The sequence below is a fragment of the Kribbibacterium absianum genome (assembly GCF_030067705.1).
Lineage (GTDB): Bacteria > Actinomycetota > Coriobacteriia > Coriobacteriales > Atopobiaceae > Kribbibacterium > Kribbibacterium absianum.
In genome coordinates, this window is the sequence record NZ_JASJEX010000001.1 from 227,621 (window position 1) to 458,306 (window position 230,686).

A 230,686-nucleotide genomic window follows, 5' to 3' on the forward strand; every position below is an offset into this window, starting at 1 on the left:
AGCAGGAGTTATCTCCAAAAAGAAAGGCTTTCTGTGGTACTGGTCTTTGCCGATGGGCGATATACCGAGAGAATAATGCAGGCTGTCTGATGAGTGGACAGTCTGTTTGTATGATTGAGGTATCATAAGGAGGTCAAGGGGGAACTCCCTTGCCCACGACATCTTTGCAGACGAAGTCTGAAAGTGTCATAGTGGGTTACACACATTCAAAGAATGTTGTGTAATGGCTTCGCCCCTGTCTGGAAAGGAGAGCAAAATGGCAAAAACCAACAAGGCAGATATGAGTTGTGCAAGGGTAAAACAGTACACCGCTTCTGATGTGAGCAAGGCGGAAAGGCACAACGAACGCAAGAATGAAACCTATGAAAATATGAATGTAATTGTGGAACGAATACCCTTTAATGTGCATTTCAAAAAACCGACTGCCCCGACCTATATGGAACAGTTAAAGCAGATGGAAACAGACGGGCAGGTGTCGCTTCGTGGGTTAAGGAAAGACGCAACACTCTTTAATGAGATTGTGATTGATGTGAACACGATGTACTTCGAGCGTAACGGTGGTTATGAATACGCAAAGCAGTTTTATGAAGAAGCCTATCATTTCATCGAAGAAAAATTCGGTGCTGACAATGTTATATCGGCAGTAATGCACGCTGATGAAATCAATGTAGCGGCAACCGAAGAACTTGGAAAAGAGGTTTACCACTATCATCTTCACGCTATGGTTCTGCCTGTGGTGGAGAAAGAAATCTTATGGAGTAAGCGTTGCAAAGACCCCGAACTGCGAGGAACGGTCAAGGCGGTTGTTAATCAGATAAGCCATTCAAAGAAATGGAAATCGGATATTCCGCTGACCGATGAAAAAGGAAATCCATTGCTAAGAAAGAACGGGAAACCGATGTTCCGAGCTTCGTACAGCATACTGCAAGATGAGTTGTTTCACTATATGACGGAACAAGGGTTCAAAGGCTTTCAGCGTGGCGAATACGGAAGTACGGCAGAGCATTTGACTTCCCTGCAATATCAAATCAAACAGGATAAAGAGCGATTGGAGAAGTTGCAGAAGCGTATTCAAAAGGAACAGGTTAAGTATGAGCCTGCCCGTCATATTTCCAAAACCTTAAACGAGATTGACAGTATGGGGCAGAAAACAATCACAGGTAAAATGGCAATCTCCAAAGAGGATTATTCTGAGCTGACTTCCCTTGCCAAAGAGGGCATTACCAGTCGTGCGGAAATCAATAAATTGGAGCAGAGTGCAAATTATTACCGACAGAAATATTTTGACAGTGCAAATGCACTGGAAAGAATGAAAACCAAATACAACGAACTGAAAGAAAAGTGCAGACCTTTTCTTGAAGCGTTGGAGCATTTCCCCGAAGTTGCTAAACTTTTTACCGAAAAAGTGAAGCAACTTGTTTCTTTTAAGGAAGCACAGGAACGAGCCGAAAAAGAAGCAAGGGAAAAAGAAAGACAGGAGCGTATCAAGGCACGAAGAAACAAGCGTGGTATGGAAAGATAACCATTTCCATTGTACTTGCAACTTAATGACTTCTTGATATGTTCAGATGAAACAGGCTGTATTTGTGGGGTGTTCTAAACGGAATGCCCCACAGTCAATTTATGAAAAGGAGAAACGGACGATATGAAAGAAAACACTTTATCCTATACAACACGAATAGGTAAAACCACTTTTATTGTAAATGTGAAGCAATCGGAAAGTGCGAAGAATCCTTTGAATACGGTGTTTCAAGAAATATGCAGACACGAGATGTTGGGAGATTTTTCAGCGGATAAATATTTGAATTTAGAAAACTTACAAAAATCATCTTGACAAACTCGTTCCCGACGGCGCGCGCTACAAAGAGGCCTACTCGGTGCAATTGGGGACGTAGCCTTTTTGCACGTGATTGACGAAGTGATGTGCAAAAGTGCTACGTCCCCTTTTACAGGTGTGCGCCTAGTCCGCGCGGAGGGAGCCCACGAGCGACGCGTCGTCGCAGCGGCGCAGCCCGTACCAGCAGGCGACCGCCGTCACCGCGAGGCACCCGGCCACCGCGCAACAGACCCACGCCCAGGGGAACGAGAGCCGCTCTCCCGTCACCGAGACGGACACGGCCGTGCCGAGTGCGGCCCACACCGGGACCGCGAGCACCAGCCCCAGCACGAGGCCTCGGAGCGCCTGTCCCGCGCACTGGTAGCCCACCAGCTTCGCAAGCCCTCGCTTCGGCAGCCCGGCCGACCGCAGCACCGCGAACTCTCGTTGCCGCAGCGCGAGGCCGTTGGTGAGCGTGTTGAATAGGTTCGCCACCGCGATGAGCGCGAGCACGCCGCTCATCAGGCCGCTGAACAGCTCGATCACCAACGCGAGCGACTGCTTGTTGCTCAGGTCGGCGGTCTGGTCGGTCACGAACACGGTGCCGGTCCTGTCGCCCAGTTCCTGCTGGGCCACGGTGCCGAGCGCGTCGGTCGCAGCCGACGGGTCCGTCGCGTCGAACCCGGCCGTCAGCGTGAGCGAGGGCTCTCCGCAGGCCGCGAGCGCGCTGGCGGGAGCGATGAGCGTCGGCACCCCTTGCGCCGTGACCGTGACCGGGACCTCGTCGGCCAGCGCGGCAACGTCGATGTCGAGCGCCGACGTCTCCCACAGCGCCGATCCGTCCTGCGCCCTGCCGTCCACCACGACCACAGGCCCGTCCTCGCCGGCCCTCACGTCCGTCGCCTCGCTGTCGCCGTACGTGCCCGCGAGCAGCGCCCGTATCGTCCCCGTCCCGCTCAGCACGTCCGAGAGCACGTAGCGCTGCCCGTCGTTGTCCCAGCAGGTCGCGACGCCCACCGCCATCACGCGGCCCGCGCCCGCGGCGTCCAGGTACGGCCCGGCCTCGATGCCCTGTGACCTGGCCCACGCCGTGAACGCCTGGTCGTCCAAGAAACACAGGGACACCGGGGCCAGGACCGGGCCCTCCTCGGCCAGACCGTCTTGCGGCACCGCGTAGGAATGGGTCTCCGAGGCGTTCTGCTGCACCACCAGGGCGTACTTCTCGTCCGCGTTCCCTTCCACCGAGCGCAGCGTGGCGCCCCGCATCGCGTCGGGCACGAGGCCCACGCCCCAGGCCTGCAGCGACCAGCCCTCGAGCCTCACGCCGTCGACGCGCCCCAGCTCGGACATCGCGGAGCGCACCTCCTCGGGCGTGGCAGTGACGTTGTCGGCGGTCACGTCCACCGGGTAGTCGATGTCCGCGCCGCTCGCCTCCACCATGGTGTCGAGCGATGAGGCCACGGTGCCTGCCGTCACGAGCAGCAGCACGGCCAGTGCGAGCGACACGGTGGTCGCCCGGCCCGTGTGCGGGCTCCGCCGGCGGTCGATGACGGCCAGTTTGCCCGGCGCGCCGAGAAGGCGCCCGGCAAGCCCGGTGCGCGCCCACGGCCGCGCGTCCCTCTCGATGCGGACCGGCCGCACGGAGCCCTGGCCCCGCAGCTGGCCCACGATGTCCGCCTTGGACGCCCGACGGGCCGGGAGCCACGCCGCCACAAGGACGGCCAGGAGCGTTGAGACGGCCGCGATGGCGAGCGGCGCCCAGTGGAGCTGCAACGAAAGGCCCACCTCGGTGCCGCTCGCATCGGTCGCGGTTCCGACCAGGCGCTCAACGTGCGGGGCCACGAACTCTAACGCCGCCGCGGACCCGAGCGCCCCGGCGGCGGTGCCGATGGCCACCCCGAGCAGCGCGACCACCACCGCCTCCACGAGCACCGTGTGGCGCAGCTGGCGCGGGGTGGCGCCGACGGAGGCGAGCAGCGCGAACTGCCGCGTGCGGTGGGCGATGGAGATGGAGAACGCGTTGGAGACGAGCGCCATGCACGCGACCACCACCACCGCGCCGAGCGTCGCTGCGATGCCGAGGAACGACTCCTCGGACGCCGTGTCGAGCGAGAAGCCGGCGTAGCGCAGGTAGCCGAGATGGACGGCGTACCCGCAGCCGGGCGCTGCGGCGCCCACGGCTCGGTCGACGTCGGCAAGGCTCGTGACCCGGCCCGCGCGGAGGAAGACCTCGACGCCGCGGGCCGCAACCTCAGCGTTGTCCGTTGCGTCCCCTGAGAAGGGCGCTGGCTCGTCGCCGCCGGCCGTGAACGCGGCCAGGCCCACGCCCGTGGCGCCCACCTGGGCGAGCGAGTCGTACACGCCCACAATGGTGTAGGTGCGCGGCCGAACGTCCACGAGCCTCTCGCTGAGGACCCCGCCGTCCACCGCCGGGTCGTAGTAGCCTGCCGAGGAATCGAGCCGTGTGCCCACGAGGCCCTCGTAATAGGCTCGCTGGTCGGCGTCGGTGACGTCGGACAGGGCGGACGTCGCCGTTGCCTCGCGCTGCCCGAGGCCCAGCGTGACCGTGGACCCCACCGACCAGTCGCGGGCGCCGAGGTTCACCCACCGGTCCGGCACGAGCAGCTCACGGTCGTTCTCGGGCAGCCGCCCCTCGGTGAGCCGCAGCGCCACGAGGCCGGGGTCGCCGCCCATGGCCTGCACGGTGAGGTACTCGTCGAGGGCCTTCTCCTCGGCGTCCGTCTCGGCGAAGCCCACGTCCTGCACCCAGAAGGCGTCCGAGAACGCCGGGTCGTCCACGAGCGCCCGGTACTGCTCGAGGTCCTGCGGCCACACGCTCACCGCCCAGTCGCCCTCCATCGCGACCACGCGGTCCAGCAGGAAGCCGCGCAGGGACCAGTAACAGGCGAGGACGCCGGTGAGCAGCGCGGCCGCCAGCGCGACCCCGGCCACGGAGACGATGGTGCGCGTGCGGTTGGAGCGCAGGGAGCGGAGCGCGAATCGTGTGGTGACCGACATCAGCGGCCCCCGAGCGTGAGGATGTGGCCGTCCTGCAGGCTCACGACGCGGTCCGCGGTGAGCGCGGCCTCCTCGTCGTGCGTGATCATGACGAGCGTCTGGCCCAGCTCGCGGTTCGAGGCGTGCAGCAGCTCGAGCACCTCGCGGCTGTTCTCGCTGTCGAGGTTGCCGGTGGGCTCGTCGGCGAGCACCACGGCGGGGGCGTTCATCAGGGCGCGGCCGATGGCGCAGCGCTGCTGCTGGCCGCCCGAGGGCTGGGAGGGCAGGCGGTCCTCGAGCCCGCGCAGGCCGAGGCGGTCGAGCAGCGAGCCGAGGCGCTCCTGGTTGATCTCGCGGCCGTCGAGCGCCACCGGCAGCGTCAGGTTCTCCACAACGGTCAGCACCGGCACGAGGTTGTAGAACTGATAGATGAGCCCGACCTCCCGACGGCGGAAGATCGCCAGCTCCTCGTCGGAGCGGTCGTACACGGAGGCGCCGTTGAGGAGGACCTCGCCGGACGTGGGGCGGTCCACGCCGCCGAGCGCGTGGAGCAGCGTGGACTTGCCGGACCCCGACGCGCCGACCACGGCGAGGAACTCGCCCTCCCGAACCTCGAGGGTGACGTCGTCCAGGGCGGTGCATGCGTTGGCACCCGTGCCATAGACCTTGGTGAGGTGGCGCGCCTCGAGCACGTTCATGGTTCCTCCTGTCGCTTGGGTGCCCCAAGGATGCGCGTCCGCCCTTGCCGTGCCCTCTCATCCCGGTGACAAACCTGTAATTGGGGACGGAGCACTTTTGCAGCTTTGCTGACGGCGCCTGCAGAACCTGCAGAAATGCTCCGTCCCCTTTTGCAGGTCACACGGCAGTCTTGGGGAAGGCCATCGTGAAGCGGGCGCCGCCCTCTGGGGCGTTGCTCGCCGCGAGCGTGCCCCCTTGCGCCTCTACCAGCGCTTTCGCCAGCGTGAGGCCGATGCCGAAGCCCTCGCCCCAGGGCAGGTCGCGCTGCTCGGTCGCCCCTCCGCGCCAGAAGCGCTCGAAGAGGTGCGCCAGCGCCTCGTCCGAGAAGCCCGGCCCCGTGTCCGTCACCTCGATGGTGGTCGCCAGCGCCGTCTCGCGCCCGCGGACGGTCACCGTGCCGCCGGCCGGCGTGGACTCGAGGCAGTCCTTGAGCAGGTTCTCGAGCGCCTCCGCGCACCACCGCTCGTCGCCGACAAACGCGCAGGCCTCTGGCACGTCCATCACGAGCTGCACGTCCGCCAGGTCGAACGCCAGCGCGAGCGGTGCGGCCGCGCGGCGGGCCAGGGCCTCCGCGCTCACGGTCGCCGCCTCCATCGGGAGCGCCCCCGCGTCGGCCTTCGCGAGCTGCAACAGCGCCGTCACGAGCCAGTTCACACGGTCCACGAGCGACTCCAGCTCGCGGCCGAGCCGCCTCCGTTCCGCCGGGTCCTCCTCGTGCACGAGCGCGTCCGCGAGCAAGGACACCGTGGTGAGCGGCGTCCGCACCTGGTGCGACACGTCGGCGAGCGTCTCGGCCAGCCGGCCTTTCTCCAAGGCCAGCTCCTCGCCGGTCCGCACGAGCCGCGCCACGGCCTTCTCGACCTCGTTCGCTAACACGGCCACGTCGCCCTCTTGGCAGCTCTCGAACGCGAGCCGGCGCCCGGAGTGCAGCACCTCGTCCAGCCGTGTCCCCAGCGCCGCGATCTCTCGGTACCGCTGCGACGCGCAGGCCAGCGCGGCCACAATGAACCCGAGTCCCAGCACGAGGCCGGCCGCGGCGCCGCGCCAGCCGGCCGCGCCATACCCGGCCACACCGGCGACGATGGTCAGCGCGCCGTCCGCCGCCAGCTCCCGCCGCACCGACGCGTTCCGCATCGCCGCCAGCACCGGGCGACCTCCCCAGGGCGCGCTCACGAGCCCATCCGATAGCCGAGCCCGCGCACGGTCACAATCAGCTTTGGGTGCGACGGGTCCTCCTCCACCTTCTCGCGCAGCCGGCGCAGGTACACGTTCAACGAGTTGTCCGAGAGGTACGAGCCGCCGCTCTCCCAGAGCGCCTCTGCCAGCGCCTGGCGCGTGACGAGGCGCCCCTCGGCCCCCATGAGGGCCAGCAGCAGCCGGTACTCGATGGGGGAGAGGAACACCTCGCGCCCGTCGCGGCTCACGCGGGCGCTCGCAGGGTCCAGACGCAGAGGCCCGCACGTCAGCACGTGGGCCGGCGGCCGCGCCTGTCGAAGGGCAGCCTTCACGCGCGCGAGCAGCTCTCGGGGGCGGAAGGGCTTCGCCACGTAGTCCACGGCCCCGAGGTCGAGTCCCGTCACGGTGGAGCACTCGTCGTCCGAGGCCGTGAGGAAGATCACCGGCAGCTCGGGGTTCGCGGCGCGGAGGCCGGCGCAGGTGGCGAAGCCGTTGCCCTGGGCCAGCGACACGTCGAGGAGCGCCAGGTCACAGCCCTGCTCCGCGAGCGCCAGGGCCTCGTTCTGGCCCGCGCAGGACGCGACGTCGTACCCTTCCGACCGCAGGAGCGACGAGAGCGCCGACACGATGGCGGCATCGTCCTCCACCAGCAGAATGCGCATGGGACCTCCTCACCAGTCTTTCAGCTCCCATGCTAAAGGCGTCGGGCCCGGCGCGCGCATTGCGCTTCCGTAATAAAAGGGCCCTTGGGCGCGCCGCGCCCAAGGGCGATCGTTCTTCTCTGTCCGCGCGCGCTCGGCCGGAGCCCCTAGCCCCTCGGCACCTCGAGCAGCTTCTGCTTCAGCTCCCGCTCCATCTCGCGCAGCTCCTTCTCGGCCTCCGCGCGCTTCTGGCGCCCCTCCTGCTGGATCTGCATGACCTCGTCGAAGGTCTGAATCAGCGACTCGTTCGTGGCCTTGAGCGTCTCGAGATCCACGATGCCGCGCTCGGACTCGCGCGCCACCTCGGTGGTGGACGTCTTAAGCAGCTCGGCGTTCTTGCGCAGCAGCTCGTTGGTGGTGTCCGTCACCGTGCGCTGCGCCTTGACGGCCGCCTCGGCGTTCGCGATGCCCAGGGCCAGCACCATCTGGCTCTTCCACAGCGGGATGGTGTTCACCAACGTGGTCTGGATCTTCTCGATCATCAGGATCTCGTTGTTCTGCACCATGCGGATCTGCGGGGCCGTCTGCATCGAGATGGTGCGGGAGAGGTCGAGGTCCGAGAGCTTCTTCTCAAAGCGGTCGATCTGGCTCTCGAGCTTCTGCACCGCCTCGGCGTCCTCGGTGCGGCCGCTCGTGGCGGCCTTCGCGCGCAGTTCCTTGAGCTCGCCGTTCTTGACCTCCTCCACGCGCTGCTTGCCCGCGAGGATGTACATCGTGAGCTCTTTGAAGTAGGTCATGTTGAGGTCGTAGAGCTTGTCCAGCGTCGCCGAGTCCTTCATCAGCTGCATCTGGTTGTCTTTGAGCGCGTCCACGACCTTCTCGATGTTGGCCTCGGCCTTGTCGTAGCGCGTCTTGATCGTCGCGAGCTTGTTGCCCCGCTTCTTGAAGAATCCGAAGAGGCCCTTCTCCTCCTCGGCGTCGAGGTTGCGGAGCTCGGTCACCACGCCGGTGATCATGTCGCCCACCTCGCCGAGGTCCTGGGTCCTGACCTTCTCGAGGGTCGCCTGCGAGAAGTCCGCCATCTTCTTCTGCGCGCCGGCGCCGTACTGCATGATCTGCGTCGAGTTGGAGATGTCGATCTGCTTGGAGAACGCGTCCACCTGCTTGCGCTCCTCGACGGAGAGGGAGTCGTCCAGCTGGGGCGCCTGCGCCTTCTCGGCCACGGTCACGGTGACGGTCTCCTCCTCCTGGCCGAGGCTGGGGGAGAGCGTCAGGCTCGGGCTCGGCGCGGCCTCGAAGTCCGTAAGGTCGTCGATGGTGATCTCGTTGTCCTCAGCCATGCAAAGTCCTTTCCCGGGCGGGCAGGCGCCGTGGTCGTGGTCGTGCGGTCGGTGGGTCTATTTGAGAGTATCAGGCGCGTCGGCGCCGTCGGGCGACGGCGCCGCGAAGGGGTCGTCGAGCAGCCCCTCCTGCGCGAGCACGGTGTGGAGCACCGCGATGTCGCTCGAGACGTCCCAGCTCATGTCGCGGAAGAGGTCGTCCAGGAGGTTCTCGAAGGCGTGGTTCAGGGTGTCGAGGGTCTTCTCGATCTCGCGCTTGGAGTTCGTGATGTTCTCGCCCTGCACCGGTTGCGCCTCGAGGTCCGCGTAGGCGTCGAGGAGCTTCACCGTCATCGGCAGGTAGTAGTTCATGAGCTGCTGGAGGTCGCCGATGACCTGGGGGTTCTCGGTCGCGTGGTCGATGATCTTGCCCACCACGGTCTCGATGGCCACGATCTTCGCGCTGACTGCCTCGTCCTCGATGTCCTCGTCCGCTTCCCGGAGCTGTGCAAGGTACGCGTCGCCTTTCTCCTGGAGCGCCCGGGCCTCGGGCGAGAGCTGTCGCTCGGGCTCCGGCTTCGGTTGCGCCTTCGCCGCGCGCTCGACGGTCTCGACGCGCACGTCCTCGGCCGCCACCTCGCGCACGGTCCAGCCGTTCGCCGCCGCCATGTTCGCGCGCCGCGCGTTCTGCTTGCGGGCCCGCGCCTCGCGATACCGCTGGTACGCCGCGTCCGTGAGGATCAGCGTGGCCTGGGCGTCGTCGAGGCGCCCCTCTCGGAAGAGGCCGCGGTCGAGCATCGACCGGACGTTGGAGAGCGCCTCGCCCTCTGAGGTCCCCGTGGCCGAGGCGAGCGATGCGATGGGCACCATCTCGTCCGAGCCGATCGTGCGCTTGTACCGCTTGAACTGCTGGGCGGTCTTGCGCCGCTTGATCCCGTTCCGCAGCAGGGTGATGCAGAAGAACAGCAGCACCACCGAAAAGACGAGGGGCACCACCATGCCGATGCTGACGAAGGCCGCCGTCGCGAGGGCCATGTCGAAGGTCAGGATGGCGCCGGTGACGGCCATCACGGTGCCGGTGCCGGAGAGCGCGGCGGGGCTTCCGAAACGCTTCTCCACTCGCGCGAGCTCCTGGCGTCGCTGGGCCTCGGACGCGTAGGACGCGACCGCCTCCGTTGCGGACTTCACCGCCGAGCTGGCGGCCTGGCCCACGTTCTGGGCGAGGTTCTGGGCGGCAGGGGAGGCCGACGCCTGCTTCATGGCCTCACCGGCCTGCGAGAGCCCCTGTGAGATGCCCTGGGCCGCCAGGTCGAGGCTCGCCGCCACCGTGCTCGACAGGTCCTGGAACTGCTGGGAGTCGATAGCGCCCTGCACGGCGTCGCGCACCTGGTTGCCGATGTTGGGCGTGCGGGGGTTGTGTGGCCGCTGGTCGGGCTGCCTGCGCTCGGCGCCCCCGTTGTCGCGGCGGGGGTTCTTGGGCGAGTCGTTGTCGGACGTGGCCATGGACCCTCCGCTCCGGGGACGCTCCTTTTAGCAACGCTTGGATTCTACTCCATGGGGTCCCGGGCGGTCCCGTCCGCAAGATAGAACATATGTATCGTCGCTGAATAATGCAAAAGATGCAACGAGTGCCTGTGTCGCACCAGTGCGGTAAAGCGTCGCTGGAGTCCCTGATTACCTGCGAAAACATCAGGTCGCATTCATCGAGGGACTTTGTTCAATACAAGCGGAGAATTCCGGTTGCGCGCTTGCATGGGACCTTATGTTCTGGATACAGTAACAATGACGAAACATAACGGGGCGCACCTGTGACGGTGCCGGACGGAAGGAGACGCTTATGTCCGAGGAACTCAAGGTCCTTTCGATGGTGTGGGGCGACGGGCAGCCGTTCCATGCCCAGCGGCGTGAGGCCCGACAGGCCCGTGCGAGCCGTATCCAGGCGTTCCTGAGGCTGGCGTTCGGGCGCTTGGCGTAAGGCTGCGAAAGCGGCGGTCATTTCTCGCCGGTGAGAGGAGCGGGCGCGTCCCTTGCGGGGGATGCGCCCGCTTTCGTTCTGCTGGGAGGGCGCCCCGGATGAGGGAGGGCGCCCCGGATGAGCCTCCTCGCGCGGCTCGCACGATACTGGGCAAAGGTTTGCACGGTTTACCCCGCATCGTCCAAATCCCGGCAGAAACGCCGCGCCGCGCCGAGAAACGCTCGATGCTGAGGCAAAGTCTCAAACAGTTGACCCCGTATCGGCGCCTTCGCGCGAGAGCGCCGATACGGGGCAGACCCTACTGCCCCGTCTCCGCCTTCCAGGCCGTCGCGTACTCGCCGAGCATGTCCTTCACGTGCACGCCGATCTGGATGAAGTCCGTCACGTCGAGGTTCGCAAGGCTCGCGCGCACCGACCAGTCCGGCCCGTCGAACCCGGCACCGTTCATCAGCACGATGCCGGTGTCGCGCGCGAGGCGGATCACGATGTCGAGGGAGCTGTAGTTCTCCTTGAGCCATGCCTCGAAGTCCGCGCCGTAGAGCCGCCGCGCCCAGAGGCCGAGGTCGATGAGCGAATAGTAATTGGCGCGGAGAGGGTTCTCCGGCAGCTTCCAGCCGAGGCTCTTCCACAGGTAGCCGTTGCGGTCGGCGAGGATCTCCTGCATCCGGTGCTGGTAGACCTTGTCTGCGTCGAGCAGCCCGTGGAGCGCGAAGAGCGACATCTGCACCTGCTGCGGCGTCGAGAGGCCGGCCGTGCCGTTGAGGGCCACGAGGCGCGAGTCCGCCACCATGCGGTCGATGAACGCGACGTCCTCGATGTGGTCGGTGAGGCAGGCGTAGCGCTTCTCGAGCACGGCCTTCCTGTCGTCCGGCAGCGCCTTGATGAGGCGGTCGAACACGTTGGTGCCGTGCTGGATCGCGACGATGGCCAAGCGGCAGCCGGTGGCGCCGAAGTACTTGGAGAACGAGTAACAGCAGGCGGTGTTCTCGGGCAGGTCGACGAGGATGGAGCGGTAGTCCTCGACAAAGGTGCCGTAGACGTCGTCCGCGATGATCATGAGGTTCGGGTTCTTCTCGAGCACGATCTGCGCGAGGCGCTTCTGGGAGTCCTCGGCCATCGCGACGCTCGGCGGGTTGCTCGGGTTCACGACGCAGAGCAGCTTGACGGACGGGTCGGCGAGCTTCTGGAGCTCCTCTTCCGGGTACTGCCAGGCGTGGAGGCCGTCGGCGTCCACCTGGCTCGCCTGGATGGTGACCACATCAAGGTCGTAGTCGTTCAGCAGCGGGATGTTGAGGTACGGCGTGAAGATGGGCGTCATCAGCGCGATCTTGTCGCCGGGCTGGATCAGGAAGTTGCACTTGAGCGAGTAGAACAGGTAGCACATCGAGGCCGTGGTGCCCTCCGTGGCGAAGAGGTCGAAGTCGCTGCCGTCGAGCGTGCCGCCGGCCATTGAGAGGTCCACCCAGCTCTGGCAGATCCGCTGCGTGTTGTCGAGGATGCGCTCGGGCATCGGGTACTCGCAGCCGTTGATGCCCTGGGCCCACTCAAAGGCGACGGAGTCGAGGTTGTAGCCGTGTTGCTGCAGGTAGACGACGCAGTCGCTGAGGAACTCCTCTCCGGCCTCGCCCTTCTTGCGGTCGAGGAAGTCCAGGAAGCGCTGGCCGATCCCTTGCTTCTGCGGCATGCCCGCCAGGTCGAAGTCCGGCTCGTTCATCGAGCGCTTGGCCTCCTCGATGCCGAAGGAGCCGAGCAGGTAGTAGGCCTCGCGCGGGGTGGTGCTGATCCAGTTGGGGTTGCCGCGGCCGGCGTTGAGCAGCGTGTGCGCGGAGGCCTTGCAGTCCTCGCGGGCGTAGCCGAGCAGCAGGTTCTTGACCTCGAACGGCGACATCTGGGCGAGGGAGCTCTCGAAGGCCTTCTCTTCGGACGTGAGCCGGACGGTCTTCTCGGCCTTCTGCACCTGCGCGGGCGTGGCCTGCGGGTTCTTGTCAGACATAGGTCCCCTTTCCTGGGCGGATTGCAGGTCCTATTCCCTGGATTCGGGGCGGCCGCCCGGTCGCGCCCCGGCTCACGGAAGGGACACCGCGCCCGTGGACGCTTCGGTCAAAGCCGTTTGTCCGGACCTGGACGCTTCGGTCAAAGCGAAATGTCCACGCTCCATCCCGCGACAGCGTGGACAAACGGCCCTCTCCCGAGCGTCCAACCGTGGACAAAGGGCTCTCTCCGAAGCGTCCGCGTGGTAGGGTGAGGGCTCGCGAGAGGGAGGGGCCGATGGCTGACATCACCACCGTTCTGTTCGACCTGGACGGCACGCTGCTGCCCATGGATCAAGAAACCTTCGTCCACGCCTATCTCGGTCTGTTGGCGCAGAAGATGGCCCCCTTGGGCTACGACCCCAAGCAGCTCGTCAAGGCCATCTGGTCGGGCGTGGGCGCCATGGCGGCCAACGACGGCTCGCGCACCAACGAGGACGCCTTCTGGGACGATTTCGCGGCTCGCCTGGGCGCCGCGCGCCTCAACGACAAGCCGGTCTTCGAGGACTTCTACGCCCACGAGTTCCAACAGGCCCAGCCCAGCTGCGGCTACGACGAGCGCGCGGCCGAGACCGTCGCGCTGGCCCAGAATCTGGGCTTCCGCGTGGCGCTCGCCACGAACCCCATCTTCCCGGCGGTGGCGACCTTGAGCCGCGTGCGCTGGGCCGGCATGGACCCGGACACGTTCGAGCTCGTCACCACCTACGAGGACAGCCGCACCTGCAAGCCCAACCCGGCGTACTTCTCGGAGGTGGCCGAGCGCCTCGGCGTCGCGCCCGAGCACTGCCTCATGGTGGGCAACGACCTCACCGAAGACACCGCGGCCGCCCAGGTGGGCATGGGGGTGTTCATCCTCACGGACAGCCTGATCGCCCCCGAGGGGACGGACCTCGAGGCCTGGGAGCACGGCGGCTTCCCCGAGCTGCAGGCCTACCTGCGCGGCATCGCCGCCCGCTAGGGGCCGGCGAGACCGCTGTGACCCGCCCTCCGTTGGGGCGTGCGGGTGGACGGGTACCGTTCCGTCGTACGCCGCGACCCCCGGAGGCCCCATGCGCATCCTCAACATCACCGCCCAAAAGCCCGACTCCACCGGGAGCGGCGTCTACCTCGCGCAGACGGTGCGCTGCCAGCAGGAGGCCGGCCACGAGACGGCCGTGATCTGCGGCGTCGCCGAGACCGACCCGCTGGACGCGATCGACAGCCGCGCCGCCGTGTACCCTGTGCGCTTCGAGACCCCCGAGCTACCGTTCCCTGTGTGCGGCATGAGCGACGTGATGCCGTACCCCGCGACGCGCTACCGCGACCTGACGCCGACCATGCGCGAGCAGTTCGAGGCGGCCTTCTCGGCGGCGCTGGCGCGCGCGGTGGAGGAGTTCGAGCCGGACGTCGTGCTCTGCCACCACCTGTACCTGCTGACGGCCCTCGTGCGCGAGCAGGTCCGAGACGTGCCCGTGGCGGCGGTGTGCCACTCCACCGACCTGCGGCAATGGGCGCAGCACGGGCTGGAGCGGGAGCGCATCGCGCGGGCCATGCGCGAGCTGGACCTCGTGCTCTGCCTCACGGAGGGTCAGGCGGAGCAGGTCGTCGAGACCTATGGCGTCGAGCCCCGGCGCATCCTCGTGGTGGGCGCGGGCTTCGATGCGCATCGCTTCTGTCGCGACGACTCCGTGCCCCGTGAGGCCGGCTCGCTGCTCTACGTGGGCAAGATCTGCCGCGCGAAGGGCGTGCCGTCGCTGCTGCGGGCGATGTCGCTGCTTGCCGAGCAGGGCAACGCGCCGTCGGTGCTCCGGCTGGCCGGCGGCTGGGGCGTGGCCGAGGAGGAGCGCGCGGAGGCCGAGGCCCTGGCCGAGCAGTGCCCGGTGCCGGTGGAGTTCCTCGGTCGCCTGACCCCCGACGACGTGGCCGAACAGTACCGCCGCGCCGAGGTCTTTGCGCTGCCCAGCTTCTTCGAGGGCATGCCGTTGGTGCTGGTCGAGGCGATGGCCTGCGGCTGCAAGGCGGTGTGCACCGACCTTGCGGGCGTGCGCCCGTGGATCGAGGCGCAGGTTCCGGGCGCGCCGGTGCAGTGGGTGGGCCTGCCGCCCATGGCGGACGTGGACAAACCGGAGCCGGGCGCCCTTCCGGCGTTCGAGGAGCGCCTGGCCGCAGCCATCGCCGTGTCGCTGGCGGCGACCGCGCCGACGGCGGACCTCTCGCCTGCGGCCTGGGAGCAGGTCTCCCGGCGCATCGCGGACGCCCTGGCGCAGCCGGCGGCAGCGCCGGCATGATGCAACCAAACCTTATGTTATGAGACCGAACACAGAGACATAGGCACTGGTACGCCCAATCGAATTCCATGCACCGTAATAAGACCGTTCACGGTCGAATCGCGACCGTTCGGCCTGATGCCACCGTGCCAGCCGAGTCGGGCCCCGCAGCTCGGGCACTAAGAGCACCGCGACCGAGGACTTGGGCCTCGGTCGTTCCCTTTTGCGCCCAGTCGCCGGGCGCTCTGTAGGCATGGGCCGGAGTGCGATAGCCGGCCCCGAGGAGCGGAGGCCGCCGTGAGCACGTTGAACCAACCCGATGCGCACCACCAAGAACGGGAGGCAGGGCCAGAGGTCCCGCCTCCCGTTCCCGACACCCGGCCAGAAACGGCGACGACCGCCGTCCCCGCGCCGTCCCTTGGGTCCCTCAAGCGGACCCTCGTGCTGATGTGCCTCGTCTATGCGCTCGGCATGCTCTGCTTCCAGGCGTTCAACTACGTGTACCAGGCCATCGGCACGGCCATCGACGCCGGCCCTCTGGCCTCGATGATCACGGCCCTGCCCGGCTCCCTGCTCGGCATCTTCTGCTTCATCTACGGCGGCCTCGGCGATTTCGTGTCGCTCCGCAAGATGTTCGTGGCCGGCATGGTGCTCCTGTTGGTGGGCTCCCTGGGCGGGTTCTTCCTCCACTTCGACAACGTGTGGATGGTCGTCGTCATGCGCGCGATACAGACGGCCGGCGGCCAGATGTCCGGTTCGATCTATTTGATCCTCTGTGCCCGCTACCTGGAGGGCCGGGACCGCGTGAAGTACTTCGGCATCTTCAACGCGGTGTACGCTGCGGCCGCCATCGTCGGCCTTGTCTGCGGCGGCGTGCTCGTGACCGTGGGCTGGGCGTGGCTGTTCATGATCCCGGTGCTGTCCGTGTTCTGCGTTCCGAGCATCCTGCGCGGCCTGCCCGACGGCGAGTCCGGCCCCTCCCAGCACGTGGACGTGCCCGGCTTCGTGATCTTTGGCATCGGCATCAGCCTGCTCACGTTCTTCTTCGGCGCGTACCAGTGGTGGGTGCTCGCCGCGGCTGCGGTGGCCTTCGTTGCGTTCGCCGTCTACATCCACAAGGCCGAGCAGCCCTTCATCACGCCGGCGTTCTTCAAGAACAGCCGCTGGCTCATGGCCGTGTGCCTGCTCGTGATCTTCTACTTCTACAACCACGTGATCGCGCCCACCTATCGGTCCCTCGGCGCCGGTCTCTGCGGCATGGACTCGGCCCAGGTGTCGCTCCTCTTGATCCCGGCCTACGTGGTCTGGATCATCGTGGCGACCAACTCGGGCGCCATCTACACCAAGCTTGGCCGCAAGCCCACGGCGCTCCTGTCCGCCGGCCTGCTGCTGGCCGGCTTCTGGGTCACCGCGTTCGTCGTGGACAAGGGGCAACTGGCCATCGCTCTCGCGTCCTGCGTGATCTTCGGCGGCACGGGGCTCGTGTACTCGCCGTACTTCGACACCGTGGTGGGCACCGTCTCGCCGGAGGAGAGCGGCCGCGCCGTCGGCATGAACGACCTCGCCATCAACGTGTCCGCGTCCATCGGTGTCGCGGTCTTCACGCCGATGATGTCGGTGACCGCCGCCACGCCGGCCAACAACTTCCTCGGCGTGGCCGGCGCCGCCGTGGCCAGCTCCAACCTGTTCCTGATCTACGGCCTGGTGGCTCTCGTGGGCATGGTGTTCTATCTGTTCGCGTACAAGCACATCACAACGTCGACGGAGCCGGTGCCGGGGGAGCGGCCGTTGGAGTAGGCGTCAGGACTGAGGCCGACGGAGCAGGCCGCTCGGGCGGCCGCTTTGCAAGGGACACTTTGGAACGGGTACCGAGCCCTCATGCGACCGGGAAGGAGACGAGGCCATGGCAGGTGTCAGCGCATTCGGACGTGCCTTGGTCGTCGCGCGCTGCCACTCTGGGGCGGCGCGCCCATGAGAGCCGTCGACCCCAGGCCGTCCGCGCTCCCTGCGCCCCGCCGCTCGCGTGTGGAACGAGCCGTGCCCGCGGCGGCGCTCCTGCTCGTCGTGCTCTTTGTCCTGTGCTTCTCGGCGTTGCCGCTCGTGGCGATGGTGGCCCAGAGCCTCGACGGCGGGCTGGTCGCGGCGGGGGAGCGCTACGCCTCGGTGCTCGCGAACAGCGCCACCGAGATTTGGAACAGCTGCTTCTCGGGCGCCATGGCAGCGGTCCTCGCCACAGGCCTTGCGCTCGCGGTGTCGCTCTGCATCACGTTCGGCGCGCCGCGCCTGCGGAGGCCGTTGCAGGTGGCCGTGCTGCTCTCGATGGCGAGCCCGCCGTTCGTGGCGTCACTGGCGTACATCCAGCTGTTCGGCAAGCGCGGCCTCGTCACCCACGGGCTGCTCGGGCTCTCGGTGAGCCCCTACGGCTGGCAGGGCGTCGTGGTCATGCAGGCGCTCTTCTTCTGCGCGCTCGACGTGCTGCTGCTGACGGCCGTGCTCTCTCGCATCGACCCGGCGCTGATGCAGGCGGCGCGCGGCCTCGGCGCCCGGCCCGGGCGCGTCCTGCGCACCGTGGTGCTGCCGGTGGCCGGCCCCGCGATTCTCGTATGCCTGCTGCTCACGTTCATCCGCTCCATCTCGGACTACGGCACGCCGGTGGTCATCGGCGGCGCGTTCAACACGGTGGCCACGCAGATCTACGTGCAGCTGGTGGGCTACTCGGACCTGTCGGCGGTGGCCGTGCTCAACATGGTGCTCCTCGCGGTGTCGGGGCTCGTGTTCTTTGCCCAGAAGCGGCTCGACGCCCGGACCGCGCGCCTCGTCGAGGGCACGCACGGCGGCCGCGCCGACGCCCCCGCCTGGCGCATGGCCGGCCCTGTCTCGACGGCCCTGCACGTCGTGGCCGTCACCTTTGGCGCCTTCATCGTGGTGCTCTACCTCACGGTCGTCCGCTCGGCCTTCGTGCGCGGCGTCGGCGCCGGCGCGCCCTTCACGCTCGAGAACTTCGAGCACCTGGCCGCCTACGACCTCGCGCCCTTGGGGCGGAGCCTGCTCTACGGCATCCTGGCCGCCGCCCTCGCGACGGTGCTCGGTGCGGTGGCCGCGTACTTCACCGCGCGCAAGCGGGTCGCGGGCTCGCGCGTGCTGTCCTTCTGCCTTTCGATGCCCTACATGCTGCCGGGCACGTGCCTTGGCCTTGGGTTCATCCTGGCCTTCAACGGCGCCTGGGGCGTCAAGCTCACCGGCGGCGCGCTGATCCTCGTCCTCGTGCTGGCCACCAAGCAGTTGGCCATCTCCGCCGACGCCTTCTCCAGCTCGATGGCCCAGGTGAGCCGCGAGCTGGACATGGCCGCGCGCGGGCTCGGCGCCGGCGAGGCGCGCATGTTCCGCGACGTGATCTGGCCCAACGTGCGCGAGGCTGCGGCGGTGAGCCTCGTCAACGGGTTCTCGTCGGCCATGATGAGCTACGGCGCGCTGCTGTTCCTCGTGGCGCCCTCCACCAAGACGGCCGTGGTGCAGCTCTTCGACGCGCTCTCGGGCGGCAAGTACGGCAACGCGGCGGCGGTGGCCGTCGTGCTGATGGCGGTGACGCTCGTGGGCGATGTGCTCGCGTCGCGCATCTCCTCTCGAGCCCCCCGGCCGGGCGCGCCCGTTCCCGCCGGCACCGGCACCGAGGCGCCGTCGGCCGACCTGGGCGTCGCCGGCCCCACCACTGACAAGGAGGCCCGCTGATGTTCCTCGAGCTTCGCGGCCTGACCAAGCGCTACGGCGACACCTGCGCCGTCGACCGTCTGGACCTGGACGTCGAGGAGGGCACGATCTGCTGCCTGCTCGGCCCCTCCGGTTGCGGCAAGACCACCACGCTCCGCATGGTGGGCGGCTACCTTGAGCCCACCGCGGGATCGGTGGCGCTGGACGGGCGCGACATCACCGGGCTGTCACCGGAGGACCGCCCAGTGTCCACGGTGTTCCAGAGCTATGCCCTGTTCCCGCACCTCACGGTGGTCGAGAACGTGGCCTATGGCCTGGCCTGCCGCAAGGTGCCGGCGCCCGAGCGGCGCCGGCAGGCCCTCGAGATGCTCGCGGCGGTGCACTTGGAGGGCCACGCCGACTCCTCGATCCAAGAGCTGTCCGGTGGCCAGCAACAGCGGGTGGCACTGGCGCGCTCGCTGGTGCTCCGCCCGCAGCTCCTCCTCTTGGACGAGCCGCTCTCCAACCTGGACGCCGCGCTCCGGCTGCAGATGCGCGACGAGATCCGCCGCATCCAGCGCTCCTTTGGCATCACGACGCTCTTCGTCACGCACGACCAAGAGGAGGCCATGGCCATCGGGGACACGGTGGCCCTCATGGACGGCGGCCGCCTGCGCCAGCACGCGACGCCGGAGGAGGCGTACCTGCGACCGGCCGACGCCTGGTGCGCGTCGTTCCTCGGCCATGTGAACGAGCTGGACGGCGCCGCTGGCCCGGTCCGTTTCCGCGAGCAGGACGCCGTGCCCGCAGCCGACGGCCGCAGGTCCGGCACGGTGACAGAGGCCACGTTCCTCGGCGCCCAACGGCTCTACCGGATTGACGTGGGCGGCCAAGAGGTCCTCATGCGTTGCCGCGACACCGACGTGTTCCCCGTGGGCACCGAGGTGCGCTTCAACATAGTTCGAACCATCACGTGGTAAGGAGAGGCAATGTCCCACACCCAGAAGCAACCCGCCCTGTCGCGCCGCTCGTTCCTTCTCGGGGGCGCGGCCGTCGTGGCGGGCGGCATGCTCGCCGGCTGCGGCTCCAACAAGACCGAGGGCTCGGGCACGGACACCTCCGGCGACGGCAACGCCGAGGTGGACAAGGGCATCTTCGAGGGGCTCGACACGTCGAAGACCCTGAACATCGTCACCACCAACGAGAGCTACACGGCGCTCTTCGACAAGTTCACCGAGGCCAGCGGCATGAAGTACGAGATCCTGTCGATGAGCTCGGGCGAGGTGCTGTCGAAGATCAAGGCCGAGGGCGGCGCGCCGAGCGCCGACCTGTGGTTCGGCGGCGGCATCGACTCCTTCATGAGCGCGGCGGACGCCGGCTACCTGGAGCCGGTGGACTTCGAGGACGCCGACAAGTTCGCCACCGGCTTCAAGAGCGACGACAACCTGTGGTTCTCGAAGGGCGTCACCGTGGTGGGCTTCATCGTGAACGAGGACGTGCTCAAGGACGCCGGCGCGACCGCGCCGAAGGCCTGGACGGACCTGCCCGACAGCCAGTACGCGGACGAGATCGTCATGAGCTCGCCCGCCGTCTCGGGCACCAACTACGCGGCCGTGGCCGGCATCCTGCAGGACATGGGCGAGGACGCGGGCTGGAAGCTCCTCGAGGGCATCAACGCCAACGTGCCCTTCTACACCAAGCGCGGCAGCGACCCGTCCACACGGGTGAGCCAGGGCGAGTTCGGCGTCGGCATCACCTACATCGACCAGACGCTCGACGACCTGCTCAACGACTCCGTGAAGATCGTCCACCCGTCGGACAAGATGCCCTACATCCCCGACGGCGTCGCCGCCTTCAAGGGCGCGGACAACACTGCCGGCGCCGCGGCATTCATCAAGTGGCTGTTCTCCAACGACGACATGCTGGTGGAGCTGGCCAAGCTGGACAAGAAGAACACCATCAAGCTCTGCATCCCGAGCTTGGAGGGCGTGGAGCTGGACTACACCGACGAGGACCTGATGTCCGAGGACATCTCCGAGTTCGGGGCCATGCGCGAGGACGTGCTGGCCAAGTGGGACCAGGTCACGGGCGGCAAGGAGATCAAGGAGTCCTAGCCCCGTCGCAGACTTGAGGGCCGTCGACCTCGTGCAGGTCAGCGGCCCTCTTTCTGCTCTTATATCGCCGACAGGCAATCTGTACAACATAGACTCTGGTAGATGTCGTCAAAAGGATGCAGGTTGCCCAAAACCGCTCACCGGTCGAACGACGCCGTTCAACATCGACTGACGCGACTCTGCAAATCAGGGGAGAGGGACCGCGCTCAGCCTGTCCTCCGGCGACCGGGGCGCGGCTCCAGGTCGTTGCTTTTTGCGCCGATAGGCCACTGGTTGCCTGATACGCGGCTCGGAGACACTCCGGAGGCAGCGCACGCGGGCAGCGCTCGCAGCGGCCTCCCTTCAACGATGGGAGATGCGGATGGTGGGAAGCAGGATTCGCGCGTGGGTCGAGGCTCGGGCGCGTCGGGTGCCGGCGTTCCTTTCGGAGGTGGACGCCGCGTGCGAGCACCTGGCAGCCCCGCACGTGATCGGCCCGGACCCTGTATCTGCCGCAGAGCCCGTCGGGCGCCCGCGCCACCTTGCGTCCCTCATCAACGTCCCGGAACTTCAAACTGAAGACAGTTAAGAAAATACCGTCCGCCGATTATCAGCGCTCTGTGCGTTGCGTCGAGCAAAAGCAGGGGAGAAGCGTAGCCAACCCTCCCGCGCGCAGGAGGGCGTAGGCACAGTTGGTCATGGTCCATGCGCAGGGGTCGCGTCCACGGGCGCGGGCCTGCGCACGAGTGTCTGGAGGTTGCAGTGGCACAGAAGAAAATGATCCTGGACCTCGACGTGGGCGTGGACGACACCCTCGCCATCGCGTACGCCTGCGGGAGCCCCGAGGTGGACCTCATCGGCATCACGTGCACCTACGGCAACGTGCTCGTGGAGCAGAGCGCCAAGAACGCCCTCGACGTGCTGCACCTGTTCGGCCGCGACGACGTGCCCGTCTTTCTCGGCGAGCCGCACGCCATCGAGAAGGACGGCTTCGAGGTCATGGAGATCTCGGCCTTCATCCACGGCAAGAACGGCATCGGCGAGGTGGTGCTCGAGGACTCCGGCCGCGAGCCCGAGGCCACGCCGGCCGTGGACTTCATCATCGACGCCGTGCACACCTATGGCGAGGACCTCGTCTACGTGCCCACCGGCCCCGAGACCAATATGGCCGTCGCGCTGCAAAAGGACCCCACCATCGCGGACGAGCTCGGCGCCGAGGTCCTCATGGGCGGCGCCCTCACCGTGCCCGGCAACGTGAGCCCCTGCTGCGAGGCCAACATCAACCAGGACCCGGACGCCGCGAACCTCGTGTTCCGCTCCGGCATCCCCGCGACGATGGTGGGCCTCGACGTCACGCTCCAGACGCTCCTCACCTACGAGGACACCAAGAAGTGGCGCGAGTGCGGCACCGTCGCCGGCGAGAAGCTCGCCGACATCACCGACTACTACATCAAGGCCTACGAGACCACCGCGCCGTACCTCGGCGGTTGCGGCCTGCACGACCCGCTCGCCGTGGGCGTGGCCATCGACCCGTCGCTCGTCACGATCCTGCCGATCAACCTGATGGTGGACACGGAGGGGCCGACGCGCGGCCGGACCATCGGCAACCCGGACCTGCTCAACGACCCGTACAAGTCGATGGGCGCCTGTGTCGAGGTCGACGCGCCGCGCTTTCTCGATGAGTTCATGAACCGCATCACCGGCCTCGTGGCCGGTTGCAAGTAGGAGGCCCCGATGGCAACCACCGACACTCCGGCGCCCAGGATCGAGCCGGCGCCCGACATAAAGCCGTCCTTGGTGCTGCTGCTCTGCATCTTCATCCTCGGCAACCTGTGCAACCAGGGCTTCACGCTCGTGTTCCAGCAGATCGGCACGCAGCTCGGCGCCCCTGAGCAGGCGTCGCTGATCACCGCGCTCCCGGGCATCGTGCTCGGCATCGTGTGCTTCATCTACGGGTCGCTCGGTGACTTCGTGAGCCTCAAGCGGATGTTCGCGGTGGGCATCGCGCTCTTGCTCGCGGGCTCGCTGCTCGGCTTCTTCTGCAACTTCGGCAACATCTGGATGGTCATCGTCGCCCGTTGCATCCAGACGGCGGGCGGCCAGGTGGCCGGCTCCGTCTATCTCGTGCTCGTGGCGCGCTACCTGGAGGGCGCCGAGAAGGTCACGTTCTTCGGCATCTTCACGGCCGGCTTCCAGCTGTCCACCGCCATCGGCGTGCTGGCCGCCGGCTTCCTCGCGTCGCTCAACTGGACGATCCTCTTCCTGATCCCGGCCGTCAGCGTGTTCTTCATCCCGACGATCCTCTCGCACGTGCCCGACGAGGCCTACGGCGAGGTCCATGTGGACGTGCCGGGCTTCGCCATCGTGGCCGTCGCGCTCGCGCTGCTCACGATCTTCTTCACCTACATGAACTGGTGGCTGCTCCTCGGCGCCGTGGTGTTCTTCGTGCTGTTCTGGGTCTACATCGGGCGCGCGAAGCAGCCGTTCATCACCCACGAGTTCTTCCACAACACCCGCTGGCTGATGTCCATCGGCATCTTCTTCATCCTGTACTTCTTCAACTACTCCATCGCCGGCACCTGCAACGCCCTCGGCGCCCAGGTCTACGGCATGACGAGCGGCGACGTGTCGTTGATGCTGCTCGCGGCCTACATCGTCGCGACGGTCATGGCCGTCAGCTCCGGCTCCATCGACGCCAAGCTCGGCCACAAGGCCACGATCATCATGTCCATCGTGTTCATGATCTGCGGGTTCGCGCTCGCGGCCGCGTGCGCCACGGCCGGGCCCGTGGCCATCGGGATCGCCATGGCCATCGTGTACGCGGGCATCGGCCTCTTCTACTCGCCGGTGGTGGACACCGTGGTGGGCACCGTGGCGCCCGACCAGTCCGGCCGCGCCATCGGCATGAACGACCTGGCGCTCAACGTGGCCGGCTCCATCGGCATCGCGATCTTCGGCGGCATGATGGGCATCGCGAACTTCTCGGACCTCGGGCTCGTGCCGGGTCCCGAGTACGCGGGGCCGTTCGTGCGGCTGTTCGTGATCTTCTGCGTCATCGCCGTGGTCGGCCTCGTCTGGTACCTGTTCATCATGAACAAGGTGACGCCGGCCAAGCTGGACGTCGCCGAGGAGTACGGCGACGACAACGACGGCAGGATCTGAGCGTCATCCCGTCATAGCGCCCGATGCCAATGAGCCAGGACCCATCGGGTTCTGGCTCATTGGAACATCTCGAGGTACTGTTCGACGCTTCTCGTCATCTCGCGGCTGAAGCCGCTCTCGTACTTGCGCGCGCAGAAGGCCCGCACCCACGCGTCGTAGCCCTTGATGCCCGCGCGCTCGGCCAGCGCCTCCCGCGCCGTCGTCTCGTCCCACGGCACGTAGCGGTTCTCGCACACCACGGCGCCCAGGGGCACACGTGAGGGCTTCTGCCGCTCCGCTTGCTGCGCGGTCGGGCGTCCGAAGACCACCATTGCCGCCGGGAACACCCACTCGGGAAGGGCGAGCAGCCCGCGCATCTCCTCGCACCGCTCCATCACGTCGCCGATGTAGCAGCTCCCCACGCCGAGCGACCACGCGGCCATGACGGCGTTCTGGGCCGCGATGTTCGCGTCGCTCACCGCCAACAGCAAGTCGCCCACGCCCGGCCGGCGCGCCTCGATGCCCGCGAACCCGTAGGCGCGCAGCCACTTGTCGCAGTCCGCGCAGAACACGAGCACCAACGGCGCCTTCGCGATGAACGGCTGGTGGTCGCAGAGGTCCGCCAGCCGCTCCTTCTCCGCCTGGTCCGTCACGTCGACGATGGTGTACAGCTGCTGGTTCCCGGCCGTCGGGGCCTGGCAGGCGGCTTCGAGGATCAGCCGGCGCTCCTCGGCGGTCACGGGCTCGTCCGAGAAGGCCCGCACGGACTTCCGGGCCCAGAGCTGCTCGAGCACCTCGTTCGCGGCGCCGCTCATGACGCGGGCTCCGCCGCGGCCATCATCTCGGGCCAGCGGTCCTGCAGCTGGTGCATCAGCGTGACGTCCGCCGGCAGCCATGCCAGGTCCGTGAGCTCGTCCCGGCGCACCCAGCGGAGCTCCTGGTGCTCGATGTTCTGGGGCTCGACGCCCTCGGCGAGCCTGCCGACGAAGACGTCCATCGTCAGGTGGAAGTCGTCGTAGTCGAAGTCCACGGTCTCGAGCGGCCACAGCTCGGCCAGGTCCACCTTGAGCTCCTCGCGCAGCTCGCGCCGGCAGGCGTCCTCGGGGGACTCGCCCTCCTCCACCTTGCCGCCCGGCAGTTCCCAGCGGCCGACGAACCGGCCGTCGTACGCGGGCTTCCGGCGCCGCGCGGCCAGCACGGCGCCCTCGGCCACGATCAGCGCGGCGGCCACATGAACGGTGCCCATGGTTGCTCCTCTCTCCAGTGCCTTCAGTCTACGGGCTTTCTCGGCCGGTGAGCCCCAGACGCTGCAGCTCCCAGACGCTGGGGCTGGGAAATGCGCGAAGTCGGGTATCGTGTGGAACCGGGTTTGACTTGGAGCCGTTCTCGAGAAGGGGACCCATGGCCACCTATGTGCTCTCGGACGTCCACGGGCACTACCGCGCCCTCGACGACGCCCTCTCGATCGCCTCGCCGGGCGAGGAGGACCGCGTCGTGGTGCTCGGCGACCTGATGGACCGGGGGCCGCAGTCGCGCGAGGTGGTGCGTCTCGTCCGCTCGCTGCCCAACGCGACGGTGCTCCGCGGCAACCACGAGGACCTCTTCCTCGCGAGCGTGGCCGACCCCGACGACGAACAGGCCTGGTACAACTGGGTCATCAACGGCGGCGGCATGACGGTGGAGTCGTTGATGGACATGCCGCCCGAGGCGTACGAGGACCTTGTCCGCTGGGTCAAGGGGCTGCCCCTGTTCGAGACGGTCACCGTGAACGGGCGCATCCATGTGCTCACGCACGCGGGGATCCTGCCCATCCGCGCGGAGGCTCCGGAGGGGGAGTGGACCGAGCGCGCGCTGCACGAGGAGCTGGCCAAGCAGCCGGCCGAGACGTTCACCTGGGTCCGCGGTGAGTTCTGGGACGCGCCAACGGGGCTCGTGGACGAGAACGGCGCGGGGCCTCTCGTGGTGGCCGGCCACACGCCGGTGACCTATCTGCCGACGCTGACGAGCTCCCTGGACCGCCTGCCCCTGGACGAGAACGGGCGCGGCCGCATCGTGCGCGTGGGCGCGAGCGCCGAGACGGGCGGCGTGGCCGACAAGGTGTGCGTCGACTGCGCGGCGGCCGCCGGGTTCCCGACGGGTCAGGTGGGAATCCTCCGCCTGGACGACGGCGCCGAGTTCTACGCACCCATCAAAGAAAACGAATGATGTGCATTTAGGGACAGTCCCCAAATGCACATCTGCCGTGCGGTGCGTGCATTTAGGGACTGTCCCCGAATGCACGCGCTCACGCCAGGGATGCCACCGCGCGGGCAACGGCGTCGTCACCGGAGAGCGCCACGACCGCCTGCCCGAAGTCCTGCGCCGCCACGAACTGCCCGGCGTCGACCGTCTCCTGCAGGCCGTCCAGCAGAAGGTCGCTCACCGTGTCGGTCGGCGCGCACGGCAGCCGCCGCTCCTCGAGCGCCGCCTCCACCGGCTTCGCAAGGTCGGCCGGCAACTCCCCGCCGAGCTGTGCCGCGAGTGCCTCGGCCACCTCCGCGCACGGCGACGCGGTCATCGCGCACCGGCGGTAGCACGCGAGCGCCCCGGCCTTGTCGTCCTCGGCCTGAAGCACCTGGCCCAGGCGCAGGTACGCGAGCGCCAGCGTGTTGGGCTCCCAGCCGGTCTCGAGCAGGGACCGCAGCGTGGCCTCGGCCATCGGCAGGTCGCCGAGCGCCTCGTAGCAGCGGGCGCACCGCAGCTGCGCCCCGGTGTCCCAGGGGTCGAGCTCCAGCACGCGGAGCGCGCAGGCGAGGGCCTGTTCCACGTCGCCCAGCTGCATCCAGGCGGTCGACAGCCCGAGCAGCCCGGCGTGGAACGTCCCGGGCGCCAGCCGCAGGGCCCGCGTGTCCCCGCTGGCCGCGCGCTCGCGGTTGAACGCCGCGCGCTCGAGCGAGTTGTGGAAGCTGCGCCACACCACGGCGTCCGTGTCCGAGTACCGCGCGTCCGCCTCGCGGATGGGTCGCGCGAGTCGGTCCACGATCCCCTGCGCGTCGCCGCGCTCCATCGCAGTCACGGCGGAGCGCACGGCCTTGTCCAAAGGCGACGCGAAGCGGACGGCTTCCCTCACGGCCTCGACGTCCTCCGGCGCCAGCGTCCCGCAGGCAAGGCCCTCGATGGCCGCCTGCGCGCCCGCGGCGATGCGCGGGTCGTCGTAGCGGGCGACGGCGTCGGCGGCCAGCGCCTTCACGGCGCGCACGCTCTCGAGCGCAGAGGGCGCGAGCGCCTCGCCCACGGCCTCCGCGAACGCTGCCAACGGCCGGTCGCCGCTCGCCGCGAGGTCCTCGGGCACGGTCGCGATGCCCCCGCGGGTCTCGGGGAGCTCCCGGCGCCACGACGGCGAGAGGCGCTCGTCCGCCATCGAGAACAGCGGCGTCACCGGGGCGAGGCCGCCCTCGTGGATCGAGAGCCGCGCGCCCAGTCCCACGACCAACGCCACCGGGTCCAGGGCGCCCGTCAGGTCGAGCGCCAGCAGCTCGGACACGGCCCAGTGGCCGGTGAGCAGGCACCGCCCGTCGGAGTCGATGGCCGAGACCCACACCTCTTTGAGCCTCGGGGCGGCCACGGCGGCATAGCGCGTGAGCAGCAGGGTCTCCGAGCAGGCCGCACGGGCGGCGCGCCAGGCACGTTGGTCGGCGCCGACGGGCGCCGGCTCGTCCGTTGAGGCGTCCCACGCCAGCGGCGCGAGCGCCACGTCGTCCGGCGCGACGATCTCCAGCGCGCAGAGCCCGGCCTCTTCGTTCACCTGGAAGTTGGCCTCGATGCGCCAGGGCGCCTGCAGGGTCTCGATGCCAAGGGCGAGCGCGTGGCGGATGTTCCACTCGCCCGTGACGCCGTTGGTGGGGCTCGTGCCCGAGGCGCGGATCGAGAGGTGCGCCGCCTGCGAGGCGAGCGAGGACTCGCCCAGCTCGACGGCCTGGTACAAGGCGCGCAGCCCGTCGTGGCCCAGGGCAGGGCGCGCGGCCGTCGCGGCCATGCGGGTGCGGTTGAGCGCGGCCTCGCAGGCCAGCACGCAACGGCGCTCCTCGGCCGTGGCCGTGTGGGCATCGGTGTCGACGGGCTCCAGTTGCACGGCGCCGGAGCGGCCGTTCAAACGCGCCACGAGCGCCAGGTCCGGGGGCAGCGAGAAGAGGCCGGCCTGCTCCAGCTGCTCGGCCAGGAAGAGGTCGAGGGGGGAGGGGGCCTCGGCGCCCGTACCGTCGACGCCCGTACCGTCGAAAAGGCCGTCCGCGCGGCCTTCCGCGGTGCGGGTCTGCTCGACGACGTGCCGCAAGAAGACGAGCGGCTCGGGCGCGGCGGCGAGGCCGTCGAGCACGGGCGCGAGCGTCCAGGGCGCCAGGGGTTCCGGCGTCGGCTCCGGCTCCGGCGCCTGCGGCTCCGGCTGCGGCCGTGCTTCCGGCTTCCGAGCCGGCCGCTGCGCCTTCCACGCGGTCCACAGCCCGAACGCGAACAGCCCGACGGCCATGGCGGCAACGCCCGCGCCTTCCGGGTACCCCATGCGCGCGGCCACGTCGCCCGCGGCGAGCGCGAAGGCGCAGAATCCGAGCCCGATCATCGCTTGGCGCGGCACGAGGCCGTCGCGCGTCTTCTCATTGAGGCTGCTGGCGTTCATGACGTCCCCTTCCTCGGCGTCCTGTGCCGGTGCATCCCCTCATTTCCGGGCGCGTGTGTTAAGGCTGCTTGCAATCACTGCGTCCCCATAGGGCTGGAGCTCTTCGCTGTCGGGACCCGCGTCCATCGAGCAGCCGATGCGGTGCGTTCTCTGCGGACGTGCGGGATGCACGAGCCGCGGCGAAGCGAACCGAGTGTCCGATCCCGCCGCACGGGCCCTGCGTTCCTGCTATGCTCCTGTCAATGAACATATGAGCAGGTGCTCATACATTGGTAGAAGAACGCTCACGGAAGGGGCGCCATGGAGCAGAGCGAGCCGCTGTCCCGGGCCGACGAGGTGCAGCTCACCGCCACGTACCTGCAGGACGACGAGGTCATCTACACCGCCACGCAGATCTTCGACGCGCTGTCGGACTACACGCGGTTCCGCATCCTCGGCGCGCTGACGCAGCGGGAGCTGTCCGTCAGCGACCTCGTGGAGCTGTGCGGCGTGAGCCAGAGCGCGATCAGCCACCAGTTGCGCCTGCTGCGCGACCGCGGGCTCGTCTCGACGCGCCGCGAGGGCCAGCGCGCGATCTACACGCTCGCCGACGACCACGTGGCCACGCTCATCCGCGTGGGCCTCGAGCACGCCGGCCACTGGAACCTGGAGGACTAGCCATGGCGGAGCTGCACAGAGGGCAGGCGTGCGGGCTGGAGCACGACCATCAGCACGAGCACGGCGACCACGACCACGACTGCTGCGGCGCCGACCACGAGCACGGCGACCACGGCCACGCGTGCGGGTGCGAGACCTTCTCGGAGCACGCGCTCGCCGGCCGCGCGTCGCTCGTCTTCACGGTGGCCGACCTCGACTGCCCCTCCTGCGCCAAGAGCTGCGAGGACGCGGTGCGTGCCGTTCCGGGCGTCGCGGACGCCGCGCTCACCTATGCCACGGCACGCCTGGCCGTGAGCCTCGAGCCCGGAGCCAACCCCGACGACGTGGGCCGCGCAATCGTCAAGGCCGTCCGCGCCTGCGGCGAGGACCTCGACCTCACCTCCGAGCAGGAGGAGCGCTTCGGCGTCGAGCGGTCCTGGTGGGACGAGCACCGCGCGCAGGTGCTGCTCGGGCTCTCCGGCGCGCTCCTCGCGGTGGGGCTTATCTGCGAGTTTGCCCTGGGCGCGCAGGCAGCGGCCCTGTGGGTCTACACCGCCGGGGCCGTCGCGGGCCTCGTCTTCGTCGCGCCGATGGCGCTCGCGGCGCTACGCCGCCGCACAGCCGACATGAACGTCCTTATGGGCATCGCCGTCCTCGGCGCGCTCGTCATGGGCTTCTACGACCTCCTGAACGGCGCCCTCGACCCCGAGGTGTTCCGCGACGCCGCCATCGTGATCTTCCTGGACCAGGTGGGGGAGTGGCTCGAGAGCTGGTCCATGCGCACCACCCGCACCTCGATCGAGGGTCTCATGGACCTGGCGCCGGAGACGGCCCTCGTGGTGTCCGAGAACGGCGACACGCGCACGGTGCCCCTCTCCGACGTGAGGCCTGGCATGCTCGTCCGCGTGCTGCCCGGCGCTCGCGTGCCGCTGGACGGCACCATCGTGGACGGCGACTCCGCCTTCGACGAGGCGCCCGTCACCGGCGAGTCCGTGCCGCGCGACAAGGGCGCGGGCGCGGAGGTCTTCGGCGGCACGCTCAACACCGTGGCGCCGGTCACCGTGCGCGTGACCAGCTCCGCGGGCGAGGGCACGCTCGCCCGCATCGTCTCGATGGTGCAGGGCGCGCAGGCCGAGAAGGCGCCGTACGAGGGCTTCGTCGACCGCTTCGCCGCCGTGTACACTCCGGCCGTGGTGACCGTCGCCGCGATTCTCGGCATCGGCGTGCCCGTGGCGCTCACGCTCTTTGCCGGCGGCGCCGACTGGGAGGCCTGGATCTGGCGCGCCCTGACGCTGCTCGTGATCGCGTGCCCGTGCGCGCTCGTGATCTCCACGCCGGTGAGCTTTGTCTCGGCCATCACCCGCGCGGCGCGCATGGGCGTCCTGGTCAAGGGCGGCGCGTGCTTTGACAAGGGCTCGCGCGTGGAGGCGGTGGCGTTCGACAAGACCGGCACCCTCACGCAGGGCGAGCCCGAGGTGCAGGGGCTCACGGTGCTGGCCGACGGCTGGACCTCCGGGCGCGTGCTGTCCGTGGCCCGGGCCCTGGAGCGGGAGTCCACGCACCCGTTGGCCGCCGCCGTGTGCGTGGCTGCGGACCAGGCCCAGGCGCCGAGCAGCACGGCCGCCGATGTCCGCGAGGAGCCCGGGGCCGGCGTGGTGGGCGTCGTGGACGGTGCCAGCTGGTGCGTGGGCAAGCCGGAGCTGGCCGAGCGGACCCCGGTGCTCGAGGAGGCCGTGGCGGCCAACGCCGAGAAGGGCGCGACCTCGCTGGTGCTGTGCTCGTCCGCTGACGGCGCGTGGCGGGCCGTGGCCGTGATCGCCGTGGCCGACGCCATCCGCGAGACCACCGCCGGCGCCATCGCCGCGCTGCACAGGATGGGCATCCGTCGCACCGTGATGCTCACGGGCGACGACCAGCGCGTGGCCCGGACTGTGGCCGACCAGGCCGGCGTGTCCGAGCTGTCCGCGCGCCTCTTGCCCGAGGGCAAGGTGGAGCGAGTCAAGGCACTCGAGGCCGAGGGCCTCTCGGTGGCGATGGTGGGCGACGGCATCAACGACGCCCCGGCGCTCGCGGCGGCCGACCTGGGCGTCACGATGGGCGCGGCGTCGAGCGACACCGCGCTCGAGGTGGCGGACGTCGCGCTGCTCGGCGGCGACCTGGAGCAGCTGCCCGGCTTCTTCCGACTGTCGCGGCGGACGATGAACGTGGTGCGCGAGAACATCGCGTTCGCCATCGCCGTGAAGTTCACGGTGCTCGTGTTTGCGGCCATCGGCGTGGCCGGCATGGGAGCGGCGATCTTCGCGGACACGGGCGTCGCGGTGATCGTGATCCTCAACGGCATGCGCCTCATGTCCCGCGCGGAGACGCGGTGGTAGGGGAGCGGCGCGTCACGGCCTGGAGGGTGTGGCGGTGTCGCCGTCCGAAAGCTTGGAGGCCTTCGAGGAATGTGGAGACACCTCCACATCTTGGTCCGCGTTTGACATGTGGCACGCACCCGCGTATTGTTTCTTTGTGCGCTGAGGCGCACCCAACAGTGCGGGGTGGAGCAGTCTGGTAGCTCGTCGGGCTCATAACCCGAAGGTCGTAGGTTCAAATCCTGCCCCCGCGACCAACAAAGACGCAGGTCAGAAGGTCAAGCGGACTTTCTGGCCTGCTTTGTTTTTGCTGGAATCACCTCCCTCCGTGACATTGCCGTGACATTCGTCGGCGTTTCTTCGGCGATGGCATCAGTTTGCGAACCATCGTCAGAGTTATTTGATATGACCGCGAAAGTGCCGGTAGGCGGCTGTTGTCCTGAGAACAGGCTGCCGACGAGGTTGGCGGCCGCCCCGCTCCCTTTCGCCCCGTCGCTAGTTGTGCTCCACGACATATCGCGCAAGCTTCCTTGCCTTGGACAATGGGTGCGCCGGGAAGGCCGCGTCCCACTCGGCGGCCTCCGACTGGTTCATGAGATTGCCGCGGGTGAAGCTCGGATCGTAGGGGTCCGCCCGCCACGGGCCCTCGTAGCCGCGGGCGGCGACCAGCGTGTCCCTCATGCCGGTGGCCACGGCCTCGTCGAAGAAGCCCCGGACGCAGAGCGGTCCTGCGGCCGTCGCGAGGTGCAACATCAGGAAATACTGGACCCCGGACGGCTCCATGGTGGTCTTGACGATGCTCCAGATCACCGGTTCGCCCCCGCGCGTGCGCGTCGCCTTGACCTCCACGAGGCCCTGGTCGTCCCCAAGGCACTCGTGGATCCCGTCGATGACCGCCCGGGCCTCCCCGAAGGGCATCGTCTGCTCCGGGGCCAGCGGGGAGACGGTGACGAGCCCCGTGGAGCCGCCGGTGTCGCCGGCGATCTGGTACAGGAAGGGGAGCGAACCGGGTGGGTCGTCCGGCATCGCTCGGCAGGGCTGGAGCCAGCCGGGCAGCTCGACGGTTCGGCCTGCGGTCTCGACTCGTTGTCCCATGGGGCGCCTTCTCCGCAATTAATAACGTAAGAATGAAAGTAAGAATGTCAGAATGACCGCAACGGGGATATCAGCGGGTTGCTTCGGGCCGGTGCAGGTGGTCACGGAGCCGTCGGCCGGGCGTCCGCGTCGCCTCTCAGTTCTTCTCGCCGCGCGGCTCGAAGTAGGCGCGGAGCACCTCGAGCGCTTCGTCGCGCAGCACGCCGGCCGTCACCTCGGGCGCGTGGTGGGAGTGCTCGAAGACGGTCTCGCTGCAGGGGCTGCCCGGCTCGCCGACGAGCGAGCACAGGTCGATGTCGCTGGCACCGTAGACCAGCCGTCCCACCCGCGACCACACCATCGCGCCGCTGCACATGTAGCAGGGTTCGCAGCTGGAGTACAGCGTGCAGTCGGAGAGGTCTGGCTCGCCGCTCTGCGCGCAGTAGGTGCGGATGAGGCCCGCCTCGGCATGGAAGGTGTAGTCGTGGGCGGTGTAGATTTGGTTCTCGTTGGTGGCGATCACCTCGCCGTCGCGCACGAGCAGGGCGCCAAAAGGCTCGTTGCCGTGGGCCGCGGCGTCGCGGGACAGTTGGATGGCCTGGGCCATGAAGATCTCGTCATCGGTAGTGGGCATGGGTCTTCCTCGGGTGCATCGGGCTTTCAGGTGGCCTCATTGTAGCCGGGGAGACCTTCTGGCCGGGACGGGCCCTTGCGTGCGCCGGTTGAGGCGCGACGCCACAGGCGCGACAGGATCCTCCACTGCGCCCAGCCCAACCGGAGTCGGGCGCAGCGGAGTCGCGAGGTGGGGAAGCCTCGCGGAGGTCCCGGCGGGATGAGTTTGCGTTGCGATTACAACACAAACTCACGGCCACGCATCAAAGCTGGTATTTCCGCAGGTGAAGAATTCAATATCGCAACCGATTTCCGTTTGCGTTGTGATCGCAAAACAAACTGCTGCAGGCACGCCCCATAGCTTTGTAATCGCAAACCAAACCGCCGCGCGCGGGCGGTGCCGCGAGCCGCGAGGGGGTGTGGGGCCGCCCGCTCACCCTATGGAAGTTGAGACCCGGCCCACTGGTTGAAACTTCATGATATAAGAGAGTTGAAAATGCAAGAAGTTTCGACGAGACGAGGATGTCATGACCGCCTTCCTGACCGCTGTTCTCGGCGTGCTCCTGTCCCTGTCCCTCTCTGGGTGCGGTGCGGCCGCACCGACACGGGTCGCTGCCCAAGCGGCCGATACTCAGGCCAACGCCCGTGAGGACATTCAGATCGTGGACTCCGGCTGGTCGGTCTCTGACGGGAACCTCACCTATGGCGCCATCGTACGGAACCCGAATGCAGACTGGCGGTGCGAGCGGGCGACCCTGCACGTCGTCGGCCGGGACGCGGAGGGGCGCAAGGTGTTCGGTTTCCTGGAGGACGCGGAGGCCGTGGGCGCAGGCTCCGAGTGTGCGCTCGGCGACATCGCGTGCGGCGACGCCGCGGACGTCGCCGCGGTGGAGTTCTCCGTGGAGGTCGACGAGTCTGACTGGGCGCCCGCCGACGGCGAGCCCGCTCCGAGCTACGACCTCTCGTCGGTGGAGCGTGTGCCGGCGCCGTCCGGAATGGTGGCGGACGAGCTTCTCGTTGGCACGGTCACGCCGGACGAGGACGGCCCCGTGTGGGTGACGGTGATCGCCCGCGACGGCGCGGGCGCGATCGTGGGCGGGGCGGCCGCCTACGTGGAGCCCGAAGGCGCCGGCAAGGAGACGCGCTTCCAGGCGAACTGCTGGCTCCCGAGGGACGGCGTCGCGTCCTACAAGGCGTACGCGAGTCCGACGGAGCACAACGAGGGATGAGTTCGCGGAGGGCGCGGGCCGCGTTGGCGCTTCGGGTGGTTTGCGACGTGACTCGGGGTCGTGCATGACGGGCCGGTGACCTTCGTCGCCTGTCCCATCGGGTTGAGTATGCGTTGCGATCGCAACGCATACTCCCCGCAGAGCATCAAAGGCGGTATTTTCGCAGATGGAGCGTTCAACATCGCAACCGACTTCCGTTTGTGGCGTGATTACAAACCAAACTGCTGCCTGAGCGCCCCATAGCTTTGTGATCGCAAGCCAAACCGCCGCGCGCTCGTCTTAGCCGCAGCGCGCCCCGGCCTCTGCCCTGCCCTGCGAGCCGAGCCAGAGGGCCACGGCAATGACGGCCGCCACCAGGACTGCCACGAGGACGGCCGGAACCGGCGCGAGGGAAATCGCCGGTATGCCCACGAGAAGACCGCACACGTACGGGACCAGCCATAGGAGCCACACGACGACGCTGAAGCGGCTGAAGGCGCGGCGCGCTTGGGGGCTGCCCTTCCAGCAGGTGAAGGTGGCCCAGACGGCGTGGACCAGCATGAGCACGATGGCCAACGCGCCGGTGGCCGCGTGGATACCCATCTTGCCCGTCGCCTGCGACGAAGCGGCGATGGCGCTCATGATCAGCGTGCCCGTGGTGTCGCAGGCGAGGCCGCACCAGAACAGCACGACGAACCGCGGCCTGAGACGTCCCGCCCGTCTCTCTCCAAAGACTCCGAGGGTGTACAGGACGAGGGCGCAGGTGATCGCGACCGTGGCGATGATCAACAGGGGGCTCAAGGTGCCTTCTTCCAGACGTGGACGGTTCCGATGCAAGTGTAGGAACGCCCGGATGAACTGCAATGGCTGGACGGATTGGACGGCCGCGACCGTCTCGGCCGAGCAGGAGGCGGCTTTCTTGGGGGGGTGTTTCGTGAGCGCTCTCTTTGGCAGGTGAGTCCGGCGCGTGTTGATCTTCGTGCCTCGGTGCCTTTGCCGAAAGGTCGTGGCAGTGCCGCTCACCTGTGGTATAAACGGGGTGGAGGCGTTCTTTCGCTTCTACCGAGTGCCGGGAGGTTCCTCCCGGCTTTTGTTTTCTGGGGGCCTCTTGTCCGAGCCGGCCTTCTACGGCCTCTTTGTGGTGGGAGGGCTCGCGTCGTTCGGCGGGCGCGTGGAGCCGGCGACGGCCCTCTTCTTGGCCGTGGGCGTGATGGGGATCCAGTGCGTGGGGATGCTCTCGTCCATGATCTACCGCTGGACGCTGGAGCGCAAGTGGTCGCTCGGGTGCCTGAAGCTGGCATCGGGGGTGCCGAGGCTTGGGTACTTCCTCGGAATGCTGGCGGTGCCGGTCCTGCAGCTGCTGGTGCGGGCGTCCGTCGCGCTCGCCACCGTGTGGGCCCTCTGCGGGTTCTCTCTGCGGGCGCAGCTGGGGCCGCTGGCCGTGGGCGTGGCCCTCGTCGGCGTCTTCTGGGCCTCGTTGGGCTGTGCGCTCACCGCGCTCATCCGCTCGTACCGGGTGCGTGACTTCGTGGTGTCCCTCGCGCTCACGCCGCTCATGTTCAGCGCGCCCACGCTCTACTCGCTGGACCAGGCGCCGGCCTTCCTGCAGACCCTCTCTTGCGCCAACCCCCTGACCTGGCAGCTGGGTTATCTGCGGGCCTGCGCGGCGGGCGAGGAGCGACCAGAGCTGCTGGCCGTGGCCGCGTCGATGACGCTGGCGATGGCTGTGGTGGGATATCTCAGCACCGGGCGCATGCGCACGGTGTCCAACGAGGGATAGCCGGCGCGGGGCGCGCTGGGCATCGTCGCAGCGGAGATGTGCGCCCGCAACTTTGCGCTGTGATCACAACACAAACCGAAAGCGGTCCGGAGGTTGAAACAACGACCTGCGGTGATGCCGCCTTTGATGCCAGCGTTCGAGTTTGCTTGGCGTTCGCAAACCATCTCATCGGCGTGCATCCGAACGACAACACGGCCACGGTATGGATGCAGGCGAGCGCTCTGATCCGGCTCGTGCGGATGCAGGGGAGCGAAGTGGACGTTGTGGAGCTGTAGACGGCCAAACGTTCGTGGCCCCGCGCGCCCGATCGAACAGCATAGAGCCGCGAGACGAGAAGAGCCCCGATCGACGAGGCCCTTCTCGTCTCGCCAGCTTGAGGCGGAAGCCTAGTAGAAGATGCTCCACGGCTCCGTCATCACCGTGGGCGCGGTGTCCCACAGCGCGAGGGCGTCGGGGCTCACGAACTCGCGGCGCACGGCCACGTCGGCCGCATAGAGCCGGAACCAGTCGCCGCTCATAATCAGGTAGCCGTCCTTGCCGGAGTCTTTGCCCCAGCTGTTCTCGACGCGCCAAGCCACGGGGCGTCCGTCGTCGCCCAGCTGCACGCCCTCGAGCGTCATCGCGTGCGTCATGCCGGACTCCTGGGAGGCGAGCATGGCCGCCTTGTCCATGGTCAGGTCCACGTCGAAGAGGTCGCCCGTGTCCATCGTGTCGAGCGCCAGCGTGCCGGGGTAGTCCTTGAGCTTGGAGGGGAAGTTCTGGCCCACGTCGCAGGCGAAGTAACAGGCCTCGCCGGCCTTGAGCGACGCCACCGCCGCGTCCTCGAGCGCCTCGATCGGCATGTTGAGGAAGCGCATGGGGAGGCCGCCGAGGATGCGGTCGCCCATCTCGACGCCGTAGACCTGCTCGTAGGGGTACTTGTCGAGAGGGTAGTTCACGAGCTCCACGTAATCGTTGAGGTCGAACTTCACGTACTTCTCGGCGAACTCCTGCGGCGTGAGGCCTGGGTCCTTGAGCAGGCGCTTGGCCGGCTTCTCCGGTTCCTCGCCGTCCTTCGCCTTGGGCGCCGGCGTGCCGGCCGGGCCCGTCGTGGGCTCGATGGGTTGCAGCAGAGCCTCGTCCACCGTGGCCTTGGGGCCGACCTCGCACGCGAAGTCGAACGTGGCGGGCGGCTCGGCCAGGCACACGCAGAGCATGCGGTGCACGTCGTCCATCATCTCGGCGCGGCGGGCGTCGATGGCGCCGCGAGTCGCGCCTTCGGCCACCATGCGCCGCAGCTCGAGCCCGTCCTTGCGGAGCAGGCGGTTGAGCACCTCCACCATGGCGGTGGTGTTCGACGAGCATGCGGTCTCGGGCATTGCGGACTTGGGCACGAGACCGTACTTGGCGACGAGGTTGGCGCCGTAGTTCCACTGGCCGCCGTCGTCGGCCGGGCCTTCGAAGAGCATGGCCACCGCGCGGTCGTCGAGCGGCTTGCCGGCTGTCTCAACCGCGTGGACGAGGAACGCGTTCGCCCACTCCATCTTCTCGTAGAACTGCAGGTAGGCCTGGGAGAATTCGAAGTCCTCCACGTCGAGGGCCTGGAGCATGCGGGCGCGGCACGAGTTGAGCGTGGCGAAGAGCCAGCAGCGGCCGGACTGCTCCTGGTTGGTCACGGTGGTCGCGGTGCGGAGCTTGACCGCGTAGGTGTCCTGGTAGGCGCGCAGGGCCACCGGGTTGCGCGCGGCCTTGACGATGCCGTCGCTGGTCACGGCGTTGCGGGCCACGCGGTTGGCGCGGGACCGGGAGAAGTCGGCGCACTGCTGGCGCACGACCGCGGGGTCGAGGGCGGCGTCCGGGCGCAGCGTGGACTCCTGCCTAGGGTTGGGTGTCATGGGTCTCCTAACTATCGGGTGACGCAGACGGCGGAAGGCCGCTAATCGTACCGTACCCCTCTTTGAAGGGAGTGGCGCACGCCGTGCGGGCCCCGTGGACGCTTCGGTCAAAGCCGTTTGTCCGGACCTGGACGCTTCGGTCAAAGCCAAATGTCCACGCTCCATCCTGCGACAGCGTGGACGCTTCGGTCAAAGCGAATTGTCCACGCTCCAGCCGGGCGCAGCGTGGACAAACGGCTCTCTCCCAAGCGTCCGCGGTTTCGAGCGCAACCGGCGCGCCCCTCACTATTAACAGCGTGTCAACAGCTGCCATCGGCCCATGCGCCAACAGTTGACACTCAGTCAACATGGCGGTGACCTTCAGCGACCGGGAGAGGGGCCCCTTTGGCCGACGCACGGACACAGCACGCCCGCGAGGACGCGGACGCCCGGTGCGCCCAGATCGTCTCGGCGGCCCGGGCGCTCTACGAGGAGCGGGGGCTGTCGTCCGTCTCTGTGGGCGACATCACCGCCGCAGTGGGCGTGACCCGTTCGCTCTTTTATCATTACTTCCCAAACCAGGGAGCGGTGACCTCCGCGGTCCTCGACGCCTACGTCTCGGAGTACGTCGAGAAGCTCGCCGCTTGGAACGCCAGACGGCGCCCGGGCGACATCGAGCACGCGCTCACCACTGTGGTGGGCCTGCTCCGCCAGGAGATGTTCGAGGACAACCCCTTCCACGAGGCGATCGTCTCGACGGAGAACGCCTCGCTCTACCTGCAGCTGATCCAGCGGGTGGCCGACCACACCGCCACCTACCTCATCGACACCACCGTCCAGGACTACGCGTCCCTGCACCCCGTGGCCATCGACCACCTCTACGAGACGTTCTACCTGCTGATCGTCGGGCTCATCGGTTTGCTCCGAGCCCATCCGGACCTTGATGACGGCGTCGTCGCGGACCTGATCGCGCAGACCCTTCATATGGACAGAAACAGCGAGAGAGAGGACAACCATGCTGTTTAACGTGTACGGGGCCAATGCCGGTTGGCAGTGGCTCGGTCTGATCCTGGTGCTCGTCGCACTGATCGGCCTCAACGAGGTCGCCCGACGCTCCAAGGCCGGCGGCATCTTCATGTTCTTCGGCGTGTGCGGCGCCATGACGGTCTACTGCATCGTCGTCGAGGTGGCCGCGGCCATGGGCGCGGAGTGGGCGCTCAACAACCCCACCCACACGGACATGAACTCCTGGTTCCACTACGCCAAGGTGTACGCGGCCACCATCGGCTGCATCGGCTTCATGATGATCAAGTACTCCTGGACCCCTCTGGGCCGCGCCCACTGGTTCAAGGTGTTCCCGTTCGCCATCGTGGCCATCAATATCCTCATCGCCGTGGTGAGCGACTTCGAGAGCGCCATCAAGGCCTGGGGCACCACCTGGGTCTCCACCGAGGGCGTGGTGCTCTACGGCGGCATGCACAACGTGCTCAACGGCATTGCCGGCCTCATCAACATCGCCTGCATGACCGGCTGGTTCGGCATCTACATCTCCAAGAAGCGCGAGGACATGCTGTGGCCGGACATGATCTGGGTCTACATCCTTGCCTATGACATTTGGAACTTCTGCTACACCTACAACTGCCTGCCGACGCACTCCTGGTACTGCGGCATCGCCCTCTTGCTGGCGCCCACCATCGCCGCGCTTGCCTGGAACAAGGGCGGCTGGATCCAGAACCGCGCGTTCACGCTGTCCATCTGGTGCATGTTCTGCCAGATGGTGCCGATGTTCGTGAACGACTCCGTGTTCGCCGCCGACTCCGTCAACAACCCGAGCGTGAACCTCGCGGTGTCGGTGGTGGCGCTCCTCGTCAACGTGGCCGCGTTCGCGTACATCGTGGTGCGCTCGGTGCGCTACGGCGTGAACCCCTACACCAAGGAGGTCTTCGCCGGCACGTCCAGCTTCACCGCCGCGATGGAGCGCCGCGCCACGGCAGAGTACCTGCTCGAGACCGAGCCGGCCTCCGCGACCGCCTCGGAGAAGGCCGAGATGGTGGCCTACGCGAACCTCCCGATCCCGGCGCAGCCCTCTCCCAAGGACCTGCCGAACGGAGGCGCCGCAGCATAAAACCTGCAACGCGATAGCACTCGTCGAGTTTTGTCGCCCTTGCGGCCGCTGGGAATCGCTTCCCGGCGACCGTTTTGTGCCGTGCAGCCGAGATTGGGGTTCTGAATGTGGCTCAGATTGCAACTCTGAGCGGGACGAGGCGCAGAACTGCCGTCTCGACCCTGAGATGGCGGTTTTGGAGGGCTCGGGGGCTCAGAGTTGCAATCTCGGTCAGAGTCGCAAGGGGATCGCCGCCGAGGGTCGCCATGTGACCTTGCCCTCTCCCGCCAATTCAGGCCAGCTTCAAGAATCGACGCAAATGAATTAGTCTTGTCCCTACCTTTACCAAGAGAAGGGGGGCGGCCGTGCGTCTGACGGAGGAGCAGCAGGCCATTCTCGACGGCAGCGAGGGCGAGGTCATGGCCAAGGTCATGAAGACCCTCGTGATGTACGGGGACATCTACGGCGCCGAGCGCATGGTTCCCGTGACGAGCGAGCTCGGCCACACGGTGATCAGCTTCGGCATCAGCGTGATGGGGCCGGTCTACGACCTCTACGACCAGCTCATCAACGCTGGCGTGGTGTCCAAGCAGGAGTTCACGGCGGACCCGTTGCCCTTGGACCCCAACGTGCCGTCGGGGCCGATCCGCGACATCGTGTTCAAGATCATGTACAAGTACCAGGACCGCTACGAGGACCAGCTCAAGCGGCTCGGCCTCCGGCCCGGCGGCCCGCACGAGGCCTACACGTGCACGAGCTACCTGCCGGAGGTGGGCAACACACCCAAGCAGGGCGACGTCCTCAGCTGGGCGGAGTCGTCGGCGGTCGTGTTCGCCAACTCGGTGCTCGGCGCCCGCTGCAACCGAAACTCCGGCATCATCGAGCTCTTTGGCTCCATTGCCGGCGTGGTGCCCGAGTTCGGCCTGCTCACCGATGACGGCCGCAAGGCGGACTACCTGGTCAAGGTCGAGACCTCCAAGAAGCCCGAGCCGCAGCTCCTGGGCTCCGCCGTGGGCATGCACGTGATGGACAAGGTGCCGTACGTGGTGGGCCTCGACCAGTGGATCGGCACGGAGTTGGACGACGAGGCCGTCACCTACCTCAAGGACTTCGGGGCAGCGACCGCCTCCAACGGCTCCGTGGGCCTTTATCACATCGAGAACCTCACGCCCGAGGCCAAGGAACAGGGTCGCGCGCTGTTGCGCGAGGACGCCGAGGTCTACGTCATCGACGACGCCGAGCTGGAGCGCGTCAAGGCCAGCTACCCGGTCGTTTGGTCCAACCCCAACGCGAGGCCCAAACTCTGCTTCATGGGCTGCCCGCATATGACGTTGAACCAGATCGTGGAGTGGACCGACCGCCTCGAGCGCGAGCTGCAGGCCGCGGGCAGGACCAAGGTGTCCGTTCCCACGGTCTTCACGGCCGCGCCGGGCGTGCTCGAGGAGTTCTCCAAGCTGCCGCAGGCCCTGCGCCTCGAGAACATGGGCGTCACCACCAGCTACATCTGCCCGCTCATGTACATGAACAACCCGCTGGCCAAGGCCATGCCGGTGATCACGTCGTCCAACAAGCTGCGCACTTACACGAGCGCCCGCTACTACACGGACGACCAGATCTGCGACATTCTCTGTGGAAGGAGCGTCTAGATGGCGAGCAGGACCTTTCAAGGCCGGGTGGTGATCCCCGGCACCGTGAGCGCCGAGGCGCTCGTGTCCCGCGGCGGCTTCAACACGCTGGCCAGCTATCAGACGGCGCTGCTCCTGGGCGACAAGCAGGTGAAGTGCGGCGACCAGAACAACCCGGATCTGTACAAGAAGCCGATGGCCGGCCGCGCCATCTGTCTGCCTGAGACCATCGGCTCCACCACGGGCGGCATGGCGTTCTACACGGTCTGCGCTCTCGAGAAGGGCCCGGCGTGCCTCTTGTTCTCGAAGACCATCGACTCGCTGGCCGCGGCCGGCGCGGTGCTCGCCGCCAACTGGACCGAGCACCCGATGCCCGTGGTGGACCAGTTGGGCGACGAGTTCCTCGGCTACGTGCAGGACGGCATGACGGTGACCGTGGGCGAGGACGGCGCCGTCACGTTGAGCGACCCGGAACCGGACGCGACGGGAGGCAAGAAATGAGGCGCGAGCTCGAACCGCTCTTCACGCCCTGGAAGATCGGGAACGTGGAGGTCAAGAACCGCATCGTGATGACGTCCATGGGCGGCACGGACCTTTTGGGATGGATGGAGAACAACCACTTCGACAAGGCCGGTGCCGAGTTCATCCTGCAGGTGGCCGAGAACAACGTGGGCCTCGTGCTGCCGGGCTGCCAGCCGGTGTACAACCCGATGTTCGGCCAGTGGCTGCACCAGAACAAGAGGATGTACCGGGACCTCGCCGCCTGGATGCCGGAGTTCCACAAGACCGGCGCCAAGCTTTTCGTGCAGCTCACGGCCGGGTTCGGGCGCTCGTTCTCGGTAAGCCCGATGATGGAGGCGCTCTACACCAACCCGGTGCTGCGGACGCTCTCCAAGCCCTTCATGGACCTCGACATGATCTGCGCGAGCGCCAGCGCGTCCCCCAACCGGTGGAGCGACAAGGTGCCGAGCCGTGCCCTCACGGCGCAGGAGATCCAGCGCTTCGTCTACTCGTTCGCCCAGAGCGCCAAATTGTTGCAGGAGGCGGGCGTCGACGGCGTCGAGGTGCACGCCGTGCACGAGGGCTACCTGCTCGACCAGTTCACGCTGCCGTATGTGAACCGCCGCCAGGACGAGTACGGCGGGTCGCTCGAGAACCGCTACCGCTTCGCCACCCAGATCGTCCAGGCCATCAAGAGGGAGTGCGGCGACGACTTCCCGGTGTCCCTGCGCTACTCCGTGGTGTCCAAGACCAAGGGCATGCGACAGGGCGCCCTGCCCGGCGAGGACTACGTCGAGGTGGGCCGCGACATGGCGGAGTCCGAGAAGGCCGCGAGGCTGCTGCAGGACGCCGGCTACGACATGCTCAACTGCGACAACGGTACCTACGACGCCTGGTACTGGGCACACCCGCCCATCTACATGCCCGAGAACTGCAACCTCGAGGACGTGGAGCACATCAAGGAGTTCGTGGACATCCCCGTGGTGGCGGCGGGACGCTTGGTGCCGGAGGTCGCTGCAGAGGCCATCGCCGAGGGCAAGCTGGACGGCGCGGGCTTCGCGCGGCAGTTCCTGGCGGACTCGGAGTGGGTCACCAAGCTCACGGAGGGGCGCGACGAGGATATCCGCCCGTGCATCCTGTGCCACAACGGGTGCTTCAACCTGTGCCACTACGAGGGCGTGCCCAACGACCAGGACCTGAGCGACTCGCTGCACATGGCCCGTTGCGCCTTGAACGCGCAGACCATGCAGACGGACAAGCACCACATCAAGAGGGCCGACCGTCCCAAAAAGGTGGCCGTGGTGGGAGGCGGCGTCGGCGGCATGGAGGCGGCGCTGGTCCTGAAGGAGCGCGGGCACGACCCGGTGATCTACGAGGCGAGCGGCGCGCTGGGCGGCACGCTGATCCAGGCGAGCGCGGAGTCTTACAAGGGCAAGCTGCGCGACCTGCTCGCTTGGTACCGGCACCAGGTGGAGAAGGCGCAGATCCCGGTGCACCTGAACGAGCGCGTGACGGACCTGGACGCCCTGATGGCGGACGAAGTGATCGTGGCGACCGGCTCCACGCCGATCCTGCTGCCTGTGCCGGGCGCGGAGAAGATGGTGGAGGCGTGCGAGTTCCTCGACGGCGCGCCGGTGGGGGAGCGCGTGGTCGTGGTGGGCGGCGGCCTGACCGGCTGCGAGATCGCCTACGAGCTGCACCTGCAGGGCAAGCGGCCCATCATCGTGGAGATGAAGAACGACCTGGTGGCGCAGAAGGGCGTCTGCCTGGCCAACAGCTCTTATCTGCGGGAGTACTTCGCGCTGCACCAGGTGCCGGTGTATCTCAACGCGACGCTCAAGGAGGTGTTCGACGGCGAGGTTGTGGTGGAGCAGGACGGGAGGTCGGTCGCGATTCCCTGTGACTCCGTGATCAGCTCCGTGGGGTACCGACCGGCGCCGCTCAAGGGCCCGAAACGCTCGAGGAAGCGGGTGCGCTACGTGGGCGACTGCGCCGGCGTGGGGAACCTGCGCACCGTGGTGTGGGGCGCCTGGGACGAGGCCATGAAGGTCTAGCTCGGACGCTTCGGAGAGAGCCATTTGTCCACGCCTGGACGCTTGGGAGAGAGCCGTTTGTCCACGCCTGGACGCTTGGGAGAGAGCCCTTTGTCCACGCTCTGATCAGCTGGAGCGTGGACAAATCGCTTTGACGGGTGGGCCCGGTGCCGGCGAAGGGCCGCCGCCCGTCAGTGCCCCGGCCCATGGGCGCCCGACGATGCCGCGCCGTGGACGCTTGGGAGAGAGCCGTTTGTCCACGCTCCGCCCGGCTGGAGCGTGGACAGATCGCTTTGACCGAAGCGTCCAACCATGGACAAACGGCTTTGACCGAAGCGTCCGCCCTTCAGGTTTGGAATGTCGCCATGTTTCAGTGCTGATTCAAGTAGTTGCCGCTACCATTAAGAAATGCGCGCCGCTCGGCCGCCTCGCCCGGGAGAGGGAGCACCTGTCATGGACATGGCAACACTCGTGGTGGTCGGTCTGGTCATCGTCTTTGCCCTAGCGTTCGATTTCACCAACGGCTTCCAAGACACCGCGAACGCGATGGCCACCTCGATTGCCACCGGTGCGCTCAAGCCCAAGACGGCCGTGCTCATCGCCGGCGCCATGAACCTTGTGGGCGCGTTCCTCTCCACCGAGGTGGCCCAGACAGTCTCCGGCGGCCTCATCAACGAGCAAGAGGTCTTCATCGGCCCGGAGTTCATCTTCGCGGGTCTTGTCGGCGCCATCATCTGGAACCTCATCACCTGGTACCTGGGGCTCCCGTCCTCTGGCTCCCATGCCCTGTTTGGCGGTCTCGTGGGGGCCGTCATCGTGGGCGCGGGCGTCGAGGGCGTCAACTTTGTCGCCGTCATCGACAAGATCCTGGTCCCGTCGCCACCACGGGGATGTCCACGAACTCCTTGATGTGCTCCACGTCCTCGAGGTTGCAGTTCTCGGGCATGTAGATGGGCGGGTGTGCCCAGTACCAGGCGTCGTAGGTACCGTTGTCGCAGTTGAGCATGTCGTAGCCGGCGTCGAGGAGCACCAGATGGAGAACGGATTCCGGCACGGGCAGACGATCACCGCGTGCCTCGTCGCGCTGTCCCACGGCACCAACGACGCCCAGAAGACCATGGGCATCATCACCCTCACCCTCATCGCCACCGGCGCGCAGCCGAGCGGCACCGGCCCCGAGCTGTGGGTCGTCGCCATTTGCGGCCTCGCCATCGCCATGGGCACCTACATGGGCGGCTGGCGCGTGATCCACACGCTCGGCAAAGGCCTCACCGACCTCAACACGCCGCAGGGGTTTGCGGCCGAGGCCGCGAGCGCCACGGCAGTGCTCGCCAGCTCGCACCTGGGCTTCGCGCTCTCCACCACGCAGGTGTGCTCGGGTTCCGTGATCGGCACCGGCCTCGGGCGCGGCGTGCCCGTGAACTGGGGCGTCGCCAAGCGCATGCTCGTTGCATGGCTCGTGACGTTCCCGGCTGCTGCCGGCATGGGTGCCGTGGCGTGCTGCGCCGCAAAGACGGGTATGGCGGGGACCGTGGTGACGGCGGTGGCGTGCGCGCTGGTCTCGGGCTTTATCTTCTGGCTCTCGCGGAAGAACCCGATCGACGCCACCAACGTCACCGAGGACGACCCACAGGGCAAGCTGCAGCCCAAGCCTCAGTCCGCTGCGGTGCGCTCTGGCACCCCGACCCCACAGATGTAGGAGCAGGTCATGGGAGAGGTGCTGAACCTGATTAATGTGCTCGCGGTGACGGTGGTCGTGGCGGGCGTCATAGGTGGGCTGTACTCATTCGGGCTCAAGCTGCACTTTCGCAGTGTGGAGGGCACCGCGACGGTCGCCACGCACGCGGGCGCGATCGCCTGTTGGGGCGCGTGCGTGGTCATTGCGCTCGTGGCGTTGGCGCTCATGGTGATGGGATAGCACGCTGGGCGTGGGGGTCCTGCGCGGTTTGGTTTGCGACCTCGGCGGTTGGGCGATAAACCTCCTCAGTACTTGCGGCCGCAGGGGCCACTACTGAGGAGGTCAATCATGTTGAAGGTTCTGGGCAAGCTGGTCGGCGCCGCCGTGACCGTGGCGGCGGGCGTGTTCGCGCTGGAGAAGCTGGGCGTCGTGAAGTACAACCCCAACTGGGTCGAGGAGTGCCCGTGCCCCGTGGTGAAGGACCTGGCGTCGCAGTGCCCCGTCTGCTCGGGTTCTGCCGAGAAGACCACCGCCGAGGCCTAGCCCATCGCGTGCAAAAAGGGACAGTCCCCGTTTGCACATCAAACGGCCAATGAGTCAGCACCCGCCGGACGGTGACTCATCGGCCGTACTTTGTACGCGCCGACCGAGACACGGGCGCTTTTCGGGCCTTTTCCATAAAAGCCTTGCTTTAGAGTGCTTCTAGCAACCCAGTTAGAACCTGAATGAGCAAGGAGGGAATGTGGCCGCCGATGCCCTGAATCTGACGCGCCTTTGCCAGCCGGTGCGGTCGTGCGACGCCCTCGAGCGTGCGATTGTGCCGGCCAAGCCGCGCCTGTACGTGCGGGAGCCGTTCGAGGAGGTGCCAAAGAGCCTCGACCAGCTTCACCGGGAGTTCTCTGCTATCACCGAGCGCGAGGTCAAGACCTGGATGCTCTGGGCGCGGAGGCCCGCTCGCGAGGCCTACTACGAGGCGAACTTCCCGGACTACGTTGCAGAGCACCAGGCGGACTTCGAGCGGCGGCACCGCAGCCATGAAGAAGCCCAGGATGCACGTCAGCGCGAGCACGACACGCCACTGCTGGCGCGGTACAAAGCCGAGTGTCAGGTGGCCGAGAAGCGCACCCTCGGCGATCCGGGTCTCATCGAAGGCCTGATTGAGGGGTACGTCGCCAGTCTCGCACTTCCGTTCGAACTGGGCTGTGAGAGTTCTTTCGACCTCACGGAAGGCGAGCTCTACCTGTGCCTCACGTTTCCTGGTCACGAAATCGTGCCGCCCACGTACGAGGTCAGCAAGCGCACCGGTGTTGGGGTTCGCGAGAAGTCGACCCGTCGGGTTCGCAGCGAGTACGTGCAGACCATGCTCGGGGCCATGCTTGCGGTGGTGACAAACGCGTTCGAAGCATCGCCTGCCATCAAAGCGGTGGCGGTTGACATCCGTGCGTGGACGAGGAGCCATAAGACGGGGGAGGGCATCGACTACGCGCTGGCACAGCGGTTCACGCGCGAGGCCCTGCTGGGACAACAGCTTGCGGGGATCGACCCCGACGACTGGTGCGCGGGTCACGGGCTTGTCTCGAATATGACGGTCACCAAGATCCTGCGCCCCATCCAGCCTCTCAAGAAGGAGGTCGACGGTGACGAGTAGGGACGTCGGGCGCGCCCTCGGGACGCTCAGGAATGCCTCGCGCGGCTGTCTGTACCCGCAGGTCGAGGAGGACCCGTGGAAGTACATGCCCACGGCCTACACGTTGCCGTGGGCGATGTCGCTCATGGCCATTGCGCTGCTCGTCTGCGGCTCTGCGTCCCTGGTGCTAGAGCTTGCAGCGTGCGCCATGGCCGTGGGGGCGTTGGTGGTGCGGAGGCGGAGCGGCGTGCCGAGAAAGAACCAGAGGCACCCGCGTTTCACAACGGGCGCTTGTTTCTCGGTCGCGTTCCTGTCGCTCGTCATGGCGATGGGGATTGCCGGCGGTTTGGAGTCCGTTGCCGTCACCGTGGACTGTGATGAGCTGGTCGGTCGAAGCGTGACGGTTCACATGGACGGGGTCACGCGCGATGGCAAGCTGGTTGACGAGGACATCGAGGTCGCGGTCGGCGAGCCTAGCGAGACGCGGCCGGCGAGCGGAACGTACACGTTCAGAGTTGATTCGTCGGAGTTCGACACCGAAGAGGTCTGTTATGTTGCGGAGTCTCCATCGGTGACGGTGGACTTCGACCGGCATATCGGTGCGTCGGTATCGTTGCGGATAGAACGTGACGAAGGCAAGATCCGGCGCGTCGCCGAGGAGAGGGCTGCCGAAGCGGCCGAGGCCAAGGCGAAAGCTGAGGCAGAGGCGAAGGCCAAGGCTCAGAGGGAAGCGGAGGCCAAGGCTCGGGCAGAGGCCGAGGCGAAGGAGAAGGCAGAGGCCGAGGCGAAGGCGCGGGCCGAAGAGGAGGCTCGACGGCAGGCAGAGGCCCAGACGGCCGAACAGGCGGAGGCGGAGGCCAGGGCGAAGGCAGAGGCGGCTGCGGCGGCGGCAACGGCTGAGAAGAACGAGGAGACCGTCTACATCACCAAGACTGGGGAGTGCTATCACCGGGGCACCTGTTCCTCGCTGAGGCAGTCCAAGATCGCCATCTCGAAGGACGATGCCATCGCCCAAGGCTACCAAGCCTGTCAAAAATGCAATCCCTGATGTGCAAAAAGGGACAGTCCCCGTTTGCACATCAAACGGCCAATGAGTCAGCACCCGCCGGGCAGTGACTCATTGGCCGTTCTCTGTGCGGTGTCAGCCCATGGCGAAACAGAGCCAGCAGAGGACGACGCACAACAGAACCATCCCCCCGAGGAACCCCCATGCGAGCGGGCGCCCCCAGTTGCAGGTCCAGCCCACGCCGAAGCGTTCGGGCACGAACACGGCCGGGTCGTCGCGGTTGACGTAGAAGACGCCGAGCTTCCAATGCTCGTCGTTGTCCGCCGGCATGGCGTCCGTTCCCTCCAGGCGCCTGAAGACGCGCGAGCCGTTCTGTCCGTACACGACGGCGAGCACGACGCCGCCGGCACAGGCGAGAATCGTAAGCAGCGTGACGATGATCGCGGCGCTGGCCATCGTGATGGCGCCGAAGCTGGACAACGCCATGAGAACGCCGCACGCGCCCGTGATCACCAGGCCCATGACCAGCAGGAACACGCCCTGAGCGTGGGCGAAGAGGCCGTAGGCGTAGGCGGACGTCTGCGGGCGGTCGGGGTCCACCGCCTTGCGCGACCGCCGGATGGTCCAGAGGGAGAACGCGAAGATGACGCCGAGGAACACCTCCATGATCACGGGGAAGCCGGCCGAGAGGGGCGTTTTGGGCACGTAGTTGGTGACCGTGCCGTCGAAGCCGACGTGCATCGGGATCTGGCCGGGGATCTTGTCGTAGTTGAAGACGACAAGTCCGACCGTCACCAGAACGAGCGGCACGTAGAGCAGGTTCCACCACATCGAGACAGGCCTGGGGACCTCGGGCTCATCGATGACGGCCGTGGATTGCTGGACCGCCGCGTGCCAGCCTTGGCTCGCCTTGAGGGCCTGCACCTTGCGGCGGTAATGCAGCATCAGGCCGAAGCAGCCAACAAGCGGCAGGGCAGCCGCGAGGCAGTAGAGCCAGAGGAAGGCAACGGCGTTCTCGTCGGCGTCCGCCAGAAAGGTGCAGCTCCCGAGTGCGATGAGAGAGCCGACCACCGTGAGGACGACCGCCCCGAGGCAATAGCTGCGACGCCACTGGCGAATGGCCGGGTTCTCGCGCGCGCTGCTCGGAACCGTGACGGCAAAGGCCTCGGTGGCGGGCATGAGCCACGGCGTCGAGGCCATGAGGGCGCCGCAGAGGGCGACGGCACCCACGAGAAGGACAACAATCAGCATTTTCATGGAGGGCTCCTTGGGTTAACGAGAGGGCCAGACGGCGTCCGCCGTCTGTGCGGCCAGGGCGAGGAAGGCGTCCCGGTCGAGGCCGCGGGAGGCCAGGTCGCGGGCGACGGCGTGCAACGACTCCAGCGCGTGGGCCAGGGATGCGGCCTGGTGGGCCGTGCTCTGGTACGAGGAGGGGTCGGCGATGCGCGCACCGGCGCGGCCGCGCATGACCACATAGCCCTCGTCGCGCAGGAGCGCGTAGGCCTTGTTCACGGTGTGCAGGTTCACGCCCAGCTGCTCGCCGAGCGCGCGGACGGACGGCAGCGGGTCGCCGGGCGAGAGCTCGCCGATTGCGACCGCCTGGGTCACTTGTCGGAAGATCTGCTGGTAGATGGGCACGTCGCTCATCTGATCGACGGTGAGTACCATCGGGATTCCTCTCTGTGCTAGAACAACTAGAACAGATGGTACCATACTGCGCCACGTGTTATACGACAACTAGAACATTCTGGTATCGCGTGCAAAAGGGGACAGTCCCCGTTTGCACACCGACAGGTGGGCGCGGGTCAGCTGCCTGCGGAGCCCATGTCGCATTGGTGCGGCGTCCCTGGGTGAACCGTGTTCACAGGGTTCCTTCGCTATCCTGAGGGGCAACCAAACGACAAGGACCGAAGGGATGGCCATGGCCGTGGACGAGAGGGAGCGGGAGCTCCGTGTCATCGAGGTGCGCGAGTCCGTGTTTGCGAGCAACGACCGGGCGGCCGACGAGCTGCGTGCGGCCAATCGCGAGGACGGCCTCTTTCTGCTCAACCTGATGAGCAGCCCCGGCTCGGGCAAGACCACGCTGCTCACGCGCGTGATCGAGCGTCTACAGCCGGAGACGACCATCGGGGTCATGGAGGCGGACATCGACTCTGACGTCGACGCCCGTGCCATCGATGAGGTCGGCGCCGTCGCGGTGCAGCTGCACACCGGCGGCATGTGCCATCTGGACGCGGGCATGACGCGACGTGGCCTTGAAGAGCTGCGCGCGGCCGCCGAGGACGCCGGGCTGTCGCTGGACCTGGCGGTGCTCGAGAACGTCGGCAACCTCGTGTGCCCGGCGGAGTTCGACACGGGGGCGACCAAGAATGTCGCGATCCTCTCGGTGCCCGAGGGCGACGACAAGCCCCTCAAATACCCCCTGATGTTCCAGGTGGTCGACGCGGTGGTCGTCAACAAGATGGACGTGGCGCCCTACTTTGATTTCTCCCTTGAACAGGCCGAGAAGAACGTGCACCTTCGCCACCCGGGCATTCCGCTGTTCCCGGTGTGTGCGAAGACCGGTGACGGTGTCGACGCGTTCTGCGATTGGCTGCGTGACCAGATGAAGCTGGACGCTTGAGTCAAAGCCGTTTGTCCACGCTGCAGCTGACCAGAGCGTGGACAAACGGCTCTCTCCGAAGCGTCCAACCGTGGACAAAGAGCTTTGACCGAAGCGTCCAGAACGAGGCGTCCAGTCCTTAAGGAGGACCTGTGGCAACCATCCCCATGAACGAGACCGTGGTCAAGGGCTCCGGTGTTCCCGTGCCCGGAGGCCCCGCGCCCACGTCCGCCGAGGAGGCCGGCGTCGCGGCGGTGTCGCTCGGCACCTCTCAGTACGGCTCCGCGCGTCCGGCCGGTGCGCCTGCGTGCCCGGTCGACGACCACGGCCGCCTGAGCCCCGCCGCCGGCTTCGACGGTCAGCACGTCCCCTGGGACTACCAGCCGCCGGCGCCCGAGCAGCCCCGCCAGGTCATCATCGACCTCGCGAACCTGATCTCCGACCGCATCGGCCACAAGGTCACGGCCGAGGACCCGGAGTACTACGGCCTCGCCGCCTGCATCACGGACGAGATGGCCGAGGTGGCGCTCCAGATGAAGGTGCGCCAGCCCAAGACCCTCGCGCAGATTGCGGAACTCACCGGAAAGGACCCGGACCATCTGCTCGAGCTGCTCCACGCCATGGGCTACGCGGGCCTCATCGAATGGAACTCCGAGAACGAGGACGGCAAGAACCCCGACCACGAGCGCCGCTACGTGCTGCCGCCCTTCGTGCCCGGCTCGGCCGAGTTCTTCAACATGCGCCGCTCCCAGATCGACGAGCACCCGGAAGTGGCCAAGATGTTCGAGCGCATGACGCAGCTGCCGCTCGAAAAGGTCACCGCGATGGTGCCGCCCGGCGGCGCGGGCATCGGCATGCACGTGATCCCGGTGGAGCGCGCCATCTCGATGGAGAACCAGACCGCGAGCGTGGAGCACATCTCCCACTGGCTCAAGAAGTACGAGGGCAAGTACGCCGCGAGCCCGTGCTCGTGCCGCATGAGCCGCGAGAAGCTCGGCGAGGGCTGCGCGGACGACGCCGAGGACTGGTGCATCGGCGTCGGCGACATGGCCGACTACCTGGTGGAGACCGAGCGCGGCCGGTACGTTACCTACGACGAGGTGCTCGAGATCCTCGAGCGCGCCGAGCAGAACGGCTTCGTGCACCAGATCACGAACATCGACGGCGAGCACAAGATCTTCGCGATCTGCAACTGCAACGTGAACGTCTGCAACGCGCTGCGCACGAGCCAGCTCTTCAACACGCCCAACATGAGCCGGTCGGCGTACACCGCAAAGGTCGAGCGCGACAAGTGCGTGGCCTGCGGCCAGTGCGTCGAGGCCTGTCCGGCCGGTGCGGTGAAACTGGGTCAGAAGCTGTGCTCGGCGGAGACCCACGAGGTGCCGGCGTACCCGCGGCAGCCGCTACCGGACGACACGCCTTGGGGTCGACACATGTGGAGCCCGGACTATCGCGACAGGAACCGAATCGAGAGCCACGAGTCCGGCACGGCGCCCTGCAAGACGGCGTGCCCGGCCCACGTGCCGGTGCAGGGCTACCTCAAGCTGGCGGCGCTCGGCCGCTACGAGGAGGCTCTCGCGCTCATCAAGAAGGAGAACCCGCTGCCGGCGGTCTGCGGCCGCATCTGCAACCGCCGCTGCGAGGACGCCTGCACGCGCAACCGCGTGGACAAGGCCGTGGCCATCGACGAGGTCAAGCGCTTCCTGGCCGAGCGCGACCTCGACCCCGAGACCCGCTACATCCCACCGGCGCGCGTCCCGTCCAACCGCGGCGGCTTCGACCAGAAGATCGCGATTATCGGCGCGGGGCCGGCGGGCCTCTCGTGCGCCTACTACCTGGCCGAGAAGGGCTACCGCCCCGTGGTCTTCGACGCGCACGAGCGCCCCGGCGGCATGCTCGCCTACGGCGTGCCGAGCTTCAAGCTGGACAACGACGTGCTCGAGGCCGAGGTGGCCGTCATGGAGGCCATGGGCGTGGAGCTGCGCCTGGGCGTGCGCGTGGGGGAGGACGTGACCCTCCGGCAGCTGCGCGACGAGGGCTTCCAGGCGTTCTACCTGGCCATTGGCTGCTCTGTCGGCCGCCTGCCCGGCATTCCGGGCGAGGACGCGCAGGGATGCGAGACCGCCGTGGACTTCCTGGCGCGGCTGGCGAACCCCGCCACCGACGCACCCGACCCCGAGCCGCTCGGCCGCGTGGTGGTGGTCGGCGGCGGCAACGTCGCGGTGGACGCGGCGCGCACGGCGGCGCGGCGCGGCGCGAGCGAGGTGTCGCTCTGGTCGCTCGAGTCCGCCGACGAGATGCCCGCGACCGTCGAGGAGGTCGCCGAGGCCGTGGCCGACGGCGTGAGCATCCACAACGGCTGGGGGCCCGTCGAGGTCGCCGTGGACGAGGACGGCCGCGTGGCGGCCGTGACGTTCAAGCGCTGCACGCAGGTCTTCGACGAGACCGGTCGGTTCTCGCCCGTCTACGACGAGGCCGAGAAGACCGGCACGGACGCCGACACCGTGGTCTTCGCCATCGGTCAGGCCACCGACTGGGGCGCGCTGCTCGACGGCGAGGAGCTGGAGCTGGTGCGCGGCCGCGTCGTGGCGGACCCGGTGACCTATCAGACGGCGCAGCCCGACCTCTTTGTGGGAGGCGACGTGCTCACCGGGCCGCGGTTCGCGATCGACGCCATCGCGCAGGGTCACGAGGCGGCCGTCTCGCTGCACCGCTTCGTGCACCCGGGGTCGAGCCTCACGGTGGGGCGCAACCCGCGCCATTACGTGGAGTTCGACAAGGAGGGTGCGGAGCTGCCGAGCTATGACACCGCCGGGCGCCAGGAGCCCGGCCACCGTGCGGACGTCGCCGCGCACCCCTTTGCCGAGGAGCGCGAGACCTTCACCGAGGAGCAGGTGCGCACGGAGACGGCGCGGTGCCTGTCCTGCGGAGCGAGCGTCGTGGACCCCAACAAGTGCATCGGCTGCGGCGTGTGCACCACCAAGTGCGCGTTCGACGCGATCCATCTGCACCGGGACCACCCGGAGGCGAGCCGCATGGTGCGCACAGAGGACAAGCTGAAGGCGATCGGGCCCTACGCGCTCAAGCGCGGCGTCAAGATCGCGAAGAAGAAGCTCACCGGCCGCTAGGGTCGTCCGCAAGCGAAGGAGGCCCGTTGCACGAGCTGGGCGTTGTCTTCTACATCATCGACGCGGTCACCGAGACCGCCGAGGCGAACGGCGTCGGCCACGTCGACAGGGTGTCGCTCGAGGTGGGGGAGGCCACGGGCATCGTGCCCGACCTGTTCCAGGAGGCCTGGCGCTGGGCCGCGGACCGCACGGACCTGCTCCGCGGGGCGGCCCTCTCGAGCGTGTCCGTGCCGGCCATGAACCGGTGTCGCGCGTGCGGGCTCGAGTACCCGGCGTTTCCTGCCGGCCCCACCTGTCCCTCCTGCGGGAGCGGGGACACAGTGCTGGCCGCCGGTGACGACGTCACCATCGTCTCGATCGAGGTCACGTAAAAAGCTGATGTGCAAACGGGGACTGTCCCTGTTTGCACATCAGCTTTTGAAGGTCACGGAGTCGAAGACCGCCCACGTTTCCGATGGCAGCGCGGTGTCCATGCCCGGCGGCCCCTGCACCATCACGGCGAGCCCGGGCCCCTCGCCCTCCTCGGGCGCCGCCACCAGCAGCCACGAGGGAAACGCCTCGCCCAGCGCCGAGCGGGAGTAGAACCAGCGGCAGCCTTGCGCGGTCCATGTCTCCACGCCCGTGCCCAGCTGTTTCGCGACCTCGAGCGCCCGCTCGGCCGACAGGTGCGTCCATGGGCTGAAGGTGTACGTGACGCCCCGCGGGCTTGTCCAAATGGGGTCCCTGCTCAGCCGCACGCTCGAGACCTTCCAGGCCCCGCCCACCTGCCAGGAGAACTCGCCGGCGCCGCGCTGCACGGGGATAGCGCCCGGGCCATAGCCGGCGCCGCTCGGCGCCTCGACGTGCTCCGCGAAGCCGTTGGGCTCCGTCGTTGCGATGGACCGAGTGTCAAAGAGGACGACCGCGAACAGGACCGCGAGCACTGTCGCGAGGATGACCCGCGATGGCCTCAAGCGGCGGTTCTCGTTCATGACGCTCCTCACGCGCTACAAACAGATTGAAATCAGACGTGCCGGAGCGACTATATCAGGCGAGGTTCAGTGCGACCCGTTTGCCTTGAGATGGATCAACGCTCTCCTTCCCGCTTGCCCTAACCTGAAATCAACGCACTCTGCAGCGGGAAGGAGACCCATGAAGATCGACGTGCCCTTGGACGAGAACGGCTTCCTGCCGGACCTCTACGGCAAGTACGCACCGGCGGACGCCACCATTGACGGTGACCCCTGCGTGAGCTTCCCCATAACCGTCGCCGACGTCCCGGAGGGGGCGCAGGCGCTCGCACTCACCCTCGTGGACTGGGACTCGGTCCCGGTCTGCGGCTTTCCGTGGATCCATTGGTGCGCCACGGACATTCCTGTGGTGGGGCTCGTGCCAGAGAACGCGAGCCAGTCCGGTGCGCTCCCGATGACGCAGGGCAGCAACAGCCATGCCGCCACGAGCGACGACCCGGCCCTGACCCAGCGCTACACCGGCCCTTGTCCGCCGGACAAGACCCACGACTACACCCTGCGGGTCTTTGCGCTGGACGCGGCGCTCGGTCTCGAGGAGGGCTACTACCTGAACGAGTTCCGCCACGCGGTGAAAGGCCACGTGCTCGGCTCCGCGCGCCTGGAGTTGCCGAGCCGAGCGTGACGGGCGCCTTACGTTTCTGCACTTTTCATTCAGGGTAGCCGCCACATCGTGGGGTCGGCCTCTCCGTCTTTACCATGGTGCAGCGCGAACGCGCCGTACTCGTGCCGCATTCGCGGGCCCCGGACGCGCGTCCGGGGCCTTTTTCTCACGTTCGGTAAGGAACCCAGTGAAGCACGCTCAGACACCCGAGACCGAGGCGCGCGACGCCGAGGCGGCGGCCAAGCAGGCGCGCGGCCGACACTTCGCGCCCGACGCCGCGGCTCCGCTCACGACCGCCCAGGACGGGCCCGCCGCGGCGGATCGTCTCGCTAAGAAAGCGCACGGCTCCGTCGCAGGGTCGGTCGCCCTGGTGGCGCTCTGCGCCGTGGCCGCCGCGTTCTGTGCGCTCGTCGTGTGGGGCTCGCGAACCTTTCAGGTGTCGTTCGACGCCGTTGTGGCGACGCTCGCCGGCCCTCTGGAGGGCACCGGGTCGGGCATGCTCGAGAGTGCGCTCGCGGCCGTTGTGCCGCCCACGGTCGCAGTGGCGGTGGCCGCTGCGGCGCTCGTCTGGTGGCTCCGCCGGCGGGCCGAGAAGGCCGCCGGGACTCCGGGCCCCGCGTCCGAGCGGGCGCTCAAGCAGGCGCTCTGGACGCGCCGCGGCCTGCTCGGCGGCGCCGCGGCAGTCGTGGCCGGCTCCGCCGTGGCCGGCGACCGTCACTTCCGGGTGCTCGACTATCTCGGTGGCCAGCTGAGCGAGACGGACCTCTACCAGGCGGTCTACGTGGACCCGCGCACCGTGACCATCACGGCGCCGGAGCGGAAGAAGAACCTCCTGTGGATCTACCTGGAGTCCATGGAGACCACCTACGCCTCCACCGAGGCCGGCGGCCGTCAGAACGTCAACTACCTGCCGAACCTCACGCGTCTGGCCGAGGAGAACGTCTCGTTCTCGAACACCGAGAGGCTCGGCGGCTCGCGGCCCGTGAGGGGCACCACCTGGACCATCGGGTCGCTCGTCTCGTCGTCCTCGGGCGTCCCGTTCCGTTTCCCGGTGGAGAACGGCAACGAGACCTACCAGAACGTCGACGGCTTCGCGACCGGGCTCTACGCCATCGGCGACTTCCTGCGCGACCAGGGCTACACGCAGGAGTTCGCCTGCGGGTCGGACGCCTCGTTCGGCGGTCGCCGCAACTACTTCACCACTCACGGCGGCTACGACTTCTACGACCTCTACACCGCCCGCGCCAACGGCGACATCCCCGAGGACTACTACGTGTGGTGGGGCTTCGAGGACGCCCGGCTGTTCCCGATCGCGAAGAAGGAGCTCACGCGCCTGGCCGCTGCTGGCGAGCCGTTCAACTTCACGATGCTCACCGTCGACACCCACCATGTGGACGGCTACGTGTGCGACCTCTGCGGCTCCGCGTACGAGAACACCACGGCGAACGTCGTGGCCTGCTCGGACAGACAGGTGGGCGAGTTCGTTGCGTGGGTGAAGGAGCAGCCCTGGTACGAGGACACGGTCGTCGTGATCGTGGGCGACCACCCGCGCATGGACGCGAACCTCGTGGACGGCGTGGAGTACCTGGACCGCACGGAGTACAACTGCATCCTCAACGGCCCGGCGGCGGACGCCGACGTCCTCACCGGCCGTGAGTTCACACCGATGGACCTGTTCCCCACGGTGCTGACCGCGATGGGCTACTCCATCGACGGCGAGCGGCTCGGCATCGGCACGAACCTCTACTGCGGGGAGCCGACCCTTGCCGAGCAAATGGGCGTGCAGGCGCTGCAGGTGGAGCTCGGCAAGAGGTCCGAGTGGTTCGGCCGCACGTTCTCGCCGGAGCTCCACGAGCAGGGCGTGGCCGTGGAGGAGTCTTGAGTTTTCCTGCCACTGGCATAAAACAACAGCGCGATTGAGAGTTTTCTGCTCAGACGGGGCCTACCATGCAAAAGAAGGGGACTCAACGCAGGGGGCGCCATGGCCGAGCATTTCATCCTGATCCAGGAGCGCAAGGAGGAGCTGACCGTGCGGCCGGCACGGGACTGCCGCACGCCATGGACCGTGCGGGGGTCGGGCATGGAGCTGCGCTTCTGCGAGAAGGCGGAGGCACTCGACGCCCTCGCGTTCCTCGAAGGGCGCTTCCCCGACGACTCCTGGGCGCTGGAAGGGGACGGCAGCTTCACCCTTGTGTGAGAGGAGCGCCCGGCCGTCCCCCTTTCACAGAGGGAGCGCCTCCAGCCCTGCGAGCTCTGCGGTGAGTTCCGCCACCGTCCTAGGGAAGCGGAACTTGGCCAGCTCCGCTTCGGAGAGGAACCGCTTCTCCACCATCGAGTCCAGCAGCTGGACAAAGGGGTCGTAGAACCCGTCCACATTGAGCAGGAAGCAGCGGTCCCGCACGTCCAGCTCCAGGTGCACGCGCACCATGACCTCGGTGATCTCTTCCATCGTGCCCACGCCGCCGGGCAGCGCCACGAAGGCGTCGCCCAGCTCGATCATCTTTGCCTTGCGCTCGGACATCGTCTGGACGTCGTAGAGGCGCGTGAGGTCCATCTGCGCCACGCCCTGCTCGATGAAGAAGTGCGGCTCGACGCCGTAGACCTCGCCGCCGGCCGCGAGGCAGGCGCGCGCCACCAGTCCCATGCAGCCCACGGAGCTGCCGCCGTACACGAGCCTGTTGCCGGACGCGCCGATCCAGGTCCCGAGCGCCGTCGCGGCCTCGGCGAAGGCCGGGTCGGTGCCGTAGTTGGACCCGCAGTACACGACCACGTTCATGGCGCCTCCTCGTGACAGGACAGCGCCGCAGGGCGCGGTCATCTCGTGCCGGTAACGTAAGGCAGGATAACCCGTCCCGCTAGATCTTGAGCATCTCCGTCGCCGTGCTCTCGTACCAGGCCTCGCAGTTGGGCGGGCAGTACTTTTTGGCCGCCGCGGGCGTGATGGTGTAGCCGTACCCGCGCGCGAGCCCCTGCACGTGCTCGCGAATCGCCGTGTCCCAGTCCGGCCAGCTCACGTCGCCCCAGCCCCAGGCGTTGTGCGGCAAGAAGCAGTGTGCGCCCTTGGTGCTCTCCGTGTTCGAGATGGCGGGGCTCCAGCGGGGGTCCACGCCGTTGTCCCAAGCGGCCTCCGCAAAGGTGCCGCCGTGCCCGGCGAGCGGAGAGCCGGCCAGATACGCGTCGATGCGCGGGGCCCACACCGCAACGAAGTCCTCCCGGGACAGCGTCCAATCCACGGCGGGCAACTCCACGTACGTGACGTTCATGTTGGCGGCCGACCCTGCAGCCGCCTCGGCGGCGTTCTCCTCCCGGGCCTTCTGTTGCGCCTCGTCACGGAGCCGCTCCGCCTCGTCGCGGGCCGCCTCGGCTGCCTCCTTGGCCTGCTCGGCGGCGTCGGCCTTCCTCTGCACGGCGACCTCGGCTGCGTCGAGCGTGGCCTGCGCCGCCTCAAGCTGGGTCTCGGCCTCGGTCAGGCGCTCGAGCTCCGAGGCGGTGCGCTCCTCGAGGGAGTTCAGCGCCGCCACCGTGGCAATGAAGTCGTTGAAGTCCTCCGCAGAGACGATGAGGTCCACAAGCCCCACGTTGGCGCTCCGCAGCCGGTAGATGGCGCGGAGCGCGGCCGCTGCCTTGGTCTTCTGTGTGGCAAGCTCCTCGGACGCGGCATCGAGACGGGCCTGGCCGTCCTCTGCCTCCTGCGTTGCCGCGTCAAGTTCGGCCGTCGCATCCTCCCAGGCGGCCTGTGCCTCGCTGTAGGCCTCGGCGCTCTCCTCGAGCCTCTGCTGAGCGGCCGTGACCGCGAACTGCGTCTCATACGTCACGGCGCGTGCAGGAGCGGGCGCTGCCAGTGCGAGGGCGGCGGCGATGCCGGCGGCTGCGATTCCTTGGTGCGCTCTCATGGCTCTCCTCGGCTCGGGTCCGGTGACGGCCGTCAGGGCGGGGAGCGGTAAGGGAGCGATCGATGCCCAACGACAAACGAAGTCCGCCCAGCCTACGTGAAACCGCACGTGGACGCAAAGGTATTCAGCGAACCTGCAGAGAGTGTTCGACCCGCGTTCGGTGCAAGAAATCATAGATGCAATGAGATGTGAGAGAACACCCCGTTGGATGCAGGTTCCTTTGGTTTTATCCTGCGTCCAAACGATATAAAGGGACTGTGAACATCCTCCCCGTAGGTGATTGACGAATGCCCCGATTCGGGCATACTGTCCCGAGTCCAATGCAGCATCTGGTCTGCGAACGCAATCAACGTGTCGGTGAACGGTAGGAGTGCACAGACCGTCGACGCGGGATCAGGAAAGGAAGGCGTCCATGGGCGCAGTGGCAGTGGTCTATTGGAGCGGCAAGGGCAACACCGAGAAGATGGCCCGTCTCATCGCGCGCGGAGCGGGCAACGCCGGCGCGACCGTCGCGATCTTCGAGGCTCAGGACTTCCACGCCTCCATGCTCGACAAGTACGATGCGGTGGCCCTCGGCTGCCCCGCGATGGGCGTCGAGCAGCTGGAGAAGACCACCTTCGAGCCGCTCATGAAGTCCCTGGACGAGCATGTCGCCGGCCGTGGCGTGGCCGTGTTCGGCTCGTTCGGGTTCGGCGTGGGCGAGTGGATCGACACCTGGGAGCAGCGCATGCTGGCCGACGGCGCGAACCTCGTGGCCACGCTCAAGGTGAACGGCGAGCCGGAGGGCAGCCAGGAGGACCGCTGCGTCGCGCTCGGCGAGCAGCTGGCGCGCGTGGCCGAGCAGGAGGGCCTCCGCGAGGCCGTCTAGCCCGTGCGGCCGAGGACGGCATGCGCCGTCCGTTTGATGAACCATCGCTGGTGGGGCGCGGGGCTCAAGGGCTCCGCGCCCGTTTCTCAACGGAGCGGCTCCCCAGGGGGCAGGAACGTCAGGCCGTCCGTCCGGAGTGTCTGCAACCAGCTCAGGTACACGCTCTCGTAGTGGCTCGCGAAGAGTTGCGCCGGGTTTGCCAGGGTGAGCAGCCGAGCGCCGAAGTACAGCTTGTTCACAGGGCTCGACCACGCCCGGCGCGTGGGGATCCTCTCGTCCAGGGACGCCACGAACCGGTTCACGGTCTCCCGATCGCTCGGGCGGTAGGGCACGGGCACTCCGATCGTCAGCTCGAAGTACGAGGCCATCGCGCGGAACCGGGCGTCGAAGCCCTCGTCTCCGTAACCGGGCAGCAGGACGTCGCGCCCGTACCGGCGGTAGCCCCACTTGAAGAGCGGCAGCCGCGGCACGGGGTCGTTGGGGTTGCAGAGGTTGAAGATGCCGCGGAACGCCGGACCCTGTGCGTCCGGCCTGCTCGTCACGGTGGGCGCGGCGACGGTGTAGCAGTACACGTTCTCCCGCCGGCACACCGAGAAGGGCGACCTCGCGAGGCGCACCACGTGGCCGGCCACGTAGTTTGCGATGGACCCTCCCCGCGAGTGGCCGCAGAGCACGAGCTTCACGTCTCGGTCGCGGAGACCCGTGGCGTAGTCCACGAGGTCGCGGAGGATCTCCCTGGCCGCCCGCTCGAACCCGGTGTGGTCCACGCCCTCGAGGGTCCACAGGTCGGCCTCGGTCTGTTCGGCTCTCTCCTCCGCCAGGTCGGCCGGCAGCTTCACGTTGCTGATCCACTCGCTGCCATAGGACCCGCGCACGGCGACGAGCAGGACCGTCGTGGGCCGCTCGCCCGGCCGCGGCGCGAGGTCCTTGCGCGCCATCGCATAGGCGGCCACGTCAACGGTGTCCGTGAGGGCGCCGAGCACCTCGTCCACAGGCCGGCTCCGGTACTGGTAGGAGTGGGTGCGACAGTCCGTGAAACCGAGCGCCGCGAGCGCGTTCTCCATGTCCGCCGGGTCGCCGCCGCGGCTCTTGAAGTGGTAGGACTCGCTCACGGCGACGAACGCGAGCGCGGCGCACGCCCGCGCCAGGTCCGGGTTGTAGACTCTCGGGTCCTGGAAGAACCAGTCGTCGTCCCAGGGCACGTCCACGCGGATGCGACCGGTGCCGGGCGCGAGCAGGCTGAACAGGCCGATCTGCGCTGAGAACGGCCCCCGTTGCCGTGCTCGGTCCGGTGCGTCCGGCAGCACGGGCAACGGGATCGTGCCGACGCCGTCGCGCTGTTGCCGCAGCCGCCGGAGCAGCGTGCCGGCGCCCCACGTGCCCGCGACGACGATGGCCGCCGCTGCGACGGCGCCCGCGACCCTTTTCGCGGCTGGCTTTCCCATTGGACCCTCCTTGAGACGCGGGTCGCCCCCGACGTCTTCGGCGTCGGCCCGGATGCCGGGGCCGTCAGCGTGCCCGGCCTCGGCTTCTCACGCACGTACCCAAATCAGCGGATTTGACGAGACTGGCGCCGACCCGCTTACGCACCGGTCGGACGGGTACCAAGGGAGCGGAACCAAAGCGTCCCCACGCTGTTTTTCTCGGGCGCCTTCCAGATAAGCAACCTTAAGGAGCACGACATGCGCATCAAGAACGCCAAGATCTACCAGCCCGACGGCACCTTCAAGGAGACCGACCTGGTAACCGATGGCGAGTACATCAAGAGCGACGCCAAGGCCGACCACGAGATCGTCGACGGCTTCGAGCTCTTCGCCATCCCGGCCCTGATCGATGTGCACGTCTCCCAGTGCGGCGAGCTCCACTTTGACGAGGGCGGCAACTTCGCCATCGACAAGATCAGCGACCTCGAGGCGCAGAACGGCGTCCTGACCTGGTACGGCGTCACCAAGCTTCCTGCGGCCCACGCCGAGAAGGCCGCCCGCTTCATGGACACCTGGAACACCGAGACCGCGCCCCTGCACCCGGAGTGCGCGGACCTTGCCGGCCTTGTCCTCGAGCGCCCGATCGCGCACATCCAGGACGCCAAGCCCTCTGACGAGTCCTGGAAGGACCTCGCCTACGACGACGCCGACGAGTTCGCGAAGATCGAGGCCGACACCAAGAAGGCGTTCAAGCTGATCGAGGTCGACGCCGCGCAGCCGGGCGCCGACAAGTACATCTCGCTGGTCTCCAAGGAGGCCCAGGTGGCCATCGTCGACACCGACCCCTCCTTTGCCGACGCCGAGAAGGCCTTCAAGGCGGGCGTCGTCATGGCCCAGCGCTACTGGGGCAAGGAGTGCGTCCTCGACCCGAAGCGCCCGACCGTGCTCCAGGCCGTGCTGCAGAACGACGGGAAGTTCCTGCAGCTTCTCGTGGGCGAGGACAACGTGGACAAGCGCAACGTGACCTCCACCTTCGCGGAGTTCCAGGACAAGATCGTGCTGTCCAGCTCCGACGGCAACCTGTACGACGCGATGAAGCGCCTGATCGAGCTGGGCGTGCCCGCGGCCGACGCGATCAACGCCTGCACCGTCACCCCGGCCCTCGCGCTCAAGGTGGCCGACAAGATGGGCACCCTCGAGGACGGCAAGCTGGCCAACATCCTGCTCGTGGACAAGGACTTCCACATCCGTCACGTGATCCATCGCGGCAAGATGGTCATCTAATCGGGCCTCACATAAACTGAGAAATGGGTCACCGTCCGTCGGGCGGTGACCCATTTCTTTGTTGATTGCCAGACAGGCAGAGGGTTGTCGATCTGTCAGCTTGAAAGCAAGTCGGCGCACGAGCTGTGCTGTCCGGCAAAAGCAACCCTGCTACCAGCTGTTTCCCTTCCTCGTGGGCACCAACCTAATACAAAGGGACACGCCCCTGCGACAGAGGAGGCGACATGCGCTGGACAGGGCAGGTTACTCGGCGGGAGACCCGGCGGACCATGGCGCCGCGCGACGACCTGGCGACGTTCGCCGGCCATTCGCCGGCGCTCTTCTCCGAGCGGCATCCGGCGCTGACGCTCGGCGCCAAGGCCGTGCTGCTCGTCATGGCCGGGGTCATCGTGGGCGCGGTTGTGGTCGCCCTCGAGAAGAACCCCATGTTCAATTACCGGACGATGTTCTACCTGAGCTTCCCGTCCGGCTCGCTCGGCATCTGGGTCCTCGCCACCGTCGTGATCGCCTGTGCGTCGCGCACGCCGCGCGGGGCGCTCGTGGGCACGCTCTGCTTCCTGGGCGCCGTGCTGCTCTCGTACTTCGCGATCCGGTACGCGAACTACATGGCGGACCGTTACCGCGTGATCCAATCGATGACCGAGACGCTCGACGGCCGCTACAGCGCCTTCACCATCGCGGACTTCTGGACCGCCGACAAGCTCGCCGCGTTCAACCTCGCCGTGGTGGCGGTGGTCCTCGCGGGCGTCGACGCGTGGGGGCTCAAGAGGTTCCAAGGCCGTTCGGGCTGGTACTGGCTGTTCGCCGCCGCGCCGTTGTTCCTGATCGTCTTCGAGGCCTGGGCGTACTTCGTGCCGATGGCGCTCTACGCCGGCATCAATTTCGCGCCGGCCATCGTGGACACGGTGGGCGCCCTCGTGATCGCGGCGCTCGTCGTGCGCGGGCGCTGGACGGGTCTGGAGACGGCCGTCGCCAAGGCCTGACGTGCTCAGTAGCGCACGCGGAAGGACGTCTCCTGCGTGTCCACCGGCTCGCTCTCCAGGTCCTCGACCCAGAACTTGATGCTCGGGAGCCTCCGGTACGCGTTCGGCATCGCGCTCAGGAACCGCGCGACCTGCTCGGCGGGCCCCTGGACCTCCATCTCCACGGTGCCGTCCGGCTCGTTGCGCGCCCAGCCGGTGAGGCCAAGCCGGTTCGCGAGGTCCTGTGCGGTGTAGCGGAAGCCCACTCCCTGGCATCGGCCGCCCCACCGGATCTTGCGCCGAATCTGCTGGTCGCGGGTCGGTCCCACGGCGCCTCCAGCTTTCATGACAATCCCCCTCACAATCGCCACAAGATTCCTTCAGAATACTCACTCGCCAACCATTGGCCACAGACAACCGAGGGCGCCCCCGCACCATCCGCGCCCGGCTGCGGAGGGTGCCCATGGCGTTTATCGAGTTCCAGGACGTGCGCAAGGTCTACCACATGGGGTCGGTGGACGTCACGGCCGTCGACGGCATGACCTTCTCGGTGGAGAAGGGCGAGCTCTGCGTCATCGTCGGGCCCTCCGGCGCCGGCAAGACCACGGTGCTCAACATGCTCGGCGGCATGGACAAGCCCACGAGCGGCGTGATCCGCCTCGGCGACCGCGTGGTCTCCGACATGGACGACCGGCAGCTCACCTACTACCGGCGCCTCGACATCGGCTTCGTCTTCCAGTTCTACAACCTGGTCCAGAACCTCACGGCCGTCGAGAACGTCGAGCTGGCCGCGCAGATCTGTCCCGACCCACTGCCGGCGGCCGAGGTGCTCGAGCGCGTGGGCCTCGGCCACCGCCTCGACAACTTCCCGGCGCAGCTCTCCGGCGGCGAGCAGCAGCGCGTGGCCATCGCCCGCGCGATCGCCAAGAACCCGCAGCTGTTGCTCTGCGACGAGCCCACCGGCGCCCTTGACTACCAAACGGGCAAGCAGATCCTCGAACTGCTCCAGGACACCTGCCACGAGACGGGCCAGCCTGTCTGCATCGTCACCCACAACCTCGCCTTCACGCAGATCGCGGACCGGGTGATCCACGTGCGAGAGGGCCGCGCCTCAAAGATCGAAGTGAACTCCCACCCGGCCAGTGCCGCCACGGTGGAGTGGTGACCCATGGGGTCGATGTTCTCCAAAGAGGTCCGGCGTTCCATCACGGGGTCGCTCGGGCGCTTCATCGCCATCGTCGTGATCGTGGCCGTGGGCTGCGGGTTCTTCGGCGGCCTCCGGATGACGGGCGTCGGCATGCGCAAGTCCCTCGACCGCTTCTTCGACGGCACCGAGTTCTACGACCTCCAGTTGGTCTCGACGCTCGGCGTCTCGCAGCAGATGGCGGACGAGGTGGCGAGGATCGACGGCGTCACGGCCGTGATGCCGGGCCGCTCGGTCGATGTGATGGCGACCCTCGGCGACGAGCAGAGCGCCGCGAAGATCGTGACGTTCGACGCAGAGGCGGCCGCCGCGTCCCAGCAGGAGGGCGACGCGCGCGTCCTCTCCGGGGACGGCGGGTACGTCAACCGGCTCGTCCTCGAGAGCGGCCGCTGGCCCCAGGCCGACGACGAGTGCGTGATGCTCTACGAGAAGGCCCACCCGGACCGCGAGACGGACGAGGTCACCGTGGTCTCCGGCGCCTCCGACCTCGACGACACCCTTGCGGTCCGGGAGTTCAAGGTCGTGGGCCGCGTCACGAGCCCGGCGTACGTCTCTGCCACCACGCTGGCCACCACGACCCTCGGCAGCGGCACAATCAACCAGGTGCTCTTCGTGCGCGAGGGGGCGTTCGAGCAGGACAGCCCCTACACCGAGCTCTTCGTGAGGGTGGGCGGCGCCGACCAGTACGTGACGGGCACCGACGAGTACCAACAAGCGGTGGACGAGGTCGCGGATCGCATCGAGCTCGAGGTGCCGGAGCTGGCCGTCGCGCGGCAGCAGCAGATCAAGGACGACGCCCAGGCGACGCTCGACGAGAAGCGCGCCGACTACGAGGCCGAGAGGACCGACGCGCTCCGGCAGCTGGACGACGCGAAGGCGGAGCTGGACGACGCCCTGGCCCAGCTCGAGGAGGGCGAGGCGAAGGTCGCTGAGAACGAGGCCACGCTCGCCGAGAGTCGGGCGCGCGTGGACGACGGCTGGGCGCAATGGCGAAGCGGCTCCGACGAAGTGGCCGCGAAGGAGCAGGAGCTCGCGGACGGCCTCAAGCAATGGAAGCGTGGCGCCGACGAGCTGGCCACGAAGAAGAGTCAGCTCGCGGCGCAGAAGTCCCAGATTGCCGAGCAAAAGTCCGCGCTGGAGGCCAACAAGGCCCAGCTGGAGCAGGCAAAGGCCGCCGTGGATGCGTACGACGCCGGTGTGGCACAGGTGGTGGCCGGGGCGCGACAGGTCGTATCGTCGCTCGGCGGGGACGCGGGCACGGTCACGGACGTGACGAGCGCCGTCGCAGCGCTCACGGCGGCACGGGAGCAGCTCGAGGCGTACGGGCAACCGGTGCCCGAGGAGCTGTCGGCGCTCCTCTCGTCCGCCGAGGCGCTGCAAGCGCAAGAGGCCGCCATCGCGCAGGCCCGCGAGGCGACGGCGGACTACGATGCCACGATGGCGCGGATCGAGGACGGCCTTGCGCAGATCTCGGCGGGGGAGCAGCAGGTCGCGGCAGGGGAGCGGCAGCTCACGGCGGCCGAGGAGCAGCTCGCCGCGTCGAAGCGCACCATCGACGACGGTCAGGCCCAGATCGCGGAGACCAAGGCGAAGCTCGCCAGCACGAAGGCCACGCTCACGGAGGGCGAGGCGCAGTTTGCCGACGGCGAGGCCCAGATCGCCCGGGCAAAGCAGGAGCTCGAGGACGGTCGCGCGGAGTACGAGAACGGCCTCGCCACCTATGAGAGCGAGCGACGGGACGCGCTCGGGAAGCTGGCCGACGCCGAGCGACAGCTCGACGACGCGCAGAAGGACATCGACGAGGTGGGCGAGCCGGACATCTACGTGCTCGACCGCACCCAGAACTACGGCGCGGCCAGCTACGTGGCGGACTCCGAGCGCATTGACTCCATCGCCACGGTGTTCCCGTTCTTCTTCTTCGTCGTGGCGGCGCTCGTGACCCTCACCACGATGACGCGCATGGTGGAGGACGACCGCGGCCTTATCGGCACCTACAAGGCCCTCGGCTACTCGACCGCGCGCATCACGTCCAAGTACCTGATCTACGGCGGCGTCGCGAGCGCGGCGGGCGCGGCCCTCGGCATCGTCGCGCTCGGCCAGCTGTTGCCGTGGGTGATCTTCACCGCCTACGCCATCGTCTACAACGTGCCGGCGCGGCCGCTGCCGCTGCCGCTCGAGGCGCCACAGGCCATCGCGGCGGCGGTCCTCGGCATCGGCGTGACGCTTGTGGCGACCCTTGCCGCGTGTCTGTCGACGTTGCGCGAGTCGCCTGCGGCCTTGATGCAGCCCAAGGCGCCGAAGGCGGGCAAGCGCATCCTGCTGGAGCACGTGGGCCCCGTCTGGAGCCGGCTGTCCTTCTCGTGGAAGGTCACGTTCCGCAACATCTTCCGGTACAAGCGCCGCTTCTTCATGACGGTGATCGGCATCGCGGGCTGCACGATGCTCCTGGTCACCGGCTTCGGCGTGCGCGACTCGATCAACGACATCATCGACAACCAGTTCGAGGAGCTGTTCCACTACGACATCAGCGTGTCGATGGCCGACGACGTCACGGCCTCCCAGCTCGATGCCGTCGCGGGTTACCTGGAGTCCACCCCGGGCTTCGACGGCCTCGCCGAGACCAGCTCCCAGATCATGCTCGGCAAGCAGGTCAAGGCCGACGGCAAGACCAAGAACGTGCGGGTACAGGTCATCGTGCCCCAGGACGAGCAGGGCTTCTCGTCGATGGTCACGCTCCGCACGCGCCAAGGGCACGACTCGCTGACGCTGGGCGACGACGGCGCGGTCCTCACCGAGAAGCAGGCCGCCCTGCTCGGCGTCGGGGTGGGCGACACCCTGCAGCTCTGGGCCCAGGACGACGCCGGCAACCCCAAGGGCGAGCCCTACGAGGTCACGATCACGGGCATCGCGGAGAACTACGTGGGCAGCTACCTGTACCTAGGCACCGGCGCCTACCAGCGGGCGTTCGGGCACGAGCCCAAGGTTCGCTACCTCTATGCGGACGTGAGCACCGCTGACCAGACGGCCATCGCGGAGCACCTGCACGAGATGGACGCCGTGGACACGGTGGTCTTCAACACCGAGAGCATCGCGAGCTACCGGGAGATGCTGTCGTCCGTGGACCTCGTGATGGTGGTGCTCATCCTCTTCGCGGCGATCCTCGCGTTCGTGGTGCTCTACAACCTGGCGAACATCAACATCTCCGAGCGTGTGCGCGAGATTGCGAGCCTCAAGGTGCTCGGCTTCACGCGCCGCGAGGTGGACGAGTACGTGTTCCGCGAGATCATCCTCATCGTGGTGATCGGCGCGCTCGCGGGGCTCGTGCTGGGCTATGTCTTCGAGCAGTACGTGATCGTGACGGCCGAGATGGACTCCGTGATGTTCGGGCGCCTGATCCACTGGCCGAGCTACCTCTACAGCTTCGGTCTGACGCTCGGGTTCTGCCTGCTCGTGCTGCTGTTCATGCGGCGCAAGCTGGACGGCGTGGACATGGTGGAGTCCCTCAAGTCTGTCGAGTGAGAAAACGGGGCCGGGCGCCGTCTGTCGGCCTGCCAGAGCAGGCTCGCAGGGGAGGAGCGCCCGGCTCCGTCTGTCGAACGGTGCCGTGCGAGCGTTGTCACTTCGACTTGACGCCGCTCGCGATCTGGTCGGGGACCGGGAGGTTCTCGCGGCGGTCGTCGCCCCAGAAGCAGCAGCTCACCATCGCGGGCCCGACGTGCGAGCCGATGGTGGGCCCGATGTTGGACTCCAGGACGAGCGCCTCGCCGCAGCCCTTCTCGATGAGGTCCTGCAGCGTGCGGGCGTCGTGCTGGCAGTCCGCGTTGCCGATGGCCACCATGAAGGTGCTCGGGTCGTGGTGCTTGAGGTAGTTCTCGGCCAGACGGCGGAGGCCCTTCTTGCGGCCGCGCGCCACGCCGGCGAACGTGAGCTTGCCGTCCAGGTCCACGGACAGCAGCGGCTTGATGTTGAGCGCGGTGCCGATGGACGCGACGCCGCTCGGGATGCGGCCGCCGTGCGCGAGCGCCTTGAGGTCGTCCACCATGAACAGCGTGTGGATGAAGAAGTGGGCCTCGCTCGCCCAGTCCGCCAGCTGCTTGGCGGTGAGGCCATTGTCGCGCTGGCGGACGGCCTCCCAGGCCAGCAGGTTAAGGGGCGTGGAGGGCAGCTTGGTGTCCACGATGTAGAACTCGGCGTGCCGGCCCTTCTTTCCCAGGTCCTCGCGCACGCGCTCGAGGGCCGTGAGCGCGCCCTCGTAGCAACCGGAGATGCCGGAGTCGAACGCCAGGTACACGGTGGGGACGCCGCTCTCGATGGCCGCGCGGAAGGCCGTCTCGAACTCCAACTGCGAGGGTTGGCTCGTCATCGGCTGGGCGCCCTTGCGCATGGCCTCGTAGAAGTCATGGGCGCTCCTGCTCTCGAACATATCGTCGACGCCCGAGAGGCCGCCCTCGGGGTCGTCGGCCTCGGTGTACGAGAAGTGCAGCACGGTGACGTCGTTGGCATCGCAGAAGGACTTGGGCAGCTCGGCCGGCGAGTCGATGATCAGGTTGCACTGGCGCTGGGTCATGGGCGCTCCTTCGTGTCAGCGGCACGGACGGGCACCATGGTAGGGCATGGCCTTAAACCTGCATGAATCACCCACACAAGCGAGAACGTCGGCACGGCGCCCGAGCCGTTCGAGCGGCGGGGCCTAGCGGACGCGGTCCTCCCAGGTGCGAACCGTCTCGCGCATCAGGAACCGCTTGAAGGGGGCGAGGTCGCCGGTCCTGTCGAACTCCTCGAGCGCCGCGTAGTAGCGGTCGGCGTCGTCGTCGAAGATGATGATCGGCGGGTGCCCGCCCTCCATCAGCACGAGGTTCATCAGGTCGCGGGCCGTCCGTCCGGTGCCCTCGGCAAAGGGATGGATCGACACGAGGTTGTTGTGCAGGTACGCGGCCACCGTCAGCGCGCGCAGCGGCGTCAGCTCCGGCAGCTCTGCGTCGACCTCGGCGAGCAGGTCCCTCGTCAGCCGTGGGCACTGGTCGGGCGCCGCGCCGACCTCGTAGGTCCCGCGCACGATGTAGTCGGACAGCTTGTACTTGCCGGGCCGCTCGTCGTCGGCCAGGAGCTTCTTGCTGTAGGTGAGGTAGGTCAGCGTGCGATGCAGGGTGAGGAGCAGGTCCTCGGTGAGCGGCCGGCGCTCCTTGATCACGCCGAGCATCCACCCAAAGGCCGCCCGCTGGTCGATCAGCGAGACGAGGCTCCGCACGTCGCCGGTGTAGGCGGTGACGGCGTCCTCCTCGTAGACCTCGCGGGCCTCCTCGTAGGTGAGGTCGGCTCCCTCGATGCGCGCCGAGTGGTAGGCGAACTCCATCGCGAAGTCGTCGACCTCCTCGTCTTTGGTCTCGTCGTCCAAGCACGCCCACCAGTCCAGCACGGCGTCGTACGTCTCCAGTGCCATGGCGCCTCCCGCCTCGTGTCCGTTCTTTCCTATAGTGCCCGTTCGGAGAGCTGCGCGACCGGTTCGGCCGGCCACCGAAGGCCCTTTGCATGGGGAGTCGCCTTGATGTATGGGGTCGTCCTTCGCCGCAGCTCCCGCACCGTAAGCGGGCCTCGGCGGCTGCGGAGTTCTTGCGCAATTGGCGTTCGCGCGGCGCTGTCCGCAGATACTTGACGGATGCCATGGAGCCTGCTCGCAAGGAGGACACGCGTGGCTCTCACTCGAAGGACCTTTCTCGGCGCCTCGGCGTTGACCGCCGCGGCGCTCCTCACCGCTTGTTCGCACGAGGAGGCGCCCGCGCCCCCAGAGGACAAGGGCGCCCCGGACGATCCGGACGTTGACACCTCGGCCTACGCGGCGCTGGCTCTCGACATGGACTCGTGGTCCTACGACGAGGGCCATGACGTCTACTACCAGCTCTCGGTCCCCTATTGTCTCAATCCGGTCGCCAAGGCCTACCAGTGCCTGTCGATCTATGTCCCGGGCCCCTATTTCAACGCCACCGAGAAGGGCGGCCTCTACTCCTGCCGCGTCAACACGACCGGCACGGTGGGCTCCTACACCGCGCTCACTGCACCGGTGCTGTTCCCGATCAACTGCCCCAACTACTCGGCGCAGCAGGGCCAGACCACCTATTCCTACGAGGGCCTCAGCCCCTATCTGCAGGCCGGCTGCGTGTACGTCTACGCGGGGTGCCGCGGGCGCGCGAGCGGATACGACTCCAACGGCAGCGGCTACTACGCCGGTGGCTTCCCGTGGATGATCGCAGACCTCAAGGCCGCGATCCGCTACGTCCGCTACAACGCGTCGAGCCTTCCCATCGACGAGGACCAGCTCGTGGTCCTCGGTCTGGGCGCCGGCGGCTGTCTGGCCTCTGTGCTCGGGACGAGCGGCGACGCCCCCGCCTTCGACGACTACCTCGACTCGGTCGGCGCCGCGCGGTGGAACGCCACGGGCGCGGCCGTCTCGGATGCCCCGAGCGGCGTCGCGCTCTGGAACCCGCAGGCGGGTCTGCAGACCATCGACTCCTCCTATGAGTGGATGTACGGCCAGTACGTCTCGACGGACAGTCGTGCCGATGGCACCTGGACGCAGGCGCTCTCCCGCGACCTCGCGGCCACATGGCCCGGCTGGCTCAACAGCCTCGCGCTCACGGACCCGGAGGGCGCTCGGCTCGACCTGGCGGAGACCTCCGGCGCCGTCTGCGCCGACGGCGGCTTCTACACCGCGCTCGTGGGGCAGCTCGAGGACGCCGCGAAGGCCTTCTTCGAGCGCACGACCTTCCCGGTCACGATAACCACCCAGAACGTCGCCGGCGGGGCCTTCCCGGGCGGCGATGCGAGCGCGCAGGCCGCGACCGTGATCGAGGAGCAGCAGGGCCAGGGGCAGACACCGGCGAGCGCCACGTCGCAGAGCTTCTCGTCCGCCGAGGAGTACGTGGCGTCCCTCAACGGCGCCAATCCGTGGCTCACCTACACGGCCTCCAGCTCCAACGTGCGCGTCTCGAACCTGGCCGGCTATGTGCAGATGTGCGCGGCGCCGACGCTGCCCTGCACCGGCTTTGACTCCGTGGCGTGCAACACGGTGCAGAACCAGACCTTTGGCGTGGAGGACCAGACCACGCTGCACTTCAGCCGCCAGATCTGGGACGTGCTGAACGCGAACATGTTCGACTACAAGGGCCTTGCCGGCTGGCAGTCCAGCTACGTGGGCGCGTGGGGCGTCGACCTGCAGGTGAAGAACGAGATGGGGGAGACCGTCGAGAGCCGCGCGCTCGCATCGGACCCGTTCTCGTACCTCGAGGCGGACTCCGCGCTGGCCGGCACCGGCACCGTCGCACCACACTGGCGCGTGAACATGGGGCTCTCGCAATCGCAGGCGCCGCTTTCCAACGGGTACGCTCTGGCCTGCGCGCTCCGGAACAACGACGCCGTGGCTGATGTCCTGTTCACCGGCGTGTGGGGCGCGGGCTACGACCTCTCCGAGCGGAGCGGTGAGCCCGAGACCAACCTGCTCTCGTGGGTCGCCGGCTTCGCGGGGCGCACAGACGAGACGGGCGGGCCCGGCGCATAGTGACGTACCTAGGGGTCATCCGGCTTGCGTTCTTCACGTTCCCGCTGCTCGCGCTGCTCATCACGCTTCCGTACCTGGTGCGGCAGTATCGCCGCGTGGGGGCCGTGCAGGTGTGGCGGTCGGCGCTCGTGTACAGCCTGGCGCTGTACCTTCTCTGTGTGGTGTTCCTCGTGCTGCTGCCGCTGCCGGCGGACCGTACCGCAGATTACGGGATCGAGCCGCAGCTCCAGCCCTTCGACTGGGTGCTTGTGGCGATGCGCTCCGGCGTCCGCGTGAGCCTCGAGCACCCGCGCACGTGGCTCGTCGCCCTCAAGAACCCCAACGTGTACGGTGCGGTCTTCAATGTGCTGATGCTCGTTCCCTGGGGCTTCTACCTGCGGTACCTCTTCAAGCGGAGGTGGTGGCAGGCGCTGTTCGCGGGTTTCTTCCTGTCGCTGTCCTTCGAGCTCACGCAGCTCACCGGCGACTGGGGCCTCTACGCGCACCCGTACCGGCATTTCGACGTGGACGACCTCATCGGGAACACCACGGGCACGATGGTGGGCTTCTGGCTCACGTGCCTGATCCAGCCGCTGCTGCCGAGCCTTGAGAGAGCGGACGAGCGCTCGTGGGCGCGCAATCTCAGGTACCCGTCGCTCCTGCGCCGCGCGGTGGCTTTCGTGGTGGACTGTGGGCTTGCAGCGTGCGCGGCGGTCTTCGTGGCGTCCGTCTGGGTCCGCGGCACCGACGGCGTGGTCGACGACGCCGCGCTGGTCTTCGGCTGGTTCTGCGGAACGGGGCTTGTCGGCGTCCTCGTGCCCACGCTGACGGGCGCGGGCACGCCGGGGGAGCTGCTCTGCAAGCTGCGCGTGCGCGGTCGCGACGGTGGGAGAGCAGGCCGCGGGCGCATCCTCCTGCGCCAGGCCCTCCTCTGGTGGGGCGCCCTCTGGCTCGTGCCGGCTGCCGCTGTGCTCGCTCCGAGCAGTCTCTACGTTGGGCATGCTGCGGCAATGCGAACGATGGCGGAGATGGTCGCTGGTCTCTGGGGTTTCACCGTTATCGTGCGCGCGGCGGTCGCCGCCGGTGGCCGGCGCCCCTACGTGGGAGTGCCGGGGTTGCTCAGCGGCACGCGGGTCCTCTCGGAGGCGCAGGTGGACGCCGAAGCGGCGCGGTAAGGGTCGCTGGCGCCCAACCTGTGCGGCGCGCGGGTCTCCGTGGTTGAGCTGTGCCCCGCACAAGTCGCCCGGATCGGAGAGGCCGACAGGTGCTGCGCACAGGTCCGCCTTCTCGGCCTGCGCGCCTTCTGCGGCGCACAGCTTGTCTCTCTTGTCCCGTGCACCGCACAGGTTTCGTTTTCCGATCGGCGCAACCTGTGCGGCGCGCGGGTCCATGCGGTCGAACCGTGTGATGCACAGATCACGTTGCCGGATTCGCGCAACCTGTGCGGCACTTGTGTAGAATTCGCGGGCATCGTGCTATGGCCGATATTCAAACATGCAAGCAAACCATCTGCTAGGCCTTCCGTGATAGATACGGGCGTGGGAAATCTGACCACGCGCCGGTCAGATTCGGGAGACCGAAGGGCCAGCGGCCCGGTCCAGGATGGGCGCCCCCAAAGAAAGGAGGGGCCCGTGAGGATCTTGCTCTCCCATTGGACCGCGCTCACGCTGTACCGCCGAGGCTGGGTGTTGGAGGGCTCGCCTCCCGCCGAGCCAATCGACCCGTGCGACGCCTGGAAAGGCGCGCCTGGAGGGAAGGCCTCCAATCGCGCGTTGACCCAGGTGCTGGCGTCGTGCGGCTGCTGCCCGCCAATCCACACGCTGGTTCCCGCGTCGGGTCACCGGTCGGGAGCCCACGGTTTCGCGTCCCACTGCCTGCCGCGCGGCGTCGTCGACGCCCGTGCGACTCGCGTGCGCCTCCCCGCCTCCGAGCAGCTCAAGGATGCGGAGACCTACGTAGTGTCGCCGGAGCTGCTGTTTCTCGAACTCGCCCGCTTGCTGGGGGAGGTGGGCGCGGCGCTTCTCGGCATGGAGCTCTGCGGTCGATACCTGCGGGCCGATCCCCAGGACCCTCGGGAGCAGGTGGCAAGGGCCGGGTTCGCCTCCCGTCGGGAGCCGTTGATGGCGCCGGGGGAAGCGGGCGGTTTTCTGGGCAAGCAGCCGCGGTACGTGGAGGGAGCCCGCCACGCAATCGATGGGCTCGCGCATGTTGGGGCCGGAGCCCGCTCTCCCATGGAGAGCGCGGTCTTTCTCGGGATGACGCTGCCGGCGCGGCTCGGCGGGTTCGCCATCGAGAAACCCCAGATCAACGTGAAGATGGAGCTGGAGCATCGCGAGGGGCGCGTGCTGGCGGACGACCTCCTGGAATGGGACTACGGATGGAGCGAGCCGCCGCTCATGGACATCGAGTACCAGAGCCGGCTGTTCCACGGCACAGCGCCGCGAGCCCGCGACGACCGGCGCCGGAACGAGCTGGCGTCCGACGGGGTCGTCTCGCTCGCTTGGGGGCCGGCCGACGTCATGGACCCCGTCGCCTTCGAGACGAACTGCCTCAATGTCGCACGGCTTCGCGGCCGGCCGTTTCGCACCGAGCTTCGCGATTTCGAGCAACGCTACCGCCGGCTCCACTCGCTGCTCTTTGGTTCGGGCGCAGACGTCGGATGACGCGTGCCGCCTGTCGGGAAGGCTGGACCCGTGCTGTGCATGGGTCGCGTTCTCCTACGGACCCAACTTGTGGCATGCACAGGTCTGTACGACTGAACTGTGCCGTGCACAGGTGGCTCAGATCGGAGACGCCGAGTGGTGCCCTGCACAGGTTCGCCTTCTCGGTTTGCGCGCGTCACGCATCGCACAAGATGCCTCTCTCGTCTCATGCCGCGCACAGGTCGCGTTTTCCGATCCGCTCAACCTGTGCGGCGCACGGAACCGCCGCCTCAACCTGTGCGCTGCAGAGGTTGCCCACCGGCCGGGAGACAAGCTCTCCGCGCTTCTGGGATCTCTCTGTGGGCGGGCCGCAGGCCAGGTGCCCGGCCCATCAAACTGGGCACAATCTGACCTTGAGAACCGCCCCCACGCGGCCGCCCGGCCGCAGAAGGAGAGACAAGCAATGAGCGAGGTCTACATCTTCGGCCACAAGCACCCGGACAACGACTCGATCCTCTCGGCCGTCATGCTGAGCCAGCTGTACAACCAGCTGGACGACGGCAACCACTACGTGCCCAAGCGCCTCGGCGGCATGCCCGAGGAGAGCGCCGCGATCCTCAAGAGCTGGGACATCCCGTTCCCCGAGTACCTGGACGAGATCCCCGCGCCCGCAGATGGCGAGGAGCCGCAGAAGGTGATCCTCGTGGACCACAACGAGGAGATCCAGTCCGTGCACGGCCTCGCGAACGCCGACGTCATCGGCGTGGTGGACCACCACCGCATCGCGAACTTCTCCACCACCAAGCCCATCGCGTTCATCACGCTGCCCTGGGGCTCGACGGCCACCATCGTCCTCTACCTGTTCCACTGCTACGACATCCAGCCCACGGTGGCGCAGCTGTCGTGCCTGCTCAGCGCGATGATGACCGACATGGTGATGATGAAGTCGCCCACGACCACCGACATCGACCGCCAGCTCATCCAGAACATCGGCGAGATCCTCGGCCTCGACCCGGTGGACTTCGGCATGAACATCTTCACCAACCGGGCCACGGACAAGTACGAGCCGGAGCAGATGGTGGCGCACGACATCAAGGCGTTCATGATCAACGGCAAGCGCGTGTTCATCGGCCAGTACGAGACCGTTGACAAGTCCATCGCGCTCGACCGCCTGCCGGAGCTCCGCGAGGCCATGGAGGACTTCCGCCGAGCGAAGAACGCTGACACGGTGGTGCTCGCGGTGACCGACATCATGGAAGAGGGATCCCAGATCCTCATGACCGGCGACAAGTCCGTGCCGGAGCGCGGCCTCGGCATCAAGGACGTCTACGAGGGCGTCTGGATGCCGGGCGTGCTGTCCCGCAAGAAGCAGATCGCGGCGCCGATCCTCGCAGCCGCCGAGCACTAACCGCCGCGGCTGAGACGCGCTAAAGAGACAGGATCGTCTCATCCGGCCTTGGTGAGACAGTTCTGTCTCTTTGAAGTGTCTCACCGGGGCGCGGTAAACTGAAAGCTTGGTAAATTCAGCCGGAATGAGAGGGTGACATGGCTCAGAACCAAACCGACAAGCCCACCGCCACCACTGTGGCCGGCCAGGAGGTGCGGCCCGACGCCCAGGCCGCGCCCATCATCGCCGAGCCGCAGGCCTTGAAGCGCGCCGAGAAGCACCGCCGCCGCCAGAAGATCACGAGCAACGGCACGATCTCTGCCGCCGTCATGGTGCTCGCCGCCGTTATCGCCATCATCGTGGCGAACGGTCCCGCCTACGAGGCGGTCCACCACTTCCTCGCGGAGCCGCTCGGTATCGTGATCGGCCCGTTCGTGGGACAGCTCTCCATCGAGATGTTCGTCAACGACTTCCTGATGGCGATCTTCTTCCTGCTCGTGGGCATCGAGCTCAAGTTCGAGATGACCGTCGGCGAGCTTCGCAAGCCGCGTCAGGCCGCGCTCCCCATGCTCGCGGCCGTCGGCGGCGTCGTGGTGCCGGCCGTCATCTACATTGCGCTGAACCACGGCGGCAACGGCATCCACGGGTGGGCCATCCCGATGGCCACCGACATCGCCTTCGCCCTCGGCGTGATGTCGCTGCTTGGCGACCGCGTGGCGCCGGCCACCAAGGTGTTCTTCTCGACGCTGGCCATTGCCGACGACATCCTCGCCATCATCGTGATCGCGCTCTTCTACGGGCACGCGCCGTCGGTGCCGTGGCTGCTCGCGAGCGCCGGCTGCCTCGTGGTGCTCTTCGTCTTGAACCGCAGACAGGTCTACACGTGCCGCCACTATGTGGTGGTGGGCCTTGTGCTGTGGTTCTGCATGTTCAACAGCGGCATCCACGCCACGCTCGCGGGCGTGCTGCTCGCGCTCTTCCTGCCGGCCAAGAGTGACATCAACCTCGGCCGTCTGACCCCGTGGCTCAAGCGCAAGAGCGGCCAGCTCTACGAGAACTACGACGAGGACATGGCGGTCCTCGGACAGCACGAGTTCATGCACACGGCCGGCGAGATCGAGAAGGTCATGCACCACGTGACCCCGCCGCTGGAGCGCATGGAGAAGGCGATCAACGTCCCGGTGAACTTCTTGATCCTGCCGATCTTCGCCTTCTGCAACGCGCAGGTGCGCCTCGTGGGCGTGGACCTCGGTGCCGTGTTCGTGGACCCGGTCACCTTGGGCTCGCTCTGCGGCGCGGTGCTCGGCAAGCCCATCGGCATCATCGGCGTCACGGCCCTTCTCGTGGCCATCAAGTTCGCCAAGCTGCCCCGCGGCATGGACTGGCACCAGGTCGTGGGCGTTGGCATCATGGGCGGCCTCGGCTTCACGATGTCCATCCTGATCGCCGGCCTGGCGTTCACGGACCCGACCGAGGTACTGGCCGCGAAGGTCGCGATCCTGTCCGGCTCGGTGATCGCGGCGGTCATCGGGTGCGTGTACATCCTTCTCACTGGGCGAAAGGCGCCCAAGGACCCGAAGCCGGCGGCTCACGCAAAGGCGGCGTAGGCGCCGCAGCCTGTGACAGATTGAGGGACAAGGGGCGGCCACCCGCGCTGACGGGCGGCCGCTCCGTTCTTTGTCGCGGGCGCGTTACTCGATGTCCGTGAAGAGCTCGCCGGGCTCGTCGCCCGCGTCCAGGAACTTCTTGCGCGTGACGAAGTTCCAGACCATGACCACGGCAGTGGCAAAGAACTTGACGATGAGATAGCTGATGCCGAGGCCGCTCTGGCCTGCCCACATGATGAGCGAGTTGAGGCCAAGGCCGATCACGGAGAGCACCACGAAGATCGCGAACTCTTTGCGGCGGCTCATGCCCTGTTTGTGGCGGAACACGTAGCGCATCGACGCGAGGTAGTTGAACACCGTGGACACCGTGAAGCTGATCACGGAGCTGAGCAGGTACCACACGCCGCAGACCTCGGTGAGCAGCACCATGACCCCGTAGTCGATGCAGAACGCGACGACGCCCACCACGCCGAACTTCATCACCTGCGCCGCCAGCTTTTGCAGCGCGCCGTGGCTCTTCTCAGTCATGTCAGTCCACGATCCCGTAGCGGCGCCCCCACCCGTGGGCGGCGAGCGTCGAGTTCACCTGGTCGCAGAACTGCACGCGGTTCATCGGCATAGGGGGTAGGAGCGAGACCACCTCGAGCAGGTCTTCGTCGAGGTCGTGGGCCTGCGCCAGCACCAGCGCGTCCAGCCGGTCCGCGCGCTTGTCGTGGGCGAACAGCGCGTCCACCAGTCGTTGCAGGTCGCCGTGGCTCTCGGCCGGCGCCGAATCCATCGTCATCGGGGCTCCTCTCGTCCGTGCCAGCCTAGCGCAAGGGTTCGCGCCGCGCGGAGGGGGGAGCGTCGCCGCACCGTCTTATCGGATCCGCACAGTGCCGTCCTTCTGCCAGGTCGCGGTGCGCACGCCGTAGACCAGGTCCGCGTCGATGCCGGCCTGTGCGACCGCCGGGGGCTCCAGCTCGCTCGCGTCAAGCTTCTCGGCCAGCTCCTGTGCGCCCTCCTTGGACGAGAAGAACGCGCACTCGAGGTCCGCGCCCTCGGTGTCCTCACCGGCCGCCTCGAGCGTGGCCTTGACGGCCTTGGCGTCGGTGGTGAACGCGGGCGCCGCGACGCCGAGGTCGCGGCAGAGCGCGAGGACGTCCTTCTTGTCGAGGTAACCGGCGATGAACTGGGAGTTCCTCTTCTTGCCGGACGGTTGGCCGACGAACTCGACGACGTAGCGAGCAGAAGGCATGGCGGGCTCCTCGGTCTCGGACCTGCAAAACGGGACGTAGCCCTTTTACACCTGTTGGGGCCGCGTGGACAAATGGCTCTGACCGAAGCGTCCAGACGCCGTGCGAGGCCGGTCGCGCTGCGGGCGGGCCGAACCCCCAGGGTGCTTCGATAATCCGCTTTCTTCGCGAGTGCCGCGCGTCCTCACTCGCTTTGGGGCAGGATAGAACGTGGTGCGCCGCTGTGCGCCCATCGCTGACTTAGCTCGCCGGGGGTCGCCCGGCTCATGTCCCAGGAGGATGAACACCATGACAGACAAGCGGCGCCGCGCGCTGCTGCTGATCGACGCCGAGAACATCAACGGCACGTCGATCCCTCACGCGCTCTGGGAGGCGGAAGGCATCGCCGACGAGGTGGAGGCCCGCGCGTTCGGCCGTGCGTCCGCGCTGATCGGCCGGCAGGAGCTGCTCGACCGTCTCGGCATCTCGCAAACGCAGTGCCAGGAGGCGTCGCCCGGCAAGAACAGCACGGACATCCGCATCGCCATAGAGGCCACGGACGCCATCTGGGGCGGCGACTACGACGCCATCTGCATCATGAGCGACGACACGGACTTCTGCCATGTGGCCGAGCGGGCCCGCAAGTCCGGCGTGGAGTCCGTGCTGATGCATGCGAAGCCCGTGAACGAGACGGTCACCGAGGCGTTCGACCGCTGCCCGCGGCTCCTCAACATGGACTCCTTCGAGGCCGTGCGGCCGCTCATCGGAGACCGCCGGCCAGAGGACCTCTACAGCGACTGCGCGCGCCTCGCCGCGGCGATGGGCGCGGGGCGCATCGCGGTCGAGGAGACCGAGATGGACGCCGCGAAGCGCGTGGCGCACGACACGGTGGTGAACGCCGGCGGCTCGGCGAGCGAGTCGCAGCTGCGCTCGGCGCTCAAGCGGAACCGCATCTATCGGCGCGAGGCCGGTTATGACCGCATCGAGGACCTGGTGGAGGCCACCGAGGGGCTCGTACCGGACGGCTCCGGCGGTGCCCGGCTGGCGACGGACGTGGAGATGGCAGGGGAGGCCGTGGCGGTCGCCGAGGCCGCCGCGCTGGCCGCTGACGAGAGCGCCGCACCCGAGGCCGAGCCCGCGGTCGTGGAACCGCAGGCTCCCGAGGAGGCCGCCGAGCCCGAGCATGAGCCGGAGTCTGAGCCGCCTGCGGAGCCGGTGACCGAGGAGGACGCCAAGCTGGCCGCCAAGGACGCCGTGCTCGAGGCGGGCGGGTCCATCTCGCTCGGGCTTCTCGGCGACGCGCTCAAGAGCCGCGGCGTGGACTACCGCGCGGCAGGGTTCAAGCGCCTCAAGGACCTGGCGGAGGAGCTGGATGGGGCGACGCTGTCCGGCACCGGCGGCGGCACGGTGCTGAGCCTGCCCGGCGCGGGCAAGTCGACGCCCGAGAAGGACGAGGTCAAGGGCGAGCTCAAAGCGCCGAAGCCGACCGAGAAGGCTTCCGAGAAGCCCAAGGCCAAGACTCCGATGCGCGCTCGCGCGGACAAAAAGCTCGAGGCCTCCGAGCAGCCGGAGCGGCCGTCCGAGAGCGTCGAGAAGCCGGTCGACGAGAAGCCCCGGCGCACGCGCACGCGCCGCGGCGGACGCGGTCGGGGCGCCAAGAGCGAGGGCGCAAAGCCCGAGACCACCCATGAGCCCAGGCCGGCGGAGAGCGAGAATCCGGAGCCGACCGAGCCCGGTCACGCCGAGAAGCACGGGCCGGCGCCCGTCTCGCCCACGACGGTGCGCCCGACGCCGGAGGACGCCCAGCGCGAGGCCAAGCGGATCCTCTCGGAGGCGGGGGCACCGGTGCGGCTCACGAAGCTCGGCTCGGCCCTCAAGGCCGCCGGCATCAACTATCGGGAGGCGGGGTTCCCCACCCTGTCGAAGCTGGTGAAGTCCATCCCGGGCGCCGTTGTGACGGGCAAGTCGCCCCTGACGGAGGCCTCGCTGGAAGGGTGATGTGAATTTCGGGACAGTCCCTTTTTTCACGCCGCTAGGCGCGGGGATCCTCGCTTCACATTGCGTTTCCGAACGTGCGCAGGCCCCGGAACCGCCATCTGAGCTCTCAGATGGCGGTTTCGGGGCCTGTTCGTATTCAGAGGTGCAATCTCAACGGGCGCCTGATCCCGACGAGCCCGCTCACACCTCGTACGCGCCGCACGCGCGGATCCTCTCGAGGAGCGCGTCGCAGTCGCGGGTGAAGTGGAACCCCTGCCAGCCCGCCTTCTCGGCCCCCTGGCAGTTGAGCTCGGAGTCGTCCACAAAGAGGCACGTCTCGGGGGCCACGGAGAACGTCTCGCAGAATCGCTGGTAGATAGCGGGGTCCGGCTTCATGAGCTTCTCCTCGGCGCTCGTGAGGATGCCGCTCATCACGGGGCAGAGCGGGATGCGCGGCTCGAACTCGTTGCGGAAGCGGATCGACACGTTCGAGAGGAGCCACACGCGGTAGCCCGCGTCCACCAGGCGGAAGCCGAGGTCGTTGGTCTGCGTCAGGATCCGCTGTTGCGCCGGGAACGTCGCGAAGGCCTGGTCACAGGCGTCCCACAGGCGCTCCGGCAGGGAGGCGTGCGCCACCGTCAGCATCGTGTCGCAGCTGATGACGCCCGCGTCCAAGAGCGGCCAGGTGCTGCTGCAGAAGAGCGCGTCGCAGACGAGCCGCGCGTCGGGCTCGTTGCCGGTGTAGGTGAGCGCGTACTGCATCGGCTCCCAGGCGAGCAGCACACCGCCCATGTCGAAGACCACGTTCTGAATCGGGCGGCTCTCGGGCATCCGGGCTCCTCTCGCCAGTGATGGGACGATCTTGTCTCTTTGAACTGTCTCACCGCACCAGTGTCCCACTTTTGGTTTCCGGACGGGAAAGGCGGGGCGCCGTTCACGGATGGACATTTCTGAATATGAACTCAAAGGACTACCATTACGCAACCCGGAAGCCCCAAAGAGAGAGGAGCGCCATGGACCCACAGTACGACGTGGTGGTCGTCGGCGCAGGCAACGGAGGCCTCATGTGCGCGGCGCAGTGCGCCAAAAACGGCCTCAAGACGCTGGTGCTCGAGAAGCACAACCTGCCGGGCGGGTGCGCCACGACGTTCGTCCGCGGCCGCTACGAGTTCGAGGCGTCGCTGCACGAGCTCTGCTCCGTGGGCACCGCCGAGAAGCCCGACGAGGTCTACCGGCTCTTTGAGAAGGTCGGCGCCGACCCGGACTGGCGCTACGAGCACACGATGTTCCGCGCCGTCTGCACCGCGCCGGACGGCTACGACGTGACGCTCTCCGGCACCGGCGACGACCCGTGGGACACGTTCGCCCAGTGCGTCGAGGACGCCGTCCCCGGCTCCAAGGAGGGCGTGCTCGCGATCCGCGACCTCGTCGAGCATGACAAGGACGCGGTGGCCTACATCACCAAGATGAAGGGCAAGCTCAACCCCCTCCGCATGATCACGCAGTACGCGGACTTCATGCGCATGGCCGCTTACTCGGCCGAGGACGTGATGGTGGCCCTCGGGCTACCGGCCAAGGCCCGGAACATCCTCTGCACCTACTGGGGCTACCTCGGCGTCCCCACCGACGAGCTCAAGGCCTTCCACTACTTCAACATGGTGGACGGCTACGTCACGGACGGCGCCGCGTTCCCGCGCCTCAAGAGCCACGGTCTGTCCGAAGGCCTCGCGAAGGTCATCCTCGACAACGGCGGCGACATCTTCTACAACACCGAGGTCGACGGCTTTGTCTATGACGGCAACGGGGCCGTCTGCGGGGTCACCGCGGGCGGGAAGGAGTACCGGGCCCGTCGCATCGTCTCGAACATCCTGGCCAACAACGTGTGGAACCTCTCGCCGGCCAAGAACGTGCCCGACAAGGCCCGCCAGCTGGCCAACGCGCGCTCCTTTGGCATCAGCGTCTTCACCATCTACCTGGGCCTCGACATCTCTAAGGACGAACTGGGCCTCGGCAACTACACGACGTTCATCCAGAAGAGCCCCCGCGCCCGCGACCAGTACGACCTGCGCTCCAACAAGGGCTTCTATATCGTCAACTGCCTGAACGAGATCTTCGACGAGGCCACGCCCGAGGGCACGTGCCAGCTGTTCTTCACGGCGCAGCTGGATGGCTCGGACATCCCCGACGACCTCACGCCCGAGGAGTACAAGGACTGGAAGAACAAGCTGGCCCAGAGCTACATCGCCGACGCCGAGAAGGTCCTCGGCGTGGACATCTCCTCACACGTCGAGGAGGTCGTGGTCGCGACGCCGGTCACGTTCGCCCGCTACCTCGGCACTCCGACGGGCACCATCTACGCCTATCGCACCGCCGGGTGGGACTCGGTCATGGCTCGCATGAGCGCGCAGTTCACGGACAACACGGTGCAGTCCCTCTCGTTCGTGGGCGGCCAGACCGCGCGCGGCGACGGCTACAGCTGCGCCTTCATCTCCGGCGACACCACTGCCGAGCGCATCACCAACCAACTGCGAGCGGAGGACGCCGCCGCGGAGGCGGTCGCGTCCGGAAAGGCGGGTGAGTAAGGATGGCCAAGCCCAACATCCGCTCCCTGGACGCGATGGCGTTCACCTCGATGGCCGGCGAGCGCGAGCGTCATATCGAGGAGGCCTCCACGGCCATCCCGCCCAAACCGTCCAGCTACAAGGCCAACCGCATGGCCGCCGCGCTGCACCCGTCCGTGCAGCACGTCAAGATCGCGCAGGTGATCGACCGTGGCCCTCGGTTCAGGAGCTTCGTCCTCGAGGCCGATGAGGACCGTGGCACCGAGGGCCTTGCCTGGTTCGACGCCGGCCAGTACCTCTCCGTCGAGGTGCCGCTGCCCGAGGGCGCCGTCACGCGCCCGTTCTCGATCTGCTCGAGCCCCCTTGACGCCAAGAACGGCCAGTACCAACTGACGCTCGAGCGCGTGCCGGGCGGCCGCGTGAGCGACTTCGTGTGGGACACCTGGGCAGAGGGCACGAAGCTGGACGTCTCGATGCCCTGTGGCGAGTTCACCTACGAGCCGATCCGCGACGCCAAGCAGGTCGTGGCGCTCGTGGGCGGCAGCTCCATCACGCCCATCTACTCGCTGGCCAAGGCCGTGGCCGAGGGCACCGAGCACATCGAGTCGCTCACCATCCTCTATGGCACGAACACCTGGGACGAGGCCGTCCTCGAGGCGGAGCTTCAGGAGCTGGCCGACAGCTGCGACGCGGTCACGCTGGTCAACGTGCTGGCCGACGAGGAGCGCGACGGCTGCGAGCACGGCTTCATCACGCTCGACCTCGTGAGGAAGCACGCGCCCGAGGGCGACGTGAGCTACTTCATCTGCGGGCCCCAGGCGATGCGGCTTGCCATCGACGCCTGGATCGACGACCTTGGCGTGCGTCGCAAGTTCATCCGTCGCGAGGTGTTCGGCGAGTACCGCGACCCCGAGAAGGATCCCGGCTACCCCGCGCCCGCGGCCACGGAGTTCAAGCTGACGGTGCGGGTCTGTGGCGAGGAGCACGAGCTCACTTGCAATGCCCACGACACGCTGCTGAACTGGATGGAGAGGCAGGGCATCCACGCGCCCGCGCGTTGCCGCTCCGGCGAGTGCGGCTGGTGCCACTCGAGGCTCGTCTCCGGCGACGTGTACGTGCCAGAGCGCACGGACGGCCGCCGTGAGGCCGACAAGAAGTACGGCTACGTGCACCCGTGCGCGACGTTCCCGCTCTCGGACGTCGTGCTCGAGGTCCCGCCCTTCGCGAACTAGGCCCCAGGCGCGCTGGGACATGGCCCGCCCGGGTTCTGTCCCAGCGCGCGCCTCCTCTGCGGGGTGGTGCTAGGCTGAGCGCTGAATCCCTGCGTATCACCGAGAGGACCTCACCATGCCGCACCTTCCCGAGACCTCCGTCACCCCCGAGCAGGAGGCCGCCTGGGCCGAGCGCTTCGGGCGCGACCGTGCCAACCTCGTCGCGAAGAACGCCGTCAGCTCGGTCGGCATCCGAGCGGCCGCGCGCGTGCCGGAGGGCGTCGCCGAGAGCGCCCTCGGCTTCGACGTCGAGGTGCCACAGGGCGACCGCACCGACCAGCAGCGCTCGGGCCGGTGCTGGATGTTCGCGAGCCTCAACACCCTCCGCCAGCACGTCATCGCTCGCCTCAACCTCAAGACCTTCGAGCTCTCCCAGGCCTACCCGCTCTTCTATGACAAGCTCGAGAAGTCCAACTGGTTCCTGCTCAACGTCATCGACACCGTGGGGGAGCCTCTGGACGGGCGTCTCGTCCAGTACCTCCTCCAGGACCCGGTGGGGGACGGCGGCCAGTGGGACATGTTCCGCTCGCTGATCGAGAAGTACGGCGTCGTGCCCAAGGAGGCCATGCCCGAGACTGCTTGCTCCCGCAACACGCGCGAGATGGACAAGTACCTGACCCGCTACCTGCGTGGATGTGCCTGCCGTTTGCGTGGGCGCGCCGCCGAGGGCGCGACCCGCGAGGAGCTCCTGCAGATCCGTACAACGATGCTGGCCGATGTCCGCTCGCTGCTGGCGACCTGCCTCGGCGAGCCGCCCCGGACCTTTGAGGTGCGCCTGCGTGACAAGGACGACAACCTCGTCTGCCACGGCTCCTTCACGCCGCACGACTTCTTCGCAGACGTCGTGCAGGTGGACGTCAAGCGGCTCATCTCCTGCGTCTCCGCCAACACGGCCGACAAGCCCTTCAACCGGTCGCTCACGGTCTCCCGCCTCGGCAACGTCGCCGAGGACGGCCAGGTGCGTTACCTCAACCTGCCGATCGAGCGCCTCAAGGAGCTGGCGCTCGCGCAGCTCACCGACGGGCGCCCGGTGTGGTTCGGCTGCGACGTGGACCAGTCCTACGTGCGCGACGAGGGCCTCATGGCCACCGAGTGCCTCGCCATCGACCAGCTCTTCGGCTTCGCCGTGGAGGGCTGCCTCGACCGGGCCGAGCGTCTCGACTACGGCGAGTCGGCGATGACCCACGCGATGGTGCTCGAGGGCGCCCGCTTGGACGAGGACGGAAAGCCGGTGCTCTGGAAGGTCGAGAACTCCTGGGGCAAGGACCACGGCCGCGACGGCTTCGACACCATCACGGACGACTGGTTCGACCAGTACGTGTACCAGGTGGTCGTGGACGAGGCGTACCTGACGCCGGAGGAGCTCGCCGCGTACCGTTCCGACCCGATCGAGCTCGCTCCTTGGGACCCGCTCGGCAGCCTGGCCTAAGCCCGCGAGAGACCACCCGCCCGAGAAGGACCCTCATGCCCGCTGCCGACCCGTCAGCCCCGCAGTTCCCGAGCCAGGCCCCGCTCGCTGCCGCCCGCGTCCTCCAAGCCTTGGAGACGCGGGGCTGGGAGGCGTGGCTCGTCGGAGGCTGGGTGCGCGACCGGCTGCTTGGAGAGGACCCTCACGACGTGGACGTCACGACGGACGCGCCGTGGCCCGAGGCCAAGGCGGCGCTCGAGGCCGCAGGGATTCGGGTCGTCGAGACGGGCACCAAGCATGGGACGGTGACCGCCGTCGTGGGCCGCGTGCCCGTCGAGGTCACCACCTATCGGGTGGACGGCGCCTATTCCGACGGGCGCCACCCGGACTCCGTGACGTTCGTGCGCTCGGTCGAGGAGGACCTGGCCCGGCGCGACCTCACCTTCAACGCGATGGCCTGGCACCCGGAGCGTGGCCTGCTCGACCCGTTCGGGGGCGCGAGGGACCTCACGGCAGGTGTGGTGCGCGCGGTGGGCGATCCCGACACGCGCTTCTCGGAGGACGCGCTCCGCGTGCTGCGGGCGGTGCGGTTCGCGGCTCGTCTCGGCTTCGGCATCGAGCCGGCGACCCAGGCCGCGCTGGATCGCCGGGCGCCCGGGCTCGCACGGGTGAGCTCCGAGCGCATCGGCGCCGAGCTGCGCGGCATCCTGCGGTCCGGCCGTTCGGGGTGGGTGCTCCGCGAGCAGCGGGCCGCGCTCTTCTCGGCGGTGCCGGAGCTCGCGCCGATGGACGGCTTCCCCCAGGCCACGCCCTACCACTGTTACGACGTGCTCCATCACGTGGCGCGCGTGTGCGACTACGTGCAGGTATTCTCGGGAGGGGTCGTGCCAGAGCCGCTCGCGTGGGCAGCCCTCTTCCACGATGTGGGCAAGCCCGACACCTTGAGCATCGGCGAGGACGGCGTCGCGCACTTCTACGGACACCCGTCGCGTGGGCGTCAGGTCACGGAGCGGGTGCTGCGGCGCCTTGCGGTGCCAACGTCCGTCGCGGTGCCGGCGCTCGCCCTCGTGCGCCTTCACGACCGCCCCACGGTGCCGGAGCGGACGTCCGTGCTCAAGCTCCTCCGCAGCCTCGACCAGATGGCGCCGGGCCAGGCCGCAGGCCTGTTCTTTCAGCTCATGGCCCTCCGACGCGCCGACGCGGCGGCCAAGGCGCCGGCGTACCGCGATTACGCCGTGGAGCTGGATCGGGTGGAGGCCGAGGGCCGCTCGCTTGTGGCCGAGCGGGCGCCGCTCCGTGCACGGGACCTCGCGGTGAGCGGCCGCGACGTGATGGAGGTGCTTGACCTGCCGCCCGGCCCTGGTGTCGGGGCGCAGCTCGAGCGCCTGCTCGACGCCGTCAACCGTGGGGAGGTGCCCAACGAGCGCGGCGCGCTCCTGAGGCTTCTGGAATCCTAAAGCGGCGGCCGCGTGGCCGAAAGGTTGCCTTTGTTGCCCAAGCGTCCGGGACAGTCCCGCAATTGGCGGCGCGGACTGCCGTGAGCGGCAGCCGAGGCGCACGGTGCTGCCGTCTGCGGCGCAAATCCAGCACTTCACCGAAATGCTCGTTAAGAGTATAACTAGGTGCAAGCGGCATCCACGTCATTTGTCCCGAGTGGCCACCCCTCGTCATCGGCCCTTGGGACCTGCAGGAGAGTTGGCCTATGGACCTTCGCTACACCCTCGAGGAAGAGATGCGCTTGGAGCGCAATCGGGAGCGCGCCGTGTCGCTCGTGAGCGGCGTTGGCGCGACCGAGCCGCGCGGCCTCTGCCTCACGCTCGGGCGCGTGGTGGTGGATCCGGTCTCTGGCGACGTGGTGCCCTACGAGGGCTCGCTCGGGCTCGAGTCCCTGTTTCGGCGGTGGCTCGAGCTCTTCCCCGACGATGGGCTCACTATGGTGGACGGGCGCCTCGTGGGTGCTCGCTGCGAGCTGGCCTGCCGCGAGGGCGCGACGGTGCGCCTAAGCTCCACGCTCGGTCCTGGCGGGCAGCTCGAGGTCAGCGCAGGCCCTTCGGAGAGCGTGCTCGACCTCCTCTTCGCCGTCGAGACCTTTGACGAGCGGTTCCGCCGCACCTGCGACGCAATCGGCGTCGAGTGGCAGATGGTGGCCCTTGGCCTCGACCCGGTGCCCACGAGCCCGCGCGACGTGCGCCTCGTGCCGGAGGGGCGGTTCCAGCTGTGGGACGAGTACCTCTCGCGCACGGGCCGGTACGCGCAGGACATGATGCGGCTCTCGGCCTCCACGCACGTGTCATTGGGCTACGACGAGGACGAGCCCCTTGCCGACCAGTTCCGTCTGGCCGTCGCGCTCGGGCCGCTCGTCTCCTTCCTGTGCGACAACGTGAGCTCCTGGCGCGGCCTTTCGGCGGACGACACGCCCCGCATGGCGCGCTCGCGCGTGTGGGAGCACGTGGACCCGCAGCGCTGCGCTGTGGTGCCGGGCACCTTCAAGCCAGGCTTCTCGGCCGAGACCTACGTGGACTGGGTCGCGAGCGTGCCGGCCGTGATGTTCACGCCGGACGACGGCGAGCCCTTCTCCACCGGAAGCGCCACGGGGCGTGACGTGATGGCCCTTCGCGACCTCTCGGAGGGCGAGCTCCTGCGGCTGATGACGGGCGTGTTCCCCACGGTGCGCCTGAGCGGCCAGATGCAGATTCGCGACGCCGACTCGATGCCCCCGTGGCTCGCTGCGGCCTTGGCCGCCTTCCTCAAGGGCATCTTCTTTGACGAGGACGCCTTCCACCGGGCCTACGACCTGCTCGTGCGCGGTCGCACCGACGAGGAGGTCGGCCGTGCCTATGCGGTGCTCCGGAGCGACGGCTGGGGCGCGAGCGTCTACGGGATCCCGGTGTCCACGCTCGTGCAGCGTCTGGTGCAGCTGGCCGAGAACGGCCTCCAGGACCCGCAGGAGCGCACGGTCTTCCACGCGCTGTCGAGCCTGTGGCAGGCGCACCTCGTGCCGAAGGACCTCTACGCGCCGGCCGGGAACCGCGTGGCCGTCTGCGCGTAACCGCCGGGGTCGGTGCGCGCACGTTCAACGATGGCGCGACCGCAGCCGCCGCGATGGCGAGCGGTCACTCGCTGGGCGGGAACGCGGTGACCTCGGTGCCCGGGTACTTGGGGCCCTCTTGCGTGTCGCGGAAGTAGGGCGACAACGGGTCCACGATCAGGCGGTTCGCGGAAGGCAGCACCGCGGCCTCGAAGTGCGTCACCTCGTAGGGAAGGGCGTCGCCGTCGATCTGCATCGGCACCGGCTGCGAGGCCCGGACCCTCACCTCGCGGCACTGGAAACGCTCGACCTGCGGGCGCCCCAGATTCTCGCCGTGGCGGTCCACGATGCCGGCCGCGAGCGTGCGCAGGAGGCCGACGGCGTCCGGCGCCTCGAGCAGGATCACGTCGAGCAGGCCGTCGTCGACGCGACAGTCCGGCACGATCTCGATCTCGCCCTGGATCATGGCGGTGTTCGCGATGATGCACGCGATCGCGTCGCGCCGCACGTGCTCGCCGTCCATGTCCAGGTCGAACGTCACCACCGGCGGGTTGGGGTTGTCGAAGGCCGCTACCAGGTACGCGGCCTGGCCCATCGCCTTCTTGTTGGGGACCGCGGCGCGCATCAGGGTGGCGTCGAAGCCGGTCCCGCTCATGAGCGTGAAGCCGTCCACGTGGGTCTGCCCGTCCGGGTCCTGCCAGCTGACCTGCCCGATGTCGCTCCACATCGTGGCGCCCACGCGGCAGGCGCGGGCAATGGCGGCCGGCTCGGGCGCGTTCCCGAGGTCCGAGACAAAGAGGTTGGCAGTGCCGGAGGGAAAGACGCAGACGGGCGTCTCGGACCCACGGAGCGCCCAGAGCAGCGACCCCACGGTCCCGTCGCCGCCAGAGACCACCACGAGGTCCCAGTCGTCCACGTCGGCGACGGCCTCGTCCGGGTCCCACGGGTCCGGGAGCACGCGCAGCTGCACCTCGTCGCCGGGGTGGGCAAGGGCCCGTATGAACATGAAGACGGCGTCCGAGCCGAACCCCGCCTTCTCGTTGTGGAGCACCAGGGCGCGCATGGGCCTCCCAATCGCCGTGTGGCCGGCCTCGCGCAGGTGGGGCCGGCTATAGTGGACAAGCTCCGGGCACGCGTCCGGAAGCACCCATGATAACGCCGCCCCCGAGAGGAGCGGCCGCTGCGAGGAGGGAGCCTCGTTGCTCGTCGACACCTACGAGGGCCTGATCGCCTTTTGCGAGCGCGCGTCCACGTCGCCGGTGCTGGCCGTTGACACCGAGTTCTTGCGGGAGCGCACCTTCTATCCCAAGCTCTGTCTCGTCCAGGTGGGCACCGAGGACGAGCAGGCCGCGGTCGACGTGCTCTCCATCCGCGATCTGGAGCCGCTCGAGCGCCTGCTGTTCAACGACGTGGCCACCAAGGTGCTCCATGCGTGCACCCAGGACGTCGAGGTGCTGCTCCATCGGTTCGGCCAGGTGCTGAGGCCGGTGTTCGACACGCAGCTCGCCGCGGCCTTCCTCGGCCATCGCATGCAGATGGGCTATGGCGCGCTCGTCGCGGCGTACACGGGCGTGCATCTGGACAAGGCCGACACGCTGACGGACTGGTCGCGTCGCCCGCTCGACGCGAGCCAGCTCGTGTACGCCGAGGAGGACGTGCGCTACCTGCCGGGCATCTACCGCCAGATGATGGACGAGCTCGTGCGCCTGGACCGGCTCACGTGGGTGCTCCCTGAGATGGCCGACCTCGTGGCCCATGCTGCCCATGCCGTGGATCCCGTGGATGCCTACGAGCACGTGAAGCGTGCCGGGACGCTGAGCCGTCCCCAGCTGGCCGTCTGCCGCGAGCTGGCCGCGTGGCGCGAGAAGGCCGCGATGCGCAAGGACATTCCCCGCAAGTGGGTCATCAGCGACGAGGTCCTCATCGAGCTCTGCCGCCGCGCCCCGAAGACGCCGGATCGGCTGCGCAAGGTCCGGGGGACGCAGGCGCTTTCCGAGACGGACGTGGAGGGCGCGCTGCTCGCCATCAAACGCGGCCGCGCCTGCCCGCCGACGGCGCTGCCCACGCTCGCCCGCGCGTCCAAAGCGCCCGTGGACGGCGCGTCGGTGCAGGACCAGGAGAGCGTCGTGGACCTCATGTACGCGATGGTGCGCCTGCTGGCGGACCGCGCGAAGGTGGCCCCCCAGCTGGTGGCCAAGCGGGACGACCTTGTGGACTTCATCCACGACCCTGCGGGCTCGCGGCTGTCCGAGGGCTGGCGTCGGACCCTGGTGGGGGAGGAACTGGAGCGGCTCTTGCGCGGGGAGGCAGGGCTCACGGTGCGGAACGGGCGTCTCGAAGTGATCTGAGGCCCGACGGCTCCAGTGCCGTCTTGCTTGGCAACGATGCGGGGGCGTGGCGCAGGGCCAGCCGCAGCGCTGCGCCCCATGGCGGGTTGGTGCAGCCGGCGACCCCTCTTGTCGAACACCTGTACCTTAGTTTACACTGGCCTCTCAAGCGGCCCGGCGGCGGACGACCCTGTGGCGCTCCGCGCCGGCCATGGAAGAAAGGCGTTGCGCCTCATGCCCATGTACTACTACCCGATGGGTTTCAACGCGAGCTATCTGCTGCTCGTCGTGGTCTCGCTGGCCCTCGGTCTCGGCACCCAGGCCTACATCAAGAGCACCTACCGCCGCTGGTCCTCCGTGCGGCTCCCCGACGGCAAGACCGGCGCCGAGGTGGCGCGCGCGATGCTCGCCTACGACGACGTGGACGGCGTCGGCATCCTGCCCACGCACACGAGCGGCCTCGACGACCATTACGACCCCCGCGACAACTCCCTGCACCTCTCCGACAACAACCTCCAGGGCGGCAGCGTCGCGTCCGCTGCCGTGGCATGCCACGAGGCCGGCCACGCGGTGCAGACGGCCAAGGGCTACGTCCCGGGCAAGATCCGCACCGCCCTCGTGCCGGTGGTGAACTTCGCGAGCAACGCCTGGATGGTCGTCTTCATGATCGGTGTCTTCATGAGCCTGGGCGGCCTGGTGGAGCTGGCCATCGTCCTCTTCGCGTTCTCCGTGCTGTTCCAGCTGGTCACGCTGCCCGTGGAGTTCGACGCCTCGCGCCGCGCCATCGCGTACCTCAAGGCCGCCGGTTACGACAAGATCACCCTCCAGGGGGCTCGCAAGGTCCTGACGGCCGCGGCGCTCACGTACGTCGCCGCGGCGCTCGTCTCGTGCCTGCAGCTGCTCTACCTGCTCGGTCAGAACAACCGCGACTAAGGGGAGCCGAATGGGCGAGGTGGTCGAGGAGGTCTGGGACGCGCACGGCGTGTCGGACGAGGAGCGCGCGCTGTCCGTCACCGAGGCCGTGGGGTGCGCCAATCGCGCGCTCTCCGGCATCGGCGCCGTGACGGTGCTCGGCGAGGTGTCCGGCTTTCGCGGCCCGAACGCCCGGAGCGGCCACTGCTACTTCTCGCTCAAGGACGAGGACTCGTCGCTCGACGTGATCGTGTGGCGGTGGACGGCGGAGAAGCTCCGCTTCGAGCTGCGCGACGGTCTGCAGCTGCTCGTCACGGGCGCCTTCGATGTCTACAAGAGCGGCAAGATGAGCTTCAAGGCGACGGCGGTGCGGCTCGCCGGCGAAGGGCTGCTGCGGCAGAAGATCGACGAGCTGGCCCGTCGGCTCCAAGCCGAAGGCCTCATGAACCCGCAGCTCAAGCGGCCGGTCCCGGCGTTCTGCCAGCGGGTGTGCGTCGTGACGTCGCTCTCGGGCTCCGTGATCGAGGACGTGCGCCGCACCCTCGCGCGCCGCAACCCGCTCGTGGCCATCGACGTGATCGGCGCCCCGGTGCAGGGCACAGACGCGCCGCCGGTCATCGTCAAGGCCCTCCGCGCCGCTGAGCGGACCGCCCCCGACGCGATCCTGCTCGTGCGCGGCGGCGGCTCCCTCGAGGACCTCATGCCCTTCAACGACGAGGCGGTGGCCCGCGCGGTCGCTGACATCACGACCCGCGTCCCGGTGGTCACGGGCATCGGCCACGAGCCGGACACCTCCATCGCCGACATGGTCGCGTCGCGGCGCGCGTCGACCCCGACTGCGGCCGCCGAGGGGGTGGCGCCCACGTTCGAGGAACTCCTGTCGGTCACGCGACAGCGTGCCCAACGCTTGGTGGGGAGCCTCCTCTACCGGACGGAGCAGCTGGGCACCGGAACGGAGAACCAGTCCCAGCGACTCAGCGCCGCGATGGGCGCGCGACTGGCCGCAACGCGCCAGACCGTGGAGGTGCTCGGGGCGTCCACGGTGCTCAAGGACCCGACGAGCTTCGTGACGAGGCGCCTGGAGACGCTCGAGCTCTCGGCTGAACGGCTCGATGGGGCCATGGGCGCGTACCTGCGGCGGAGGCGAGAGACGCTCGGGCCGCTCGGCGTTCGCCTGGCCAACGGAGGCGCCCGCATCTGCTCGGGACCGGCTCAGACGGTCCAGGCGCAGGGCGCGCGGCTCGTCACGGCGGGCCCTGCGGCGGTGCAGCGGTTCGAGGCACAGCTCGGCAGACAGGCGGCGGCGCTCGACGCGCTGTCGCCCCTCAAAGTGCTCGGCCGCGGCTATGGCATTCTGGAGTCCGAGGAAGGGCACGTCATCGACAGCGTGGCCGCGGCGCAGGCGGGAGAGCATGTGTCGGTCCGGCTCAAGGACGGCCGGGTGCTCGCGCAGGTGACGGGGACGGCGCCGGCGAGGACGGAGTAGACGAACGGCGGGGAGCCGCCGAGGGAGGTCGAAGATGACAGAGAGGCCCGTTGCGGAGATGAGCTTCCGCGAGGCGTCGGTGGAGCTGGAGCAGATCGTGCGCTCCCTCGAGGGCGGCGACCTGGAGCTGGAGCAGGCCCTCGCGCAGTACCAGCGCGGCGTCGAGCTGCTCACCGCGCTGCGCTCGCGTCTTGCCGACGCCGAGCAACAGGTGCGCGTGCTCATGGACGCCTCGGCGGAGGAGTCCTGAGCGTCCATCGGGAGGGGAGCGGGCGCCGGAGGCGCCCTGAGAGAAAGGCGTGATGCGATGGAAGGCTGCGTTTTCTGCGGGATCGCGAACCACGAGATCCCATCGACGGTGGTGTACGAGGACGACCAGGTCATCGCGTTCCGCGACCTGGAGCCCGTGGCGAAGACCCACGTGCTCGTGGTGCCGAAGGAGCACTACGCGAACCTGATCGACGACGTGCCGGCCGACACACTGGCCGCGATGGCCAACGCCGTGAAGCGCGTGGCCGAGGCCGACGGCATCGAGGGCTCCGGCTTCCGCGTGATCGCCAACACGGGCGACGACGCGGGCCAGACGGTGCACCACCTGCACTGGCACGTGCTCGGGGGCGAGCCCCTCGGTGCCGGCCTGCTTCCCGAGGGGCGGTAGCCATGGCGGAGATACTGACGCGCGACGAGGTCGTCGAGCGCGCCGGCGAGCTGCACCTGTCCGGGTACAACTGCGCGCAGGCCGTGGCCTGTGCCCTGGCCGAGGCGCTCGGCCTCGACATCCCCGAGGAGCAGCTCTTCGCTGCGACGGAGGGTCTCGGGCTCGGCATGGGCGGCATGCTCGGCACCTGCGGGGCCATCAGCGGCGCCTGCGTGGTGGCCGGGCTGGCCGGGTCCTCCCGGAACTTGGAGCACCCGGACTCCAAGAAGGGGACCTATGCCGTGTGCCGCGAGCTCACCCAACGCTACGAGGACGCGGTGGGCTCCGTCACCTGCGGCGTGATCAAAGGCCGGACGGGCGGCCCGGTGTTGCTCCCGTGCCATCCCTGCGTTCTGACCGGCGCCGGGATCGGCTACGACGTGCTGGTGGACAACGCCCGATTCTTGGCTGGAGCCGGCACGGATTTGTTCCGGTTGGCTTACGATTGAAAGGCTGGGGCTCAGCGACCCGCCCAGCGTCAACATCTTCGAGGAGGACCATCCATGAACGTGCTCGTCATCAACGCCGGCAGCTCGTCGCTCAAGTACCAGCTGCTCAACACCGAGGCCGGCCAGGTCTACGCCAAGGGCAACGCAGAGCGCATCGGCATCGACGACTCGTTCATCGGCCACCAGGAGGGCGACGGCGAGAAGGAGAAGCTCGTCGTCGAGCTCCCGGACCACCGCACCGCCATCAAGCACATCTTCGAGATCCTCGAGAAGGTCGACGTGCCGGTCGATGGCATCGGTCACCGCGTGGTGCAGGGCGGCTGGTATTTCCCGGAGAGCGCCGTCGTCACCGACGAGACGCTCGCCGAGGTCCGCGAGGTGGCTCCGCTCGCCCCGCTGCACAACTACGCCGAGGCCGACGTCATCGAGATCTGCCGCGACCTCTACCCGGACCTGGGCAACGTGATCGTCCCGGACACCGCGTTCCACTACAACATGCCGGAGCACGCCTGGCGCTACGCGCTGCCGCGCGACGTGGCCGACGGCCTCCACATCCGCAAGTACGGCGCCCATGGGACGAGCCACCGCTACATCTGGAAGGCTGCCTCGGAGTTCACCAACGGCGCGTGCCACAAGCTCGTGTCCTGCCACCTCGGCTCCGGCGCGTCCCTCTGCGCTATCGACGGGGGCAAGTCCATGGACACCACGATGGGCCTCACCCCGCTCGACGGCCTCATCATGGGCACCCGCACTGGCACCGTGGACCCGGCGACGGTCTTCTACCTCCAGCGCGTGGGTGGTTACACCGTGGACGAGGTCGACACGATGATGAACAAGCAGTCCGGCCTGCTCGCGCTCTCCGGCGTCTCGAGCGACTCCCGCGACATCGAGGAGGCCGCCGAGGCCGGCGACAAGAACTGCCAGATGGCCATGGACATGTTCTGCTACCGCTGCGCGCAGCTGATCCTCGAGATGGCGCAGTCCATGGAGGGCTGGGACACGATGGCCTTCTCGGCCGGCATCGGCGAGAACTCCGACGTCATCCGTGCCGGGGTGTGCGAGAAGCTCGCGTGGATGGGCGTCAAGATCGACCCGGAGCTCAACAAGGTCCGCTCCGGCGACGTGCGCCGCATCTCCACGCCGGACTCCAAGATCGACGTGCTCGTGGTGCCCACGAACGAGGAGCTCATGATCGCCCTCGACGTCGAGGACCTGCTCGGCGACAAGTAGGGGGCTTGAGCGACAACGCTGAGGTGGGGCGCCCCCGGTGGGGCGCCCCTTTGCTGTCGGCTGGGCCGTTCCGCGCGGGACGCCCTCGAGGGTGAAAATGGGAAGATAATCCCCCGGAAGACGAACCGACCAAAGAACGAGGAGAGTGGCCATCCATGGCGAGCAAGAAGGACAAGCTCGACGACATCGTCCTGATGGGCGACCCCGTTCTCAAGCAGGTGTGCGAGCCGGTGGGCGAGGTCACCGACGAGGTGCGCGAGCTGGCCGAGCGCATGACCGAGGACATGTACGCGGCCGAGGGCTGCGGCCTCGCTGCGCCGCAGGTGGGCGTGCCCATCCGCATGATCGTGGTCGACTGCGAGTACGGCGGCGGCACGCGGAAGAACCCGTACGTGCTCATCGACCCGGAGATCGTGGAGCTGGGCGACGAGACCGAGGTGGGGTCGGAAGGGTGCCTCTCGTTCCCGGGCGTGTCCGTGGACGTGGAGCGCCCGAAGCGCGTCGTGGTCCATGCCCGCAACCTTGAGGGCGACCTCATGCGCTACGAGGCGGACGGCTCGCTCCTGGCGCGGTGTCTGCAGCACGAGATCGACCACCTCAACGGCGTGGTCATGCTCGACCACCTCGGCCCCATCGCCAAGATGCGGGCGACGCAGCAGGTGCGGCAGGCCATCGCTGCGGGAGTCCAGCCGGGCGAGACGGACTAGGGGCACCTGCGCCGTCGGGGGCACTGCGTGGCGTCCCGAGTGGTGCGTGGCGTCGTTTGAGGCATCGGTGAGAGGAGGCGCGCATGCGCGTCGTGTTCATGGGCACGCCGGACTTCGCCGTGCCGTCGCTGCAAGCGCTCGACGAGGCGTACGAGGTGGTCGCGGTGGTCACGCGGCCGGACGCCGTGCGCGGCCGCGGCAAGAAGCTCGAGCCGTCGCCGGTGAAGAGGCGCGCCGAGGCCCTCGGCCTCCTGGTGATCGAGACCAAGCGCATGACGCCGGAGGTCGTCGACCGGCTGCGCGCCCTGCAGCCGGACATCCTCTGCGTCGCCGCCTTTGGATGCATCCTGCCGGACGCGGTGCTCGACCTCGCGCCGCTCGGCTGCGTGAACGTGCACGCGTCGCTGCTTCCTCGCTGGCGCGGGGCAGCGCCGGTGCCGCGCGCCGTGCTGGCAGGGGACGCCGAGGTGGGCGTCTCGATCATGGAGGTGGTGCCGGAGCTGGACGCTGGCCGCTACTGTCTCGTGGGCTCGGTGCCCGCAGAGGGCAAGACGGCGTCCCAGCTTCTGGGCGAGCTGTCGTGCATAGGGGCCGAGCTCCTGGTGCAGGCAGTGCGCGACATCGCCGACGGCACCGTTGCGTGGGCCGAGCAGGACGAGTCCCGCGTGACTTACGCCGACAAGATCTCCAAGGCCGAGATGCGCCTGGACCCGGAGGACACGTTCCTGGCGAACCTCCGGCGCGTGCTCGCCTCGTCGGATGCTGCACCCGCGCGGCTCTCCGTGGCCGGCAAGGGCATGCGCGTGCTGGCCGCCCAGGCAGCTGAGGGCTGTGCCGCGCCAGGCACCGTCTCCGTGGACCACGGCCGGGTCACGCTCGGCTGCTCGGACGGCACGCTCGAGCTGCTCGAGGTCAAGCCCGACGGCAAGCGCGCCATGACCGCGAGGGAATGGGCCGCTGGCGTCCAGGGCACCGTGCTGCCCTGGCAGAAGCTGTGAGGGAGCGCGATGGCCAAAGCGACGCCGGCGAGACGGGCGGCCCTCAAGGTGCTGGGACAGGTGCGCCAGCGGGACGCCTACGCCCGTGAGGTCCTGCGCGCGTCACCGGCTGTGGGCGCACTCGAGCCGCGCGACCGTGCGTTCGCGGCGCGGCTGGTGCTGGGCGTCACGGCGGCGCGGGGAACCCTCGACCGACTGCTCGACCGACACGTGCGCAAACCCGGCTCCCTTGAGCCCCGCGTGCGTGACGCGATGCGCATCGCGGCCTTCGAGCTGCTCTATCTGGAGACCCCGGAACGCGCCGCCGTCTCACAGGGCGTCGAGTTGGTGCGGTCCGTCTCGCCCCGCGCCGTGAACCTTTCCAACGCGGTGCTCCGCAAGGTCGCCGAGGACCGTTACTCCCTGAAGCGCACGCGGCTCGCGCTGAACCGCGTCGCGGGCACGGGCGAGGAGCCCGTGGAGGGTCGCTCCCTCGCGGCGATGGCTTCCTCTGTGGGAGCAATGCCGCAATGGCTCGCGGCTCGAGTCGCCGAGGAGCGCGGGCCCGCCGCTTTGGCCACGGTCGCGCTCGGCGAGCTCGAGCCGGCGCCGCTGTGGGTCGCGGGCGACAAGGAACGCCTGGCTGAGGCCGGGTGCGAGCCGGTGCCGGTGGCGGTGCCCGGTGCGTTCCTCGTCGAACGTCCGGGCGCGCTCGCGGCGAGCGGCCTCGTGGGCGACGGCGACGTCGTGGTCAGCGACCTGGCGGCTCAGACCGTGGCGCTCATGGCGGTGCCCGAGAACGGCGGGGCGCTGTTAGAGGTGGGGTCCGGGCGGGGGACGAAGACGCTGCTCGTGCAGCGCGACCTCGCCAGGCTTGGCTGGTCGGCCCGGCACGTGGCGGTCGAGGTCTCGGAGTCCAAGGCGCGCGTCGCGCGTGAGCGCCTCGACAAGGCCGCGGCGCAGGTGGAGGTGCTCGTGCGGGACGGTCGGGAGCTCGGCGGCCTCGGCCGGTTCACGACGGTGCTCGTGGACGCGCCCTGCTCGGGCACGGGGACCATGCGCAGGCACCCGGAGACCGTGTGGTCGCTGAAGCCCGAGGACGTGGCGCTCAGCAACCCCGATGGGCTGCCCGCCCTGCAGCTGGCGTTGCTCGAGGCGGCCGCGTCCTGCGTGGCGCCGGGCGGCGTGCTCGTGTACGCCACCTGTTCGATCCTCAAGGCCGAGAACGAGGACGTCGTCGCTACCTTCCTGGCGTCGGACGAGGGCTCGGGCTTCTCAGTGGCGCCCGCCGTTGAGGCGCCTGCCGTGCAGGGCGACGCGGTGGCCTGGGTGACCGACCATCAGACCGAACAAGGGGCGTTCCGCACGCTGCCCCAGGCGGCCGGATGCGACGGCCACTACTGCGTTCGATTGGTGCGCGAGCCATGAGCGGGCGGTACGACGCGCTCGTGGTCGCCGGCTCGCCGGAGTGCGACCCGGCGCTCGTGGCCGAGATGGCGCCTCGCTGCGGGTCGGTCGTGGCCGTGGACCGCGGCGCCGACGCGTGTGCGACCGCCGGCGTGCTCCCGGACCTGTTCGTGGGCGACGGCGACACGGTGGGGGAGCGGGGCGCCGTGTGGGTCGCGGACGCGCCGGCGGTGCGCCTCGACCCCGAGAAGGACGACACGGACCTCTCCGTCGCGCTCGACCGGGTGAGGGCGCTGTGCGGCGCGTCCGCGCGGGTCGCTCTCCTGGGCGCCTTGGGTGGGAGGCTCGACCATCTGCTCGGGGTTCTCGGCGTGTGCCGCACCCATGCGGGCCTGGCGATCGACCTTATCGACCGAACGACAAAGGCGCAGCTCATAAGCCCTGAGGGTCGTGCGAGCGTGGCGGTGCCTGGCGCGGGCACGTCCTTCTCGGTCATTCCTCTCGCCGACGACACCGTGGTGAGCGAGCGCGGCGCCCACTGGAACCTCGACCATGCGCACCTGGACGCGCTCCAGGACCTCGGCGTCTCGAACCGCGTCGCGACAGACGAGGTGACCGTGACCTGCCACGCAGGGTGCGCCCTCGTCATCTGCCACGAGCGGTCGGCGCCTCTTGCCCGCTGACCTTTGTCAACGCGCATAGCGGCGTCCTTTTACGCAAATTCATTACTATGCCCGGGCAGCGCGCCGCGAGTGGCGGCTCCCTAGGTTTCGTCTCGCTCATCGTCTCTGAATCGTCGGTGAATGGGACCTCGAGCTTTGTTATAAAGGAGCGACCTGTCCGCACCCTCGAACCCGTGTGATGGAGGCGCTTCCGATGGACCTCAAGGGATCCCAGATCGTCATCGAGACGATCATCGAGCAGGGCACAAAGGTCGTCTTCGGGTATCCCGGCGGCACGGTGCTCGACATCTACGACGCCGTGTACCAAGCCGAGGCCGATGACCGCCTGGTCCACGTGCTCACCGCCGACGAACAGGGCGCCGCCTACGCGGCCGACGGCTATGCCCGCGCGACCGGCGAGGTGGGCGTGGCCATCGCCACGTCGGGGCCCGGCTCCACCAACCTGGTGACCGGTGTCGCCACCGCGCAGCTGGACTCGATCCCGGTGGTCTTCATCACCGGCAACGTGTCCACGAGCCTCATCGGCAAGGACTCCTTCCAAGAGGTAGACATCACCGGCATCACGGAGCCCATCACCAAGCACAACTTCCTCGTGACGGACCCGAGCAAGCTGGCCGACACCATCCGGGAGGCCTTCCGCATCGCGAAGTCCGGGCGCCCCGGCCCTGTGCTCGTGGACATCCCCAAGAACATCCAGCAGACGGTGCTGCCCTTTGAGCCCGGTCCCGTGGTGGAGCCTTTCGAGAGCCCTCGGTGCAAACAGCGTAAGCTCGACAAGGCCGCCGCGCTCATAGCCGAGGCCGAGCGCCCCTACATCTACATCGGCGGAGGCGCCGTGGCCGCCGGTGCGGGTCCGAAGATCCTCGAGCTGGCCGAGCGCATGGACGCCGCCGTCGGCTCCTCGCTGATGGGCATGTCGGAGGTTCCGACGGGCCACCCGCGCTTCCTCGGCATGGAGGGCATGCACGGCACCTACACCGCCACCAAGGCCCTCGACGCCTGTGACCTGCTCCTCACGCTCGGTGCGCGCTTCTCGGACCGTGCCACCGGCGACACCGACGCCTACTGCACGGACGCGCGGATCATCCATGTGGACATCGACCGCGCCGAGGTGGACAAGAACATCGAGGTGGACCTCGGCATCGGCGGCACGCTGACGGAGGCCGTGGACGGCCTGCTCGAGCGTGTGGCGCCGGCAGAGCACCCCGCCTGGTGGGACCGCATCCACGAGCTCCAGGCCGCCTACGACGCGCAGGTCCAGGCCAACTATCCGGCCGGCGTCCTGACCCCCGACAAGGTCATCGCCGAGGTCGCCAAGCACACGGACGCCGCCACGCCCATCGTCACGGACGTGGGCCAGCACCAGATGTGGGTCGCCCAGTACTACCCGTTCGAGCAACACCGCACGTTCATCTCGTCCGGCGGCCTTGGCACGATGGGCTACGGCCTCGGCGCGGCCATCGGCGCCGCCTGTGGCACCGGCCAGCGCACGGTTCTGTTCACCGGCGACGGCTCCTTTGGCATGGACCTCAACGAGCTCGCCACCGTGGCCACCTGGAACCTGCCCATCGTCGTCGTGGTCATGAACAACGGCGTGCTCGGCATGGTGCGCCAGTGGCAGCACATCTTCTACGACGAGCGCTACTCGTCCACCACGCTCCGGCGCGCCACGGACTTCCCCAAGCTGGCCGAGGCCTTCGGCGTGCGCGGCTTGGCCGTCCGCACCCTGGACGAGCTGGCGCCTGTCATGGCGGAGGCCTTCTCGAGCCTCTCGCCGGTGGTGGTGGACGTCGCCATCGACAAGGACGAGTTCGTGCTGCCCATGCTCCCGCCGGGCGGCACCTTCGAGCAGCTGATCGTGGACAAGGAGGGGCTGTGAGCACCCAGACCGTCGAGACCTACGACATCGCCATCCTCGTCGACAACCTGTCCGGTGTGCTGTCCCGCGTCGCGGGCATGTTCACGCGCCGCGGGTTCAACATCCACTCGCTCACGGTGTCGCCCACCGAGCATCCCGAGCTGTCGCGCATCACCGTGAGCGGGGAGGGCTCCGAGGCCGAGCGCCGGCGCATCCTGAAGCAGCTGCGCAAGCTCTACAACGTCAAAGAGGTCAAGCTCATGAAGCGCGACAAGTCCATCAAGCGCGAGCTGGCCCTCATCAAGCTGAGGAACAACCAGGAGACACGTCCGGAGATCATGAGCGCGGTGGACATCTTCCGCTGCCGCATCGTGGACTTCTCTCCCAACACCCTCTGCGTGGAGATCACCGGCGAGTCGTCCAAGATCGACGCCTTTCTCACCATCGTGCGCCCCTACGGCGTTCTTGAGATCTGCCGCACCGGCATCGTCGCGCTCGACCGCGGCTGCCGGTACCTGAACCCGGACGTCGCGACCGTCGCGCCGCAGGAGACCGAGGAAAAGGTCGCCGCCGCCGGGGAGATCCCGTCGATAGTCCTGTAGTTTTGTAACCCTTGTCGGCCGCGTGCTGCCCGGTCGACACCGGCCGCCCGTCTCGACGAACGTAAGGAGAACCATGGATTCCAAGGTTTACTACAGCCAGGACTGCGACCTGTCGCGCCTCGACGGCAAGAAGGTCGCCATCATCGGCTACGGCTCCCAGGGCCACGCCCACGCGCTCAACCTCAAGGACTCCGGCGTCGACGTCGTCGTGGGCCTCTACGAGGGCTCCAAGTCCGCCGACAAGGCCCGGGCGCAGGGGCTCGAGGTGCTGCCCGTCGCCGACGCCGTCAAGGCGGCGGACGTCGTGATGATGCTGATCCCGGACGAGCGCCAGACGGCCGTCTACGAGTCCGAGGTCGCCCCGAACCTCCGCGAGGGCATGACGCTCGCGTTCGCCCACGGCTTCAACATCCATTTCGGGTGCATCGTGCCGCCCAAGGACGTCAACGTGATCATGATCGCCCCCAAGGGCCCGGGCCACACCGTGCGCTCGGAGTTCGAGGCCGGCAAGGGCGTGCCGTGCCTCATCGCCGTTGAGCAGGACGCCACCGGCGACGCCTGGGACACCGGCCTCGCCTATGCGGCCGGCATCGGCGGCGCCCGCGCCGGCGTGCTCGAGACCACGTTCCGCACCGAGACCGAGACGGACCTCTTCGGCGAGCAGGCCGTGCTGTGCGGCGGCGTCGTGGCCCTCATGCAGGCCGGCTTCGAGACGCTCGTCGAGGCGGGCTACGACCCGGTCAACGCCTACTTCGAGTGCATCCACGAGATGAAGCTCATCGTGGACCTCATCTACCAGAGCGGCTTCGCCGGCATGCGCTACTCGATCTCCAACACGGCCGAGTACGGCGACTACATCTCCGGCCCCAAGGTCGTCACCGACGAGACCAAGGACGCGATGCGCCAGATCCTCAGGAACATCCAGGACGGCTCGTTCGCCAAGGACTTCCTGACCGAGATGAGCGACGCCGGCCAGCAGGTGCACTTCCGCGCTATGCGCAAGCTCGCCTCGGAGCACCCGAGCGAGAAGGTGGGCGAGGAGGTCCGCGCCCTCTACAGCTGGTCCGACGAGGACAAGCTCATCAACAACTAGCACCGGTCCCGCATGCCGAGCCGTCCTGCCCCTTCTGCGCTCCGGCGCAGCCCCGAGGGGGTGGGGCGCCCCGGCACCGGCGATGAGAAAGGCACCCATGAGAAGCGACGTCATGAAGCGCGGCGTCAAGCAGGCGCCCGCGCGCTCCCTGCTCCATGCCCTCGGCCTCACGCAGGAGGAGATCGACCGCCCGATCGTGGGCATCGTCTCGTCCCAGAACGACATCGTGCCCGGGCACATGAACCTGGACAAGGTCGTCGAGGCCGTCAAGCTGGGCGTCGCGATGGCCGGGGGCACGCCCATCGTCTTCCCGGCCATCGCGGTGTGCGACGGCATCGCGATGGGCCATAACGGCATGCGCTACTCGCTCGTGACGCGCGACCTCATCGCCGACTCCACGGAGGCCATGGCGCTCGCCCATGCGTTCGACGCCCTCGTGATGGTCCCCAACTGCGACAAGAACGTGCCCGGCCTCCTCATGGCCGCCGCCCGCGTCAACGTGCCGACGATCTTCGTGTCCGGCGGGCCCATGCTCGCCGGTCGCATCGACGGCCACAAGACGTCGCTCTCCTCGATGTTCGAGGCCGTGGGCGCCTTCGAGGCCGGGGCGATCGACGAGGCCAAGCTGGCCGAGTACGAGGAGAAGACCTGTCCCAGCTGCGGTTCCTGCTCGGGCATGTACACGGCCAACTCCCACAACTGCCTCTCGGAGGCCCTCGGCATGGCGCTCGCCGGCAACGGCACGATCCCTGCGGTGCACTCCGCGCGCATCGAGCTGGCCAAGCGCGCCGGCATGCAGGTGATGGAGCTCGTGCGCCGGGACATCAAGCCGCTCGACATCATGACCGCTGACGCCTTTGAGAACGCCCTCGCCTGCGACATGGCGCTCGGCTGCTCCACCAACTCGATGCTCCACCTGCCCGCCATCGCGCACGAGTGCGGCGTCGACATCGACCTCGAGAAGGTCAACGAGATCTCCTCCCGCACGCCGAACCTCTGCCACCTTGCGCCCTCCGGGCCCACCTACATGGAGGACCTCAACGAGGCGGGGGGCGTCCACGCCGTGCTCAAGGAGCTCGCCGACGATGGCCTGCTCCACACCGACGTGATGACGGTCACCGGGCGGACGCTCGGCGAGAACCTTGTCGGCCACGACAACCTCGACGAGACCGTCATCCGTCCCGTGGACGACCCGTACTCCGAGACGGGCGGCATCGCGGTGCTCTGGGGCAACCTGGCACCGAACGGCTGCGTCGTGAAGCGCGCGGCCGTGGCGCCGGAGATGCTCGTGCACGAGGGGCCGGCCAAGGTGTTCGACTCCGAGGAGGAGGCCATCGAGGGGATCTTCGGCGGTGCCGTGCGCGAGGGCGACGTCGTGGTGATCCGCTACGAGGGCCCGGCCGGCGGCCCCGGCATGCGCGAGATGCTCTCGCCGACGAGCGCGATCCAGGGCATGGGCCTTGGTGGGTCCGTGGCCTTGGTGACCGACGGGCGTTTCTCGGGCGCGACGCGCGGCGCCGCCATCGGGCACGTGTCGCCCGAGGCCGTGAGCGGGGGGCTCATCGCCTATGTGCAGGACGGCGACCGCATCGCGATCGACATACCCGGGCACCGCATCGAGCTGCTCGTGGACGAGGACGAGGTGGCGCGCCGCGCGGAGACGATGCCCATCAAGCACAAGGACGACGTGTCGGGCGTGCTCAAGCGCTATGCGGCACAGGTGTCCGGCGCGGACAAGGGGGCGATCGTCAACCGATGAACGGGGGAGGGCTGGCACGGGACCTCAAGCGTTGCTGGAACCGGTTCGCGGTGTTCCGCGGGCTGGCGGCCGACCCGGTCTTCGCGCGCTTCATCGAGCTGTTGACGGACCCGTGCCCAGACGCGGCCGGCGCCTTCGCGGCGTCGCTCTATGCCACCGGCACCGACCGGTGGGACCAGTACCTCCGCGGCCTCGTCTTCTCGGAGGAGACGCCGCTCGTGCGGTTGACTGCCGAGGGCGAGGCGGTGCCGCCGCTGATGAGCGAGGCCGCGGACTGGGAGATGGGCGTCCTCGAGGCGATGGGCGCCCTGAGCCCTGAGGACCTCGGCTTGTCAACGCCGCCCGGCTGGGAGTGCGGGGCGAGCGGCCAGAGCTGGCTGCTCGAGTACCGCGAGCATCTGGCGTCCATGGAGCGTCACGGGTTCGGGATCTACGCCCGGCACCGGGCGTTCCGACTGGCCGGGCCGGAGGAGGACCCGCGGCTCGCGCCGGTCTCGCACCCGGACGCGGTGTCCGTGGCGAACCTCTATGGCTACGAGCGCCAGCGCGCCGCCGTGGTGGAGAACACCCGGATGCTCCTCGCCGGGCTGCCCGCTGCGAACGTGCTGCTGTACGGCGACGCCGGCACGGGGAAGTCGGCCACCGTCAAGGCGACCGCCAACCTGCTGGCGCCGGAGGGCCTGCGGCTCGTCGAGCTGACGCGCACGCAGCTGCACCTGCTGCCGCGGCTCCTGGACGAGCTGGCGCACAACCCGTTGCGGTTCGTCGTGTTCATCGACGACCTGTCGTTCCAGGACTCCGACGAGGACTTCTCGGCGCTCAAGGCGGTCCTCGAGGGCGGCGTGTCCGCGCGAGCCGCCAACACGGCCATCTACGCGACGAGCAATCGGCGCCATCTGGTGCGCGAGACGTTCTCGTCGCGCGAGGGGGATGAGATCCATCGTCAGGACACGATGCAGGAGACCCTGTCGCTCTCCGAGCGCTTCGGCCTGAGGGTGCGCTACGACCGGCCGGGGCGCGACGACTACCTCGCCATCGTGAAGGGGCTCGCCGGCGAGCGCGGCCTGGAGCTGCCGGAGGGTCAGCTGGCCCTCGAGGCGGAGCGCTTCGCGACGCGAGCCGGCGGACGGAGCGCCCGTGCCGCGCGCCAACTCGTCGACCGCCTCTACGTCGATGTGCATTTAGGGACAAATGCACGTTGCATGATTGATGTGCAAGCAGGGACAGTCCCCGTTTGCACGTTGTAGGTTTGATATCGCAGGGAGGGAGCACGAACCATGCTCACGCTCGACAAGGTCTACCACGCCGCGTTCGTGCTCAAGGACATCGCCCGCAAGACCGACCTCATTCCCGCGCCGACCCTCTCGGCCACCAACGAGGTCTTCCTCAAGACCGAGAACCTGCAGAACACGGGTTCGTTCAAGTTGCGGGGCGCCTCCTACAAGATGAGCCAGCTCACCGACGAGGAGCGCGCCCGTGGCGTCGTGGCCTGCTCGGCCGGCAACCACGCGCAGGGCGTGGCCCTCGCAGCCTCCCGCAATGGCATCGACGCGGTGATCTGTCTGCCCGACGGCGCGCCCATCTCGAAGGTCGAGGCCACCAAGGGCTACGGCGCCACGGTGGAGCTGGTGCCCGGCGTGTACGACGATGCCTACGCGCGCGCCTGCCAGATCGTCGAGGAGGAGGGGCGCACGTTCATCCACCCCTTCAACGACGAGCAGGTCATCGCCGGCCAGGGGACCATCGGCCTCGAGGTGCTCGACCAGCTGCCCGACGTGGACGCGGTCGTCGTGCCCATCGGTGGCGGCGGCCTGGCCAGCGGCGTGGCCTTCGCGCTGAAGTCCCTGAACCCGGACGTCAAGGTGTACGGGGTGCAGGCGGAGGGCGCGCCCTCGATGGCGCGGTCGCTCGCCGCAGAGGGCCCCGTGTGCCTCGACGAGGCCAAGACCATCGCCGACGGGATCCAGGTCAAAGAGCCGGGCGACCTCACGTACCAGCTGGTGCGCGACTATGTGGACGACGTCGTCACGGTGAGCGACGACGAGGTCGCCACCGCGATCCTCACGCTCATCGAGAGGCACAAGCTCATCGCCGAGGGGGCGGGCGCGGTGCCTGTGGCTGCGGTGCTGTTCGACAAGATCCCGGTGCGCGGCAAGAAGGTCGTGTGCCTCGTGTCCGGCGGCAACATCGACGTGACGATCCTCTCCAAGGTGATCGAGCGCGGCTTGCTCAAGAGCGGGCGCCTGGACACCCTGGCGATCCAGCTCACCGACAAGCCGGGTCAGCTGCGCGACGTCTCCGGCCTCATCGCGAGGCTCGGCGCCAACGTCACCGGCGTGCGCTATGAGAAGGCGAGCGAGGGCAGCTCGATCACGGACTGCGTGCTCCGCATCGACCTGGAGACGCGCGACGCCGACCACATCGCGCAGATCCACGACGCGCTCGCGGCCGCAGGTTACCAGCTGCTCTAGCGTCGGCTGACCCGCACGGGCGCTGGCCTCAGTGCCCGCAGGTGCCGCAATCGCCGCCGGAGCAGCCGCCGCAGCTGGACGACGATTCGCTGCTCGTGGTCTTGGTCTCGCCGCTGTCGCGCATGTCCGTGTTGTAGAACCCGGACCCTACGAACGTGATCGCGCTGCCGCTGATCACCCGCTCGCACACCGTGCCGTCCGCAGGGCAGCAGATCTCCGGCCGCTCGCTCATCGGGTGCTCGACCTCGAAGACCTTGCCGCAGGCGGGGCAGCGGTAGTCGTAACGTGCCATGGGTGGCTCCTCTCTTCGTCGGGGACGCTTGTCCCGGACAAAAGAAGCCCCGTCGGCCAAGCGCGGGGTATCCTACCCCGGGCTTTGGTACGTTCTGTGGAGAACCCCGAAGACCCCGGACCGCCCGCAACCACAAGGAGGGCCCCATGTTCTTTCCGGCCGCCATCTTCGACTGCGACGACACCCTGCTCGACTCCATGTGGATGTGGCGCCGCCTGGTGCCGGAGGTGCTCGCCCGCTACACCGACGAGGACATGACGGACTTCTGCGCCCGTCACGAGACGACGCCCATGGTGGTGGGCATGAGCGAGTTCGTCGAGGAGCACGGCCCCCAGGTCACCGTCGACGAGCTGTGCGAGGACATGATCGCGTCCGCCCAGCGCCACTACGAGACGGACATCCACGCGTTCCCCGGCGCCGCCGCGTTCGTAGAGCAATGCCGCGACGCCGGCATCCGCCTCGCGGTCGCCAGTTGCACGGAGCCGGCCCCTCTGCGCGCCGGCCTCGATGCCAACGGCCTCACGGGCTACTTCGATGTCATCGTGAGCGCGGGGGAGGGCTTCACCGGCAAGGACGAGCCGGCGATCTTCTTTGCCACCGCCGAGAGGCTCGGCGCGTCGCCGGCCGAGACGGTCGTGTTCGAGGACTCGCCGAGGGCGGCCGCCACGGCCAAGGCGGCCGGCTTCCCCGTGGTCGGCGTCGCGTGGACCCCCGAGCAGGCCGACGCCCTGGCGAGCGTTGCCGACCTCGTCATCACCGGCGGCTGGCCGTCGGTGACCCTCGACCAGGTCCAAGAGGCGCTCGTCTGATCAACGCTTTGTGGAATGCCGCGCGCGAGCGGCACCACATCTTGCGAAGCGGGCACCTGCCGTCGTAGGATTACCAGCGCATGTGACCCCGGATTCCTCTGCTCCCCAGGGCGCTGTGCTATATTTGGAAAGCTGTTGCAAGGATGCGTGCGCGACGCGCGCCGCGTTACGCCCGCGTTATGGAGGAAGACGATGTCCAAGGTTTGTGAGATTTGCGGCAAGCACCCGGTGGCCGGCCACTCGATCAGCCACTCGCACCGCGTGACCCACCGCAAGTTCCGTCCCAACATTCAGCGTGTGACCATCGTGCAGAACGGCCACGCCCGCAAGATGAATGTGTGCACCCGCTGCCTCAAGAAGGGCAACCTGCAGCGCTCCAAGTAGGGATCACTTCAGCGTGCTGTGAACGAGCCGCCTCCGGGCGGCTTTTTTCGTGACGCGGAGCGCTCGGTCCAGCACCGCTGCTAGGGTCCACAGCTGACTCTTTTCGGCTCTGCGGGACGCGATCAATCTCTCGCCGCCGCGCCCAATCTGCGACCGGACCCTTGAGCGTGCGCTCCGCGCGCTGTTCGCGTCGTACGGGCTGACGGCCAAGGGTCTTCGCGGGACCGGGCTCCGTAAGGGAGGCGCGCTTCACGTGGCCTTTTCTGAGGCTTGACCGGCCGCGCTCGTTTTCCCTTAGACTGGCCTCCCGAAGACCGAGTTCCTCGAGGCCCCGTCCCTTCGGTGCCGAGCTGTCCAGGAGGCCCCATGTCGGCACGGCACAGGCGAGTCCACGCCCCCAACCCTGAGCGCACCGTGCGTTTGACAGCCATGGCCTACGTGGTCTGGCACTCGATCGGCACGGTCGCGATGCTCTCCCTGCTCGTGCTCACCACGCTTTCGCTGGCCGAGGCCTACGGCTCCGGACAGGCTCCGGCGTCCGTGGGGTTCTTCGGGCTGCAGGTGCCGCCGATTCTCGCCCTCGGGCTGCTCTTCCTGCTGACGGGCGCCCTCGTGGCCGCCGGGTACCTGTTTGGCATCGGAGCGTACCGCCAGCGGTGGCGCTCCGAGTCGTCCGAGAAGCTGCTTGTTCGACTCGGCAGCGGCATCTCGGCGCTCTATCTTGTGGGGCTGCTCTGGGCGTTCACCCAGGCCGACTCGGTGCTCTTCGCCTACTACGGCCTCTCGGCGTTCCTCGCTGTCTCCGTGGGTTGGCAGGTGCGGGAGCTCGCGAGACCGGGCTCGACGCTTCTTGGCCGTCTGCCCGGCGAGCAGGGCGCCGCGGCCCGTCAGCGCATAGCAGAGGCGAGCAAGGCCTTTGTCGAGGACTACGAGGTGGAGCAGGTCTCTCCGGGTCTCCAGCGCATCATCACCGGTTACTGCCAGCTCATGGTGGTGTGGGGGTCCATGGAGATCGTGATGGCGCTCACGTACCTTTCCAAGGTCACGCGGCTCTGGGCAGAGGGTGCGGACTTCTTCGGCGTGATGGGCTCAGGGATCATCACCGGGTTCGTTGTCTTGGCCGGTGGCGTCTATGCGCTCGCCTGCGGCGTGGTGAACGTCCGAGGGCGCACGAACGACCGCGCGATGCGCTGGGGCGTCTGGCTCTGTTTCGGCGGCCTGATCATGGCCGCGGCGTGCCTCACGTTGGGAATCATCGTCTTGGTGGCAGGTGCGCCCGACGGGGTGGAACAGGTCTTCTGCGCAACGATCAGCACGGCGCTCATGGCCGCGTCGTTCTTCCGGACCCGCGAGCGCGCCAGTTGGGCCGACGCGTGGCGCGACGCCGCGTGACGTGCCACACTGAGCAGGTTGACGGCGGGAGCCGGGCGCTCCCGCTCCCAGAAGGAGGGGTCCCATGTCGAACGATCAGAAAGTGATGAAGGTCGCGAGCCTCGTGCTGCTCGCGTGGTCGTTGGCGGTCCTCGTGTTCGACGTGATCGCCATCGTCACGGTGGCCAGCGGCGGCTGGGGCGTCGGTGGCTTCCTGCTCGTGATCCTGTACACCTTCGAGGGGCTCTTCGGCTTCTGGGTGGGCATGAAGGGCGTGAAGGGCGCCAACACGCCGAGCAAAGCCGGCACGTTCAACGTCGGCGCGCTGATCCTTGCGCTCGTGGAGGTCTTCTGCCTGATCTTCACGCTGGTCACCGGGACCGACGTTGCGGGACGGGCGTTGGCGGACGACGTCCCGATGGTGGTGCTCGAGTGCATCGCCCTGGCGGCATGCCTTGCCGGCTGGTTCGCGGGCCGCAGGGTGCTGACGGCGGCGCTGGACAAGTAGCTCTGCGAGGACTGGGCGGATGTGAGGGGTCGCGGAGACGCGGCCCCTTTTGTGTGGGGCTCGCGGGAGCCGTGCGTGGCACAGGTTGAGCCTGCCGAGCCATGCGTGGCACAGGTTGCGTCATTCTGAGCCAGCCGAGCTGTGCGCTGCACAGGTCGGTTATCCCGGGTCGCGCGAGTTGTGCGCTGCACGGCTCCCGGCATTCGTGGTGTGCGCCGCACAGGTCGCAGCTGCCTGAGACAGGCGAGTCATGTGCCGCACAGGCCTTTCTTCTTGCTCCATGCGCGGCACAGGTTGCGTCAGGCTGAGCCTGCCGAGCCGTGCGCGTCACAGGTCTGGCGCTGCGGCCCATGCGCCCTGTGCGCAGCGCAGGTTGGGGTCGGCTGAGGCCGGCGAGGGGTGAGCTGCATGGGTCTGCAATTCCGGGTCGCGCGAGGTGTGCGCCGCACAGATCTCTCTTCTCGTTCTATGCGCTGCACAGGTCGCAGCTCCAAGAGTCCGGCGAGTCCTGCGCGACATACGTCCGATACCCCGGGTCGCGCGGCCTGTGCGCTGCACAGGTCTCTCTTCTCGTTCTATGCGTCGCACAGGTTAGCGCCCCCGACGCTTCCCGCATCGCCTGATCGAGCTTTTTCGTCGCGAGGGGTTGCGGCACCGGTGAGTTCTGGTAATCTCTTTTCTCGTCGCCGATGGCGGCACCTAAACGGGCGATTAGCGCAGCGGTAGCGCACATCCTTCACACGGATGGGGTCACAAGTTCGAATCTTGTATCGCCCACCAGAGAATGCGAGGCCGGGAGCATGAGCTTCCGGCCTCTTTGTTTGTCTCACATGGCACATTTCAGATCCGCTCAGATTGCGCTTCTCAGCGCCGCCGCTATCGAAACTGGCATCTGGGCGGTTCAGATTGCACATTCCTGGCTTCGTCGGCTCAGAGTTGCAATGTGGATGCCCGGCTCGTCCCCAACATGAACCCGTCCCGCCCGTGTTTCCATCCGACCCCGCTTTACCAGCCCGGCGCAAGAGCGCGGATCGCAGAGGCTATCCTTCCTTTCACGACTCTCTAGTGCGAGGAGGCCCTGTGCTGCCTGGAACGCCCCGAGGATTCCGCGACGTGCTGCCGCAAGAGGCGCTCGCCCGCGAGCAGATCGCCGACGCCGTCCGCGCCGTCTTCTCGGCCGCCGGCTATGAGCCCGTCGAGACCCCGCTCCTGGAGTCCCGAGAGGTGCTCGAGCGCGCGGGAGCGCCCAAGGGCCATCCGTTCCAGCTCATCGACGGCGACGACCGCCTCCTCATGCTCCGCCCCGACCTCACGCTGCCCATTGCGCGCATGGTGGCCCAGCGGTTCGGCTCGCTCAGCTTCCCGCTTCGCCTCCGCTACCAGGCGCCGGTGGTCCGCGAGCAGGCGTCCCTGCGCGGCGCCGAGCGCCAGTTCACGCAGCTTGGTGTGGAGCTCATCGGTGGCGACGAGGTCTCCGGCGAGGCGGAGGTGATGGCGCTTCTCGGCCACACGCTCGAGACGCTCGGCGTGAAGGGCTGGCGCATCGTGTGCGGCTCCGTGCGTCCGCTCGCGGCTCTGCTGGAGGCCGTCGATGTTGGCCAGGCGCTCAAGCTGGCCGTGCTTGACGCCGTCCATGGAAGCGACTTCGTGCTTCTCGACCAGCTCGTGGACCAGGCCGCCCTCACGCCGGAGCAGGACCGCGCGCTCCGGGACGTGCCACGCCTGCACGGCGGCCCGGATGCGCTCGACCGGCTGGAGTCCCTGCTCGCCAATGCGGGCGTGGACCCGGTGGCCGCCGGCGTGCCGGAGCTGCGCGCCATCTGCTCCACCGCGGCGCGGCATCTCGGCCCCGGGCGCCTGGCGTTCGACTTCTCAATCATCAACTCCTTTGATTACTACACCGGCCTCGTGTTCAAGGCCTACGCGCCCGGCGTGCCCTGGTCGGTCGCGTCGGGCGGCCGCTACGACGCGGTCCTCGAGAACATGGAGCTGCCGTCCCTCGGCGCCTGCGGGTTCGCGCTCAGCCTCGAGCGGCTGCAAGAGGCGATCGAGGCACAGGACGGCCGGCCGGGCCGCCGGCTGCGGATCGCCGTTCCCAAGGGCTCGCTCTTCAGGCCCACGGTGGAGCTGCTCGAGAAGGCCGGCCTCCCGGTCGACGAGCTCCTCAACCTCGGCCGGCGCCTCATCGTGTCGGAGGGGGACGTCGAATACCTGATCGTCCGTGCCACCGACGCCCCCGCGTTTGTCGCCTTTGGCGGTGCGGACTGCGGCATCTGCGGCGCCGACTCGCTCTTCGAGGCGAACCTCGACCTCGTCCAGCTCGAGGACCTCGGGTATGGCTCCTGCCATTTCGTGGTCGCCGAACCCCGTGCCAACGCGGGCATGGCCGAGGAGAACCTGGCCCGCCGCGGCTCCGTCCGCGTTGCCACCAAGTACCCGCGCATCACGCAGGCCTATTACGACCGCATCGGCTGCGGTGTCGACATCCTCGCGCTGCACGGCAACATCGAGCTTGGCCCCATCGTCGGCATGGCGGACCGTATCGTCGACATCACGGCCACGGGCACCACGCTCCGCGAGAACGACCTCGTGGTGGTGGACGACGACGTGATGGAATGCACGGCCCGCTTCTTCGCCGGGACCGCGTCGTTCCGCACCGACCCGCGCGTGCGTCAGCTGGCCGAGAAGTTGCGCGCGCTCAGGGAGTCCGGCGCTGTCGACACCGATCCCATCCCAGGCAGCAACCAGGAGGTTCAAGCATGAGGACCGTCACACTCGCCCCGGGCCAGCAGCTGACCAGCGAGGCGCTGCACCGCTCCGGCGCGCTGCCGCGTTCCGTGATGGACGCCGCCGAGGACATCGTCGACGCCGTCCGGGAGGGCGGCGACGAGGCGGTCCGCTCGTTCTGCCTCAAGTTCGACGGCGTGGCGCCGGCGGACTTCCGGGTGCCCCAGCAGGTCATCGACGACGCGCTGACGCAGGTGGACCCCGCGTTCCTTGCGGCCGTCGAGCAGGCTCACCGACAGGTGGAGGACTTCCACAAGCGCCAGGTGCGCCAGTCGTGGTTTCACACGCGCGAGGACGGCACGCTCCTCGGCCAGAAGTTCGAGCCCCTCGCCGCCGTGGGCGTGTACGTGCCGAGCGGCCGCGCGCAGTACCCGTCCACGGTGCTCATGAACGTCGTGCCGGCCAAGGTGGCCGGCGTGGAGAAGGTCGTGATGGTCACGCCGCCGCAACGGGACGGCTCCCTGAGCGCCTACACGTTGGCTGCCGCGGCCGTTGCCGGTGTGGACGAGGTCTACGCGGTGGGGGGCGCCCAGGCCGTCGCCGCGTTGGCGTACGGCACCGAGACCATCCCCAAGGTGCAGAAGATCACCGGCCCCGGCAACGCCTATGTGGCCGCCGCCAAGCGCTACGTGATGGGCGAGGTGGGCATCGACATGATCGCCGGCCCGTCTGAGGTCTGTGTCCTGGCCGACGGGTCCGCGGACCCGGCGGTGGTGGCCGCGGACCTCATGGCCCAGGCCGAGCACGACCCGATGGCCGCCTGCTATCTCGTGACCTGCGACCCGGAGCTGCCGGGGTACGTGAGCGCCGCCCTCGACCTGCTCCTCCCGCAAAGCCCGCGCGAGGACATCACGCGCCGGTCCCTCGACGAGCAGGGGCTCGTCGTCCAGTGCGCGACGCTCGCGGATGCTGTGGCGGCGGTCAACGCGATCGCGCCCGAGCACCTCGAACTCCACTGCGACGACGCGCTCGCCCTGCTCGGCGCCATCACATGCGCCGGCGCGATCTTTGTGGGACCCTGGAGCTCCGAGCCGCTCGGCGACTACGTCGCCGGCCCCAACCACACGCTGCCCACCGGTGGCACTGCGGTCTTCTCGAGCCCCCTCGGCGTCGATGACTTCGTGAAGCACTCCTCGGTGATCTGCTACACGCCCGAGGGACTGCTTGCGGACGCGGAGGCCACGCAGACGATGGCGCAGGCGGAGGGCCTGTGGGCCCATGCGCTGTCCGTGGGGCTCCGTCGCGCGAAGGCCGAACGGCCGGACGATCCCATCGAGGTCGCATGCGCGGACGCGACGCGCACGGCGTGGCCCGCGCCCCTGAGCGAGCCGGGGCGCCCGGCCCTCGACTTCTCGGCCAAAGGGGAGGCCTAGATGGCGGGCCTCTCGGAGCGCATGCGCCAGATGGTGCGGCCGGAGCTCAAGGACTTCGAGCCCTATGACCCCGCCTTCGTGCCCTGCGACATCAACCTTTCCGCGAACGAGAACACCTGGCCGGCGCCTGCGGGGCTCAGCGCCGCGGTGCGCGAGGCGCTGGCGACGGTGCCGCTCAACCGGTACCCGGACCCGCTCGCCAACGAGCTCCGGGACGCCATCGCCGCATGGCACGGCGTCGAGCGCGAGAACGTCCTGGTGGGCGACGGGGGAGACGAGCTGCTCTTCCTGTTGTTCCTCGCCTTCGGCGGCCCCGGGCGCGTGCTCGTGGACTGCCCGCCGAGCTTCACGGTGTACGGGCTCTATGCCTCGATGGTGGGCACCACGGTGGAGCAGGTGTGGCGCGACCCCGAGACGATGCTGCCGGACCTGGAGGCCCTGGTGGACGCCGGCCGCCGCGCGGACCTGGTGGCCGTCACGTCCCCCAACAACCCCACCGGCGATGCTATCGCGCGCGGGGACATCGAGCGGCTCCTGGACGCGTGCCCGGGTCTCGTCTTGGTGGACGAGGCCTACGGCGAGTTCTCCGAGGCCGGCACCGCGTTGCCACTGCTCCGCACGCACGACAACGTCGTGGTGCTCCACACGCTGTCCAAGGCGTTTGGCATGGCGGGCGTGCGCCTCGGGTACCTGCTCGGGCCCGCCGACGTCATCGACGCGCTCTCCGCCGTGCGCCAGCCCTACTCGGTGGGCGTGCTGCCGCAGGCGGCGGCACTGGCGGCCGTCGAGCACCGGGACGACGCGCTCGCCCAGGTCGCCGCCATCCGAGAGGAGCGCGAGCGCCTGCGCGCGGGGCTTCTCGGCCTCGGCCTCACCGTGTGGCCGAGCGACGCGAACTTCCTGCTCGTCCGCGTGCCGGGCGCCCACGAGGTCCGCGCCCGTCTTGCGACCGACTTCTCGATCCTCGTCCGTGACTTCTCCCAAGCGCCGGGCCTCGCCGACTGCCTGCGCATCACCGTGGGCACGCCCGCAGAGGACGACGCCGTGATTCGGGCCCTCGCGGCCCTCGTCGGAAAGGAGTGCCCATGACCACCGGAGCGCGGAGCGCCTCCATCGAGCGCGCCACCAAGGAGACCCAAATCTCCGTCACGCTGGGGCTGGACGGCACCGGTCGCACGGACATTCGGACCGGCGTGGGGTTCTTCGACCACATGCTCGACGCCTTCGGGCGCCATGGGCTGTTCGACCTCATCGTCCGGTGCGACGGCGACCTTGAGGTGGACGCGCACCACACGGTGGAGGACGTCGGCATCGTGCTCGGGCAGTGCTTCCGTGAGGCGCTCGGCGACAAGGCCGGCATCACGCGCTTCTCCTCGCTCGCGATGCCCATGGACGAGGCGCTCGTCCTCGCCGCTGTGGACGTCTCCGGGCGCGGCGAGCTCTTCTGGGACGTGCCCATCGGCCCTGAGCGCGTCGGGCAGTTCGACTGCGAGCTGGGCCACGAGTTCTTCGCCGGGCTGGCACGGGACGCCGGCGTGACCCTGCACCTGCGCAAGATCGCCGGCGAGAACGCGCACCACATCCTCGAGGGCACGTTCAAGGCCGCAGGCCGTGCGCTGCGCCTCGCCTGCCAGCCGGACCCGCGGGTGGTGGGCGTGCCGTCCACGAAGGGGAGCCTCTGATGGCGATCGTCGTCGTTGACTATCACAAGGGCAACCTGTCGAGCGTCGCCCGCGGTCTCGTCCGCGCCGGCGGAGAGGCCCTCGTCTCGGACCGGCCGGAGGCCATCGCCGCTGCTGACGCCGTCGTGCTCCCGGGGGTGGGCTCCTTCGCCGATGCGATGGCGTACATCGACGAATCCGGGCAGGGCGACGCCGTTCTCGACGTGATCGCCGCTGGACGCCCCTTCCTTGGCATCTGCCTGGGGCTCCAGCTGCTCTTCGACCGCGGCAACGAGGGGGCGGGCGACGACGGCCGCGAGTGGGTCGAGGGCCTCGGCGTCCTCTCGGGATCCTGCACACGCCTGGAGTCGGCGCGCCTCAAGGTCCCCCATGTGGGCTGGGACTCGCTCGACGTCACGCCGCTCGGCCGTCGGTGCCCGTTGCTCGACGGCGTGCCCGAGGGCACCAACATGTACTTCACGCACTCCTACGCCGTGGCGGACGACGCGGACCCGTCGGTCGTGGCCGCTCGCACCTACTACGCGCGGAGCTTCCCGTCGGTGGTGTGGCACGGCAGCGTCTTTGGCACCCAGTTCCATCCCGAGAAGAGCTCCGGCACCGGCGCCCGTGTGCTGGAGAACTTCGTCCGCATCACGCAGGGGGCCGCATGATCCTCTTTCCCGCCGTCGACCTGCTCGCGGGCCGGGTGGTTCGACTCGAACGGGGCGACCGCTCGCGCGTGACCGTCTACAGCGACGACCCCGCGGCCGTTGCCGAGCAGTTCCGCGACGCCGGCGCCCAGTGGGTGCATGTGGTGGACCTGTCGTCCGCGTTCGAGGAGGACGGCGCTGCCCGCGCGGCGAACGACGCCGCCATTCGGGCCATCGCGTCCGTGCCCGGTCTCTCGCTCGACGTCGGCGGCGGCGTGCGGTCGCTCGAGCGTGTCGAGACGCTGCTCGACCTCGGCGTGGAGCGCGTCGCGATGGGCACGCCGCTCGTCAAGGACCGCGCGCTGGCGCGTGCCGCCGCCGCCGAGTACGGCCCCCATCTCGTGGCCGACGTGGCCGCGCGCGACGGGGTCGTGCGCGTGAACGGCTGGCGCGAGGGCACCGACCTTTGGTTGACGGAGCTGCTCGGCGAGCTTGCCGAGATGGGCTTCGAGCACGTCGTGTACACGGACATCGCGCGGGACGGCATGCAGGCCGGCGTGGACGGGGCGGCGTACCGCGCGGCGTCCCGGGCGGCCGGATTCCCGGTCGTGGCATCTGGCGGCGTCTCCACGATCGAGGACGTGCGCGCGCTCGCCGCGCTCGGGCCGGCCGTGATCGAGGGCGTCATCACCGGCCGGGCCCTCTACGAGGGCACGCTCGACCTTCGAGAGGCGCTCGCGGTGCTCGGTGGGACACCGGTGCCGGACGCGTTTGTCCCAGCGAGCGGGACGCCGGTGTCGGACGCCAGTGTCCCTGGGAAGGAGCAGCCATGCTGACCAAACGCGTGATCCCGTGCCTCGACGTCAAGGAGGGGCGCGTCGTCAAGGGCGTCAACTTCGTGGGCCTCGTGGACGCCGGCGACCCGGTGGAGCTGGCCGGGGCCTATGACCGCGAGGGGGCCGACGAGGTGGTGTTCCTCGACATCACGGCCACCTCCGACAACCGCGACACGACCATCGCAATGGCCTCCGAGGCGTCGCGGCGCCTGCGCATCCCCTACACGGTGGGCGGGGGCTTCCGCGACCTGGCCGGCATGGTGGCGATGGTGGCCGCAGGCGCCGACAAGGTGTCGGTCAACTCCGCGGCCGTCAGGGACCCCGAGCTGCTCACCGTCGCCGCGCGGGCCTTTGGCAGCCAGGCCGTCGTGTGCGCGATCGACGCCAAGCAGACCGGCCCTAACGCATGGGAGGTCTACACCGCGGGCGGGCGCACCCCCACCGGCATCGACGCAGTACGGTGGGCCGAGGAGGCCGCGCGCCGCGGTGCGGGCGAGATCCTCCTCACGTCGATGGACCGCGACGGCACCAAGGAGGGCTTCGACATCCCGCTCACGCGTGCCGTCTCCCGTGCGGTGCCGATCCCCGTGATCGCGTCCGGCGGCGTGGGCACGCTCGAGCATTTTGCCGAGGGGGTGCTCGACGGCGAGGCCGACGCGGTGCTCGCCGCGAGCGTGTTCCACTTCGGCACCTACTCCATCAGACAGGTGAAGGAATACATGGCGAGCCAGGGCATCCCGGTGCGCCTGGACTTCTAGGGGCGACTATGAAAGATGATTCCCGGGCGTTCGACGCGCCCGGCAGCTACGCGGGCGTGCAGGTCGCCGTCGTCGACGTCGCGCAGGTGAGGCTCGACCCGCAAGGCCTTGTGCCCGCAGTGGTCCAGGCGGCCGAGACGGGCGAGGTGCTCATGGTGGCCTGGATGAACGAGGAGTCGCTCAAGCGCACGCTCGAGACCGGCACCACGTGGTTCTGGAGCCGCTCGCGCCAGGAGCTGTGGAACAAGGGCGCCACGAGCGGCAATGTGCAGACGGTGCGCCGGGTGCTCATCGATTGCGACGGGGACACGCTCGTCGTGCTGGTCGACTCGCCTGGCCCCGCGTGCCACACGGGGCACCGGAGCTGCTTTTATCGGGAACTCTCGCCGACGGCGTCGCTCGACGTGGTCGAGTCCGCGCCAACGGCGACAAAGGAGGGCTAGCCATGGGGGAGCGCACCGCGAACGTCGAGCCGGGGGATATCGGACAGACCATGCGCGCGTTGGCCGAGGTGATCCATCAGCGCTGGGACGCGGACCCGGAGGCGAGCTACACCGCGCGCCTGCTCACCGGCCCGGAGGACAAGCGCCTCAAGAAGGTGGGGGAGGAGGCCGTCGAGGTGATCATGGCCGCCAAGGACGGCGACCACGACCACGTGCGTTACGAGGCGGCCGACCTCGTCTACCACTTGCTCGTGGTCTGCGAGGCCCAAGGGGTGAGCGTCGAGGAGCTCGCCGGGGAATTGAACGCCCGCATGCACTGACGGCGCCGAGACGCGTCGCATCGGCCGGTCGGGCCCGCTACAGCGGACGCGTCACCCACTCGCCGTCGAGGAACATGTCCTGCTCGGTGTAGCCGCAGGTCCTGGCATAGGCGTGCGCGCGGGACAGATCCGTGCCCACGTCCTCGGGGCGGTGCGCGTCGCTCCCGAACGCGACCGACACGCCCGCTCGCCCGAACGCCTCGAGGAGCGGACGGCACGGGTAGAAGTCGCCCACGCTCTTACGGAGGCCTGCGGTCGACACCTCGACGCGCCGGCTCGTGTCCCGCGCGCATGCCGCCATCTGCGAGAACAGCGGGTGCAGGTCAATGGTGGGTGCGAGCCCCTCGTTCCTGAACCGGAACGGCAGGTCCGGGTGCGCCATCACGTCGAAGTCGGCGCTGCTTTCGCACGCGCGGCACCAGGCGTCCACATAGGCGCGCCAGACGCCGTCGGGGCCGTTGTCCTCCCACACGTGCCGGTCGCCCGGGTCGTCGATCCATCCGTCGAGCACCCAGTGCACCGACCCGAGCCTCACGGCGCAGCCCTCTGCCCAGCGCGTGACGTTCTCCTCGCAACCGGGGTACCAGTCGCACTCGGCCCCGAACGCCACGCTGACCCGCGACCCCTCCGCTGCGTCAAGGCACTCGGAACGCCAGGCCTCGCGGTCCCGCTCGAGCACCGAGCACTCCCCGGGGGCGTCCATAGAGGCGGGCAGCGTCAGGTGGTCGGTCAGCGTCAATGCGACAAGGCCGGCCCGCTCGGCCGCTGCGACCATTTCGCACGGGCTCGCGACCCCGTCCGAAAAGCGCGTGTGCGTGTGCCCGTCCGCGAGAAACGCCATGGACCCTCCGTTTTCAACGTACGTGGAACTCTCGGCCAGACAACGGACAGGATGCCAAAAGAAGGGGACAAAGCCCAGATCCTAGGGTGTGTCCTGCAGAACGCACGTGCATGCTCGGGGTTTGAGTCCCCACATACATCTTTCATAGGACATACCATTTGCCGTCTGCCGAGGCGCCGTCACGGTCTCAATCGGCAACCGGTGCCGTTCGCCGACAATCATATCAGTCAGTGACGGTTTCAGGACGCCTATTCCTACCATAAGGAAAGCTCTAACAGAGAGGCGGAGCAGAACCGCCGAAGAGACAGGAGAGAGTGTATGAGCAAGCAAGGCATGACCCGCCGCACCTTCCTCGGTGTTACCGGCACCGCTGCAGCGGCCGTCGGCCTCGGCCTGGTCGGCTGTGGCGGCAGCGGCGACTCGGGCAGCGGCACGTCGGACGGCTCCTCCGAGCCGAGCGCCGACGCCAAGCTGACCGCAGGCCTCGCGTACCAGAACCAGGGCAACCTGGACCCCCTGAGCACCTCCAGCGCGACCGGCATGGCCGCCAACTGGTGCGTCGCCGAGGGCTTCTACGAGTTCGACTACGCGAAGATGGAGCCCTTCAAGGCCCTCGCGGCAGATGACGACCCCACCAAGGTCTCTGACACCGAGTACAGCGTCAAGCTGCGCTCCGACGCCAAGTTCTCCGACGGCACCGCCGTCACCCCGGACGACGTCATCGCCTCCTGGAAGCGCGCCGCCGGCAAGGACGAGAACTACGCCGGCAACATCTATGAGCCGATGCTCTCGTTCATCGACGACGTCGTGGCCGACGGCGAGGACGGCGTGACCTTCAAGCTCAGCGTCGCCTTCGACCCGGAGATCATGAAGAAGCGCCTCTGCATCATCAAGATCTGCCCGGCCTCCATGTCCAAGGACGACCTCACCAAGCTCCCGATCGGTACCGGCCCCTGGAAGTACGACTCCTCCGACGAGCAGTCGATCAAGCTCTCCGTCAACGAGTATTACAACGGCGACAAGCCGGCCAAGAACCCGGTCGAGTTCTCCGTGCTCGTCGACAACGACCCGCGCGTGACCGCGATGACCGGCGGCACCACGATGGTGTGCGAGGCCGTGCCGTCCGACCAGATCGAGAACTTCGAGGCCAACGGCATCACGGTGGACAAGGTCCAGGGCTTCAACCTGCCGTTCTTCATGTTCAACCTCAAGAAGAAGCCGTTCGACGACGTGCGTGTGCGCCAGGCCTTCTTCTACGCCGTCGACGTCGAGAAGCTGATCGAGAACGCCCTCGACGGCCTCGCCACCGCCGCCACGTGCTACCTGCCCGAGAACTTCCCCGGCTACCACAAGGCCTCGACCGTCTACACCTATGACGTCGACAAGGCCAAGAGCCTGCTCGAGGAGGCCGGCGCCACCGGCACGAGCCTCACCCTCCAGACCACCGACACCGCGTGGATCACGGACATCGCCGCCCAGATCCAGCAGGACCTCATCAACGCCGGCCTGGACGTGAAGCTCAACTCCCAGAAGTCGTCCGACCTCTACGCCAACCAGGCCACCCCGGACGCCTCCGGCGTCTGCCCGTACGACGTGGTGCTCGCCTCCGGCGACCCCTCCGTCTTTGGCAACGACCCCGACCTGCTCATGAGCTGGTTCTACGGCGACGGCATCTGGACCCAGAGCCGCTACGGCTGGCAGGGCCAGGAGAAGTGCACCGAGCTGCAGGCCCTCATGGCCAAGGCCGTCACCCAGTCCGGCGACGAGCAGCAGGACACCTGGAACCAGTGCTACGACCTCATCGCCGAGCAGGTGCCCCTGTACCCGCTGCTACACCGCGTGACCCCGACCGGCGTCTGGGCCGACAAGATCGACGGCTTCCAGGCCATCGGCTGCACCGGCATCGACTTCGTGGGCTGCACCGCCAAGTAGCTCCCTTTTGCTCCGCCGCAGGGGAGCGGAGGCTCCCCTGCACACGGTAATCCGGGCGTGGGCAAGGCTGGCACACGCACGACGTGCCAGCCTTGCCCACGTTTGTTGTGAACGTCGTACCTGAAAGCACTTGGAAAACAGGAAAGGAGCGGCAACCGTGAACAACCTTCTCAGGCTCATAGGGCGGCGCCTCATCGCGCTCCCCATCATGGTGCTTGGTGTCACGTTCCTGGTCTTCTTCGTGATGTCGTTCTCGCCCATCGACCCCGCCTATGGCGCCCTGGGCGAAGGCGCGACCCAGGAGGCCGTACAGCTCTACCGCGAGAAGCACGGACTGGACCAGCCGTGGATCGTCCAGTACGGCGACTTCCTCGGCGGCATGGTCCAGGGCAACCTGGGCGAGTACGGCGTGGCCCAGAAGAGCGTCGCCGCCCGTGTGGCCACCGCGTTCCCGGTGACGATGCAGCTCACGTTCTTCGGCCTCATCATCGGCGTGATCATCGCGTTCGTCCTGGGCGTCGTGGCCGCCGTCTACCGTGACCGGTGGCCGGACCAGCTCATCCGCATCGTCTCGATCGCCTGCATCGCCACGCCGTCCTTCTGGCTGGCCGTGCTGCTGATCCTCGTCTTCACGTTCAACCTCAAGCTGTTCCCGGCCTCGGGCGAGCTGCCCCCGTTCCTCACCGGCGGCTGGTGGGCCCGCATGTTCCTGCCGGCGCTCGCGCTCTCGGTGCCGCTGGCCGGCCAGCTCACCCGCGTGATCCGCACCTCGATGACCGAGGAGCTGGACCGGGACTACGTCCGCACGGCCATCGGCGCCGGCGTCCCGCGGCCCACGGTCATCGTGCAGAACGTGCTCCGCAACGCGATGATCACCCCGGTCACCGTACTCGGCCTGCGCATCGGCTACCTGATGGGCGGCGCGGTGGTCATCGAGGTCATCTTCAACCTGCCGGGCATGGGCATGGCGATCCTCGACGGCGTGACCTCCAACTACCCGACGCTGGTCCAGGGCGTGACGCTCGTCGTGGCCCTTGCCTTCATCGTGATCAACATTGTGGTGGACATGCTCTACATCCTTATCAACCCGCGAATCAGGAGCGTGTAGCCATGGCTGAGACTGCTGAGAAGAAGTCCGGCGGCGTCGGCCTTGCTCGCCGCTGGAAGGCCATGAGCATCGGCTCGCGGATCTCCATCGTCGTGCTGATCGTCGTGGCGCTCGTCGCCATCCTTGCCGAGGTGCTGGCACCGTACAGCCCCTATGAGATCTTCAAGGCCCGCCAGGCGCCGAGCGGGGAGTTCCTCTTCGGCACCGACGAGAAGGGCCGCGACATCCTGTCGCGCATGATGTATGGCGCGCGCTTCTCGCTCGCGATCGGCTTCGGCGCCGTGGGCCTCGCGCTCGTGTGCGGCTCGATCATCGGCTCCATCGCGGCCGTCAGCCGCAAGTGGCTGTCCGAGGTCATCATGCGCTGCATGGACATCATCATGGCGTTCCCCGGCATCGCGCTGGCCGCCGTGTTCGTGTCCGTCTTCGGCAACTCCGTCGGGTCCATCGTGCTCGCGATCGGCTTCATCTACATCCCGCAGGTGTCCCGTATCGTGCGCGCCAACGTCGTGGCCGAGTACGGCGAGGACTACGTCCGCGCGGTGGTCGTGTCCGGCGCCAAGGCGCCGTGGATCCTCTTCAAGCACGTGATGCGCAACTGCATCGCGCCGATCCTCGTGTACGTGATCGTGCTCGTGGCCGACGCCATCATCCTCGAGGCGTCCCTGTCGTTCATCTCCGCCGGCATCCAGGAGCCCACGCCCACGTGGGGCAACATCCTCTCCGACGCCCGTTCCGGCGTCCTCGCCGGCCGCTGGTGGCAGGCGCTCTTCCCCGGCCTCGCCATCATGATCACGGTGCTCTGCCTCAACATCTTCTCCGAGGGCATCACGGACGCCATGGTGGCCGCCCCGAACGCCCCGGTGAATGACGACGGCAAGCACGCCCGCAAGGAGGACCGCCTCCTGTTCGACCCCGTCGCCGCCTACGAGGAGCAGAAGGGCGCCCTCGACGCGTCGCTCGAGGCCCTCGAGAAGGTGGAGGCCAAGCGCGGCGACCGGCACGTGCCCGACTACTCGGTCAAGCCGATCCTCGAGGTCAAGGACCTCTGCATCAAGTTCCCGCGCCACGGCGACGTCAACGTCGTGGACCACGTGAACTACGCGGTGCGCCCGCACCAGACGATGGGCCTCGTCGGTGAGTCCGGCTGCGGCAAGTCCATCACCGCCCTCACGATCATGGGCCTGCTCGATTCCCGTGCGATCGTCTCCGGCCAGATCCTCTACCAGGGCAAGGACCTGCTCAAGATGACGCCGAAGGAGCGCAACGACCTCCGCGGCCACGAGATCGCGATGATCTACCAGGACGCCCTGTCCTCGCTCAACCCGTCGATGCTCATCAAGAACCAGATGAAGCAGCTGACGGACCGCGGTGGCACCCGCTCCGCCGAGGAGCTCCTCGAGCTCGTGGGCCTCGACCCGGCCCGCACCCTCGAGAGCTACCCGCACGAGCTGTCCGGCGGCCAGCGCCAGCGCGTGCTCATCGCCATGGCCCTGACCCGCGACCCGAAGGTCATCATCGCCGACGAGCCCACCACGGCCCTCGACGTGACCGTGCAGAAGCAGGTCATCAAGCTTCTGAACGACCTTCAGGCCAAGCTCGGCTTCGCGATGGTGTTCGTGAGCCACGACCTCGCCCTCGTGGCCGAGGTGGCACACTACATCACCGTGATGTACGCCGGCCAGGTGGTGGAGCAGGCCCCGACCATGGAGCTGCTCATGCACCCGACCCACGAGTACACCCGCGGCCTGCTCGGCGCCGTGCTCTCCATCGAGGGCGGTGCGGGACGTCTGCACCAGGTGCCCGGCGTGGTCCCGAGCCCGAAGGACTTCAACCAGGGCGACCGCTTCGCCCCGCGCTCCAGCCACCCCACGGTGGGCCTCGACGTGCGCCCGGTGCTCAAGCAGATTCCGGGCACGCAGCACTTCGTGGCGGAGCTCCCGGACGAGGAGCTCGCGAAAGCCGGCCTGCCGTCCAAGGTCGCCCAGGCCGCGAACCGTTCCACCGTGTCCACGCCTTCGACTGACGGAAAGGGGGCCAAGTGACCATGAGCGACGCTCAGAGCCAGAACCCCACCACGCCCGGTCCCGGCGCCATCGACGGCGTCACGCCGATCATCTTCCTCGACGACGTGAAGGTCACGTTCAAGACCCGCACCGGCTCCCTGTTGCACCCGAACCTCGTGCACGCCGTCAAGGGCGTCACGATGCGCGTGATGCCCGGCCAGACGCTCGGCATCGTCGGCGAGTCCGGCTGCGGCAAGTCGACCACGGCCAACGTCATGTGCGGCCTCCAGCCGCCCACCTCCGGCAAGGTCTACTTCAAGGGCAAGGACGTCACGAAGCGCACCGCCGAGGACCGCATGCACATCGGCCGCGTGCTCTCCGTGGTGTTCCAGGACCCGGCGACGGCGCTCAACGCGCGCATGTCGGTCCACGACCAGCTGCTCGACCCGATGCTCGTCCACAAGGTGGGCACGCCTGCGGAGCGCGAGGACCGCATCCAAGAGCTCATCGGCCTCGTCGGCCTTCCGAGCTCCGCGCTCGACGCGCTTCCCGGCCAGCTCTCCGGCGGCCAGCGCCAGCGTGTGGCCATCGCCCGCGCGCTGTCCATCGGTCCGGACTGCATCATCGCCGACGAGCCCACCTCGGCGCTCGACGTGTCGGTGCGCGCCCAGATCCTGAACCTGCTCACCGACCTCAAGCGGCAGCTCGGCCTGGCCATGGTCTTCATCAGCCACGACATCCAGACCGTCCGCTACATCTCCGACGAGATTTGCGTCATGAACGGTGGCCAGATCGTCGAGCACGGGCCCGCGAAGCAGGTGTTCGAGCACCCGCGCGACCCGTACACCCAGCTGCTTCTGGGCGCGGCGCCCTCGCTGCTGCACCCGAAGTTGGGGAAGGCGTCCTAGGCGCCCCCTCCTGTCCCGGCGCGGCCCCTCCGCTCAAGGGGCCGCGCCACTCTGAGGGCCGATGAGGCCCCACATCCCGGTGGCGTCCTCGGGGGAGGCGCCGCCCTGACACGAAAGGCTCCATACTTATGAGCGAGCGTTTTTCGATCAAAGGCGTCGTGCCTCCCGTCGTGGTCCCGATGACCGAGGACGGCGAGATCGACGTCCCCGCCTACGAGAAGCACCTCAACCGCATGATTGACGCCGGGATCGACGGCCTGTTCTTCCTCGGCAGCTCCGGCGAGGTCGCGTTCTCCACCGACGAGCGTCGCCGCCAGATCATCGAGCTTGGCATGCGCATCAACGCCGGCCGCCTTCCGGTGATCGCCGGCTGCATCGACATGCAGACCAACCGCGTCATCGAGCACGCGAAGGCCATGGAGCAGCTCGGCGTCGACGCGATCGTCGCCACCGCGCCCTTCTACGCGATCCCCGGCCCCACGACGGTGGCCAACCATTTCCGCGCGATCAAGGAGGCCGTGGACCTGCCGCTCTTCGCCTACGACATCCCGGTCTGCGTGAACACGAAGCTGGGCTGGCAGGAGCTGGCCGAGCTTGGCGCCGAGGGGACGCTCGACGGCGTCAAGGACTCCTCCGGCGACGATGTGAGCTTCCGCTTCCTCGTGCTCGAGAACGAGCGCCGCGGCCACCCGCTCACGCTGCTGACCGGCCACGAGGTCGTCGTGGACGGTGCCTACCTGGCGGGTGCCGACGGCTCGGTGCCCGGCCTCGCCAACATCGACCCAGTCTCCTATGTGGAGATGTGGAACGCGTTCCAGCGCGGTGACTGGGCGAGCGTCAAGGCGATCCAGGACCGTCTGGCGAACCTCATGCTGATCACCCAGGTCACCCGTGGCGCTGCGGGCTACGGCGCCGGCGTCGGGGCCTTCAAGACCGCCCTCTGGGTCATGGGGGTTTTCAACACCAACCAGATGCCGGCCCCGGTGGACCGCCTGACCGACGAGAACGTCGAGGCCATCCGCCGCGTGCTTATGGACGCCGGGCTGGTCTAAGCCGTGCGCGGACGCCCCCCCGATGCGGGGGCGTCCCCTTCTATCCAGGAACACCCCGACCTGCGCCCGGCGTGGCGCAGGTCGCGCCACAAGGAGGGCGCTTATGGACCGAGTCACCGTCGTCGCCGTTGACATCGGCGGCACGAAGATCGCCACCGGCCTCGTCACCCTTGGCGACGGCGAGCCGCCGCGCGTCGAGTCCGTCGAGAAGGTCCCCACCGAGCCGCTGCGCGGCGGCCCGGTGATCCGCGACGTCGTGGTGGAGCAGGTGCAGGCCGCCATCGCGCGCTCGCCGCACCCGGTCGCAGGGGTGGGCATCTCCACGGGCGGGGTCGTGAACCCGTCCACCGGGGACATCACCTATGCCAACGAGATGATGCCGGGCTGGACCGGTACCACGCTCGGGTCGGACGTCACCGCCGCCACAGGGCTTCCCTGCAAGGTGCTCAACGACGTCCACGCCCACGCGCTCGGCGAGGCGCGCTGGGGCGGCGGCAAGGCGTACGGCTCGGTCGTCGTCGTGGCGGTGGGCACCGGCATCAGCGGCGCCGTCGTTGAGAACGGCAAGCTCCGTCTCGGCAGGCACGACATGGCCTCGAACGTGGGGCACATGGCGTGCCCGCAGGCCGCCGGGCTGCCCTGTACCTGCGGAGGCGAGGGGCACCTCGAGATGGTCGCCGCAGGTCCCGCTATCGCGGAGGAGTACGAGCGCCTGTCCGGAGAGAAGAAGGGCGGCGCGGAGATCTCGGCGCTCGCCGAGCAGGGCGACGAGAGCGCCGTCGCGGCCGAGGTGCGCTCTGCCGAGGCGCTCGGCACGGTGCTCGGCTCGGTCGCCAACTTCCAGGACCCCGAGGCGTTCATTCTGTCCGGTTCCGTGGCGGAGTGCGGCCCCGTGTGGCAGGATGCCCTGCGCCGCGCCTATAGGGCCTGCGCGATGCAGCCGGTGCGCGAGCTGCCCATCGAGAACGGCCAGCTCGGCGGCGACGCGCCCCTGATCGGCGCGGCCGAGAACTTCGTCTGCTACGGCTACGGGGAGTGAGCGTCCCGGAAAGCCGACGACTGCCTCGCCAAGCGGGCGAGGGGAGAGGGAGGGCACGATGCCCGTCAAACCGATCGTCCAGGCCCTGAAGGGCGCGCTTATCGCGTCCGTCCAGGCGTACCCCGGGGAGCCGCTGCGCCACCCGGAGACCATGGCCCAGATGGCCCGAGCGTGCGAGCTGGGCGGTGCCGGTGCCATCCGGTGCCAGGGCCTCTCGGACATCTCCGCCATCAAGGGACGCTGCGAGATTCCCGTGATCGGCCTCTGGAAGGAGGGCCACGAGGGCGTCTACATCACCCCGACGCTTCGCCATGCCCGCGCCTGCTCGTTGGCCGGCGCCGACGTGGTCGCGCTTGACGCCACGGACCGTCCGCGCCCCGACGGCCTCACGTTCGAGGAGACCGTCGCCGCGCTGCGGCAGGACGGCATCGCGACGATGGCCGACTGCTCCTGCATCGAGGACATCCGCCGCGCCGTCGCATGCGGGTGCGACGTCGTGTCCACGACGCTCTCGCACGCTGGCGCCGCCATTGACCGGGGCGCGAACGACGGCCCGGACCTCGATCTCATCCGTCAGGCCGTGTCCGAGTTCCCGGACGTGCCCGTGGTCTGCGAGGGCTCGGTGCACTGCCCGGCCGACGCCAGGGCCGCGATGGACGCGGGCGCCTGGGCCGTGGTGGTGGGCACCGCGATCACGCACCCCACCTCGATCACAAGCTGGTACGTCGAGGCCGTGCACTAATCTCCCCAGGTGCCACGCACCCTGGGAGGAAACCTCCTGTGGTGCCACGCACCTGGGGAGGAAACCTCCTGGGGTGCGTGGCACCCCGGGAGGAGCCATGGAGAGGAGCCCTGGCCGAGATTGGCCGGGGCTCCTCTTGTCGTCCTGATTGCGCGGCCTGCTACATCTCGACGGGGCCGGCCTTCGCGCGGGTCCGCTCGTACGCCTCCACACAGGCGTCCGCCAGCACGTCCATGGCGTCCACGAGCCAGGTCGGCGCGTCATCGAGGGTCGCGTAGATCACCGAGAGCTCCGTGCACCCGAGCACGACGGCGTCGCAGCCCTGACCGCGAAGGCGCTCCGCCACGCCGAGCATCACGTCCGGGTCGAAGGGCCGGTTGCGCTTCACGGTGTCGTAGATCAGGGAGGTCACGATGGCGCGCTCCTCCTCGCTCGGCACCACCGTCTCGAGCCCCGCCTGCTCGAAGTAGCCCTGGAACACGCCCGACTGGGTGGTGCCCTCGGTGGCCATGAGGCCAACGCGCGCGCCAGGGCCCGCGAGTGCCGCGACCCGCCGGGCCGTGAGCTCCATGATGTTGAGCACCGGCACCTCCACGGCCGCCGCGATGGCGTCGTGGAAGTAATGGGCCGTGTTGCAGGGGATGGCGATGTAGTCGGCACCCGCGTCCTCGAGCCATCGCGCCACCTTGACCATCTCGGGCAACGGGTCGGGCTCGCTTGGGTCGAGGATGAAGGCCGTGCGGTCGGGGATCTGAGGGTCGTTGAAGACGATCATCGGGATGTTGTCCTGGTCGCACTGGGCCGGGGTCCGCGAGATGACCGCTTCCATGAAGGCGGCCGTCGCCATCGGCCCCACGCCGCCGAGCACGCCGAGCACGGGCTTGTTCATCTAATCCCCCCTCGCCACAGGGTGTTTGCGTGGATCGCGTCGAGCCGCTTTGACAGGAACAGCCCCATGGCCGAACATCGATTATCCCCATTCCGATGGGTGATCGTGCGTGGATTCCATGGGCTCAGGGGAGACGGAGGGCTCAGGCCCTACCCTAGTTTGAAGCCCGCATCTGACGCGCCCCTTGCGGTCGCCTCCGTGCACGTGTCCTGTTCCCGTACCCGAAAGGATGATGCCACGGTGTCCAGCCCCCGGGTTATCAAGTTTTCCTCGCTCCTCACGGCTGCGCTCGTCGCGGCCGCTTTGTTGGTCGGTCATCCCGCGACGGCTCACGCCGCCAGTTCCACCGAGCTTCAGGCCCAGCTTGACGCGGCGCTCGTGAAGGTCGAGGACCTGCGTCAACAGACGTCGGCCGCCTTCGACCAGCTCGAGTCCCTCCAGGGCCAGGTGGAGGACACCAAGGCCCAGATCGCGGAGACCGAGTCCAAGATCCAAGAGACCCAGGCCGAGCTCACGGACGCCCGCGGCACCCTCGCCGAGCGCGTGTCGGCCAACTACAAGACCGGCGGCGTCTCCTTCGTGGAGATCCTCCTCGGGTCCACCTCCTTTGAGGACTTCGTGAGCCGCATCGGCTACGCGAACCGCTTCGCAGAGTCGGACGCCGAGTTCATCGACCGCGTCAAGACCCTCGAGGCGCAGCTCAACGAGAGCAAGGGCGCGCTCGAGCTCCAGCAGCAACAGCAGGAGGAGCTCGTGGACCAGGCGCAGGCCAAGGCGACGCAGGTGCAAGCGAGCCAGCAAGAGTACGAGGCCTACGTCGACAGCCTGTCGGCCGAGGTGCAGGAGGCGCTCAAGAAGGAAGAGGAGGAGCGCCGGGCCGAGGAGCAGCGCAAGGCCGAGGAGGCCGCAGCCGCTGCCGCAGCGCAGCAGGCCGCCGAGGCGAGCTCGAGCGCGAGCTCCAATGGCGGTGGCTCCCCGTCCTCGTCGGGTGGCTCATCGGCGGGCTCCTCTAGCAGCGGTTCCGCCTCGTCCGGCGGCTCCGGCTCGTCCTCGGGCGGCTCGGGTTCCTCCGGCTCCTCCTCGGGTTCCGGCTCGTCCTCCTCGGGTGGTTCCTCGAGCGGTTCCAGCGCCGGCTACGGCTCCGGCATCTCTGCGGTGATCGCCGCCGCCAAGTCCCAGCTGGGCGTCTCGTACTCGTACTCCGGCAGCGCGATCGCCAACCAGGAGTTCGACTGCTCCGGCCTCGTGTGGTGGGCCTACCAGCAGGGCGGCTACTCGATTCCGCGCGGCCAGCGCATGAGCAACGGCCGCGGCAACTCGATGATCGGCTGGGTGCTCGACCGCGGTGGCTGGACCACCAACCAGGCGAACCTCAAGGCCGGCGACCTCATGTTCTGGGGCTCGGGCGTCAACAGCACGACCCACGTGGGCATGTGCATCGGCAACGGCCAGATGATCCACTCCAACTACGGTGGCGTGGAGATCACGAGCGTCTACTACAGCAGCGGCTCCTTCGTCGGTGGCGGCCCCATCGTCTAGCTGCTTTGGTGAGATCGACCGAGCGCGGCCGGGCTTTCGCTAGAGTGATCGGCGAAGGCCCGGCCCTTTTTCTGCGCGGCGCCGCCGCGCCTGTCCTTTGAGGAGTGTTCTTCCGTGGCTCAAACCACCCAGCGTCCCGCTTTTGTCCCGGTCCTGCTCGGCACGGAGATCGCCGGCTACGGCATGGCCCGCGCCTTCTATGAGGAGTTCGGCGTGACGAGCGAGGTGTGGGGCACGTTCCCGCTCACGCCCACCCGGGCCTCGAAGTTCATCAACGTCCACGTGGACGAGCACCTGCTCGAGGGGGACCGCCTCCTCGATGTCCTGAACGGTGCGGCCGGCTCCTACGGCGACGCAGTGCCGGTCGTCGTGCCGTGCGGCGACGACTACGCCGTGGAGCTTTCCCGCGTGATGGACCGGCTCGACCCCGTCTACCGCGTGGTCTGCGCGTCGGGCGGCGTCGTCGAAGCGATGAACGACAAGGAGCGCTTCTACCAGCGCTGCGAGGAGCGCGGCGTGCCGTACCCGCAGACCGTCGTGCTCAACGACACCGAGGTGCCGGAGCTGCCCTTCGGGTTCCCGGTGGCCCTCAAGCCCTCCGACGCCCCGGCCTGGCGCGAGCACCCCTTTGAGGGCCAGAAGAAGGCCTTCGTGCTCGACAACCGCGAGGACCTCGAGGAGACCGTGCGCCGCGCCTACGCGGCGGGATACCCCGGCGCGCTCATCGTCCAAGACTTCATCCCGGGCGGTGACGAGAACATGCGCGTGCTCAACGGCTATGTGCGCGGCGACGGCACCGTGTCGCTCATGTCCCTCGGCCACCCGTTGCTCGAGGACTGCGCGCCGATGCGCATCGGCAACTACGCGGCGATCCTCTCCTATGGGGACGACGCCGTGTACGACACGGTCCAAAGCCTGATGGAGGGCTCCGGGTACCGCGGCTTCTTCAACATCGACATGAAGTACGACCCGCGCGACGACAGCTTCAAGCTGTTCGAGCTCAACCCCCGCGCCGGCCGCAGCAGCTTCTTCACGACCCTCGCCGGCGACAACCTGGCCCGCTACGCCGTGGACGACGTTCTCGACGGCGGCCTGCTCGAGCCCACGCGCGGCACCGAGGAGGTGCTCTGGCTCGGGGTGCCGATGACCGTGGTCAAGCGGTACGCCGCGGACACCCCCGAGAAGCGCCGCGCGCTGGAGCTGCACAAGGCCGGGAAGTCAGGCACGACGCTCTTCGGCTGCGGCGACAACAGCCCCGAGCGTCTGTGGAACATGGCCAAGCTCTGGGTTCACTACGTGGTGGACTTCAACCAGTACTTCGGGAAGAAGGACCTCTCATGACGGACGCGCTGAGCGGGCTCAAGGCGGCCCTTGCCAAGAGGAGCGGCACGAACGCGGAGGACTGGTACCCCGTGTTCAAGGCGCGCCAGGGCATGTTCGTGGCCTTCGACCAGATGCGCCGTGCCCGTGAGGCCGCCGGGCTGCCGCAGGGGCGTGTCGTCACGCAGCTCTTCACCTGCTGCACGGCGGTGGACCCCATCGTCGCGGCCGGCCTCGCGCCGGTCTACGGAGACCTGTCGCCAAGGACCCTGGCGCTTGACCCGGAGCGCATGCCGCTGGACGACCGCACCTGCGGTGTGGTCATCCAGCACACCTACGGCATCCAGGACCCGGTGCTCGACGCCCGGTCCGCGCTGGTGGCGCGCCAGGCGGGGGCGCTGGCCCTCGAGGACTGCGCCCATTGCGCAGGGCGCCTGTCCCGCGACGAGCAGGGCGCCCCGGTCGCGGACCTGTCGTTCCATTCCTTCGGCGTCGAGAAGATGCTGCCCACGCATTTTGGGGGCGCCGTGTGGGTCAACCCGGCGATGGCCGACCGGGAGCTCCGCGCGGCCATCGTGGCCGCGCTCTCCGGGTTGGCGGAAGTGGCCCCCCGGCGCGCCCGTGCGGCCAGGGCCTACCGCAACCAGATCCGGGTGATCGGACACCTGCCCGCCGGGATGGGGAAGGCGCTCCGCGAGAGGCTCGAGGGGGCCGGACGCTTCGAGCCTGCCATCTCGGCCGTGGAGCTGGCCGGGGGCCTCGGATCGACGGCCGCTCTGCCCGACGCCTGGGTGGCAGAGAAGGCGCGCGCCGCGCTTGAGGGCTCGGACGCCGCCGATCGCCAGCGCGAGCGTGCCGTGGGCGTGTATCGGGAGCTCTTCTCGGGGTCCGCGGTGGCGCCGGGCGACGAGGCATGGGTCGCCATCGGCGGGACGGAGCCGCCCCAGCCGCTGCTGCGCTTCGGGTTCTTCCGAACCGATGCGGAGGCTGCCGACGCGGCGGTGCAGCGGGTGCGCGCGGCCGGCTTCTACGCGGTGCCGTGGTATCGCCCGGTGCTGTTCCCCGGCGTCACGGACCCTGCGGCCTACGGGCTTGCCGACGGCGTGGAGAAGGCGCTCGGGTCGCTGCCGGTGACGTGTGCGGCGTCACGGGGAGCGGTGGCGCTGCCGACGGATCTGTCGCCCGACCAGGTGCGCGCTTGCGCCGGAGCCGCGCGCGGATAGCAAGGAACGCCCGCCGGCCCTGAGGCGTCGACGGGCGTTCTTCATGGGCGGCCATATCTCGGGAGGCAGGCGCTCGGTGGGGCTTAACGGCTGCGGAGCTTCTTCCGCATGTTCTGCAGGCCGGTCAGGGCGCGGTAGAAGCCCTTCTTCACCGGGATGTCGCGGTCGGGGGCCACGCGCGTGGCCTCTTTCGCGAACTTGGTCTTGAAGGTGTTGAGGCCGCGGAGCGCCGGCTGGAAGTTGCTGCCGATGCCCATCAGGTCGAACGCCTCCACACCGAGCCCGTTGAGCTCGAGCATCTCCGCGAAGATGAGCTTCTCGGTGCCGAGCGTGCGCATCGCGTCGTTGGCCATCGCGCCGTAGAGGTGCGTCGCGCGGGGCGCGTTGAGGATGTCGATCGCCCAGTGCTTGAGGCGCCCCTCGTCGTCGCGCGCGGCGAACAGGCGCGCGTGCTCGGGCCCGAGGATCTCCAAGAGCGACCGGTAGTCCTCCTTGGGGGCCGGCGCGAACCCGTCGCGCTCGCCCGTCTCGACCATCACGTCGTAGTACTCGGAGAAGTCCCGGGTCGCCTGCTCGGTCTCGTCAGCGGTGGCGAGCGGGCACTCGCGGAGGCTCTTGCGCACGTCGCGGCGCCCGCGGGTCTTGAAGCGGGACAGGATCTGCTCCTCGTCGCCCGTCGTGTCCACCACGACGGTCGTGTCGTAGGGGAGGGTCGAGAGCACGGCATGGGTGCTCTCGTAGGGCTCGCTCACGGCGCAGCGGATGAACGCCACCTTCTTGTCGGTGCTGCGAACGTGGTCCACGAGCGCCTTGATGGCGGCCTGCTCCTGGGCGTAGGTGGGCTCCTGGGCCCACGCGGGCCCGTGGTGGGCGCGCAGGTAGTGGTAGCCGTGGGTCTCGTAGTCCATGAAGGCGGCGACGGCAACCGGCTCGCCGTCCTCCTCGATGAGGACGTAGCCCCAGGGCTCGCGGCCGGGGATCGTGGCCTCGTAGGCCTGCCACACGGGAAGCTGTTCCACGGGGAGGGCGATGCCCAGCGCGTCGGCGGCCTCTCGGTAGCCCTGCTCGTCCACAGATCGAACCGTTGTCATGCATGCTCCTGACTCGAATGAACCCGGACAGCCATTTTCACACCGAGGCCCTAAGGGCCGGGTGCGGCGATTCTGTCTCCACCGGGTGGACAAGAAGACCCCAGACGACCTTCAAACGCCCTCGGGTATCGTGGGGGCATGGAACCTTTGAACCCCCAGGGCGGAAGAGCCCCCCATCCCACGCTGCGCGAGCAGGTGTCCCAGGTGCCGCAGCTCCCGGGCTGCTACCTCTGGAAGGACGCGACCGGCCACGTGCTCTACGTGGGCAAGGCCAAGAACCTCCGCGCCCGCATGCGCCAGTACATCAACGGAGACGACGAGCGCGCCAAGGTGCCCCTCATGATGCGCGAGGTGGCGGGCTTCGACTACCTCGTGGTGGACAACGAGCACGAGGCCCTCGTGCTCGAGATCAACCTGATCCAGCAGCACCACCCGCCCTACAACGTCGCGCTGATGGACGACAAGAGCTACCCGTTCATCGCCGTGACCGAGAGCGACGTGTTCCCGGCCATCAAGTACACGCGCGAGCGGCACAAGAAGGGCACCCGGTACTTCGGGCCCTACACCGACGCCCGCTCGGCCCGCGAGGCCATCGACACCGTGCGCAAGGTGTGCCCGCTCTGCGTGGCCACCTGCGCCGAGTGGAAGCGCGCCAAGCGCATGCTCGACGCCGCCGCGCCCGAGGACCGACCGACCGTGATCGAGAAGCTCGCGGAGCAGGGGAGGCCCTGCTTCGACGCGCACGTGGGCCGCGGCCCCGGCGTGTGCATCGGCGCCATCCGACCCGAGGACTACGCGGACCACGTGGCCACGGCCGAGGGCTTCCTGACCGGCCACCGCAAGGACCTCGCGAACCTCTTGGCCGCCGAGGTGCAGGAGGCCGCGGCAGACCTGGACTTCGAACGCGCCGGCCGGTACCAGCGGCGCCTCCAGGCCATCGAGTCCCTCGACAAGAAGCAGCAGGTGCGCTTCGCCGGCGACGCCGACTGCGACCTCGTGGGCGTGTGGCGCGAGGAGACCATCGCCGGCGCCTGCATCTTCGCCGTGCGGGAGGGGCGCATGGTGCGCTCGGTGGACTTCATCCTCGACAAGGGCATGGACGTCGAGGAGCCCGAGGTGGTCCGCGCGTTCCTCCAGCGGTACTACGGCAAGACCTCCGAGGTGCCCCCGCAGGTGGAGGTGCCGTGCCCGCTGCCGGACACCGAGGCGATCGAGGGGTGGCTCTCGGAGAAGCGCGGGGGCCGGGTGCGCGTCCACGTGCCCAAGCGCGGCGAGCGCAAGAGCCTGCTCGACACCGCCACGCGCAACGCCCGCCACGCCCTGATGCGCTACGAGCTGCGCACCGGCTACGAGGACAAGCGCGTGAACCGGGCGCTGCTCGAGCTGGAGAGCGCGCTCGCCCTCGACGACCCCCCGCTCCGCATCGAGTGCTTCGACGTCTCCACCATCCACGGCCAGCACACGGTGGCGTCGATGGTGGTCTTCACCAACGGGCGCCCGGACAAGTCCCAGTACCGTCGGTTCAAGGTCCGGGCGGACCTGTCGGAGGCCAACGACTTCGTGTCGATGGCCGAGGTGCTCGGGCGCCGGTACGCGCCCGAGCGCATGGCCGACGAGCGGTTCGGCTCGCGCCCGGACCTGCTCATCCTCGACGGCGGCAAGCCGCAGCTCACGGCCGCGATGAACGAGCTCGAGGACCTCGGCCTCGACATCCCGGTCTGTGGCCTCGCGAAGTCCGACGAGGAGCTCTTCGTGCCCTGGGATGACACGCCCGTGGTGCTGCCGAGCGGCTCGGCGTCGCTCTACCTGGTGAAACGGGTGCGCGACGAGGCCCACCGCTTCGCGATCGCCTATCACCGCGAGCTGCGCGGCAAGGCGATGACGGTGTCGGTCCTCGACGAGGTGCCGGGCGTGGGGCCCAAGCGCAAGAAGGCGCTGCTCAAGGCGTTCGGCTCCCTCAAGCGGCTGCGGGCGGCCACGCCGGACGAGATAGCGGCGGTGGAGGGGGTCCCCGAGGACGTGGCCCGGGGCGTCTACGAGACGCTGCGCGCCTGGGACCAGGAGCTCGGCCGTGCGCCGGACGACGGGGGCGTGCGGTCCTTCGCGGAGGAAGCGGCCACCATCGATGGGTGAGGAGCACCCCGGGCGCCCCGTCTCACGGTTACACTGGCGGGGAGTGAAAGGGGTGCCCATGAGCGATCCGAGCACAGAGGCGCGGGTGCGGCCCGACGTCCCGGACGTCGTCATCATCACGGGCATGAGCGGCGCCGGCCGCACCGAGGCCATGCACACCTTCGAGGACCTCGGCTACTACGTGATCGACAACCTGCCGCCGTCGATGCTCCTCCAGCTCGCGCGCATCGTGGGCATCGACTCCGGCGTGGGGCGCCACCTCGCGGTCGTGTGCGACCTCCGCAGCCAGGGGCTCTTCGACGAGTTCGGCGACGAGGTGCAGAAGCTCCGCGACCACGAGCTCACCTGCTCCGTGCTCTTCCTGGACTCCGACGACGAGACCCTCGCCCAGCGCTACACGCTCTCGCGCCGCCGGCCCCCGATCGCCCAGGAGGGCGAGGCCACCATCGACGCGATCCGCCGGGAGCGCGAGCAGCTGAAGGCGGTCCGGGCGGCCGCCGACCGGGTGATCGACACGTCCGCCATCTCGCCCAAGGAGCTCCGCCGGCGCCTGCGCGGCTCCTACTCGGAGCTCACCGAGCAGGAGCAGATGGAGGTGCGCGTCTTCTCCTTTGGCTACAAGTACGGCATGCCCGCCGAGGCGGACCTGATGATCGACGTCCGCTTCCTGCCGAACCCCTACTGGGACCCGGAGATGCGCGAGCTCACCGGCCTCGACGAGCGGGTCTCGTCCTTCGTGCTGAACCACCCGCAGACCCAGGCGTTCCTCGACGCGTGGTTCACGCTCCTCGACGCGGTGATGCCCGGCTACGTGGCCGAGGGCAAGGCGCAGCTCTCCATCGCCGTGGGCTGCACCGGCGGCCAGCACCGCTCGGTGGCGCTCGCCCAAGCGACGGCGGAGCACCTGCGTGCGCAGGGCTTCCGCGTGACGCTGGCCCATCGCGACCTGTTCCGGGCCGCCAAACGCTAGGGGGCGCCGGTGTCGTTCACTGCGGAGGTCAAGGACGAGCTGGCCCGCGTCTCGGGAGCGGGCCGGGCGAGCGAGGCGGCGGAGCTCTCCGCCCTCGTGCGAGTGTGCGGGACGCTGTCGTTCCATGGTTCCGGTTCGTACGCGGTGCGCGTGACCACCGAGACGGGCGCCGTCGCGCGCACGGTGATCAGCCTGTCCCACCAGGTCTTCGACCTCGACACGCAGCTCACGGTGCGGCGGAGCGTGCTCCATAAGACCAGGAACTACCTGATCGAGGTCCCCGAGCAGGAGGGCCTCGAGCGGGCCCTGGTGGCGATGCGGATCCTCGTGCCGGGCAAGGGGCTCGTCACGGGCATACCCCCGGAGCTCGTGGCCACGGAGCAGGACCGCTCGGCGTTCCTCCGGGGCGCGTTCATGGCCGGAGGCTTCATCGCGGACCCCCGCGGCGACTTCCACTTGGAGATGGCCGTCACGAGCGAGGCCCTTGCCCAAGGGCTCGTCGCCCTGTGCCACGACGTGGGCGTGTCCGCGCGGCTCAACCGGCGCCGCGGGGCCTTCGCGATCTACATCAAGAGCTTCGACGACATCGAGCGGCTGCTCCTCGTCATGGGCGCAAGCAAGACCGCCAAGGCGGTGCGCGCCGTGCGCCAGGTGAAGTCCGTGAAGAACGACGTCAACCGCAGCGTGAACGCCGAGATGGCCAACGCCCGACGGGCGAGCGGCGCCGCGGCCGAGCAGCTCGCCCTCATCGACAGGGTGGAGGCGGGCCCCGGCCTCGACTCGCTGCCCGCCACCGTGCGACAGTTCTGCGAGCTGCGCCGCGAGCACCCGGACCTGTCGTTGACGGACCTCGGCCGCGTCGCCTACCCGCCGCTCTCGAAGTCTGCGGTGTACCACCGGTTGCTCCGTTTGCAGAAGGCGGCAGAGGACTGGGAGGCCCGGCGCGCGTGACGTGCCTCGGCGGGGGCCAACGGCCGGCGCGCGCCGCACGTTCGCGGGCCGGGAAGCGCGTCGTTCGAATATTCACGCGCTTCTATGCGAGGAGTATCCCGCGTTTTATCAAAGGACATGACCATTCTCGTCTGGTCAACTAAAGGTGCTAGCTGCAGATTACATGCAGCATGCGCTTTCAGCCCCCTTTGTCGAGCATGAGCGTTAGTATGCGGGGTGAAAAACCTAAGGCATCAGGGACGCCTGTGCGGAACGGCCGTGCGGGGACTTGTGTCGAGGAGAGGAGAAACGCATGGCAGTTAAGGTCGCGCTCAATGGTTTCGGCCGCATTGGTCGTCTGGTCTTCCGCCAGATGTTCGGCCACGAGGGCACCGAGATCGTCGCTATCAACGACCTCACCAGCCCGGATATGCTGGCCTACCTCCTGAAGTACGATTCCACGCAGGGCAACTACGCCCGCAACCACGAGGTGACCGCCGGTGAGGACTCCATCACCGTCGACGGCACCACCATCAAGATCTACAAGGAGCCGGACGCCAAGAACCTCCCCTGGGGCGAGCTCGACGTCGACGTCGTCCTCGAGTGCACCGGCTTCTACACCTCCAAGGCCAAGGCCCAGGCGCACATCGACGCCGGCGCCAAGAAGGTCGTCATCTCCGCTCCGGCCGGCAACGACCTGCCGACCATCGTCTACAACGTCAACCAGGAGACGCTGACCGCCGACGACAACATCATCTCCGCGGCCTCCTGCACCACCAACTGCCTCGCCCCGATGGCCAAGGGCCTGAACGACTTCGCCCCGATCGTCTCCGGCATCATGACCACCATCCACGCCTACACCGGCGACCAGATGATCCTCGACGGCCCGCAGCGCAAGGGCAACAAGCGCCGCAGCCGCGCCGCCGCGATCAACATCGTCCCGAACAGCACCGGCGCCGCCAAGGCCATCGGCCTGGTCCTCCCGGAGCTCAACGGCAAGCTCATCGGCGCCGCCCAGCGCGTGCCCGTGCCGACCGGCTCCATCACCAACCTCTACGCCGTCGTTGACAAGACCGTCACCGTGGACGAGGTCAACGCCGCGATGAAGGCCTACGCCGAGACCATCCCCGAGACCTACGCCTACAACGAGGACGACATCGTCTCCACCGACATCATCGGCGAGACCCACGGCTCGATCTTCGACGCCACCCAGACCATGGTCCAGGACCTCGGCGACGGCCGCAGCCTCGTGCAGTGCACCGCGTGGTACGACAACGAGAACTCCTACGCCTCCCAGATGGTCCGCACCATCAAGTACTTCGAGAAGTTCGTCGCCTAACCTGAGACGTCCGCTTCTCGTACACGCGTGAGCGAGGGCGCGGACGTTGGCCGACCGGCCGCGTCCGCGCCCTTTTCTTGCTCGATGGAACCAGCAACGCAACATTCCCAAAAGGAGGGAACGATGGCGTTTTCCAAGAAGACGGTCCGCGACATCGACGTCGACGGCAAGACCGTCCTCGAGCGCGTCGACTTCAACGTGCCCCTGGACGAGGACGGCAACGTGACGGACGACACCCGCGTCCGCGCCGCCATCCCCACGATCCAGTACCTCGTTGACCATGGCGCCAAGGTCGTGCTGATGAGCCACCTCGGCCGTCCCAAGGGCGACGGCCCGGAGCCCAAGCTCTCCCTCAAGCCGGCCGCGGACAAGCTCCGCGAGCTCACCGGGCTTGACGTGACCTTCGTGCCCGACACCTACGGCGACGAGGCCAAGGCGGCCGTCGAGGCCATGAAGCCCGGCCAGGTGGTCGTGCTCGAGAACGTCCGCTTCGACAAGCGCGAGAAGAAGAACGACCCGGAGATCGCGAAGAAGCTCGCGGACCTCGGCGACGTCTTCGTGCTCGACGCCTTCGGCACCGCGCACCGCGCGCAGGGCTCCGTCGTGGGCCCGGCCGAGTACCTCCCGGCCGTGGCCGGCGAGCTGCTCGAGAAGGAGGTCGACACCCTGACCTCGATCTTCTCCGACCCCGAGCGCCCGCTCGTCGCCATCGTCGGCGGCTCCAAGGTCTCCTCGAAGATCGGCGTGCTCGACCACCTGCTCGACTCCGTCGACACGCTCATCATCGGCGGCGGCATGGCCTACACGTTCTTTCTGGCCAAGGGCTACTCCGTGGGCACCTCCCTGCAGGAGCCCGAGTGGGTCGACCGCGCCAAGGAGATGATGGACAAGGCCGAGAAGAACGGCGTCAAGCTCCTGCTCCCGGTGGACAACGTCGTGGCCGACCACTTCGGGCCGGACGCGGTGGGCGTCGTCGTCGCCTCCGACTCGATCCCCGACGACATGATGGGCATGGACATCGGCCCCGAGACCGCGAAGCTCTACGCCGACGCGATCGCCGGCGCCAAGACCGTGTTCTGGAACGGCCCCATGGGCGTCTTCGAGTTCGACCAGTTCTCCGACGGCACCAAGGCCGTCGCCGAGGCCGTGGCCGACAACGAGGACTGCACGTCGATCATCGGCGGCGGCGACTCCGTCGCGGCCGTCAACAAGTTCGGTCTTGCCGACAAGATGAGCTGGATTTCCACCGGCGGTGGCGCGTCCATGGAGCTCGTCGAGGGCAAGCCGCTGCCCGGAGTGGAGGCGCTGCTCGATGCCTAACAACCGCACCCGCCTGATCGCTGGCAACTGGAAGATGAACGAGACCTACAGCGAGGGCGTCACCCTGGCCCAGGACCTCGCCAACGCGCTGTCCGACGGCGCCGAGGGCGTCGAGGTCGTCGTGTGCCCGCCGTTCGTGGACCTGAAGGGCGTCGCGTCCGTCATCGAGTTCGACAAGGCCCCGTTCGGCCTGGGCGCCCAGGACGTGTACTGGGAGCCCAAGGGCGCGTACACGGGCGCCATCAGCACCGACATGCTCAAGTCCGTGGGCTGCACCTACTGCATCATCGGCCACTCCGAGCGCCGTGAGTACTTCCATGAGACGGACGCCGACATCAACAAGAAGATGATCGCGCTGCTGGCCGCCGGCCTCAAGCCGATCAGCTGCTGCGGCGAGTCCCTCGAGGTGCGCGAGGCGGGCCAGCAGGTGGACTTCGTCGTGGGCCAGGTCAAGGAGGACCTCGCCGGCGTCGAGCTGGCCACCGGTGACGAGCTCGTGATCGCCTACGAGCCCATTTGGGCCATCGGCACCGGCAAGACCGCCACGCCTGAGGACGCCCAGGAGGTCTGCGGCGCGATCCGCGCCTGCCTCGTGGAGCTGTACGGCGAGGACATCGCCGGCCGCGTCCGCATCCTGTACGGCGGGTCCGCGAAGCCCGGCAACGTGGCCGGCTTCCTGGCCGAGGAGGACGTGGACGGCGCGCTCGTGGGCGGCGCCTCCCTCGTCGCCTCCGACTTCGCCGCCATGGTGGAGAAGGCCGCCGAGTAATGCCGCGCCGGAGGAGGATGCCGCCCGCGCTGCTCGTCCTTTTCGAAGGGCTGGGCGTCGCGCCCGCGTCACCCTCCAACGGCGTCTCCCAGGCCCGCTTCCCGTACCTTGGGTCGCTTGGCCTGGTGTACCCGCACCGCACCATCGAGGCCGCCGGCCCCGCTCTTGGCCTTGCCGAGGGCGAGCCGGCGGCCTTTGCCGGTGGCATACGGGCGATCCTCTCGGGCGCGCCTCTGGACGACGACGGCGCCGACCCGCTGGGGCTCTTCCGCGCGCTCGACGAGGCCGGGCTCCGCACCTTGTTCGTGAGCGGGCAGAACGCGGACGCCGAGCCGTTCGCAGAGGCGCTCGATGCGGCCGGTCTCGCCGGGTGCGAGCAGGTGCCGGGCGACGCGCTGTCCGTCTCGGCGCGCGTGGCGTTGGCGGCCGCCCGGCGTGACGCCGACATCGTGGTCGCGGTGCTCGACGACGTCGAGCAGGCTCGCGCGTTCGGCTCGCCGGCACGCGTGGCGGAGGCCTGCGAGCGCGTGGACGACGCGGTGTCCCGCATGACGCCTGCCTTCATGGCGACGGGTGGCTTCGCGCTCGTGACGGCCACGCACGGGGGAGGGGAGGCCGCCGACCCGGTGTCCGCCACGGACGCCCCGGTGTGGCTCTTCGTCGCGCATCCGGACGCCCGCACCTCGGACGTGGAGGAGGGGAGCCTCGTGGACGTCGCGCCGACGTTTCTGGGGCTGCTCGGTGTCCCTGCGCCTCGCTCGATGATGGGCACTCCGTTGGCGCAGGTGCCCGGGCACTGAACCTCCCACCATATGTGGTATGGTCTCTCATCGACTGTGAATCCTCAGCGGGCGTTCGTGCGCCCGGAGCCAAAGGAGCGTGCCCTGTGGGTGCCCTGAACATCGTCCTGGTCGTCATCTGGGCCGTCTCGGCCGTTGCCAGCATCCTTCTGATCCTCATGCACTCGGGCAAGGGCACCGGCGTGAGCGACATGATCGCGAGCTCCATGTACAACTCCAACGCCGGCTCCGGCGTGTGGGAGAAGAACCTGGACCGCCTGACGGTGATCAGCACCTGCGTCTTCATCGTGACGCTCTTCGTTTTCATGCTGACGTTCCCCCAGGGCACCCTGGCGTAGGGTTCGGGGCACCGAACGATCGCACGACCGGACGGCCTCGCGGTGGCGGGGCCGTTTTTCGTGCGTCGAGAAGGCGCGGCCGCCGTTAAGCGGGGCTGCATCTTCGCGGTTTTATGCATCCATTGTGACCACAACCGGTGGTGTCCCGCGCTTCAGGCGAATCAAGCCGGTGCGTTTGGGCACCACCTCTGCGACCAGAGGAATCGACATGGCAGGCGCTCCGTTTCGTGGCCATTTGGCCTTCCTGCGCCGTGATGGTGCGCGGCCGACCATTCGCGGTGATGCCAACGAGACCGTCCGCGACGTCCGGTGCGCCTGGCTCTGCAGTCGGTTCCTTGCGGATACGGTGTCGAGGAGCATCAATGATGTACGGGGTTGCAGTGTTGAACCCATAGGAGCAGTGAACTGGGGCCTCGGGGGCGGCGCGCCTCGGCACTGAAACAAACCTGCGGTCTGCCTAGGTCGGAGGTGTCCGTCCGGTTGCCCTAGCCCGGCCTCCTCGGTCGCTCGCTACACGAGGTGATTCGCCCGAGGGCGCCGATCTCCACGAGCCGGGTGCTATGATTACCCCTACGTGCTGTTCGCCGTCGGCCCTCCTGGGGCCCGGTGGGCGGCCAGGTTGGCCAGCGAGGTGCCCCGGGGCCGGTGGTTGGGCTTCGGCCGAATCGTCGCATGGCCCCAGCGGCTCCAGACAAGGGACTCGTCCGCATCCGTGGCGGGCGGGCTTCGAGCGCGTCACGGAACAAGGAGCGTTCATGGCACGATTCCTCACGTACGTCGCCAAGAGGGTCATCAACTACGCGGTGATGATCTTCGTGGCGACCTCCCTCACGTTCTTCTTGGCGTCGGCGTTCATGAGCCCACGCTCCAATTACGAGTCGCGCACCCCGCGGCCGCCGCAGGAGTCCATCGAGCAGTCGCTGACCGCCAACAACCTCAACGACAAGACCCCGATCATGGAGCGCTACACCACCTGGCTCAAGGGGATCGTCACAGAGTTCGACTGGGGCAACTCGCCCACGGGCACCTCCGTGAACAGCGAGATCTCGCAGCGCATCGGCGCGTCGGTGAAGCTGATGCTCCTCTCAACGGTGCTGTCCATCGTGATCGGCGTCGGTCTCGGCGTCTATACGGCCCAGAGACAGTACCAATGGCAGGACCGCCTGTGGGGCGGCGTCGCGGCGCTCTTCCTGACGGTCCCGACGGTCGTGCTCGCGATCCTCATTGTGTTTTTCGCCATCGAGATCAACTCGGCGAGCGGCATGCGCATCTTCTACGTCACGGGCCTGTCGTCCTACACGGGGGACAACGTGCTTCTGGCGTTCCTGGACTTCCTGCAGCACATCCTGCTGCCCACCATCGTGCTGACCATCATCAGCGCCGTCGGCTACCACGTGAATCAGCGAACGTACCTGCTCGATGAGATGCACGCGGACTATGTGCGCACCGCCCGCGCCAAGGGCCTCACCAAGAAGCAGGCCATCCGCAAGCACGCCCTGCGCGCCTCGCTGATCCCGACCTCGGTGAACGTGGCCTTCTCCATCGCCGGCATCTTCACGGGCGCGGTCATGACCGAGAAGATCTTCGCGATCCACGGGCTCGGCGAGTACTTCATCAACTGCATCAACAACAACGACATCTACGGCTCGGTGGCGGTCGCGGCCTTCTCGGGCGTCTGCACGTTGGTCGGCGCGCTGCTGGCGGACCTCTTCGCCGCTGCGCTCGACCCGCGCATCAAGATGAGCTGAGGGGGCCTGCGATGACTGACAAGAGCCAGAACCCGGATCTCCAAGACCCCGGGAAACTCACCCAGGAGACCGTCGACCACGCGCAGCGGCTGCACGAGGCCGAGACGGGCGCCGACGCCAACTGGGACACGATGGCCCGGGACGACGCCTCGCGCGACGAGAGCATCGAGCCCGCGACCGTGATTGACGGCACTCCGGTGGGCGAGGGGCCGGCCGGGCGCCGTCCCACCAACGCCGAGCTTGAGCTTGAGTCCCAGCGCCTCGAGCACACGGAGGTCAAGCGCATCTCCTACGCCGGCCTCATCGCGCGCCGGTTCTTCCGCCAGAAGAGCGCCGTCGCTGGGCTCACCATCTTGGCCGTGCTGGCGCTCCTTGCCATCTTCGGGCCGATGATCAGCCCGTACGACTACACGGACCCGGACTTCGCGGCCCTCTCCGTGGCGCCGAGCGCCGAGCACTGGTTCGGCACCGACTCCGGCGGCCTCGACCTCTTCGCCTGTGTGGTCCACGGCCTCGGCCGCTCGTTGGTGATCGGCATCTCCTATGCCCTCATCACCACGGTGCTCGCCGCCATCATCGGCACGGCCATCGCCTATGCGCGCGGCATCTGGGAGAAGATCGGCATGTGGTGCCTCGACATGCTGCTCGTGATCCCGTCCTTCCTTCTTGTGGCCATGATCGTGCGCGCCACGAGCGGCGGCACCGGGTGGCTCATGCTGATCTTTGGGCTCTCGGCCTTCGGCTGGATCGGGTACGCCCGTACGTTGCGCACGATGGCCCTGTCGCTCCGCGAGCGGGACTACGTCAAGGCGGCCAAGTACATGGGCGTTTCGCCGTTCACGATCATCGTGCGGCACCTGATCCCCAACCTCGGGTCCATCCTCATCATCGACACGGTGCTCGGCGTCATCAGCGGCATCAACTCCGAGACGGCCTACAGCTTCCTCGGCCTCGGCATCAAGGTGCCGGACACCTCGCTCGGCTACATCCTGAGCCAGGGCTCGAGCGCCATGCTCACCGCGCCGTGGGTGGTGCTCATCCCGTCCATCGTCCTGATCGTCCTGTGCGTCTCCATGCAGCTCATCGGCGACGGCCTCCGCGACGCCTTCGACCCCTACTCACGTGCCGCCGGCAACGTGGAGGAGGAGGCCGAGGACGCCACCCCCGGTCCCGAGAAGCTCGCCGAGCACGATATCTAGGAGCGTTGCATGTCTTCGAACACCCAGAACACTGAGGCCGCGCTCACGGTGCCTGTGGACGATGTCCTGCGCTACGAGCTGCTCGAGTCGAACGGCCCCAAGAACGCGCCCACCGGCGACCCGGTGATGTCGGTGCGCGACCTCAACGTCTCGTTCAACACCGAGGCGGGCACCGTGCATGCGGTGCGCGGCGTGAACTTCGACCTGTGGGGCGGCCGCACCCTCGGTATCGTCGGCGAGTCGGGCTCCGGCAAGTCCGTCACCGCGCTGTCCCTGATCGGGCTGCTCGACGACAACGCCCACGTGAAAGGCTCCATCAAGCTCCGGGGCACAGAGCTGATCGGCCTCACCGACGAGGAGATGAGCCAGTACCGCGGCGCGAACATCTCGATGATCTTCCAGGACCCGCTCTCGGCGCTGACCCCGATGTTCTCGATCGGCGACCAGTTGGCGGAGGCCCTCAAGATCCACGACCCCGAGATGTCCAAGGCCGACGTCCGCGCCCGGTGCATCGAGCTCCTCGAGCTGGTCGGCATCCCGGAGGCCGAGGACCGTCTCGACTCCTACCCCCACGAGTTCTCCGGCGGCATGCGCCAGCGCGTGGTCATCGCCATCGCGATCGCGAACAACCCCGACATCATCATCGCCGACGAGCCCACGACCGCTCTGGACGTGACCATCCAGGCGCAGATCCTCGACCTCCTCAAGGTGGCCCAGAAGGAGACCGGCGCCGCCGTCGTGCTCATCACCCACGACCTCGGCGTCGTGGCCGGCATCGCCGACGACATCATGGTCATGTACGCCGGCCGCGCGGTGGAGCGCGCGAGCGTCGACACCCTGTTCGCGCGCCCGGGCCAGCCCTACACGATGGGCCTCTTCGCCGCGGTGCCCAAGCCGCACATGCCGAGCAACACGCGCCTCGTGCCCATCAAGGGCAACCCGCCCTCGCTGGCCGCCATTCCGCCGGGATGCCCCTTCTCGCCCCGCTGCCCGATCGCGGGTCCCGAGTGCTTCAAGACCGAGCCGCACCTGGAGGCGCTCGACCCGGCGGAGGGGCACCTCGTCTCCTGCCTCAAGATGCAGCAGATCCGCGACCAGCACCTCACCTACAAAGAGGTGTATCCGGACCTCGAGCCGCTGACGCCCAAGTGGGCCGAGGTGCCGCGCGACGAGCGCCCGGTGGTGCTCGAGCTCAAGGACGTCACGAAGGTCTTCGAGGTGCAGTCCAAGGGCCTCATCCGGCGCACCAAGGGCATCGTCACCGCGATGGACAAGGTGTCGTTCCAGATCCACGAGGGCGAGACGCTGGCCCTGGTGGGGGAGTCCGGCTCCGGCAAGTCCACGACGCTCATGGAGATCATGGACCTGGCGGTGCCCAAGGAGGGCACCATCACCGTGCTCGGCAAGGACACCAGGGATCTCAAGAGCGCGCGAGAGCGCCGCGAGCTGCGGCGCGACCTCCAGGTGATCTTCCAGGACCCGATGAGCTCGCTCGACCCCCGCATGCCCATCTACGACGTGCTCGCCGAGCCCCTCAGGGCGCAGCACTGGGACAAGAACAAGATCAACCGCCGCATCGGCGAGCTCATGGGCCTCGTGGGCATCAACCCGGACTATGTGGACCGCTTCCCGTCGCAGTTCTCGGGCGGCCAGCGCCAGCGCATCGCCATCGCGCGCTCGCTCGCGACGAACCCCAAGCTGCTGCTGCTCGACGAGCCCATCGCGTCCCTCGACGTCTCCATCCAGGCGGGCATCATCAACCTGCTGGAGGACCTGCAGACCCAGCTCAAGATCTCGTACCTCTTCGTGGCCCACGACCTGGCCGTGATCCGGCACATCTCCGACACGGTGGCGGTGATGCACCTGGGCAAGATCGTGGAGTACGGCGAGACCGAGGAGGTCTTCAACAACCCGCAGGACCCCTACACCAAGGCGCTCCTCTCGGCCATCCCGATCCCGGACCCGCCCGTGGAGCGGACGCGCCTGCGCCTCGTGTACAAGGACGGCGAGCTGGTGCCGGCGAACGAGGTGCACGTCTAGGGCAATCGTATCGACAGGAACGGATACACAAGGCTTTTGCTTGGTACGTGAACGTGCTTGGCAAAGGCCTTGATGTTTCGAAGTCTTTACTTGGTCGGGTGCCCTGTTTTACGCTGTGTAAGGTTGGGCACACCGACCAGAACGGCCGACCGGGCTCCGTCCGGCGGCCGCACGGCACTGAGCAGACGGGAGAGACACATGGCACCAAACAGCTTCACGCGTCGCACGTTCTTTGAGGCCGCCGGCGGTACGGCCGCTGCGGTGGCGGGCCTCGGCCTCGTTGGCTGTGGCGGCTCCGACGGCTCCGACGGCAACGGCGGTGGCACCGGCGGCTCCAGCGACACCGGCACCGAGCCGCCCGAGGGCAGCCCCTGCACGACGGCGCTCGAGGAGCTGCCCCTGCCGGCGAAGGGCCAGGTCTACAACAACCCGCAGGACTACGACAACGTCAAGGACGGCGGCGACTTCGTGCTGCCCGCCGGCGAGATCGGCCCGGCCTGGAACTACTTCTCCGTGGACGGCAACACTTTCACGATGAACAACTTCTGGGGCCTCTACATGCCGGTGAACATGGTGCTGTCCGACGCCACCGCGTCCAAGTTCTCCGCGAACCCGGACTACATCGACTCCTACGAGTCGACCGAGGACTCCGGCAAGCAGGTCATCACCGTCAAGATCAACGAGAAGGCCACGTTCAACGACGGCACGGCCATCGACTGGACCGGGTACGAGACCGTGTGGAAGCTCATGAACGGCCAGGACCCGGACTACCAGCCCGCGGCCACCGACGGCTACGACCAGATCGAGTCCGTCGCGCAGGGCGACGACGCCAAGACCTGCGTCATCACGATGTCCCACCCCATCTATCCCTACGAGCCCATCATCAGCGCGGTCGCGCACCCCAAGATGCTCGACAAGACGCTCTACCAGACCGGCTGGGACAACAACCCCAACTCCGACCTCGGCGCCGGCCCCTTCAAGGTGGAGTCCTGCTCCACGTCGTCCGTGAAGTTCGTCCGCAACGACGCCTGGTGGGGCAAGCCGGCCAAGCTCGACTCCATCACCTACAAGCAGATGGACTCCCAGGCCCTCTTCAACGCCTTCAAGAACGGCGAGGTGGACACCACCGGCGAGGCCGCGTCCGGCTCGGCCGAGATGCTCTCCAACTTCTCCGGCATGCAGGACGCCTACATCCGCCGCGCCGACTCGCTCGCTGTCGCCAACATCGAGATCAACACCACCAAGGCCCCGCTCGATGACATCGACCTCCGCAAGGCCTTCGTCCAGTGCATCGACCAGGACACCATCCGCAAGGTCATCTTCCAGGGCGTGCACTGGGAGGAGGAGTACGTGGGCTCGCTGCTCGTGCCGGTCTGGGCCGACGGCTACGAGAACAACATGCCGGAGGACGTCTGGAAGGACCTCTCCACGGCCGAGGACCACGCCAAGGCCGCCAAGAAGACCCTCGAGGACGCCGGCTGGACGCTCAACGGCGACTACTACGAGAAGGACGGCAAGCCCGCGAAGTTCTCCTTCACCTCGTTCGGCGACTCGACCATGGTGAAGAATCGCTCGCAGGCGATCCAGAAGATGGCGAAGGACGCCGGCATCCAGGTGGACATCGACGCCCAGCCCAGCTCCGAGTTCTCCAACGTGCTGACCAGCGGCTCCTGGGACACCACGCTCTTCGGCTGGTCTTCGAGCACCTCGTGGATCTGGAACGGCCCGCAGATCTACGGCAGCGACTCTGCGTCGAACTTCACCCACGCCGGCTCCGCCGAGCTCGACGCGAAGCTCGCCAAGGTCATTACGATCTCCGACCGCACCGAGCAGCTCAAGGAGTTCAACGCCGCCGAGAAGGAGGCCCTCCAGTCCTACGCCTTCATCCCGGTGTTCGCCGGCCCCGACTGTGTGGTGTGCGACAAGGGCACCGCGAACATCGGCCCGGCGCTGTTCCTGAGCGTTCCGGCCGAGACCATGGGCTGGCAGAAGGACGCCGAGTAGCGACCGTTCCGGGGGGCCGCACCTTCGGGCGCGGGCCCCGTCGGCCGTGAGCAGCCCGCCTTCCGCTGTCTCTTGAATACAAACTGAGGGACTCACTGTGCCCCAGCTTTCCGCATCACTCCGGGAAGCTGGGGTTTTGTTTCGTCGCGAGAAAAAGGGAGGCCGATTCCTTTCAATCTTCTTGCAATTGTCGTGCATATCGTGAATACTGTGGCCTCGTTACCGCAGATTCAAGGACGTTTCAGTTATGAGCGAAAACAATCTTGACCTGCAGGGGCATCACGGGAGGCCGCGCTAGAGGGGCGTCGCACCCGGCTCCAGAGACAGAAGGAGAGAGCATGAGCGACCAGATCAAGATCGGACGCCGCACCTTCCTCAAGGGCAGCGCCGCAGCGTCCGCACTTCTGACGCTTGCCGCGTGCAAGAAGGAGGACGGCTCCGCTGCTGGCGGCGACGCCACCGCGCAGGCCGCGTCCGGCGGCGCCACGGTGAACTACTACATCAACAACCCGGTCTCCATCGACCCGTTCAACGTCCAGGAGGACCAGGGCACGCAGGTCTGCTACCAGCTGTTCGACTCCCTCACGGACTACGACTACAACGCCGGCGAGGTCGTCTGCAAGGCCTGCACCTCCTATGACGCCAACGACGACGCCACCCAGTTCACGTTCCACCTGGTGGAGGGCGCCAAGTTCCACAACGGTGACCCGGTGAACGCCGAGGCCTTCGTCCGCGGCTGGACCCGTCTCGTGGACCCCAAGACCACCGACGCGCCGTCCGACGTCTCCTACCACATCTCGATGGTGAAGGGCTACGACGAGCTCGTCGCCGGCACCACCACCGAGTTCGCCGGCCTGTCCGCTCCCGATGAGAACACCTTCGTCGTCGAGCTCAAAGAGCCGTACGCGGACTTCCCCTACGTCGCCACGCACCCGGCCCTCGCCCCCGTGCCGCAGGCCGCGCTCGACGACTACCAGACCTACTTCCTGAGCCCCATCGGCAACGGCGCCTTCAAGATGGACGGCAAGTGGGAGGACGGCCAGTACATCAACCTCGTCCGCAACGACGACTACTACGGCGACAAGCCCTCCATCGCCGGCATCAACTTCAACATCCAGAAGGACGTCGAGACCGCCTACCGCGAGTTCCAGGCCGGCAACCTCGACTTCTGCGACATCCCGACCGCGCAGATCGACGAGGCCAAGTCCACGTACGGCGAGTCCGAGGACGGCTACACCGTCACCCCGGGCGCCCAGGCCCTGTTCGGCGAGGAGCCGTCCCTCTACTACCTCACGGTGAACAACACCGACGAGACGATGAAGGACATCAACCTCCGTCGCGCCATCTCCCTGGCCATCAACCGCCAGTCCATCTGCGACAACATCTTCATGGGCGTCCGCGCCCCGGCGGACAACATGATCCCGCCGGGAATCGCCGGCTACGAGGAGGGCGTCTGGGAGTACGCGCACTACGACAAGGACGCCGCCGTCAAGCTGCTCGACGAGCACTACCCGGCGGACGCCAACGGCCGCCGCGGCGTGTCCATCACGCTGTCCTTCAACTCCGACGGCTCCCACAAGGAGATCATGGAGCACGTGCAGGCCGACCTCGACGCCGTGGGCCTCGACGTGACCCTCGACTCCTCCGAGTGGGCCGCCTACCTGGACCAGCTCCAGAACCTCGAGTACCAGATCGGTCGTCTCGGCTGGATCGCCGACTACCCGATCATGGACAACTTCCTGTACCCGATGTTCTACACGGGCAACGGCGACAACCGCTCCGGCTTCTCTGACCCTGAGGTCGACGAGGCCCTCTTGGCCGCCCGTCAGACCGTTGACGACGACGAGCGCATCGCCAACCTGCAGGCCGTGAACAAGCAGATCTCCGAGGCCTTCCCGGTTATCCCGCTTTTGTTCTACAAGCACAACTTCGTGGGCGGCGAGCGCATCCAGGAGGCCTACATGGACCCGGCCAAGAAGTGCCACTTCGAGTCCATGACCGTCACGGAGTAGGACGACTGCCCCTGGTGGTCACGTTCACACAAGGCTGCGACTGAGAGCGAGCAACAACGCCTGAAGGCGCCGAGTATAAGTGCTCGGCGCCTTTTTATGCACTTACGTATGGTCTGCGAGACGAAACCGCTGGTGCTGAGCTGCTTTGTTTCTAGGTCTTTCAGCTTCAATGACGTTTCAGTAGCGTCACGTGATGCATCGATTTGAGTATGGCGCAGTCCCCTGCGCGTATACTGCGGCGATATGCCCCCGCCATCAGGGGACTGTGGGGCGCTCCGTGCCCTCTTCGTGTCGGAAACGAACCAAGGGAGTTGGCGTCTATGGGCAAGTACATAGTCAAGCGCCTCCTGCAGTTCATCCCGGTGTTCTTTGGTGTGACGCTCATCCTGTTCGCGGTTCAGAACATCGTCCCCGGCGACCCGATCAAGCTGATCGCCGGCGACAAGGCGCTCCAACCAGAGACCGAGCTGCAACTGCGCATCGCGTACCACCTGGTCAAGACCGACGGCGACGGCCAGGCGGTCGACGCCGAGGGCAACGTGACCAAGAACCTGGACGAGACCGTGCCCACCAGCACGATCGAGCAGTACGTGGACTACATCCTGGGCCTGCTGCAGGGCGACCTTGGGCAGTCCTACACCCGTAAGCTGCCCGTCTCGTCCATCCTGGCGCAGAAGTACCCCTACACGGCCAAGCTGGCGCTCGTGGCCATCGTCGTCGAGGCCATCGTCGGCATCGGCGCGGGCATGGTGAGCGCCATCAAGCGGTACTCGTTCTGGGACGTGCTCGTGACGCTCGTCACGTCGATCCTCGTGGCGATGCCCGCCTTCTGGCTCGGCATGCTGCTCCAGCTGTTCTTCGGCATCTGGCTCAAGAGCTGGACCGGCGGCTCCTTCTTCCTGCCCATCTCCGGCGCCGGCGGGGTCAACTCGCCCTTCATGGACTGGGTCCACTACATCCTTCCGGCCATCACGCTGGCCTCGGTCTCCACGGCCTACGCGGCGCGCATCATGCGCTCCCAGCTGCTCGAGGTCATGAACCAGGACTACATCCGCACGGCCAAGGCCAAGGGGCTCTCGCGCAGCCAGGTGATCGTGCACCACGCGCTCAAGAACGCCCTGATCCCCGTGGTGACCTACATCGGTCTCGACTTCGGCGCGATGCTCTCCGGCGCCATCCTCACCGAGACCGTCTTCAACTGGCCGGGCGTGGGCTATGAGATCTATCGCGCCATCACGCAGCGCGACTGGCCCATCGTGATCGGCGGCGTCACCGTGATCATCGTGGTGGTCATGGTCATCAACCTGATCGTCGACATGAGCTACGCCTTCCTGGATCCGCGCATTCGCTATGGCGCGCCCAAGGAACAGGGTTAAGGGGGCGCCATGGAAAAGAAACAGCGCGAAGAGGACCTGGACCGCGAGGTGCGCCAGGGTCTCAAGAAGATGGAAGACCGCGCCTACGACGTGCACGAGGAGCGGGAGCAGGCCGCAGGCGACGTCGAGGCACCGTACCAGCCGTCCGAGGGCAGCCACCCGTCCGAGGCGGAGCACCACCGCGACTTCCGCGGCTCCTACAACGCCGTCGTGGACGAGGTGGACAAGGACAACGCCACCCGCACGCTCTGGAGCGACGCCTGGGGGCGCCTGAGGAAGAACCGGCTCGCGATCGTCGCCTGCGTCTGGATCCTCGTGATCGCGGTCATCGCGGTCACCGCGGACCTCTGGGTGCAGCAATGGCTCGGCTCGCCGACGGCCATCGACTCGACGCAGATGTCGGCGCTCTCGCGCCTGCCGCCGTCCCCCGAGCACCCGTTCGGCACCGACACCCTCGGCCGCGACGTGCTCTGCCGCGTCATCTACGGCTCGCGCATCTCGCTGACGGTCGGCCTGCTCGCGACCGCGATCTCGACGGTGCTCGGCCTCATCATGGGCGCCCTCGCCGCCTACTACGGCGGCATCTGGGACACGATCATCATGCGGCTCGCCGACATCTTCCTGGCGTTCCCGTACACGCTCTTCGTGATCGTGCTGCTCGCCGTGCTCGGCAACGGCATCCAGAACGTGTTCATCGCGATCGGCATCCTCGGCTGGCCGTCCATCGCGCGCGTGTTCCGCAGCGCGATCCTTTCGGTCAAAGAGAACGATTACGTGGACGCGGCCCGCTCCATGGGCGCGAGCGACGCGCGCATCATCGCCCGCCACATCTTCCCCAACTCCGTGGCCTCGATCGTCGTGTACGCGACGATGAACATCGGCGGCGCGATCCTCACCGAGTCCGCGCTCAGCTACCTCGGCATGGGCGTCACGCCGCCCAACCCCTCCTGGGGCTCCATGATCCAGGACGGCCAGACCTACCTGGCCACCGAGCCGTGGCTCATGCTGATGCCCGGCCTCGCCATTCTGACCACCGTGCTTGCCTTCACGCTGCTGGGCGACGGCCTGCGTGACGCGCTCGACGTCAAGATGAAGGATGCGTAACGCTATGGCGAAGAAGAACAAGGCCGAGGCGACCGACCTCAAGAACCAACCCATCCCCGAGGGCGCGCACCTGCTCGAGGTGGACGACCTCAAGATGTACTTCCACACCCAGGACGGCGTGGTGAAGGCCGTCGACGGCGTGACCTACACGCTCGACCGGGGCGAGACCCTCGGCGTGGTGGGGGAGTCCGGTTCCGGCAAGTCCGTGACCGCGATGACCATCATGGGGCTCATCGACATGCCGCCGGGGCGTATCGAGGGCGGCGATGTGCGCTACCGCGGGCGGTCGCTGCTCGAGATGACCGAGGCAGAGATGCAGGGCATCCGCGGCAACGACATCGCGATGATCTTCCAGGACCCGATGACGTCCCTCAACCCGGTGTACACCGTCGGGCGCCAGCTGGGGGAGGGGCTTCGAATCCATCGCGGCTACTCCAAGAAGCAGGCGCTCGACCGTGCGACCGAGCTGCTCTCGATGGTGGGCATCCCCAACGCTGAGCAGCGCGTGAAGGACTACCCGCACCAGTTCTCGGGCGGCATGCGCCAACGCGCGATGATCGCGATGGCCCTGGCCTGCGACCCGGACATCCTGATCGCCGACGAGCCCACCACCGCCCTGGACGTCACCATCCAGGCCCAGATCATCGAGCTCATGCAGGAGATGCAGAAGAAGAACGGCAACGCGATCATCATGATCACCCACGACCTCGGCGTCGTGGCGGACGTCGCCGACAAGATCATGGTGATGTACGCGGGCAAGCCGGTGGAGTTCGGCACCGCCGACGAGATCTTCTACCATCCGGTCCACCCCTACACCTGGGGCCTCATGCGCTCGATTCCCGAGCAGGTGACGAACGAGAAGAAGCCGCTGACCCCGATCAAGGGCAACCCGCCGTCGCTCGTGAACGTCCCCGAGGGCTGCTCGTTCTCGCCGCGCTGCCCCTATGCGACCGAGCTCTGCCGCGCCGAGAAGCCGCCCGTGTACACGGAGCCCTCGGGTCACTATGCGCGGTGCTTCTACTGCAACGACCCGGAGTTCGTGGCCAAGAACGCGCCCACGACCACGCGCGACGTCGCCGACGGCGAGCCGCAGGCGGCCACGGGAGCCGCGCCGCAGCATGCCGCCGGTGCGGCCGACCCCAAGAAGGAGGCCTAGGCCCATGGCAGACAAGCAACCGCTGCTCCAGGTGGAGCACCTCTGCAAGGAGTTCCCGGTGGACTCCGGCGTGTTCGCGAGCCGCATGGCCAAGAAGGTCTCGGCCGTCGACGACGTGAGCTTCTCCATCGACGTCGGCGAGACGTTCGGCCTTGTGGGCGAGTCGGGATGCGGCAAGTCCACGACCGGTCGCTGCATCATGCGCCTCACGGCCCCCACGGGCGGCAAGGTGATCTTCAACGGCCAGGACGTGGCCCAGCTCAAGAAGAAGGACCTCAAGCACGCGCGGCACGACATGCAGTACATCTTCCAGGACCCCTATGCGAGCCTCAACCCGCGCATGACCATCGGCGAGATCGTCTCGGAGCCGCTCGTGATCCACGGCGAGATGGGCTCCAACGAGGAGCGCATGGACTACGTGCGCAAGCTGCTCGACATCGTGGGCCTCAACCCCGAGCACATCAACCGCTACCCGCACGAGTTCTCCGGCGGCCAGCGCCAGCGCGTGGGCATCGCGCGTGCGTTCGCGCTGCACCCCAAACTCATCATCTGCGACGAGCCCGTCTCGGCCCTCGACGTCTCGATCCAGGCCCAGGTGCTGAACCTTCTGGGCGAGCTGCAGAAGGAGTACGGCACCGCGTACCTCTTCATCGCGCACGACCTGTCCGTGGTCCAGCACATCTCGGACCGGGTGGCCGTGATGTACCTCGGCAACCTGATGGAGCAGTCCGACTGGCGCACCCTCTATTCCGAGCCGTATCACCCGTACACGCAGGCGCTGCTGTCGGCGGTGCCCATCCCGAACCCGGACATCCAGAAGAGCCGGGAGCGCATCATCCTTGCTGGCGACCCGCCGAGCCCCATCGACCCGCCCACCGGGTGTCGCTTTCACACCCGTTGCCCGATCGCGACGGCGGAGTGCTCCCAGAAGAAGCCGCCAATGGAAGAGGTGGCCCCCGGTCACTTCTGCGCCTGCTGGCACGCGGAGCCGTTCCCGATCAAGGGCACCTCGATCAAGCTCTAGGTGCGTGAAGCGTCCGTCCGACGCCCGTCCGGTCCGCCGGGCGGGCGTTTTCTCTCTGTGAGTTCTTCAAGGCAAACTTGCGGGACGACCGGCTTTCATGGCCGCCCCTATGGGTACTCACCGAGCGAGACACCAACCAACATAAGGGGAGACCGTGGCACAGACGTTGGACCAGGGCGCGATCGGGCGCTCGTACACTGTCCTGTCGTTCGAAGGGTTGCCGGAGGCCACCGCCCGACGGCTGGAGTCCATCGGCATGACGCCGGGCGTGGTCATCGACGTGCTCAACAACAAGAGCCATGGCACCGTGATCGTGCGCTTGCGCGAGACGCGCTGGGCAATGGGGCGCACGCTCAGCTCCGGCATCCAGGTGGAGCCGGCGGAGCCTAAGCCGCTCCCTCCCGAGCGCAACCGGTTCGTCCCGGTGGCGGCCTCGTCGGCCGTGGGCGCCCCGGGCGTGTGGCCCGGCTCCCACACCCGCACGGCCGGTGCGGGACAAAGGCCCTCCGGGACGGCCGAGGACCCGGACGCCAGCCAGGGAGAGGGTCGCTAGGATGAATGACTTCGAGCGCCATTTCACCTACGAGTCCATCCCCGAGAAGCCTGGCGAGGAGCTCGGACACCCTGGGATGACCATCGCCTTTGTAGGCAACCCGAACTGCGGCAAGACCACGCTCTTCAACGCTTACACGGGCGCGAACCTCAAGACCGCCAACTGGCCGGGCGTCACCGTCGAGGGCAAGGAGGGCCACACCACCTTCGAGGGCTTCGAGGTGCGCCTCGTGGACCTGCCGGGCACCTACTCGCTCACGAGCTACACGATGGAGGAGGAGGTCGCGCGCTCGTACGTGCTCTCGGGCGATGCCGACGTGATCGTCGACGTCGTGGACGCGAGCTCGCTCGAGCGGTCGCTCTACCTCACGCTGCAGCTCCTGGCGCTCGGGAAGCCGGTCGTCGTCGCGCTCAACATGATGGACGTCGTGCGCAAGCGCGGCATGGAGATCGACATCCACCGTCTAGCCGAGACGCTCGGTTGCCCGGTGATCCCCGTGTCCGCCCGCAAGCGCGAGGGCCTGCAGCCGCTGCTCCATGCGGCCTACCACCACAAGGGCGTGCGCCACGACCCGATCCAGCACGAGCACGCCGTGGACGACGGCATGCCCGAGAAGCACGAGAAGTACGTGATGGTCTACTCGCCGGACCTCGAGCAGAAGATCGACGCGGTCCGCGCGGAGTTCAAGAAGGCGTACCCGGACGTCCGGAACGCCCGCTGGTATGCGACCAAGCTCCTCGAGGGGGACGTCTCGGTGAGGCGCGACTACCCCCTCGAGCTGCCGGTGCTCGAACACAGCTGCGAGGGCCAGTTCATCCGCGAGCGCTACGACTTCATCTCGGAGATCGTCGCGGAGTGCGTGTTCAACCGGAGCGCCCGCGCGGAGACCACCGACAAGGCCGACCGCGTCCTCACCAACAAGTACTGGTCCATCCCGGTGTTCCTCTTGATCATGGGCGGGGTGTTCGCCCTGACCTTCGTGCTCGGCGACGCTGTCAAGGGCGTCTTCGAGGAGTGGCTCGACGCCTTCAACGGCTGGGTGGCCGATGGCCTCGACAAGATCGGTGCGAGCCCCATGGTCGTGAGCCTGGTGTGCGACGGCGCGATCAGCGGGGTGGGCACGGTGCTGACGTTCCTGCCCAACATCGCGATCCTCTTCACGGCCCTCGCGTTCCTCGAGGACTCCGGCTACATGAGCCGCGTGGCCTACGTGATGGACGGAATCATGGGGCGCCTCGGGCTCTCCGGTCGCGCGTTCATCCCGATGATCCTCGGGTTCGGCTGCACGGTGCCGGCCATCATGAGCTCCCGCACGCTGGAGCGCATGGAGGACCGCCGCAAGGTCATGCTCGTGACGCCGTTCATGAGCTGCTCCGCGCGCCTGCCGATTTACGTGCTGTTCGCGGGTCTGTTCTTCGACCAGTGGGCGGGCGTCGTGGCCTTTTCGATGTACGTGCTTGGCATCCTGGTGGCGCTGCTCGTGCTGCTCGTGGTCCGCGGGCGCGACAAGGACCCGGACGCGGGCGGCATGCTGCTGATCGAGCTGCCGGAGTACAAGATGCCCGATGCCCACACGGTGTGGATCTACGTGTGGGAGAAGGTCAAGGACTACGTGACCCGCGCCGGCACGGTGATCTTCGCCGCGTCGGTGATCATGTGGCTCCTCCTCAACTTCGGTACCGCAGGGTACGTGGACGGCGACGTGGCCCAGTCCTTCGGCGCGTGGCTCGGCCGGCTGCTCGTGCCGGTGCTGGCGCCCATCGGCTCCGGCGACTGGCGCCTGGCCGTCGCCCTCCTTGCGGGCATCTCCGCCAAGGAGGTCGTCGTCTCGTCCGTGTCGGTGCTCTTCGGCATCGGTGGCGCGTCCGTGGGCACCGCGGCGCTGCACGAGGCGCTCCTGGCCATCGGCTTTGGCCCCGCCAACGCACTCGCGTTCATGGCGTTCTGCCTCCTCTACGTCCCGTGCATCGCCACCATCGCCACCATCGCCACGGAGAGCAAGTCGCGCAGGTACGCCCTCGGTGCGGTGGTGTTCCAGCTGGTCGTGGCCTGGGTCGTGGCCTTCGCGGTCTATCGTGTCGCGCTGCTCTTCCTCGCGTAGGACGACGGAAGAGGGCGTCCGCGCGCGCCTCCGGCGCGGCGCCACAAACAATTCCAAAAAGTCGGTTGCGCGGGGGTGGCACTGTGGTATTGTTTTCCCCGCACCAATGTCGGAGTGGCGGAATTGGCAGACGCGCTAGCTTGAGGTGCTAGTGCCTGACTCAAAGGGCGTGCGGGTTCAAGTCCCGCCTCCGACACCATGATCTCTCAAAGACCCTTCGGGGTCTTTTTTCTTAGCTTTTGCTAAGGGTGTTACCATATCGATGCTCATCGTGGATACATGAGCGCCCCTTACATTCCCCTCGTTTCTCTCAGGGCTACCATAGTCGCCAGGCTATGCGCTGGGGGAGCGCAGGGGGCTCGGTGAGCCCTCCTCGGCCGAGACCTCCAAAGGAGGCACCGTTGATCCTGGGCAACACCATCACGGCCGGCTCGGGGCAGGAGTGCATCGGCGCGTTCACGAGCCTGGGCGGCGTGTTCAACATCCTGTCGCTCGTCACGGACGCCGTCGCCGGTTACGACATGGACGGCAACATCATCCTCGCCAACGAGAACTTCGCGGACCTATGCGGCCTCAGCCGCCAGCAGCTCATGGGCATCGACGTGCGCTCCTTGCTCCTGCCGCCCTCCGGCGTCCCGTCGCGTCGGTGCGGGTGGCCGTTCCCGATGGACGGGGAGCCCGTCACGCTCTCCTGTCGCCGACCGGCCTCCGGAACGCTCCTGCCGGTCGTGGTGCGCGCCAAGCCGCTGGGGGAGAGCGACTGCTTTGTCCTCACCGCCCGGGCCGCAGAGTCGGTGCAGGTTCCGGTGACGTACGTCCCCGAACGGTCGGAGGTGGCGAACATCCGCGACCTCGCGGCCACGCGCCGCTGTGTGACGACCGCCCCGCTCAACCTGGTGGGGAACGCCGACGCGCGCCTCGCGGCGGACGAGCTGGCCGCGAGCGCCTTTGCCAACGGTGAGTCCTCCCGGCTGCTCCATGAGCTGGTGAGCGCTGCGGGCACCGGCGACCCCTCCGGCGTCCACGACCTGTTGACGGCCGAGCTGCGCTCCGTCGTCGACGCCGACGCCGCTGCCCTCTATCTTGCCGAGGAGGGCGGCTTCGTCCTCAAGAGCTTCTCAGGCGGCGTCCCGCACGGCGCCGTCCCCACGTTCATCGACCGTGAGGGGAGCGTCGCCGAGCTCCCGTTGGAGCAGACCCGCACGGTCGCGTTCGACCGCGCCAAGGCACCGGGCGACGACGACCCCGACTTTGTCTCCGTGGTCGACAAAGCCACCGGGACCGCCCTGCGCTACGGCGTCCGGCAGGTTCCCCCGCTCGCCTCGTTCTTTGTGGTGCCCGTGATATTCGGCACGATGGTGGTCGCCTTCTCGGTGGTGGGCTGGATCGCCCCGCACGCGCTGCACGGTCACGACGCCAAGGTGCTCGACATCCTTTCCTACCATCATGCGACGGAGCTCATGACCGCCGCCGCTTCGGCCCAGTCGCGGTCGTCCGAGCAGATCCAGAACGTCTCGAGCGAGCTGCTCGTCTCCATCGAGGAGAAGGGCCCCCGTGTGCGCGCGGAGGACTACCTGAGCGCCTTCGAGACCCTTGCCGGTGCCGTGGGGTGCGAGGTCATCACGCTCTATTTCAACCAGGGGCGCCGCGTGTTCGAGGCCGAGGTTCCTGGCCAGGGCATCGTCGACTTCCCGTTCACGCGCAGGCAGATGGAGGAGGGGGAGATGGACGACGGCGTCACCCTCGTCTCGCCGGCCAAGGGCGGCGAGCTCGAGGCCTGGCTGAGCGCCCTCGAGACCCCGCGCACCGGCTTCCTCATGGTGGTGGACCGTCTCGCCGGCAGGCCGCGGAACTTCCTCGTGGTCCGGGACGCCGCTCTCGGTCCTGTGGACTCGCTCGAGGCCACGTTGTACAAGCGCTTCGTCCAAGACGTGTACCGGCTCGAGTGCCGGGAGACACAGCAGGCCCAGGAGACCTTCATCTCCCGCACCCTCCAGACCGGCATCGGCAACAACCTGCAGCGGGTCGACGGGCTCACCGCGAAGGCCATCTACAACTCGGCCACGGAGACCGCGTACGTGGGCGGCGACTTCTACGACCTCATCCAGCTGCCCGAGCATCGCGCCTGCATCATCCTCGGCGACGTCGCCGGCAAGGGCGTGCAGGCTGCCTCCGTCTCGGCGGCCGTGCGCACGTCCCTCGGTGCCTACGCTTGGGAGGGCCTGATGCCGGCGCACGCGGTGCGCTCGCTCAACGACTTCTTCCTCGGGTTCTCGAGCCTCGAGACCTTTGCAACGGTGTTCATGGGCGTCATCGACCTGTCCACGGGCCTTCTGACCTATTGTTCCGCCGGGCATCCGCCCGCGCTGCTCCTGCACCCCCAAGATGGCGACATCGAGCTGCTGAGCGAGCAGAGCGGCGTCGTGGGGGCCTTCCGGGAGATGGTCTACCGGGACGGCCGCGTGCGCCTGCGCCCCGGCGACGAGGTGCTGCTCTATACCGACGGGGCCACCGAGGCCCGCAAGCCGGACGGCACGTTCTTCTGCGAGATCGGCCTCCGCGACACGGTGGTGCGCAACATCGACGCGCCGGTCGAGGAGCTGCCGGAGCGCATCCTCAGCACGCTCTTCGATTTCACCGAGAGCCATCTTGACGACGACGTGGCCCTGATGACCGTCCGTTACGACGGCCTGCGCCGTCCCGAGGGGGAGGTGGCCTAGCGTGGGGTTCCAGGAGTCCGAGAGCCGCTTCCGCTCCATCAACCGCGTGCTGTGGGCGATCATGGGGCTCAACCTGGCGGTGGCGGCCGCCAAGTTCTTCTACGGCCTCGCCACCGGGTCGCTCTCCATGCGCACTGACGGCATCGCGAGCGCCTTTGACGCCGTTTCGAACATCGTGGGCATCGCGGGCGTCACGCTCGCGGCGCGCCCGGCCGACAAGGACCATCCCTACGGCCATGCGAAGTTCGAGACCTATGCGAGCGTCGCCATCGGCGCGATGCTCGTCTTCGCGGCCGTCAACGTGTTCTCGGAAGGGTTCCACGCGCTCCTCACCGGCGAGCACCACGTGGTGGTCGATGCCGGCAGCTACGCGGTCATGCTCGGCACCTTGGCCATCAACATCGGGGTGAGCCTGTACGAGCGGCGAGCCGGCAAGCGCCTCAAGAGCGAGGTGCTCGTCGCCGACGCGCGCCACACGCAGTCGGACGCCTACGTGTCCGTGTCGGTCGTGGTCGGACTCGTGTTCGTGCAGCTGGGCTTTCCGGTGGCGGACGCCGTCGCGTCGATCGTGGTGGGCGTGGCCATCGTCTTCAGTGCCATCGAGGTGCTCAAGGCCGCGAACGCGACGCTTTCGGACGAGGCGCGCATTCCGGCCGGGGAACTTCGCGACGTGGCCGAGCGGGTGCCCGGCGTCGCCTCGGTCCACTCGGTGCGCACACGCGGCACGGAGGGAGAGGTCTTCGTCGACCTCCATGTGCTCGTGGACCCGCAGATGACGGTCCTTGAGGCCCATGGGGTCTCCGGAGAGGTGGAGCAGGCGGTCCAGGCCGCGCACCCGGAGGTGGTCGAGGTCATGGTGCATATCGAGCCTGACACCGACTGGGAACGGTTCGAGGGCGAGAGCGCCGATGCCGCCCTTAACGGCACCGGCCGGTGACCCTTCCCCCTTTTTCCAAAGGACATACCTTTTGGTTTGTAGCGTGTTTGTGGTGATTGAGAACAGGCTTAAGGTCTCGTCATTGCACAACTGGTTGCCGTAATTGCGCCTATGCTCGATATATGTAGGGATATCGATATGTGGTGTCTCGATGGCGAGCTGCGAGACGCCGGCCACGAGTCCTTTCATATTCCTTTGGCAGGACATTCTGTGAGCAGGGAGTATCTAAGAACATGAATGGTTTCCTGTGGCCTCGCCACTGAGCGCCCAGAGGGGCGCGGCGCCGAGGCGTCGCGCATCGTTGCTTTTCAGCTGCCGTTTGGGTACAGCACGTTATGGTCGCACTGAACAACAAGAGCTGTGGGATCGGCTCCTAGGGAGTCGCTCGGGGTAAGAGCCGAGCGGCGCAAAGGCCGGGTCGAAGTCTGAGAGGAGGGGCGCCGGTGCTGATCGTGTCCGATTGCATGCTCGTGCCCGTCCGGTCCGACCTCGACCTCACGACGGCGCCCGTTCTTCGCCAGCACCTCGACCGCATCGTTGAGGGCGGCTGCAAGCGGGTGATCCTCGACATGGACGGGGTGGAGTACGTGGACTCCACTGGCATGGCGATGATCCTCGCGGAGTCGCGCGCGATGCGGAACCGCGGGGGTTTGCTTTCTCTGGCGAACGTGTCCGAGAACACGATGCGCGCCCTCTCGATTGGGTGCCTCACCTCCTTCATCCCCTGCACCCAGAAGCCGGAGGCGGTCGGTGCCGTGGCGCCGCTCAAGCCGGGCGTCACGCCGAAGCGACGTCTCACCATCAAGATTGACGCCGGCAACCTCGAGGCCTCCCGCGCGCGGCTGCGCGAGCTGCTCGTCATGTTGCCGCTCACGGACGAAGAGGTCTTCGACATGACCCTCGCCGCCGGCGAGGCCATGGGCAATTGCGTGCTCCACACGCCCGAGGCCTGCGGGTTCCTCACGTTCGCCGTGTTCGACGACCGCCTGGTGATCGAGGCCGTGGACAACGGCCCGGGTTTCTCCATCGCGAGCGACGAGGAGCCGGTCCCGACGCTGGAGCACGGCCGCGGCATCAAGATCATGCGCCTGCTCTGCGACAAGGTGGACATCTTCCGCAAGCCCACCGGCAACGGGACGGTGGCCCGGATGACCAAGCTCTTCTCGAGCCGCGGGTTCGGCCCCGTCGAGGAGGAGTCCTGGGAGGCCAAGATCGCGTAGCCTGAGCCCCGCAGAGTTTGTAAACCCCGCTTGCGCCGCTCGGGTGAGTGCGGTACAGTAGCTCCCGCAAGCGGACATGGCTCAGTTGGTAGAGCACCACCTTGCCAAGGTGGGGGTCGCGGGTTCGAATCCCGTTGTCCGCTCCAGTGTGAACTTCGGCCGGACCATCTCCGGCCTTTTACATTGGCGACGTGGCCAAGTGGTAAGGCAGGGGCCTGCAAAGCCCTTACCCCCAGTTCGAATCTGGGCGTCGCCTCCATGGAACGACTGACCCCCGGTGCGCTGGGGGTCTTTTGTTTTGGGCGGCGGCAGGGCCGGCGGGGACGAGCATGTCGCGGTTCGTTGACATCGTGCCTCTGCGCGGGAAGGCCGAAGACGGTGGAACACGGCGCGGCGGTGCCCGTCGCTGCGCTACCATCTTTGATCGCTGTCCGTCTCGGCGAGGGAGGCCCCATGCGCGTCAACCAAGCGATCCTGCACACCTACGACGCCAAGTCCTGCGTCAAGGTCTTCTCAGAGGCGCCGATGGACCTGTCCCAGGACCACATCAAGCGCTACGTGGGCTCGCAGGCGCGCCGTGCGCTGAGCAACCTCGACGCGCGGCGCGGGGCGTTCGTGCCCGAGAGCGCGTTCGCCCGGGACGTCGCGTCGTTCTTCCGCGGCCAGGTGGGTTTCGTGCCGTTCACGGCGTCCGTGGCCGAGTTCCTGATCGCCCAGATGACGCAGATGGAGCACACGGACTCGTTCGACATGCTGTTCCTCGATTTCGAGGGTGCCAAGGAGAAGCCTGTGAACGACCTCACCGACGAGGAGGTCGAGGTGATGTACGAGGCCCAGGCGCCCCGGTACCTGGCCCTTGTCATCTTGGAGAGCAAGCAGGCGTACATGCACGAGGTGGGGAAGGACGAGCTGGGCCACACCCGTGCGTCGATCGCCCAGCATTACGCGATCATGCCGAACCCCGGCCAGAAGGTGGCGTCGTTCGCGGTGGTGTCCGCCGCAGGCGACGTGCGCTTCTGCGACGAGCCGCGCGAGATCGCCGGCCACAGCGTCGAGCTGCTCCCCGAGAAGCTCCTGCAGTGCACGGACGAACCGTCGAGCAAGGAAGTGGTGACGGAGGTCTGCGGCCTGGTGAACGCGGTGGCCGAGGAGTTCGGTGCCAACGCGGCGGAGGCCGTCGCCCGGGCGAAGGCCTACGTGTCCGAGACGGCCGAGGCGGACGAGGCGCTCGCGCCCGAGCTGCTGGCGCGGGAGGTGTTCGAGACCGACACGCTGCGGGAGCGCTTCGTGGCCGAGGCGGCCGACGAGGGGCTGCCGGACCGCGTGACGGTGGAGCCCGAGGTGGCGCGGCGTGTGGCTGCCAAGCACCGCATCCGCACCGACACGGGCGTGGACATCACGTTCCCGGCCGAGTACGGCAAGAACCCGGACTTCCTCGAGTTCGAGAGCGCGCCGGACGGCAGCATCTCGATCAAGATCAAACAGGTGAACGAGATCCAGAACCGCTGAGTCCCGGTGACGCACACAGGGCACGCAAAGAGAAACGGCCGGGAGGGTTCGCCTCCCGGCCGTCTTGTGTGCAGTGGAACGTGGTGTGCGCCTACGCGTTGGCGGCGGCCACAGCCGCCATCGCGACCGAGCCGATGTAGTTGATCGGCTGGCAGAACTGCGGCTGGAAGAGCAGGTCCACGCCGGCCAGCTGGTCGATGGTGAAGCCGGCGGCGATGGCGATGGAGACGGCGTTCGCGGCCTGGCCCACGTCCGGCTGCGTGCACATGAACTGGGCGCCGAGCACGCGACGGGTGCCCTTCTCCCAGACGAGGGTGCAGGTGACCGGCGCGGTCGTCAGCAGGAACGCCGGGCGGTAGTCCTCGACGATCGTGACGGCCTGCGCGTCCACGCCCATCTGCTCGGCGTTCTGCAGCGTGAGGCCGGTGCCGGCGATGGAGAGGTCGTAGAGCTGCACGGCGCTGGTGCCCTGGGTGCCGAGGTACGCCTGCGTGGGCTCGAGCATGTTGGCGCCCACGACGAGGCCCTGGCGCACGGCGTTGGTGGCGAGCGGGTTGTAGAAGTCCGTGTGCGTGGGGTTGTAGATCACGGAGCAGGAGTCGCCGGCGGCGAAGACGTCCTGGCTCGGCTCGGACTCCCCGGCGAGCGTGGCGCGCTGGTACTGGTCCACGCGGATGGCGCCGTTGGGCAGGGCCTCGAACTGGCCGGCCCACAGCTCGGTGCGCGGCGAGAAGCCGATGGCGAGGATCGCGTACTCGGTCTCGTGCTCCGCCTGGTCGGTCTTCACGACGACGCCGCCGTCGGTGAGGTGGAAGGACTCCACATTCTCGCCGAGGGCCAGCTTCACGCCGTGCTCGCAGTAGGCCTGCTCCACGGCGGCGGCCACGTCGGCGTCCATCGTGCGGGCGAGGACGTGCTCGGTCATGTCGACGAGCGTCACGGCGACGCCCGCCTCGGAGAGCTGCTCGGCCAGCTCGGCGCCGATGTAGCCGGCGCCGATCACGGTCACGGACTTGGCGCCGGTGCAGAGCTCCTTGATCTGCTTGGCGTGGTCCCAGTTCTTGCAGAGGAGGACGCGCTCGGCCTCCATGGCCTGCTCGAGGCCAGCGAACGGCGGCACGACGGGCTTGGAGCCGGTGGTCACGACGAGCTTGTCGAACGCGAGCTCGTGCTCGACGCCCTCGGGCTCGTCGAGGCCGCGGTACTTCAGGGTCTTGCCCTTGGCGTCCAGCGAGGTGACGTCGGTGCACATGTGCATTGTGGCGCCGAGCTCGGCCAGGGCGGCGGGAGAGCTGTAGAACATCTTGTTGGGGTCGCTCACGTGGTCGCCGACCCAAAGCGCGATGCCGCAGGAGAGGAACGACAGCGTGTCGTTGCGCTCGAAGACGTGCACCTCCCAGTCGGGATGGGCGGTAAGGATGGACTGCGTGGCGAAGGTGCCGGCATGCGTGCAGCCGACAACGGCGACCTTGGTCATAAGGCGCTGCCTTTCTCGAAACTTGTGCAGATGCGTCAAAGAATAGGCGAGGGGTTTGGAGAAAACGGTGACGGCAGGACCCCCTCCAGAGGGCCGAGAGGCTGAAGAGGACCTGGGAAAAGAAAAACGAAAATTCCCGTTGCACGGCGGCGAGGCTTTGCTATAGTAATCCCCGCACCAACCCACGGGGATATAGCTCAGCTGGGAGAGCGCATGACTGGCAGTCATGAGGTCAGGGGTTCGATCCCCCTTATCTCCACCAGAAATGACGGGGCGGCGGCGTTGAGCCGTCGCCCTTTTCTGTACCAGGGCCTATAGCATAACGGTCAATGCAGGGGACTCATAATCCCTTGACTGCAGGTTCGAATCCTGCTGGGCCCACCAGACACCATCTGCCCGAACACTGCTGACCTGCGGGTTCGCAGCGTCCGGGCCTTCTTTTGCGCCTCTGTCGGGCCATGGGAAGAACGCCTCCACCGTTCCTTCATGTGCATAGCCGCCGGCGGGGGACGGTTGTCCCCCGCCTTCTTCATCCTCCGGCGTCTCCGTACTTCTAGTGGGGCGCGTCCCCGCTTTGTTCACAGCTGCGGCGGTCGCGGTATGGTGAGTAGCGTTTGCCGAAGGTCAAAGGGCGAGGCTCGGCGAGAGGGGGCGGCGTGAGCGACAAGGAGCGGGGCCGGAGCGACGATGCCGCCGAGAAGGAGCCTGCCGCGCCGCTGACCGAGCGCGAACTCGAGGCGGCAGAGCAGCCCTTCGAGTCCTTTGTCGGCTTCTACGACGAGCTGGACGAAGAGGGCAAGAAGGCCGCCGAGAAGGGGAGCGCGGCCGCAGCTCCGGACCATCGGGCCCCCGCGCGCCCCCAGCGCTCTCACCTTAAGATCGGCATCGCGGGCGCCGCGCACGTCGCGCCCAAGAAGAGGTCGGCGAAGCAAACGGCCACGTCCGAGAAGGACGCGGAGCCCCAGCCTCGGCCCCAGTCTGCATCCTCGAAGGCCGCCGCGCCCAAGGCGCGCCCTGCGTCCGTCGCCGAGGAGGACGAGGGCGACAAGGCGAAGGCGCGCAAGGGCGCGGTCTTCATGGCCGTCATCCTCGGCGTCTATTTCGCGTGGATCCTCATCACCGGTCAGATGGGCGACTTCGTCGGCGCGCTCGCGAACGCGTCCGTGCCCTGGCTCGTCGGCGCGCTCGCCTGCATGGCCTTCAACACCCTGTGCGGCACGCTGGCGTTCGTGTTCGCCGTCTATATCGACCCATCGAGCCCGGTGGGGGTTCGCGACTGCCTGTCGGTGGAGGCGAGCGGCGTGCTCTTCGGCAACCTGACGCCGATGAGCTCGGGCACGGTGCCGGCGCAGATCTACCGCCTGACCCGCGCCGGCTTGGAGGTGGGCGAGGCGACGGCGCTCCAGCTCACCCGTTTCGTGATGTACCAGGCGGGGGAGGTCGTCGTCGCGGCGGTGCTCCTGCTCCTCAAGTTCCAGTTCTTCGTGGACACCTACGGCAACATCGTGTTCCTCAACCTCGTGGTGTTCGCGATCCAGACCGCGCAGGCCTCCGGCCTGCTCATCGTGTGCCTCTTGCCGCGCTTCGTGATTCGTGTGGGCAACTGGGGGATCAAGTTCGCCTGGCGCCACAACTGGATCGGGGACGCCACCTACGACAAGTACTACCAAATGGTGAACGAGCAGGTCATGCAGTTCTCGGATGCGTTCCGTGCCTCGTTCGAGCACAAGTGGTCGCTGGCCCTCACGTGGCTCGCGACGCTGGGGCAGATGGTGGGGTTCTACTCGGTGCCGTGGTTCGTGCTCAACGCCCTCGGCATGCAGGCCGACTTCCTCACGTGCCTGGCCGCGGCGTCCATGGTGCAGATGATCGGCAACTCGGTGCCGCTGCCCGGTGGCACGGGCGGCAACGAGGCCGGCTTCGCGTTCTTCTTCGGCCCCATTTTCGGCGCGATGGCCACGCCCGGGTTCGTCATCTGGCGTCTCGCCTCCTTCTTCATCCCCACGCTCGTGGCGCTGCCGCTGTCGGCGCTGCGATCCAATCACCACCGCTCCATCTACCAGCGCTGGAACACGTTCGTCCATCGCAGGGGCATGCATGCGACGGTCTCGGTGGGGCGGCCGGCGCAGAAGGGCCAGCGTCTCAAGCGGGGCGCCGGCGTGTCGCTGCTCGTGGGCGACCGGCGCGATTCCATGGAGGGGCGAACCGTGCGACGCGGTCGCAAGAAGGAGACGGTGTTCAAGTCGCGACGGAAGGATCGGTGACGCATCGTCGCCGACGGGCTTCGGGTAGGTACCGGCGGAAGCGCACCCGCTCAAAGGAGCCTCTTCGGATATGACCGACGAGCCCACAAAGGCACACGAGCCCCAGGTGACCGACGACGTCGGTGCCGCCAACGTCGGCGCGGACAAGCCGGGCCCCGTCCAGGTTCCCGCCATGGACAACGAGAAGAAGAACAAGCGCGATGCCGTGATCGGCGCCGTGTTCATGGCCGTCGTGCTGGTGGGGTTCGGGGTCTACGTGGTCGCGACCGGGCAGTCCGAGCAGCTCTGGCACGCGCTGCAGGGCGTTCAGACCGGCTGGGTCGTCGCGGCCTGCGCGATGATGGCGCTGTATCTCGGGTTCGGCACGTTGGCGTTCGCGATCGCGGCGGCATTGGACCCGAAGACGCCGCTCGGTGTCATGGACCTCTGCGCGGTCGAGGCGAGCGGCACCTTTTTCGGCAACTTGACCCCGATGATGATGGGCTCGGTGCCGGCGCAGATCGTCGTGCTCGTCAAGGAGGGGCTCGGCGCTGGCGAGGCCACCGCGCTTCAGCTGACGCGCTTCCTCATGTACCAGGTCGCCGAGGTAGCGCTCTGCGGAGGGCTGCTCGCCGTGAGCTGGGGCTACTTCACCGAGCACTACGGCTCAGTCGTGTGGCTCAACTTCGTGCTCTTTGCGATCAAGTTCGCGCAGTTCGCGGTGACGCTGTGCGTGTGCCTTTTCCCGCACTGGGTCAGGAGGCTTGCGAACCGCCTGCTGGACTGGGTGGAGCAGAAGGGCTTCAAGCGGCTCGCGCCCCATGTGCCGGAGTGGCGCGTTGCGGTGGACTCGCAGGTGGAACAGTTCGCGAGCGCGTTCCGTGGCGCCGTGAGGCACAAGCGGGCCATGGCGGCGATGTTCCTCGCGAGCGCCGCGCAGCTGTCCATCCTGTACGGGAGCCCGTGGTTCATCTTGATGGCGTTCGGGAGACCCACGCCGTTCCTCATCGCGATCACGGCGGGCGCGCTCGTGCAGTTCGTGAGCAACTCGATCCCGTTGCCCGGCGGCACGGGTGGCATCGAGGCCGCCTTCGCGGTGTTCTTCGGGCCGTTGTTCGGAACGGCGGCGACCGCAGCGTACCTCGTGTGGCGCCTCGTGACGTTCTACGGCTACACCGTGCTGTGCGGCGTCGCGACGACGTTCCGCACCAAGAAGGGCGGGAAGTCCGTCAACAAGCGGCTGGGCAGACTGGCCTGAGCCCGAGCTCGCACGAGGCCCGACGCAGAGAGCGCACTCTGTTGTGGGTTAGCGCGCTCAAGCGCAGGGCTGCTCGCAGGCGAGGCACACGCTCGGGGTGACGGCGAGGCCGCCGAGCGCGGTCTCGCGGAGCGCCGCCGGCATCGAGTGCCCCACGGCGGCAAGGGCCGTCACGGCGTCGTCGAACGTGGCCACGCTCTTGACGCCCGACAAGGCCAACTGTGCCGCTGTGAAGGCCGCCGCGACGCCCGCGGCGTTGCGGTCCTGGCACGGGAACTCGACAAGGCCGCCGGCCGGGTCGCACACGAGGCCGAGCATGTTCGCGATGGCGATGGCCGCCGCGTCGAGGCACGTCTCGGGGGAACCGTAGAGCATCTGGCACAGGCCAGCCGCGGCCATGGCGGCAGCGGCTCCGACTTCGGCCTGGCAGCCCCCCTCGGCGCCAGAGACGGTCGCGTTGCCCGAGATGACGGCTCCGACTGCCGCTGCGCACCACAACGCGCCTGAGAGCCGCGACCGGGCGCCCATTGCCTCCGCGCAAGCGATGAGGGCGCCCGGCACGACGCCCGAGGAGCCCGCCGTGGGCGCCGCGACGATCACGCCCATGGAGCTGGAGAGCTCGAGCGTCGCCATCGCATAAGCCGTGGCTCGGGAGAGCGCGGGGCCGAGAAGCGCGCCCTGAAGCGCCGCGCTCTTGTCGGAAACGGCGCGCGCCTGGCCATGCAGGAGGCCGCCCAGCGAGCGGCGGGGCTGCTCGATGGTGGCCCGGACCTCGTGGTCCATGGCGGCGAGCACGCGCCCCATCGCGTCGTCGACAGCCTGCTCGGACCCCTCGAGCGACGTCTCGCGGGCGCGCATCGCGCTGCCGATGGAGCGGTTCTCGGACTGGCAGAGGGCGAGCAGCTCGGCCCCGTTGCGGAAATCGCAGGCAGGCGCCTCGGTGCCCAGGTGTGGCCCTGCGCCCGGGATTGCAATGGCGGTGGCGAAGCTCACGCCGGGGGTGGAGCGCACATAGGCGAGGAGCGGCTCGGGAAGGGCGTCGTCCACCTCCACCACGGTGTAGGCGTCGCCCCCGCGCGCGTTGCGGAACGTGCGGATGGTCGCGATGTTGATGTGCTGGGCTGAGAGGGCCCCGGTGAGCGCTGCGAGCATGCCGGGCTTGTCGTCGTGACGCACGAAGAGCGTGGGGTACTCGCCGGCCACGTCCACGGGCACGCCGTCGATCGCCGAGAGCCGCATGCGGCCTCCGCCGACCGACTCGCCGCGAACGGTGAGCCGCCCACCGTCGGAGAAGGCCATCGCGATGTCGACCGTGTTGGGGTGCTGCCCGACGCCGTCGGGGTTGATTGAGAAGTCGAACGCGAGGCCGGCTTCCCGGGCGAGGGCGAACGAGTCGCGGATCCGCTCGTCGTCCGTGGCCAGGCCGAGCATGCCGGCGACGAGCGCCTTGTCGGTGCCGTGGCCGCGGTACGTGCGCGCGAACGAGTTGTAGAGCGTGAACGTCACGCTCGTCACCGGTGCCGGGGCAAGCTCGCGCGACGCGAGCGCGATACGCAGGGCGCCCGCCGTGTGGGAGCTGGACGGGCCCACCATGACGGGACCGAGGACCTCGAACGCGCTGGGCAACATGGGTGGGTCCTTTCTTGACGAAGGGCGGCGCGTGCGCCCCGTATCGCGGGCGAGCTGCCCCGGATCGCACTTCTCGTGCGAGTGCGCCGATAGTGGGTAAACCAGTGCGGCTTTTGCCCCGAACGTGCTCTGAGCCGACGCCAAGCAGGCTCGATGGCCGGATTGACGCCGATAAGGGGTAAACCATCGAGCCTTTTGCCCCGAATCGGCCGGCTCGCGCGGGCGGGTCGATTCGGGGCAGCCGGGCCCAGGGCGTCACTGGCTAGGCGCGCGCGTCGGCGACCTTCTCGAGCGCGTTGTCGATCCGGGCCAAGGCGTAGGCACGGCCGAGCAGCTCGATGGACACTCCGAGCGGCGGTGACACGAGCGAGCCCGTCTCGGCGGCGCGGACCGCGCCGTAGAACTTGCGCTTGTTGGCCCCGGTCTCCTCCTGCACCCGTGTCAGTGCGTCATCGATGGAGCTGGCGTCGAAGTGCTCGAGGTCGTTGAGCGCGGCCCGGGCGGCACAGAGCCACTGACTGGCATCGTCCTCCTTGAGCAGAGCCTTCTTCATGGCCTTCTCGTCGATCTGAGGCGCCGGGCCCTCGTAGAGGAAGCGCGCCAGCCCCACCACATCCGGGGCAAGCGTCGTGCGCGGCTTCAGCACGCTCGCCAGCGTGCAGAACCACTCCGGACGCGCCTCGAAGCAGCCGCGGTCCTCGAGCCCGGCAGCCAGGAGCTGTGGCGCGAGGACGCGCTCGGCGAACTCCTCGTCGGTCATTGCCTGGAGGTACTGCTGGTTCACCCAGTCGAGCTTCTTGGGGTCGAAGGTGCTCGGATTCTTGGACACGTGGTCCAGCGAGAACTCCCGGGCGAGCACCTCGCGCGGCACGATGGTCGTCTCGCCGTCGAGGGCCCAGCCGAGAAGCGCGAGGTAGTTCACGAACGCCTCGCTGTCATAGCCGGCGTCCCGGTACTCCTCGACGGACGTCGCGCCGTGGCGCTTGGAGAGCTTCTTGCCGTCCGGCCCCAAGATCATCGAGATGTGCGCGAACTCCGGCACCGGGTAGCCGAGCGCCTCGTACACGATGACCTGGCGAGGGGTGTTGGAGAGGTGGTCGTCGCCGCGGATGACGTGGGTGATGCCCATGAGGGCGTCGTCCACGACGGTCGTGAAGTTGTAGGTCGGTGTGCCGTCCGAGCGCACGATCACGAAGTCGTCGAGCTCTTTGGCGTTGAACGTGACCTCGCCGTGCACGGCGTCCTCGACCACGACGTCGCCGCGGTCGCGCGGGACCTTGATGCGGATCACATAGGGCTCGCCAGCATCGATGCGCCGCTGCGCCTCAGCGGGGTCGAGGTCGCGGCACCGACCCTGGTAGCCCTGGAACGAGTCCTTGCGCGCCTTCGCCGCCTCGCGGTCCGCCTCCAGCTGCTCCGGGGTGCAGAAGCAGGCATAGGCCTTGCCCTCGTCCATCAGCTTCTGCGCCGCCTCGCGGTAGATGGCGATGCGCTCCGTCTGCTTGTAGGGGCCGCAGGGGCCGCCGACGCCGGGGCCCTCGTCCCAGTCGAGGCCGAGCCAGCGCATGGCGCGCAGGATGATCTGCTCGTTCTCGTCGGTGGAGCGGGTGGGGTCGGTGTCGTCGATACGGAGGATGAAGGCGCCGCCATTGGCGCGGGCGAAGGCCCAGTTGTAGATCGCGGTGCGCGCGCCGCCCACATGGAGCTTACCGGTGGGGGAGGGAGCGAAGCGGACGCGGACGGGTGTGGAGGTGCTCAAAGCTGCTCCTTTGGTCTGGATCAGTGCGTGCCTATGGTACGACGCGCGGGCGACGGCTGCGGAAAAGGGCGGAGAAGAAGCAGACCGACCCATGAGAGGGCGAGTGTGCGCCGGCGCTTCCTTCTGTGGCGTCGGGGTGTTCGCGGCCAGTCAGAATGGCAATCCAAGCGGAACTGAGAGTTGCGATATGAGCACGACCGGGTCGCGGAACTGCGATTCTCAGGCGTGAGGTTGCAGTTCCGGACCCGGGGAGGCTCAGAGTTGCAATGTGAGCCAGAGCTGCAGGTTGGCCGGCCGCGTCACATCACCCGGGTGGACTCCAGCTGCCGCTCCACCCACTCGTTGAGCCGGACCACCGGCTTGCGCAGGAGCAAACCGAGCAGAAGGGCCGGCAGGATGAACGCCGCCAGCTGCAGCGCGCAGTACAGGTACTGGTGGCCGTAGACCCCGGCTACCGCGCCGCGCAGGCAATTGGTCGAGGGCACGAACGGCAGAAACGGCGCGACCCTCTGGAAGGCCTCGGGGAGCATCTGCACCGGGAACGAGCCGCCGGACCCCGCCACCTGGATCACGAGCAGGAACACCGCGATGGCCTTGCCCACGTCGCCAAACGAGACCGCCAACGCGTAGGTGATGTTGGTGAACACGAGCGAGGCGAGCCAACAGCCGCAGAACATGAGCAACGGGTCCACGCATTGGATCTGCAGGAAGAACAGGTCGCCGGCGCAGAGGAGCGTCGCCTGCAGGAACGCGAGCACGAGCATCACGCCGAGGCGCCCGAAGTAGGCCTGCCAAGGCTTGGCGCCGCCCACGGCCTCAAGCTCCCGCTCGCTCGGTTGAGGCTTGATGAGGACCACGAGGATCGTCGCGCCAACCCAGAGCGCCAGCGTGCTGTAGAACGGCGCCATGGCCGAGCCGTTGTTGGCCACGGGATAGACCGCGTGCCGTTCCAGCTCCACCGGGGCCGAGAGGAACGACGCGAGCTCCTCCGGCTCGCTCGACAGGATTCTCCGAACCTCCTCCATGTCGTTGGACGCGAGCGTCGCGTCGAGCCGGTCGCGGAGGCCCGTGAGCTGCGCGGCCGCGCGGTCCGTGGCGCCGATGGCGTCGGCGAGGGCCTTCTCGATGGTGCCGAGGTCGCCCGAGGCGCTGGACGAGAGCCCCGTGAGGGTGGTCACGGTGCTGTCGAGGCCGTCCGCGATGCCGGTCGCCTTGGCCGCAGCATCGCTGAGGGCGGACGCCACCGCGTCGAGGCCGTCCGCGACCGACGAGTCAAACCCGCCGGCGGCGGAGGAGACCTTGTCTTTTGCGGTCGCCACGGAGCTCTCAAGGGCGGCCTTCGATTCCTGCGCGTTCGAGACGCCCGTGCGGAGGTCGTTCGCGGTGCTTGTGAGGTCGCCCTGCAGCTGTCCGAGCGCCTGCGATGCCTGCGACAGCTCGCTGATGACGCGGTCCAGCGCGGACAAGGCCGAATCCACCTTCGCCAGGGCCTGGGCCAGGGCGGCGGAGCCGAGGCCCGTGGACGGCGAGCCGCTCGCGAGGGCGTCGCGCGCCTTCTGGAGGGCCGCGCGTTGGGTTTGGAAGCCTGCGAGCAGCGAGTCCACGCTCTCCTTGCGCTCGCCGGTGAGCGTCGCGGCCTCGTCCAACTTCGCCGCCGCGTCCGTCGCGGTGTCCGTGCCTTTCGCGAACGCCTCGCCCACGCGGTCGGAGACATCGTCGAGCGAGCCGCTGAGCGACGACAGCGCGCCCTGCACGGCGGATGTCGCGGACCCGAGCGCTCCCTGAGCGTCGTTCACGGAGCCGGCCGCCAGCGACAGCGGCTCCTTGAGGGCGCGAACCGAATCGCCCGAGCCGTGCAGCAGGTCGTCCGCCTGGTTCAGAAGACTGTCGGCTGACGTCACGAGCGCCTGGTACGCCTCGAGCGACGCCTTCGCGCGGCCGAGGCCCTCGATGGACTCGTTCACGGTGCCGACGGCCTTGGTGGCCACGTCGGCCATCGTGTCGCTGTCCAGGTAGTTCCCGAGCGAGGACAGCGTGCTCGCGCCGATGGAGGACACGGTCTCGGCGAAGGTCGTGTCGATCTGCTCGCGGACGGCCGAGCTGGCCTTGTCCGTCACGACGTTCGCGATCGCGTTCTCCTTCTGGTTGTCCCAGTAGATGAGCTTGGCCTTGGTGGCGTCGGGCTCCAGCATGCTCAAGAGGTCGCGCGAGAAGTCCTGGGGGATGACGATCGCCGCGTAGTAGTCGCCGGCCTTGAGGCCCTCCATCGCGTCGTCCTCGCTCGTGATCACCCAGCCGATGGAGTCGTTGGCGCGGAGCGCCGTGGTCACGCGCTCCCCGACGTTGATCGAGACGGGCACGAGGTCGCTCGTGTAGCCCTCGTCGCAGTTCGCCACGGCCACCTTGAGGTTGCCGGTGTTGGCGTAGGGGTCCCAGCTGCCCGCGATGTTGAACCAGGCGTAGAGGGACGGCACGGCGATGAGGCCGATGCAGACGACGAGCGCGATGACGTTGCTCGTCGCGTGCTTGATGTCCGTGACGAAGATCCGCCAGACCTTACGCATGGTCGTCCTCCGTTCGCTGGTCGCCCGGGGCGGCTATGGGCCTGGTGACATCGGCAGGCGTATCGGACGAGGACTGCGGTGCGTCATCCTCGGGGCCGGGCCTCTGGAGGGTTTCCAGGCGCTGCAGTCGGGTGTTGAGGCCGCGCATCTCCGAGGCCGGGGCGAAGGCGCCGAACTCCGCGCGCAGGCGCTCGCCCACCATGGACAGCAGCTGCTGGTGAGGCCGGTCCGTGAGGTTCACCTTCTCGGACACACGGGAGTGGAAGTACTCCACCACCAGCAGGAACACGCACAAGAGCACCACCGACACCACCCAGGCGACGAGCACCGGCAGCTTGGCGTCGGTGGGGACCACGAAGAGCGGTATCAGCAGGAGGCCGAAGCAACAGAGGAGCGCGACGAGCCCCACACGGATGAGCGTCGGGTAGAGCAGCTCGAACCGTTCGGCGCGCTCCACGAACACGCGGCGGTACTCGTCGGAGTCCAGCGCGGCCTTGATCAGCGTGGTGAGGCGGAAGTTGCCCTCGGGGACCGGGTCGCGCTCGCAGGCCATGAGGTCGGTCTCGCGGAGGCGCCGGTCGAAGAGCCCGTTGATGTTGAGCAGGTAGCGCCTGAGCACGACGCCGATGAGCAGCGACGGCAGCACGAAGAGCAGCAGCATGCCGAGGTCGAAGGCGTAGTGGCCGTCGTAGAAGCCGGCGATGGCCTCGCGCATCGCGTTGTTGCCGTAGGTGAACGGCAGCCACGGGTGCAGCGCCTGGAAGAACGCCGGCTGCATCTGGATGGGGTAGAGGCCGCTCGACCCCGGGATCTCGAGGATCACGATGATCACGGCGAGCGCCTTGCCGATGTGCTTGAACGCCACGGCCAGGGCGTAGATCATGTTCACGTAGACGAAGGACTCGACCAGCCCCGCGAACACGAACGCGGCCGGACTGACGCACTGGATGCCGAGGCAGAGGTCGCCCACGCAGGTGACAAGGGCCTGCAGCATGCCCACGAGGTTGAGCAGCATCCAGCGCCCGAAGTAGCCCTGCCAGGGCTTGATGGGGCCTGTGCCCTCCTCGTCCACCTCGAGCTTGTAGATGGACACGAGCACGAAGCCGCCGACGAACAGCGCCAGGTTGGTGTAGAAGGGCGTGACGCCGGAGCCGTAGTTCTCGACAGGGAAGACCGAGCGCTCCTCGATGTCGACGGGGGAGCCCACGATGCTCGCGACGTCCTGGTCGTTGAGGTCGATGATCGAGGACAGCGCCTCGAGGTTGGCGGCCGACGTGATGGCCGACAGGTCGCTCGACAGCCCCCGGAGCAGGGACGCGAGGCCCTGGGCGCTGTCCTTGGTGAGGGCGAGGGCCTCCTCCGCTTGGGAGAGGATGCCCTTGAGTTGGGCGAGGTTTGTGTCGAGCGCCGTGACGAGGCCGGAGAGCGACCCGAGGTCGCCGTCGAGCAGCGCGCCCGCAGAGGAGAGGCCGTCGAGCGAGGAGTCAACCTGGGGCAGGGTGTCTGACCCGACGGAGGACTGGAGCGACGCAAGCGCACTCGCGGCGGCCTGGACCGATTGGTCGGCACCGGCGGCGTCCGACGAGACCTGGCCCGCGGCGTCTTTCACGGCGTCCGACACCGCTTGGAGCCGGTCGATCAACGCCTGCTGCTTGTCCAGGTGCGCCTGAAGGCTCGCGGCCTGCTCGGTGAGCTTGTCCTTGACGTCCGAGCCGACCACCGTCCCGTCCGGCAGCCCGTCGATCGCGCCGTCCAGCTGGCCCTTCGCCGACTGGAGCGTGTCCTGTGCGGTCTGCAGCTTGGCAAGGGCGCCGTCCACGTGCCCCTGGAGCCGCACGAGGTCCCCCGACAGGGTCGAGAGGTCGGAGGCCGTGGTGGAGGCGACCCCTGTGAGGGTGCCGCTCGCCGCGGAGAGGTCCTGCGACAGGGTCGAGATGCCGGCCGTGGCCTTGGCGCGGGCAGTGGCAAGATCGCCGAGCGCGGCCTCCAACGCCCCCTTGCCCGCGTCCGCCGTGGTCGCGAGCCCGTCGAGCGCGGCCCGTCCCTGGTCGATCGCCGCCGACGCCGCCGTGCAGGTGCCCCGGGCGTGGTCGATGGACTCCGGGAGGAGGGCCACCGCGTTCGCGGCCTGGGCCACCTGCGAGGAGAGGGACCCCGAGGCCTCCTCGGCACCGGTCCTCACGTCGCCGGCAACGGTCTGTGCCTTCTCGAGCACCACGGCCGAGACCGTGGAGACGAACTCCTCGTCGATCTGGGACTCCACCGTGTCCGCGCCGGTGTCGGTGACCTTGGGGGCGACCGCGTTGAGCTTCTCGTTCACGTAGTACTCAAGCTGGGGGCGCACGAGGTGCCCGCTGAGCACGCTGGTCAGGTCCTTTGAGAAGTCCTCAGGGATCACGATGGCCGCGTAGTACTCGCCGGACTCGACGCCCTGGAGCGCCTGCCCCTTGTCCACGAAGCGCCAGCCCAGCTGGTCGTTGTCGTGGAGCTTGTCGAGCACGAGGTCGCCGACGTTCACCTCGCCCATGCCCTCGATCCGGGTGCCCGCGTCCTCGCTCGCCACCGCGACAGCGATGCCGGAGGTGTTGTTATAGGGGTCCCAGTTGGCAGCTATGTTGAACCACGCATAGAGCGCCGGGATGAGCGCCACGCCCAGGGTGACGATGACGCCCACGGGGTTCTTGAGGATGCGGACCAGGTCGCGCTTGAAGATGGCAAAGACCGTGCGCACAGGCTTGCCTTTCTCGTTGTCCGGGGTCTCAGTATAAGAAGGGGAGTCTCAGAAGAGGCCTTCCCTTTTGCGCGGGGTCCCTTTCAGGGCGCCGGCAGAGAGGTTCACAATTGTGAACCTCTCTTGTCATAGGGCGCAACACTTTCGGGGATTGACATGCCGCACCGGGAGTCCCTTTACAAGCCGGGAAGGGAGCCGTACGCTCTCACGAGCCGTCAAGAGGCGCACCGAGAGGTGCGCGTAGAGCTGAGGGACCGAGCCCGACGAAGCTCCGGCAACCGCCCGCAAAAGCGCGGGCACGGTGCCAATTCTCGGCGGGGCGTCCAGCCCCGGAAGACGGGGGAATGCGGCGAGGCACGGTCCCCTGACACAGTGAGGGGGCCTTTTTGTGAGGTCCCGAGGCGAGGCGGGGGATCCCGCAGAAGGAGCGACATGGCCGAGGTTAGCTATTTCACCAGCGAGAGCGTGACCGAGGGGCACCCCGACAAGGTGTGTGACCAGGTGAGCGACGCGGTGCTCGACGCGATTCTCGAGAAGGAGGCCCTGCTGCAGTCCCAGGGCTACGTGAGCCCGAGCGGCATGCCGGCGAACGTGGACGAGGTCCGCTGCGCCTGCGAGACGTTCGCCACCACGGGCACGGTCCTTGTGGCCGGCGAGATCCGCACCCAGGCCTATGTGGACGTGCAGGGCATCGTGCGGGACGCGATCCGCGCCATCGGGTACGACGACCCGGCCTACGGTTTTGACGCCGACACCTGCGGCGTCATCAACATGATCCACGACCAGAGCCCCGACATCGCGATGGGCGTTGACGAGAGCTACGCGGCCCAGCGCGGCGAGACCGACGACCCGGACGACCGGATCGGCGCCGGCGACCAGGGCATGATGTTCGGCTACGCCTGCGACGAGACGAGCGCCCTCATGCCGATGCCCATCTACCTCGCCCAGCGCCTCGCCCAGCGCCTCGCCGAGGTGCGCAAGAACGGGACCGTGCCGTACCTCCGCCCGGACGGCAAGACGCAGGTCACCGTGCGCTACGAGGACGGCGCGCCGACTGCCGTCACCGCGGTGGTCATCTCCACCCAGCACGACCCGGACGTGGAGTCCATGGACGTCATCAAACAGGACATGGTCGAGCACGTGATCGGGCCGGTGATGGCGGAGGAGGGCGTCGACTGGGCGGACGCCGACATCTATGTGAACCCGACCGGCCGTTTCGTGATCGGCGGCCCGATGGGCGACACTGGGCTCACGGGGCGCAAGATCATCGTCGACACCTACGGCGGCATGGGCCGTCACGGCGGCGGCGCCTTCTCCGGCAAGGACGCCACGAAGGTGGACCGCTCGGCCGCGTACGCCGCGCGGTGGGTGGCCAAGAACGTCGTCGCGGCCGGCCTCGCCAAGAAGTGCGAGGTGGAGCTGGCCTACGCCATCGGCGTGGCGCACCCGCTCTCCGTGCTCGTCGACACCCACGGGACCGGCGTGGTGCCGGACGCCGTGATCGAGGAGGCCGTGAAGCAGGTGTTCGACCTGCGTCCCGGCGCGATCATCCGCGAGCTGGACCTGCGCCGGCCGATCTTCAAGAAGACTGCGGCGTACGGGCACTTCGGCCGCAACGACCCGGACTTCACCTGGGAGGCCACCAACAAGGCCGACGAGCTGAAGGCGGCGGTCGCGGCCATCGAGGGGTAGCCGCTCACATCTCGTGAGCCGACCCGGCGCCTCTGCCGGGTCGGTGGCCTACCATGGGGGCTCCGTTCCGTCACCGGAGGTCCCGTGGCTCGCTTCGCATCGCTCGTGCTCGACATCCCCACCCGCGCGCTCACCGCGCCCTACGACTACGCGGTGCCCGAGGAGTTGGAGGGCGACGTCGCCGTGGGATGCACGGTGCTCGTCAACTTCTCGGGGCGCCCGGCCGTGGGGTACGTCGTCGCGGTGTCGGATGACGCGCCCGAGGGCGTGGACCCGGAGAAGGTCAAGCCGCTGGAGCAGGTGCTGGCGCCGTCGGCGTTCTGCTCCGCGCAGGCTCGGCTGGGGCTCTGGATGGCCCGCGAGTACGCGGCACCCCTCAACGCGTGCTTCCGTCTGTTGCTCCCCGCGGGCCAGACGGTGAAGGTCACCAAAGGCGACAATGGCTGGTCGCTCGACGGCTCCGTGCCGGACGCCCCCGAGGACCGGTGGGTCGCGCTCACCGAGAAGGGCCGCGACTTCGTGCCCCGCGCGAACGCCCTGCGCCAGCGCGAGGTGCTCGAGGGCCTGGCCGAGGGGCCGCAGCGGCTCGCCGACCTCGCGGCGGTCTCGCCCGGGGCCCGCGGCGCGGTCACGGCGCTCGAGAAGAAGGGCGTCGTGACCGTCTCGTCCAGCCTCAAGACCGGAGCCGTGGACGAGACGAGCCTCTCGAGCGCCCGCGCGCCCCGGCCTCGCGTCCTCACGCAAGGCCAGCGCGACGCCCTTTCCGCCATCGCTCGGGCGCGCGAGGCGGCCGACGGGTCGGTGGTGCTCGTCGACGGCGTGACGGGGTCCGGCAAGACCGAGGTCTACCTCCAGGCCATCGAGGAGACGCTGGCCCAGGGAAGGACGGCCATCGTGCTCGTGCCGGAGATCTCGCTCACCGCCCAAACGGTGGGCCGGTTCCGCGGCCGTTTCGGCGACGAGGTCTCCATCCTCCACTCGCGCCTCTCCACCGGGGAGCGGCGCCAACAATGGGAGCTCGCGCGCACCGGGCACTCCCGCGTCGTGGTGGGCGCGCGCTCGGCCCTGTTCGCCCCGCTCGACAATGTGGGCCTCATCGTCGTGGACGAGGAGCACGAGCAGTCCTACAAGCAGGACCAGGCGCCGCGCTACCATGCGCGCGAGACCGCGGCCGAGCTCGCGAGGCTGCACGGCGCGGCGCTCGTGCTCGGCTCGGCGACGCCGTCCATGGAGTCCCTCGAACGGTGCCGCGAGGGGTCCTGGCGCGGTGTGCCGTGGGTGCGCGCGTCGATGCCGGAGCGACCCGGGTCGGCGGTGCTCCCGGCCGTCTCGGTGGTCGACATGCGCGAGCAGTTCCGCGACAGGAACGGCTCGCCGCTCTCGGCACCGTTGAGAAAGGCGCTGCTCGAGACCCACGCCGCCGGCGAGAAGTCGGTGCTTCTGCTCAACCGCCGCGGGTTCGCCTCGTTCCTCATGTGCCGCGACTGCGGCTGCGTGCCGACGTGCCCCCATTGCTCGACGTCGCTCACCTACCACGAGCGCACCCGGGAGCTGGCCTGCCACACCTGCGGCAGCCGCTGGCCGGCGAGGGCCTACCCGGACCCCGGCACCGTGTGCCCGAGCTGCGGCAGCCGCTACCTCGGGGCCTACGGCATCGGCACGCAGCGGGTGGAGGACGAGCTGCGCGCCCTGTTGCCCGGCGCGCCGATCGTTCGCATGGACGCCGACACCACCAAGGCGAAGGGCGCGCACCAGAAGCTGCTCGAGGAGTTCGACGCGAGCCCCGGTGCGGTCCTTGTCGGCACCCAGATGATCGCGAAGGGCCTCGACTTCCCGGACGTCACGCTGGTGGGCGTCGTGAACGCGGACACGTCGCTCAAACTGCCCGACTTCCGCGCCGCCGAGCGCACCTACGGGCTCTTGGAGCAGGTGGCAGGCCGCGCCGGGCGCGGTGAGAAGCCGGGGCGCGTGCTGATCCAGACCTACTGGCCGACGCACCCGGCCATCACGTCGGTGGCGCAGCACAACCGGGCAGCGTTCGTGAGATACGAGATGGCCATGCGCCGCGAGGCCGACTACCCGCCGTTCACGCGGCTCGGCAACGTGACCGTGTCGAGCACCAACGAGGGGCTCGCGGAGCGCGTCGTGACGCAGGTGGCCGACGAGCTTCGGGCGGCCACCGCGGGGCGCCCCGGCTGGCGCGTGCTCGGCCCGACGGACTGTCTCAAGGCCAAGGCCAAGGACCGCTACCGCCGGCACGTGCTGGTGAAGGCGCCCCTGTCGGCCGACCTCGGCGCGGTGCTCGCCGAGGCCTGCCGGGAGGTCGACTCGCGCGGCACCTCCGTGGCGATCGACGTGGACGCGTGCGACCTCATGTGAAGGGCACCGCGCGGTTTGGCTGAAAGACCGTACGGTGCCCCACAGAGAGCTGTTCTAGAACGGGCGCATCGTGAACGCCGCCTGCCACGTCTCGCCGGGCGCCAGGAGGGTCATGCCGCGCTTCTCGGCGAGAACGTCGCCCTCGTCGGAGCCGGTCGCGCAGCCGGTCCACGGCTCCACGGCCACGAACGGCGCGTCCGGCTGCGCCGACCACACGCCGCAGTACTCGAACCCCGGGAAGTCCAGCGCGACGCCGTGACCGCTCACACGGCTCCGCAACATCGCGCCGTTCCCCGGCACGTCCTTCAGCACCACGGTGTCCGCGCAGAACAGCTCGCGCCGGATCGGCAGCGTGTCGCTCTCGCGCAGCACCGGGCAGGGCTCGTCCCAGTGCAGCAGCTTGTCTGCCCCCAGGCTCGGGCTGTCCCAGCTCCAGGGGAACGAGAAGACCAGCTCATAGTCCTCGAACGTCTCGCCGGCCACGAGCGGCACGTTGAACGCCGGGTGACCGCCCACGACGAACGGCAGCTCGTCCTTGTCGGTGTTCGACACCTCGAAGCGCTGCTCCACGGCGCCGCCCTCGAGCACCGTGTAGGTCATCGACAGGCGGAAGTCGTACGGGTATGCCGCGCGGGTCTCGTCATTGGCCTCGAGAACCATCGTCACAAAGTCCGAGCCGGTCGCGGCCACCGAGAACCGCTGGCCGCGGGCCACCCCGTGCTGGGCCATGTCGGCCGCGCCGTGGGGCGTCTCGCTGTGACAGCCCCGGAGCGACCCCACGATCGGGAACAGGACCGGCGACCTCCTCGGCCACCAGCGCTCGTCGCCCTGCCAGAGGTACTGGATGCCGTCGCGCTCGAGGCTCATCAACTGCGCACCCATTGGATCCACAGCGGCGCTCGTGCCGTCGCGCTCGATGACGACCCATTCGTTCGTAGTGCCCATGTCTCTACCCCCGCTTCTCTCGTGGTTGCGCCCCTCATGGGCCTTTGGAAGGGTTCCGGGGGCGTTGGTACCTGAAGGGTACAATCGCTCCGATCTTAAACGAACCCGGGCGCCCCCCGCGCCCGTTCAGGGGAGGAGCCCGGCATGGATACTGCCGTTCCCGGCACGCTCAAGGTCTCGAATGACGTGATCGCCGACCTGGCCGGCTATGCAGCGATGATGTGCTACGGCGTCGTGGGCATGGCCTACTCGGACGGGCAGGACGTCATCACGCTCTTTGCCACCAACCAGCTCCGCAAGGGCATCGACGTGGACATGGCCGACGGCACGGTTCAGGTGACCCTCCACGTGGTCGTGGAGTCGAACGTCAACATGCGCTCGGTCTCCCAGAACCTCGAGAGCAGCGTCCGCTTCATGCTCAAGCAGGTGGCGGACATCGAGAACGTTGACGTGCGCGTGGTAATCGAGGGCCTCAAGGTCTGCTAGCCGCCCGTTTGACCGATTGATTGACCGGGCCGCGTGGCCCCTCGTAGACCGGAGATGTCCTTTTATGATCGTTACCGTCCTTCGTCATTGCCTCCCCATCGCCGCCCAGGCCGTGGCCGACCGCGCCGACGAGATCAACAAGCTCAACGTGTTCCCGGTGCCCGACGGTGACACCGGCACCAACATGAGCCTCACCCTCCAGACCGTGGTCAAGGAGGTCGAGGCACTGCCCGCCGACGCCGACCTCCAGGCCGTGGCCAAGGCCGTGACCCACGGGTCCCTGATGGGCGCCCGCGGCAACTCCGGCGTCATCACGTCGCAGATTCTCCGCGGTGTCGCCGAGGGCCTGGTGGACTACGGCAAGGACGACCCCATCACGACGGGCCAGCTCTTCAAGGTGCTCCGCCACGCCAAGCACGTGGCCTTCCGCGCCGTGCGCAAGCCGGTGCAGGGCACCATCCTCACCGTGATCGAGGACCTCTCCTACAAGGCCGAGGCCTGCGCCAAGTCCAAGATGACCCTCGACGAGGCGCTCGAGGCCATCGTCACGCAGGCCTACGAGTCCGTGGCGCGCACGCCGGACCTGCTGCCGGTGCTCAAGGAGAACGGCGTCGTGGACTCGGGCGCCTTCGGCTTCGCGGTCTTCGTCGAGGCGTTCGTGAACGCCTACCTTGGGCACGACGGCACCGTGGACTTCAAGACCACGGTCGCGAGCCCGGACGACGCGAAGCAGAAGGCGGCCGCCAAGGTCGCCATCGAGCTCAACGACGACTGGGAGGGCTCCGAGTACCGCTACTGCACCGAGTTCCTGTTCAAGGCGCTCGACGCCGACTTCGACGAGGCGGCCAACCTCGAGTACCTCGCGTCGATGGGCGATTGCGAGCTGCTCGTGGGCTCGAACCCGGACTACAAGATCCATGTGCACACGAACGAGCCCAACAAGGTGCTCGGCCACATGCTCGAGCAGGGCCAGATCTACGAGGTGTTCATCCACAACATGGACATGGAGGCCCAGGACCGCACCGCCGCGATCGCGGAGGACCAGGCGGCCGGCAAGAGCGAGCCCAAGAAGGCGCTCGGCTTCGTGGCCGTCGCCGCCGGCTCCGGTCAGGCCGAGATCCTCAGGTCCCTCGGCGTCGACGTCGTGGTGCAGGGCGGCCAGACGATGAACCCGAGCACGGCCGACATCCTCGCCGCCATCGAGAAGGCGCACGCCCGCCAGGTCATCGTGCTGCCCGACAACAGCAACATCCGCATGGCCGCCGAGGCCGCCGCGAGCGCGTGCGAGGACTCGGAGGTCGCCGTGGTGCCCACGCGCACCGTGCTCCAGGGCTTCGCGGCGATGTTCGTGGTGGAGACCGACCTGCCGATGGCCGACAACGTGGCCGCGATGACCGAGGCCATCGCCGGCATCCGCGACGGCGAGGTCACGTCCGCCGTGCGCGACTCCCAGGCCGCCGACGGCTCGCCGATCAAGGCCGGCGACGTGATGGGCATCCAGGACGACGCGATCACCGTGGTGGGCTCGGACGTGATGGACGTGTGCGTCGACCTCCTCGTGCGCATGCAGACCGAGGAGGAGGCCGACACCTGCACGATCCTCGCCGGCGAGGACATGACGGACGAGGACTTCGAGGCTCTCTGCGAGCGCATCGAGGACCGGCTGCCGGACCTCGAGCTGGACCCGCACCGCGGCGAGCAGTCGCTCTACCCGGTGGTGTTCTCGCTGGAATAGGTGCTGGCATCGAAGTGCCGACAGGGGTCGGGCACGGTCCTCGGGACGCGCGGCAATCGCTGCGCGCCGGACCGTGCCCGACCCTTTCTGTGCGCGTCCGGGCTGGCTCGCTCCTGTCGCTCCGCTCGCGTCATGAGAAGGCGGCGGGTAGACTAGAGGCTCGTTGCACCGTCCCGAGAAAGGCGCGCTCGTGGCCGAGAACGTCACCGTGTCCATCGCGTCGAGCCGTCTGGCGCAGACCTGCGCGCTCGGTGGCGATGTGTCGCGGCTGCGCTTCGCAACGGGCGCGCGGCTCGAGGCCCTGCATCGCATGGGCGTTCGCACCGTGCGCGACCTGCTCCTCACCCTTCCGCGAAGGTACCTGGACTTCACGCGCGTCACCACCGTGGCCGGCGCGAACCTCGGCGAGGAAGCCACCGTCGTGGGCCGCGTCGACCGCGTGGAGCTCAAACGGCCGCGCCCGAAGATGTCCATCTCGGAGGTGTTCATCCAGGATGACACCGGCGTGATGCGGGCGTCGTTCTTCAAACAGCCGTGGGTCGCCGAGCAGCTGAAGCCGCAGGACCTCGTGGCGCTCTCCGGCAAGGTGGGGTTCTCGTACGGCTTCAAGGAGATGAGGTCCCCCTTCCACGAGGTCATCGCCAAGGCGGGGGAGACGAGCGGCTACGCGCGCCTCCTGCCGGTGCACCCGCTCTCCGAGGGCCTCTCCGCCGCGTGGATGCGCCGCATCGTGAGCTCTGCCCTCGCGGACATCGCGGACCCGTGCGACTTCCTACCGGCCGGGCTGGCCGCCGCGCACGGTCTCGACCCGCTCGGCCGCGCGCTGCGCTACGCGCACTTCCCCCGCACGTTGGCGGGGGCGGAACAGGCTCGGCGACGGTTGGCCTACGACGAGCTGCTGTGCCTGCAGCTCGCGCTCCGGGGGCGCCACGACCTGGAAGGGGGGTCGCGCACCGGTCGTCCGCACGTGGTCGAAGGCCCGCACCTTGAGGCCCTTCGCGCGTCGCTGCCGTTCTCGCTCACCGAGGAGCAGGCGCAGGCGGTCGGCGAGATCCTCGCGGACATGAGGGAGCCCCGTCCGATGAACCGCCTGCTCCTTGGTGACGTGGGCACCGGCAAGACCGTCGTGGCCGCGTGCGCGATGGCCGCGTGCGCCGACACCGGGACCCAGTGCGCGGTGATGGCGCCCACCTCGGTCCTCGCGAACCAGTACGCGGAAAAGGTGGGCCCGCTTCTTGACGCGGCGGACGTCTCGTGGCGCCTGATCACCGGCAGCACGCCGGCCAAGGAGCGGGCCGCGTTCACCGAGGCCATCCGCGAAGGCGATGTGACCGTGGTCTTCGGCACGAGCGCGATCCTCTCGGCGGACGTCGAGTTCTGTGACCTCACGCTCGTGGTGGTGGACGAGCAGCACCGCTTCGGCGTGGACCAGCGCTCGCGGCTCGCGCAAAAGGGGAGCGTGGCCGACGTGCTGTCGATGACCGCGACGCCCATCCCGCGCACGCTCGCGCTCTCGGTGTACGGCGACGTCGAGGTGAGCCGCATCACCCAGCGCCCCGTGAAGGGCGCCGGCGTGAACACCAAGGTCGTGCCGCCCGAGTCTCTGGACCTGGCGTATGGCGCGATTCGCGAGGAGATCGAGGCCGGCCATCAGGCCTATGTGGTGTGCCCGCTCGTGGAGGACAAGGACGACCCGGCGGGGGTCGAGAACCCCTCTGGCGACGAGCGCAAGCTCAAGAGCGCCGTGGCCGCGCAGCGGGAGCTGTCACGGTCGATCTTTCCGGCGCGCTCGGTCGGCCTGCTCCACGGTCGCATGAGCCCGGCCGAGAAGGACGCGGTGATGAAGCGGTTCCGAAGCGGCGAGACCGACATCCTCGTTTCCACGACGGTGATCGAGGTGGGCGTGGACGTGCCCAACGCGACGGCGATGCTCGTCTACGACGCCGACTGCTTCGGCCTGGCGACGTTGCACCAGCTTCGCGGACGTGTGGGGCGTGGCAGCGTCTCCGGGCGCGTGTTCCTCGAGACGAGCGCCAAGCGCGGGACGCCGGCGCGCAAACGGCTCACGGCCCTGGAACACACCTCGGACGGCTTCGCGTTGGCCGAGATGGACCTGGAGCTGCGACATGAGGGCGACATTCTTGGGTACCGGCAGAGCGGGCTCGCGACGCTCAGGCTCGTGGACCTGGCAGCGGACGCGGACCTCGTGGAGGCCGCGCACAGCGACGCGCAGGCGCTGCTCCGGGAGGACCCGGCGTTGGAGCGACCGGAGCATCGCCCGCTCGCCATAGAGGTGCGCGAGCGGCACGCGCTGTATTTCGAGGAAGGTGGCGGGGCATGAGGGTCGCCGGAGGAGAGTGGCGCGGGCGCCCGCTCAAGGCGCCGGAGGGCCGGGACACCCGGCCGACCATGGACCGGACCCGCGAGGCCATCGGCTCGATGGTCGCCTCGGCGTTCGGGCTGGACCTCTCCCGGTGCTCCGTGCTCGACGCGTTCGCGGGGTCCGGTGCCGTGGGCATCGAGCTCTTGTCCCGCGGCGCCGCCCACGGCACCTTCGTCGAGATGGACAAGCGGGCGCTCGCCGCGCTCAAGGGCAACCTGCAGGCGCTCGGCGCCGATCGAGTAGCCAGCGTGGTCGTGGGCGCCGCCGAGACCCGGGCACGGCGGCGGTTGCCCGGGGCGCCGTTCGACGTCGTGTACCTCGACCCGCCCTACGCGCTCGACCCGGAGCTGTCCATGTCCGTTCTGAGCGCCCTGGACGAGACGTGCCAGCTGGCCGAGGACGTGCTCGTGGTCCACCAGCGCGACGCGGCCGTCGCGCCGCTGGCCGTCGATGGTTTCGAGCCCTACCGCACCAAAAAGCACGGCGCCAGCTGCATCGACCTGCTGCGCCGTGCGGTTCCCCAGGAGGATTGAATGGAAGGCCCGCTCTCTCACGTGGTGGTCCCCGGCACCTATGACCCGGTCACGCGGGGGCACTTGGACGTGATCCGCCGCGCCTGCCGGATCGCGCCGCAGGTCACGGTCGCCGTTGCTGCGTCCAAGAGCAAGCGCGGCTGCGGCACGTGGTTCTCGTTGGAGGAGCGCGTGCAGATGGTGCGCGAGGCCTGGTCCGAGGAGGGCGGCGAGACGCCCATCGAGGTGCGCCCGATGGAGGGGCTGCTCGTCGACTTCTGCCGCGAGGTGGGCGCCCACGCGGTGGTCAAGGGACTCCGTGCGGCGACGGACTTCGAGTACGAGCTGGCGCAGGCGTCGCTCAACGCGCGCATGTCGCCGGGACTGGAGTCCATCTACGTGATGTCCGCGCCAGAGTACGGCTACGTGTCGAGTTCGGTCGTGCGCGAGATCGCCACGCTCGGCGGCGACGTGTCGCTGCTCGTCACGCCGTCCGTGGCGGCCCGTCTCGGCCGGTGAGGGCGAGCCTCTCGGTGTTTCCCTCAGTTGCGGAGGAACGTTTCCCCGCACTGCACGCCCTTACGTTGCGGAGAAACGATTCCCCGCAACAGGCGAGGAGCGCAAAACTGCAGGTGGTGGGTCGATGTGCGTCAGCCGCCCCGTCATTTCCCCGCAATGCGGCCGCTCCTCTTGCGGGGAAACGTCGCCACCACACGGGACGAAGCCCTCATTGTGGCCATACCTTGATTCTGGGGGTTCAGGAAGCTCATAGTCGCAGGTTCTGGCGTTGATAGGCCCTATGAATGGTACGATTCCTCCAACTGCGCCCGCGCAGGGGTCCTGAGGTCCCTTCCCAAGAGGCGCGCGTGTCACCTTGAAAGGAGCCCCCTATGCAGCCGGGTGAGGAGATCGAGAACCTCGTCGCAGAACTTGAGGACCTGATCACGAACGCCAAGTCGTCCTTTGGCGGCGGCGGCACCAAGAAGGTCGTGGACGCCGAGGAGGTCTATCAGATCATCGACGACATCCGTGCCGTCTTCCCGGAGGAGTTCGCCACTGCTCGCCGCATTCTGAAGGAGCAGGACGAGATCCTCGCCCGCGCGGAGCAGCAGGGCGACTCCATCGTCGCCGACGCCCAGCAGCAGGCCATGATCCTCGCGGGCGACCAGGAAGTGGTCCGCCTGGCCCAGAAGCAGGCCGACGACATCCGCGACGCCGCCCAGCAGTACGAGCGTGACACCCGCTACAACGCCGAGGAGTACGCCGAGGACGTCCTCGCGCACCTGGAGGACAACCTGAAGTCCATCGTGGGACAGGTGACGCGCTGCCGTCAGACGCTCTCCGAGAACGCCCAGAACCGCACGAACCAGAGCTGGTAGCGATGGAACTCGAGCCCATCATCGTCTCCGTTGACGACCATCTCTCGGAGGTCGGCGACCTCTGGACCGAGGCCGGGCACCTGGACGTGCCCGGCTACGAGCTGGGCGACCACCAGTTCGAGCTGCCGGAGGGCGTCGACTACGACATCGTGCTCACCAACACGAGCGACGGCATCCTCGCCACGGGTCTCGTGAAGGCCCACGTCGTGGGCACCTGCGACCGATGCCTCGGCGTGGCCGAGTTCGACATCGCGAGCGAGGTGGACGAGTACTTCCTCTTCGAGGTGCCGGAGGAGCAGGCCGATGACGAGGACGACGTGGACTTCACGCTCGTCTCGGAGGACGGCACGATAGACCTGGCGGACGCCGTCAACTCCGCGGTGATCATGGAGACGCCGTTCGTGGTCCATTGCTCCGAGGACTGCAAGGGCCTCTGCCCCCACTGCGGGGCGAACCTGAACGACGGGCCCTGCGGCTGCGAGAACAAGGCCGCCGGCGAGCTGGACCCCACGCACCCGTTCGCCGCGCTGGCCGGCTGGAAGAAGCAGGACTAGCGCGCTCGGTGGGCACATTTTGTGTCGCGGGCAAAAAAGGGGCGCAAGGGCTGGAACAGTCGTGCCGCCGTTGCTACAATCACTGGTTGTGTGTTTGTGAGTCACAAGACCGGGCGCCACGGGTGCCTCAGGTTGGGATTCTGAAAGAGGTTCACCATGGCAGTCCCCAAACAGAAGAAGGGCCGCGGAGCCACCCACAAGCGTCGTTCCGCCAACAGCAAGCTCGCTATGCCCTCTCGTTGCACGTGCCCGCAGTGCGGCGCGGTCAAGCTTCCGCACCGTGTGTGCCCTAACTGCGGCTTCTATCGCGACCGCGAAGTGGTCGCGGTCGACTAAGCGCAGAAGCGCACAAGCGACCTTCGAGCCCCGACCGGCCGAGCCGGCGGGGCTTTTTGCTGGCTTGGGGCAGTGTGTGGGCGCTTCCGCCCAGATTCACGGCTTTGGGTAGGATAGGGAACGAAAAAGCGCAGGTTCCGGGCGGACGCGAAAGGAGCGGCGATGGTCAAGGTGGTCGTTGACGCCATGGGCGGGGACGAGCCCCCCGAGACGGTCCTGAAGGGCATCGAGCTGGCCCTCGAGGCCGACAAGGAGCTGACCGTGGTGGTGGCCGGCGGCGCCGACGTCGTCGAGCCGTTCTGCAAGGAGCACGACCGCACGGAGCCCCTCGTCACGACCGAGGTGATCGCGATGGACGAGCACCCGGCCCAGGCCGTCCGCGCCAAGCGGGACTCCTCGATCGTGCGCGGCTGCAAGGCCGTCGCTGGAGGGGAGGCGGACGCGTTCTTCTCTGCGGGCTCGACCGGCGCCATCCTCACGGCCGCGACCCTCTACGTGAAGCGCCTCAAGGGCGTGAGCCGCCCGTGCCTGGCGGCCGTTCTGCCCGGCCTCGACGGCCATCAGACGGTGGTGGGGGACCTCGGCGCGAACGCCGACTGCCGCCCCGAGATGATCGTGCAGTTCGCCGAGATGTGCGGCGCCCTCGCCAAGGTCGAGGCCGGGTGCTCCCACGAGCCTTCTGTTGGGCTCCTCTCGAACGGAACCGAGGACACGAAGGGCTCCGAGCAGAGCCAGACGTACTTCCGTGCGTTGACCGAGGCCGCAGAGCAGGGCGCCGTCGCCTTCGCCGGCAACTGCGAGGGCAAGGACCTCCTCTGCGGCGACTACGACGTGATCGTCGCCGACGGCTTCACCGGCAACGTGGCGCTCAAGTCGATGGAGGGCACCGCCAAGTACATCGCCGGCCAGCTCAAGGCCGCAGCCAAGCGATCTCCGCTCAACGCGATCGGCGCCCTGCTGATCAAGGGCGAGTTCGCGAGGATCGCCGAGGACCTCTCGGGCGACAAGCACGGCGGCGCGGTGCTGCTCGGCCTTCGCGCGCCGGTCCTCGTGGGCCACGGCAAGACCAGCCCGCAGGCGGTGAAGAACGGCACGCTCGCGGCGGTCCGTTGTGTGAACGAGGGGCTCACGAGCCACGTGGCGGCCGCCTGTGCGCCCACTGGCGCCGAGCAGTAGTGTAGGGACTATCATCGTGGGCTGACGGCCGGGCCGGCCGCCCCCGCACAAGAGACAAGGAACACCATGGACCGCAACGACGTGTACCAGAAGGTCGTCGAGACCGTGGCCGAGACCATGGACGCGGACGTCAACGAGCTCACCGAGGAGACCACCTTCGACTCCCTGTCCGCCGACTCGCTCGACAAGATCGAGCTCGTGACCGCCCTCGAGGACGCCTTCGACGCCTCTTTGGACGACGACCAGCTCGTCGACATCCAGACCATCGCGGACGCCATCGACGCGATCATGGCCGCTGAGTAGCGTGGGCTCCCGTTCGCGCGAGGTCGCCTCGAAGGCCCGGAAGGCCGAGGAGATCCTCGATCACCAGTTCACCGACCGTCACCTCATCGAGGCGGCCATCACCCATCCGTCGGCTGCCGAGGGACTGCCCGTCTCGGCCTCCTACGAGCGGCTCGAGTTCCTCGGTGACGCGATCCTCGGTGCCATCGTGGCCCAGGACCTGTTCCGGAAGTTCCCCGCGAAGGACGAGGGCGAGCTCTCGAGCATCGAGACGGCGCTCGTCGCAGGGGAGACCCTCTCGGACATCGCCCGCGGCCTCGGCGTGGCCGACTGCATCGTCTTCGGCGAGTCCGAGCTGGGCACCGAGGCCCGCGGGCTGCACTCTGCCCTCGAGAACGTCTACGAGGCGCTCGTGGGGGCCCTCTACCTGGATGGCGGCTTCGAGCCCGCGCAGGCCTTCGTTCAGCGCACGCTGTCACCGATGATGAACGGCGACATCCCGCTCCGCCCGGTCAACGCGAAGTCCGCGCTCCAGGAGCTCGTGCAGCGCGACCTTCACTGCGACGTGGAGTACAAGCTCGTCTCGGAGGAGGGGCCGGAGCATGCGCCCACCTTCACGAGCGTCGTGCGGGTACAGGGCGTCCGCGTGGGCCGCGGGTCCGGCCGCTCGAAAAAGGCGAGCGAGGCCGCAGCGGCCCAGCACGCGCTCATGCGCCTGACGGCGGGCACGGGCACGGGTCAGGTGCGCGGCCACGTGCTGGCGCACGATTTCGACGACGAGGGGGCGGCCTTGGACGCCCCGGTGGTGGTGGCGGTCGAGACGGACCCCGCAAAGGAGCCCCGTGTACCTTAAATCCCTCACCTTGAAGGGCTTCAAGTCCTTCGCCGCCCGCACGCACATGGTGTTCGACCCGGGCCTCTCCGTCGTGGTGGGGCCCAATGGTTCCGGCAAGTCCAACGTGAGCGACGCAATCCTCTGGGTCCTCGGCGAGCAGAGCGCCAAGCAGCTCCGCGGCCAGGCCATGGAGGACGTGATCTTCTCGGGCTCCTCGGCGCGCGGCCCTGCGGGCCTTGCCGAGGTGACGCTCGTCCTCGACAACTCCGATGGCACGCTGCCAGTGGACTTCGAGGAGGTGGGCGTCACCCGGCGAATGTACCGCTCCGGCGAGAGCGAGTACCTGATCAACGGCGCGCCGGCCCGCCTGATGGACGTGCAGGACATCCTGCACGACTCGGGCCTTGGCAAGGAGACCCACTCCATCATCAGCCAGGGCAAGCTGGACGCCGTGCTGCAGGCCAAGCCCGAGCAGCGCCGCGAGCTCATCGAGGAGGCGGCCGGCATCTCCAAGCACCGCCGCCGAAAGGAGCGCGCGGCCCGCAAGCTGAAGTCGATGGACGAGAACGTGCGCCGCGCGCGCGACCTCGACCGCGAGATCAAGCGACAGTTGCGCCCGTTGGAGCGCCAGGTGGACAAGGCACAGCGCTACAACGACCTCGAGGCCCGGCGCGGCCTGGCGGCGACCCAGCTAGCCGTGGACGACCTCCGCCGGCTCCAAGCTGAGTGGGAGGCCGTGAAGGCCGAGCGCACCGAGGCCGAGGCCGCGGTCGAGCTTGCCGACTACCGTGCCGAGGACCGCGCCGAGAACCTGGAGAAGCTCCAAGCGCTGCTCGAGCAGAAGGGGCTCTTCGTGGGCGACCTCGGCGAGCAGCGCCGGCGCGTGCAGGACAAGCTCGGGCGCCTGGAGAGCGACATGCGGCTCTTGGAGGAGAAGGGCCGCAACATGGTCTCGAAGCTGTCCGAGACCCGCATGAGCCTCTCCTCGCTGGAACGTCAGCGGCGCGATGCCGCCCAGGAGCTCGAGGCCTCCGAGACCGAGCTCGAAGCGGTGCGCGCACGGCAGGGGACCTTACGCTCGTCTCTGGCGGAGCTCGGTCCCGCAGCTGACGAGGCGGCGACTGCGCTGCGCGCCGTGCGCGAACGGTCCGCCGCCGTGTCGGCCGAGGCTCGTGCCGCGCAGCGGGACCGCGACGACGCGTTTCTTGCCCAGGCCAAGCTTCGGGAGCGCCTGAGCCATGCGGAGGTCGAGGACGACCTGTTCGCGGATCGGATCCGCGCGCTGCAGGAATCGCAGGCCACGGACGCCGAGGCGCTCACCTCGGCGCGCGCCCGTCTCGCTGACGCCGAGCACGGCGTGGCCGATGCCCGCAAGGCGCTCGACGCCGCGTCGAAGGCCGTCGAGGAGGCTTCCCGGTCACAGCGCGAGCACCGTCAGCAGGAGGACGCCGCGACGCGCGCGCTCCGGGAGGCGGAGGCGGAGCTCAAGGCACTGAGGTCGGTGGACGCGTCGGTGGGGCCGAGCGGCGCCCTCGCGAAGGCGTTGCTCAAGCAAGAGGCTGGTCTTGTCCGCGGCACCCTGGCCGACGCCTTGGTGGCCGACCTCGCCAACGCGCCAGAAGGAGCGGACGCGCTCGTGGAGCGGTTGCTCGGCTCGGAGCTGCAGGCTTTGGTGCCGGCCGAGGGAGACGGGCGCGCGCTTGTGGACGCGGCCTGGCGGCGCAGGACCGCCGGTGGCGCCGTGACGATCCTCGACGCTCCCGAGGGGGCAGAGGCCTCTGTCGCGTCTCAAGGGCCGGGTGAGGCGTTGCTGGACCGGCTCCGCTGCGATGACCCGTCGCCGTTGGCGCGGGCGCTCTTTGGCCCTGTGCGGGTGGTGGGGACGGCCGAGGAGGCGGCCGCAGCGGCGCACGCGGCGCCCGGGTTGACCTTCATCACCGAGGACGGGCTCGCGGTGGCCACAGGCGCCTCGACCACGGTGGGTGTCGAGGCCGGCTCGGACGAGGGCGTGCTGGAGCGCAAGCGCCGCGTGACGAACCTCGAGCAGCGCGTGCCCCAGATGGAGGAGGCGCTGGAGTCGGCCCGCGCGGCTTCTCGTGCGGCCAACGACGCCGTGCGTGACGCGCGTGACGCACGCGAGCGGGCGCGGTCGTCGCTGAACCGCCTGAACGCCGAGGTGGACGCGGCGCGTCGTGAGGCCGGGCGTTTGGAGGGGGCGGTGTCGCGCGGCGCGTCCGAGGTGGCGGCGCTCGAGAAGAAGCGCGCCCAGGCCGCCCAGCGCATGGAGGAGGCTCGCCCGCAGCTGGCGGAGCTTCGCGCCAAGGAGGAGAAGGCGGCCAAGCGCTCCCAGGCCCTTGCGGTGGAGGCGGAGGAGCTCGAGGCCGCTCGCAGCGAGGCGGAGCGGACGGAGTCCCAGGCCCGCCAGGCGGCGTCCGCGTGCAAGCTCGAGCTCGCCACGGTGACGGAGCGCCGGCGGCACCTGGAGGTGCGCTGCGAGGAGCTGCGCCGTTCCATTGACACCTTCGACAAGCGCGTCCAGTCCGCCGTGGAGTCGACGCGCGCCCTCGAGGTGCTGCGGCTGCGCGTCGATCCGCTGCACGACCGATACGACGCGCTCCACGAGCGGCTGCTCGAGTGGGCGGCCCGCCTCCGCGACCGCGCGTCGCTCGCCGAGGCGGACTCCCAGGACCTCAAGAAGACGATCAACGACGCCCGCGCCGAGGCCACCGAGGCCAAGCAGGCCCTCGACCGGGCCACCTCCAGGCTCAACGAGAGCAACGTGAAGGCCGGGCGGCTCGAGGAGCGCGTCCGCACCGCCGTGGACGCTGTCCGCGCGTGCGACGCGATGCCCCTGGAAGAGGCCCTCAAGCTCCCGGAGTCGGAGGACCGCGGCGCCCTTGAGCGCGAGGTGGCCAAGCTCGAGCGCGACATCAAGGCCATCGGCCCGGTGAACCAGGTGGCGATGGAGGAGTACCAGCGGCTCAAGGAGCGCGCGGACCACATCGCGGCGTCGCTCGCGGACCTCGAGGGCGCGCGCAAGAGCCTCGACAAGATCCAGAGTGCGATCGACCGGAAGATGCGCGCGGCCTTCGTGGCCACCTTCGATGCGGTGAACGAGAACTTCCGCGAGGTCTTCCAGATGCTCTTCCCGGGCGGCACGGGTCACTTGGAGATGACGGACCCGGATCACCCCGGCGAGACGGGCATCGAGGTCTTCGTGCAGCCCCAGGGCAAGAAGGTCCCGAAGCTCGCGCTCCTCTCGGGAGGCGAGCGCTCGCTCGTCGCCCTCGCGCTGCTCTTCGCGGTGTACCGCACGCGCACGGTGCCGTTCTATGTGTTCGACGAGGTGGAGGCCGCGCTGGACGACTCCAACCTTGATAAGCTTCTGGCGGCGATCGAGCGGCTCAAGGAGGAGACCCAGCTCATCGTCATCTCTCACCAGCGTCGTACGATGGAGCAGGCGGACGTCCTGTGGGGCGTCTCGATGCACGCGGACGGCGTGAGCCAGGTGGTGTCGCAGCGGCTCGACCGCGCGACCGGGAAGGTGGTGGACGTCTAAATGGGCTTCAAGGACCGGTTGAAGAAGGGCCTCAGCCGCTCGCGCGAGGCGCTCAACGAGATCTTCTACTTCGGCGGCGAGGTGGACGAGGACTTCTGGGAGGACCTCGAGGACACTCTCGTGATGGGCGACCTCGGCGCCGAGGTGGCCATGGCCGTGACGGACGACCTGCGCGAGCAGGCGGCCCGCGAGAACCTGCGCACGGACCGGCAGCTGCGCCGGGCGCTCTCGGACCGTCTGGCCGCGGAGTTCGCCCCCATCGAGCGCGACCCGTTCGACGACGTCCCGAGCTGTGTGCTCTTCGTGGGCATCAACGGGGCGGGCAAGACCACGACGGTGGGCAAGCTCGCCAACGCCGCCAAGCAGCAGATGATCCCCACCATCATCGGCGGCGCCGACACGTTTCGCGCGGCCGCCATCGAGCAGCTGGACGTCTGGGCCGACCGTGCCGGCTGCCAGCTTGTGACCCGCGACCGCGGCGCGGACCCGGCCTCCGTGTGCTACGACGTGCTCGACGTGGCCGAGCGCCAGCACGAGCAGCTCGTCCTCATCGACACCGCCGGGCGCCTGCACACCAGCCAGGAGCTGATGCGCGAGCTGGCGAAGGTGGTGTCGGTCACGCGCAAGCGCGCCAACATGCCGGTGAGCGTGGTCCTCGTCGTCGATGCCACCACCGGGCAGAACGGCCTCTCCCAGGCCAAGGAGTTCAACGACGCGCTGGACCTCGACGGCCTGATCGTGACCAAGCTCGACGGCACGGCCAAGGGCGGCATCGCGGTCGCCATCAGCCACGACCTGCGGTTGCCGATCCTCCGCATCGGCGTGGGCGAGACCATCGACGACTTCCAGCGGTTCAGCGCGCACGACTTCTGCGACGCCCTCGTGGGCATCGAGTAGCCACCAGGCCAGAGAGGACCTTCCATGTTCAACAGCCTGTCCGACCGCCTGCAGGGCACCTTCGACAAGCTCCGCGGCAAGGGTCGCCTCACGGAGGACGACATCAACGTCGCGATGCGCGAGATCCGCCTGGCGCTGCTCGAGGCGGACGTCAACTTCAAGGTGGTGAAGCGCTTCGTCGCGAGCTGCAAGGAGCGCTGCATGACGAGCGAGGTGCTCGACTCGCTGACGCCCTCGCAGAACGTCGTGCGCATCGTGCTCGAGGAGCTCACGGAGCTGCTCGGGGGCACGGAGTCCAAGCTCACGATGGCGCAGAACCGCACGCCCAACGTGATCATGCTCGTCGGCCTTCAGGGCTCCGGCAAGACCACGGCCTGCGTCAAGCTGGCGTACCTGCTGCGGAAGCAGGGGCGCAACCCGCTGCTCGCGGCTTGCGACGTGTACCGTCCGGCGGCGGCCGACCAGCTGGAGACGCTCGGCAAGGAGATCGGCGTGCCGGTGTTCCGCGGCGACGGGCAGCACCCGGTGCAGATCGCGAAGGACTCCGTGCAAGAGGCCGTCGACAAACTGTGCGACGTCGTGATCGTGGACACCGCCGGCCGCCTGCAGATCGACGAGTTCATGATGCAGGAGGCCGTGGACATCAAGAGCGCCGTGCGCCCGGACCAGGTGCTCATGGTGGTCGACGCGATGACCGGCCAGGACATCGTGAACGTGGTCACGGAGTTCGCCGAGCGCACGGACTTCGACGGCGTGATCATGTCCAAGCTGGACGGCGACGCCCGAGGCGGCGGCGCGCTCAGCGTGCGCGAGGTCACCGGCAAGCCCATCAAGTTCGTGTCCATGGGCGAGAAGCCCAGCTCGCTCGAGGTGTTCCACCCGGACCGCATGGCGCGGCGCATCCTCGGCATGGGCGACATGTACGGCATCATCGACGCGGCGCAGGAGATGGCCGACGAGGAGCAGGCGCGCAAGGCCGAGAAGATGCTCATGCAGGGCCTCACGATGGACGACATGCTCGACCAGCTCCAGTCCATCCGCAAGATGGGCGGCCTCGGCAAGATCATCTCTATGCTGCCGGGCGGCGACAAGCTTCTGGGCGAGACGCCCGAGGCGGCCGACGAGAAACAGCTCGTGCGCATCGAGGCGATGATCCGGTCCATGACGCAGGAGGAGCGCGACAAGCCGAAGATCATCAACGGCATGCGGCGCCAGCGTATCGCAAGGGGCTCCGGGCACACGGTGCAGGAGGTGAACGCCCTCATCAAACAGTGGGACGAGATGAACAAGATGATGGGCAAGATGCGCTCGATGATGAACTCCGGGAACATGAACCCCAAGCAGATGAAGCGCATGATGAACCAGATGGCGGGTGGCCTGCCGGGGCAGGGCGGCCAGCCGCAGATGGCAGGGAACCGAGCGCAGCGCCGCGCCGCCGCGCGGAAGAAGAACCGGTAGCGGGGCGCTGGCTCGGAAGGGCGGCCGGTCGGTCGGCTTGGCGCCGGGAAACCTCGCATTACGCGCGCAGGATGCGAGAGAATCGGGCGCCGCGCGCCTGGCCGCCGGGAACCCTCGCATCACGCGCGCACAATGCGTGCCTATCGGGCGTTGAGCGGCTCTCTGCCGAGAAGCCCCACATTGCGCATGCACGATGCGAGGGAATCGGGCACAAGAGGCAGTGGCGCCGCGAAACCGCGCATCGCGCCCGCAGGATGCGCGTTAATCCGGCGCGAGAGGCCGCTGTGCCGGAGAACGTCGCAACGTGCGCGCAGGATGCAGGGGAATCGGGCGCGACGGGGTGGCGCGTCCGGAAATCCCGCATTCCGCACGCGGGACAGGCGTCTATCTGGCACGACAGGCTACGGCGTCGGAGAATGCCGCATGACGCGCGCAGGATGCGCGGAAGTCGGGCGTTGTGCGCCTGGGCGCCGCGAAACCTCGCATTACGCGCGTAGGATGCGTCTCTATCGGGCGGTCAGCACCTTTCTGCCGAGAAGACCGGCATTGTGCGCGCAGGATGCCAGGTAATCTGCCGGGGCGCCCGAATCCGTCGTATTGTGCCTGCAGAATGCATACCTACTGGACGGACGGCAGCGGTGACCACGCCTGGGAGGGGAGGGCTGTGAGGGTTCTCATTGACGCCGACGCGTGTCCCGTCACACGCGAGACGCTGGAGATTTGCCGCGACCGAGGAGTGCCCGCGGCGCTCTACGGCAACGGCACGCAGAACCTGGAGCGGCATGTGCGCCCAGGCGACCCTCGCTCGTCGAAGGACGGCAAACGCGGGTTCTGGATCGAGACCGTGACGTGCCAGGGCGGCGCAGACAGCGCAGACTTTGCGATCGTGGAAGACCTCGAACCGGGCGACATCGTGGTGACGCAGGACATAGGGCTCGCTGCGATGGTGCTCGGCAGGGAAGCGCGGGCCATCGGCGTGCGCGGCCGCGTGTACGACAGGGCAACCATCGATATGCAGCTTTTCATCCGTCACGAGGAGAAGAAGGCCCGGCGCAACGGTGAGCGTACCGGGGGTCCGAACAAGTTCTCCAGCGATGATCGCCGACGGTTCCGCAGTGGACTAGAGAGACTCATTGCGGAGGGTCGCCGACAAGCACTCTGAACCACGGGCGCGTGCCCGACGACCGGCGGAGTTGCGAAGAAGTGAGATTGCCGGTTGCATCGCATCGAGCTTCCGCTATAGTCTTAATCCGTTGCGCGAGCGACACACAAGGGCGTTTAGCTCAGGGGGAGAGCGCTTCCCTGACACGGAAGAGGTCACAAGTTCAAATCTTGTAACGCCCACCAGAAATGAGGACGGCCGTCGGGAAACCGGCGGCCGTTTTGTTTATGAGATAGCACGCCTTCCTATTTGGGAAGGTTTTGGTTTCTTCGAGCGAAATCATCCCGTATGGGAAGATTCTTGCCAAACGGAGCAAGAATCTTCCCATACGGGAAGGAGCATCCCATGGCCGAGACGCTTGAATCCCTTGCGCAGCTCGGCGCCGCCGTGCGCAGGCGCCGGAAGGCGCTGGGCTACACCCAGGAAGAGGTGGCCGAGTTCAACCAGGTGAGTCCTCGTTTCGTGGGCGATCTGGAGCGCGGCGTGGCTGGGGGCACGTTCGCGCGTGTGCTCGACGTGTGCAACAGCATCGGCCTCGACCTGCTCGTGCAGGAGAGGGGAGAGGTTCGGTGAGCCTGGAGGTCTGGCGCGAGTTCAAGGGCGAGTTCGAGAAAGTCGGCGCGTTCTCTGATGGTGAGCCTAGCGCTCGTGCGTTCTCCTACGACGAGGGCTACCTGGAGCGCACTAATGCCGTGCCCTTGGCGCCTTGGCTGTCTCTGACCTCGCGCCCTTATGGGCCGCACGACTATGCCTCGCTGTTTGACGGGATGGTTCCGGAAGGTCCCATGCGGGGAGAGCTGTGTGCCCGACATCGCGTTGACCGCTCAGACTATCTGGGGCTCTTGGAGCTGCTCAGCGACGAGTGCATTGGGGCTCTCATGTTTCGCAGTCCGGAGGCTCCGCCCTCTGAGCCGGGTTACCGACAGCTGACTGCGGAGGACGCGGAGGCGTTCCGCCGCGACGAGACGGCCTTCCTTGTTGGAGCCGTAGAGGCCTCGCGACTGTCCCTAAGTGGGGCGCAGGGAAAGACGGGTCTGTTCCTCCCGCAAGAAACTGATCCCGCTGAGGCCGCATTGGCCTGCTGGGCGGTTCCTCTCGGCGCGGCGCCGTCTACGCATGTCGTGAAGGTTGCCGGCTCAGAGCACCCAACCCTTGCTGAGAATGAGTGGCTGTGCCTGGAAGTCGCGCGGCGCTGCGGGTTGAGCGTCGCCCGTGCGTGCCTACCCACTGCTTTTCCCGGGGCCGTGGCGGTGCAAAGGTTCGACCGGACATGGGCAACCGGGCGCTCGACTCCCCTGCGCCTGCACCAGTTGGACTTCTGTCAGGCGCTTCGGCTCTCCTCGTATCTCAAATACGAGGAGAGGCCGGACACCTGCTATGCGAGGTACGTGGGCGAGGTCGTTCGCAAGCAGTCCGCCAATGCTTTGGCGGACACGGTCGAGTTCGCCGGTCGTGCCTTGGTGAACTACCTGCTCGGCAACTGTGACGCGCATCTCAAGAACCATGCGTTTCTGTACTCGGAGGACTGGCAGTCGAAGCGTCTCGCACCGGCCTATGACGTCGTGAGTACGACGGTGCTGGGTTACGACCGGCGACTGGCCATGGACATCGGCGATCATCGGGTGATCGACGAGGTGACGCCGGATGACTTGGGGCTTCTGGCGGGGGACGTCCGGTTGCCGGTGCGGAGGATGAAGGCTGTGGCAGAGAGCATCGCAAGGGAGGGCCGGCGCGCGCTGGACGAGTTCTCCAGTGGGGAAGGTCCTTTGGCGGAGACGGCTTCAGCCATTCTTGCGGACGCTGGGCCGCGCATCGCCGTCCTCGAGCGTTTCACAAAGATTTGAACGTGTGACCCCTTCCGTGTCAGGGAAGCGCCCGCAAGTTCAAATCTTGTAACGCCCACCAGAAATGAGGACGGCCGTCGGGAAACCGGCGGCCGTCCTGTTTTGCACGGCTGCTGCCAAGTGCGTGGCACCTGGCAGCGCGGCACGACAAAACAGCCGCTTCCCTCCGGCATATCGCCTTCTACAGCGCCAGCCGCAGCTGCTCCGGTTGCGCCACCGAGCAGCGCAGGCGCTCCTGTACGGCGCGCTTGCTCTCACAGGGGCGGAAGGGGATGCGGATGCCGCGTTTGCGGCGCGCTTTGAACCGCAGGGCGGCCTCGATCAGTTGCGACGCCTCCTCCTTGTCGAGCACGCGGCGCTCGGCCAGCTTCGCGTAGGACTTGGGGCAGGCGCCCTCGGCCGCCAGGCTCATCACGGTCTCGATCTGCGCGTTGCTGGCCTCGGCCTCGGGCAGGTGCTCGTGGAAGTGTGCTCGGGCAATGGACTTGGCGTAGCGGTTGCGGCGGGCTTCGAATGCGGTCTCCATGAGCGTCCTCCCATCTGGGTTCCGCGAGGGAACGTCTGTATGAGGACAGTATAACAGAGGACAGAACACATGTGCGACGCAGGAAAACATGTTCGCCTATTGTGTTGGGTTCGACAAGAACAGATATGTGCTAGCCAAGCCCGAGTGCCCGCCACGCCACTGCTGCGTGCAGAGCCGCTCCCAAGGGGACCGCCTCATCGCTCGGAAGGAAACGCGCGCTGTGCAATGACTCGCCGCCCCCGACGCCGATGTGATAGAAGGACCCTGCGCCACAGGCGTCAATGAGGGCACCGAAGTCCTCGGTGGTCATCAATGGTTGCTCGATAGCCCTGACGTTGTCGCGTCCGAGAAGTGCCACGGCCGCCCTCTCTGCAAGGTGCGTCTCGGGCTCCGTGTTGACCACGCCCCCATAGCTGGGGCGAAGCTCGAGACTATAGGTGGTGCCAGTTCTCTCGGCGATGGCGTCCAGCGCCCTCTGAAGGTCGGTGCGGAGCCGCTCGCGGCTATCGCGTCCCAGCGTCCGCATGATGCCGGTGAACGTCGCCGCATCGGCGATGACGTTGCGAGCGGTGCCCCCGTTCAGAGTTCCGACGGACACCACCGCGGGCTCGGGCGCGAGCCTCTCGGGAAGCCGTCGCACGGCGAGCGCCATCTCGGCCGCAGCGGCCAGCGCGTCGACACCCTTCTCTGGCTGCGCGGCGTGTGCAGACCTCCCACGCACCGTGACATCGAACATGTCGGAGGCCGCGTAGAACTTGCCGTACCGCACCCCTACGGTCCCGAACGGCAGCGTCGGGTCCACATGCGCCCCAAACACGGCCGTCATGCCGTCGAGCACTCCTGCGTCCGCCAAGCCCTGGGCGCCCCCGTCCCCTTCCTCGTCGGGTTGGAACAGGAAGCGCACGGCGCCGGAAAGGTCGTTTCGGTGGGCCGCGAGCAAGGCTGCAGTTCCGAGCAGCGCCGCTGTGTGCACGTCGTGCCCGCAGGCGTGCATGCGTCCTGGCTCGTGGGAGCGGAACGCGCAGCCGGTCTGCTCGACGATGGGGAGCGCGTCCATGTCCGCACGGATTGCCACTGTGGGTCCGGGATGGGCGCCAGCGAGATCGCCAAGCACTGCAGTGTCGTCGCAGGGGCGCGCGGTGGCGACGCCGTGCGTGGAGAGGAACCCCTCCACAAGGGAGGCGGTGCGCTCCTCGCGGCGCCCGAGTTCCGGGTGCTCGTGGATGTCGTGGCGGAGCCGCGCCAGCTTCGGCGCGATCGCGCGGGCCTCGGTGAGAAAGTCGGGCGCCATGGACACCTCCCTATGAGCCAAAACCCGATGGTTGGCGGCTCAATGTCGGATCGATGAGATGAAGCGCTCCAGACGGTCGAGGCCCTCGCGCAGGTCCTCGTTGCTGTAGCAGTAGGAGAGACGCACGTACCCCTCGGCGCCGAAGCACGAGCCGGGCGTCAGGGCAAGGCCGCCCTCGCGGATGAGCCGCGTGCAGAACTCTTCCGAGCCCATCGGGAACTCCGCCACGGACGGGAACACGTAGAACGCGCCCTGGGGCCGCACGACCGGGAGCCCGATGGCTTCGAGTCGCTCCAGCACGTACGCGCGCCGCGCGCGGTAGGTCTCCACCATGGGGCCTGGGTCGGTGCCAAGCGCCTCGACGCAGGCGCGCTGGAACGGCGCCGGCGTGGACGACACCATGAACTGATGGGCGAGAGCGAGCCTCTGCACCACCTTGCGGTCGCCCAGCAGGTAGCCCATGCGCCAGCCGGTCATCGCCCAGGGCTTCGAGAAGCTCTGGGCCACGAGCACCTGGCCGCGCAAGTCTTGGAACTCCGCCAGCGAGTGCGGCCGCCCCCCATAGGTCAGCTCGCGGTACACGTCGTCGCAGACCGAGAAGATGCCGCGGCCGATAATTGCGTCGTGCACGGCCTGGAGCGACGGGAGGCCGAGAACCGCGCCCGTGGGGTTGTTCGGGGAGTTGAGCACGATGGCCTTCGTGCGCGGCGTGATGACGGCGGCCAGGGCGTCCGGCTCGATCTGGAAGGCAGACGCCGTCGTATCGAGGAACACCGGCGTGGCGCGGCACAGCTTCGCCGCTTCCGCGTAGAGCGGGTAGGCGGGCGTGGGGACGACCAACTCGTCCCCTGGCTCAAGGATTCCAAAGAGGGCGAGGAACAGGGCCTGCGTGGCCCCGACGGTGACGATGACCTCGTCCGGCGCGTAACGAAGCCCATGGTGCTCGCGCTCGTACGCGCTGATCGCCTCGCGGAGGTCCTCGCGCCCGTTGTTGGCGATGTAGTGCGTCTCGCCGCGCTCGAGCGCTGTCTCCGCTGCGGCGACCACCGGTGCGGGCGTGTCGAAGTCCGGCTCGCCGAGCGTGAGCGCCATGCAACCGGGCGTCTCCTTGGCGAGCGCGGAGAAGCGCCGGATCGCGCTGGGGGTGACTCCGCTCAGGGCCGGGTTCATGCGCTCGATCATCAGGCGTCCTCGTCAGAACCCGCTTGTGTACCAAGGATGGAGAACCGATCGTCCACGTCCAAGGTGGCGAAGAGGTCCTCGATGGTCTCGCGGCGCCTGATCTGCTCGGCGCTGCCGTCCGGGTGCAGGAGCAACTCGCCGCAGCGAGGCCGGCCGTTGTAGTTGTAGCCCATGGACCTGCCGTGAGCCCCGGCCGAGTGGATGGCCACGAGGTCGCCCACTTCGGTCTCCGGCAGCGGTCGCTGGACGGCGAACTTGTCGTTGTTCTCGCACAGAGGGCCCACCACGTCGAACAGGCCGTCCGGGGGATCCAGCTCGCTGCCGAGCACGCTGATGTGATGGTGGGCGCCGTACATGGCCGGCCGCATGAGGTCTGCCGCGCTGGCGTCGAGCCCAACGTACTCGCGGAAGGTGTGCTTGTGGCCGACGACGCTCGCCACCAGGTATCCGTGCGGCCCGGTGATGGCACGGCCGAGCTCCGTGTAGATGGCGAGCGGGTGCTCGGGCGACACGAGCTCGTCGTAGGCCATGTGCACCCGGGCACCCACCGAGACGAAGTCCACGGGCCGGTCCTCCAGGCGATAGGGGATGCCGATGCCCCCTGCCAGGTCCACGAAAGCGATGTCGACGCCCGTCTCACGGCGCAGCTCGTTGGCGAGCGAGAAGAGCTCCCGGGCGAGCGCGGGGTAGTAGTCCTCGTCGAGCGAGCAGCTGGCGAGCATCGCGTGGACGCCGAAGCGCGTCGCGCCGAGGTCCCGGAGCAGGGAGAACGCTTGGAACAGTTGGTCGCGGGGCATGCCGAACTTGGAGTCAGCGAGGTCGCCCATGAAGGCGTTGGTGCCGTGGAAGGCGCCCGGGTTGTAGCGACAGCACACCGTCTCGGGAACGCCGGAGGACTCCGCGAGGTTCGTGACCTGCGTGAGGTCGTCGAGGTTGACGATGGCTCCCAGCTCGGCGGCGGCGCGGTACTCGTGCGGCTGTGTCTCGTTGGAGGTGAACATGATGTCGCTGCCCCGTGCGCCGCAACTGGCGGCGAGCACCAGCTCCGGGACCGAGGCGCAGTCGAAGCCGCAGCCGACAGACGCGAGCAACCGCAGGATGGCCGGGGTGGGCGTGGCCTTGACGGCGAAGTACTCGCGGAACCCCGGGTTCCATGCGAAGGCGGCCTGCCATTCGCGGACGGCGTCCGTGATGCCCTGCTCGTCATAGACATAGAACGGCGTGCCCCAGCGCTCGCGCCAGAGTGCGGCCTGGCCGCGGGAGAAGGGGAGCGTGGCGTTCATCGGAGCCTCCTGACGGTGTGCGAGGCGAGCCTCTCTAGGGGGCTCACAGCGTGCGCAGAGCGGACTCGAGGGCCGTCTTCTGCGTCGTCTTGTCGTCTTTGGTCTTGATCACGCGCGCGGGACACCCGGCGACCACGGCGTTCTCGGGCACGTCCTCGATCACGACGGCGCCCGCGGCCACGACGGCCCCGCGACCCACGTGCGCGCCCTCGATCACCACGGCGTTCGCGCCGATGAGCACGTTGTCCTCCACGATCACGGGCGTCGCACTGGCGGGCTCGATCACACCGGCGAGCACCGCGCCCGCTCCCACATGGCAATTGGCACCCACCGTCGCGCGGCCGCCGAGGACCGCCCCCATGTCGATCATCGTGCCCGGACCGATCGTCGCACCGATGTTGATGATCGCGCCCATCATGATCACGGCGCCGTCCCCGATCTGCACGTTCTCGCGGATCAGCGCACCCGGCTCGATGCGGGCGTTCACGTCCTTGAGGTCGAGCAGCGGGATCGCGGAATTGCGCCGGTCGTTCTCGACGACGATGTCCTCGATGGCGTCGGCGTTCTGCGCGAGGATCGGCTGCAGCTCCCGCCAGTCGCCGAAGACGATCTTGTCGCCGGTGCCGAAAACCTGCGCGCTCCCGTAGTCGATGGCCTCGCGCTCCTTCACATAGAGCTTGACCGGCGTGGTCTTCTCGGCGTCGGCGATGTACTGGATGATCTGCTGGGCGTCCACAAGGCTCCGTTCTGGTCTTGGTCGTGCCGCGACGGCTTGGCATGACGCGCGGTTAGTGGGCGATGAGGTCCCTCATACCGTAGAGGCCGGGGCCCTGGCCCGCAAGGAACGCGGCCGCCCGAAGGGCGCCCTGAGCGAACAGCGCGCGGTCGTGGGCCTCGTGCTTGAGCGTGATGGTCTCCGCGCCCGTCGAGACGAGCACCTCATGGACCCCGACCACCGTGCCGATCCTGAGCGAGTGGATGCCGATCTCGTCGTTCGTCCGCTTCCCGTTCTCGTGCCTGCCGACGTTCAAGGTCGCGTTCGGTCGCACCTCTTGGATGGCTCGGGCGATGCCGAGCGCCGTCCCGCTCGGCACGTCGAGCTTCTGGTCGTGGTGTGCCTCCACAATCTCGATTTGGGCATCCGGCAGAGCTGCGGCCACAGTTCGGGCCAGATCCATGAGCAGCGCGACGCCGAGGGACATGTTGGGCGCGAAGAACATCGGCACTGACCTGGCGGCCTGCTCGACAAGCGCACGCTCCTCGGGGGTGTGCCCCGTTGTTGCGATCACGACTGGCAACCCGCGCTCGACGCAGGTCGCGAGCAGCTGCTCGGTGCCTGTGTGGTTCGAGAAGTCGAGCACCACGCCGTCCGCCGGAACGTCGGCGAGCGAGGAGAACTGCAGCGCGTTCGTGCTCCGCTCGTAGGCGCGGTCGACCTTGGCGACCACCCGTGAGCCCGCGAAGCCCTCAAGCCCCGCCAGCACGTGTCCCATGCGTCCGGCTGCTCCGTTGATGATGACGTCCACCGTGCCCCCCTAGCTGATCAGGCCGAGGGCGCGCATCTCGGCGAGCAGGACCTCTCGGTCTGCGCGCTCCATCGGCGTGAGCGGCAACCGCAGGTGGTCCTCACGGTAGCCCATGGCGGCCATCGCGGCCTTGACGGGGATGGGGTTCACCTCGCTGAAGAGCGCGCGAACGAGGGGCTGGTACGTGCACTGGAGCGCTGCGGCGCCGGCCACGTCGCCGTCGAAGAACCTCTGGCACAGGTCGTGCGTCTGAGCGGGCATCGGGTTCGCGAGCACCGAGATCACACCGGCCGCGCCCATCGAGAGGAACGGGACGATCTGGTCGTCGTTGCCGGAGTACACGTCCATCTTGTCGCCCACGAGGCTCATCGTCTCGACCAGCGCGCCGATGTCGCCGTTGGCCTCCTTGATGCCGCGGATCCTGGGGTGCTCGGAGAGTTGGAGATAGGTTCTGGGTTTGATGTCGACGCCGGTGCGGCTTGGGATGTTGTAGAGGATCACGGGCACCGTCGAGGCGTCGGCGATCACGTTGAACATCTCGACCAGGCCACGCTGGGTGGCCTTGTTGTAGTAGGGCGTCACCACAAGGACGCCGTCGCAGCCCACCTCGCAGCAGGCCTTGGTGAGGTGCACCGCGTAGTTGGTGTCGTTGGAGCCGGTGCCGGCGATCACGGGCACGCGGCCGGCCGTGCGCTCCACTGCGTACTTGACCACCGAGATGTGCTCGGCGTCGTCGAGGGTGGAGCCCTCGCCCGTGGTGCCGGCGATGATGAGGGCGTCCGTGCCGGACTCGACCTGCCAGTCGATAAGGCGCCCGAAGGAGTCGTAGTCAACCCCCGCAGGTGTCAATGGGGTGATGAGCGCGGTGCCCGCGCCACGGAACAAGGGATTCTCGGTCATGGTGGGCCCTCCTCTCAAAGCGACAGATAGGGGAATGGTAGGGAGGGTCCGGTGTCTGCAACGTTACGCAAGCGCGGCCGAAAACACGGGTGTAACCATCGCAGGGGCCGGACGGGCTGTGGGCCGCGGCAGGGCACCGGCGGCCGACATCACGGTGGAACAGCTGCCCCGCGAGTTACAGAAACCGTCAAGTTCCATGAAGGCCAGATTTCTTCGATTTGGGGCTTGCGCGACCGGGATTCATCCCGTAGAGTGTTTTCTCGCGTTGCGGGAACAGCAACGCGCGGGACTTTATCGCATTGGGATATCGTCTAATGGCAGGACAGCGGATTCTGGTTCCGTCAATGGGAGTTCGACTCTCTCTATCCCAGCCAGTCCTGCTTACATAATGGCCCGTTCGTCTAGCGGTTCAGGACGCCGCCCTCTCAAGGCGGAGATCACCAGTTCGAATCTGGTACGGGCTACCAAATCTTCCAGCCACCTCCGGGTGGCTTTTTTCTTGCCGTGCAGCTGAGGGCGTGGCTCTGGCGTACGGAATGAGTGCGGCAACGAGTCCGCTGCGGCTTGTCCAACCCATGAAAAAGGGCTCCGAAGAGCCCGTGGGGTCGTGCGTGTCAGATGCCCGCTACCCGTGCACCACCACGACGGTGCCCTGGTTGATCAGGTTGCAGAGCTCGGCGGCCTTGTCGGCGGGAAGGTTCACACACCCGTGGCTGCCGTTGGTCTGATAGATGGTCCCGCCGAAGTTCGAGCGCCACGTGGCGTCGTGGAACCCGATGGCGTTGCCCACGAAGGGCATCCAGTACGAGACGGGCGTCTCGTATTCCGGCTTCTTGGTCTCCGGGTCCGTCTTGCCGATCAGCGTCGAGGAGGGGCTCGTCTTGTTGAAGTAGCTGTCGATGAAGTAGACGCCCGTGGGGGTGTCGTAGCCCATGGAGGAGTTCCCGCTCACGAAGTCGGACTCCCACACCAGCTGGCCGCCCTGGTACATGCGGGCGTGCTGCTCGGCGAGATCGGCGTCGATGTAGGTGTCGCCCCAGTCCTTCCCGTTCGCGTCGGGCAGTTGCTCCGCCGTCTGGTAGGTGGGGACCTGGAGGGTCGTGGTCTGGCCGTTCTCGATGGCGCTCACGAGCTGGTCGGCCAGCTCCGTGGAGTTGATGTTCCAGCCATAGGACCCGCCGGTGACGGTGACCGTCTTGCCGTCCGGCCGCGTGTAGGTGCGCGCGGTGCCGACGGTGTCGAGCTGGTGGGACAGCTCGTTCGCGCCCCAAGACCTGATGGCGTCGGTGTCCAGCGTGGCGGCGAGGTTCTCGTCGAGCGTCACCCAGTCGATGATCTTGCCCGCGTCGATGGTGCCCGCGTCGAGACCGTCGAGCGCCAGCTTCACGTTGGCCTTGAGGTACTCGTTGGCCTCGTCGGCCGCCTTCTGGAGCGCCTTGTCCTCGGAGGTGACGGTGGCTTTCACGAGGTCGGCTTCGCCGAGCGTCACCGACGTCTTGAACTCGTCCACCGCCGCCTTCACGGAGGAGAGCACGGCGTTCGAGTCGAGCTTCGTGCCGGGCTGCTCGGCCTTCACGACGAACGCCTTCGCCCCCTCGTCGTAGCCGATGGTGGCGTTCACCGGATCGGACGCCTTCTCATTGAAGGTGTTGACTGCGGACTCCACGACCTCCTTGAGTCGGTCGGCGTCGTAGGAGGCGCCATGCGCGCTTGTGATGTCGTGTGTGGCGAACACCTCGATGGGCCACGCCCAGGGGTTCGTCTCCTCGATGGCGCTGCGCGTGTACGCGGAGCCGTCGAAGGTGAGCGAGATCTCGGTGCCGGGGATGCTCAGGTCGAGCCCGTCGCCCTCCACCGTGAGGACGTACGCGTTGGTGCGGCCATCGAGGCTCGCAGCGACGTTCGAGACGGTCCGCAGGGACACGTTGCGGCCGAGCAGCGTCGTGTTCGGCATGAACACGGACGAGAAGAACGCAACGCCGGCGACGTACACCACACAGAGGGCGCCGGTGACCCCAATGGCCACCTTGGCGCCCGTGCCGAGTCGCTTGGCGGTCTTCGGCATGGAACACCTCACGTTTCGAAAAGAAAAGAAGAAAGTCACTGCGGTATGGTAGCGCAGCCGGTCAAAGGGGGTCCTTAGGGGGACCTATTCAAGAAAGCATCAGAAGCGCAATGATTATTTGCGGAGTGAGGTCACTGGACGACGAGCGGCTCGCATGGTTCGCATCCCTTACGGACCACCAGCTGCGCCGCTGTCGGGAGGCCGAGCAGGGCGTTTTCATAGCGGAGTCCGAGAAGGTGGTCCGCACCGCGCTCTCCTCGGGTGTGCGCCCGCTGGCGTTCCTGCTCGAGGACACGCGCCTGACTCCGTTGCGGCCGCTTTTGGAGGAGAACCCCGACGTGCCGGCGTTCGTGCTGCCGCGCGAGGAGATCTCCCGGCTCGTGGGCTACCCGCACAACCGGGGCGTGCTGTGCGCGATGGAACGCCCGGAGCAGAGGGCGCCGGAAGAGGTCCTCGAAGGGTGCCGTCGCGTCGCGGTGCTCGAGGGCCTCACGGACACCACGAACGTGGGCGCCGTGTTCCGTTCTGCGGCGGCGCTCGGCTGTGACGCGGTGCTCCTGACGCCCACCTGTGCGGACCCCCTCTCTCGGCGGTGCGTCCGCGTGTCCATGGGCAGTGTGTTCCTCGTGCCGTGGGCCCGCGTCCCGCGGTTCCCGGAGGGTCTCGACGTGCTCGCCCGGGCGGGCTTCGTAACCTGCGCCTGCGCACTGCGCGAGGACGCCCTGCCGCTCGGCGACCCGGCGCTCGCCGCGCCCGAGCGCCTCGCGCTGCTCTTTGGCACGGAGGGGGACGGCCTCAGCCGCGATGCCGTGGAGGGGGCCGACCTCGTTGCGCGGATCCCGATGGCCCACGGCGTTGACTCGCTCAACGTGGCCGCCGCGAGCGCCGTGTTCTTCTGGGAGCTGTGCGCGCGTGGCCGATGAGTGTGTTCGGGTGGAAACCACGTCGGCGACACCCATATCCCTTGTATGGTGGTTCTCGCCGGCCGTCCCTGGGCGGCGGGCGTTGTGGTTTAATGGGCAAACACGTGTTCCAACCCCTCTCATAAGGAGGCAGGAAGCACCCTATGGATGAGAAGAAGAAACGCCAATCGATGATCCTCTACGTGATCATCGCGGTGGTCATCGTCCTGATACTGAGGTCGGTCGTGTACCCCTCGGTGTCGAGCGGCGCCGTCAAGGACGTGGACTACTCCACGTTCCTCGAGATGGTCGACACCAACAAGGTGAAGGAAGTCCAGCTCAACACGAGCACGGACGCGATCCTCTTCACCGATGGCACTGGCCAGGACGCCACCACCTACCGCACGACGCTCTTCCCGGACGACACGACGCTGGTGTCGCGCTTGGAGAAGCACAACGTGCAGTTCTCGGCCAAGATCGAGGACACCTCGAGCGACATCTGGCTCTACATGTTGCTGATCTACGGCCTGCCGATCCTGCTGCTGGTGCTCGGCGGCTGGGCGCTCAACCGACAGCTCAAGAAGCAAGCCGGTGACGACGGCCCGTCGATGAACTTCGGCGGGGGCGGCTTCGGCATGGGGAACATGGGCAAGTCCGGTGCCAAGGTGGTGGCCGGGAAGGAGACCGGCGTCACCTTCAAGGACGTAGCCGGTCAAGATGAGGCCAAAGAGTCCCTCGAGGAGCTCGTCGGGTTCCTCGAGAACCCCAAGAAATACGAGGCCATCGGTGCCAAGCTGCCGCGCGGCGCGTTGCTCGTCGGCCCCCCGGGCACCGGCAAGACGCTCCTCGCCAAGGCTGTGGCCGGTGAGGCCAAGGTGCCGTTCTTCAGCATCTCCGGCTCGGAGTTCGTCGAGATGTTCGTCGGCCGCGGCGCCGCGAAGGTGCGCGACCTCTTCAAGCAGGCCAACGAGAAGGCGCCGTGCATCGTCTTCATCGACGAGATCGACACGGTGGGCAAGAGGCGCGACGCCGGCCTCACCACCAACGACGAGCGCGAGCAGACGCTCAACCAGCTGCTCACCGAGATGGACGGCTTCGACAACCACAAGGGCATCGTCGTCATCGGCGCCACGAACCGGCCGGACACTCTCGACCCGGCGCTGCTGCGCCCCGGCCGGTTCGACCGTCGCGTGCCGGTGGAGCTTCCGGACCTTGCCGGCCGCAAGGCGATCCTCGCGCTGCACGCGGACGATGTGAAGATGGACGGCGACATCGACCTCGACGTCATCGCCCGCGCCACGCCCGGTGCGTCCGGCGCCGACCTCTCGAACATCATCAACGAGGCCGCGCTCCGCGCCGTCCGTATGGGCCGCAGCCGTGTGACGCAGGAGGACGTCCAGGAAGCCGTCGAGGTGGTCATCGCCGGCGAGAAGCGCAAGAGCACGGTGCTCTCCGAGCGCGAGAAGAAGGTTGTGGCCTATCACGAGATCGGCCACGCCATGGTCGCGGCCGCCCAGAAGGGGCAGGCGCCGGTCTCGAAGATCACGATCGTCCCGCGCACCTCGGGCGCCCTTGGCTACACGATGCAGGTGGAGGAGGACGAGCACTACCTCGTCACCAAGGAAGAGGCGATGCAGCAGATCGCCGTCATGTGCGGCGGCCGCTCGGCCGAGGAGCTGATCTTCAAGGAGGTCACGACGGGCGCCTCGAACGACATCGAGCGTGCCACCAAGCTGGCCCGGAACATGGTCACGCAGTACGGCATGAGCGACAAGTTCGGCATGGTGGCGCTCGGTCAGGTGCAGAACCGCTATCTGGGCGGCGACACGTCGCTCACGTGCTCGGAAGGCACCGCGCAGGAGATCGACGCCGAGGTCATGCGCATCGTGGAGGAGGCGCACCAGAACGCCCTCCAGATCCTGCGCCAGAACCAGTTCAAGCTGCACGAACTGGCTCGCTACCTGCAGGTGAAGGAGACCATCACGGGCGAGGAGTTCATGAACATCTTCACCCGCGACAACGACTACCTGCCGAAGGCGAGCGAGTAGGAGCGTCCCGCGTCGCCGCGGGCGTCCTGTCGAGAGAGGGGCCCGGTTCCGAGCCATACGCTCGGAACCGGGCCCCTCTCCGTTCTTCGACCTGGCCGCCGTGCCGCTAGCTTTCCCGCTCCTTCAAGATGCCCCGGTTGTAGGCGTCCAGCAGCGCCCGCAGGTCCGCGATGCGCGAGCGGATCTCGTCGCCGGTGTCCGAGTCCTCGACAAGGAGGGGCCGGTCGCTCGTCTCGAAGCGGTCGGTGTCGCTCATGATGTCCGCGTTGAGGTCGAGCACGTCCCCGATGGACGTGAACGGGCGGTGCGCCTTGATGCGGAGGCCGTCCTTGTCGGCGATGAGGGTGTAGCCGGCGATGCCGGTGGCCTTGTGGTAGGCGCGGCAGAACCCGCCGTCGATCACGATCACCTTGCCGCCGCTCCGCACAGGGCTCTCGCCGCTCGACGCCTTGACCGGTGTGTGGCCGTTGACGATGTGCCCGTGCTCTGGGTCGCCACCCAGCTCGCGCAGCACCTGTTTGCAGACGGACGGCGAGCGCGTGAGCTCCCAGTAGGGGTCGCGCGGCTCCGTCCAGGTGCTCTTGTCGGCCACGAACGTGCGCTCGAAGGTCTTCATCACGCGACCGGAGAGCGGCGACAGGGGCCCGCACCAGAGGTAGTACATGAGGTCGAGGCTCTCCTGGGTCGGTGCCATCCACGCCCGACGCGCCTCACGGTCCATCCAGTCGAAGAGGTCGCGGCCGGCGCGGGGCTTGCCACGCAGGTGGCAGGTGGTGAAGAGCTCGTCCTCATTCATCGGCACACAGCCGTGGAAGAGCACGTTGCCGTTGTCCACACGGTAGAGGGAGCCCTGCTGGTAGAGGAACCCAACGTGGGCGCGGAGCCGGTCGCTGTCGGCGAAGGCCTTCCCGAGTGAGCGCACCACGCGCTGCTCGTCGTCGGTGAGCCGCAGAGGGTCGTCCGGGTCGAGGGTGGGGAGGTCGCAGGTCACGAGGGGCGCGTCGCCGCTCGGCAGATGCACGACGTCCGCGTCGACGTCCACGAGCGGGAGCAGCAGCCGGCTCTCCATGCCGAAGTCGGGGTTGCGCTCGATCAGTTGCCCTTCCAGTTTGAACAGGATGACCGAGATGGCCTTCTCGGTGGGGGAGACCACGTCGCCCGCGCGATAGGTGCGCTCCGCGAAAAGCGCCAGCTCGCGCAGCGGGATGCCGTAGGAGCTCTCGAGGATCTCCAGCGTGCCGCTGCGGATGTTGTTGCGCACCACGAGCGCCTGGCACGCCTCCGAGCCGGCCGCCGCGCCCATCCACAGGATGTCATGGTTGCCCCACTGCACGTCGACGTTGGGATGCTCGGCCAGCCGGTCGAGGATCTTGTCGGCGTGGGGCCCGCGGTCGTACAAGTCTCCCACGATGTGCAAGCGGTCCACCGCGAGGCGCTTGATCAGGCTGGCGAGCGACTCCACGAAGTCCGGGCCGGACCCGGTGTCCACGATGGTCTCGATGATGCGCTCGTGGTAGGCGGCGCGCTCCTCGGGCTGTCCCGCTTGGTCGCGGAGCAGCTCGTCGATGATGTAGGCGTAGGCCACCGGCATTGACTTGCGCACCTTGGACTGCGTGTACGCGCTCGCGAAGTGCTTCGCCACGCGCACGAGGCGCAGAAGGTTTGCCCGCCACCAGTCGAGCGTGAGGCCGCCCATTTCGTCGGCCACCTTCTCGAGCTTCTCGTCCGGATAGTAGATGAGCGTGCAGAGGTCGTCCTGCTCGTCCTGGGACAGCTCCGAGCCGAAGACCTCGCGCACCCGCTCGCGGATCACGCCGGAGCAGTTGTTGAGGATGTGCTCGAAGGCCTCGTACTCGCCGTGCACGTCGCTCATGAAGTGCTCGGTGGCCTTGGGCAGGCCGAGGATGGCCTCGAGGTTGATGACCTCCGTGAAGACCGACTGCCTCGTGGGGAACTGCTCGGAGAGCAACGCAAGGTAGCGCAGCTCCTGCGGGTCCATGTCCATGTGGTTGCCCCCTCGTCCCTCGCTTCCACATACCCCTCTACCTTGCCATAGGGTGGTATCATCAACGCTTGGACTCTTGACCTGAAGGGGGCTTTCGGCAGATGGCCAACGAGTATAAGAAGACGATGAACCTCCCCAAGACGAAGTTCCCGATGCGCGCCGGCCTGCCTCAAGCAGAGCCCAAGCGCCTCGCGGCGTGGGAGGCGTCGGACGTCTACGAGCTGGCGCGCAAGAAGAACGCCGGCCACGAGAAGTTCATCCTGCACGATGGCCCTCCGTACGCGAACGGCCCCATCCACCTCGGCCACGCGCTCAACAAGATCGTCAAGGACATCATCAACCGCCAGCACATCATGCTCGGCAACGACGTGGTGTACGTGCCCGGCTGGGACTGCCACGGCCAGCCCATCGAGCACAAGGTGGAGCAGCACCTTGGCACCAAGGAGTTCAACGAGACCCCCGTGCCCGAGGTGCGCGAACTGTGCCAGAAGTTCGCGGTGGAGAACATCGACCTGCAGAAACAGGGCTTCCGTCGCCTGGGCGTGCTCGCCGACTGGGCGCACCCGTACCTGACGCTCTCCCACGACCACGACGCTGCGGACATCGAGGTCTTCAAGGCCATCTATGACACCGGCGCCGTCTATCACGGCCGCAAGCCGGTCCATTGGTGCAGCCATTGCCACACGGCCCTCTCCGAGGCCGAGATCGAGTACGCGGACGTCACCGGCCCGTCGCTCTTCGTGGCCTATCGCACGGAGCGCGCACCGGAGGCCCTCGCCGCCACCGGCCTGCCGGTGAACATCGCCGTGTGGACCACCACCCCCTGGACGCTGCCGGCGAACGCCACCGTCGCCCTCAAGCCCGAGGCCACCTACGTCGCGCTCGAGCACGACGGGCAGGCCTACATCGTGATGGACGCCCGCGCGGACGCCGTTGCCGATGCCGCCGGATGGGAGCCAACGCTCGTCACCATCGACGGGGAGCCCTGGAGCGCCACGGCCGAGGAGCTGCTCTCCTGCACGTACCATCAGCCGATCTTCCCCGAGGAGGTGCGACCGGTCATCGAGGCCGACTTCGTCACCACCGACAACGGCACCGGCATCGTGCACGTGGCGCCCGGCCACGGCGCGGACGACTACTACGCCGGCGTGGCCAACGACATCCCCATCGTGATGCCGGTGGACGACGACGGCCGCTTCTACGAGGGCACGGGCTGGGGCTCCGGCGGCCCGTGGTCCGGCATGAGCGTGGACGAGGCCAACCCCAAGATCATCCAGTGGCTCAGCGACCAGGGCACCCTGATCGCTGCGGGCACCATCGAGCACAGCTACCCGCACTGCTGGCGCTGCAAGAACCCCGTGATCTTCCGCGCCACGGAGCAGTGGTTCGTGTCGATGGACAGCACCGGGCTCCGCGAGGAGGCCCTGAAGGCCATCGACGACGACGTGACGTGGTACCCCGGCTGGACCATCAACCGCATCCGCTCCATGGTGGAGGGGCGCCCGGACTGGTGCCTCTCGCGCCAGCGCGTGTGGGGCGTGCCCATCCCGAGCTACACCTGCAGGTCCTGCGGCGCCACGGTGATGAACGACGCGACCCTCGACGCCGTGATCGCCCTCTTCCACGAGAAGGGTTCCGACGCCTGGTTCACGGACGATCCGGCCAGCTACCTTGGGGACGCCTGCGTGTGCCCCGAGTGCGGGGGCCACGACCTCGTGCCCGACAAGGACATCCTCGACGTCTGGTGGGACTCGGGCGTGAGCCACACTGCGGTCCTCAAGGGGCGCTTCGGGCTCCGGTACCCGGCCGATCTCTATGTGGAGGGCTCGGACCAGCACCGCGGGTGGTTCCAGAGCTCGCTGCTCACCTCGGTGGGCGCCTATGGCCGGCCCCCCTACGACGCGGTGCTCACGCTGGGCTTCACGCTCGACGGCCAGGGGCGCAAGATGTCCAAGTCCCTTGGCAACACCGTGGACCCCAACCTCGTGTGCGACCGGCGCGGCGCGGACATCATCCGCCTGTGGGTCACCTCGGTGGACTCCACCGCCGACATGCCCTGCGACGAGCAGATCCTCGACCAGGTGGCCGGGGCCTACCGCAAGATCCGCAACACGATCCGCTTCCTGCTCGGCGAGCTGGAGGGCCAGTTCCAGCCGGGCCGCGACGGGCTGCCGGTGGAGGAGCTCGTGCCGTTCGACCGCGCGATGCTCGCCAAGGCCTGTGCCGTGCACCGTGAGGTCGAGAAGGCCTACGCCGAGTACCGCTTCAACGCCGTGTACCGCGCGCTCTACGACTTCGTGGTGGACGTCTCCAACTTCTACCTGGACGCCACCAAGGACCGCACCTACTGCGACATGCCGGCCGCGATGAGCCGTCGGAGCGCGCAGACGGTGTGGTGCCACATGCTCTCGATGCTGCTGCGGGACTTCCAGCCGATCCTCTCGTACACCTGCGACGAGCTCATGGCCTACGTGCCCGAAGAGCTGACCGACGGCCAGACCTACGCGGCGCTGCTCGACTGGTGGCAGCCTCCGATGTCTGTCGAGGAACAGGACGCGGAGCTTCCGGTCTATGAGGCCCTGTCCCAGGTGCGCGACGCCTTCACGCAAGCCTACGAAGAGGCGTCGACGGCGGGACGCCTCGCGGCCCAGAAGAAGGAGGCGGCGCACGCCCACGTGACGCTGACCCCGCAGCTGGCCGAAGCGCTCGAGCCCGTGGTCGGCAACCTCGCAGAGGCGTTCGTGTGCGCCACCGCCGACTGGGAGCTCGGCGAGGAGCTCGCGGTGGAGGTCTCCCCGGCAGCGGGCGAGATGTGCGAGCGCTGCCGCATCTGGCGCGAGGTGAACGAGAACCACCTCTGCGACCGCTGCCAGGAGGCCGTGGACGCCTACGAGGGGAACCAGTAGCGTGCGGGTGCTCTCCTCTGCCTCGCGCGGCCTGCGCCTCGGGCTCTTCGCTCTCATCGCCGCCGCCTGTGTGGCCTTGGACCAGTGGGCCAAGGCGGCGGCCCTGGAGAACCTCGTGCCGGGCAGGCCGGTGCCGCTCGTCCCGGGCGTCATGGACCTCCTGCTTGTGCGGAACACCGGGGCCGCGTTCTCGTTCGGGGAGGGGGCCGGCTGGCTCTTCGTTCTCGTGTGCGTCGCCGTGGTCGTCGCCCTGGTGGCGTATCTCTGGCGGGCGACCGAGGTGCCGATGTCCCTCGTGGTGTGCGCCGGCCTGGTGGCAGGCGGCGGTGTGGGCAACCTGATCGACCGTGTGAGCCGCGGCTGGGTCTGCGACTTCTTTGCGACCACCTTCATGGACTTCGCCGTGTTCAACGTCGCCGACATCTTCGTCTGCGTGGGCGTCGCCCTCGGGTTGCTCTTCCTCTTCCTGTGGGAGCGCGAGGAGGAGCGCCGTGAGGAGGAGCGCAGCAAGGCCGCTGCGTCCAGCGTGTCGCGCTCCGTCAAAGAACAGGAGCACAAGGCACAGCTCGAGCAGGGGCGCGGGCGTCTCACTTCCAGGAAGAAGGGCGGCCGGTGAGCCCCGTCGAGGGCGTGCGTCTGCTGTCGCTCCTCGTGGACGACGCTGCCGACGGCACCCGCCTCGATGCGTTCCTCGGGGCCCAGGAGGGCACGCCGAGCCGGAGCGCCTGCGCGAGGCTCATCGAAGAGGGCGCGGTCACCATCAACGGCACCCCGGCCAGGAACAAGCGCGAGCCCGTGATGATGGGCGACCGCGTGCACGTGGTGCTCCCGCCCGAGCCGGCGGCGCCCGGCCTGATCGTGGGAACCCCGATCCCTCTGGACGTCCGCTTTGAGGACGAGTACCTGCTCGTCATCGACAAACAGGCCGGCCTCGTCACACACCCGTCCCCCGGTCACGAGACGGACACGCTCGCGAACGCCCTGGTGGCTCGATGCGGGCACGCGCACCTCGGCACGCTGCAAGGGGAGGACCGCCCCGGCATCGTGCACCGGCTCGACCGCGACACCTCCGGCCTCATGGTGGCCGCCAAGGACGACGTCACACAGAAGGCGCTCCAGGACCAGATCAGGATGCGCACGCTCGACCGCCGCTACGTGACGCTCGTGCAGGGGTACGTGGCCCCGGACACCGGCATGATCGACGCCAACATCGCCCGGTCGCCGCGCGACCGTCTGAAGATGTGCGCCACGGACGACCCGATGGCTCGCGGCGCCATCACCACGTTCACCACGCTGGAGCGGTTCGAGGCCGGGCCCCGGGACGAGGGGTACAGCCTCCTCGAGTGCCACCTCTACACCGGGCGGACCCATCAGATCCGCGTCCATATGGCCCACATCCATCATCCGGTGGTGGGCGACCCGCTCTACGGCGCGGGCGACCTGAGGCGCAACCTCGGGCTCGAGAGACAATTCCTCCATTCGTGGCATATAGAGTTCGACCATCCGCGCACGGGGGAGACCGTCTCCCGCGCAAGTCGGCTGCCCGGGGACCTTCGCGACGCGCTCGACTCGCTGGCCGAGCGTTCCTTGGGGCGGACCGAGGCGGGGGAGCGCATCGTCCCCCAGATCGTGTAGACAGCGCCAGACCTCAGGAGGTGCCCGTGGAGATCGCCCACGTCGCCCTGACCCCGATAGTCGTGTTCAACTTCGTCCTGATGGTGTTCTTCTCGGTGGCGTTCTTTTACCAGGTGGTGTACCTGTTCGTCGGCATGCGCCACGCCGAGGTGCGGCTGCCCGACGCGAAGAGGAACCACCGCTACGCCTTTCTCATCGCCGCCCACAACGAGGAGGTGGTGATCGCCCAGCTCGTCCAGTCCATCAAGGACCAGGACTACCCGGCCGAGCTGGTGGACGTCTACGTGGTGGCCGACGCGTGCACCGACGCCACCGCCGAGGTGGCGCGCCGGGCCGGCGCCTTCGTGTACGAGCGCAACGACCTCGCGCGCCGCGGAAAGAGCTGGGCCCTCGACCTCGGGTTCAACAACGTGCTGGAGGAGCGCGGGGACGACTACTACGACGCGTTCATCATCTTCGACGCCGACAACCTGCTCTCGCGCGACTACCTGAAGGTCATGAACAGGGTCGTGGACATGGGCTACCTCGCCGCCACGAGCTATCGCAACTCCAAGAATTTCGGGTCCTCGTGGATCAGCAGCGCCTACGCCATCTGGTTCCTCCGCGAGGCGCGCTTCCTCAACAACGCCCGCATGATCTGCGGCACGAGCTGCGCGATCTCCGGCTCCGGCTGGATGGTCTCCAGCAAGATCGTGAAGTCGATGCGCGGCTGGGACTTCCACACGCTCACCGAGGACATCCAGTTCTCGACGTTCTGCGCGGCCAACGGCATCCGCATCGGGTACGCCCCGGCCGAGTTCTTCGACGAGCAGCCCGTGACGCTCGCGGCCTCCTGGACCCAGCGCATGCGCTGGACCAAGGGTTTCTACGAGGTGTTCTTCTCCTACGGCAAGGACCTCTGCAAAGGGATGGCCCGCGGGCGCTTCGCCAGCTTCGACCTGATGATGACCATCGCGCCGGCCATGATCTTGACGCTGCTCTCGGTGATCGTGAACGCGACGTACCTGTTCGTGGGCTCGCTCTCGCACGGATTCTTGGCGACGGACACCGAGCTGTCGATGTGCGCGGGCTCGCTCGTCGTGGCGTTCGTGTCCATGTACTTCACGTTCTTCCTGCTGGCCGTCATCACGACGGTGTTCGAGCGCAAGCACATCCACTGCGAGCAGAAGTGGCGGCTCGTCACAAACTGCCTCACGTTCCCCATCTTCCAGATGACCTACATTCCGATCACGGTGGTCGCGCTCTTCAAGAAGGTGGAGTGGGTCCCGACGAAGCACGAGTTCGCCCTCTCGGTGGACCAGGTGACGTCCGAGTAGGGCCTCACGGATGCGCGGCATTGAACGCAGGGCCTTGCGGGTGAGGCCCTGCGTTTCCGTGACGCTGCGAGGGCTTCTCCCTTCCCGAGCGTGCCCCGTCCTTGCGCTACCATGGCTTTTCAGTGTCCGCGGCACCCACGAGCAAAGGAGCTTGAGCCCATGGCGACGTTCTTCCCGGGAGAGTCCCACACCTTCTCTGAGTACCTCTTGGTTCCTGGCTACTCTTCCTGCGAGTGCGTCCCCAAGAACGTGTCGCTCCGCGCGCCGCTCGTGAAGTACCGCAAGGGGGAGCAGCCGGCCCTCTCGCTCAACATCCCGATGACCTCGGCCATCATGCAGGCCGTCTCCGGCCCCCGGCTTGCGGTCGCGCTCGCCCAGGAGGGCGGCATCTCGTTCATCTACGGCTCCCAGACGCCGGAGGACGAGGCCGCGATGGTGCGCGAGGTGAAGGACTACAAGGCCGGCGTCGTCACGAGCGACTCCAACCTGCGCCCGGAGATGACGCTCGTGGACGTGCTGGCCCTCAAGGAGCGGTCCGGTCACTCCGCGATGCCCGTGACCGAGGACGGCTCGGCGCACGGGAGGCTCCTCGGGATCGTGACCTCGCGCGACTACCGCCCGAGCCGCGACAGCCGCGACAAGCGCGTCGAGGAGTTCATGACCCCCATCGAGAGCCTCGTCACCGCGCCCGCCACGGCGACCCTCTCGGAGGCCAACGACATCATCTGGGAGAACAAGCTCAACCAGCTGCCCATCGTCAACGACGACGGGACGCTCGTCGGGCTTGTCTTCCGCAAGGACTACGACGCGCACAAGGAGAACCCGCTCGAGCTGCTCGACGCGGACAAGCGCTACCTCGTGGGCGCCGGCATCAACACGCGCGACTACGAGCAGCGCGTGCCGGTGCTGGTGGACGCCGGCGCGGACGTGCTCTGCATCGACTCCTCCGAGGGCTACTCGGAGTGGCAGGCGATCACCCTCCGGTGGATACGCGACCGCTACGGCGACTCCGTCAAGGTCGGCGCGGGCAACGTGGTGGACGGTGACGGTTTCCGCTTCCTCGCGGACGCCGGCGCGGACTTCGTCAAGGTGGGCATCGGCGGCGGCTCCATCTGCATCACGCGCGAGCAGAAGGGCATCGGCCGCGGCCAGGCGAGCGCCCTCATCGACGTGTGCCAGGAGCGCGACAAGTACTTCCGCGAGACGGGCGTCTACATCCCGGTGTGCTCGGACGGCGGCATCGTGTACGACTACCACATGACGCTTGCCCTGGCGATGGGCGCCGACTTCCTCATGCTCGGGCGCTATTTCGCGCGCTTCGACGAGAGCCCCACTGCCCGCGTGAACGTCAACGGCAACTACATGAAAGAGTACTGGGGCGAGGGGTCGGCGCGCGCCCGCAACTGGGCCCGCTACGACCTCGGCGGCGACAAGAAGCTCTCCTTCGTGGAGGGCGTCGACTCCTACGTGCCCTACGCAGGGCCGCTCAAGGAGAACGTCCAGGGCTCGCTCATGAAGGTGCGCTCCACGATGTGCAACTGCGGCGCGCTCGACCTGGCGCAGCTTCGCGACAAGGCGAAGATCACCCGCGTCTCGGCTACCTCGCTCGTGGAGGGCGGCGCCCACGACGTGCTGCTCAAGGACTCCACGAGCACCAGCTCCGTGAACTTCGGGTAGCGGCGAGGCCATTCACGGCCCCGCACCATGACGACACCAGCGAGGGGCGCACCCGCCCCGGTCAGGAGAGACTGTGACCGACACTGAGAGGACCGCGCGCGACATCCCGGCCTACGACGCCCAGGCCATCGAGGCCAAGCAGCAGAGGCTCTGGGAGGAGCGCGACCTCTTCGCCGCGAGCGACGAGAGCGACCGTCCCAAGAAGTACGTGCTCGAGATGTTCCCGTATCCGTCGGGCGACCTGCACATGGGACACGCGCGCAACTACTCCATCGGCGACGCGATGGCGCGCCAGGCGCACATGCGCGGCTTCGACGTGCTGCACCCGATCGGCTTCGACGCCTTCGGCCTTCCCGCCGAGAACGCGGCCATCAAGCACAACACGCAGCCGGCGACGTGGACCTACAAGAACATGGACCAGGCCGTGAGCACGATGAAGCGCATGGGCTTCTCCTACGACTACGACCGCATGGTCCGGACCTGCGACCCCGACTACTATCGGTGGGGCCAGTGGCAGTTCCTCAAGATGTGGGAGAAGGGCCTCGTGGAGCGCCGCGACTCTCCCGTCAACTGGTGCCCGAGCTGCAACACGGTGCTGGCGAACGAGCAGGTCACGGAGGGCAGGTGCTGGCGCTGTGGCTCCGTGCCCGAGCGCAAGAACCTCACCCAGTGGTACCTGAAGATCACCGACTACGCGGAGGAGCTGCTCGACGACATCGACCAGCTGACCGGCTGGCCTGAGCGCGTGAAGCAGATGCAGCGCAACTGGATCGGCAAGTCCGAGGGCGCCGAGATCGACTTCGCGCTGGCCGACGAGGACGGCAACCCCACCGACACGGTGATGACGGTCTTCACCACGCGCCCGGACACGCTCTTCGGCGCGACGTTCTTCCTGCTGGCCCCCGAGTACCCGGGGCTCATGGAGCTGACCACTCCCGAGAACCGCGACGCGGTGCAGGAGGTCATCGACATCGCCGCGGCTACGAGCACCGCCGACCGCGCCAGCTCGGACAGGGAGAAGCACGGCGCCTTCATCGGCCGCTACATGGTGAACCCGGTGAACGGCCGGCTCCTGCCCGTCTACGCTGCGGACTACGTGCTCACGGACTACGGCACCGGCGCCGTGATGGGCGTGCCGTCCGGCGACCAGCGCGACTTCGACTTCGCGCGGAAGTACGGCCTGCCGATCCCGCCGGTGGTCATCGAGGAGGACGACCCCCTGTTCCCGGAGCTCAAGGACCAGACCGAGCTCGTGATGACGGACGTGCCCTGGGACCAGGCCATGGCTGCCGAGGGCGTCCTCGTGCAGTCCGGCCCCTTCACGGGCATGAAGGGCGGGCATAACTCCGAGGCCGTCGATGCCATCATCGATTGGCTCGCCGAGAAGGGCCTCGGGCACAAGGCGGTGAACTACCGCCTGCGCGACTGGCTCATCAGCCGCCAGCGCTATTGGGGCAACCCGATCCCGATGGTGCACTGCGAGCACTGCGGCATCGTGCCGGTGCCCTATGACCAGTTGCCCGTGACGCTGCCGCCCGACCTCGACCTGGCTGCCGGTGAGACCCTCGCCGAGTGCCCCGCGTTCTACGAGACCACCTGCCCGGTGTGCGGGCGTCCGGCGCGCCGCGAGACGGACACGATGGACACGTTCACGTGCTCGAGCTGGTACTACCTGCGCTATTGCGACCCGCACGACGAGGAGCTTCCCTTCTCGCGAGAGCTGGCGGACCGGTGGATGCCGGTGGACAACTACATCGGCGGCATCGAGCACGCGATCCTCCACCTGCTCTACTCGCGCTTCTGGACCAAGGTGATGCGCGACCTCGGGCTGCTTGATTTCGACGAGCCGTTCACGAACCTCCTCTGCCAGGGCATGGTGAAGGACGCGAACGGCGAGACGATGTCCAAGTCCAAGGGCAACGTGGTGCCGCCGTCGAGCGTGATCGGGCCCTACGGCGCCGACACGATGCGCATGGCCGTGCTGTTCATCGCGCCGCCGGAGAAGGACTTCAACTGGGACGAGGAGGCCGTCGCCGGCTGCAACCGTTTCATCAAGCGCGTGTGGCGCACCGTGTGGGAGCTGTCGTTCTCGGCGGACAAGGGGCCCGGCCTCGATGCCGGGTCGCTCGACGGCGCCGGAAAGACGCTGCTCCGCGAGCTGCACCGTCTCGGCATCAAGTGCACGCAGGATTACGACCGGGGGCAGTACAACACGGCGATCTCGGCGCTCATGGAGCTCACGAACGCCGCGAACGCGTACCTCAACGCCGTGCCGCAGGACAGGCGCGACCCGGCGCTCTGCTGGCTCGTGGCCTGGGACATCTGCGCGATGATCAGCCCCGTCTGCCCGCACCTGGCCGATGAGCTTGGTCAGGACGCGCTCGGTGTGGACGGCTCGTTCTACGAGGTGTCCTGGCCGGAGTTCGACCCCGAGCTGGCAAAGGCGGACGAGGTGGAGATCGCCGTCCAGATCAAGGGCAAGGTGCGCGCCCGCGTGAACGTGCCCGCCGGTGCCGACAAGGACTCGATCGAGGCCGCAGCTCGGGAGGCCGTTGCCGACCAGCTGGCAGGCAAGGAGGTCCTGAAGGCCGTCGTTGTGCCCGGGCGCCTCGTGAACTTCGTGGTGAGATAGCACCTGCGTGCAAAACGTGCAAACAGGGACAGTCCCCAAATGCACATGTGCAAACAGGGACTGTCCCCAAATGCACATCGCGGATGGGTGAGAGAAGCGGGTCGGGCGTTCTCTGCCGGTCGGGGACGCTCGACCCGTCGTTCTAGCTGCCGATTTCTCGGCAGGGCGATGCTTGACCTATACTGAACGGACTCGAGTCGACGCAACAGAGGAGGGACGGTGCGCTGCAAGAGCTGCGGACAGGACCTGGGCGACGGCATGCTGCCGGCCCGCTGCCCCTTCTGCGGCGCCAACCTGAGCAACCGTACCGACCGTCGGGGCGCTGGCGGGGCTGCCGAGTCCCGCCAGAGTGTTGAAGGCCTCACCGGGATCGGGAAAGGCAGCCGCAAGGGCCGGGGGGGCAACGTTGGACGCGCGCTGGTCGCCGTGGTGCTCGTCGCCGCGTTCGTCGCAGGGGTTTGGTACCTGCTCGCGAGCCTCACCCAGGGCACGATGACGGTTCCCAACGTGACCGGTTGGCGCCTGGAGCGCGCTCAGCAGGAGCTCGGGTCCGACGGCTTCTCCGTGACCTATTCGGAGCGGCCGACCCTTGACGGGGCCGCCGGCACCGTGGTCTCGCAGACTCCGGCGGCGGGGGAGTTCGTCGACGCCGGCTCTCGCGTCGCGCTCGTCGTCGCCCGCGCTCCCGTGATGCCCGACATCGTGGGCAAGACGCAGGCCGAGGCCGAGGAGGCGCTCACGGCCGAGGGCATCGACTACCAGATCGTCGAGGAGCCGGGCACGGGCGAGCCGGGCCGGGTTCTCTCCGCGACGGTCGGTGCGGGCAAGACGCCCACGGCCGGCTCTGTCGTGCAAGTGGCGGTGGGCGCCGCCCTCACCGTTCCCGAGGTCGTTGGGAAGACCCAGCTCGAGGCTCAGGACGCGCTCGTTCAGGCGGGCCTCGTCGGCACGTTCAAGGACGCGCCGGCCCCGTCCGGCACCGCAGTGGGCAGCGTCCTTTCCACCGACCCCGGCGCCGGGACGACAGTGGAGAAGGGGTCGACCGTCACGGTCTACGTGGCGGCCTCGCGGCACTCGTCGGCCAAGGACACGGCCCAAGCGGTCCTGGGGATCGTCTACGACAACGGGGACCCGAGCGCTGAGAGCATCGGCGAGGCGCTGCGCCCGTACCTCTCTGGTTCCTCCGGCTACGCTGACGCGGCGGCCGAGCGGATTTGGACCGGCCTCGTCAAGGCCGGCGGCTCCGTGCACGCGGGCACGCCCTCCGCGCTCCAGTCGCTGCCCCGTTCGATCGTGTCGAGGTCGGTGAACGTCGCGGACGACGGTGCCTCCGCTTCGGCCACGGTTGCCGTCAAGTGGGCGTGGGACTCCATGGGCCCCGGCTACGAGGGGGTGACGTCCGAGGACACGCACACCGTCACGATGACGTTCGACGAGGACGGGAGACTCGTCTCGTTCCGTGACCCGCAGAC

At 68.0% G+C, this 230,686-nt stretch carries 190 protein-coding genes, 10 tRNA genes and 1 riboswitch (2 of these 201 cut by a window edge); of the genes, 152 read left to right on the top strand and 48 right to left on the bottom strand.

The genetic code is table 11. The features are described 5' to 3' along the window. Window positions 1–76: the end of an AAA family ATPase gene (locus QJ043_RS01015; protein WP_004452858.1), read on the top strand. It extends 947 nt beyond the left edge of the window; 76 of the gene's 1,023 nt are visible here — the last part of the coding sequence; the start codon falls outside the window, past its left edge; its stop codon occupies window positions 74–76. Window positions 77–256: 180 nt separating this feature from the next. Continuing rightward, a complete protein-coding gene (locus QJ043_RS01020) occupies window positions 257–1,522 on the top strand; it encodes a plasmid recombination protein (protein WP_283712310.1) in 1,266 nt (421 codons plus the stop codon). 438 nt (window positions 1,523–1,960) lie between these two features. On the opposite strand, the gene QJ043_RS01025 is transcribed toward QJ043_RS01020, so the two are convergent. The 6 genes from QJ043_RS01025 to QJ043_RS01050 form a co-directional block, all read right to left on the bottom strand. Beyond that, on the bottom strand, window positions 1,961–4,834 hold the full coding sequence (locus QJ043_RS01025; protein ID WP_283712311.1) for an FtsX-like permease family protein: 2,874 nt from the start codon (window positions 4,832–4,834) through the stop codon (window positions 1,961–1,963). Beyond that, window positions 4,834–5,511 (bottom strand): ABC transporter ATP-binding protein, encoded by a 678-nt coding sequence (locus tag QJ043_RS01030; protein ID WP_283712312.1) that lies wholly within the window; start codon window positions 5,509–5,511, stop codon window positions 4,834–4,836. The genes QJ043_RS01025 and QJ043_RS01030 overlap by 1 nt, the downstream gene beginning before the upstream one ends. Before the next feature lie 157 nt (window positions 5,512–5,668). Then, window positions 5,669–6,685, bottom strand: a complete 1,017-nt coding sequence (locus QJ043_RS01035) for a sensor histidine kinase (protein ID WP_283722696.1) — start codon at window positions 6,683–6,685, stop codon at window positions 5,669–5,671. 35 nt (window positions 6,686–6,720) lie between these two features. Further along, window positions 6,721–7,389: a response regulator transcription factor gene (locus QJ043_RS01040; RefSeq protein WP_283712314.1), complete on the bottom strand. Its 669-nt coding sequence runs from the start codon at window positions 7,387–7,389 to the stop codon at window positions 6,721–6,723. Window positions 7,390–7,535: 146 nt separating this feature from the next. Further along, complete coding sequence (locus QJ043_RS01045) at window positions 7,536–8,708, bottom strand: toxic anion resistance protein (RefSeq protein WP_283712315.1); 1,173 nt, start codon at window positions 8,706–8,708, stop codon at window positions 7,536–7,538. Between the two features lie 57 nt (window positions 8,709–8,765). Further along, window positions 8,766–10,190 (bottom strand): 5-bromo-4-chloroindolyl phosphate hydrolysis family protein, encoded by a 1,425-nt coding sequence (locus tag QJ043_RS01050; RefSeq protein ID WP_283712316.1) that lies wholly within the window; start codon window positions 10,188–10,190, stop codon window positions 8,766–8,768. Between the two features lie 334 nt (window positions 10,191–10,524). On the opposite strand from QJ043_RS01050, the gene QJ043_RS01055 reads away from it, so the two are divergent. After that, a complete protein-coding gene (locus QJ043_RS01055; RefSeq protein ID WP_283712317.1) occupies window positions 10,525–10,662 on the top strand; it encodes a hypothetical protein in 138 nt (45 codons plus the stop codon). Window positions 10,663–10,960: 298 nt separating this feature from the next. Here the strand turns inward: QJ043_RS01055 and QJ043_RS01060 are convergent, their stop codons facing one another. Further along, window positions 10,961–12,655 carry a bifunctional aspartate transaminase/aspartate 4-decarboxylase gene (locus QJ043_RS01060; RefSeq protein WP_283712318.1) on the bottom strand — a complete coding sequence of 565 codons (1,695 nt, stop codon included), beginning with the start codon at window positions 12,653–12,655 and terminating at the stop codon, window positions 10,961–10,963. 275 nt (window positions 12,656–12,930) lie between these two features. On the opposite strand from QJ043_RS01060, the gene QJ043_RS01065 reads away from it, so the two are divergent. The 8 genes from QJ043_RS01065 to QJ043_RS01100 all read left to right on the top strand — a co-directional run bounded on the left by QJ043_RS01065 (window position 12,931) and on the right by QJ043_RS01100 (window position 23,880). Further along, entirely contained in the window at window positions 12,931–13,650 is a 720-nt protein-coding gene (locus QJ043_RS01065; RefSeq protein ID WP_283712319.1) for an HAD family hydrolase, read from the top strand. A gap of 91 nt (window positions 13,651–13,741) precedes the next feature. Further along, window positions 13,742–14,959, top strand: coding sequence for a glycosyltransferase family 4 protein (locus tag QJ043_RS01070; RefSeq protein ID WP_283712320.1), 1,218 nt, complete (start codon window positions 13,742–13,744; stop codon window positions 14,957–14,959). A 276-nt stretch (window positions 14,960–15,235) separates the two neighbouring features. Then, entirely contained in the window at window positions 15,236–16,735 is a 1,500-nt protein-coding gene (locus tag QJ043_RS01075; protein WP_283712321.1) for an MFS transporter, read from the top strand. A 228-nt stretch (window positions 16,736–16,963) separates the two neighbouring features. Then, the gene (locus tag QJ043_RS01080) at window positions 16,964–18,667 is read left to right on the top strand and encodes an ABC transporter permease (RefSeq protein ID WP_283722697.1); all 1,704 of its coding nucleotides are present in this window, start codon (window positions 16,964–16,966) and stop codon (window positions 18,665–18,667) included. After that, a complete protein-coding gene (locus QJ043_RS01085) occupies window positions 18,667–19,605 on the top strand; it encodes an ABC transporter ATP-binding protein (protein ID WP_283712323.1) in 939 nt (312 codons plus the stop codon). The genes QJ043_RS01080 and QJ043_RS01085 overlap by 1 nt, the downstream gene beginning before the upstream one ends. A gap of 9 nt (window positions 19,606–19,614) precedes the next feature. Further along, window positions 19,615–20,739 carry a substrate-binding domain-containing protein gene (locus QJ043_RS01090; RefSeq protein ID WP_283712324.1) on the top strand — a complete coding sequence of 375 codons (1,125 nt, stop codon included), beginning with the start codon at window positions 19,615–19,617 and terminating at the stop codon, window positions 20,737–20,739. Window positions 20,740–21,480: 741 nt separating this feature from the next. Continuing rightward, on the top strand, window positions 21,481–22,443 hold the full coding sequence (locus QJ043_RS01095) for a nucleoside hydrolase (RefSeq protein WP_283712325.1): 963 nt from the start codon (window positions 21,481–21,483) through the stop codon (window positions 22,441–22,443). A gap of 9 nt (window positions 22,444–22,452) precedes the next feature. Beyond that, window positions 22,453–23,880 carry an MFS transporter gene (locus QJ043_RS01100; RefSeq protein WP_283712326.1) on the top strand — a complete coding sequence of 476 codons (1,428 nt, stop codon included), beginning with the start codon at window positions 22,453–22,455 and terminating at the stop codon, window positions 23,878–23,880. 56 nt (window positions 23,881–23,936) lie between these two features. On the opposite strand, the gene QJ043_RS01105 is transcribed toward QJ043_RS01100, so the two are convergent. Both QJ043_RS01105 and QJ043_RS01110 read right to left on the bottom strand, forming a co-directional pair. Then, the gene (locus tag QJ043_RS01105; protein ID WP_283712327.1) at window positions 23,937–24,674 is read right to left on the bottom strand and encodes a nitroreductase family protein; all 738 of its coding nucleotides are present in this window, start codon (window positions 24,672–24,674) and stop codon (window positions 23,937–23,939) included. Then, window positions 24,671–25,105 (bottom strand): (deoxy)nucleoside triphosphate pyrophosphohydrolase, encoded by a 435-nt coding sequence (locus QJ043_RS01110; protein WP_283712328.1) that lies wholly within the window; start codon window positions 25,103–25,105, stop codon window positions 24,671–24,673. Before QJ043_RS01110 ends, QJ043_RS01105 begins: the two co-directional genes overlap by 4 nt. A gap of 155 nt (window positions 25,106–25,260) precedes the next feature. Between QJ043_RS01110 and QJ043_RS01115 the strand changes: the two genes are divergently transcribed. Continuing rightward, window positions 25,261–26,064, top strand: a complete 804-nt coding sequence (locus QJ043_RS01115; RefSeq protein WP_283712329.1) for a metallophosphoesterase family protein — start codon at window positions 25,261–25,263, stop codon at window positions 26,062–26,064. Window positions 26,065–26,143: 79 nt separating this feature from the next. On the opposite strand, the gene QJ043_RS01120 is transcribed toward QJ043_RS01115, so the two are convergent. Next, window positions 26,144–28,510 (bottom strand): tetratricopeptide repeat protein, encoded by a 2,367-nt coding sequence (locus QJ043_RS01120; protein WP_283712330.1) that lies wholly within the window; start codon window positions 28,508–28,510, stop codon window positions 26,144–26,146. Window positions 28,511–28,810: 300 nt separating this feature from the next. Here QJ043_RS01120 and QJ043_RS01125 point away from each other — a divergent pair, with 300 nt between their 5' ends. The 3 genes from QJ043_RS01125 to QJ043_RS01135 all read left to right on the top strand — a co-directional run bounded on the left by QJ043_RS01125 (window position 28,811) and on the right by QJ043_RS01135 (window position 31,757). Continuing rightward, entirely contained in the window at window positions 28,811–29,167 is a 357-nt protein-coding gene (locus QJ043_RS01125; RefSeq protein WP_283712331.1) for an ArsR/SmtB family transcription factor, read from the top strand. A gap of 2 nt (window positions 29,168–29,169) precedes the next feature. Further along, window positions 29,170–31,521, top strand: coding sequence for a heavy metal translocating P-type ATPase (locus QJ043_RS01130; protein ID WP_283712332.1), 2,352 nt, complete (start codon window positions 29,170–29,172; stop codon window positions 31,519–31,521). 159 nt (window positions 31,522–31,680) lie between these two features. Continuing rightward, window positions 31,681–31,757 (top strand) — tRNA-Met (locus tag QJ043_RS01135). A gap of 238 nt (window positions 31,758–31,995) precedes the next feature. On the opposite strand, the gene QJ043_RS01140 is transcribed toward QJ043_RS01135, so the two are convergent. Further along, window positions 31,996–32,595: a hypothetical protein gene (locus tag QJ043_RS01140; protein ID WP_283712333.1), complete on the bottom strand. Its 600-nt coding sequence runs from the start codon at window positions 32,593–32,595 to the stop codon at window positions 31,996–31,998. Window positions 32,596–32,731: 136 nt separating this feature from the next. After that, entirely contained in the window at window positions 32,732–33,208 is a 477-nt protein-coding gene (locus QJ043_RS01145; protein WP_283712334.1) for a nucleoside deaminase, read from the bottom strand. A 505-nt stretch (window positions 33,209–33,713) separates the two neighbouring features. On the opposite strand from QJ043_RS01145, the gene QJ043_RS01150 reads away from it, so the two are divergent. Then, window positions 33,714–34,415: a hypothetical protein gene (locus tag QJ043_RS01150; RefSeq protein ID WP_283712335.1), complete on the top strand. Its 702-nt coding sequence runs from the start codon at window positions 33,714–33,716 to the stop codon at window positions 34,413–34,415. 279 nt (window positions 34,416–34,694) lie between these two features. Here QJ043_RS01150 and QJ043_RS01155 read toward each other — a convergent pair whose 3' ends face one another. Further along, a complete protein-coding gene (locus QJ043_RS01155) occupies window positions 34,695–35,195 on the bottom strand; it encodes an HsmA family protein (RefSeq protein WP_283712336.1) in 501 nt (166 codons plus the stop codon). Window positions 35,196–35,502: 307 nt separating this feature from the next. Between QJ043_RS01155 and QJ043_RS01160 the strand changes: the two genes are divergently transcribed. Next, complete coding sequence (locus tag QJ043_RS01160) at window positions 35,503–36,174, top strand: ABC transporter permease (protein WP_283712337.1); 672 nt, start codon at window positions 35,503–35,505, stop codon at window positions 36,172–36,174. Between the two features lie 386 nt (window positions 36,175–36,560). Here QJ043_RS01160 and QJ043_RS01165 read toward each other — a convergent pair whose 3' ends face one another. Further along, the gene (locus tag QJ043_RS01165; RefSeq protein WP_283712338.1) at window positions 36,561–38,048 is read right to left on the bottom strand and encodes a C1 family peptidase; all 1,488 of its coding nucleotides are present in this window, start codon (window positions 38,046–38,048) and stop codon (window positions 36,561–36,563) included. Between the two features lie 384 nt (window positions 38,049–38,432). Between QJ043_RS01165 and QJ043_RS01170 the strand changes: the two genes are divergently transcribed. From QJ043_RS01170 to QJ043_RS01195, 6 genes are all read left to right on the top strand, one after another. Beyond that, window positions 38,433–39,053, top strand: coding sequence for a TetR/AcrR family transcriptional regulator (locus tag QJ043_RS01170; RefSeq protein WP_283712339.1), 621 nt, complete (start codon window positions 38,433–38,435; stop codon window positions 39,051–39,053). Then, the gene (locus QJ043_RS01175) at window positions 39,043–40,152 is read left to right on the top strand and encodes a DUF5692 family protein (protein ID WP_283712340.1); all 1,110 of its coding nucleotides are present in this window, start codon (window positions 39,043–39,045) and stop codon (window positions 40,150–40,152) included. The genes QJ043_RS01170 and QJ043_RS01175 overlap by 11 nt, the downstream gene beginning before the upstream one ends. Before the next feature lie 344 nt (window positions 40,153–40,496). Further along, window positions 40,497–41,777: an aconitase X gene (locus tag QJ043_RS01180; RefSeq protein WP_283712341.1), complete on the top strand. Its 1,281-nt coding sequence runs from the start codon at window positions 40,497–40,499 to the stop codon at window positions 41,775–41,777. After that, window positions 41,778–42,257: an aconitase X swivel domain-containing protein gene (locus QJ043_RS01185; protein WP_283712342.1), complete on the top strand. Its 480-nt coding sequence runs from the start codon at window positions 41,778–41,780 to the stop codon at window positions 42,255–42,257. It begins immediately after the preceding gene. Beyond that, window positions 42,254–44,311, top strand: a complete 2,058-nt coding sequence (locus QJ043_RS01190; RefSeq protein ID WP_283712343.1) for an oxidoreductase — start codon at window positions 42,254–42,256, stop codon at window positions 44,309–44,311. Before QJ043_RS01185 ends, QJ043_RS01190 begins: the two co-directional genes overlap by 4 nt. Before the next feature lie 432 nt (window positions 44,312–44,743). Next, window positions 44,744–45,199: an inorganic phosphate transporter gene (locus tag QJ043_RS01195; protein ID WP_283712344.1), complete on the top strand. Its 456-nt coding sequence runs from the start codon at window positions 44,744–44,746 to the stop codon at window positions 45,197–45,199. Here QJ043_RS01195 and QJ043_RS01200 read toward each other — a convergent pair. After that, entirely contained in the window at window positions 45,144–45,344 is a 201-nt protein-coding gene (locus tag QJ043_RS01200; RefSeq protein ID WP_283712345.1) for a hypothetical protein, read from the bottom strand. The genes QJ043_RS01195 and QJ043_RS01200 overlap by 56 nt on opposite strands. Here QJ043_RS01200 and QJ043_RS01205 point away from each other — a divergent pair. The 5 genes from QJ043_RS01205 to QJ043_RS01225 all read left to right on the top strand — a co-directional run bounded on the left by QJ043_RS01205 (window position 45,324) and on the right by QJ043_RS01225 (window position 48,643). After that, on the top strand, window positions 45,324–45,989 hold the full coding sequence (locus QJ043_RS01205; protein ID WP_283712346.1) for an inorganic phosphate transporter: 666 nt from the start codon (window positions 45,324–45,326) through the stop codon (window positions 45,987–45,989). The genes QJ043_RS01200 and QJ043_RS01205 overlap by 21 nt on opposite strands. A gap of 9 nt (window positions 45,990–45,998) precedes the next feature. After that, window positions 45,999–46,208, top strand: a complete 210-nt coding sequence (locus tag QJ043_RS01210; protein WP_283712347.1) for a hypothetical protein — start codon at window positions 45,999–46,001, stop codon at window positions 46,206–46,208. A 108-nt stretch (window positions 46,209–46,316) separates the two neighbouring features. After that, window positions 46,317–46,511: a hypothetical protein gene (locus QJ043_RS01215; RefSeq protein WP_283722698.1), complete on the top strand. Its 195-nt coding sequence runs from the start codon at window positions 46,317–46,319 to the stop codon at window positions 46,509–46,511. A gap of 199 nt (window positions 46,512–46,710) precedes the next feature. Beyond that, complete coding sequence (locus tag QJ043_RS01220) at window positions 46,711–47,616, top strand: hypothetical protein (RefSeq protein WP_283712349.1); 906 nt, start codon at window positions 46,711–46,713, stop codon at window positions 47,614–47,616. A gap of 85 nt (window positions 47,617–47,701) precedes the next feature. Then, window positions 47,702–48,643: a hypothetical protein gene (locus tag QJ043_RS01225; RefSeq protein ID WP_283712350.1), complete on the top strand. Its 942-nt coding sequence runs from the start codon at window positions 47,702–47,704 to the stop codon at window positions 48,641–48,643. Window positions 48,644–48,736: 93 nt separating this feature from the next. Here QJ043_RS01225 and QJ043_RS01230 read toward each other — a convergent pair whose 3' ends face one another. Continuing rightward, window positions 48,737–49,858, bottom strand: a complete 1,122-nt coding sequence (locus QJ043_RS01230; RefSeq protein WP_283712351.1) for a DUF1648 domain-containing protein — start codon at window positions 49,856–49,858, stop codon at window positions 48,737–48,739. 15 nt (window positions 49,859–49,873) lie between these two features. Next, on the bottom strand, window positions 49,874–50,269 hold the full coding sequence (locus QJ043_RS01235) for a GntR family transcriptional regulator (RefSeq protein WP_283712352.1): 396 nt from the start codon (window positions 50,267–50,269) through the stop codon (window positions 49,874–49,876). 247 nt (window positions 50,270–50,516) lie between these two features. Here QJ043_RS01235 and hypB point away from each other — a divergent pair, with 247 nt between their 5' ends. From hypB to QJ043_RS01250, 3 genes are all read left to right on the top strand, one after another. Continuing rightward, window positions 50,517–51,224: a hydrogenase nickel incorporation protein HypB gene (gene hypB, locus QJ043_RS01240; RefSeq protein WP_283712353.1), complete on the top strand. Its 708-nt coding sequence runs from the start codon at window positions 50,517–50,519 to the stop codon at window positions 51,222–51,224. Between the two features lie 131 nt (window positions 51,225–51,355). Next, window positions 51,356–54,331: an FAD-dependent oxidoreductase gene (locus QJ043_RS01245; RefSeq protein WP_283722700.1), complete on the top strand. Its 2,976-nt coding sequence runs from the start codon at window positions 51,356–51,358 to the stop codon at window positions 54,329–54,331. Between the two features lie 26 nt (window positions 54,332–54,357). Further along, window positions 54,358–54,702: a hydrogenase maturation nickel metallochaperone HypA gene (locus QJ043_RS01250; RefSeq protein ID WP_283712355.1), complete on the top strand. Its 345-nt coding sequence runs from the start codon at window positions 54,358–54,360 to the stop codon at window positions 54,700–54,702. A gap of 39 nt (window positions 54,703–54,741) precedes the next feature. Here QJ043_RS01250 and QJ043_RS01255 read toward each other — a convergent pair whose 3' ends face one another. Continuing rightward, complete coding sequence (locus QJ043_RS01255; RefSeq protein ID WP_283712356.1) at window positions 54,742–55,302, bottom strand: hypothetical protein; 561 nt, start codon at window positions 55,300–55,302, stop codon at window positions 54,742–54,744. A 160-nt stretch (window positions 55,303–55,462) separates the two neighbouring features. Between QJ043_RS01255 and QJ043_RS01260 the strand changes: the two genes are divergently transcribed. The 3 genes from QJ043_RS01260 (at window position 55,463) to QJ043_RS01270 (ending at window position 58,139) form a co-directional block, all read left to right on the top strand. Then, the gene (locus QJ043_RS01260) at window positions 55,463–55,963 is read left to right on the top strand and encodes a YbhB/YbcL family Raf kinase inhibitor-like protein (RefSeq protein WP_283712357.1); all 501 of its coding nucleotides are present in this window, start codon (window positions 55,463–55,465) and stop codon (window positions 55,961–55,963) included. Between the two features lie 166 nt (window positions 55,964–56,129). Next, window positions 56,130–57,824 carry an LTA synthase family protein gene (locus QJ043_RS01265; RefSeq protein WP_283712358.1) on the top strand — a complete coding sequence of 565 codons (1,695 nt, stop codon included), beginning with the start codon at window positions 56,130–56,132 and terminating at the stop codon, window positions 57,822–57,824. A gap of 99 nt (window positions 57,825–57,923) precedes the next feature. After that, complete coding sequence (locus QJ043_RS01270) at window positions 57,924–58,139, top strand: hypothetical protein (RefSeq protein ID WP_283712359.1); 216 nt, start codon at window positions 57,924–57,926, stop codon at window positions 58,137–58,139. 24 nt (window positions 58,140–58,163) lie between these two features. Here the strand turns inward: QJ043_RS01270 and QJ043_RS01275 are convergent, their stop codons facing one another. Together QJ043_RS01275 and QJ043_RS01280 are read right to left on the bottom strand one after the other, a co-directional pair. Further along, complete coding sequence (locus tag QJ043_RS01275; RefSeq protein WP_283712360.1) at window positions 58,164–58,718, bottom strand: LOG family protein; 555 nt, start codon at window positions 58,716–58,718, stop codon at window positions 58,164–58,166. A gap of 79 nt (window positions 58,719–58,797) precedes the next feature. Then, complete coding sequence (locus tag QJ043_RS01280; protein ID WP_283712361.1) at window positions 58,798–59,835, bottom strand: coiled-coil domain-containing protein; 1,038 nt, start codon at window positions 59,833–59,835, stop codon at window positions 58,798–58,800. A gap of 412 nt (window positions 59,836–60,247) precedes the next feature. On the opposite strand from QJ043_RS01280, the gene QJ043_RS01285 reads away from it, so the two are divergent. Next, window positions 60,248–60,703, top strand: a complete 456-nt coding sequence (locus tag QJ043_RS01285; protein WP_283712362.1) for a flavodoxin — start codon at window positions 60,248–60,250, stop codon at window positions 60,701–60,703. Window positions 60,704–60,789: 86 nt separating this feature from the next. Here the strand turns inward: QJ043_RS01285 and QJ043_RS01290 are convergent, their stop codons facing one another. Continuing rightward, window positions 60,790–62,148 carry a lipase family protein gene (locus tag QJ043_RS01290; RefSeq protein WP_283712363.1) on the bottom strand — a complete coding sequence of 453 codons (1,359 nt, stop codon included), beginning with the start codon at window positions 62,146–62,148 and terminating at the stop codon, window positions 60,790–60,792. Between the two features lie 237 nt (window positions 62,149–62,385). On the opposite strand from QJ043_RS01290, the gene QJ043_RS01295 reads away from it, so the two are divergent. Together QJ043_RS01295 and QJ043_RS01300 are read left to right on the top strand one after the other, a co-directional pair. Beyond that, complete coding sequence (locus QJ043_RS01295; protein WP_283712364.1) at window positions 62,386–63,411, top strand: amidohydrolase family protein; 1,026 nt, start codon at window positions 62,386–62,388, stop codon at window positions 63,409–63,411. A 269-nt stretch (window positions 63,412–63,680) separates the two neighbouring features. After that, window positions 63,681–64,394 carry a hypothetical protein gene (locus QJ043_RS01300; RefSeq protein ID WP_283722701.1) on the top strand — a complete coding sequence of 238 codons (714 nt, stop codon included), beginning with the start codon at window positions 63,681–63,683 and terminating at the stop codon, window positions 64,392–64,394. A 5-nt stretch (window positions 64,395–64,399) separates the two neighbouring features. Here QJ043_RS01300 and QJ043_RS01305 read toward each other — a convergent pair whose 3' ends face one another. After that, entirely contained in the window at window positions 64,400–64,720 is a 321-nt protein-coding gene (locus tag QJ043_RS01305) for an acylphosphatase (protein WP_283712366.1), read from the bottom strand. A gap of 116 nt (window positions 64,721–64,836) precedes the next feature. On the opposite strand from QJ043_RS01305, the gene QJ043_RS01310 reads away from it, so the two are divergent. Beyond that, complete coding sequence (locus tag QJ043_RS01310; RefSeq protein ID WP_283712367.1) at window positions 64,837–65,538, top strand: ABC transporter ATP-binding protein; 702 nt, start codon at window positions 64,837–64,839, stop codon at window positions 65,536–65,538. A 3-nt stretch (window positions 65,539–65,541) separates the two neighbouring features. Next, entirely contained in the window at window positions 65,542–69,096 is a 3,555-nt protein-coding gene (locus QJ043_RS01315) for an FtsX-like permease family protein (RefSeq protein WP_283712368.1), read from the top strand. 97 nt (window positions 69,097–69,193) lie between these two features. Here the strand turns inward: QJ043_RS01315 and QJ043_RS01320 are convergent, their stop codons facing one another. Both QJ043_RS01320 and QJ043_RS01325 read right to left on the bottom strand, forming a co-directional pair. Continuing rightward, the gene (locus QJ043_RS01320; RefSeq protein ID WP_283712369.1) at window positions 69,194–70,144 is read right to left on the bottom strand and encodes a DegV family protein; all 951 of its coding nucleotides are present in this window, start codon (window positions 70,142–70,144) and stop codon (window positions 69,194–69,196) included. A 123-nt stretch (window positions 70,145–70,267) separates the two neighbouring features. Further along, window positions 70,268–71,017, bottom strand: a complete 750-nt coding sequence (locus QJ043_RS01325) for a Fic family protein (RefSeq protein WP_283712370.1) — start codon at window positions 71,015–71,017, stop codon at window positions 70,268–70,270. 249 nt (window positions 71,018–71,266) lie between these two features. Here QJ043_RS01325 and QJ043_RS01330 point away from each other — a divergent pair, with 249 nt between their 5' ends. From QJ043_RS01330 to nhaA, 5 genes are all read left to right on the top strand, one after another. Beyond that, complete coding sequence (locus QJ043_RS01330) at window positions 71,267–73,129, top strand: subtype A tannase (RefSeq protein ID WP_283712371.1); 1,863 nt, start codon at window positions 71,267–71,269, stop codon at window positions 73,127–73,129. After that, window positions 73,129–74,283, top strand: coding sequence for a VanZ family protein (locus tag QJ043_RS01335; protein ID WP_283712372.1), 1,155 nt, complete (start codon window positions 73,129–73,131; stop codon window positions 74,281–74,283). Before QJ043_RS01330 ends, QJ043_RS01335 begins: the two co-directional genes overlap by 1 nt. Window positions 74,284–74,739: 456 nt before the next feature. Beyond that, complete coding sequence (locus QJ043_RS01340; RefSeq protein WP_283722702.1) at window positions 74,740–75,771, top strand: hypothetical protein; 1,032 nt, start codon at window positions 74,740–74,742, stop codon at window positions 75,769–75,771. A gap of 442 nt (window positions 75,772–76,213) precedes the next feature. Beyond that, a complete protein-coding gene (locus QJ043_RS01345) occupies window positions 76,214–77,158 on the top strand; it encodes a DHH family phosphoesterase (protein ID WP_283712374.1) in 945 nt (314 codons plus the stop codon). Between the two features lie 137 nt (window positions 77,159–77,295). Beyond that, window positions 77,296–78,744 carry a Na+/H+ antiporter NhaA gene (nhaA, locus tag QJ043_RS01350; protein ID WP_283712375.1) on the top strand — a complete coding sequence of 483 codons (1,449 nt, stop codon included), beginning with the start codon at window positions 77,296–77,298 and terminating at the stop codon, window positions 78,742–78,744. Between the two features lie 84 nt (window positions 78,745–78,828). Here the strand turns inward: nhaA and QJ043_RS01355 are convergent, their stop codons facing one another. The 3 genes from QJ043_RS01355 to QJ043_RS01365 all read right to left on the bottom strand — a co-directional run bounded on the left by QJ043_RS01355 (window position 78,829) and on the right by QJ043_RS01365 (window position 79,981). Beyond that, window positions 78,829–79,272, bottom strand: a complete 444-nt coding sequence (locus tag QJ043_RS01355; protein WP_347177730.1) for a GtrA family protein — start codon at window positions 79,270–79,272, stop codon at window positions 78,829–78,831. Window position 79,273: 1 nt separating this feature from the next. Then, window positions 79,274–79,528: a hypothetical protein gene (locus QJ043_RS01360; RefSeq protein ID WP_283712376.1), complete on the bottom strand. Its 255-nt coding sequence runs from the start codon at window positions 79,526–79,528 to the stop codon at window positions 79,274–79,276. Between the two features lie 75 nt (window positions 79,529–79,603). Continuing rightward, window positions 79,604–79,981, bottom strand: a complete 378-nt coding sequence (locus tag QJ043_RS01365; protein WP_283712377.1) for a hypothetical protein — start codon at window positions 79,979–79,981, stop codon at window positions 79,604–79,606. A 286-nt stretch (window positions 79,982–80,267) separates the two neighbouring features. Here QJ043_RS01365 and QJ043_RS01370 point away from each other — a divergent pair, with 286 nt between their 5' ends. Further along, on the top strand, window positions 80,268–81,956 hold the full coding sequence (locus tag QJ043_RS01370) for an NYN domain-containing protein (RefSeq protein WP_283712378.1): 1,689 nt from the start codon (window positions 80,268–80,270) through the stop codon (window positions 81,954–81,956). Window positions 81,957–82,136: 180 nt separating this feature from the next. Here the strand turns inward: QJ043_RS01370 and QJ043_RS01375 are convergent, their stop codons facing one another. Further along, the gene (locus tag QJ043_RS01375) at window positions 82,137–82,766 is read right to left on the bottom strand and encodes an HAD-IA family hydrolase (protein WP_283712379.1); all 630 of its coding nucleotides are present in this window, start codon (window positions 82,764–82,766) and stop codon (window positions 82,137–82,139) included. Window positions 82,767–82,948: 182 nt separating this feature from the next. Between QJ043_RS01375 and QJ043_RS01380 the strand changes: the two genes are divergently transcribed. The 5 genes from QJ043_RS01380 (at window position 82,949) to QJ043_RS01400 (ending at window position 90,224) form a co-directional block, all read left to right on the top strand. Further along, the gene (locus tag QJ043_RS01380) at window positions 82,949–84,517 is read left to right on the top strand and encodes a phytoene desaturase family protein (RefSeq protein ID WP_283712380.1); all 1,569 of its coding nucleotides are present in this window, start codon (window positions 82,949–82,951) and stop codon (window positions 84,515–84,517) included. A 2-nt stretch (window positions 84,518–84,519) separates the two neighbouring features. Continuing rightward, window positions 84,520–85,728 carry an iron-sulfur cluster-binding domain-containing protein gene (locus QJ043_RS01385; protein ID WP_283712381.1) on the top strand — a complete coding sequence of 403 codons (1,209 nt, stop codon included), beginning with the start codon at window positions 84,520–84,522 and terminating at the stop codon, window positions 85,726–85,728. Between the two features lie 115 nt (window positions 85,729–85,843). Continuing rightward, entirely contained in the window at window positions 85,844–87,196 is a 1,353-nt protein-coding gene (locus QJ043_RS01390) for a C1 family peptidase (RefSeq protein WP_283712382.1), read from the top strand. 35 nt (window positions 87,197–87,231) lie between these two features. Further along, a complete protein-coding gene (locus tag QJ043_RS01395; RefSeq protein ID WP_283712383.1) occupies window positions 87,232–88,632 on the top strand; it encodes a CCA tRNA nucleotidyltransferase in 1,401 nt (466 codons plus the stop codon). Window positions 88,633–88,877: 245 nt separating this feature from the next. Beyond that, window positions 88,878–90,224, top strand: a complete 1,347-nt coding sequence (locus QJ043_RS01400) for a glutamate-cysteine ligase family protein (RefSeq protein WP_283712384.1) — start codon at window positions 88,878–88,880, stop codon at window positions 90,222–90,224. A gap of 64 nt (window positions 90,225–90,288) precedes the next feature. Here QJ043_RS01400 and QJ043_RS01405 read toward each other — a convergent pair whose 3' ends face one another. Then, complete coding sequence (locus tag QJ043_RS01405; protein ID WP_283712385.1) at window positions 90,289–91,416, bottom strand: diacylglycerol/lipid kinase family protein; 1,128 nt, start codon at window positions 91,414–91,416, stop codon at window positions 90,289–90,291. Here QJ043_RS01405 and rnd point away from each other — a divergent pair. From rnd to ilvA, 17 genes are all read left to right on the top strand, one after another. Then, window positions 91,403–92,551: a ribonuclease D gene (rnd, locus tag QJ043_RS01410; protein WP_283712386.1), complete on the top strand. Its 1,149-nt coding sequence runs from the start codon at window positions 91,403–91,405 to the stop codon at window positions 92,549–92,551. The genes QJ043_RS01405 and rnd overlap by 14 nt on opposite strands. A gap of 213 nt (window positions 92,552–92,764) precedes the next feature. Continuing rightward, window positions 92,765–93,463 carry a zinc metallopeptidase gene (locus QJ043_RS01415; protein WP_283712387.1) on the top strand — a complete coding sequence of 233 codons (699 nt, stop codon included), beginning with the start codon at window positions 92,765–92,767 and terminating at the stop codon, window positions 93,461–93,463. A gap of 10 nt (window positions 93,464–93,473) precedes the next feature. Beyond that, a complete protein-coding gene (xseA, locus tag QJ043_RS01420; protein WP_283712388.1) occupies window positions 93,474–94,928 on the top strand; it encodes an exodeoxyribonuclease VII large subunit in 1,455 nt (484 codons plus the stop codon). Window positions 94,929–94,962: 34 nt separating this feature from the next. Then, a complete protein-coding gene (gene xseB / locus QJ043_RS01425; protein WP_283712389.1) occupies window positions 94,963–95,178 on the top strand; it encodes an exodeoxyribonuclease VII small subunit in 216 nt (71 codons plus the stop codon). Between the two features lie 57 nt (window positions 95,179–95,235). Next, on the top strand, window positions 95,236–95,586 hold the full coding sequence (locus QJ043_RS01430) for an HIT family protein (protein ID WP_283712390.1): 351 nt from the start codon (window positions 95,236–95,238) through the stop codon (window positions 95,584–95,586). A gap of 2 nt (window positions 95,587–95,588) precedes the next feature. After that, the gene (locus QJ043_RS01435) at window positions 95,589–96,074 is read left to right on the top strand and encodes a C-GCAxxG-C-C family protein (protein WP_283712391.1); all 486 of its coding nucleotides are present in this window, start codon (window positions 95,589–95,591) and stop codon (window positions 96,072–96,074) included. A 54-nt stretch (window positions 96,075–96,128) separates the two neighbouring features. Further along, window positions 96,129–97,304: an acetate/propionate family kinase gene (locus QJ043_RS01440; RefSeq protein ID WP_283712392.1), complete on the top strand. Its 1,176-nt coding sequence runs from the start codon at window positions 96,129–96,131 to the stop codon at window positions 97,302–97,304. A gap of 155 nt (window positions 97,305–97,459) precedes the next feature. Beyond that, window positions 97,460–98,011, top strand: a complete 552-nt coding sequence (gene def / locus QJ043_RS01445; RefSeq protein WP_283712393.1) for a peptide deformylase — start codon at window positions 97,460–97,462, stop codon at window positions 98,009–98,011. An 83-nt stretch (window positions 98,012–98,094) separates the two neighbouring features. Beyond that, window positions 98,095–99,009 (top strand): methionyl-tRNA formyltransferase, encoded by a 915-nt coding sequence (fmt, locus tag QJ043_RS01450; RefSeq protein ID WP_283712394.1) that lies wholly within the window; start codon window positions 98,095–98,097, stop codon window positions 99,007–99,009. A 9-nt stretch (window positions 99,010–99,018) separates the two neighbouring features. Then, window positions 99,019–100,416 (top strand): RsmB/NOP family class I SAM-dependent RNA methyltransferase, encoded by a 1,398-nt coding sequence (locus QJ043_RS01455; RefSeq protein WP_283712395.1) that lies wholly within the window; start codon window positions 99,019–99,021, stop codon window positions 100,414–100,416. Continuing rightward, window positions 100,413–101,078: a thiamine diphosphokinase gene (locus tag QJ043_RS01460; RefSeq protein WP_283712396.1), complete on the top strand. Its 666-nt coding sequence runs from the start codon at window positions 100,413–100,415 to the stop codon at window positions 101,076–101,078. The genes QJ043_RS01455 and QJ043_RS01460 overlap by 4 nt, the downstream gene beginning before the upstream one ends. Before the next feature lie 193 nt (window positions 101,079–101,271). Next, window positions 101,272–102,957, top strand: a complete 1,686-nt coding sequence (ilvB, locus tag QJ043_RS01465) for a biosynthetic-type acetolactate synthase large subunit (protein ID WP_283712397.1) — start codon at window positions 101,272–101,274, stop codon at window positions 102,955–102,957. Beyond that, entirely contained in the window at window positions 102,954–103,538 is a 585-nt protein-coding gene (gene ilvN, locus QJ043_RS01470) for an acetolactate synthase small subunit (RefSeq protein WP_283712398.1), read from the top strand. The genes ilvB and ilvN overlap by 4 nt, the downstream gene beginning before the upstream one ends. Window positions 103,539–103,611: 73 nt before the next feature. Beyond that, window positions 103,612–104,631 (top strand): ketol-acid reductoisomerase, encoded by a 1,020-nt coding sequence (ilvC, locus tag QJ043_RS01475; protein ID WP_283712399.1) that lies wholly within the window; start codon window positions 103,612–103,614, stop codon window positions 104,629–104,631. Between the two features lie 97 nt (window positions 104,632–104,728). After that, window positions 104,729–106,390 carry a dihydroxy-acid dehydratase gene (ilvD, locus tag QJ043_RS01480; RefSeq protein ID WP_283712400.1) on the top strand — a complete coding sequence of 554 codons (1,662 nt, stop codon included), beginning with the start codon at window positions 104,729–104,731 and terminating at the stop codon, window positions 106,388–106,390. Then, entirely contained in the window at window positions 106,387–107,637 is a 1,251-nt protein-coding gene (locus QJ043_RS01485; protein ID WP_283712401.1) for an ATP-binding protein, read from the top strand. The genes ilvD and QJ043_RS01485 overlap by 4 nt, the downstream gene beginning before the upstream one ends. Before the next feature lie 30 nt (window positions 107,638–107,667). Beyond that, window positions 107,668–108,861 carry a threonine ammonia-lyase gene (gene ilvA, locus QJ043_RS01490; protein WP_283722703.1) on the top strand — a complete coding sequence of 398 codons (1,194 nt, stop codon included), beginning with the start codon at window positions 107,668–107,670 and terminating at the stop codon, window positions 108,859–108,861. A gap of 28 nt (window positions 108,862–108,889) precedes the next feature. Here the strand turns inward: ilvA and QJ043_RS01495 are convergent, their stop codons facing one another. Further along, on the bottom strand, window positions 108,890–109,153 hold the full coding sequence (locus QJ043_RS01495) for an FmdB family zinc ribbon protein (protein ID WP_283712403.1): 264 nt from the start codon (window positions 109,151–109,153) through the stop codon (window positions 108,890–108,892). A 146-nt stretch (window positions 109,154–109,299) separates the two neighbouring features. Between QJ043_RS01495 and QJ043_RS01500 the strand changes: the two genes are divergently transcribed. From QJ043_RS01500 to hisE, 14 genes are all read left to right on the top strand, one after another. Continuing rightward, entirely contained in the window at window positions 109,300–109,962 is a 663-nt protein-coding gene (locus QJ043_RS01500) for an HAD family hydrolase (protein WP_283712404.1), read from the top strand. A 192-nt stretch (window positions 109,963–110,154) separates the two neighbouring features. Then, window positions 110,155–110,346 carry a 50S ribosomal protein L28 gene (rpmB, locus tag QJ043_RS01505; protein WP_283712405.1) on the top strand — a complete coding sequence of 64 codons (192 nt, stop codon included), beginning with the start codon at window positions 110,155–110,157 and terminating at the stop codon, window positions 110,344–110,346. A 429-nt stretch (window positions 110,347–110,775) separates the two neighbouring features. Further along, the gene (locus QJ043_RS01510; RefSeq protein ID WP_283722704.1) at window positions 110,776–111,738 is read left to right on the top strand and encodes a hypothetical protein; all 963 of its coding nucleotides are present in this window, start codon (window positions 110,776–110,778) and stop codon (window positions 111,736–111,738) included. 64 nt (window positions 111,739–111,802) lie between these two features. Next, window positions 111,803–112,225: a hypothetical protein gene (locus QJ043_RS01515; RefSeq protein ID WP_283712407.1), complete on the top strand. Its 423-nt coding sequence runs from the start codon at window positions 111,803–111,805 to the stop codon at window positions 112,223–112,225. 705 nt (window positions 112,226–112,930) lie between these two features. Beyond that, window positions 112,931–113,005: transfer RNA gene (locus QJ043_RS01520), tRNA-Val, on the top strand. Window positions 113,006–113,305: 300 nt separating this feature from the next. Continuing rightward, entirely contained in the window at window positions 113,306–114,988 is a 1,683-nt protein-coding gene (gene hisG, locus QJ043_RS01525) for an ATP phosphoribosyltransferase (RefSeq protein WP_283712408.1), read from the top strand. Then, window positions 114,985–116,385 (top strand): histidinol dehydrogenase, encoded by a 1,401-nt coding sequence (hisD, locus tag QJ043_RS01530; RefSeq protein ID WP_283712409.1) that lies wholly within the window; start codon window positions 114,985–114,987, stop codon window positions 116,383–116,385. Before hisG ends, hisD begins: the two co-directional genes overlap by 4 nt. Next, a complete protein-coding gene (gene hisC, locus QJ043_RS01535) occupies window positions 116,386–117,474 on the top strand; it encodes a histidinol-phosphate transaminase (protein ID WP_283712410.1) in 1,089 nt (362 codons plus the stop codon). Next, complete coding sequence (gene hisB, locus QJ043_RS01540) at window positions 117,471–118,067, top strand: imidazoleglycerol-phosphate dehydratase HisB (RefSeq protein ID WP_283712411.1); 597 nt, start codon at window positions 117,471–117,473, stop codon at window positions 118,065–118,067. Before hisC ends, hisB begins: the two co-directional genes overlap by 4 nt. After that, on the top strand, window positions 118,067–118,717 hold the full coding sequence (gene hisH / locus QJ043_RS01545) for an imidazole glycerol phosphate synthase subunit HisH (protein WP_283712412.1): 651 nt from the start codon (window positions 118,067–118,069) through the stop codon (window positions 118,715–118,717). The genes hisB and hisH overlap by 1 nt, the downstream gene beginning before the upstream one ends. After that, window positions 118,714–119,532, top strand: a complete 819-nt coding sequence (locus QJ043_RS01550) for a 1-(5-phosphoribosyl)-5-[(5-phosphoribosylamino)methylideneamino]imidazole-4-carboxamide isomerase (RefSeq protein ID WP_283712413.1) — start codon at window positions 118,714–118,716, stop codon at window positions 119,530–119,532. The genes hisH and QJ043_RS01550 overlap by 4 nt, the downstream gene beginning before the upstream one ends. Beyond that, window positions 119,526–120,290: an imidazole glycerol phosphate synthase subunit HisF gene (gene hisF, locus QJ043_RS01555; RefSeq protein ID WP_283712414.1), complete on the top strand. Its 765-nt coding sequence runs from the start codon at window positions 119,526–119,528 to the stop codon at window positions 120,288–120,290. The genes QJ043_RS01550 and hisF overlap by 7 nt, the downstream gene beginning before the upstream one ends. Window positions 120,291–120,298: 8 nt before the next feature. Then, entirely contained in the window at window positions 120,299–120,733 is a 435-nt protein-coding gene (gene hisI, locus QJ043_RS01560; protein WP_283712415.1) for a phosphoribosyl-AMP cyclohydrolase, read from the top strand. 2 nt (window positions 120,734–120,735) lie between these two features. Next, window positions 120,736–121,053, top strand: a complete 318-nt coding sequence (gene hisE / locus QJ043_RS01565; RefSeq protein ID WP_283712416.1) for a phosphoribosyl-ATP diphosphatase — start codon at window positions 120,736–120,738, stop codon at window positions 121,051–121,053. A gap of 37 nt (window positions 121,054–121,090) precedes the next feature. Here the strand turns inward: hisE and QJ043_RS01570 are convergent, their stop codons facing one another. Beyond that, entirely contained in the window at window positions 121,091–121,894 is an 804-nt protein-coding gene (locus tag QJ043_RS01570; protein ID WP_283712417.1) for a PHP domain-containing protein, read from the bottom strand. Window positions 121,895–122,212: 318 nt separating this feature from the next. Here QJ043_RS01570 and QJ043_RS01575 point away from each other — a divergent pair, with 318 nt between their 5' ends. From QJ043_RS01575 to QJ043_RS01605, 7 genes are all read left to right on the top strand, one after another. Beyond that, window positions 122,213–123,826, top strand: coding sequence for an ABC transporter substrate-binding protein (locus QJ043_RS01575; protein ID WP_283712418.1), 1,614 nt, complete (start codon window positions 122,213–122,215; stop codon window positions 123,824–123,826). Window positions 123,827–123,983: 157 nt separating this feature from the next. Further along, on the top strand, window positions 123,984–124,934 hold the full coding sequence (locus QJ043_RS01580; protein WP_283712419.1) for an ABC transporter permease: 951 nt from the start codon (window positions 123,984–123,986) through the stop codon (window positions 124,932–124,934). 2 nt (window positions 124,935–124,936) lie between these two features. Beyond that, complete coding sequence (locus QJ043_RS01585; RefSeq protein ID WP_283712420.1) at window positions 124,937–126,979, top strand: dipeptide/oligopeptide/nickel ABC transporter permease/ATP-binding protein; 2,043 nt, start codon at window positions 124,937–124,939, stop codon at window positions 126,977–126,979. Window positions 126,980–126,981: 2 nt separating this feature from the next. Further along, window positions 126,982–127,848 (top strand): ABC transporter ATP-binding protein, encoded by an 867-nt coding sequence (locus QJ043_RS01590; RefSeq protein ID WP_283712421.1) that lies wholly within the window; start codon window positions 126,982–126,984, stop codon window positions 127,846–127,848. 128 nt (window positions 127,849–127,976) lie between these two features. Beyond that, the gene (locus QJ043_RS01595; RefSeq protein ID WP_283712422.1) at window positions 127,977–128,900 is read left to right on the top strand and encodes a dihydrodipicolinate synthase family protein; all 924 of its coding nucleotides are present in this window, start codon (window positions 127,977–127,979) and stop codon (window positions 128,898–128,900) included. A gap of 103 nt (window positions 128,901–129,003) precedes the next feature. Then, complete coding sequence (locus tag QJ043_RS01600) at window positions 129,004–129,939, top strand: ROK family protein (RefSeq protein ID WP_283712423.1); 936 nt, start codon at window positions 129,004–129,006, stop codon at window positions 129,937–129,939. Window positions 129,940–129,997: 58 nt separating this feature from the next. After that, window positions 129,998–130,681 (top strand): N-acetylmannosamine-6-phosphate 2-epimerase, encoded by a 684-nt coding sequence (locus QJ043_RS01605; protein WP_283712424.1) that lies wholly within the window; start codon window positions 129,998–130,000, stop codon window positions 130,679–130,681. 160 nt (window positions 130,682–130,841) lie between these two features. On the opposite strand, the gene cuyB is transcribed toward QJ043_RS01605, so the two are convergent. Next, on the bottom strand, window positions 130,842–131,570 hold the full coding sequence (gene cuyB / locus QJ043_RS01610) for a cysteate racemase (RefSeq protein WP_283712425.1): 729 nt from the start codon (window positions 131,568–131,570) through the stop codon (window positions 130,842–130,844). 306 nt (window positions 131,571–131,876) lie between these two features. On the opposite strand from cuyB, the gene QJ043_RS01615 reads away from it, so the two are divergent. The 3 genes from QJ043_RS01615 to QJ043_RS01625 all read left to right on the top strand — a co-directional run bounded on the left by QJ043_RS01615 (window position 131,877) and on the right by QJ043_RS01625 (window position 135,652). Continuing rightward, window positions 131,877–133,109, top strand: a complete 1,233-nt coding sequence (locus tag QJ043_RS01615; protein ID WP_283722707.1) for a coiled-coil domain-containing protein — start codon at window positions 131,877–131,879, stop codon at window positions 133,107–133,109. 114 nt (window positions 133,110–133,223) lie between these two features. After that, complete coding sequence (locus QJ043_RS01620) at window positions 133,224–134,450, top strand: carboxylate--amine ligase (protein ID WP_283712427.1); 1,227 nt, start codon at window positions 133,224–133,226, stop codon at window positions 134,448–134,450. Continuing rightward, window positions 134,447–135,652: a DegT/DnrJ/EryC1/StrS family aminotransferase gene (locus QJ043_RS01625; RefSeq protein ID WP_283712428.1), complete on the top strand. Its 1,206-nt coding sequence runs from the start codon at window positions 134,447–134,449 to the stop codon at window positions 135,650–135,652. Before QJ043_RS01620 ends, QJ043_RS01625 begins: the two co-directional genes overlap by 4 nt. An 83-nt stretch (window positions 135,653–135,735) precedes the next feature. Here the strand turns inward: QJ043_RS01625 and QJ043_RS01630 are convergent, their stop codons facing one another. Beyond that, on the bottom strand, window positions 135,736–136,743 hold the full coding sequence (locus QJ043_RS01630) for a lipid II:glycine glycyltransferase FemX (protein ID WP_283712429.1): 1,008 nt from the start codon (window positions 136,741–136,743) through the stop codon (window positions 135,736–135,738). A 138-nt stretch (window positions 136,744–136,881) separates the two neighbouring features. Here QJ043_RS01630 and uvrC point away from each other — a divergent pair, with 138 nt between their 5' ends. The 26 genes from uvrC to QJ043_RS01760 all read left to right on the top strand — a co-directional run bounded on the left by uvrC (window position 136,882) and on the right by QJ043_RS01760 (window position 168,045). After that, window positions 136,882–138,876 (top strand): excinuclease ABC subunit UvrC, encoded by a 1,995-nt coding sequence (gene uvrC / locus QJ043_RS01635; protein ID WP_283712430.1) that lies wholly within the window; start codon window positions 136,882–136,884, stop codon window positions 138,874–138,876. 58 nt (window positions 138,877–138,934) lie between these two features. Continuing rightward, complete coding sequence (rapZ, locus tag QJ043_RS01640; RefSeq protein WP_283712431.1) at window positions 138,935–139,846, top strand: RNase adapter RapZ; 912 nt, start codon at window positions 138,935–138,937, stop codon at window positions 139,844–139,846. 9 nt (window positions 139,847–139,855) lie between these two features. Continuing rightward, on the top strand, window positions 139,856–140,797 hold the full coding sequence (gene whiA / locus QJ043_RS01645; protein WP_283712432.1) for a DNA-binding protein WhiA: 942 nt from the start codon (window positions 139,856–139,858) through the stop codon (window positions 140,795–140,797). A 292-nt stretch (window positions 140,798–141,089) separates the two neighbouring features. Beyond that, a complete protein-coding gene (gap, locus tag QJ043_RS01650; protein ID WP_283712433.1) occupies window positions 141,090–142,115 on the top strand; it encodes a type I glyceraldehyde-3-phosphate dehydrogenase in 1,026 nt (341 codons plus the stop codon). Window positions 142,116–142,238: 123 nt separating this feature from the next. Further along, on the top strand, window positions 142,239–143,435 hold the full coding sequence (locus QJ043_RS01655) for a phosphoglycerate kinase (RefSeq protein ID WP_283712434.1): 1,197 nt from the start codon (window positions 142,239–142,241) through the stop codon (window positions 143,433–143,435). Further along, window positions 143,428–144,204: a triose-phosphate isomerase gene (gene tpiA, locus QJ043_RS01660; RefSeq protein ID WP_283712435.1), complete on the top strand. Its 777-nt coding sequence runs from the start codon at window positions 143,428–143,430 to the stop codon at window positions 144,202–144,204. The genes QJ043_RS01655 and tpiA overlap by 8 nt, the downstream gene beginning before the upstream one ends. A 17-nt stretch (window positions 144,205–144,221) precedes the next feature. After that, complete coding sequence (locus QJ043_RS01665; protein WP_283712436.1) at window positions 144,222–145,004, top strand: hypothetical protein; 783 nt, start codon at window positions 144,222–144,224, stop codon at window positions 145,002–145,004. An 86-nt stretch (window positions 145,005–145,090) separates the two neighbouring features. Next, window positions 145,091–145,342, top strand: coding sequence for a preprotein translocase subunit SecG (secG, locus tag QJ043_RS01670; RefSeq protein WP_283712437.1), 252 nt, complete (start codon window positions 145,091–145,093; stop codon window positions 145,340–145,342). Between the two features lie 755 nt (window positions 145,343–146,097). After that, window positions 146,098–147,090, top strand: a complete 993-nt coding sequence (locus QJ043_RS01675; RefSeq protein WP_283712438.1) for an ABC transporter permease — start codon at window positions 146,098–146,100, stop codon at window positions 147,088–147,090. An 11-nt stretch (window positions 147,091–147,101) separates the two neighbouring features. Next, on the top strand, window positions 147,102–148,289 hold the full coding sequence (locus QJ043_RS01680) for an ABC transporter permease (RefSeq protein ID WP_283712439.1): 1,188 nt from the start codon (window positions 147,102–147,104) through the stop codon (window positions 148,287–148,289). Between the two features lie 9 nt (window positions 148,290–148,298). Then, entirely contained in the window at window positions 148,299–150,329 is a 2,031-nt protein-coding gene (locus tag QJ043_RS01685; RefSeq protein WP_283712440.1) for a dipeptide ABC transporter ATP-binding protein, read from the top strand. 198 nt (window positions 150,330–150,527) lie between these two features. Next, complete coding sequence (locus tag QJ043_RS01690) at window positions 150,528–152,333, top strand: ABC transporter family substrate-binding protein (protein WP_283712441.1); 1,806 nt, start codon at window positions 150,528–150,530, stop codon at window positions 152,331–152,333. 338 nt (window positions 152,334–152,671) lie between these two features. Continuing rightward, entirely contained in the window at window positions 152,672–154,345 is a 1,674-nt protein-coding gene (locus QJ043_RS01695) for a peptide ABC transporter substrate-binding protein (RefSeq protein ID WP_283712442.1), read from the top strand. Window positions 154,346–154,665: 320 nt separating this feature from the next. Further along, on the top strand, window positions 154,666–155,721 hold the full coding sequence (locus QJ043_RS01700) for an ABC transporter permease (RefSeq protein WP_283712443.1): 1,056 nt from the start codon (window positions 154,666–154,668) through the stop codon (window positions 155,719–155,721). Between the two features lie 9 nt (window positions 155,722–155,730). Continuing rightward, the gene (locus tag QJ043_RS01705) at window positions 155,731–156,825 is read left to right on the top strand and encodes an ABC transporter permease (protein WP_283712444.1); all 1,095 of its coding nucleotides are present in this window, start codon (window positions 155,731–155,733) and stop codon (window positions 156,823–156,825) included. A 4-nt stretch (window positions 156,826–156,829) separates the two neighbouring features. After that, window positions 156,830–157,981 carry an ABC transporter ATP-binding protein gene (locus QJ043_RS01710; protein WP_283712445.1) on the top strand — a complete coding sequence of 384 codons (1,152 nt, stop codon included), beginning with the start codon at window positions 156,830–156,832 and terminating at the stop codon, window positions 157,979–157,981. A gap of 4 nt (window positions 157,982–157,985) precedes the next feature. After that, on the top strand, window positions 157,986–159,005 hold the full coding sequence (locus tag QJ043_RS01715) for an ABC transporter ATP-binding protein (protein ID WP_283712446.1): 1,020 nt from the start codon (window positions 157,986–157,988) through the stop codon (window positions 159,003–159,005). Window positions 159,006–159,159: 154 nt separating this feature from the next. Continuing rightward, entirely contained in the window at window positions 159,160–159,558 is a 399-nt protein-coding gene (locus QJ043_RS01720; RefSeq protein WP_283712447.1) for a FeoA family protein, read from the top strand. Window position 159,559: 1 nt separating this feature from the next. Beyond that, window positions 159,560–161,659, top strand: a complete 2,100-nt coding sequence (gene feoB / locus QJ043_RS01725) for a ferrous iron transport protein B (RefSeq protein WP_283712448.1) — start codon at window positions 159,560–159,562, stop codon at window positions 161,657–161,659. Between the two features lie 108 nt (window positions 161,660–161,767). After that, window positions 161,768–161,858, top strand: a tRNA-Leu gene (locus QJ043_RS01730). A gap of 202 nt (window positions 161,859–162,060) precedes the next feature. After that, window positions 162,061–164,379 (top strand): SpoIIE family protein phosphatase, encoded by a 2,319-nt coding sequence (locus tag QJ043_RS01735; protein WP_283712449.1) that lies wholly within the window; start codon window positions 162,061–162,063, stop codon window positions 164,377–164,379. Window position 164,380: 1 nt separating this feature from the next. Beyond that, window positions 164,381–165,316 (top strand): cation diffusion facilitator family transporter, encoded by a 936-nt coding sequence (locus QJ043_RS01740; protein ID WP_283712450.1) that lies wholly within the window; start codon window positions 164,381–164,383, stop codon window positions 165,314–165,316. A 443-nt stretch (window positions 165,317–165,759) separates the two neighbouring features. Further along, entirely contained in the window at window positions 165,760–166,536 is a 777-nt protein-coding gene (locus QJ043_RS01745; RefSeq protein ID WP_283712451.1) for an anti-sigma factor antagonist, read from the top strand. Window positions 166,537–166,606: 70 nt separating this feature from the next. Beyond that, a tRNA-Gly gene (locus QJ043_RS01750) sits at window positions 166,607–166,682 on the top strand. 39 nt (window positions 166,683–166,721) lie between these two features. Continuing rightward, window positions 166,722–166,795 (top strand) — tRNA-Cys (locus QJ043_RS01755). 194 nt (window positions 166,796–166,989) lie between these two features. Beyond that, window positions 166,990–168,045, top strand: coding sequence for a nucleoid-associated protein (locus QJ043_RS01760; RefSeq protein ID WP_283712452.1), 1,056 nt, complete (start codon window positions 166,990–166,992; stop codon window positions 168,043–168,045). Between the two features lie 91 nt (window positions 168,046–168,136). Here the strand turns inward: QJ043_RS01760 and QJ043_RS01765 are convergent, their stop codons facing one another. Next, window positions 168,137–169,522 carry an FAD-dependent oxidoreductase gene (locus QJ043_RS01765; protein ID WP_283712453.1) on the bottom strand — a complete coding sequence of 462 codons (1,386 nt, stop codon included), beginning with the start codon at window positions 169,520–169,522 and terminating at the stop codon, window positions 168,137–168,139. Window positions 169,523–169,708: 186 nt separating this feature from the next. Here QJ043_RS01765 and QJ043_RS01770 point away from each other — a divergent pair. From QJ043_RS01770 to QJ043_RS01785, 4 genes are all read left to right on the top strand, one after another. Further along, window positions 169,709–169,784: transfer RNA gene (locus QJ043_RS01770), tRNA-Ala, on the top strand. Between the two features lie 46 nt (window positions 169,785–169,830). Further along, window positions 169,831–169,906 (top strand) — tRNA-Ile (locus tag QJ043_RS01775). Between the two features lie 272 nt (window positions 169,907–170,178). Next, window positions 170,179–171,786, top strand: coding sequence for a lysylphosphatidylglycerol synthase transmembrane domain-containing protein (locus tag QJ043_RS01780; RefSeq protein ID WP_283712454.1), 1,608 nt, complete (start codon window positions 170,179–170,181; stop codon window positions 171,784–171,786). A 70-nt stretch (window positions 171,787–171,856) separates the two neighbouring features. Next, window positions 171,857–173,023 (top strand): lysylphosphatidylglycerol synthase transmembrane domain-containing protein, encoded by a 1,167-nt coding sequence (locus QJ043_RS01785; RefSeq protein WP_283712455.1) that lies wholly within the window; start codon window positions 171,857–171,859, stop codon window positions 173,021–173,023. A gap of 57 nt (window positions 173,024–173,080) precedes the next feature. On the opposite strand, the gene sdaAB is transcribed toward QJ043_RS01785, so the two are convergent. From sdaAB to QJ043_RS01805, 4 genes are all read right to left on the bottom strand, one after another. Beyond that, window positions 173,081–174,652 carry an L-serine ammonia-lyase, iron-sulfur-dependent subunit beta gene (gene sdaAB, locus QJ043_RS01790; protein WP_283712456.1) on the bottom strand — a complete coding sequence of 524 codons (1,572 nt, stop codon included), beginning with the start codon at window positions 174,650–174,652 and terminating at the stop codon, window positions 173,081–173,083. A 262-nt stretch (window positions 174,653–174,914) separates the two neighbouring features. Continuing rightward, complete coding sequence (gene gltX / locus QJ043_RS01795; protein ID WP_283712457.1) at window positions 174,915–176,411, bottom strand: glutamate--tRNA ligase; 1,497 nt, start codon at window positions 176,409–176,411, stop codon at window positions 174,915–174,917. A gap of 299 nt (window positions 176,412–176,710) precedes the next feature. Continuing rightward, window positions 176,711–178,975: a YhgE/Pip domain-containing protein gene (locus QJ043_RS01800; RefSeq protein ID WP_283712458.1), complete on the bottom strand. Its 2,265-nt coding sequence runs from the start codon at window positions 178,973–178,975 to the stop codon at window positions 176,711–176,713. Continuing rightward, the gene (locus tag QJ043_RS01805) at window positions 178,968–181,706 is read right to left on the bottom strand and encodes a YhgE/Pip domain-containing protein (RefSeq protein ID WP_283712459.1); all 2,739 of its coding nucleotides are present in this window, start codon (window positions 181,704–181,706) and stop codon (window positions 178,968–178,970) included. The genes QJ043_RS01800 and QJ043_RS01805 overlap by 8 nt, the downstream gene beginning before the upstream one ends. Window positions 181,707–181,941: 235 nt before the next feature. After that, window positions 181,942–182,049, top strand: a riboswitch (SAM riboswitch). 89 nt (window positions 182,050–182,138) lie between these two features. Here QJ043_RS01805 and metK point away from each other — a divergent pair. Beyond that, the gene (gene metK, locus QJ043_RS01810; protein ID WP_283712460.1) at window positions 182,139–183,398 is read left to right on the top strand and encodes a methionine adenosyltransferase; all 1,260 of its coding nucleotides are present in this window, start codon (window positions 182,139–182,141) and stop codon (window positions 183,396–183,398) included. 84 nt (window positions 183,399–183,482) lie between these two features. Then, a complete protein-coding gene (priA, locus tag QJ043_RS01815) occupies window positions 183,483–185,777 on the top strand; it encodes a replication restart helicase PriA (RefSeq protein WP_283712461.1) in 2,295 nt (764 codons plus the stop codon). Window positions 185,778–185,831: 54 nt separating this feature from the next. Here priA and QJ043_RS01820 read toward each other — a convergent pair whose 3' ends face one another. Beyond that, window positions 185,832–186,722: an aldose 1-epimerase family protein gene (locus QJ043_RS01820; protein ID WP_283712462.1), complete on the bottom strand. Its 891-nt coding sequence runs from the start codon at window positions 186,720–186,722 to the stop codon at window positions 185,832–185,834. A 144-nt stretch (window positions 186,723–186,866) separates the two neighbouring features. Between QJ043_RS01820 and QJ043_RS01825 the strand changes: the two genes are divergently transcribed. The 18 genes from QJ043_RS01825 to QJ043_RS01910 all read left to right on the top strand — a co-directional run bounded on the left by QJ043_RS01825 (window position 186,867) and on the right by QJ043_RS01910 (window position 205,320). Continuing rightward, on the top strand, window positions 186,867–187,208 hold the full coding sequence (locus QJ043_RS01825; RefSeq protein WP_283712463.1) for an Asp23/Gls24 family envelope stress response protein: 342 nt from the start codon (window positions 186,867–186,869) through the stop codon (window positions 187,206–187,208). Window positions 187,209–187,272: 64 nt separating this feature from the next. Next, window positions 187,273–188,943, top strand: coding sequence for a DAK2 domain-containing protein (locus tag QJ043_RS01830; RefSeq protein WP_283712464.1), 1,671 nt, complete (start codon window positions 187,273–187,275; stop codon window positions 188,941–188,943). Window positions 188,944–189,133: 190 nt separating this feature from the next. After that, window positions 189,134–191,284, top strand: coding sequence for an ATP-dependent DNA helicase RecG (gene recG / locus QJ043_RS01835; RefSeq protein WP_283712465.1), 2,151 nt, complete (start codon window positions 189,134–189,136; stop codon window positions 191,282–191,284). Continuing rightward, window positions 191,281–191,859 carry a 16S rRNA (guanine(966)-N(2))-methyltransferase RsmD gene (rsmD, locus tag QJ043_RS01840; RefSeq protein ID WP_283712466.1) on the top strand — a complete coding sequence of 193 codons (579 nt, stop codon included), beginning with the start codon at window positions 191,281–191,283 and terminating at the stop codon, window positions 191,857–191,859. Before recG ends, rsmD begins: the two co-directional genes overlap by 4 nt. Beyond that, entirely contained in the window at window positions 191,860–192,357 is a 498-nt protein-coding gene (coaD, locus tag QJ043_RS01845) for a pantetheine-phosphate adenylyltransferase (RefSeq protein ID WP_283712467.1), read from the top strand. A 371-nt stretch (window positions 192,358–192,728) separates the two neighbouring features. Beyond that, window positions 192,729–193,217, top strand: a complete 489-nt coding sequence (locus QJ043_RS01850) for an ATP synthase subunit B family protein (RefSeq protein ID WP_283712468.1) — start codon at window positions 192,729–192,731, stop codon at window positions 193,215–193,217. Window positions 193,218–193,219: 2 nt separating this feature from the next. Next, window positions 193,220–193,771 carry a YceD family protein gene (locus QJ043_RS01855; protein WP_283712469.1) on the top strand — a complete coding sequence of 184 codons (552 nt, stop codon included), beginning with the start codon at window positions 193,220–193,222 and terminating at the stop codon, window positions 193,769–193,771. 156 nt (window positions 193,772–193,927) lie between these two features. Further along, window positions 193,928–194,107 carry a 50S ribosomal protein L32 gene (gene rpmF, locus QJ043_RS01860; protein ID WP_283712470.1) on the top strand — a complete coding sequence of 60 codons (180 nt, stop codon included), beginning with the start codon at window positions 193,928–193,930 and terminating at the stop codon, window positions 194,105–194,107. Window positions 194,108–194,269: 162 nt separating this feature from the next. Further along, entirely contained in the window at window positions 194,270–195,283 is a 1,014-nt protein-coding gene (plsX, locus tag QJ043_RS01865; RefSeq protein WP_283712471.1) for a phosphate acyltransferase PlsX, read from the top strand. A gap of 66 nt (window positions 195,284–195,349) precedes the next feature. Further along, window positions 195,350–195,586, top strand: a complete 237-nt coding sequence (locus QJ043_RS01870) for an acyl carrier protein (RefSeq protein WP_283712472.1) — start codon at window positions 195,350–195,352, stop codon at window positions 195,584–195,586. A 1-nt stretch (window position 195,587) separates the two neighbouring features. After that, a complete protein-coding gene (rnc, locus tag QJ043_RS01875) occupies window positions 195,588–196,418 on the top strand; it encodes a ribonuclease III (RefSeq protein ID WP_283712473.1) in 831 nt (276 codons plus the stop codon). Further along, window positions 196,408–199,959, top strand: coding sequence for a chromosome segregation protein SMC (gene smc / locus QJ043_RS01880; protein WP_283712474.1), 3,552 nt, complete (start codon window positions 196,408–196,410; stop codon window positions 199,957–199,959). Before rnc ends, smc begins: the two co-directional genes overlap by 11 nt. Beyond that, window positions 199,960–200,856, top strand: a complete 897-nt coding sequence (gene ftsY / locus QJ043_RS01885) for a signal recognition particle-docking protein FtsY (RefSeq protein WP_283712475.1) — start codon at window positions 199,960–199,962, stop codon at window positions 200,854–200,856. Between the two features lie 24 nt (window positions 200,857–200,880). After that, on the top strand, window positions 200,881–202,314 hold the full coding sequence (gene ffh, locus QJ043_RS01890) for a signal recognition particle protein (protein ID WP_283712476.1): 1,434 nt from the start codon (window positions 200,881–200,883) through the stop codon (window positions 202,312–202,314). A 610-nt stretch (window positions 202,315–202,924) separates the two neighbouring features. Beyond that, the gene (locus tag QJ043_RS01895; protein ID WP_283722710.1) at window positions 202,925–203,476 is read left to right on the top strand and encodes a YaiI/YqxD family protein; all 552 of its coding nucleotides are present in this window, start codon (window positions 202,925–202,927) and stop codon (window positions 203,474–203,476) included. A 110-nt stretch (window positions 203,477–203,586) separates the two neighbouring features. Further along, window positions 203,587–203,661 (top strand) — tRNA-Val (locus QJ043_RS01900). Between the two features lie 160 nt (window positions 203,662–203,821). Continuing rightward, window positions 203,822–204,049 carry a helix-turn-helix domain-containing protein gene (locus tag QJ043_RS01905; RefSeq protein WP_283712478.1) on the top strand — a complete coding sequence of 76 codons (228 nt, stop codon included), beginning with the start codon at window positions 203,822–203,824 and terminating at the stop codon, window positions 204,047–204,049. Continuing rightward, entirely contained in the window at window positions 204,046–205,320 is a 1,275-nt protein-coding gene (locus QJ043_RS01910; protein WP_283712479.1) for a HipA domain-containing protein, read from the top strand. Before QJ043_RS01905 ends, QJ043_RS01910 begins: the two co-directional genes overlap by 4 nt. A 181-nt stretch (window positions 205,321–205,501) precedes the next feature. Here QJ043_RS01910 and QJ043_RS01915 read toward each other — a convergent pair whose 3' ends face one another. The 7 genes from QJ043_RS01915 to dapA form a co-directional block, all read right to left on the bottom strand. After that, window positions 205,502–205,846 carry a hypothetical protein gene (locus QJ043_RS01915; protein ID WP_283712480.1) on the bottom strand — a complete coding sequence of 115 codons (345 nt, stop codon included), beginning with the start codon at window positions 205,844–205,846 and terminating at the stop codon, window positions 205,502–205,504. A gap of 130 nt (window positions 205,847–205,976) precedes the next feature. Continuing rightward, the gene (locus QJ043_RS01920; RefSeq protein ID WP_283712481.1) at window positions 205,977–207,137 is read right to left on the bottom strand and encodes a M20 metallopeptidase family protein; all 1,161 of its coding nucleotides are present in this window, start codon (window positions 207,135–207,137) and stop codon (window positions 205,977–205,979) included. 39 nt (window positions 207,138–207,176) lie between these two features. Then, window positions 207,177–208,319 (bottom strand): pyridoxal phosphate-dependent aminotransferase, encoded by a 1,143-nt coding sequence (locus tag QJ043_RS01925; RefSeq protein WP_283712482.1) that lies wholly within the window; start codon window positions 208,317–208,319, stop codon window positions 207,177–207,179. Beyond that, entirely contained in the window at window positions 208,319–209,602 is a 1,284-nt protein-coding gene (locus QJ043_RS01930) for a diaminopimelate decarboxylase (protein ID WP_283712483.1), read from the bottom strand. The genes QJ043_RS01925 and QJ043_RS01930 overlap by 1 nt, the downstream gene beginning before the upstream one ends. Before the next feature lie 43 nt (window positions 209,603–209,645). After that, window positions 209,646–210,338, bottom strand: coding sequence for a 2,3,4,5-tetrahydropyridine-2,6-dicarboxylate N-acetyltransferase (gene dapD / locus QJ043_RS01935; RefSeq protein WP_283712484.1), 693 nt, complete (start codon window positions 210,336–210,338; stop codon window positions 209,646–209,648). A gap of 52 nt (window positions 210,339–210,390) precedes the next feature. After that, window positions 210,391–211,128, bottom strand: coding sequence for a 4-hydroxy-tetrahydrodipicolinate reductase (gene dapB / locus QJ043_RS01940; RefSeq protein ID WP_283712485.1), 738 nt, complete (start codon window positions 211,126–211,128; stop codon window positions 210,391–210,393). Between the two features lie 9 nt (window positions 211,129–211,137). Then, a complete protein-coding gene (gene dapA / locus QJ043_RS01945; protein ID WP_283712486.1) occupies window positions 211,138–212,028 on the bottom strand; it encodes a 4-hydroxy-tetrahydrodipicolinate synthase in 891 nt (296 codons plus the stop codon). A 300-nt stretch (window positions 212,029–212,328) separates the two neighbouring features. Here dapA and QJ043_RS01950 point away from each other — a divergent pair. Together QJ043_RS01950 and QJ043_RS01955 are read left to right on the top strand one after the other, a co-directional pair. Continuing rightward, a tRNA-Gln gene (locus QJ043_RS01950) sits at window positions 212,329–212,402 on the top strand. A 16-nt stretch (window positions 212,403–212,418) separates the two neighbouring features. After that, window positions 212,419–212,495, top strand: a tRNA-Glu gene (locus QJ043_RS01955). Window positions 212,496–212,653: 158 nt separating this feature from the next. On the opposite strand, the gene QJ043_RS01960 is transcribed toward QJ043_RS01955, so the two are convergent. After that, window positions 212,654–214,093, bottom strand: coding sequence for a L,D-transpeptidase family protein (locus tag QJ043_RS01960; protein WP_283712487.1), 1,440 nt, complete (start codon window positions 214,091–214,093; stop codon window positions 212,654–212,656). 125 nt (window positions 214,094–214,218) lie between these two features. Here QJ043_RS01960 and QJ043_RS01965 point away from each other — a divergent pair, with 125 nt between their 5' ends. Further along, window positions 214,219–215,016 (top strand): TrmH family RNA methyltransferase, encoded by a 798-nt coding sequence (locus tag QJ043_RS01965; RefSeq protein WP_283722713.1) that lies wholly within the window; start codon window positions 214,219–214,221, stop codon window positions 215,014–215,016. 143 nt (window positions 215,017–215,159) lie between these two features. Continuing rightward, window positions 215,160–217,043: an ATP-dependent zinc metalloprotease FtsH gene (ftsH, locus tag QJ043_RS01970; protein WP_283712489.1), complete on the top strand. Its 1,884-nt coding sequence runs from the start codon at window positions 215,160–215,162 to the stop codon at window positions 217,041–217,043. Between the two features lie 106 nt (window positions 217,044–217,149). Here ftsH and QJ043_RS01975 read toward each other — a convergent pair whose 3' ends face one another. Beyond that, window positions 217,150–219,048, bottom strand: a complete 1,899-nt coding sequence (locus QJ043_RS01975) for a fructose-1,6-bisphosphatase (RefSeq protein ID WP_283712490.1) — start codon at window positions 219,046–219,048, stop codon at window positions 217,150–217,152. Window positions 219,049–219,149: 101 nt separating this feature from the next. On the opposite strand from QJ043_RS01975, the gene ileS reads away from it, so the two are divergent. From ileS to QJ043_RS02010, 7 genes are all read left to right on the top strand, one after another. Then, a complete protein-coding gene (gene ileS, locus QJ043_RS01980; protein ID WP_283712491.1) occupies window positions 219,150–221,954 on the top strand; it encodes an isoleucine--tRNA ligase in 2,805 nt (934 codons plus the stop codon). A 1-nt stretch (window position 221,955) separates the two neighbouring features. Continuing rightward, the gene (gene lspA, locus QJ043_RS01985) at window positions 221,956–222,570 is read left to right on the top strand and encodes a signal peptidase II (protein ID WP_283712492.1); all 615 of its coding nucleotides are present in this window, start codon (window positions 221,956–221,958) and stop codon (window positions 222,568–222,570) included. Continuing rightward, complete coding sequence (locus tag QJ043_RS01990) at window positions 222,567–223,589, top strand: RluA family pseudouridine synthase (protein WP_283712493.1); 1,023 nt, start codon at window positions 222,567–222,569, stop codon at window positions 223,587–223,589. The genes lspA and QJ043_RS01990 overlap by 4 nt, the downstream gene beginning before the upstream one ends. An 80-nt stretch (window positions 223,590–223,669) precedes the next feature. Beyond that, window positions 223,670–224,905 carry a glycosyltransferase family 2 protein gene (locus QJ043_RS01995; protein WP_283712684.1) on the top strand — a complete coding sequence of 412 codons (1,236 nt, stop codon included), beginning with the start codon at window positions 223,670–223,672 and terminating at the stop codon, window positions 224,903–224,905. 159 nt (window positions 224,906–225,064) lie between these two features. Next, complete coding sequence (locus QJ043_RS02000) at window positions 225,065–226,582, top strand: IMP dehydrogenase (RefSeq protein ID WP_283712494.1); 1,518 nt, start codon at window positions 225,065–225,067, stop codon at window positions 226,580–226,582. 73 nt (window positions 226,583–226,655) lie between these two features. Further along, window positions 226,656–229,214 carry a leucine--tRNA ligase gene (gene leuS, locus QJ043_RS02005; RefSeq protein ID WP_283712495.1) on the top strand — a complete coding sequence of 853 codons (2,559 nt, stop codon included), beginning with the start codon at window positions 226,656–226,658 and terminating at the stop codon, window positions 229,212–229,214. A 219-nt stretch (window positions 229,215–229,433) separates the two neighbouring features. Continuing rightward, a protein-coding gene (locus QJ043_RS02010; RefSeq protein ID WP_283712496.1) for a PASTA domain-containing protein crosses the window boundary here: on the top strand, window positions 229,434–230,686 show its 5' portion. It continues 37 nt past the right edge of the window; the window shows 1,253 of its 1,290 coding nt (coding positions 1–1,253); it begins with the start codon at window positions 229,434–229,436; its stop codon lies off the right edge, out of view.

Bases quoted from the DNA above. Each gene is read 5' to 3' on its own strand.
- QJ043_RS01020 (WP_283712310.1), top strand. From the start codon at position 257: ATGGCAAAAACCAACAAGGCAGATATGAGTTGTGCAAGGGTAAAACAG.
- QJ043_RS01025 (WP_283712311.1), bottom strand. From the start codon at position 4,834: ATGTCGGTCACCACACGATTCGCGCTCCGCTCCCTGCGCTCCAACCGC.
- QJ043_RS01030 (WP_283712312.1), bottom strand. From the start codon at position 5,511: ATGAACGTGCTCGAGGCGCGCCACCTCACCAAGGTCTATGGCACGGGT.
- QJ043_RS01035 (WP_283722696.1), bottom strand. From the start codon at position 6,685: ATGCGGAACGCGTCGGTGCGGCGGGAGCTGGCGGCGGACGGCGCGCTG.
- QJ043_RS01040 (WP_283712314.1), bottom strand. From the start codon at position 7,389: ATGCGCATTCTGCTGGTGGAGGACGATGCCGCCATCGTGTCGGCGCTC.
- QJ043_RS01045 (WP_283712315.1), bottom strand. From the start codon at position 8,708: ATGGCTGAGGACAACGAGATCACCATCGACGACCTTACGGACTTCGAG.
- QJ043_RS01050 (WP_283712316.1), bottom strand. From the start codon at position 10,190: ATGGCCACGTCCGACAACGACTCGCCCAAGAACCCCCGCCGCGACAAC.
- QJ043_RS01055 (WP_283712317.1), top strand. From the start codon at position 10,525: ATGTCCGAGGAACTCAAGGTCCTTTCGATGGTGTGGGGCGACGGGCAG.
- QJ043_RS01060 (WP_283712318.1), bottom strand. From the start codon at position 12,655: ATGTCTGACAAGAACCCGCAGGCCACGCCCGCGCAGGTGCAGAAGGCC.
- QJ043_RS01065 (WP_283712319.1), top strand. From the start codon at position 12,931: ATGGCTGACATCACCACCGTTCTGTTCGACCTGGACGGCACGCTGCTG.
- QJ043_RS01070 (WP_283712320.1), top strand. From the start codon at position 13,742: ATGCGCATCCTCAACATCACCGCCCAAAAGCCCGACTCCACCGGGAGC.
- QJ043_RS01085 (WP_283712323.1), top strand. From the start codon at position 18,667: ATGTTCCTCGAGCTTCGCGGCCTGACCAAGCGCTACGGCGACACCTGC.
- QJ043_RS01090 (WP_283712324.1), top strand. From the start codon at position 19,615: ATGTCCCACACCCAGAAGCAACCCGCCCTGTCGCGCCGCTCGTTCCTT.
- QJ043_RS01100 (WP_283712326.1), top strand. From the start codon at position 22,453: ATGGCAACCACCGACACTCCGGCGCCCAGGATCGAGCCGGCGCCCGAC.
- QJ043_RS01105 (WP_283712327.1), bottom strand. From the start codon at position 24,674: ATGAGCGGCGCCGCGAACGAGGTGCTCGAGCAGCTCTGGGCCCGGAAG.
- QJ043_RS01110 (WP_283712328.1), bottom strand. From the start codon at position 25,105: ATGGGCACCGTTCATGTGGCCGCCGCGCTGATCGTGGCCGAGGGCGCC.
- QJ043_RS01115 (WP_283712329.1), top strand. From the start codon at position 25,261: ATGGCCACCTATGTGCTCTCGGACGTCCACGGGCACTACCGCGCCCTC.
- QJ043_RS01120 (WP_283712330.1), bottom strand. From the start codon at position 28,510: ATGAACGCCAGCAGCCTCAATGAGAAGACGCGCGACGGCCTCGTGCCG.
- QJ043_RS01125 (WP_283712331.1), top strand. From the start codon at position 28,811: ATGGAGCAGAGCGAGCCGCTGTCCCGGGCCGACGAGGTGCAGCTCACC.
- QJ043_RS01130 (WP_283712332.1), top strand. From the start codon at position 29,170: ATGGCGGAGCTGCACAGAGGGCAGGCGTGCGGGCTGGAGCACGACCAT.
- QJ043_RS01140 (WP_283712333.1), bottom strand. From the start codon at position 32,595: ATGGGACAACGAGTCGAGACCGCAGGCCGAACCGTCGAGCTGCCCGGC.
- QJ043_RS01145 (WP_283712334.1), bottom strand. From the start codon at position 33,208: ATGCCCACTACCGATGACGAGATCTTCATGGCCCAGGCCATCCAACTG.
- QJ043_RS01150 (WP_283712335.1), top strand. From the start codon at position 33,714: ATGACCGCCTTCCTGACCGCTGTTCTCGGCGTGCTCCTGTCCCTGTCC.
- QJ043_RS01165 (WP_283712338.1), bottom strand. From the start codon at position 38,048: ATGACACCCAACCCTAGGCAGGAGTCCACGCTGCGCCCGGACGCCGCC.
- QJ043_RS01175 (WP_283712340.1), top strand. From the start codon at position 39,043: ATGCTGTTTAACGTGTACGGGGCCAATGCCGGTTGGCAGTGGCTCGGT.
- QJ043_RS01185 (WP_283712342.1), top strand. From the start codon at position 41,778: ATGGCGAGCAGGACCTTTCAAGGCCGGGTGGTGATCCCCGGCACCGTG.
- QJ043_RS01190 (WP_283712343.1), top strand. From the start codon at position 42,254: ATGAGGCGCGAGCTCGAACCGCTCTTCACGCCCTGGAAGATCGGGAAC.
- QJ043_RS01195 (WP_283712344.1), top strand. From the start codon at position 44,744: ATGGACATGGCAACACTCGTGGTGGTCGGTCTGGTCATCGTCTTTGCC.
- QJ043_RS01205 (WP_283712346.1), top strand. From the start codon at position 45,324: ATGGAGAACGGATTCCGGCACGGGCAGACGATCACCGCGTGCCTCGTC.
- QJ043_RS01210 (WP_283712347.1), top strand. From the start codon at position 45,999: ATGGGAGAGGTGCTGAACCTGATTAATGTGCTCGCGGTGACGGTGGTC.
- QJ043_RS01215 (WP_283722698.1), top strand. From the start codon at position 46,317: ATGTTGAAGGTTCTGGGCAAGCTGGTCGGCGCCGCCGTGACCGTGGCG.
- QJ043_RS01225 (WP_283712350.1), top strand. From the start codon at position 47,702: ATGCCCACGGCCTACACGTTGCCGTGGGCGATGTCGCTCATGGCCATT.
- QJ043_RS01230 (WP_283712351.1), bottom strand. From the start codon at position 49,858: ATGAAAATGCTGATTGTTGTCCTTCTCGTGGGTGCCGTCGCCCTCTGC.
- QJ043_RS01235 (WP_283712352.1), bottom strand. From the start codon at position 50,269: ATGGTACTCACCGTCGATCAGATGAGCGACGTGCCCATCTACCAGCAG.
- hypB (WP_283712353.1), top strand. From the start codon at position 50,517: ATGGCCATGGCCGTGGACGAGAGGGAGCGGGAGCTCCGTGTCATCGAG.
- QJ043_RS01255 (WP_283712356.1), bottom strand. From the start codon at position 55,302: ATGAACGAGAACCGCCGCTTGAGGCCATCGCGGGTCATCCTCGCGACA.
- QJ043_RS01260 (WP_283712357.1), top strand. From the start codon at position 55,463: ATGAAGATCGACGTGCCCTTGGACGAGAACGGCTTCCTGCCGGACCTC.
- QJ043_RS01270 (WP_283712359.1), top strand. From the start codon at position 57,924: ATGGCCGAGCATTTCATCCTGATCCAGGAGCGCAAGGAGGAGCTGACC.
- QJ043_RS01275 (WP_283712360.1), bottom strand. From the start codon at position 58,718: ATGAACGTGGTCGTGTACTGCGGGTCCAACTACGGCACCGACCCGGCC.
- QJ043_RS01280 (WP_283712361.1), bottom strand. From the start codon at position 59,835: ATGAGAGCGCACCAAGGAATCGCAGCCGCCGGCATCGCCGCCGCCCTC.
- QJ043_RS01285 (WP_283712362.1), top strand. From the start codon at position 60,248: ATGGGCGCAGTGGCAGTGGTCTATTGGAGCGGCAAGGGCAACACCGAG.
- QJ043_RS01290 (WP_283712363.1), bottom strand. From the start codon at position 62,148: ATGGGAAAGCCAGCCGCGAAAAGGGTCGCGGGCGCCGTCGCAGCGGCG.
- QJ043_RS01295 (WP_283712364.1), top strand. From the start codon at position 62,386: ATGCGCATCAAGAACGCCAAGATCTACCAGCCCGACGGCACCTTCAAG.
- QJ043_RS01300 (WP_283722701.1), top strand. From the start codon at position 63,681: ATGGCGCCGCGCGACGACCTGGCGACGTTCGCCGGCCATTCGCCGGCG.
- QJ043_RS01305 (WP_283712366.1), bottom strand. From the start codon at position 64,720: ATGAAAGCTGGAGGCGCCGTGGGACCGACCCGCGACCAGCAGATTCGG.
- QJ043_RS01310 (WP_283712367.1), top strand. From the start codon at position 64,837: ATGGCGTTTATCGAGTTCCAGGACGTGCGCAAGGTCTACCACATGGGG.
- QJ043_RS01315 (WP_283712368.1), top strand. From the start codon at position 65,542: ATGGGGTCGATGTTCTCCAAAGAGGTCCGGCGTTCCATCACGGGGTCG.
- QJ043_RS01320 (WP_283712369.1), bottom strand. From the start codon at position 70,144: ATGACCCAGCGCCAGTGCAACCTGATCATCGACTCGCCGGCCGAGCTG.
- QJ043_RS01325 (WP_283712370.1), bottom strand. From the start codon at position 71,017: ATGGCACTGGAGACGTACGACGCCGTGCTGGACTGGTGGGCGTGCTTG.
- QJ043_RS01345 (WP_283712374.1), top strand. From the start codon at position 76,214: ATGAGCGAGGTCTACATCTTCGGCCACAAGCACCCGGACAACGACTCG.
- nhaA (WP_283712375.1), top strand. From the start codon at position 77,296: ATGGCTCAGAACCAAACCGACAAGCCCACCGCCACCACTGTGGCCGGC.
- QJ043_RS01355 (WP_347177730.1), bottom strand. From the start codon at position 79,272: ATGACTGAGAAGAGCCACGGCGCGCTGCAAAAGCTGGCGGCGCAGGTG.
- QJ043_RS01360 (WP_283712376.1), bottom strand. From the start codon at position 79,528: ATGACGATGGATTCGGCGCCGGCCGAGAGCCACGGCGACCTGCAACGA.
- QJ043_RS01365 (WP_283712377.1), bottom strand. From the start codon at position 79,981: ATGCCTTCTGCTCGCTACGTCGTCGAGTTCGTCGGCCAACCGTCCGGC.
- QJ043_RS01370 (WP_283712378.1), top strand. From the start codon at position 80,268: ATGACAGACAAGCGGCGCCGCGCGCTGCTGCTGATCGACGCCGAGAAC.
- QJ043_RS01375 (WP_283712379.1), bottom strand. From the start codon at position 82,766: ATGCCCGAGAGCCGCCCGATTCAGAACGTGGTCTTCGACATGGGCGGT.
- QJ043_RS01380 (WP_283712380.1), top strand. From the start codon at position 82,949: ATGGACCCACAGTACGACGTGGTGGTCGTCGGCGCAGGCAACGGAGGC.
- QJ043_RS01385 (WP_283712381.1), top strand. From the start codon at position 84,520: ATGGCCAAGCCCAACATCCGCTCCCTGGACGCGATGGCGTTCACCTCG.
- QJ043_RS01390 (WP_283712382.1), top strand. From the start codon at position 85,844: ATGCCGCACCTTCCCGAGACCTCCGTCACCCCCGAGCAGGAGGCCGCC.
- QJ043_RS01395 (WP_283712383.1), top strand. From the start codon at position 87,232: ATGCCCGCTGCCGACCCGTCAGCCCCGCAGTTCCCGAGCCAGGCCCCG.
- QJ043_RS01400 (WP_283712384.1), top strand. From the start codon at position 88,878: ATGGACCTTCGCTACACCCTCGAGGAAGAGATGCGCTTGGAGCGCAAT.
- QJ043_RS01415 (WP_283712387.1), top strand. From the start codon at position 92,765: ATGCCCATGTACTACTACCCGATGGGTTTCAACGCGAGCTATCTGCTG.
- xseA (WP_283712388.1), top strand. From the start codon at position 93,474: ATGGGCGAGGTGGTCGAGGAGGTCTGGGACGCGCACGGCGTGTCGGAC.
- xseB (WP_283712389.1), top strand. From the start codon at position 94,963: ATGACAGAGAGGCCCGTTGCGGAGATGAGCTTCCGCGAGGCGTCGGTG.
- QJ043_RS01430 (WP_283712390.1), top strand. From the start codon at position 95,236: ATGGAAGGCTGCGTTTTCTGCGGGATCGCGAACCACGAGATCCCATCG.
- QJ043_RS01435 (WP_283712391.1), top strand. From the start codon at position 95,589: ATGGCGGAGATACTGACGCGCGACGAGGTCGTCGAGCGCGCCGGCGAG.
- QJ043_RS01440 (WP_283712392.1), top strand. From the start codon at position 96,129: ATGAACGTGCTCGTCATCAACGCCGGCAGCTCGTCGCTCAAGTACCAG.
- def (WP_283712393.1), top strand. From the start codon at position 97,460: ATGGCGAGCAAGAAGGACAAGCTCGACGACATCGTCCTGATGGGCGAC.
- fmt (WP_283712394.1), top strand. From the start codon at position 98,095: ATGCGCGTCGTGTTCATGGGCACGCCGGACTTCGCCGTGCCGTCGCTG.
- QJ043_RS01455 (WP_283712395.1), top strand. From the start codon at position 99,019: ATGGCCAAAGCGACGCCGGCGAGACGGGCGGCCCTCAAGGTGCTGGGA.
- QJ043_RS01460 (WP_283712396.1), top strand. From the start codon at position 100,413: ATGAGCGGGCGGTACGACGCGCTCGTGGTCGCCGGCTCGCCGGAGTGC.
- ilvB (WP_283712397.1), top strand. From the start codon at position 101,272: ATGGACCTCAAGGGATCCCAGATCGTCATCGAGACGATCATCGAGCAG.
- ilvC (WP_283712399.1), top strand. From the start codon at position 103,612: ATGGATTCCAAGGTTTACTACAGCCAGGACTGCGACCTGTCGCGCCTC.
- ilvD (WP_283712400.1), top strand. From the start codon at position 104,729: ATGAGAAGCGACGTCATGAAGCGCGGCGTCAAGCAGGCGCCCGCGCGC.
- QJ043_RS01485 (WP_283712401.1), top strand. From the start codon at position 106,387: ATGAACGGGGGAGGGCTGGCACGGGACCTCAAGCGTTGCTGGAACCGG.
- ilvA (WP_283722703.1), top strand. From the start codon at position 107,668: ATGCTCACGCTCGACAAGGTCTACCACGCCGCGTTCGTGCTCAAGGAC.
- QJ043_RS01495 (WP_283712403.1), bottom strand. From the start codon at position 109,153: ATGGCACGTTACGACTACCGCTGCCCCGCCTGCGGCAAGGTCTTCGAG.
- QJ043_RS01500 (WP_283712404.1), top strand. From the start codon at position 109,300: ATGTTCTTTCCGGCCGCCATCTTCGACTGCGACGACACCCTGCTCGAC.
- rpmB (WP_283712405.1), top strand. From the start codon at position 110,155: ATGTCCAAGGTTTGTGAGATTTGCGGCAAGCACCCGGTGGCCGGCCAC.
- QJ043_RS01510 (WP_283722704.1), top strand. From the start codon at position 110,776: ATGGCCTACGTGGTCTGGCACTCGATCGGCACGGTCGCGATGCTCTCC.
- QJ043_RS01515 (WP_283712407.1), top strand. From the start codon at position 111,803: ATGTCGAACGATCAGAAAGTGATGAAGGTCGCGAGCCTCGTGCTGCTC.
- hisD (WP_283712409.1), top strand. From the start codon at position 114,985: ATGAGGACCGTCACACTCGCCCCGGGCCAGCAGCTGACCAGCGAGGCG.
- hisC (WP_283712410.1), top strand. From the start codon at position 116,386: ATGGCGGGCCTCTCGGAGCGCATGCGCCAGATGGTGCGGCCGGAGCTC.
- hisB (WP_283712411.1), top strand. From the start codon at position 117,471: ATGACCACCGGAGCGCGGAGCGCCTCCATCGAGCGCGCCACCAAGGAG.
- hisH (WP_283712412.1), top strand. From the start codon at position 118,067: ATGGCGATCGTCGTCGTTGACTATCACAAGGGCAACCTGTCGAGCGTC.
- QJ043_RS01550 (WP_283712413.1), top strand. From the start codon at position 118,714: ATGATCCTCTTTCCCGCCGTCGACCTGCTCGCGGGCCGGGTGGTTCGA.
- hisF (WP_283712414.1), top strand. From the start codon at position 119,526: ATGCTGACCAAACGCGTGATCCCGTGCCTCGACGTCAAGGAGGGGCGC.
- hisI (WP_283712415.1), top strand. From the start codon at position 120,299: ATGAAAGATGATTCCCGGGCGTTCGACGCGCCCGGCAGCTACGCGGGC.
- hisE (WP_283712416.1), top strand. From the start codon at position 120,736: ATGGGGGAGCGCACCGCGAACGTCGAGCCGGGGGATATCGGACAGACC.
- QJ043_RS01570 (WP_283712417.1), bottom strand. From the start codon at position 121,894: ATGGCGTTTCTCGCGGACGGGCACACGCACACGCGCTTTTCGGACGGG.
- QJ043_RS01575 (WP_283712418.1), top strand. From the start codon at position 122,213: ATGAGCAAGCAAGGCATGACCCGCCGCACCTTCCTCGGTGTTACCGGC.
- QJ043_RS01585 (WP_283712420.1), top strand. From the start codon at position 124,937: ATGGCTGAGACTGCTGAGAAGAAGTCCGGCGGCGTCGGCCTTGCTCGC.
- QJ043_RS01590 (WP_283712421.1), top strand. From the start codon at position 126,982: ATGAGCGACGCTCAGAGCCAGAACCCCACCACGCCCGGTCCCGGCGCC.
- QJ043_RS01595 (WP_283712422.1), top strand. From the start codon at position 127,977: ATGAGCGAGCGTTTTTCGATCAAAGGCGTCGTGCCTCCCGTCGTGGTC.
- QJ043_RS01600 (WP_283712423.1), top strand. From the start codon at position 129,004: ATGGACCGAGTCACCGTCGTCGCCGTTGACATCGGCGGCACGAAGATC.
- QJ043_RS01605 (WP_283712424.1), top strand. From the start codon at position 129,998: ATGCCCGTCAAACCGATCGTCCAGGCCCTGAAGGGCGCGCTTATCGCG.
- cuyB (WP_283712425.1), bottom strand. From the start codon at position 131,570: ATGAACAAGCCCGTGCTCGGCGTGCTCGGCGGCGTGGGGCCGATGGCG.
- QJ043_RS01625 (WP_283712428.1), top strand. From the start codon at position 134,447: ATGACGGACGCGCTGAGCGGGCTCAAGGCGGCCCTTGCCAAGAGGAGC.
- QJ043_RS01630 (WP_283712429.1), bottom strand. From the start codon at position 136,743: ATGACAACGGTTCGATCTGTGGACGAGCAGGGCTACCGAGAGGCCGCC.
- uvrC (WP_283712430.1), top strand. From the start codon at position 136,882: ATGGAACCTTTGAACCCCCAGGGCGGAAGAGCCCCCCATCCCACGCTG.
- rapZ (WP_283712431.1), top strand. From the start codon at position 138,935: ATGAGCGATCCGAGCACAGAGGCGCGGGTGCGGCCCGACGTCCCGGAC.
- gap (WP_283712433.1), top strand. From the start codon at position 141,090: ATGGCAGTTAAGGTCGCGCTCAATGGTTTCGGCCGCATTGGTCGTCTG.
- QJ043_RS01655 (WP_283712434.1), top strand. From the start codon at position 142,239: ATGGCGTTTTCCAAGAAGACGGTCCGCGACATCGACGTCGACGGCAAG.
- tpiA (WP_283712435.1), top strand. From the start codon at position 143,428: ATGCCTAACAACCGCACCCGCCTGATCGCTGGCAACTGGAAGATGAAC.
- QJ043_RS01665 (WP_283712436.1), top strand. From the start codon at position 144,222: ATGCCGCCCGCGCTGCTCGTCCTTTTCGAAGGGCTGGGCGTCGCGCCC.
- QJ043_RS01675 (WP_283712438.1), top strand. From the start codon at position 146,098: ATGGCACGATTCCTCACGTACGTCGCCAAGAGGGTCATCAACTACGCG.
- QJ043_RS01680 (WP_283712439.1), top strand. From the start codon at position 147,102: ATGACTGACAAGAGCCAGAACCCGGATCTCCAAGACCCCGGGAAACTC.
- QJ043_RS01685 (WP_283712440.1), top strand. From the start codon at position 148,299: ATGTCTTCGAACACCCAGAACACTGAGGCCGCGCTCACGGTGCCTGTG.
- QJ043_RS01690 (WP_283712441.1), top strand. From the start codon at position 150,528: ATGGCACCAAACAGCTTCACGCGTCGCACGTTCTTTGAGGCCGCCGGC.
- QJ043_RS01695 (WP_283712442.1), top strand. From the start codon at position 152,672: ATGAGCGACCAGATCAAGATCGGACGCCGCACCTTCCTCAAGGGCAGC.
- QJ043_RS01700 (WP_283712443.1), top strand. From the start codon at position 154,666: ATGGGCAAGTACATAGTCAAGCGCCTCCTGCAGTTCATCCCGGTGTTC.
- QJ043_RS01705 (WP_283712444.1), top strand. From the start codon at position 155,731: ATGGAAAAGAAACAGCGCGAAGAGGACCTGGACCGCGAGGTGCGCCAG.
- QJ043_RS01710 (WP_283712445.1), top strand. From the start codon at position 156,830: ATGGCGAAGAAGAACAAGGCCGAGGCGACCGACCTCAAGAACCAACCC.
- QJ043_RS01715 (WP_283712446.1), top strand. From the start codon at position 157,986: ATGGCAGACAAGCAACCGCTGCTCCAGGTGGAGCACCTCTGCAAGGAG.
- feoB (WP_283712448.1), top strand. From the start codon at position 159,560: ATGAATGACTTCGAGCGCCATTTCACCTACGAGTCCATCCCCGAGAAG.
- QJ043_RS01760 (WP_283712452.1), top strand. From the start codon at position 166,990: ATGCGCGTCAACCAAGCGATCCTGCACACCTACGACGCCAAGTCCTGC.
- QJ043_RS01765 (WP_283712453.1), bottom strand. From the start codon at position 169,522: ATGACCAAGGTCGCCGTTGTCGGCTGCACGCATGCCGGCACCTTCGCC.
- QJ043_RS01785 (WP_283712455.1), top strand. From the start codon at position 171,857: ATGACCGACGAGCCCACAAAGGCACACGAGCCCCAGGTGACCGACGAC.
- sdaAB (WP_283712456.1), bottom strand. From the start codon at position 174,652: ATGTTGCCCAGCGCGTTCGAGGTCCTCGGTCCCGTCATGGTGGGCCCG.
- QJ043_RS01800 (WP_283712458.1), bottom strand. From the start codon at position 178,975: ATGCGTAAGGTCTGGCGGATCTTCGTCACGGACATCAAGCACGCGACG.
- metK (WP_283712460.1), top strand. From the start codon at position 182,139: ATGGCCGAGGTTAGCTATTTCACCAGCGAGAGCGTGACCGAGGGGCAC.
- QJ043_RS01820 (WP_283712462.1), bottom strand. From the start codon at position 186,722: ATGGGCACTACGAACGAATGGGTCGTCATCGAGCGCGACGGCACGAGC.
- QJ043_RS01825 (WP_283712463.1), top strand. From the start codon at position 186,867: ATGGATACTGCCGTTCCCGGCACGCTCAAGGTCTCGAATGACGTGATC.
- QJ043_RS01830 (WP_283712464.1), top strand. From the start codon at position 187,273: ATGATCGTTACCGTCCTTCGTCATTGCCTCCCCATCGCCGCCCAGGCC.
- rsmD (WP_283712466.1), top strand. From the start codon at position 191,281: ATGAGGGTCGCCGGAGGAGAGTGGCGCGGGCGCCCGCTCAAGGCGCCG.
- coaD (WP_283712467.1), top strand. From the start codon at position 191,860: ATGGAAGGCCCGCTCTCTCACGTGGTGGTCCCCGGCACCTATGACCCG.
- QJ043_RS01850 (WP_283712468.1), top strand. From the start codon at position 192,729: ATGCAGCCGGGTGAGGAGATCGAGAACCTCGTCGCAGAACTTGAGGAC.
- QJ043_RS01855 (WP_283712469.1), top strand. From the start codon at position 193,220: ATGGAACTCGAGCCCATCATCGTCTCCGTTGACGACCATCTCTCGGAG.
- rpmF (WP_283712470.1), top strand. From the start codon at position 193,928: ATGGCAGTCCCCAAACAGAAGAAGGGCCGCGGAGCCACCCACAAGCGT.
- plsX (WP_283712471.1), top strand. From the start codon at position 194,270: ATGGTCAAGGTGGTCGTTGACGCCATGGGCGGGGACGAGCCCCCCGAG.
- QJ043_RS01870 (WP_283712472.1), top strand. From the start codon at position 195,350: ATGGACCGCAACGACGTGTACCAGAAGGTCGTCGAGACCGTGGCCGAG.
- ftsY (WP_283712475.1), top strand. From the start codon at position 199,960: ATGGGCTTCAAGGACCGGTTGAAGAAGGGCCTCAGCCGCTCGCGCGAG.
- ffh (WP_283712476.1), top strand. From the start codon at position 200,881: ATGTTCAACAGCCTGTCCGACCGCCTGCAGGGCACCTTCGACAAGCTC.
- QJ043_RS01895 (WP_283722710.1), top strand. From the start codon at position 202,925: ATGCATACCTACTGGACGGACGGCAGCGGTGACCACGCCTGGGAGGGG.
- QJ043_RS01905 (WP_283712478.1), top strand. From the start codon at position 203,822: ATGGCCGAGACGCTTGAATCCCTTGCGCAGCTCGGCGCCGCCGTGCGC.
- QJ043_RS01915 (WP_283712480.1), bottom strand. From the start codon at position 205,846: ATGGAGACCGCATTCGAAGCCCGCCGCAACCGCTACGCCAAGTCCATT.
- QJ043_RS01920 (WP_283712481.1), bottom strand. From the start codon at position 207,137: ATGGCGCCCGACTTTCTCACCGAGGCCCGCGCGATCGCGCCGAAGCTG.
- QJ043_RS01925 (WP_283712482.1), bottom strand. From the start codon at position 208,319: ATGATCGAGCGCATGAACCCGGCCCTGAGCGGAGTCACCCCCAGCGCG.
- QJ043_RS01930 (WP_283712483.1), bottom strand. From the start codon at position 209,602: ATGAACGCCACGCTCCCCTTCTCCCGCGGCCAGGCCGCACTCTGGCGC.
- dapA (WP_283712486.1), bottom strand. From the start codon at position 212,028: ATGACCGAGAATCCCTTGTTCCGTGGCGCGGGCACCGCGCTCATCACC.
- QJ043_RS01960 (WP_283712487.1), bottom strand. From the start codon at position 214,093: ATGCCGAAGACCGCCAAGCGACTCGGCACGGGCGCCAAGGTGGCCATT.
- ftsH (WP_283712489.1), top strand. From the start codon at position 215,160: ATGGATGAGAAGAAGAAACGCCAATCGATGATCCTCTACGTGATCATC.
- QJ043_RS01975 (WP_283712490.1), bottom strand. From the start codon at position 219,048: ATGGACATGGACCCGCAGGAGCTGCGCTACCTTGCGTTGCTCTCCGAG.
- ileS (WP_283712491.1), top strand. From the start codon at position 219,150: ATGGCCAACGAGTATAAGAAGACGATGAACCTCCCCAAGACGAAGTTC.
- QJ043_RS01995 (WP_283712684.1), top strand. From the start codon at position 223,670: ATGGTGTTCTTCTCGGTGGCGTTCTTTTACCAGGTGGTGTACCTGTTC.
- QJ043_RS02000 (WP_283712494.1), top strand. From the start codon at position 225,065: ATGGCGACGTTCTTCCCGGGAGAGTCCCACACCTTCTCTGAGTACCTC.